The following is a 188,980-nucleotide window of genomic DNA, read 5'->3' as shown; positions in this document are numbered from 1 at the left end:
CGTGTTCTTGAAGATCGAGCTGCGCGTTGCTTCCAGCAGCTGCGGTTCCCATTCATGCTTCCATTCCGCATAGCGGTCGAGCGCCGGATAGAGGCCGAAATTCATCGAACCCATGTTGAGAGAACACATTTCCGGTTCAGCCCGCATGGCAGCGGCAAGCCGGTCGTCCAGCGTCATCAGCGAACTGCCGCCTGTCGAGATATTGATCACCGCGTCGGTCGCCTGCTTGATGCGCGGCAGGAACTGCATGAACACGTCCGGATCGGCGGATGGCCTGCCCGTCTGCGGGTCGCGCGCATGCAGATGCAGGATTGACGCGCCAGCCTGTGCGGCGGCAATGGCTTCCGCAGCGATCTCGTCCGGCGTCACTGGCAAATAGGGGCTCATCGTCGGCGTGTGCACGGAACCGGTGATGGCGCAAGTGATGATGACTTTTCGCTTGGCCATGGATGTTCCCTCAGCCGTTCACCGGCAGGTCGAGTTCGCTGGCAAGGTCCTGCAGCGCATCGCCAAGGATGGCGACTATCTCGCCAATCTGCTTTTGCGTGACGATCATCGGCGGACAGACGAGGAAATGGTCTCCCTCCACTCCGCCTCGTGTGCGGCGCGAATAGATGATGAGACCTTTGTCATAGGCAATATCGATGACCCGCTGGAAGGCATTCTTCTCCTTCGGCAGGGGTTTCATCGTCGCCGTGTCCTCCACGAATTCCGCCGCCAGCAGCAGGCCCTTGCCGCGCACATCGCCGATGAAGGGAAAGCGCTTCGACAATGTGATCAGCTCGTCTTTCAGTAGATCCCCCATCGCAGCGGCATTGCCCATCAGATCCAGCCGCTCGATCTCGTCGAGCACGGCACCGCCGGCCGCACAGGCGAGCGGATTACCGGCATAAGTATAGCCGTGCTGAAAACCACCGGCATCGAGAACCGGCTGCACCATGCGCGACGGCGCGACCATGGCGCCAAGCGGGCTGTAGCCGGAACCGAAGCCCTTCGACAAGGCGATCAGATCGGGCTTGCAGTTCCAATGATCGCCGCCGAGGAATTTACCGGTACGCCCGACGCCGCTCATCACCTCGTCATGGATCAGCAGCACGCCGTAGCGGTCGCAAATCTCGCGGATGCGCGCGTAATAGCTGTCCGGGGCGACGAGTGCGCCGGTCGATGCACCGCCGATCGGCTCCATGATGAAGGCGAGCACGGATTCGGGTCCTTCCGCGAGAAGGGCTTCCTCCAATCTGTCGGCATAGCGCAGGCCGCGCTCTTCCATCGAGAAATTATCGCGGTCGAGATAGGCCGTCGGCGCCGGTATTTTCGGCATCTCCTTCATCATCGCCGTGAAGGGATCGGTCAGCGCGGCATAGCCCGTGGCCGCAAGCGCACCGAGTGTGGCGCCATGATAGGAGGGAAAGCGCGAAATGACTTTCCACCGCTGGTTCTGGCCAATCGTCACCGCGTATTGCCGGGCAAGCTTGAGGCAGGATTCCACTGCTTCGGAACCGCCCGAGACGAAGAACACCTTGTCCATGCCCTCCGGCATGTAGCCGGAAATCCGCCGTGCCAGATCTTCGGCGGGCTCGTTCTCGAAATGCAGGCGGTAGGCGAAGGTCACCTTGTCCATCTGCTTTTTCATCGTGTCGATGACGTGGCGATTGCCGTGACCGATATTGACCACCATTGCGCCGCTCGAACCGTCGATGAAGCGGTTGCTATCCTGGTCCCAGAGATAGATACCCTCGGCGCGATCAACCAGCGGACGGCGCAATCGCGACTGGTAGAACAGATGCGACGAAGCGCGATTGTCTGAGGCCGGCTTGGCGTTATCCATGGATGAGAAGTCCGCTGCTGATTTTTGGTTCGCGCGGCATTGATGCATTACGCCGATGGAGAGTCAAAATGGAATTCGCAGATGACCAAAGCAATCGGCCCCGCCTTGTAAGGCGAGGCCGATCAACGACAAAGTGAAATGGGCCTCAAGCCTTGTTCTTGTTGTAGACGTCGAAAATGACGGCGGCGAGCAGAACGAGACCCTTGATCACCTGCTGCCAATCGATGTTGACACCCATGATTGACATGCCGTTGTTCATCACGCCCATGATGAAGGCGCCGATAACAGCGCCCATGACCTGGCCGACACCGCCCATGGCCGATGCCCCGCCGATGAACACCGCCGCAATCACGTCGAGCTCGAAGCCAAGGCCCGCCTTTGGCGTCGCGGTGTTTAGGCGGGCAGCAAAGATCAGCCCGGCGAGAGCAGCCAGAACACCCATGTTGACGAAGGTCAGGAAGGTCAGACGCTCAGTCTTGATGCCGGATAGTTTCGCTGCCTTCTCATTGCCGCCCATGGCATAGATGCGGCGCCCGACTGTCATGCGCTTGGTCACGAAGACGAAAAGCGCGATCAACAGCGACATGACGACCAGGACGTTCGGCAATCCTTTATACGACGAAAGCAGATAGGTCAGAAACAGGATGATGCCGCCGATGATCAGATTTTTGGATATGAACAGCGCAAAGGGTTCGCCCTCATAGCCATGCTTCTCGCGCTTGGCACGACCGCGGATGCTGAAATAAATCATCAATGCGACAAGCAGGATGCCAACGAGCATCGAGGTGATGTTGAACCCCGGATTGGCAAAAAGGTCGGGGATAAAACCCGAGCTCAAGAGCTGGAACTGCGGTGGAAATGGCCCTACGGACTGGCCGCCCAGCAGCCAGAGGGCGAGGCCGCGGAAGACGAGCATGCCCGCCAGCGTGACGATGAAGGACGGGATTTTGTGGTAGGCAATCCAATACCCCTGCGCGGCTCCAATTGCGCCACCCATGATCAGGCAGAGAATCGCTGCAGGAATATAGTGAATATGCCATTGGACCATCATCACTGCAGCAAGGCCGCCGATAAATCCCGAAACCGAGCCTACCGACAAGTCGATGTGTCCGGCCACGATCACCAGCAGCATGCCGAGTGCCATGATGATGATATAACTGTTCTGCAGAACCAGATTGGTCAGGTTGACCGGCTTGAACAAAACGCCGCTGGTTGTGTACTGGAAGAAGATCATGATGAGGATCAAGGCGAGTACCAGGCCATATTCGCGGTAATTGCCTTTCAGCGCGGACCCCTCAGTCTTGAGGTCTTTTTTCCCTTGGGTTGCTGCGGTTTCAATGGTCATGATGCTTTCCCTTCGGCACGGATAATGGCGCGCATGATTTTTTCCTGGCTGGCTTCGCTGGCCGGCATTTCGCCGACGAGCCTGCCCTGGTTCATCACATAGATCCGGTCGCAGACGCCGAGCAGCTCTGGCATTTCCGACGAGATCATCAGCACGCTTTTGCCTTCGCTTACCAGTTGGTTGATGATCGTATAGATTTCATATTTCGCGCCGACGTCGATGCCGCGTGTCGGCTCGTCGAGGATCAAGAGGTCCGGATTGGCGAACAACCATTTTGACAGAACGACTTTTTGCTGGTTGCCGCCGGAGAGATTGCCGGTCTTCTGATAGATGCTCGAGGAACGGATATTGGTCTTGCGGCGATATTCATTCGCCACCTTCAGTTCAGCCATGTCATCAAGGACACCATTGTGCGAAACGCCATCGAGATTGGCGATCGTGGTATTGTGCTTGATGTGGTCGATCAGGTTGAGGCCGTAGGTCTTGCGGTCTTCGGTGACGTAGGCAATCCCGTTGTCGATGGCCTTGCCGATAGTCGAGACGTCAACCTTCTTGCCATTGATGAAGACCTCGCCACTGATGTTCCGCCCGTATGCCTTGCCGAAAACGCTCATGGCGAATTCGGTGCGGCCAGCGCCCATCAGCCCGGCGATGCCGACGACTTCACCTTTGCGGACGTTGAGGTTGATACTATTGATGACGGTGCGCTCACTGTGGATATGGTGATGGACGACCCAGTCCTTCACCTCGAACACCACCTCGCCAATGTCGGGTTCGCGCTGCGGAAAACGATCTGCCAGCTGACGGCCGACCATCGACGTGACGATCCGGTCTTCGGAGATATCCTGCTTGTCCAGCGTCTCGATCGTCGCGCCATCGCGCAGCACGGTGATGCGGTCGGCAACCTTACCGACTTCGTTGAGTTTGTGCGAAATCAGGATGGACGAAATGCCGTGGGCCTTGAACTCCAGCAGCAGCGCCAGCAATGCATCGCTGTCTTTCTCGTTGAGGCTCGCCGTCGGCTCGTCGAGAATCAGAAGCTCGACATCCTTCGACAGAGCCTTGGCAATTTCCACCAGCTGCTGCTTGCCAACGCCAAGATTGGTAATCAATGTCAGCGGGTCTTCCTTCAAGCCAACCTTGGCGAGGAGTTCGCGCGTTCGGTTTTCCGCAACATGCCAATCGATAATGCCGAATTTTGCCGGTTCGTTGCCAAGGAAGATGTTCTCGGCAATCGACAGAAGCGGAACCAGCGCCAGCTCCTGGTGAATGATGATGATGCCCTGCTTTTCACTGTCGCTGATACCGCGGAAGTGCTGCTCATGGCCATTATAGAAAATTTCGCCCTCATAGCTGCCATGCGGATAGACGCCGCTCAGCACCTTCATCAGGGTTGATTTGCCCGCGCCATTCTCGCCCACCAGAGCGTGAATTTCGCCTTTGCGAACATCGAGATTGACATTGTTGAGCGCCTTCACCCCAGGGAAAATCTTGGTGATGTTGCGCATTTCGAGGATGGTTTCCATCGATATCCTCACCGACGCTCTGCAGCAAAATCGCCTGCTGTGGCGTCGTTTCCTTCTGCAATTTATATTTGGCTCTGCGTTCTTGCGCCACCGAAAACATCATTCGGAGAGCCGACATGGCAACGAACCCTGCGCGGTGAGCGCAGGGTTCGTCATTGGTCAAAGACCTACTTGATCTGGTCTTCCGTATAATAGCCGCCGCCAATCAGGATTTCTTTCCAATTGGTCTTGTCGACTTCGACAGGCTTCAACAGGTAGGACGGAACAACCTTGACACCATTATTGTAGGTCTTGGTGTCGTTAACTTCCGGCTCCTCGCCTTTCAGGACCTTGTCGATGACGTCGGACGTAACCTTCGCCAGTTCGCGCGTGTCCTTGTAGATTGTGGAATACTGCTCACCGGCGATGATCGACTTGACCGATGGTACTTCCGCGTCCTGTCCGGAAACGAACGGGAATGGCTGGTCGGCGGTGCCGTAACCTACGCCGCGCAGCGACGAGAGGATACCGATCGACAGACCATCATAGGGTGAAAGAACGGCATTCACCTTCTTGTCGGTATAATAGGCCGACAGGAGGTTATCCATGCGCGCCTGCGCAACGGCACCATCCCAACGCAGCGTGCCGACCTTGTCCATGCCCATCTGGCCGGACTGGACGACAAGCTTGCCGCTGTCGATCAGAGGCTGCAGGACGGACATGGCGCCATTGTAGAAGAAGAAGGCGTTGTTATCGTCAGGCGAACCACCGAACAGCTCGATGTTGAACGGGCCCTTCGCATCCGGAAGGCCAAGCGCCTTGACGAGCGAGCTTGCCTGCAGAACGCCGACCTGGAAATTGTCGAAGGTCGTGTAGTAGTCGACATTCGGTGTGTCGCGGATCAGGCGGTCATAGGAAATGACCTTGATGCCGGCATCGTGCGCCTGCTGCAGTACGTTCGAAAGCGTGGTGCCGTCGATCGCTGCGATCACGAGGACCTTGACGCCCTTGGTGACCATGTTCTCGATCTGCGCCAGCTGGTTTGGAATATCGTCTTCCGCATATTGCAGATCGGTGGTGTAGCCGCGTTCTTTCAGCGCCTTCACCATGTTGTCACCATCGGCAATCCAGCGTGCCGAGGATTTGGTCGGCATTGAGATACCGACGGAGCCCTTCTCCTGGGCAAAACCTTGCGTACCCATCGCACCCAGTGCGATCAATCCCGCGGCAAATAGATTGAGTATCTTCACTTGTATCCTCCCAGTTTCCAATCATGCCCGATGCTTTGAGCGGCCTCGACCGACTTTTTAAGCACCGGACCAGTCCTCCCAGAGCGGGTCTTTCCAACATCTATCGCAAAAGTATGACTTTTGGAATAGGACTTTCGCCGTGTTGTGAAAAACCCATGGAACCATATAATACTATTATAATATTTTTTGAAAAGAGCCGCTGGACGATACCGAATCGCCAGCCTATAACGCTACCCCACATATCTGATATATCGGGAGGAAGTCTTGAATCTGGTCCAATTGACGAATGCCAATGGAAAGCGGCAGGTCGCCGCACGCGTCGGTGAGGAATTCCGCCATGTCAAGCGCACGCGTTCTGTGCTGGAACTCGCCCATGCGGCGATCGATGCGAAAGCGAGCATAGCGGAGATTGTCGAAAATCGCGGCCTTGGCAAGAAAATCGATGTTGCGGCTGCCTATACGGAAGGCCGCCTGCTTCCCCCCATCGACACACACGATTCTGCGCATATCCACCTCACCGGCACCGGCCTCACCCATCTTGGATCTGCCGCGACGCGCGATGCGATGCATCGCAAGGTCGGCGAGGCCAAGGAAGAGACGCTGACCGATTCGATGAAGATGTTCCGCATGGGGCTCGAAAACGGCAAGCCGAAGAAGGGCCAAACCGGCGTCCAGCCCGAGTGGTTCTACAAGGGCAATGGTTCCGTGCTGACCGCCCCCGGCCAGCCGCTCATCTCCCCGGCCTTTGCCGACGATGCTGGCGAAGAGCCGGAGATTGCGGGTATCTATGTGATTGGCCCCGACGGCTCGCCTTTCCGCATCGGCTTTGCGCTAGCCAACGAGTTTTCCGATCATGTCATGGAGCGGGTGAACTATCTTTACCTTGCCCATTCGAAACTGCGGCCATGCTCGGTCGGCCCCGAGCTGATCCTTGGCGATCTGCCTTCCGACATTCGTGGCGCTTCGCGTATTCTGCGCAAAAACAAGACCATATGGGAAAAGCCTTTCCTTTCGGGTGAAGACAACATGTCCCACACCATCGCCAATCTCGAGCATCATCATTTCAAATATGCGGTGTTCCGCCAGCCTGGCGACATCCACGTGCACATGTTCGGCACGGCGACGCTTTCCTTTGCGGATGGTATCAAGGCTGAGAACGGCGATGTCTTCGAGATCGAAGCGCCCGCCTTCGGTTTGCCGCTGCGTAATCCGCTGAAGGTCGAGAAGCCTGCGAAAGTCAAGGTTACTACGCTCTAGAGCCTTTCATGCTTAAATAGAAACAGTTCTGTTTCCCGGATTGCGAGACAATCCACTAGGAAGGTGGCGAGGCCGATGTTATCCATCGGACGAAGCCGCATGACAAAGTGGTTGTCCGCCAGCCGGAAACCCGAAGGGCCGGGTGAATTCGGGTCAAATCCATCGGGCTTCGGCCTCGTCCGATGGGAGGGCATCGGCCTCGCCAAATCCCTTGCCCTTGCCCACGAATTCCCTCCGGCAGAACGATTCTATTTAAGCAGGAAAGGCTCTAGCTGCGGTTCGCCCGGCAGTCAGCACCCTCTCGGCGCCCTCTTCTATCACCACGCGCATGGCTTGCTTCGCCGCCTCGACGTTACGTGCCTTGATCGCTTCGGCGATCGCTGCATGGCGTGCAACCGAGCGCACGTGGCTTTCGGAATTGGGTATGGGCGAACTGATGGTGAAGGTTGTCACCAGCGCCACTTCGATCAGCGCGCTGATTGAGCGCATGAACGGATTGCCGGAAGCCTCGGCAATCCCGATGTGAAACTGCAGATCGCTATAGACGAAATCCGCCGCCGATTCGCGTGCGTTCCCCATTTTCTCGACCCAATGGAACAGATCATCGAGCTGGGCATCGGTCCGGCGCAGCGCGGCAAGGCCCGCTGCCTCCGGCTCAAGCGCCAGCCGCATCTCGACGATGCTCGACAGGAAATGCGCGCTAGCCCCCGCCTCGAAATGCCAGACCAGGATATCCGGATCGAAGAGGTTCCAGTGGGAACGTTCCAGCACCCGCGTGCCGATCTTGGCTTTCGGCTGGATCAAACCCTTGGCGGCGAGCGTCTTCAAGGCCTCGCGCAGCACGGTTCGTGAAACGCCGAAGCGCTCCAGCAATTCCGCGTCACCCGGCAGGATACTATTCTCCGGGTAGACGCCGTTTATTATCTTTAGCCCGAGATCGCGCATGACGTGGCCATGATGCGTTCGCGCTTGGCCCGCCGTGCGGAAATCGTAGTTGGTGAGCTGGTTGCCTGCCAAATGCTTGCCTGCTAATTGCTTGCGTGGGTGGGGAATTTAACCAGACAAAACCGTCGCCAAAGTCGCAAACGGCACGGCCTCCCAGCGCGCTCCCCCACTTCTTGATCCTATTTATAATATAATAATATCATTAACAATCGGCAATATTGCGCAACCATGTCTTCACCCGGCTGCTTGCCAAGCCACACCTCCGCCTATTAACTCGGCGCATGGCGTTCACAATCAGGCAATTGCAGTATTTCGTCGCCGTCGCGGAACAGGGTTCAATCACCCGCGCGGCGCAAAACCTGTCGATTTCGCAGTCGTCGATCACCGAGGCGGTGAAGGAACTCGAAAGCGATCTCGGTGTCGAACTCTTTGAGCGCCATCCGCGCGGCCTCGATATTACCTATAATGGCCACCAGTTCCTGCGTCACGCAACCAAGATCCTCGCCGATGTCTCCGATGCCCGCCGCTCATTTTCAGAAGAGGTGCCGAAGCAGGCCGGCAAACTGCATTTGGGGGTTACTTCGCTCGTCGCCGGCTATGTCCTGTCCGACCTCCTTGCCCGTTTCCGCCGCGCTTCGCCAGGCGTTGAGGTCAGCGCCATTGAAGACAACGGCTCCTATCTGGAACATCTGCTGGTCGGTGGCGAACTCGACGTGGCGGTCATGGTCATTTCCAATCTGCGCGACCGCATGGCATTGCAAGCGGAGATCATCGAAACCTCACCTTACAGATTGTGGCTGCCACTCGGTCATCCCTTGGTCAGTGCGGATATCATCTCGATCAATGATATCGTCAGGGAGCCGCTGATCATGCTCACCGTCGATGAAATCGAGGAGAACACCGGCAAACTCCTGACCGCTCTCGGCGCGCGTCCGCATGTCGCCTTCCGCACGCGCTCTGTAGAAGCCGTACGCAGTCTTGTTGCCACGGGCGCCGGGATCGCACTGTTGCCCGACCTCGTCTATCGCCCCTGGTCACTTGAAGGCGACCGCATCGAAAGCCGCGATGTTTCCGGCGCCCTCCCCGTGGTGCAGGTCGGCATGGTCTGGCGCAAGGGTTCCAGCCTGCCGCAGGCGGCGCGCGATTTCGTCGGCATCGCCGAGGCTTTGCGCAGTGGACGCGGAAGGTGATATCGGAATTTCCGATACCGCCCTTCTGATAAATGAATTTGCGAATGCGGAGAAATAGAGGCACTTTTCTTCCGGGAACATATGCCGTGAAAATACGGCCCAAACGGGAGAATTGAGATGAAGCAGTTTTTGAAATCCTGCACTGCGCTTACACTTTCCCTCGCCTTCACCACACAGGTCCTTGCCCAGGAAGCTCTGAAGGAAATCGGCAAGGGTGAAGGCGAACTCTCCATCGTCGCGTGGCCGGGCTACATCGAACGTGGCGATACCGACAAGGCTTACGATTGGGTCACAGGCTTCGAGAAGGAAACCGGCTGCAAGGTCAGCGTAAAGACCGCTGCAACGTCTGACGAGATGGTCGCGCTCATGAACGAAGGCGACTTCGATCTCGTCACCGCATCCGGAGACGCGTCGCTGCGTCTCGTTGCTGGCAAGCGCGTCCAGCCGATCAATACCGACCTCATCAAGAGCTGGAAGACTCTCGACGAACGCATGCAGAACGCGCCCTGGCACACCGCCAAGGGCGTTCATTATGGCGTGCCCTATGTCTGGGGTCCGAATGTGCTGATGTACAATACCGAAGCCTTCAAGGACAAGGCGCCGACCAGCTGGAACGTCGTGTTCGAGGAAATGAAACTGCCGGATGGCAAGTCGAACAAGGGCCGTATCCAGGCCTATGACGGTCCGATCCATATCGCCGACGCTGCCAACTACCTGATGTTCCACAAGCCGGAGCTTGGCATCAAGAGCCCGTACGAACTCAACGAAGACCAGTACAAGGCCGCTCTCGGCATCCTGCGCGTGCAGCGGACCCTGGCTGGCCGCTACTGGCACGATGCGATGATCCAGGTCGACGACTTCAAGAACGAAGGCGTTGTCGCCTCCGGCTCATGGCCGTTCCAGGTCAATCTGTTGAAGGCAGAGAAAAAGCCTATCGCCTCCGTCGTTCCCGAAGAAGGAGCGACAGGCTGGGCCGACACAACCATGTTGCACGTCGACAGCAAGCATCCGAACTGCGCCTATATGTGGATGGAACATTCGCTCTCGCCCAAGGTACAGGGTGACGTCTCGGCCTGGTTCGGCGCCAATCCTTCGGTTGGAGCAGCCTGCAAGGGCAACGAACTCTTGACCGACGAAGGCTGCGGCACCAATGGCTACAATGACTTCGACAAGGTCAAGTTCTGGAGAACGCCGGTATCGAAGTGCGAAACCCAGAGCGAATGCGTGCCCTATCATCGCTGGGTGTCGGATTATATTGGCGTGATCGGCGGGCGCTGAATTTTGCAGTTGCGCTCCCTACCCTCCCCCTTGTGGGGAGGGAGGCTGCGAAGCAGCAGGGAGGGGCCTTTTTGAAATGCTCTACCTTGCACCGTTAGCTTACTTTTAATACCCCTCTCCGGACCTGCGGTCCGTCCCTCCCCACAAGGGGGAGGGTTAGAGGTGGATCATCCGGAGCAAGCCATGACCGCTGCCGTGCTGTTCGAAAACGTATCGCGTCATTTCGGTGCCGTGCGCGCCGTGGACGCCGTCGATCTTGCGGTTGCCGAGGGTGAGTTCTTTGCCATGCTCGGCCCGTCGGGCTCGGGCAAGACCACCTGCCTGCGGCTGATGGCGGGGTTCGAACAGCCTACCGGCGGCCATATCGAAATTTTCGGCGAGACGGCGGAAGGCGTGCCGCCCTATCGGCGTAGCGTCAACACGGTATTTCAGGACTATGCGCTGTTTCCGCACTTGAGCATTCTCGACAATGTCGCCTATGGCCTGATGGTCAAGGGCGTCGGCAAGGAAGAACGGCGCAAGGCAGCGGAAGACGCGCTCGCCATGGTCAAACTGCCGGGCTATGGCACGCGCCGTCCGGGCCAGCTTTCCGGTGGTCAGCGCCAGCGTGTGGCATTGGCCCGGGCCCTGGTCAACAAACCGAAAGTTCTGCTTCTGGACGAGCCGCTCGGCGCACTCGATCTGAAGTTGCGCGAGCAGATGCAGGAGGAACTCAAATCCCTGCAGAAGTCCCTCGGCATCACCTTTGTTTTTGTCACCCATGACCAAGGCGAAGCCCTGTCGATGGCTGATCGCATCGCCGTGTTCAATGAGGGCAAGATTCAACAGCTCGGTACGCCGGAAGAAGTCTACAAGCAGCCGAGAACGCGCTTTGTCGCCGATTTTGTCGGTTCGTCAAATATCCTGCCGCCGGAGTTCGTGTCGCAACTCGGTGCAGCACCGCAATTTGCCAGCTTGCGACCCGAGGCAATCTCGCTGGGCCGAAGCGGTAATGGCAAGCTCGTCCTTGATGGCACTGTCCTGTCGCGCAGCTTCCTCGGGGCAGCAAATCGCGTTCTGGTCAGCGTCAACGGCACCAAGATCAACGTCATGAGCCCGGCAGCGACATCCATTCCCGCCGAGGGCAATCCGGTGACGCTCAGTTTCGATCGCGCCGACCTGCATTTGATGGAGACGGCGTCATGAGCGCCATAGTTCAGCAACCAGCCATCCAGACCGATCGCGGCAGTCTGGCCGGCCGCATCTCGGACTTCCTGTGGAAGCATCCGCATGTGTTTCTCACCATTCTGCTCGGGCCCCCGCTGCTCTGGCTCGGCATCATCTACCTCGGTTCGCTTCTCGCGCTGCTGCTGCAAAGCTTCTTCTCGATCGACGATTATTCCGGCCTGATCAATTACCAGTTCACGCTTGCGACTTACAGGCAGTTGCTGAACGATGCCAATTTCGACATCATCGTCCGCACCATATTGATGGCTGCGATCGTGACATTGTTTTCGGCGGTCATCGCCTTCCCGATCGCCTATTATGCAGCCCGCTACGCCAGGGGAAAATGGAAAGCGATCTTCTATCTCGGCGTCATGCTGCCGCTCTGGTCCAGCTATCTCGTCAAGATCTACGCGTGGAAACTCATCCTCGCCAAGGAAGGCATTCTTACCTGGCTCGTGACCAAGCTGAATCTCCTATGGCTGCTCGACGCATGGCTTTCGCTCCCGGTTATCGGCGGCAATTCACTGTCGGTGAGTTACACCGGCACCTTCATCGTCTTCGTCTATGTCTGGATGCCGTTCATGATCCTGCCGATCCAGGCAGCGCTCGAGCGTGTCCCGGTCAATCTCATCGAAGCATCGTCGGATCTTGGCGGCACGCCACAACAGACTTTCCGCCATGTGCTGTTTCCCCTTGCCCTCCCCGGTATCGTCGCCGGATCGATCTTCACCTTCTCGCTGACGCTCGGCGACTACATCATTCCGCAGATCATCGGCTCATCGCGGCTGTTCATCGGCCAGGCGGTGTACGCCCAGCAGGGTACGGCGGGCAATATCCCGCTGGCCGCCGCCTTTACCGTGGTGCCCATCGTCATCATGGGCCTGTATCTATGGATGGCGCGGAGAATGGGAGCCTTCGATGCGCTCTGACAAATCCAATTCCGCACCTCTGGGCCTGAAGATCGCCGCTGCCGGCGGGTTGCTCTTCCTGCATCTGCCACTGCTGCTGATCTTCCTCTACGCCTTCACCACCGAGGAAAAGAGCTATCAGTTCCCGCCACCCGGTCTGACTCTGAAATGGTTCGCGGTGACATGGGACAGGCCGGATGTCTGGCAGGCCTTGTCGCTCTCAGTGCGCGTCGCCTCGATCTCGACGGCTATCGCGCTGGTTCTCGGCACGCTTTGCGCCGCCGCCGTCAGCCAGACGCGCTTTTTCGGACGCGAAACCATATCGCTGCTGGTCATCCTGCCAATCGCCCTCCCCGGTATCATCACCGGTATCGCCTTGCGTTCGGCGTTCAGCCTCGCCGATATCCCCTTCTCGTTCTGGACGATCGTCCTTGGTCACGCGACCTTCTGCATCGTCGTTGTCTACAACAATGCCGTCGCGCGCTTCCGCCGTGTGTCCGGCTCGTTGATGGAAGCCTCGATGGATCTCGGCGCCAACGGCTTCCAGACATTCCGGCACATCATCCTGCCGAATATCGGCACCGCGCTGCTTGCGGGCGGCATGCTCGCTTTCGCGCTGTCCTTCGATGAAGTCATCGTCACCACCTTCACCAGCGGACAGCAATCGACCCTGCCGATCTGGATGCTGCAGGAATTGATCCGTCCACGCCAAAGACCTGTCACCAACGTTGTTGCCATGGTCGTGGTGATCGTGACTTTCCTGCCGATCCTCGGCGCCTACTACCTCACACGTGACGGCGACCAGATCGCCGGCTCAGGCAAATGATCTAAATACGGGAGAACATGTCATGGATACGAAACTGCTGATCGGTTCAAAGTTCGAAGCCGGAACGGAAGCGGAGGAGCACGTGCTCAACCCGAAGACCGGCACAAAGATCATCGACCTCGCCGAGGCTTCCCATGGCCAGATCGATGCCGCTGTCGATGCGGCGGAAAAAGCCTTTTCCACATGGTCGCGTACCACACCTGCCGAGCGCTCGGGTTATCTCTTGAGGATCGCCGATGCCATCGAGAAACATGCGGATGATTTCGCCGCGCTGGAAGCCCTGAACTGCGGCAAGCCAATCAATGCCGTGCGCAATGACGAACTCCCGGCGATCATCGATTGCTGGCGTTTCTTCGCCGGAGCCGTGCGCACCCTCACCTCTCCGGTCGCGGGCGAATATCTGCCGGGCCATACCTCGATGATCCGCCGCGATGCCATCGGCATTATCGGCTCCATCGCCCCATGGAACTACCCGCTGATGATGATGGCGTGGAAGCTCGCACCTGCCATCGCCGGCGGCAACACGGTCGTGTTCAAGCCGTCCGAACAGACGCCGCTGACCGCGCTGAAAATGGCGCGCCTGCTGGCGGGTATCCTTCCCGAGGGTGTGGTCAACGTCATTCTCGGACGCGGCGAGACCGTCGGCAATGCACTGATCAACCACCCGAAGATCGGCATGGTTTCGATCACCGGCGATATCGCCACCGGCAAGAAAGTGCTGCAGGCGGCGGCCAAGACGGTCAAGCGCACGCATCTCGAGCTGGGCGGCAAGGCGCCCGTGCTTGTCTATAATGACGCCGATCTCGAAGCAGTGGTCAACGGCATCCGCACCTTCGGCTACTACAACGCCGGACAGGATTGCACCGCGGCCTGCCGCATCTATGCGCAGGACGGAATCTACGAAAAGCTGGTCGCCGACCTTACCTCCGCCGTCTCGACCATCCGCTACAATGACGCCGACGATACCGTCAACGAAATCGGGCCTTTGATCTCTGGCCGTCAACGCGACCGTGTCGCGAGCTTCGTCGAGCGTGCAACCGAGCAGAAGCATATCGAGATCACCACTGGCGGTGCCGCCGGCAGCAAGGATGGCTTCTTCTTCCAGCCCACCGTGGTCGCAGGGGCAACGCAGGAAGACGAAATCGTCCGCCGCGAAGTGTTCGGTCCGGTTGTCTCGGTGACGCGCTTCAAGGATGATGATCAGGCCGTCGCCTGGGCCAATGACAGCGATTACGGCCTCGCCTCCTCGGTCTGGACGCAGGATATTTCCAAGGCGATGAAAGCCGCGTCGCGCCTGCAATATGGCTGCACCTGGATCAATACGCACTTCATGCTGACCAATGAAATGCCGCATGGCGGCGTCAAGCAATCGGGCTACGGCAAGGATATGTCGGTCTATGCGCTTGAGGATTACACGGCGGTGCGCCACATCATGATCAACCATGGTTGACCGGCTCCGGTCTTGGCCGCGGCAGACCTTTGTGGTTGTATGAGGCTCTAGGAGTGCACAATCATGACGACACGCGGCTTCACCGGCCGGCGGCAACCGCCGGAAATCTCTGATCGTATCCCGCCGGGCCAATCGCTGACTGACGACTTTCCCGTCCTGTCGGCAGGCCCGACGCCGAGGGTCCGCACCGAGGATTGGTCCTTCACGCTCAAGGATGGGCCGAAGCCGCTCGTCAAGTGGAACTGGGCCGAATTCAATGCGCTGCCGCAAACGAAGTTCACCCGGGATATCCATTGCGTCACCGCTTGGTCGAAGCTCGATACGCCGTGGCAGGGTGTGCTGATCGACGATATTTTCGCCGAGGCCGGCATCGAGCCGCCGACGGAGTTTACACTTGCGCATTCCTTCGATGGCTATGCGACCAACGTTCCGGTCAAGGATCTCATTGCTGGCAAGGCGATGATCGCCACGTTCTATAATGGCAAGCCGCTGACGGCCGATCACGGCGGTCCGGCTCGCCTGCTCGTGCCGCATCTCTATTTCTGGAAATCGGCAAAGTGGATCAATGGCCTGCAGTTCACCACGCGTGACGAGCCGGGCTTCTGGGAATTGCGCGGCTATCACATCTATGGCGATCCGTGGCGCGAACAACGCTACACCGGCGACTGAATATGCAAAATCCGGCACTTGCTGCGAAGGCGGAATGGCAGCGCGCAACCATCACCGAAATCGTCAGGCAGACGCCGCGCGTCGTGAGCTTCTTCCTCCAGCCATCCCAGCCCCTCGCCTATCGGCCGGGCCAGCACGTCGATGTGCGCTTGAGCGCGCCTGACGGCTATCAGACGCAGCGCAGCTATTCGATCGCCTCGACGCCGGAACAGGGCGAGATCATCGAACTCGCCATCGAACGGCTGGACGACGGCGAGGTGTCAGCCTTCTTCCATGATGTCGCGACGATAGGCGACGAGATCGAGCTTCGCGGTCCCATCGGCGGGCATTTCATCTGGACCGTCGAGGATGGCGCGCCGATCCTGTTGATCGGTGGCGGCTCAGGCGTGGTACCGCTTGTATCGATGATCCGCCACCGCGCCGCGCAACAATCACTGGCGCCCATTCTGCTGCTCTATTCCGCCCGCACGTCGGAAGAACTGATTTTCCACGACGAATTGCTGGCGTTCAAACAGTCCGGCAATGGCTTCGATCTGGTCTTGACGCTGACGCGCGAGCCGCTATCGCAGGAAAGCGACTACACAAGGCGCATCGACCCGGCAATGATTGCGGACGTGCTTGCCCGCATGCCTTCGCCGCCGAAAGAAGTCTTCGTCTGCGGATCGAATGCCTTCGTCACCGCCGCGGCCGATGCGCTGATTGCGGCGGATGTTCCCGCCGGGATCGTCCGCACCGAGCGCTACGGCGTCTAGCTCTATCTATTTCACGGCACCGGCGGTCAGCCCGGCAATGATCTGCCGTTGGGCGAAGACGGTGAGCAGCAGCACCGGCAGCGTCACCACGAAGGCTGCGGCCGCAAGCGGTCCCCAACTGACCTGTTCGAAGGACAGCATGTTGTAGACCGCCACGGGAAGCGTTCGTGTTTCGCGGCTGGCCAGCACGATACCGAAGACGAAATTATTCCACGAAAAGATAACCGCCAGAATCAGCGCCACGACGACACCTGGCTTGGCGATCGGCAGTGCCACCAGACGGAACACTTGCCACGAGGTCGCGCCGTCGATCATCGCGGCTTCTTCGAGTTCAATCGGTGTCGTCTCGAAATAGCCGATCATGATCCAGATCACGATAGGCACCGTCACCACCAGATGGATGATGATCTGCGGCCACAGCGTACCGAGCAGGCCCAGGGTCTGGAACAGCAGGAACAACGGGATCAAATAGGAAAGGCCCGGCGTCATGCGGGCGATCATGATGACGATTGCCGACTTGTCGGCCCGCAGGCGGGCGATGCCGTAGCCGGCAGGCACACCCACCAGCAGCGCCAGGATTGTCGCGCTTCCGGTCACCAGAAGGCTGTTCCAGAAATAATGCAGGAAGTCATTGGTGGCGAAGATATCGCTATAGTTCGACCAGGCAAACTGTTCCGGAATGAAGATCGGCGGATAGGCGCCATTGTCGATCTCGTATTTCAGCGAGAGCGACAGCATCCACAGAAAGAAGAAGATCGCCGGCGAGACGATGATGAAGACGATGAAGGCGGTGCCAGACCATCTCAACAGTTTGCGAAGCAGCATTTTCTCGTCCCTCAGCTGTTCCACTTTGTCCGCTGGCGCAGATGCAGCAACGCGAGCGACATGGTGATGATGACGATGAAGAAGACGACGGCGATGGCCGAACCGTAGCCAATGTCGTAGTAAGCGAAGGCGACATTGTAGAGATAGATGTTGATCGTCTCCGAGGCCGTACCGGGGCCCCCTTGCGTCATGGCGAAGATGATGTCGAAGCTTTTCAGCGCATCGATGGAGCGAATGATCACGGCAACCATCATGAACGGCAGGATCATAGGAAAGGTGATGTAGCGGAATTTCTGCCAGCCATTGGCACCGTCGATCTCGGCGCTCTCGAATGGATCGCGCGGCATGGCAGCGAGACCGCCAAGGACGATCAGCATGACCAGCGGTGTCCATTGCCAGGTTTCGACCAGCACCAGCGACGGGATCACGGTGCTCTGGTTGAATATCCACTCCTGCGGGCCGATTCCGACCAATGACAACAGATAGTTGAGAACCCCGAGCTGCGGGTGGTACATCATGGTCCAGACAAGCGCGACCGCAACGGGTGTCGCCATCATCGGCATGACGAATATGCCGCGTAAAAGCCCGCGCATTGGTAGTTTGCTATCGAATACGAGGGCAGCGATCGTGCCGAGAAACAGCGGCGCCACGACGGACAAAACTGTGTAGACCACTGTGTGCCACATCGACTGCCAGAACCGGGCATCGCCGGCAAGGCGGGCAAAGTTGGCAAAACCGACGAAGCTCTTTTCCCCGCCAAGATGCCATTCATTGACGCTCATCCACAGGGTGAACACCCAAGGAAAAACAATCACCGCCACGACGATGACCAATGCCGGAACGACGAACGGCCAATAGCTCGGCGTCAGCCGGCCATCACCGGTAATCACCTTGGCATTTCGTTTGTTCTCGGTCACGGTCGAGGCGGTAATTGTCATGTGCTACGCTACGCTTCGCTTTTTTCCAGGATCGGACGGAATTCTTCCGTTGCACGCTTCATTTCCGCTGCCGGATCGGCTCCGCCAATGACATTGGTCAATGCCACTCCCATCACGTCACGGAACTCGGTGACCGGAACGATGACCGGCAGGCAAAGCTGGCTCACTTTGGCCGACTCGGACAGGACGCTTGCCCACTCGGCAGGCATGGTCACGCCCTTTAGGATCTCCGGATCGTTGAGCACCGAATTGCGGAAAGGCACGCCGGAGCCGGACTGCAGCAGGCGCGCACCCATTTCCTTCGAGATCGCCCACTGGCAGTAAAGATAGGCGGCCTCTTTCTTCGATGAACCCTCGGTCACGCCAATACCGTCACCGAATGTCGGCGCGGCCTGCACCACCGGGCCCTTGGGCATGACGCCGTAACCGACCTTGCCGACAACGCGCGATTTCTTCGGATCTTCCAGCGGCGGCGCAAAGCCGATACCGTCGAGCCACATGCCGACCTTGCCCTGCAGGAAGCTCGACTGGCACTCGGCCCAGTTAAACCCTGTCACACCGGGCGGTGCGGATTTTGTCATCAGGCGTTGGTAGAGTTTTGCGGCTTCGATGGATTCAGGCGTGTCCGATTGGAGTTTGCCATCCATCACGGTGCTTTTGCCATAGCCGAGCATGAAGCTTGCCCATACGGGCGTATTGGCGTTTTTCATGCCCCGGGCAACGAAACCGTAAGTGCCGGCGTCCTTGTCGGTCAGCTTTTCTGCAGCAGCGACGAGTTCCTCGAACGTCTTCGGATATTCGACGCCCTTGGCGGCAAAGAGTTCCTTGTTCCAATAGACGATCCAGTAATCCACCGAGAAGGGAAGCCCGCCGAAGCGGCCATTCTTGTCCTTGGCGAAATCCAGCCCGGCCTGGGCAAAGTCGCTCTCCGTCAAGGAGGCCTCGGTGAGGCTCGGATCCTTGAGGAACGGCGTCAGATCGGCAAGCCATCCAGCTTTTTCGAACTGGCGCTTCTGCACATGATAGCTGATGTGGATGACGTCGAAGCTCGGCTTGCCGGATGTCAGCTCGATGACTGCCTTCTGGCGCTGCTGCTGCTCGGGCGTCTGTTCCGCGTTGACCTTGATCCCCGTCAGCTCTTCGAATTCTTTTTGATATTTTTGCAGGATATCGCCGCGCGGACTTTTGATCAGATTGACCTCGAGGGTCGTGCCGGCATATTTCTTCCAGTCGACAGCGGCGAATGCCGGCTTCAAGCCGGTGATGCTTGCGGCACCGAGTGCCGCCGACCCGGCCAGGAACTGGCGGCGCGTCGGTTTGACGAAGTTCATGATCATTGTTTCCTCCTCTGGTAACTTTCCGCGGCAACTCCCATTGCCAACACTCTAAAGCTTCAGTGCCAAATTCCTCGCGTTGTTGATGTGCACTGCTATCGCATCCATTGCCGTCTGCGGATCGCGGGTCTCGATCGCCGTCAGGATCGCGAGATGTTCACGCATGACCGGGACGACACGGCCTGTGATGCGGAAGCGCTCCTGATTGATCAGGCGCATCTTGATCGCATTGATCCGGTAAGCCCTGCCGATGATCCCGTTCCCGAGAGAATCGATAATCGTTTCATGCAGATTCCAGTCGATCGTCTGTGCGCGCAATTCGAGCTCGGGCGTCTCCTTGCCCTGCAGCGCTTCCTCAAGCGTGTCCTCATGCTCCTTGCGCAACTGGGCCAAAAGTTCATCGGATGCCGAAGCACAAAAAAGGGCAACCGCTTCCTTTTCCATGAACAGGCGAAACTGGAAAGCCTCGCGGATCAGGTTGAGATCGATATGCGCAATCTGGATGCCACGCTGCGGAATGGTCTTGACCAGCCCCTCGGCTTCGAGGCGAGGCACCAGTTCGCGGATGGCTCCAAGCGGCATGCCGGTCATCGCTACAAGCTGGCGCTGCGACACGAATTGTCCCGGATTGATATCACGGGCCAGAAGATGTTCCGTGAAGCTCACATAGGCCTTCTCTCGCAGTCTTACCGGCTCGTTATCATCCATGCCCGTCCTCCCGACTCGTATCGCTTCCCCCATTATTACGCGGCGGCAGCCACAAACAAGCGGTCGAAGATGCCGGTCAGTCGTTTATAGTCCAAATCCGAAAGAGCCTGCAGTGGCGCACGTGCCCGGCGCCACCCATCATCGCCGGCGTGGTAGGCGACCATAGCCTTGACCGCGGGCGTGACCGGAAATTTCAGAAGCTCGTTGACCGCCTCGATCATTGCAGGATCATCGCGGCCTTCATTGATCATTGGCAAAAGACGGTCCGCATAGAGATTTGCCATGCCGGAAATCGCGCCCTGCCCGCCAAGGCGAACGCCAGCGGAAAGCGAACGCTCATCACCGATGAGAATTGCCAGATCCTTGTGCTTTGCCAGCAGCTTTTCGGTGAAGGGCCAGTTCCCCGATGAATCCTTCACACCTGCCACGACTTTCGGGAAAGCTTCGCGCAGACGACTGACAAGTTCGACCGAAATTTCGACGGCAGTAACGGAAGGGATATTGTAGAGGATGATGTCTCTCGCCTGCGCACCGATCTCCGTAAAGACCGACGAAAACCAGACGAACAGTCCATCGTCGCTGACATTCTTGAAATAGGACGGAGGAGCGAGCAATACGCCACGGCAACCCGCGTCAAGCGCATGGCGCGACTGCACCGCCGCGTCGACATACGAGTTGGCCATGACGCCGACCACGATCTGCTTCGGCTCGATTCCTGCGTCGAGAAACGCCTGGATAACGACCCCACGTTCTTCGTCGCCGATGGAAGAACCCTCACCTGTCGTTCCGAACAGGGTCACGCTGTTGCAGCCACTGTTCAGGCAGTGCCGGGCATGCTCGACGGCTTTCGGCACATCGACGCGCATCCCGGCATCGAACGGCGTTGTCAGCGCGGCGGAAAGTCCAAAGCGATCCCGAGACACTTGCTTCTCCCATCTTATTTACGACTAAAGACGTACTGACATGTTAGTTGAAAGTCAACAAGAACGCACTGACTTTTTACAATGAAGTTTCAATCCTCGGGATTCTGGGAAAGAAGCGCGTCGACTTCGGATTTCGTCGGGGCGCCGATCCGGCCGCCAAAGCGGGAACATTTGATCGCAGCAGCAGCGCTGGCAAAGCGCATGATCTGGTACATCGGATAGCCGCGTGCGAGACCAAAGGCGAACGCACCGTGGAAAACATCGCCCGCGGCAAGTGTATCCACGACATCGACGGGGAAGGCCGGCATGTGGCGCACCTCGCCCTCCAGGTCATCGTACCAGAATGAGCCCTTGTAGCCGCCGGTCACGGCAATGAATGCCCCATCCCGACCATATAATGCGGCAAGAGCGACAGCTGCCCTTTCCGGATCGCTTTCGCCCGTCACCTTCTCCGCCGCCGGCTCGGAGGCGACGATATGCGAAGCAAGCGGCATCAGCATTTCCAATGTCTCGAGCGAAGCAGTGTCGGCGTCGAGGACACTATGGACATCAGCGTCCCGCGCCGCCTTCAACGCCTGGGCCGCGGCGAGTGGCCAGCGCACATCGGTCATCACTACATCGTATGTGCCGTCAGCGATCGGCGGCATTGTCTCCGGCGCGGACAGAAGCTTCGGATCATAGTAAGGCACGATCATCCGTTCGCCTGCCGCATCGACGAAGATGGTCGAGAAGGCTGATCGGGCGCCTTCGATCCGCCGGACGTGGGAGCAGTCCACGCCTTCGGCAGTCAGTTCCTCGACGACCCGCCGACCGACGTCATCCTGTCCGACCGATGCCCAGAGCGAAACATCGCCGCCAAGCCGGGCGATGCTTGCCGCTGCGCTCGACGCCATTCCGGCGGCAATTTCGATAGCTTCGAGCGGAATGAACTTCCCGGGTCCCGGCGGCAGCCTGTCGAGCCGGAAAATCGTATCCATGGTCAGCGCCCCGACACAGAGGATCCGCGGTGGTGTATTGCTCGCCATGGTCGAACTCTCGCCAGAACTGGAAAACGGGAATCTATGGTGAGGGTCTTATCTTCTCAAGACGCTCCATGGCAATTGCCCGGCGAAAATTGTCAGTGTCGAAGTCCGAGAAGAAGTTTTAAACATGACGCGACTTTTGCACGGAATGCGACGGTTCTTGCACGAAAGTGGTCGATTCTCACACACAAAGTGCCGGAATTGGCGCGTGTTTTGCAATCGGAGATTTAAATTTTGGTGTAATGACGCGAAATCGCGCCATTACAGGTTAGAAGAGCCGTTCACGCGACTTGGTGATTGGCGATGCGTTCGAGCGCTTTTACCAGGCCGGAATGATCGAGACCACTATCGCCGTTTGCGGCACAGCTGTTGAACAGTTCCTGCGTCGAGGCGGTGTTGGGCAGTGAAACACCCAGTGTTTTGGCGCTTTGCAGTGCAAGATTGAGGTCTTTCTGGTGCAGCGAGATGCGGAAGCCCGGCTCGAAGGTCCGCTTGATCATGCGCTCGCCATGCAGCTCCAGAATACGGGAGGAGGCAAAGCCGCCCATCAGCGCTTCCCGTACCCGAGCCGGGTCGGCGCCCGCCTTCGACGCCAACACCAGCGCCTCCGATATGGCCTCTATGGTCAGCGCGACGATAATCTGATTGGCAACCTTGGTTACCTGACCGTCACCGCAATCGCCGACTAAGGTTATGTTTTTGCCCAACAATTTGAAGAGCGGCAAGGCACGGTCGAATGCGCTTTGCTCGCCGCCCGCCATGATGCTGAGCGTCGCATTCTTGGCGCCGACCTCACCGCCCGAGACCGGCGCATCAATGTATTCGCTGCCGGTTTCGCGAATCTTCTTTGCAAATTCCTTGGTATCGATCGGCGAGATCGAGCTCATGTCGATGACGAGTTTGCCGGGCTTCAGCCCGAAGACCACACCATTCTCGCCGAAGAGAACGTCCTTCACTTCCGGCGTGTCCGGCAGCATCAGGATAATGATGTCAGTCCTTTCGGCCAGAGCCTTCGGGCTCTCGACGATCTTCAGGCCATTGTCGATAAGCTCTTGTTTTGGCTCGATAAAGAACTTCGACGTGTAGAGCTCATGCCCGGCATCCTGCAGATGGCGCGCCATGGGTGTTCCCATGATACCCAGCCCGATAAAACCTATGTCCGCCATGCGTCAGCTCCTCATCCTGATGATATCCGCGTGCTTTTGCGTCGTTGAAGCTTCGTTCAACCAGGCAAGTCCGCGTTGCGTTTCTGTTTTTGGTTTGTATTCGCAGCCGATCCAGCCATCATAGCCTGACTGGTCCAAAGCTTTGAAAACGAAGGGATAATTGATCTCTCCGGTACCGGGCTCGTTACGGCCCGGATTGTCGGCAAGCTGGATATGCGCGATCAGTTCCTTGTGACGCTCATAGGTGGCGACGAGTTCGCCACGCGTGCGCTGCTGGTGATAAAGGTCGTACTGAATGAACAGATTTTCGCTGCCAACCTCTTCGATGATCGAAGCCGCCTGCTCGACCGTGTTCAGATAGAACCCCGGAATATCGTACGTGTTGATGGGCTCGATCAACAGTCGAATGTCATATTTTGCGAGCTCTTGTGCGGCAATCCTCAGATTATGGACGAAGGTTGAACGCAGCACATCATCGCCCAATCCCGTCGGAGCAATCCCCGAAAGGCAGTTGACCTGCTTGCAGCCGAGCGCCGTTGCATAGTCGATTGCCATAACGACGCCACGCCGGAACTCGTCGATGCGATCGGGCAGCACGGCGATGCCGCGCTCGCCTTTGCCCCAGTTGCCGGCAGGCAGATTGTGCAGCACCTGAACAAGCCTGTTCTGGTCCAGCTCCTGCTTCAGTTCCCTGGCGTTGTAGTCGTAGGGAAAGAGATATTCGACCGCTTCAAATCCCGCCTCGCTCGCAAGCGCAAAGCGTTCGAGAAATGGTACTTCATTGAAAAGCATGGTTAAATTGGCGGCAAATCTGGGCATGTCATCCTCCTCAATCGAGATATGCAGCGACAGCGGTCGGCGCGTCTTCTGGCCGCTCGGCGAGATCTTCGAACTCGACGACCGCATTGATGTCCATGCCCATCGCGATGTTGGTCACGCGTTCCAGGATGACTTCGATGACCACCGGCACCTGATATTCATCCATCAGCGCCTTGGCGTAATCGAACGCCTCAGTGAACTGGTTGGGGCTGCGAACGCGGATCGCCTTGCAGCCGAGCCCTTCGGCGACAGCGACATGGTCAACGCCATAGCCCTTCTCCGCATCGCCTGACGCGTTGATGTTGTCGAAGGCCAGACTGACTTCGAAATCCATGTCGAAACCGCGCTGCGCCTGGCGGATGAGACCGAGATAGGAGTTGTTCACGACGACATGCAGATACGGCAGTTTATGCTGTGCCCCGACCGCAAGCTCCTCGATCATGAACTGGAAGTCATAGTCGCCTGAGAGAGCAACGATCGGCCGGTGCGGATCGGCAGCACGCACGCCGAGCGCCGCCGGCAAGGTCCAGCCGAGCGGGCCGGCCTGTCCGCAATTGATCCAGTTGCGAGGTTTATAGACATTCAGGAACTGTGCCCCCGCGATTTGACTGAGCCCGATGGTCGTCACGTAGCAGGCGTCGCGGCCGAACGCCTTGTTCATTTCTTCATAAACGCGTTGCGGCTTCAACGGCACCTGATCGAAATGCGTCTTGCGCAGCATCGTCCGCTTGCGTCCCTGGCATTCCTCTGCCCATTTCGACCAGTCGCGCAACTTGCCGGCGGTCTTCCATTCGGTCGCGACGTCGAGGAACAGCTTCAACGCCTTGCCAGCATCGGACACGATGCCAAAATCCGGTGAGAAGACACGGCCAATCTGCGTTGGCTCGATGTCGACATGGACGAATTTTCTTCCCTCCGTGTAGGTCGCAACGTTGCCGGTATGGCGGTTGGCCCAGCGATTGCCGATGCCGAGCACGAAGTCCGAGGCCAGCATGGTCGCATTGCCATAGCGGTGCGATGTCTGCAGGCCGCACATTCCGGCCATCAGCCGGTGATCATCCGGGATCGTCCCCCAGCCCATCAGTGTGGGAATAACCGGAACCCCGGTGATCTCGGCAAACTCGACCAGCAGATCGGAAGCATCGGCATTGATGATACCGCCGCCTGCAACGATCAGCGGGCGCTCCGCCTCGTTGAGTATCGTCAACGCCTTTTCCACCTGCGCCCTCGTGGCGGCGGGCTTGTAAGGCTCCAGAGGCTCATAGGTTTCGGGATCGAACTCGATTTCCGCCAGTTGCACATCGATCGGCAGATCGATCAGCACCGGGCCAGGACGGCCCGAGCGCATGATATGGAAGGCTTTCTGGAAAACATAGGGAACAAGGCCTGGCTCCATTACCGTCACCGCCCATTTGGTCACGGGCTTGGCAATCGACGCTATATCGACGGCCTGAAAGTCTTCCTTGTCGAGCCGGGCGCGCGGCGCCTGCCCCGTGATGCACAGGATCGGTATGGAATCCGCCGACGCAGAATAAAGGCCGGTGATCATATCCGTTCCCGCCGGGCCGGAGGTGCCGATGCAGACGCCGATATTACCGTGTTCGGCGCGGGTATAGCCCTCAGCCATATGCGAGGCACCCTCGACGTGACGCGCCAGGATATGGCGGATCGAGCCACGCGCTCTGAGCGCCGAATAAAACGGATTAATGGCGGCCCCCGGGACACCAAAGGCACAATCGATCCCTTCCTTCTCCAGGATACGAACAGCAGCATCAACGGCACGCATTTTGGTCATGGCAGTTCCTCCAGATTTTATGGAACTGTAACCCAAAATTTGTAATTATCAATATAAAATGGAAAACAATCTCATTCTATGGAAATAATGACTTTCAATAAAACTGGATAAATCCGGTTTGCCGGTCTATGGCTGTGGATCGTGCAACGGGGTGAGTAAAGGAGCCATTGTGGCTGTTATCGAACCGGTTAAAGGCAAAAGAGGCCGTAAGGCTGCAGCGGACGCGGCGCCGTCTTCGGTGCAGGTCCTCGACAGGAGCTTGAAACTACTTGCCATTATTGCCGACCATGATGGCTCGGCGCTCACGGAGCTTGCCGACCAGACCGGCCTCGCGCCTTCGACCATCCATCGTCTGCTGACATCGCTTCAGAACCACGGCATGGTCGCACATGATCCGGAAACAGGCGACTGGACCATAGGGGTTGGGGCTTTCGCGATCGGCAACGCGTTCCTGCGCTTCCGCAAGCTTGGCACGATCAGCCGCCGCTTCCTGAAACGGCTGATGGAGGAATGCGGCGAAACCGCGAATATCGGCATCGAGGATGACGGGGAAGTGGTATTCATTTCACAAGTCGAGAGCCATGCACCGATGCGCGCCTTTTACCGGCCCGGACGGCGCGGCCCCATTCACGCCTCCGGCATCGGCAAGGCTATCCTTTCGACCTGGTCGGACGCCGAAATTGGCCGGACCGTGGGCGGCAAGCAACTTGCCCATTTCACTGATCACACACTGGATACGCTTCCGGCTCTCCTGAAGAATATTCAGGAGATACGTTCGCGCGGCTGGTCGATCGATGATGAGGAACACACCCTCGGCATGCGCTGCATCGCGGCGCCGATCTTCAACGAGCATGGCGAGGCGATCGCCGGAATGTCGATTTCGGGACCGGCGGTGCGACTACCCAAGGAAAAGCTGATCGTGCTCGGCCCGGTTATACGCGACGCGGCCGATGAACTGACGCGGGCCATGGGTGGCAGGCGACCCGAAGAGCTGTAAGGAAACGGCTTGCCGGCAGGACACTCTAATGAGCGCCTGCGCCTGCACTACCCTTAGGTTTCTCGGCAAACAGCAGAGCCACGGCGGCGATTGCAAGCAGGACGCCGATGACGGCAAAAGTATCACTGAAACCCATAATAAGAGCCTGCCGCTTGACCACCCTGCCGAGCGCTACGATGGCTTGCTGTGCAGCTGCTGCGTGATCCGATACACCATGCGAGATGAAATAACCTGTCAGTTGGTCGAGACGCTGGCGAACTTCATCCCGCGTCAGGGTGATCGATTGGCCAATGATGTTCGAGTGGAACTGCTCGCGCTTGGTCAGCACCGTTCCCAACGCCGCAGTTCCAACAGCACCACCGAGATTGCGCAGCATATTGGTCAGCCCCGACGCAGCCGCGGCGTCGGCGGCTGCGATGCCCGCTGTGGTAATAGCTGTGATGGGCGTCAAAACGAGAGCCTGACCAATTGCGCGGACGATGTTCGGTATCCAGAACTGATCGCCTGCCGTGTCGGCTGAGAGTGTGATGTTCATGAAGCAGCTGATCGCGAAGATGCTGATGCCGAGAAAGCCGATATAGCGCGCGTCGAAACGCTTCATCATCATCGGAACAAGCGGGATCAACAGCAGCTGCGGCAGACCGGTCCAGGCGAGCACATTGCCGATCTGCTCGGCATTATAACGCTGCACTTGTCCGAGATATTGCGGCAGGATGTACACTGTCCCGAAAAGAGCGACGCCAACCAGTACGTTGACGGCGACACCGATGCCGAAGTTACGCTGCTTTAACAGCCGCAACTTGACCAAGGGCTTTTCAACGGTCAACTCTATCCAGATAAAAGCGACGAGGAAAACGACAGCCACCGCCGTGAGCTTGAGAATGAAGGGCGAGGAGAACCAGTCGTCCTTGTTGCCTTCTTCAAGCACGGTTTGAAGCGCCGAGAGGCCGACTGCCATTGTGAAGATACCCGCCCAATCGCCTTCCTTCAGCAAATGAAGCTGCATCGGCGTCTTTTCAAGCGTTGCTGCCAGGGCGATGGCCATGATGGCACTCGGGATGGCATTGATGAAAAAGATCGTTTGCCATCCGTAATTCTCGGTCAAGTAACCCCCGATCGTCGGACCGATGGCCGGAGCGAAGGTAACCGAGAGTGCGAAGATGGCGAGGCCGACGGGCTGTTGCGGCTTAGGCAATTTCGTCAAGACTATGGTGAAGGCCATGGGGATAAGTACGCCGCCGGCAAACCCCTGCAAACCGCGCATCAGGATCATCGAACCAAGGTCATGCGTGAAGGCACATGCGATCGAGAACAGCGGAAAAAGAATGGAGTTTACGAGTATGTAACGGCGGAAGGAGAATACGTTGCTGAAATACGCGGTGAGCGGAATGACAACGATTTCGCCGATCAGATAGGACGTGGATATCCAGGCTCCGTTGTCTACACCCGTTCCGATACCGCCCTCGATATCGAGGAGCGACGCGTTGGTGATCTGGATGTTGAGGATCGCCATGAAAGCGCCAATCATACTGGCGAGAACGGCAATCCATTCCTTCGTGCTGGCACGTGGCTGCGGAACCGCCGCGCCGGTGAATGTGATAGCAGGCATGACGCGATCCTCCTGACCTCGTCGATCAATGGCTCTGGCGCTCGACAGCGTCAGTCTTGGTATCGATGCTCGGCTGGACCGACATACCGGGGCGTAGATCGCCGGCAGCGGCACTGTCGGTATCGAGAACGATCTTCACTGGAATGCGCTGGACGACCTTGGTGAAATTGCCGGTTGCGTTGTCCGGCGGCAACAGCGCGAATTCCTGGCCGCTCGCGGGAGCAAGACTATCGACACGACCGTGATAGACACGCCCCGGAAACATATCGACATCGATATCGACCCGCTGGCCGGCACGAACGTCGGTAAGCTGCGTTTCCTTGTAGTTGGCAATAATATAGGCCGACGCTGTCGGTACGACCGACATCAGCTGTGTGCCGGCCTGGACGAACTGGCCGACGCGCAGCGTGCGATTGCCGACGACGCCATCGACCGGAGCGACAATCGTTGCATAAGAGAGATTGAGTTCAGCCTGATGCTGAACGGCCTGATCGTGCGTGAGAGTCGCCCTCGCCTGTGCAAGCTCTGCCTTCAAGAGATCGACCTGCTTCGTCGCAGCTTCCAGCGAAGCGCTGTCGCGAACGACAGTAGCCCGGGCGGCGGCGATTTGGGATGCAGCCTGCTGCGCCGTCTGGATCGCTCCGTAACCGCTTGTGGCAAGGGTTGCATAGCGCTTGTCGTTTTGCTCCGCAAAGGTTTCGTTGGCTTGATCGACATCGACTGTCGCGCGGGCCGCTGCAATTGTGGATTGCTGAATTTCGAGCGAAGCCTGCTTGGCCTGGATCGTTGCCTCCGCGGCTGCGACATCGGCCTTTGCCTGATCGAGCGCGGCCTTGAAATCACGATCGTCGATGCGGGCAAGCGGCTGACCCGCCTTTACGGTTTCGTTGTCGCCGACGATGACATCGGCAATGTAGCCCGAGACCTTGGGAGCAATGGAGCTGTTGTCAGCCTTCACATAGGCATCATCTGTTTCGATCTGGAAGCGGCCGACAGTCCAGTAGCTGTGCCCGTAGTAGACGCCGGCCGCGATCAGAGCGATAGCGGTTGCGCCAAGCAACAACGAACGGCCGCTGCGCTTGCGGGCAGGCTTCTCATCGGCGGCGGGCGACTGCGGTGCTTCGGCAACGCGAACCGGCGTACCCGCGTCTAGAGAAGGAGCCACAACCGGCTGAATTTCGGTTTCAGCAGGATGGGCAAGATTATTGTTCAGTGCGTACAGCTTGGTCATTGTGGTCTCTCCGGATTGCCGGTCGCCGTCACAAGGGCCGCGGCCTCTGATGGGTAAGAAACTATTTAGGAAACTTGATTTTTTCCAAAATATGCTCTATAAAATGGATGTCAACAAGAATTTGGAAAATCATCATGGTCGTAATTCACAAGATTGAGAAGCGATCGCGAGGCCGGCCACAGGTGCGCTGTGACGACGACACGAAAAGCGTCATTATCGAAGCCGCCAATGATCAGTTTCACGAAAGCGGGTATGCAGCCGCCAGCATCAGCGCCATTGCGCAGAACGCAGGCGTTTCAACGAAGACGCTCTATAGGCTCTTTCCAACCAAGGCGGATCTGTTCACGAGCATGGTATCGGACCGTATTCGCCGTTTTTTGCTCGCAGTGGACGGAGGCACATTTGCAACCGTGAACCTGCGAGAAGATCTCGAGCGGATACTGACAGCGTACGGTGTGCTGACCCTCTCGGATGACACGATCACCATCATGCGCCTCGTTATCGGCGAATCCGACCGTTTTCCTGAGATCGCGGCATCGTTCTACCAACGGGCGATCGTCAAAACGAATACGTTGATGGAGAGTTGGCTTCGGAAGCAAATCGACCTTGGACTCATTGCCCTTGAGGATCCACAAGCCGCCTGCGGCATGCTCCGCGGCATGATGACCATGGAGCCACAACGTGCAGCGATGCTGCGTCAAAAACCAGCACCCACAACCGAAGAGATTGTCGAGCGGGCGCGGATGTGTGCCGATCTGTTCCTGAAGGGATGTGCAATCTGACGGTCAGAACAGAGCTTTTGCGAGATCGGACTCAGGCTCCCGGATTTGCCGCCATCACGGGTTTTTTCCTCGCGTTCGACGTAGCGTACCGGCGAGCGATAACCGCGCAAACTATCAGCTGTATCTGGTGGAAAAGCATAACTGGCAGGATAATGCTGCCGATGCTTTGTCCTGCAAATATCACGTTGGCAATGGGAACGCCGCTTGCGAGGCTTTTCTTGGATCCGCAGAATGTGATTGCGATTTCGTCGGGCTTGGAGAAGCCGAGCAAACGGCTGCCAAACATTGTAACTGCGAGCACGACTGCTAGAATTATGATGTCAATAGCGAGCAGAATGCCCAGATCGTGCAAGGAAGTCGTCTGCCACAGTCCTTCGTTTACGGACTGGCTGAACGCCGAATATACGACCATAAGGATAGATCCCCGGTCGACTGGCATGAGAATTTTGTTCTTGCTTCTGATGAAATTACCGATCCACGGCTGCAGGATTTGACCCAGTACGAATGGAGCAAGCAACTGCAGCAGAATAGACTGCAGCGCATCGAGAGAGAAACTGGCATGTCCGCTAGCGGTGAGCAGAACGCCTGCCAGCAAGGGGGTAAGGAACATCCCAAAAATGTTCGATGCTGAGGCGGCACAGATTGCGGCCGGAACGTTACCGCCTGCCATCGATGTAAAAGCGATGGACGACTGGACCGTAGAAGGCAAAACGCAGAGAAAGACTATCCCGGCATATAGGGAGGGTGACAAAATTTCGGGAACCAGAACGCTTGTGGTCAATCCCAATAACGGGAACAGGACGAAGGTGGCGGCCAAAATGACAATGTGCAATTTCCAGTGAAGAAGACCTGCTACGACGACCTCGCGCGATAGCCTTGCTCCATGCAGGAAGAAGAGAAGTCCGATCGCAAACTTGGTTGCCAATGCAAAGTAATCGGCCGCGATGCCGTCGATCGGCACGAATGAAGCGAAAACCACGGTCGATAGAAGAAGCAGGGTGAAGGTATCCGGCAGAAAACGTGACTTCATCTATGATTCCGAAACGGCTTTTTTGCAGAGAGTTGGCGAGCACCCAGAATGCAAGGAAATAGAGTTATAATAATGATATAGGATATCTATGCTGGATTCATGCTGCGGTGTTTTGCCACTTGGAACAGACGCTGAAGACGTAGGGCAATTATAGCCGCCGCTTGAGCAGCACAAGAGACCGGTGACATCACAGACCGAATTGCACCTGCTCGCATACCCGCGCACCAACACGATAGACCAGCCAAATAGCACTTCCTCGCGTCTTTTCTCGATGAATCCTCTTCGCACTATCGTCGACAGGATTGACATTCAAGAATTTCTTGGGATTATGTATACCACAGATGAAAGGACAGATGCCTTCGCCGCTGTCTGCCCGTCGGCCCACTCACCTGGCCGGCAGAGACAGGCAACGACGACTTTCCATTGTTGCCTGATGAGCGCCTGGCCTGACGCTGGGCAGGGCCAAAGCGGGACCGGGCCGAAGTAAGTGACAAAACCAGATCCCTGAAGAACAAAATGGGGGCAGGACAACCCAAAAGGGCGAGCAGGAGGAAAACAAATGAAGATCTGCATTTACGGCGCCGGCGCGATCGGTGGTTACATGGCAGTGATGCTCAAGCGCGGCGGCGCTGACGTCTCCATCGTCGCCAGAGGTGCGCATCTCGACGCGATCCGGCAAAACGGCCTGAAACTCCTGATAGACGGTGCGGAAATCGTCGAGCGCATGCCGGCTACAAGCAAGCCGGGCGAGCTGGGTGTCCAGGACTATGTGATCGTCACGCTGAAAGCACATCAGGCGTGGCAGGTGGCGGAGGACATGACGCCGCTTCTGGGCAAGGACACCGCAGTAGTGACAGCCCAGAACGGGCTTCCCTGGTGGTATTTTCATGGCCTGGGTCCGAGCGTGGCCAATCTCAGGCTGCAGAGCGTCGACCCGGATAACCGCCAGTGGAATGCGATAGGACCTGAGAGGGTCATCGGCGCCACGGTTTATCCCGCCACAGAAATCGTTGGCCCCGGCGTCATCAAGCATATTTACGGCAACCAGTTTGGCCTCGGCGAACCAGATTGCAGCAATAGCGAGCGGGTTAGCCGGTTGGCAGCAGTGATGGAGGCTGGCGGGTTGAAAACCCGCTTCTACGAAGACATTCGCAATGACATCTGGGTGAAGCTTTGGGGTAATCTTTGCTTCAATCCGATTTCGGCCTTGACGGGTGCGACGCTCGACATCGTCGCCACCGATCCGGGTACTCGGACCCTGGCCCGCAATATGATGCTCGAGGCCCAGGCAATCGGCGAAAAGTTCGGCGCAACCTTCCGGGTCGATGTCGAGCGCCGCATCGACGGCGCAGCGGGCGTCGGCGCGCACCGCACATCCATGCTGCAGGATGTCGACAAGGGCCGCGCGATCGAACTCGACGCGCTTTTGACATCCGTGCAGGAAATGGGCCGTCTTTCCGACGTGGAAACGCCCTTTATCGACAGCGTGCTTGCGCTTGCCCAGCAGATGGGACGCGTGAGGGGGCTCTACCCCACCTTCCCCGAAGTGGCGGAGGCCAAGCTTGTCATGGCATCGTGAACCATTCCGCTCGCCGTTTTCAAACAAAATCAGGTTGATGGTATCAGCCGCCTTCTCGTAGCTGGCCGTTCTACCTGAAATTTCAGCCACGATAGCCGCGCTGGTCTTCCGGACCACTGCCTTTGTTGTGTTTAACTTGCTTGGGGGTGAGAGCTTGGCTCAGACACTGTTCATACCGAAAGAGATTGATGGCAGCGAGCCGCGGGTTGGCGGTTCGGCGGAGACGGTCAAGAAGCTGGTCGGACTGGGGTTTGTCGTGATCGTGGAGGCTGGTGCCGGCACGGCATCGCGCATTCCGGATCGCGAATTCGAGGCGGCGGGTGCGACCATCGGCAAGGCTGCCGATGTCAAGGGCGCCGATGTCGTCTTGAAGGTGCGCCGGCCTTCGTCGGCCGAACTCAAATCCTATAAGAAGGGCGCGGTCGTCATCGCCATGCTCGATCCTTACGGCAATGATGCGGCGGTCAAGGAACTGGCGGATGCCGGCGTGACGGCCTTCACCATGGAATTCATGCCGCGCATCACCCGGGCGCAGGTCATGGACGTTCTGTCGAGCCAGGCCAATCTTGCCGGCTATCAGGCGGTGATCGATGCGGCGGAGGAATATGACCGGGCCTTGCCGATGATGATGACGGCGGCGGGCACGGTGCCTGCGGCCAAGGTGTTCATCATGGGCGTCGGCGTTGCCGGGCTGCAGGCCATCGCCACGGCGCGGCGGCTCGGTGCGGTGGTGACGGCGACCGACGTGCGCCCGGCGGTCAAGGAACAGGTCGCCTCGCTCGGCGCCAAGTTCCTCGCCGTCGAGGACGAGGAGTTCAAGGCGGCGGAAACCGCCGGCGGCTATGCCAAGGAAATGTCGAAGGAGTATCAGGCCAAGCAGGCGGCGCTGGTCGCCGAGCACATCGCCAAGCAGGATATCATCATCACCACGGCGCTCATTCCGGGGCGTCCGGCGCCGAGGCTGGTGAGCCGCGAGATGTATGCGCGCATGCGTCCGGGCTCGGTGATCGTCGATCTTGCGGTCGAGCGCGGCGGCAATGTCGAGGGCGCCGCAGCGGGCCAGATCGTCGAGGTCGATGGCGTCAAGATCGTCGGGCACCTCAATGTTGCCGGCCGCATCGCCGCCACGGCCTCGCAGCTTTATGCCAAGAACCTCGTCGCCTTCTTCGAGACGCTGGTCGACAAGGACGCCAGAACCGTCAAGATCAATTTCGACGACGAACTGGTCAAGGCCACCGTTTTGACGCATGGCGGCAAGGTGGTGCATCCGAACTTCGCCAATGCGGCAAGTGCAGCGGCTGTTGCTCCTGCAGCCAAGCCTGCTGCGAAGAAGGCCGCATCCGCCAAAGCGGTTGCAAACGAAGCTCCTGTGAAAGAGGCCAAGCAAGCAGCGCCCAAGAAGGCGGCAACGCCGAAAGCCGCACCCAAAAGGACTGCTCCCAAAACCACTGCGCCCAAAACTGAAGGAGAGGCATGATGGCTGCCGATGCGACACTCGACAAGGCGCTCGATGCCTTGAACCAGGCCACCGAGATGGTGCGCCAGGCGGCGGAGAACATGCCGGATGCCGCCGGCGCGGCGGCCCACGCGGTCACCGGCGGCGCGGTCGATCCCTTCGTCTTCCGCCTGGCGATCTTCGTCCTGGCGATCTTCGTCGGTTATTATGTCGTCTGGTCGGTGACCCCGGCCCTGCATACGCCGCTCATGGCCGTCACCAACGCCATCTCCTCGGTGATCGTCGTTGGCGCGCTGCTGGCCGTCGGCCTGTCGGCCAGCGGGTTTGCCACCGGCTTCGGCTTCATTGCCCTCGTTCTCGTCAGCGTGAATATCTTCGGCGGCTTCCTCGTCACCCACCGCATGCTCGCCATGTACAAGAAAAAAGAAAAGTGAGGCGATGACCATGGGCATGAGCGTGAATTTCGCGACTTTTCTTTATCTTGTCTCCGGCGTCCTGTTCATTCTGGCGCTGCGCGGCCTTTCGCATCCGACGACCAGCCGCCAGGGCAATTATTACGGCATGACCGGCATGGGCATCTCGATCCTGACTACGCTGGCACTGGCCGAACCAAGCATCAAAGGCCTTGGCCTGATCGTCGTCGGTCTGGCCATCGGCGGCAGCGTCGGCGCCTATATCGCCAAGCGCATCGCCATGACCGCCATGCCGCAGCTGGTTGCCGCCTTCCACTCGCTCGTCGGTTTTGCCGCGGTGATGGTGGCGGCCGCTGCGGTCTATTCGCCGGATTCCTTCGGCATCGGCGAGGTCGGCATGATCCATGCGCAGGCGCTGGTCGAAATGTCGATCGGCGTCGCCATCGGCGCCATCACCTTCACCGGCTCGATCATCGCCTTTTTGAAGCTCGATGGCCGCATGTCGGGCAAGCCGATCATGCTGCCGGGGCGGCATCTCCTCAACGTCAGCCTGCTCGTCGCCATCGTCGTTCTGGTCGTTGCGCTGGTCCTGACCGAAAGCCACGGCGTGTTCTGGCTCATCGTCATCCTGTCGCTCATCCTCGGCGGGCTGATCATCGTGCCGATCGGCGGCGCCGACATGCCGGTGGTCGTGTCGATGCTCAACTCCTATTCCGGCTGGGCGGCGGCGGCGCTCGGCTTCACGCTCGGGAACCTGGCGCTGATCATCACCGGGGCGCTGGTCGGCTCCTCCGGTGCGATCCTCTCCTACATCATGTGCAAGGGCATGAACCGCTCGTTCATCTCGGTCATTCTCGGCGGCTTTGGCGGCGAGACGGCAGCCGCCGCAAGCGGCGAAGTCGAGCAGCGTCCGGTCAAGCAGGGCTCGGCCGACGATGCCGCCTTCATCATGAAGAATGCCTCCAAGGTCATCATCGTGCCGGGCTACGGCATGGCGGTGGCGCAGGCCCAGCACGCCTTGCGCGAGATGGCCGACAAGCTCAAGGCCGAAGGCGTCGAGATCAAATACGCCATCCATCCGGTGGCCGGCCGCATGCCCGGCCACATGAACGTGCTTCTCGCCGAAGCCAACGTGCCTTACGACGAAGTGTTCGAGCTCGAGGACATCAACTCGGAATTCGCGCAGGCCGACGTCGCCTTCGTCATCGGTGCCAACGACGTGACCAACCCGGCAGCCAAGACCGACCCGAAATCGCCGATCTTCGGCATGCCGATCCTCGATGTCGACAAGGCAGGCACCGTGCTGTTCATCAAGCGCGGCATGGGTTCGGGCTATGCCGGCGTCGAGAACGAACTGTTCTTCCGTGACAACACCATGATGCTCTTCGCCGATGCCAAGAAAATGGTCGAGAACATCGTCAAGGCGCTCGATCACTAGCAAAGAGGAAACCGGCGAGGAGCGGAAAAAGATTCGTGCTTTCGCAAAATGGAGGATACAGAAAATGGCTCAATGGGTACGATTTGACGATGAGGGCGTGGAGGGCTTCGGCCTTCTGCAAGGTAAGGATATTGTCGTTTATCAAGGCTACATGTTCGACCAACCGACCGCCACGGACATGCGGCTTCCACTTGCCTCAGTTCGCTTGCTGGCGCCGTGCTCACCTTCCAAGATCATCGCGCTGTGGAACAATTTCCGCCAGCTCGCGGCCAAACTCGATGTCGCGGAACCCGATGAGCCTCTCTATCTGTTAAAGGCAATATCCAGCATCGCTTCTCCCGACGCTGTCGTCAGCCGCCCTCCTTCCTACGCTGAACGCGTCGGCTATGAAGGCGAACTCGGTATCGTGATCGGCAAGCGCTGCACCAATGCTTCTGAAGAGGAGGCCGCAGCCGCGATTTTCGGTTATACCTGTGTCAACGATTTGACAGCGAGCGACATCATCGCTCGCGACAAGACCTTCGCGCAATGGGCTCGTGCCAAGAGCTTCGACGGTTTCTGTCCGTTCGGCCCGGTCATCGCCACCGATATCGACCCGACCGAATGCCATGTCAAAACCGAACTCAACGGCGCCCTGCGCCAGAACTATCCACTTAGCGATATGATCTTTCCGCCGGCACGCCTTGTCAGCGCGTTATCGAAGGATATGACGCTTGAGCCTGGGGATCTGATCTGCTGCGGCACGTCGCTGGGCGTCGGCTCGATCAAGGATCCGACCAACACGGTCTCCGTCACCATCGACGGTATCGGCACGTTGTCGACTACATTCGTTCAGTAGATTGCCGGCGCTGCCGGACCCCATCAGCAAAGAATGCCCGGAACCATAAGCTCCGGGCATTCTTCTATCGGACCGAGATTGGGCATTTCAGCGCCCTGTCCAAACCCGGCCAGAAACTATGTGGCCTTATGCCGAAACGGCCATCGCCTCGCGGATAGTCTCACCGACGAGATGCGGGCTCTTCGCGATGATGACGCCAGCGCCTTTAAGCGCATTGATCTTGTTCTCGGCGTCACTTGCAGCACTTTGCGCAAAAGCACCGGCGTGACCCATGCGGCGTTCCGTCGGTGCATAGCGGCCGACAACCAGCCCAACGACCGGAATGTCCGGTTTGATCCCGGCAAGGAACTCCGCCAATTCCTGCTCCTCGGATCCGCCAATCTCGCCGATGGCGATCACACCGCGCGTGTCGTGATCAGCAAGGAAAAGTTCCATGCAATCGCGCATGCTCAGCCCATGAATGGCATCGCCGCCGATGCCGACTGTGGTAGATTGGCCCAATCCCGCCGCACTCACCTGAGCGATAACTTCGCTGGTCAACGATGCCGAACGCGACAGGATGCCGACCTGGCCTTTTCGTTCGCTGCCGGTAGCCATGACGCCGATCTTGCAGACGCCCGGGGACAGAACCCCTTGAGAATTCGGGCCGACAAGAATGGTCGAGCTCTGCTTCAGCGCCGCTCGCACGCGCAGCATGTCTTGTACGGGTACCCGTTCTGTGAGAGCCACGACAAGCGGCATACCCGCCTCGATGGCCTCGATCATCGCTGCGGCAGCGTTTTCCGGCGGTACGAAAATCATGCTGGCATTCGCGCCAGTCTCTTTCATCGCCTCTGCAACCTCGTCAAAGACCGGAAGATTCAAATGATAGGTTCCGCCCTTGCCGGGGGTGATGCCGCCGACGATCCGGGTTCCATATTCCATCATGGCCGCCGAATAATGTGTTCCGGCCCAGCCGGTCATGCCCTGGCAGACGACGCGGGTATTCTGGTCAACGAGAATGGTCATGATCTTCCCCCCTCTGCGGCGGAAACAGCGCGGCTCACCGCCGTCCACATGTCGGGACAGTCGATCACCTTGCAACCGAAATTGGCAAAACGGAACCGGGCATATTCGGCATTGTTACCCGCCAGACGAACGATGACGGGACAGGAGCGGCCCGTCCGCCGCATCGCGATGCCGAGACCGTCGGCAATGGTATCGCAGGGCTGCATTCCACCACCGTGCACATTGACAAGAATCGAGCGCACGGCCGGATTGTTGAGGAGAAGCGTGAACCCGTGCGCGACATCGAGGCTGGTGGCCGTCGTGCGGATATCCATGAAGTTTGCAGCGCTGCCATTGGCCGCGCGCACCATGTCGAGCGTCGCAAGGCCGAGCCCGGCTCCATTAACAGCCAGACCGATATTGCCGTCCATCCGCAGATAGTTGAGCTGACGATTCTGCGCGACAAGCTCGATCTCATCACCGTCATGCTCTTCGCGCAGGGCCACCAACTCGGGATGCCTGAACAGCGCGTTGTCGTCGATGATCATCTTGACATCGACCGCAACGAAATTGCCCTCCTCTGTCACCACCAACGGATTGAGTTCGATGAGTGTTGCGTCGAGTTCGACGAAGGCTAAGCGCAACTGGTCGAGAAGCGAAGCAAAGGAAGAGTGAAGGCCGGCCTCAAGGCCGAGACGCCGGGCCAAGCCTGTCACGACCTCTTTCTCCAACGCATCTCCGGTACCAAGGGAAAGCCGTTCCAGACGGGTTTCGCCCGATTGAAGCCGCTGCTCGATATCCTCGCTCCCTTCGGCGCCGGCGAGGACGGCAATTTCAGCCCTTGCCGCATCAACGAGCAACGATAGATAGAGGCTGCGGACAGGGCGAACAGCCGTTTCGATCAACACTCTGTTGACGCGGCAACCGGCGGGCCCTGTCTGTTCGGTTATGAGAGTGCGTCCAAGCATCGCGGCGGCGGCTGCCTCGACCTCTCCGGGAGATGAGACCAGACGGACGCCGCCCGCAAGGCCGCGCCCTCCCGCCAGAACCTGTGATTTCACGGCGATCCTGTCCACGCCCAAAGCCAGGGCGGCTTCGCGGGCCTCGTTGGCAGTCAGCGCCACCTGGCCCTTGGGGACATTGACGCCTTTGGCGGATAACAGTGCTTTCGACTGGAACTCATGAAGCTTCATAGCCGCCTCCTCCCTGAAAGCGATTAGGCATGATGCGCGGGGCTTAACGCCGCCCGCGAGCCACACTTGTCGTCTAGTCAAATCGGAAAACCACTTCTCGTTCGCATACCTGCTCCCGCGGATGGATCCTACCGAATTGTCTTCGTTGGAATACATAATGCCAACAGAAATCGAACCTGTCAATCGGTAGCCAGATTATGATTTCTGCAACCGACAATACCCGGCACGTTATGCCCGGAAAAGGAAAACGGCGACATGGGGTGATCGTCGCCGTTTTCTGGATGCGGATTACTCGGCCGCGATTTTTTGCGGGATTCCGAGCGCGCCGCTTTTCTGCAATTCGTCGATCGCCCGCTCGTCGAATTTGAGAACGTTGCGCAGGATTTCCTCGGTGTGTTCCCCTAAAAGCGGGGATCGCGTAACGTCTGTCGGACTGTCCGAAAGCTTGATCGGGTTACCGACAGAAAGGTAGTTGCCGCGCTCAGGATGCTCAACCTCGACGATCGTGCCCGTGGCTCTCAGCGACTCATCTTCCGCGATTTCCTTCATGGACAGGATCGGACCGCACGGGATGTCCCTGTCGTTGAGGATTGCCATCGCCTCGAATTTATCCTTCGTCATTGTCCATTCCTCGATGCGCGCAAAAATTGCATTGAGACGTGGCAGGCGAGCTGCGGGTTTTGCATAGTCGGGATGGGTCTTCCAATCCGGCTCGCCAATCACGTCGCAAATCGCCTCCCAGACCGGCGCCTGGGTAATGAAATAGATATAGGCGTTGGGGTCAGTCTCCCAACCCTTGCATTTCAGGATGCGCCCGGGCTGGCCGCCGCCTGAATCATTGCCCGCACGCGGCACGCTTTCGCCGAATTCAATACCCTCGCCATATTGGCTGTATTCGTTCAACGGACCGTGGGCCAGGCGTTGCTGGTCACGAAGTTTGACCCGGCACAGATTGAGCACGCCATCCTGCATTGCTGCCGAGACTTTCTGGCCGCGTCCCGTTTTCGTGCGTTGGAAAAGCGCCGTGACGATACCGAGGCAAAGGTGCAGACCCGTGCCGGAATCGCCGATCTGCGCTCCGGTAACCAGCGGCAGACCATCGCGAAAGCCTGTAGTCGAGGCAGCGCCGCCCGTGCATTGCGCGACGTTTTCATAGACCTTGCAGTCCTGATATGGACCGGGGCCGAAGCCCTTGATCGAGGCAACGATCATCGCAGGATTGAGTTCCTGGACACGCTCCCATGTGAAGCCCATGCGATCGAGTGCACCGGGAGCGAAATTCTCCACCAGCACATCGCAGTTTTTGATCAGCTCTTCCAGAACCGCCTTTCCGCTCTGGTTCTTGGTGTCGAGCGTGATCGAACGTTTGTTGTGATTGAGCATGGTGAAATAAAGGCTGTCAGCATCGGGAACATCGCGAAGCTGACCCCGCGTAATGTCCCCGACCCCAGGACGCTCAACCTTGATGACATCGGCACCAAACCAGGCAAGAAGCTGTGTGCATGTCGGTCCCGACTGAACATGGGTGAAATCCAGGATGCGAACACCCTCCAAAGCTTTTGTCATTATTTTCTTCCCTTCTTCCGGCGCGGAACTTGTTCGTTCTGCGAGAGCAAATTTTGTCTAAATAGAGCCAGTTCTGTTTCTCGGATGGCGAGACAATCCACGCGGAAGGTGGCGAGGTCGATGTTTTTCCATCGTCCGATGCCGCCTGACAAAGTGGTTGGCCGCCAACCGGAAACCCGAAGGGCCGAGTAAATTCGGGCCAAATCCATCGGGCTTCGGCGTCGCCCGATGGAAAGGCATGGGTCTCGCCGAACCCCTTGACCTTGCCCACGAATTTCCATCGGCAGAACGACTCCATTTAGACAAAACTTGCTCTATGTCGATTTGAGCCGGCGGCCTGAGTGACCGCCGGGCTTTATCGTTATTTGTACATCGTCTGGTTCTTGGTCCCGGGCGCATACTCATTCGGATCGACCCAGATGTTGACGACCGCCGACCGGCCGGTCTTGGCTATGGCCTCGCGGGCGCGCCTAAGAGCGGGCTGAATTTCGGACGCTTCGCGAACCTCCTCGCCATGATTGCCGAGCATATGGGCGAATTTGGAGAACTCGACGTCGCCAAGCTTGTTGCCGACATTGCCGCGTTCCTCGCCATATTTCGCAACCTGGCCATAACGGATCTGGTTCATCGACGAGTTGTTGCCGATAACCGCAAGATATGGCGCATTGAAGCGATCACAGGTTTCCATATCGAAGGCCGTCATCGAGAAGGCGCCATCACCATAATAGCAAAGCACCTCCTTTTGCGGGTGAGCCAGCTTCGCTCCAAGCGCGAAGCCGGTCCCGACGCCCAGTGAACCAAGTGCGCCAGGATCCATCCACTGGCCCGGATTGCGCGGGCGCACCGCCTGAGCAGAGATAGTCACCACGTCGCCACCGTCGCCGATGTAGATCGTATCTTCACCGAGGAATTCGTTGAGTTCATAAGCCACGCGGTAGGGATGGATCGGGTTTTGGTCCGACTTGAGAAGCGGCAGCACCTTTTCGTAGGCGATGACTTCTTGCTCCTCGAGCGTCTTCATCCATTGTTGGCGTGCCTGACGCTTGCCCTTATCGATGCGGCCAGACGCCGCCTGCAGGACCGCCGAAAGAATGGCACCGGGGTGGCCGACAAGCCCCAGATTGATATCGCGGTTCTTGCCGACAGTGCGGTAGTCCTGATCGATCTGCACCAGGGTAAGGTCCTTGGAAATGCGCTTGCCGTAGCCCATGCGGAAATCGAAGGGCGTGCCAATCACCACGATTACGTCAGCATTATTGAATGCAAAGCCGCGTGTGCGGTCGAAGTGATGGGGATCGCCAATCGGCAATGTGCCGCGGCTTGCGCCATTGAAGTAGCCGGGAATATCCAGCCCGCGAAGCAGCTCGATCGCGGCCTCGGTACTACCCGATGTGAATACCTGTTGGCCGAACAAAATAGCCGGACGTTCGGCGTTCACCAGAACATCGGCCAGTTTTTCAATGTCGGCCGGATCGCCGATCGAATATGTCGAAGCTCTGTATTTTCCCGGCTCAGGTATGACAGCCTTTTCAATGGGTATTTCACGATCCAGAACGTCACGCGGAATTTCCAGATAGGAAGGTCCCGATGCGCCGGAGAAACACTCGCGCGCGGCCATGGAGATCATGTCGGCAATGCGCTCCGTGGACGAGACGCAAGCGGCAAACTTGGTGATCGGTGCCATCATGTCGACGTGCGGGAGATCCTGCAGCGAGCCCATCTTGTGCTGGGTCAGGGCGCCCTGCCCGCCAATATGAAGCACCGGGCTTTCCGAGCGGAATGCTGTGGCGATACCGGTTACCGCATTGGTGCAGCCCGGACCCGCAGTGGTAACCACGCAGCCCATCTTGCCCGTCTGACGGGCATACCCATCGGCAGCATGCGCCGCGACCTGCTCGTGACGCACATCGATGATTCGAATGCCTTCATCGATGCAGCCGTCATAGATGTCGATGATGTGGCCGCCGCAAAGCGTAAAGATGGTGTCGACGCCCTCATTCTTCAGCGCCCTCGCCACCAGATGGCCACCGGACACCACGCTCCCGTCGCGTACCTTCCGCTTCAATGTATCTTCAGCCGTTGATGTGGCCTTCTCAACCTTTGTGACGATTGTCATGGACGTCTTTCCTCCTATTGAACCTTGCCATCTTTATAGTTGGCGTCTGTTTGCCGCGCTGATCCTGGAAGCTTCAAGTTAAGGCCACCGTACCAGCAGTGAGTGGGTCAGGGGTCTTGTTCAGGGAGCCAACCGGCCCAGCTACACCGAGATTTTGCATGCGATAAACGCTCGTTGAGATCGAGAGCCCCGCCTTCCTCCCCTGTTTCCAGATTATCGCTTCAAGGACGAAACCCGTGGAGACAGTCGAAAGAGCCGAGCCGGATTTTACTAAAGTCCGCAACGCTTCCTCGCCGGGTGTGGGTCGGCTGAAGTGCTCGTTGAAATAATTTCTGGCATAATAAATACCATAAGTCAAACATCCTTCATGAAGAGATGTTCTCTTCTTTGTGCGTGAATCAAAAAGCTGGAAAGGGATCGAAACCAAACGCTCCCGAAGGCGTTATAGATGTGTGCAGTGCACAACCTATGCAGAAATGGGACGCTGGTATGCATCCGGCGCGGTTGTGAACTGGGATATGGTATGCCAGATAAGTGCCATCTTAAACAGCAATAGGAGTGTCAATTATGCCGGCACGCACAGAAATAGCCAATGCATCGACCCGTACCGCCCCTCGCGGTATCATTGAGACGATTCTTGCCTTCCTGGACCGCGTTGCACACATCAATGCACGCAACAAAAATAACGAACCTTTCGGCCTCTGATCGCTAAAAAGTTTCTTTTTCTTCCCTTAAGCGGCTGCCGGATCACGTTCGGCGGCCGCTTAACGTTTTGAAGACATTCAGCTTTTACGAAAGTTGCATGCCAACACCAGCTTGGCTCTTGTCTTTTGGTATAACAGATACCAGTATGTTCCAATCAGCGCAGGGCATTTTAGCTACATAAAAGGCGTAGAAAGGGATGAACATGACTCAAGCGGTAAAAGAGGATTTCCGCTCGCAACAGGTCAGCGACGGATTTAGATGGGGACAATTGGCAATTGGCGTGATCTGCATGGTCACGATCGCCAATCTTCAATATGGCTGGACATTCTTTGTTCCCGAAATTACCAAACAATTCGGTTGGGGGCGTGCAGAAATCCAATGGGCATTCACGCTCTTCGTCCTGTTCGAAACATGGCTCGTTCCGGTAGAGGGCTGGTTTGTCGACAAATACGGTCCGAAGATCGTTATTATGTTCGGCGGCGTGCTGTGCGCTATTGGATGGGTCATTAACTCGCAAGCCGATACGCTGTTTTTATTCTGCGTCGGCCAAGCCGTTGCCGGTATTGGTGCGGGTGCTGTCTATGGCACCTGTGTCGGCAACGCGTTGAAATGGTTCCCGGACCGGCGCGGACTTGCCGCAGGCATCACGGCAGCCGGTTTTGGCGCAGGTTCTGCCCTGACGGTCTGGCCGATCCAGGCAACAATCGCCCATTTTGGCTTCGCGCACACCTTCCTTACCTTCGGGCTGGGGCAAGGTATTATTATCGTAGTCCTTGCTTTCTTCCTGTTTGCCCCGAAGCCGGGTCAAATTCCTGAAGTCACTAACAAAGGCCCGATCATCCAGAGCCGCCGGCAGTATTTGCCTTCCGAAGTGCTGAAGCACCCGATCTTCTGGCTCATGTATCTTATGTTCGTGGCAGTGGGTGCCGGTGGCCTCGTTGTAACGGCCAACCTTGCGCCCATGGCCAAGGACTACGGTGTCGCGGATATTCCGGTATGGCTTGGCATACCAGCCCTCACCTTGGCTGCCACGCTCGACCGGCTTCTCAACGGCGTGACACGACCGCTCTGCGGCTGGATTTCGGATAAAATCGGACGTGAAAACACCATGTTTATCGCCTTCGGGATCGAGGCGATTGGCATATATATGCTTTATCTCTTCGCACATGAACCGATGATGTTCGTGATCTTGAGCAGTCTGGTGTTTTTCGCCTGGGGTGAGATCTACTCGCTCTTCCCTTCAACCTGCACCGATACATTCGGCTCCAAATTCGCTGCTACCAATGCCGGCCTGCTTTATACGGCCAAAGGTACGGCCGCGCTTCTCGTGCCATTTGGTACGGCGCTGGCGGCGGACGGCGATTGGGGTGCAGTATTTATCATCGGCGTCATCCTGAATGCGGGCGCCTCCCTCTTGGCTCTGTTCGTACTCAAACCATGGCGCGCAGGTATTATTCGCAAGACGGAAAACAGCGCCCTGCAGCCTGCCCAGTAATATCTCGATAGAAGTCGCCTGGGCTGGATGGATCCAGCCCAGGCATCCAACTCAGACAGTCAATCCGCATTGAATGCAAATAGCGCATGCCAGAGCGAGCAGGACTTGACAGTAATTTCTCTGGCATACAATACACCAACATAGGCGCCTAAACAGTTTAACCAGTTCGCGCCGCTGGAGATTCAGGCCACACCAATGCCGCCGTCACGGGGAGTGCACGCGGCCATCACGGAGAAAATCATGCTCGACAAAACCGTTGTCCGTAACGTACTGGAAGCGGCGCGGGCCGAGGGCCGCCAGGCCCTCACCGCACCCGAAGGCAAGCTTATTTGCGATGCTTATGGCATAGCAGTTCCGCACGAAGGCGTCGCTGGCAGTGCTGAGGAAGCCGCCAAGCTTGCGTCATCCATGGGCTTTCCGGTGGTAATGAAAATCGTCTCTCCGGATATCCTGCACAAGACGGAAGCAGGCGGCGTTATCGTCGGCGTCAAATCTGCCGAGGAAGCCAAAGCCAGTTTCGACAAGATCATCGCCAACGCTCAAGCCTATAAAGCCGATGCGGAAATCGTAGGCGTGCAGGTCCAGCAAATGCTGACCGGCGGCCTGGAAGTGATCATCGGCGCGGTAACGGACGACAGCTTCGGCAAGCTCGTTGCCTTTGGGCTTGGCGGCGTCCTCGTTGAAGTCCTGAAGGACATTACCTTCCGCCTCGCCCCGGTGACGCACGACGAAGCCCTGTCCATGCTCGACAGCATTCAGGCAGCAGAAATGCTGAAAGGCGTGCGCGGCGGTGAACCAGTCAATCGTGTTGCGCTTGCCGACATGATTGTGCAGGTCTCCAAGCTTGTAGACGACTATCCGGAAATTTCCGAACTTGATCTCAATCCGGTTTTCGCCACCAAGGACGGCGCGATTGCCGCCGACGTGCGCATCGTCATCGACTACAATCAGGCCAAGCCGCGCCATCGCCCGAGCCAGGAAGAAATCCTCAAATCCATGAACCGTATCATGCGTCCGAAGGCGGTCGCAGTGATCGGTGCATCCGCAGAGGATGGCAAGATCGGCAATTCGGTGATGAAGAACCTCATCAACGGTGGCTACAAAGGACAAATCTATCCGATCCATCCGAAAGCTGAAGAGATCCTCGGCTACAAGACATACAAGAGTGTCAAGGATGTCCCGGGCGATATCGATACAGCGGTCTTTGCCATTCCTGCCAAATTGGTCGCCGGCGCGCTTGCGGAATGCGGCGAGAAGAAAATCCCCGGCGCGGTCCTCATTCCCTCGGGTTTTGCCGAAGCCGGGGAACCGGAACTCCAGGACGAAATCGTCAAGATCGGCCGCAAATACAATATCCGCCTGATGGGCCCGAACATTTACGGCTTCTACTACACGCCGGAAAATCTCTGCGCGACATTCTGCACGGCCTATGATGTCAAGGGTTCGGCAGCATTGTCGTCACAGTCCGGCGGCATCGGCATGGCGATCATCGGCTTTTCACGTTCGGCCAAGATGGGCGTGTCGGCAATCGTCGGTCTCGGCAACAAGTCGGATATCGACGAAGACGACCTGCTCACCTTCTTCGAGCAGGACGACAATACGCGGATCATCGCCCAGCATCTTGAGGACCTGAAAGACGGGCGTGCCTTTGCCGAAGCGGCAAAACGCGTCTCGAAGAAAAAACCGATCGTGGTTCTCAAGGCCGGACGCACATCCGCCGGTGCCAAAGCAGCCTCGTCGCATACGGGCGCGCTTGCCGGTAACGACAAGATCTACGAGGACGTATTCAAACAGGTCGGCGTCATCCGTGCCCGCTCGCTGCGGCAGCTCCTCGAGTTCGCACGCGGCATTCCGGTCATGCCGACGCCGAAGGGAGAAAACGTCGTCATCATCACCGGCGCCGGCGGCTCGGGCGTGCTTCTCTCCGACGCCTGCGTCGATAACGGCCTCAGTCTCATGGGGATGCCTGACGATCTCGATGCGGCCTTCCGCAAGTTCATTCCGCCCTTCGGTGCTGCGGGCAATCCCGTCGACATCACCGGCGGCGAACCACCCCTCACCTACAAGAACACGGTCAAACTCGGCCTCGAGGATGACCGCATCCACGCACTGATCCTCGGTTACTGGCACACGATCGTCACTCCGCCGATGGTCTTTGCCAGGCTGATGGTCGAGGTGAAGGAAGAGATGGCGGCCAAGGGCATCGAAAAGCCGATGGTTGCATCGCTTGCCGGCGACGTCGAAGTCGAAGAGGCCGCCGAGTATCTCTACCAGCATGGCATTCCCGCCTATGCCTATTCGACCGAGCTTCCAGTCGAGGTGCTGGGAGCGAAGTATAAATGGGCTCGAGGCGCAGGTCTTCTCTAGGTCCTCCCCGCTAGGCCCCGGCGTAAGCCGGGGTCTGGTGTCCTCACAAAATCCATAAATTTCAAGGGGAGGTTTCTCCAATGCATATTCATGAGTATCAGGCCAAGGACGTACTCAAGTCCTTTGGCGTGCCTGTCCCGGAAGGCTACCTGGCTGTGGACATCGAAGAGGCCGGTGAAATGGCCGCAAGACTTCCTGGTCCGGTCTTTGTCGTCAAATCGCAAATTCATGCCGGTGGCCGCGGCAAAGGTTCGTTCAAGGAACTGGGCGAAGGTGCAAAAGGCGGCGTCCGCCTTGCACGTTCGATTGCAGAAGTACGCGAATATGCCGCTGAAATGCTCGGCAATACGTTGGTAACAATCCAGACCGGTCCCGCAGGCAAGCAGGTCAACCGCCTCTATGTCGAGGACGGATCGCAGATCGAGAAGGAATTCTACCTCTCGCTTCTCGTCGACCGCGCAACCAGCCGCGTTTCGTTCGTTGTCTCCACCGAAGGCGGCATGGACATAGAAACCATAGCGCACGACACACCGGAAAAGATCCTGACGTTCTCAGTTGATCCGGCAACAGGCATCTTGCCCCATCATGGCCGCGCCGTTGCCAAGGCGCTGGGGCTTGACGGCGATCTCGCCAAACAGGCTCACGCACTCGTCGCAAAGCTCTACACCGCCTTCACTGCCAAAGACATGGAGATGCTCGAGATCAATCCGCTAATCGTCTCGAAGGACGGCCAGCTGAAATGCCTCGACGCCAAGGTCAGCTTCGATTCCAACGCGCTCGCCCGTCATCTCGACATTTTCGAAATGCGGGATGAGACCGAAGAGGATGCCAAGGAGATAGAAGCGTCGAAATATGACCTCTCCTATATCACGCTGGACGGCAGCATCGGCTGCATGGTCAACGGCGCCGGCCTTGCCATGGCGACAATGGACATCATCAAGTTCTACGGCGCAGAACCGGCCAACTTTCTCGATGTCGGCGGTGGCGCCACGGCCGAGAAGGTCGCAGCAGCATTCAAGATCATCACCGCTGATCCGAATGTAAAAGGCATTCTCATCAACATCTTCGGCGGCATCATGCGCTGCGACGTGATCGCGGAAGGCGTGATCACCGCTGTCAAGGAAGTGGGGCTGACGGTCCCGCTCGTCGTTCGCCTCGAAGGCACCAATGTGAATGAGGGCAAGAAGATCATCGCGGCATCGGGGTTGAACGTCATCCCGGCCGATGATCTCGACGATGCCGCCCAGAAGATCGTCAATGCAGTCGGAGGCTTGAACTAATGTCGATACTGATCAACAAGAACACCCGTCTCCTCTGCCAGGGCTTCACCGGCAAGACCGGCACCTTCCACAGCGAACAGGCGATCAAATATGGCACCCGCATGGTTGGCGGTACCTCCCCCGGCAAGGGTGGAACGTCACATCTCGGCCTGCCCGTCTTCGACACGGTGGCGGAAGCACGTGAAGCGACCGGGGCTGACGCCTCGGTTATCTACGTACCGCCTTTCGGCGCGGCAGACGCTATCTGCGAGGCCATCCAGGCGGAAATCCCGCTCATCGTCTGCATCACCGAGGGTATTCCTGTCCTCGACATGCAACGTGTCAAACGTGCATTGAGCGGGTCGAAATCGCGACTGATAGGCCCCAACTGTCCGGGCATCATGACTGTTGATGAATGCAAGATCGGGATCATGCCAGGATCCATCTTCCGGAAAGGCACCGTCGGCATCGTATCGCGCTCGGGCACGCTGACCTATGAGGCAGTGTTCCAGACCTCGCAACAAGGTCTTGGCCAGACAACTGCGGTCGGAATTGGTGGTGATCCTATCAAGGGCACCGAGTTCATCGATGTGCTGGAAATGTTCCTTGCCGACCCGGCGACGCAATCAATCGTAATGATCGGCGAAATCGGCGGTTCGGCCGAAGAAGAAGCCGCGCAGTTCCTTGCGGATGAGGCAAGACGCGGACGCTCCAAGCCAACGGTCGGGTTCATTGCGGGGCGGACAGCACCTCCCGGCCGGCGCATGGGCCATGCCGGTGCCATCATATCCGGCGGCAAAGGCGGCGCGGAAGATAAAATCAGCGCCATGGAAGCGGCTGGCATCCGGATCGCCTCCACGCCGGCCCGTCTCGGCACAACGCTGGTCGAACTGCTGAATGACCGTTCGGAATCTCCACGCCTGTCAGCAACCGGCTGATGGCAGTCCCGGCACCGGATCAAACCGTCATGTCGCTTGAAAAGCGCTGCCGCGAAAGGCTTGCCGCCTTTCGCGCGCGGCTGACCGACGAACCACGCTACAATCCGGTCGCCCAGCTCTCCTTCGAACTGTCGCGTGATCTCGAAGCAGGCACGCTCAGTAGACAGGATTTGACCGGCCTCATCCATTTTCTCGGCAAGGCCAGCTTTCAGGCTCGCGCCCGTGCCCTCGCCGGTTATGTTGGCCCGCTCGATATGGATGAGAATCGCAAGCGTCTGAAGACCGCCATCGAATCCCTGCTCGGCGATACCGGCACATTCGAGGAGGATCTTGCCGCTCTTCGCCGCTGCCAGCTCGGGCTGGTGTTTACAGCACATCCAACCTTTCTTCTGTCTCGCCGTCAGCGCAACATGCTCGCCCGGCTCGCCAATGGCGAAATCATTGAAGACGATGAAACCGGTTTCGGTCCTGATCGCCCGATCACGCTGAATGACGAGCATGAAGCGGTGCTTGTGGCGCTTGACAGAGCCAGCGACGCGATCGCCGAGTTTTCGAGAACGTCGATTGAAATCCTGCGGAAACGTCATGGAGGCAGATGGCGGGAGGCGCAGATCGGTTTCGTCGGCGTCGGCACCTGGGTCGGTTACGATCTGGATGGGCGCACGGATATTGCCTGGATCGACATGTTCCGCTTCAGGCTTGCTGAAAAATCGCGGCAGATTCGTCGTTATGAAGCTTCAATCAACCAGATACTCACAAGGCCCGGCTGCGGATCGGCAACCGAAAGCAGGCTCAGGCAAATGGCCCTGAAGCTGTACCGGCTCCAAGCATGGAACGATCTTGTGCTTGAGGCCTTTTCCCAATCGCCGCTTGATCCCTCGGCGCTGGAGACCGCTTCTGAGATACTGACGGCCAGCTATCCCGACCGGATCGTCAGCACCGCTCCCTTGCTCTCCATGCTGGACGAGGCGATCGCGGATGCCTCTGACGAAATTGCCATAGACTTGCTTACTCTGCGCAGCGAGATGGCGGCGCTCAACTTTGGCGTGGGTGAGGTTCACCTTCGTATCAATGCGACGCAGCTTCACAACGCCATCATGCAGTATTTAGACCTTGATTCCGAAGAACAGATCGGCAGCCGATCCATTCTCGAAAGGCTTGGCGAACTCATCCGCAATGCCGACAAGTACCAGGTCAACTTCGCCTCCCTCGACATCGAGCAAAAAACTGCCCTGCGTCAGTTCCTGCTTGCCGCCCAGATTCTAAAACATGTCGATGGCGATTCCTCCATTCGCCTGTTGATTGCCGAGTGCGAAACCCCGGCAACTGTGCTTGCCGCAATGTGCTTCGCCCGGTTGTTCGGCGTCGATCACAGGCTCGATATATCGCCGCTGTTCGAGACGCCCACAGCGCTGGAGAGTGCGGCCCGCTTCTTCGACGTACTTTTCACCATTCCCGAATATCGTGACATCGTGCGTGTCCGCGGTCGTATAGCAATACAAACCGGCTTTTCCGATTCCGGTCGTTTCATGGGTCAGATTCCGGCGGCTCTCGCCATCGAACGCGTCCAGGGGCAACTGGCGCGCGCGTGCATTCGTCATGAACTCACGGACGTCGAAGTCCTCATTTTCAACACGCATGGCGAATCCGCCGGCCGCGGTGCCCACCAGCGCTCATTTATGGACCGGGCGTTCTATGTGCTTAGCCCATGGATCCGCCACCAATACCGGGACGCTGGCATTGCTTTGAAACATGAGGTGAGTTTTCAAGGCGGCGACGGATATCTCTATTTCGAGACGCCTGAGTTGGCTCTTGCCACGTTGACGAGGCTTGTCGAATGCGAGGTGCCGACGCGCGGCGCGCCCGACGCTGATATGCTCTACGCCAAGACGAGCTTTTCCTTCGACTTCTATCGGCATATCGCGAATTTTCATGATCGTCTTCTGAATGACCGGGCCTATCACAGAACGCTCGGCTCATTTCCACAAGGCCTTCTCAACGAGACCGGTTCGCGCAAATCGCGCCGGCAATTCGATGTCGCTGGCGCCGAAGTCCATCAGGTCAGGAAAATCCGCGCGATCCCCCATAATGCCATCCTGCAGCAACTGGGCTACCCACTGACTGTGGTCTCCGGTTTTGGAAGCGCCGTGCGCGATGACGAGGATCGCTTTGTGGAGGTTTATAAGGGATCGGATCGCCTGCGCCGGCTCACATCTCACGTTTTTGCCACGAAACAGAAGTCGAGCATCAAGGCGCTTGCCGCTTTCGCAACCATTTACGACCCTGCGTTCTGGTCATCGCGGCCCTATGCTGGCGCGGAGCCGCATCTCGCCGCACCTTGTCTATCGATAACCCAGCTCCTTGAAGGCGATGAAAGGGCGACGGCTATAAGCGCGCTGGCGGTCAAGCTAAGGATCGATGCCATCTGGCTTCATCGTATCTTTGACGCGGTCGAATTGCCCGCAGGCAAGCCGCAGGAGCCGGGATATGAGCGCAGCGATATGCTGCATGCCATACGCCTGGCACTGTTACAGCACATCTTCCTGATGGCCGCACGCGTTCCGCGATTTTCAACGCGCAACGATATTTCCCGCGACGACATCATGGAACTGATCTTCAGCCTGCGCATACCGGAAGCCGTCGAACTGCTCCACGGCGCATATCCAGGAAACCCCGTCGACATGAAGAACTATCATCTCAGCGAGCCCTTCACCTATCCCGGAGAACGTCCCTCGAACTATGCCGATCTCAGCGCACGGTTGATCGACCCGATTGCCGATACTTACACCGCCATTCTCGAAGCCGGCGCAGCGCTGGCCCTTGATTTCGGCGCGCACGGCTAATGCAATGGTTGCAAAGACTCGCAAAATGACTTCAAAGGATTACATATGGTATTATACATTCCAAATATACATGGAGACCTGACGTGAGCCCGAGAACCCACATGCGTTGGCCGCTGGCCGATGACGTCACCCCGGACCTCGTCCTTGAGCCTTTTGCGGCCGAGCCGAACTTCAAAACGCGGATCTATGCGACGTTGAAACAGGCCATCGCGAACATGGACATCTATGCTACGTCCGAAGACACCTGGCTCGACGAACGGCAGTTAGCCGACCGGCTCGGCGTTAGCCGGACGCCGATCCGCGAAGCGATCGCGATGCTGGAACAACAGGGGTTTGTGAAGTCCATTCCCCGTCGTGGCATCATGGTCTTGCGCAAGACAAAGCGCGAAGTGATCGAAATGATCCAGGTCTGGGCTGCTCTGGAAGCCATGGCCGCCCGCCTCGTCTCGCTCAATGCCAGCGGCAAGGATATTGCGCGGTTGAGGACGCTCTTCGAAAAGTTCCATGAAGGTCATAAGCCGGCCGACTATCTGGGCGAATATTCCGAAGCCAACCTGCAGTTTCACCAGACCTTGATCCAGATGACGGATTCGAAGATTCTCCGGGAAACCACCGAGAACATTCTCCTCCACGTTCGAGGCATCCGGAAGATCACCATCGGGCGCGACGATCGTGCATCCCAGTCGATCAAGGACCATCTGGCAATCATTGCGGCTTTGGAGAAGCGCGATACGGAGACAGCTGAAAAGCTTTGCCGCGATCATACGCTCGGCCTCGCCGCTTATGTAGAGAAGCACAGCGAAGGCATTCTCGATTGAGAATCTGACTGCTCGCAGGGCCTGATGCAATAAGCAAGCGAGCGGCGTGAACCTCTCACTCATCCATTCCTTAACGGAGATGTCGCGATGACCGGCCTTCCCGAGAGCATGACTGTAATCGCCATCAGCGAACCCGGTGGACCTGAAGTTCTCAAGGCGGAACAGCGCCCCGTCCCCGCCCCTGCGGGAAACGAAATACTCATTCGTGTCGCTGCCGCCGGCGTCAATCGCCCCGATATCTTGCAGCGCGCCGGTAGCTACCCGCCTCCCAAAGGATCCTCCGACCTGCCCGGTCTCGAAGTTGCCGGAGAGGTGGCGGCCGTGGGAACGGACGTGTCGCGGTGGAAGGCGGGAGACAAGGTTTGCGCCCTGACACCGGGTGGGGGTTACGCCGAATACGTGCTTGTCGACGGGTCAAGCGCGCTACCGATCCCGGAAGGGCTCTCCTTCGTTGAAGCGGCCGCCGTACCGGAAACCTTCTTTACCGTCTGGCATAACGTCTTCGAGCTTGGCGCTCTGAAGCCTGGCGAAAGCTTGCTGATCCATGGCGGCGCATCGGGCATCGGCACGACTGCGATCATGCTCGCCAAGGCATTCGGTGCGAAGGTGATCGTTACCGCCGGAACGGACGACAAATGCGCCGCCTGTCGCGATCTCGGTGCGGACAGCGCAATCAATTACCGCACGGCGGATTGGGTGACAGAGGTCAGGGAAGTTACGGATCGGCAAGGCGCCAACGTCATCCTCGACATGGTCGGCGGTCCCTATATCGAGAAAAATTACCAGGCTGCGGCGATCGGCGGTCGGATTGTCAATATAGCATTCCTGCAAGGCTCTCGCGCTGATGTCGATTTTATGCGCCTGATGATGAAGCGCCTGACACACACCGGTTCAACGCTGCGCGCGCAATCTCTCGAAGCAAAAGCGCGGATCGCCGCCGAGGTTGAAGCCAATGTCTGGCCGCTTCTAGCAGCGGGCAAATGCCGGCCACTTATCCACGCACGTTTTCCGTTTACCGAGGCAAGTCAGGCCCACGCATTGATGGAATCCAACGCCAACATCGGCAAGATCGTCCTGACAATCGAAGAGAATCGTTAATCCTCAAAAGCTGGACAGCTTTTGCACAAGATGGAGCGATTCCTACGCGAGAATGGTCGATTCTTATGCAAGAAATGCCGAAAATGACGCGGTTTTTTCAATCGCAGGTTTAAATTTTGGTGTAGTGACGCGAAATTACGTTTCGTGGCAGCGGCCAGTCAGGCAGTCTGCAATTCGGACACAGGGCGTGTGGGAGTATTTGCAGGAGCCGGTTGGTGGAGTCCGCTCTTCATCGGCTTGCCAGCGACGTAGACTTCGGCCACAGACCGGTCGTCTCCCATTGTCTGGAGGATGAACAGTTCCTCGGCCAGCGTTGTAGCAGTGCGCATGCGCAACTCCATTGCCGGTTTGGCACTGCTGTCGAGGACGGTAATATCGGCATCTGCCCCTGCATGCAGCGAGCCAATACGATCCTCAAGACCTAGTGCGCGGGCATTGCCAAGGGTCATCATGTAGTAGGAAGCGAAAGGCGAGAGGCGCTGTCCCTGAACGTGCAAAACCTTGTAAGCCTCGCTCATCGTCTCCAGCATGGAGAAGCTGGTCCCACCGCCGACATCGGTTGCGACCGAAGTGCGGGCACCGAGATTGCGGAAGCGGTCATAATCGAAGAGACCGCTGCCAAGGAAGAGATTGGAAGTCGGGCAGAAGACCGCGACCGACCGAGTCTCAGCGAGGGCCGAGATTTCCCTGTCCGACAGGAAGATGCAGTGGCCGAGCAATGTCTTTGCCCCGAGCAGATCATAGTTCGCATAAATGTCGGTATAATTCTTCGCCGAAGGATAAAGCGACGTTGCGTAGGAAATTTCGTCTTTGTTTTCAGAGAGATGCGTCTGCACGTAGCATTCCGGATGTTCGTGCACCAAAGCGCGGCTCATGTCCATCTGCTCCGGTGTTGAGGTGATGGCGAAACGCGGACTGATCGCGTAGTGAGCACGGCCGCGGCCATGCCACTTGGCGATCAAAGCCTTGGTGTCATCATAGCCGGATTGCGGCGTATCGCACAAAGCATCGGGTGCATTGCGATCCATCATGACCTTGCCGCCGATCATCAGCATGTTGCGCTTTTCGGCGGCGGCAAAATAGGCATCGACACTCTCGCGGTGAACCGAGCAGTAGGCAACCGCCGATGTCGTGCCATTGCGCAGCAGTTCGTCCATGAACCTGCCGGCGATGAAATCGGCATGCGGGCGGGAAGAGAATTTCTGCTCTTCGACAAAAATGTAGGTGTTCAGCCATTCGAGAAGCTGAGCGCCATAGGAGGCGATCGCTTGCGTCTGCGGAAAGTGCAAATGGGTATCGATGAATCCTGGAAGGATCAAATGCGGGCGATGATCCACAATCTCGGCGTGCTGACCGGCGATCGCAGTGAGCGCCCCATATTCGCCCACTTCAATTACCTTGCCGTTCTCGATGAGGACCGCGCCATCCTCGAAATAGCTATAGGCGGATTGATCGTCGATACTCTTTGGTTCATCGACAAAAGTCAGCACGCGGCCACGCAAAAGCAATTTTCTCATTGGATTGTTCCTCCCTGAACTGTAGTCTCGTACCAGCTGGCGAGCAGCCGCCGCTCCTCGTCGGTGATACCGCTCACATTGGCAGGCGGCATTGCATGCGAGCGCCCTGCCTGTAGATAGATCTCGCGGGCATGAGCCGCAATCTGGCTATCGGTTTCGAGCATGACGCCCTTCGGCGGCGCTATGATACCCTCCCAGCCCGGTTCTTTTGCGTGGCACATCGAGCACCGTCCAAGCACGGTGTCGCGAACCGCCGGAAAGGCTTGTGCACTGACAAATGGCTGCTGGACTGCCGAGACTTTGTCTTCCGTGCCCTCACCTGAAAGTATCTTGGGTACTGTCGACAGCCACATGATGATGATGAAGAGGACGGCGGTCACCAGCCAGGTCCAGGTCGGCTCGCCCTTGCGTGCATGACGGGTGTTGAACCAATGGCGGATCGTCACGCCCATCAGGAACACCAGCGAGGCGATGATCCAGTTGTACTTGGTGCCGAACGCCAGAGGGTAATGGTTCGACAACATCAGGAACAGCACGGGCAACGTCAGATAGTTGTTGTGGGTCGAGCGCTGCTTGGCTTGCTTGCCGAGCGCGGGATCTGGTGTCTTTCCGGCAACCAGGTCCGCAACCACCTTCTTCTGGTTGGGGATGATGATCATGAATACGTTGGCGGACATGATGGTCGCGGTGAATGCACCAAGATGCAGGAACGCGGCGCGCCCGGTGAAAAGCTGCGTATAGCCCCATGCCATGCCGACAAGCACGAAATAAAGCAGGACCATCAACCGCGTATCGTTCTTGCCAAGTGGCGACTTGCAAATGAGGTCGTAGACGATCCACCCGCCGAAGATTGACGCCAGCGAGATCGCGATGGCGACAGGACGGGAAACATCCAGCACATGCGGATCGATCAAATAGAGGTCTGCGCCCGCATAATAGACGATACAGAGCAAGGCAAAGCCCGACAGCCAGGTTGCGTAGGATTCCCACTTGAACCAGGTCAGATGTTCGGGCATCTGCTCGGGCGCAACCAGATATTTCTGGAGATGGTAGAAGCCGCCGCCGTGAACCTGCCACTCCTCGCCATGGGCTCCAGCTGGAAGACCGGGACGTTGACGTAGACCGAGGTCGAGCGCGACGAAATAGAAGGACGAGCCGATCCAGGCAATGCCGGTGATCACATGCAACCAGCGAACAGCGAAGTTCATCCAATCCCAGGCAATAGCGAATTCGTACATGCAGCTCTCCCATTTATTATGGGGAGTATGTGCCAAAGCCTATGCTTATGTGAAACACCCTAATAGACCCATCTCTTTCAAAAAAATCTTTAAAATGCTAGACCACCAGACAGTGTAAGGCTTCGGGCGAAAACCATGTCGTACCTTGATAACCTTCGTGTTTTCGTTCGCGTCGTCGAACTCGGAAACCTCTCTGCTGCCGGTCGCGATCAACGCGCTTCTCCGGCCGTCGCCAGCAATCGTATCAAGGAACTGGAGCGCCATCTCGGTGTGCGCCTCTTCAATCGCACGACACGCAAACTTACGCCCACCGAGCACGGCCGGGTTTTCTACGAGGGCGCGGTCAAGATTATCGAGGCCATCAACGAGGCCGAAGCCGCGATTGCCGATCTATCGAAGAAACCGAAAGGCGCGATCCGCATTACCGCTCCGCTCGGCATCGGTCGGCGCCTGATTGCATCCGGCATTCCCGAGTTTCACGATAAATATCCGGACATCGAAGTGCGGCTGAGATTATCGGACCACAACGTCGATATCATGAGTGAAGGCGTTGATGTTGCCTTCAAGCTTGGCATTCTCGAAGATTCCAATCTGCGCATGCGCGGCATCATGAATTGTGAAAGGATAATCTGCGCATCGCCAGATTATCTGGAAAGGCGCGGTACACCGGTAACACCCGATGATCTGATAGCCGAACATCACGATTGCCTGCTTCTGCGCTATCCCGGTTCCAAGGAATATTTCTGGACGCTGCAGACGCCGGAAGGAACCCGCAAGCTCGAAGTCAGCGGTCCTTATGATTCCGATGATGGCGATGTGCTGACACAATGGGCGCTTGAGGGTCGCGGCATCATCAACAAGCCCCTCTTCGAGGTCAAAAGCTATCTGAATGAGGGGGCGCTGCAGGCAATCCTCACGGATACGCCGCCCGCCAGTATTCAACTTGCTGCGATCTATCCGCACAAGCGGTTTCAGGATCCGAAGGTGCGGCTGATGATCGATTTCATGACGGAACGCTGCCAACGCCTAGTCAGCGAAATGTTGAAATAGGTTCAGGCCACAACGCGCTTGCGTTCCTTGACTACAATCGCTTTCGGAACTCGATAATTGAGCGCCGACGTCATGATTTCTGCGGCTGCCAGCGCTGCGATAACGGTTGGTCGCTTGTCCTTCACGGCAGTTCCACCCACCGGACAGACGAGTCTATCGAAAATCTCCGGACGGCCAACCTCACGCGTCAGCCAGTTGCGAAACGTCGCCCGTTTTGTCTTCGAACCGATCATGCCGACATAGGACGCATCTGTCCTGGCGAGAGCTTCGGCGGTAATCAGGAAGTCAAGCGCGTGGTCATGGGTCAGGATGACGAAGGCACTTCCAGCGGGCGCATCGCGGACAACTGCTTCTGGCATGGCCGTAAGGCAGGTCTCAATGCCAGGCACCTGCGTGGCGGAAAGTTCATTTTCGCGCGTATCGACCAATATGATCCGCAACGGCACCAGCGACAGCGCCATGGCCAGTGCATCGCCGACATGGCCGGCACCGAAGACGTAGACATGCGGACGCTGGGCAATCTCAAGATCGACCTTCTCGATCAACGTCATGGCTACACCTCGATCAACTCGTTTGAAACCGAGCGCGACACGACCACCGCAGCATTGGCCGATCTCCGGGCCGAGCGGTACGGTCATTTCCTCAGTGTGGGCTCCGTTGTTGAGTGCCCTGCGCGCGTGATCGATCGCCATGAATTCGAGCTGTCCTCCACCGATCGTGCCGAAGATACGATCCGCGGCCACAAGCATCCAGGCTCCGGCTTCACGCGGCGTGGACCCGTCAGCAGTCTTCACTTCGACGAGAACGACCTGGTTCCGCCGATTGAGAAAATCCCTGATGTCCTCGCGGTTCGGCATGGGCACTCACCCCCTCGTCGCTTCTCTCAACCGCTCAATCGCCATCAGCACACGCTCCGGCGTGGCGGGGGCATCTAGGCGGGGCGAGATGCGATAATCGGCAACGCTTGCAACGGCCATGGAGAGAGCCTCGAGCAGCGAGATCGCCAGCATGAAGGGTGGTTCGCCCACTGCCTTGGAGCGGCGGATCGTCTCCTCCCGATTGACCGACCAGCTGGCAAGGTTGACGTTGAACTGGCGCGGCCGATCCGATGCGAGCGGGATCTTGTAGGTCGACGGTGCATGTGTGCGCAGCCGGCCTTGGGCATCCCACCAGAGTTCTTCAGTCGTCAGCCAGCCCATACCCTGCACGAAGGCACCTTCCACTTGACCAAGATCGAGTGCCGGGTTCAGGGACTTGCCGACATCGTGCAGGATATCTGTGCGATCGACCTGATATTCGCCGGTCAGCGCATCAATGCTCACTTCGGACACGGAAGCACCATAGGCGAAGTAATAGAAAGGACGACCCCTGCCCTCCGCCCGGCTCCAATGGATCTTGGGTGTTTTGTAGAATCCTGCCGCCGAAAGCTGTACGCGGGCGCCATAGGCGGATCTGATTAGTTCCGGAAACGGAATGAGCCGATCACCAACCCGAACGATGTTCGGTTCGAAAACAACCTGCTCTTGTCCGACGCCATATTGTTCGACGGCAAACTGGACCAGACGTGCCTTGATCTGCTGGGCAGCGTTAGCTGCGGCCATGCCATTGAGATCAGAGCCGGAAGACGCAGCGGTAGCAGAGGTATTCGGTACCTTTGCGGTTGTCGTCGCCGTCACCTTGATACGGTCGAGATCAACCTGGAATTCATCGGCAACGACCTGCGCCACTTTGGTATAGAGACCCTGCCCCATCTCGGTGCCGCCATGGTTGAGATGGATCGAACCGTCCGTGTAGACGTGAACGAGTGCACCGGCCTGGTTGTACTCTGTCTTGGTGAAGGAAATACCGAACTTCACCGGCGTCAGCGCTATACCACGCTTGATGATCCGGCTATGGCGATTGAAGTTGATAATCGCCTCACGCCGCGCCGCGTATTCAGACGACTCTTCAAGCTCCGCAATGATTTGCGGGATGATATTGTCTTCGACTGTCTGATGATACGGCGTAAGATTGCGGCCTTCGCCGCCATAGAAATTCGCCTTGCGGATTTCCAGCGGATCCTTGCCAAGCGCATAGGCGATTTCCTCAATCATGCGTTCGCCACCGACCATACCTTGTGGCCCGCCGAAACCGCGAAAGGCGGTGTTGGAAACGGTATTGGTCTTCAACGGCCGCGATCTCAGCCTCACATTCGGATAGAAATAACAGTTGTCGGCGTGGAACAATGCACGGTCCGTCACCGGGCCGGAGAGGTCGGCAGAAAAACCGCAACGTGCCGAAAATGTGGCGTCGACCGCTTCAATGCGGCCTCCATCGTCAAAGCCGAGGTCATAGGCCACATGAAAGTCGTGGCGCTTTCCCGTTGCAACCATATCGTCGTCGCGGTCGGGCCGGATCTTCACCGCCCGGCGATATTTCTTGGCAGCAATCGCTGCGACCGCCGCAAAGAGATTGGCCTGCGTTTCCTTGCCGCCGAAGCCGCCACCCATCCGCCGCACATTGACCGTTACGGCATTGGATGGAACGCCGAGAACATGGCCAACCATGTGCTGCGTTTCGCTCGGGTGCTGGGTCGACGAATACACTGTCACCTCATCGTCCTCGCCGGGGATGGCAAAGGCGATATGACCTTCCAGATAGAAGTGATCCTGACCGCCTATGCGCATCTCGCCGCTCAGTCGGTTCTTTGCGCCGGCAAGACCGCTAGCAATGTCGCCGCGCTCAAGCTTCAGTGGATCGATGACAAGGGGATAGTTAGCTTTTTCTGCCTCCAGAACGTCAATGACGTGGTCAAGATCACGATACTCGATCTTGACCTTCGATGCTGCCTGACGCGCAATCTGCCGGGTTTCGGCAACCACCGCGAAAATCGGTTGGCCGTGGAATTCAACCTTGCCGACGGCAAAGACTGGATCGTCATGTTTCCCGGCTGGACTGACGTCGTTATGGCCGGGAATATCGTCAACCGTCAGGATGCCGATAACACCGGCACAAGCTTTGACGGCTTCAAAGTCGACGGACACGATTTCTGCGTGTGCGCGTTGCGACAGGCCGAGATATGCATGCAGCGTATCGGACGGCTCCGGCATGTCATCAATATACTCGGCCGTGCCCGAGACATGCTTGTGACCGGATTCATGCGGCTGTTTTTCGTGAACGCCGCCGCGAATGCGGGTAATCGGCTGAATTGAGTTCATTGCGCACTCCTCACCCAAATACCGCTTCGTAGCGGTTCAACCGGACATGCTTCTCGCCGCCTGTTTCGAGATAGAAGCGGCGCAGCAGGTTCTTCGCCACCAGCAGGCGGTAGTCTGCGGAGGCTCGCCAATCGGTCAGCGGCGTGAAATCATCGGGAAATGCGGCTATCGCCTTTTCAATGGCCCCTTCATCCCAGACGGCGCCGGTCAAAGCCTGTTCGACGGTCCCGGCGCGCTTGGGCGTGCCTGCCATGCCGCCAAACGCGATGACGGCACTTTCCACCCCGCCCCGTATGTCCAAAGCGATCCGGAATGCGCCGCAGACTGACGAAATGTCTTCGTCCAGGCGCTTGGAAATCTTGTAGACGCCGTAAAGATCGTCAGTGCCGAGATATGGGATTTGGATTGCTTCGACGAATTCCCCGGGCGACCGGTCCTGCTTTCCATATTCAATAAAATAATTCTCGATCGGGACCGATCGCCTGGTTTTGCCCTTGCGCAACAGAACGATCGCGCCAAGACCAATCAGGGCTGGAGGCGTGTCACCAATCGGCGAGCCATTAGCGACATTGCCGCCGATCGTTCCCATATTGCGAACCTGCTCCCCGCCGATGCGGTTCCACAGTTCGGTCATTTGGGGAAAATGGCGGATGATAACCGGATAGGCGTCCGTGTAACTGACACCCGCACCAAGCGTCAGACCCTCCTCGCCTTCCCTGATCTGGCGCAGTTCATCCAGATGCGAAAGGAAAACGACCGGCCCAATCTCGCGCATGAACTTCGTCACCCAGAGCCCGACATCGGTCGAACCTGCAACGATGGTCGCGCCTGGATTGTTTTCCAGCACGTCCGCGAAATCATCGACATTGGCAGGTAGTATGAGCTGCTGCTTGCCCTCACCGACGACAACACGCTTGCCGTCCTTCAGTGCAAGCAGTTGCTCCGTCACGCGCATCCGTTCAGCAACCAGCGGATCCTTCTTCAGATCACCCACCGCCGAAACGCGCTCGGCTGCACGGATGATGGCAGCGTAACCGGTGCAGCGGCAAAGATTGCCCTGGAGCGCTTTCTCGATCTCCTGGATGTTCGCTTGCGGATTCTGCATCCACAACCCGTAGAGCGACATGACAAACCCCGGCGTGCAGAACCCGCACTGCGAAGCATGCGTGTCGACCATGGCCTGCTGAACCGGATGCAACGTTCCGTCTATCCCGGCGAGCGCTTCGACCGTGACGACATGACAGCCATCGAGCGAACCGACAAAGCGGATGCAGGCATTCACCGATTCATATTTGAGCTGGCCGTTGAACAACCGGCCAACGAGAACCGTGCAGGCACCGCAATCGCCCTCTGCGCAACCTTCCTTGGTGCCGCGCAGTTTGCGGTCGAGCCGGAGAAAATCTAGAAGTGTCTCTGTCGGGGAAACATCCTTCCGCTCGATGAGCTTGTCGTTGAGTAGAAACCGGACGCTGTTGCGGACCTGGATATCCATGTGAAATCAGCTCCCGCGATAGGTTGAATAGCCAAAGGGGGCAACGAGTAGCGGCACGTGGTAGTGCACATTCTCGTCATCGATACCGAAGCGGATCGGGACCACGTCAAGAAACGGCGTCTGACCATTTGCCGACTGACTGCCGAAATACTCACCTACATGAAAGCGAAGTTCGTAAGCGCCCGAGCGCATATCCGCTCCCGTCATCAGTGGATTGTTGCAGCGTCCGTCTTCGTTGGTGCGTGTGCTGTGCAACGGCATAAGGCGCTCGCCATCGACACGAAAGAGATCGACGCGCAACTTAGCAGCAGGCTTGCCGCTGGCCGTGTCGAGCACATGGGTCGTCAGGCGACCGGCTGCTTCGTTGTGAAGGCTCATGAGTGTTCCTCCCTCCCGTGGAGTACTTTCAATTTCCATCGCTCAATTTGCCCGTCGACGCAGTTCCCGGGTAGGCAGCCGTTGATTGCAGGACTTTCAAATTTTTATGGGGGAATGCATCGCGCATTATTTGATTATTCAGGGATGGAACAGACGTTTGAGGAGGGGCCACATTGGCGAGATATCCCCGCGACATGCATGGCTACGGCGCGAACCCGCCGCAGGCCAATTGGCCAGATAACGCGCGCATCGCTGTGCAATTTGTCGTCAATTACGAAGAAGGCGGCGAGAACTGTGTGTTGCATGGCGATGCGGCATCCGAAGCATTCCTTTCGGAGATTGTCGGCGCGCAGGCCTGGCCTGGTCAGCGACACTGGAATATGGAGTCGATCTACGAATATGGCGCCCGGGCCGGGTTCTGGCGGCTGCATCGCCTTCTCACAATAAAGAACGTGCCGGTCACGGTCTATGGCGTTGCGACGGCCCTGCAGCGCTCGCCTGCGCAAGTCCGCGCTATGCTGGACGCAGGCTGGGAGATCGCATCCCACGGCCTGAAGTGGGTCGACTACAAGGATTACAGCCCGGAAGCCGAGCGTGAACACATGCTCGAAGCGATCCGCATTCATACTGCCGTCACCGGCGAACGTCCGCGCGGCTGGTACACCGGCCGTTGTTCGATGAATACGGTCGATATCGTCAGCGAGGAAGGCGGCTTCGACTACGTTTCCGATTCCTACGCCGATGACCTGCCCTATTGGCACGAGCATGCAGGTAGACATCAGCTTGTCATCCCTTACACGCTCGATGCCAACGACATGCGGTTCGCCACCCCGCAAGGGTTCAACTCAGGTGATCAGTTCTTCTCCTATCTGAAGGACAGTTTCGACACTCTTTATGCCGAAGGCGAAGCCGGTTCGCCTAAGATGATGAGCATTGGCTTGCACTGCCGCCTTGCCGGCCGGCCGGGGCGCGTTGCGGCCCTCGCCCGTTTCATCGACTATGTGCAAGGCCACGAAAAGGTCTGGCTAGCCCGCCGCATCGATATTGCGCAGCACTGGGCAATCAACCACCCTTACGGGCAGCAAGGCGCTCGACCTTCAGCTCTTGATGAAGAGGCATTTGTCGATCGCTTCGGCGGTGTATTCGAACATTCCGACTGGATAGCGAGGCGCGTCTATGCCTCCGAACTTTCGCCAGCGCATGACACCGCTATTGGGCTTCATTCCGCACTTACAATCGCTTTTCGCAGCGCTTCCCAAGATGAACGCCTCGGCGTGTTGAATGCGCACCCCGATCTTGCCGGCAAACTGGCGCAAGCCAAGCGGCTGACGGAAAGCTCGGCGCTGGAACAAGCTTCCGCCGGTCTCGATGCGTTGACCGACAACGAGCGGGAACAGTTCACCGCGCTCAACGCGCGGTATGTCGAGACTTTTGGCTTTCCGTTCATCATCGCTGTCAAAGAACACAGCAAGGATGAAATCCTTTCCGCCTTCAAGACCCGGATCGCCAACAATCGCCAGACCGAATTCAACACTGCATGCCGAGAGGTGGAGAGGATCGCCCTTCTCCGGCTTCAGGACATGTTGCCAAACTGAGGAATGAAAATGTCAAACACAAATGAAGATGTCCCCGCATTCGCGCGCAACTCGATCAACCTCGCATCGGCTGGACTCGGTGCAAAGCCGATCTTTGCGACAGACGAGTTCTTTGCTCCACTGGAGCGTATGCTGAGTGACGAGCCAGCGATTTTCTATCCTGAGAAATTCGACGACAACGGCAAGTGGATGGATGGATGGGAAACGCGCCGACGCCGCAGCACAGGACACGATCATGCAATTGTGCGGTTGGCAGCGCCAGGAACAATCTCCGGTTTCGATGTCGATACGGCGCATTTCACCGGAAACTATCCTCCCGCCTGCCGGATTGAGGCATGTAATTCCGCAGGTGAGCCCGACGGTACGACAGAGTGGACCGAAGTGCTCGGCCTCAATCGATTGGGGCCAAGCGCGCATCACTTTTTTACCTGCTCGTCCAAGGCCGTATGGAGCCATGTCCGCCTGCACATCCATCCGGATGGCGGCGTTGCGCGCTTGCGCGTCTATGGCCAACCGTCGCTGGATACCAGTTCTATCGGTGGTGAAGTTGTAGATCTTGCCTCATCCCTTTTGGGCGGCCGCGTCGTCGCGATGTCGAACGCCCATTATGGTTTTCAACGCCTTCTCGCGCCGGGTCGAGGCATCAATATGGGCGACGGTTGGGAAACCCGCCGGCGGCGGGAGCCGGGTAATGACTGGATCATCATAAAGCTTGCGGCGCGCGGCATTATCGAAAGCGCAATTGTCGATACGGCCCACTTCAAGGGCAACTATCCGGATGCCTGTTCCATCCAGGTCGCCGATCTAGGCGATGCTGGTGAGAGTCTTGATGAGCTGGTTGTGGCGTCGTCCATGTTCTGGGAAGAAATCCTGCCTGTGCAAAAACTTTCGGCGGACAACGTTCATGAATATGGCGGCAACCAGATCAAACAGAATGGCTCCGTGACGCACGCACGCTTCAACATCTATCCGGACGGCGGTGTCAGCCGGCTTCGCCTGTTCGGCAAGCTCGCTCGGGGATAATCCATGCGCGAAATCATCATTCAACCTCTGACCCGGGAGGCGTTTTCGCCTTTCGGGGATGTCATCGAGATGGAAGGCGCACACAGCTTTCCCATCAATCATGGCATGTGCATGCGTTATCATGATCTGGCCAAGGTTGAGACGGCGGGGGAGAATGCCCGTACCTTGATCAGCCTGTTGCGCGGCAAACCTTACGAACTGCCACTCAAACTTGAAATGGTCGAACGCCATCCCTTCGGGAGCCAGGCATTCGTGCCGCTTTCGCAGAATCCGTTTTTGGTAGTCGTAGCCCACGAAACACGCGATGGCCCCGGCGAGCCCATTGCGTTCCAAACAGCTCCGGGGCAAGGCGTCAACATTCACCGTAATGTGTGGCACGGCATTTTGACACCGCTCAATCGTGTATCCGATTTTGTCGTCATCGATCGTGGCGGCGATGGCATCAACCTGCAAGAACACTTCTACAGCGAACCATTTCTTGTCCGCTGATTCGATGAACTCAGTTCAGGGGGATTGAGTTCTCGCCCTTCCCAGATTGATAACGCTCCGATAGTTCCCCGTATTTTTCGCTGATCGCTGCTGTGCGGCGTTGCAACCGCTGCCGATCCCGCTCGGGCAAGCCAGCAATCAGTTTGTGGATGGAGTAGCTCTTCCAGAAGGCGTTCTGCTCGTTGTAGCCGCCCGGCTCGAGAGTGAAAACCTCCTTGAGGATTTTGAGGTCGTGCGGGATTGCGAATGCATCGCGCGAATCTTCGTGGCTGAAGAAGTAGTAGAAATTGTCAAAACCCGCCCAGGTGATGGCCGAAAGGCACATGGAACAAGGTTCGTGGGTGGACAGGAAAATCAGCTCGCGCGGATCGGGACGCGTGTCCTCCGCCATCTCGTAGAACCGCTTCAACGTATGAACCTCGCCGTGCCATAGCGGATTTTCAGTCTCATTGTTGGTCTCGGCCAGCACGAGCGAGAAATCTGATTTGCGTAGCAACGCTGCACCGAAAATCTTGTTTCCGGCGGCTACGCCTATCTCGGTCTTCGGGATAATCCGATGCTCGATCGTATCCAGCAGCACTTCAATCAGATTAGTCTTCATACTTTGCTGCTTCATCGGTGGCCTTCTACAGATTCGATGTCTGAAAATAGCAATGGTGCGGATGCGGCGCAATCGACGCATCCGCACCGGATTATGACGTCAGGCGGGAAATAGCGCGAACCTTATTATGAAGAGGGCAGCCACAAGCCATGTCGCCGGGTGCACAACACCTGCCTTGCCCGTGAAAGTCTTCAGCACAACATAACTGATGAAACCGAAGGCAAGGCCGTTAGCTATCGAGTATGTGAACGGGATCATCAATGCGGTCAGAGCGGCCGGGGTCGACTCTGTGACATCACTCCATTCGATATCAACAAGTTCATGCATCATCAAACCCGCGACGTAAAGCAAGGCCGGCGCCGTCGCATAGCCCGGGACAGCTGCAGCCAACGGAGAAATGAACAGTGCCGCCAGAAACAGGACGGCAATGGTCAATGCGGTCAATCCTGTGCGCCCGCCGGCCTGAACGCCAGATGCGCTTTCGACATAGGCAGTCGTGCTGCTGGTTCCGAGCAATGAGCCAGCCACGATAGCCGTGCTGTCGGCGAACAATGCGCGGCCAAGATTATTCGGCTTTCCCTCTTCGATCAGCCCAGCGCGCTTGCTGACGCCGATCAAGGTTCCCGTCGCGTCAAAGACTTCGACGAGCACGAATACGAGGATGACCTGAAGAAGCCCAGTGTGCAAAGCACCCATGATATCAAGCTGGAAGAAGGTTGGTGCCAGACTTGGCGGCGCTGAAAATACGCCCTGGAACTCGCTCGCACCAAGGATCATCGACAGGACAGTTACAACCAGAATGCCGATCAGGATGGCCCCGCGTACCTTGAGCGCATCGAGGGCGGCAATGACGAAGAAGCCCAGCATCGCAAGCAAGGCCCCCGTACTCCCAAGATGGCCCAAACCGACGAATGTCGCGGGATTGGCCACTACGATGCCCGAATTTTTCAACGCAATGAATGCAAGGAAGAGGCCGATACCCGCCGCGATCGCACTGCGCAGCGATTTGGGAATGCCTGCTACGAGCCGGCGGCGTACTCCGGTTACCGTCAGCAGCAGAAAGATACAGCCCGAAATGAACACGGCTCCAAGCGCTTGCTGCCAGGAAAAGCCCATGGCAGCAACGACGGTGAAAGCGAAGAAAGCGTTGAGGCCCATACCTGGCGCCATACCGATGGGCCAATTGGCAACCAGCGCCATAACGCCCGAACCGAGCGCCGCGGCGATACAGGTCGCGACAAACACAGCATTGCGATCCATGCCCGTGGAGGACAAAATTTCTGGATTGACGAAAATGATATACGACATCGTCAGGAACGTCGTCAGTCCCGCTAACACTTCCGTACGAACCGATGTGTTGTGGTCGCTAAGCTTGAAAAGCTTTTCGAGCATAATTCCTCCCTTGGCAAACGCCTAAGTCTCCGGTTGCCTTGCAAGCGCTGGACGCGTCAATGCAGGCTGCCTCTTTTGAGTTTTCGGTAATTCTCCGATCAAGAGATGACAGGCGCACACTCCTCCGCATGCCTGCCGCTCCTCAGTGTCGCCACCGTAATTGCAATTGTGCGTCTTTCGCTTCGGCGATACTAGGCGTCTATTCCGCATTCATATGCGAAACACCTTCAATATTTTCTTGAGTTAGAAGAAAAGAATTTGCCGGTTCACCGCGTTGCTACGATGAAGATACGGGGAAATGGCAAGAGCACTATTCCGTCATCCATCGGCTCGTAGGATTGAGCCAAACGTTGCTTATACTTGTCAAGGAAGCCCGCGCGTTCTTCCTCGTTCAGCAAAGAAAGATATGGACGCAAGCCTGAACCCTTGAACCATTCGATGATGCCATCCAGCCCTTGCAGCGGATGATTATAGGTCGTGCGCCAAATGTCGACACGGTGGCAATGGGGCCGTAGCAATCGATAGTAAAATGACGCAGTGCCTATCTCGCTACGGGTGGCGTTGGCTTGCGTTACCCTTGCAGCCCAGCGTTCGTCAGCCGCAACTTCCCGCATAGCCACATGTGTCGCCTCCTCCAGATTGTCCGGCATCTGTATCGCCAGAGAACCACCGGCACCCAGGAAACCCATCAGCCGCGGGAAAAGCCGGTCGTGGTCAGGGAGCCACTGCATGACGGCATTGGCGTAGAGAAGGTCGGCATTCTTGTGCGGCGTCCATGTGTCGACATGAGCTGTTGCGAATTCGCACCCCGGCAGCCGCTCCTTTGCCTTTGCGGTCATATCCGCAGAAGAATCGATCCCCAGGACTTCAGCATACGGATATCGCTTTACAATCAGTTCGGTGGAATTGCCCGGGCCACATCCGAGGTCTACCGCAAATTTCACATCCTGATTGGGAACGGCAGAAAGCAGGTCATTTGCCGGGCGGGTACGCTCGTCCTCGAATTTGAGATACTGCCCCGGCGACCAATCCGACTTTCTCATATGCGACTCATGCTCCTGTCACTCGTCAAGCATTAACATGCCTATTGCGATGACAGGGCTTAATATTGCACCGCTCTTTATGAGTACAGCTATTCTATTGAATTCTTCGGATAATATCCGACGCGATCGTCTTGACGATATTTTCAGGCGTAAGGATGCTGGCTTTGCTTTCCTGAACCTCCTTTTCGGGAGGTTGAGCAGTAAAATCCATGGTATTGGTTTCGTCCGGGAAAAACGCGGGACCAACGGTCCTTACATTTCGTTGCGATGTCTCGTTTTCATCGGCATCTCCCTGAGCGGGTTCTTCGGACAAGGCATCAACATCTGGCTCCCCGGTCTCTTTCACCGCAGATATGGCGGTCTCAGACTGGAAAACGGGCGTTTCCGGCACTGCAGCCGTTATGTCGGCTTGAGCATGGCACGTGCAGCCTGGCACGGCTTTAACTCCCGCTGTGCGGTAGTTGAATGCATTTGGTAACTCGCTATAGGGCTTCTTGTTGGCGACGGATATCATTGCATCCGATTCCTGTTCCGGCACTGCATGATAGTATAATTTCGCGTTCCCGGCCGGACACATCGCACTGCAAGCATTCTGATCGCGCGCAAAATATTTGGGCTTGGTCGAGAACGAAATCGGGAAATAGTATCCATCGCATGTACGCACGCAAATGGTTCGATAACCCTTTTTGACGATTCCGTTAACGCTCGGCTCGGTCCCTTCATATGTCGCTGCAAGCATTTCCGGAGCTGCGGTTGAACTTCTGCGCATATTGTCACGTTCATCCGGCAACCCTCTGACAATCACTTTGGAAGAAGGCTTATCCTCCTCAGTCCGCGTACCGAACAGGACTTCCAGCAGAGTCTTGCGACGGATATTGGATGAATCATTGTTTCCGCTTAACGATGCCGTTCTGTCATTGCAGCCTTTGGCCTCCAACGAGGCCAGAATCTGCTGGCGCGAAGGCTGCGACGCACCGGATCTGTCACTCGCGTTTTGAAGCTTTGCGAGTCTGGCGGACATTGCGTCAATGGTTCGGGCATAATTTTTGCAAAGCGCAGGGTCACCACGCGAAAACAGGAAGCCGCCGCAGCCTTCCTTGCTTGCCTTCGCTCGCATCTGTTGCAACTGCAGAGCCTGTTGCTGGGCGCCACGGTTATATTTGAGTGAACTGTTTCCGCTATTTGACACAGTCACCAATTGTCGTTTCAGCGCCGTGCAAACAGCGGAGTCGGCGTAAGCCTTGCCGAGAGTGACGGGACCGACCGCCAGTACTAGTCCAGCTACAACCGATAGTTGAAATATGGAAATCACCCGCATTGCCCCGCATCCTCCAAGATGCTGCTCCACAAGGAAGAGGGTTTGATCGCGCCAATCGCAGGAGAAAAGGCCAATACCCTGGCAAGTTCACCAGATCGCACTATTCCGGAATTAGCGACACCTCCATTATCAGACTAGTACATTGTTGCATTCGGCGTAATCCTAATTAATTATTTATCATATTAATATTAATAACGATTGCGTGATGCGGGAACCGTGGAATTTTCAGTAAAAGTGATAATTTTATGTGTTTTCCTGATTTCCGTATCAAATTATACTCGTGTGCATCCACGCAATCCGTACGATGCATGTATCAGAAAAACTAACGGTGTTTCGTTGGCAGTATTTCTCTTTTACACGAACAATGTTACAGAAATTTATCAATTATTTCGTTCATTGCAGAAGTAATTCCCGATATTTTGAAGGAGACCCACTCGACAACACTTTTAAAATCGCATTTATTGCGATCAGAAATCGTGTGCGTAGGCGATTAAAAACCCGGAGCTGAGGCAGGTGCACAAGAAGCTGGTATCAGTAATTTTAATTAGTATCGGACTGTTAGCCTGGCCGGCATATGCATTAGCGGATGTCGGTTATACAACCGGAAGCGTCAATCTTCGCACCGGCCCCGGAACAGGTTACACTCGCGTCGCGACCTTGGCGGCAGGTACTCGCGTCAATATTCTGGCATGTCAGCCGAACTGGTGTCGCGTCGGAAATCAAGGCGTTCGAGGATGGCTTTCCGCCAATTATCTCCAGCCGGCGGGAATTGTACGACCGAGAGTCGGAGTTGTGGTTCGCCCGACGATCATCGTCCGACCGCCCTATGGTTATGGACATCGTCCTTATCACAGGCCGCACCGTCCGCGATCCAATTGCAAAATAGCACCCGGGTTTTCTTGCAGGTAATCGCGTAATATTTTTTGACCCGGTGTCGGGAAAAGCCATACTGGATCGTCTTCACGTAAGAAGGAACGATCCAAATGCTTTACGCCATACTTTGCTATAATCCCGAAGACGTCGTCAGTTCCTGGACCAAGGAGGAGGATGACGCTGTGATGGCGCGCCTTGCTGTCGTCCAGGAAGAGCTCACCAAGCAAGGACGTCTTGGGCCTGTCGCAAGACTTCTTCCGACCACTGCCGCAACCACCCTTCGCAAGGGCCGCGAAGACCCCCTCGTCATAGACGGGCCTTTTGCTGAAACCAAAGAACAACTCCTCGGATTTTACGTTGTCGATTGTGCTTCACTGGACGAGGCACTGGAAACGGCGCGTGACCTAGCCCGTGCGAACCCGGGAACCGGTTCCTATGAGATAAGGCCGATCGGGATATTCAGGCCAGGGTCGAGTTTCTCATGAGCGACGCAGGCTGGATCGATGCCGCGCTTACCGCCGCCCGTCCGCAGGCGGTCGGGGCGCTGCTTCGTTATTTCCGCAATCTCGATACGGCGGAGGAGGCGTTTCAGGAAGCCTGTCTTCGCGCGCTGAAGAGCTGGGCGAAGAATGGACCACCACGCGACCCCACGGCATGGCTCATTTTTGTCGGCCGTAACAGCGCTATCGATGTGGTGCGGCGTCAGGCAAAACAGCAGCCTCTACCGCCAGAGGAACTCTTGTCCGACCTTGAAGACGCAGAAACCGCTGTCGCGGAGAAGATTGACGGTTCCGATTACCGGGACGACATTTTGCGCCTGTTGTTCATTTGCTGTCATCCCGATCTTCCCGCTACGCAGCAAATCCCGCTGGCGCTCCGGATCGTGTCCGGCCTGTCGGTCCGGCAGATTGCCCGCGCCTTTCTCGTCAGCGAGAGCGCAATGGAACAGCGGATCACACGCGCCAAGAGTCGCATCGGGGCCGGTGAAATACCGTTCGAAACGCCCGGACCGATCGAACGGGCTGAACGGCTCGCCGCAGTCGCAGCTATGGTCTATCTGATCTTCAACGAAGGTTACTCGGCAGGCAGCAACGAAGCCGAAGCCCGTTCCCCATTGTGTGGTGAAGCAATCCGCCTGTCGCGGTTGCTCCTGCGAATCTTTCCGACCGAACCGGAGATCATGGGATTGACCGCGCTCCTCCTGCTGCAGAGTGCCCGTGCTGACGCCCGCTTCGATACCGAGGGCTCGGTGATATTGTTGGAGAATCAGGATCGTAGCCTCTGGAATCGCAGTATGATCAATGAAGGATTGGCACTGATCGACAAGGCCATGCGTCACCGGCAGCCTGGTCCCTATCAGATCCAGGCCGCAATCGCTGCGCTGCATGCACGGGCCATGCGCGCGGAAGATACGGATTGGACGGAGATCGACCTGCTTTATGCAGCGCTCGAACGGTTGACGCCCTCGCCTGTGATCACGCTCAATCGTGCCGTCGCCGTCGCGAAAGTGCGCGGTCCGGCCGAAGCGCTCGCACTGATCGAGCCGCTGGAGGAAAGGCTTTCAGGCTATTTCCACTTCTTCGGCGTCAAAGGCGGCCTGTTGATGAAGATCGGCCGCACCAACGAGGCCCGGGAAGCGTTCAACCGCGCGATCTCTCTCGCCAATACGGCAGCTGAAGCCGCCCATATCCGCATGCATCTCGATCGGCTTGCGCAAGACTGATTTTACCGACAGAACTAATTTTTTGACGCTCCTGTCGGATCGGCAGTCGTTCATCCGTCCTTGGTTCAGAGACGATCCCCGCACTTCGGTGGGGGCAGTTTTATGAACCATCGAGGAAGGAGAACACCATGACTGTCACGGACGAAAAAGCCGCAATTGCAGCTGTGATCGAGGACTGGTCGAAAGCGATCAGCAACAAAAAAGCCGCGCGCGCCCTGTCTTATCTCACCAACGATGTGGTCCAATTCACGCTCGCTCCACCCCTGCAATATCAGGGTAAGGGTGCTGAAGACCTGCAAGCTTGGTTCGATACATGGGAAGGGCCAATCGGTGCCGAAGCGCGGGATGTGGAGATCATAGCCGGCGGCGATGTAGCTTTCGTAAGAAGCCTTGTCCGCATGACCGGAAAGAAGGCCGATGGCGAGGAGCCGGACCTCTGGTTCCGCCAGACTCTCGGCCTGATCAAGCAAAATGACACGTGGAAGATCGCGCATGAGCATGCCTCCGTGCCTTTCTACATGGATGGCAGCTTCAAGGCTGCACTCGATCTGAAGCCGTAATCCCGGCGACGTCCTTGTTACGCTGTCCGCGCGGTGACGGAACTCCGTTCTTCTAAGCGCGCGAACTCACTTGTCCGGTCAACAATCCTTCAAAAGTAATTTTGCCGGTGGCTTTGTCACGTCCCTGTCATGAAACGCGGGATAAGAACGGCGTCAGATTCCCCCAAGACATATTGTCATAAGGACCAAGACTCTGAAATCACCAACTCTGACTGGTGCGCGCGGCGTCATTGCCGCCATTTCTTGTTGCAGCATTTCCGAAGGAACGCGACATGACGAATGAACTGATTCTCACGGGCGCCCGCGTCGTTCTTGACGATGCAATCATTCATGGTTCGGTGCAGATCGTTAACGGGACAATAGCCAGTGTCGACATGGGCCGTTCAGCGGTTTCGAGCTCCATCGACATGGGCGGCGATTATATTCTGGCTGGTCTGGTCGATGCGCACACCGATCATCTTGAAAAACATGTCTATCCGCGCGCTCACGTCAAATGGGACATGCTACGGGCCGTCATGGCACATGATTCGCAAATCATCGGCGGCGGTGTGACCACGGTTTTCGACTCGCTTTGCGTCGGCGCGACCATCAAGAATCCTGAACGCCGCGAGATACTGGGACCAATGATCGACGCTCTCGAATATGCGGGCGCGAAGGGCATGTTGCGGGCAGAGCATCTTGTGCATCTGCGGTGCGAGATCACCGACAATATGACGCCTGCGCTTATCGCCGAAAACATCGACCGGGATATTGTGCGCGTTGTTTCGATCATGGAACACATTCCAGGCAAGCGTCAAAGTCATGATGTATCGAACTATCTCGACCGGCGAATGAAAGAAACGGGCAAGGATCGCACGGCTGTCGAAGAAGAAACACGCGAACTGCTCGAAAGTCTGGAAGCAAGTTCAAGTGAAGTACGCCGTCTCGTAGTCGAATTTGCCAAGACACGCGGCTTGCCCATGTTCAGTCATGACGATCTGACTGTCGAGCATATCCGCATGGCGCATGCGGAAGGCGTCCGTGTTGCCGAATTTCCGGTCAGCATTGAAGCTGCGCGCGAAGCCCGAGCGCAATCCATGCTGATCGTGGCCGGTGCGCCGAATGTACTGCGCGGCGGTTCGCAATCGGGCAATGTCGCGGTCACCGAACTGCTGGGCGAGGGACTGGTAGACATCCTGACTTCGGATTATGTACCGCGTTCCATGCTCGATTGCGCTTTCATGCTGGCAAACAGGCCGGAATTCGACGTTGACTTGCCCGCGGCGGTCCGCATGATGACCAGCGTTCCCGCGCGAGTCTGCGGGCTCGATGACCGTGGGGAAATTCTGCCGGGCTTGCGCGCCGACCTCATTCGGGTTCATCTGGTGGACAATATCCCCGTCATCCGTTCGGTGTGGCGGCAAGGGCGGCTCGTCAACTAAAATGGAAAATTCATGACCGAAATGCTCGTCACCAACGCCCGGCTGGTTCTGGCGGATAATACCCTCGACGGGACCGTAGGCATTCAAGACGGACGGATCAACGATATCGGTGAAGGGTCCAGCTCTGTTGCCGATGCCATTGATTTTGAAGGCGATTTCCTCTTGCCGGGCTTTGTCGAACTCCACACCGACAACCTTGAAAAGCATTTGCAGCCGCGGCCCGGGGTCATGTGGCCGTCAAGTGCAGCATCGGTGATTGCACATGATGTACAGATTGCCGGTGCCGGTATTACCACCGTATTCGATGCTGTCTCTGTCGGAGAATATTCTTCCGCCAGTGCCCGCCGCCAGATGATCACAAGTACCGTGGAAACCGTTGCTAATGCGCGTGTACGTGAAGTACTTCGCAGCGAGCATCTGTTGCATCTGCGCTGTGAGCTGGCAGATTCGGCCGTGCTCGACATTTACGAACCGATTGCGGACAACCCTTACGTCAAGCTTGTCTCGTTGATGGATCACACACCAGGTCAGCGGCAATGGGCGGATCTCGCCAAATGGCGGCAGTTCAACCGCGACAAGAAATGGACGGATCTCGAATTCTATCAGATGGTTGAAGACAGAATTGCTGCGCAATCTCAATATGTTAGCCGCTATCGCACTGCAGTGATCGAGCTTGCCCGCCAGCACGGTACCGTGCTTGCCAGCCATGACGACACGACACCCGAGCACATCGACGAGGCGGTAAGCGACGGGATCGCCATATCCGAGTTCCCGACAAGTATAGATGCCGCAGCCCATGCCAACAGGCGCGGCATGAAAGTCGTCATGGGCGCACCCAATGTGGTACGCGGCGGGTCGCATTCAGGCAACGTCTCGGCGATTGATCTCGTGCGTCAGGATTTTCTTGACGGGCTTTCTTCCGACTATGTTCCCTCAAGCCTTATGCAATCGGTGTTTTTGCTGAATCAGAGCGAGGGAATCGATCTGGCGAAGGCAGTTTCGCTCGTTTCGGACAATCCGGCGCGTATGGTCGGCCTGGATGATCGTGGCGTTATTGAGATAGGCAAGCGCGCCGATTTCAGCAGAGTCCGGTTAATAGATGGCGTCCCGGTCATATTAAGCGTCTGGCGGGAAGGAAAGCGCGTCTCCTGACGCGCCAGTATTATCAAGTACTGTATTTCTCGACGAAGGCCTCGGCACTCAAAGCCCGCATATCGGGAAGAGTTTCGCCAAGCTTTTCATGGCTCCAGTCCCACCAAGCGAGAGAGATCAACTTCTCCGCAAGTATTTCCGGATGGCGGCGCTTGATGAACTTTGCCGGAACGCCGGCAACGATGGTATATGGCGCAACGTCCTTGGTCACCACGGCCGAAGAGCCGACGACCGCGCCATCTCCGATAGTAATACCCGGCATAATAACGGCGCCGTGCCCGATCCAGACATCATTACCAATATTGACCTGATGATCGCGGCGCCACTGAAAAAAATCGACGTCATCGCCAAGATCAAAACCGCATTGGCGCGAGCGATAACTATAATGATGCTGGCTGGCGCGCCACGTTGCGTGATTTCCCGGGTTGATGCGGGTAAAGGCGGCGATCGAGCAGAACTTGCCGATCTTTGCGTAAATGATCGACCCATCATGCACGATATAGCTGTAGTCACCGAATTCCGTTTCAGCGATGGCCGTGCGCGCGCCAACCTCGGTATATTGCCCCAGTGTGCTATCCCGCACGGTGGCGGTGGGGTGAATTATCGGGGCAATCCCCAGCATCTTTTCGCTCATTTTAGCGCCTCGTGTTGTCGCATAAATCGTTCGGTGGCTTTCTAAGCGTCGCATGCAACAACATTATGAATATATTGAACAATTCCTCGTCATCAGGACATATCGATCGGCGTCTTGTGCGCGGCGATATCGTGCGGAAGGGTCGTTTGCCGCTCGATCATGCGATGCACGCGCGGCTCCGTGAGGCCCCGGTGAAGGGCGCGGATTCGATCACCAATCGCGGCATCCGCCTGGGTTCTACGCAGATTGTGGCGCACATATTCGACCCAGGTCGGCGTATGATAGCTTTCTGTCCATATTTCCGGGTTTTCCAGGTCGCGCATCAGTGCCCAATGCCCTGCCCCATCACGAATGCGGACGCGCCGCCGCGCAGCCATAACCTCAAGGAATTCAGGCACATCGGCCTCCGCGATGACATAGTCTATCATGATAACGATAGGGCCGCTGCGCGGTTTAAGGTCCAATTTCAGCAGCGGTTCACTAAAGCGGTTCAGCGGATCGAGATTGAGCGTTTTAAACTCTGGCAAAGCATAGCGGAGGCCAATTGCCGCGCCGAACAACATAACTATACTTGAAGCGAGCAGTGCCCTGTCTGCGCCATACTCGCCCGCTGCAACACCCCATAACCAGCTGCCGCCAGCGATGCCGCCAAAGGTAGTTGTCTGATAAAGCGACAAGGCGCGACCGACGACCCAGCGCGGCGTCGAAAGCTGCACCGTCACGTTGAACAGCGAAAGCGCAAGCACCCAGCATGCACCAGCGAGCAGCAGTGCGGCGTTGGTCGGCCAAACATTGCTGCTGAGTGCAGTCATGCCTGCACTCGCGGCGAAGCCAATAAACGCAATGCGAACAATGGCTTCGCTCGACAAATATTCGCGCAGGCGCGCGCTGATCAACGCACCACAAATCGCCCCGATGCCGAAGGAGCCGAGCATGACGCCGTAAACCAAGGGTCCGCCGTGAACCAGATCGCGCGCCACCAGTGGTAAAAGGGCGAGGATGGCGCTGGCGGAAAGGCCGAAAACAAAGCTGCGGAAAATTACTTTTCCAATGTTCGGCGACATGGCGACGTAACGCAAACCGGCGGAAATCGCCCGCCCCAAAGTCTCGCGCGGCAAAGGATTCGGGTCATATTTTGGCTGCCAGCGGAACAGTGCATAGATCAGCGGAAGATAACTTATAGTATTGACCGCAAATGCAGCCGCGGCACCTGCAATAGCGACAATCACGCCGCCGATGGCCGGGCCGACGCTGCGGGTAATATTGAAGCCCATGCTGTTCAATGCGACCGCACTCGGCAAATCATCGCGCGGGACCATATCGCCGACGGAGGCCTGCCATGAAGGGTTGTTGAGCGCCGTTCCGCAACCGATGAGGAAAGTGAAGCACAGCAGCAGCCATGGCGTGATCAGGTTGAAGTGCGAAAACAGGGTCAGCAGGATCGATACGCCCAGCATGAAACATTGCGCGACAAGCATCACCCGGCGGCGGTTGAAATTGTCGGCAAGAGCTCCGGATACCAACGAAAACAACATGATAGGCAGCGCGATCGAAGCCTGCACCAGTGCCACCATATCGACGGAATCGGAGATGGTTGTCATCATCCAGGCCGCGCCGACGGACTGGATCAGGGAGCCGAAATTAGAGGAAAGACTGGCAAACCAGGTCCGGAAAATGTCATGTCTGAATGGTGCGAGTGGCGATGCCCGGTCTGTCACCTCGTCAACTTTCTTCTTTGGAAGACACTGGCGTTACTATCCCGTTATAAGCGAGACTGCACCGATTGCCAGTCGTCGAATTCCACCCACTCGCCAAATTGCGGGTTTCTCACAACTTGATACAATCAGAATAAACGCGCCGGTTGAGAATCTTGCCCCAGATTCGAGGTTTCTTGCATGAGAATCCGGCATTCGTATGTGAGAATCGCACAAAGGCGTCCGATATCTGCCCCTAAAACAGCTTCCGGGCACCGTGAGAATGGTAGATTTCGGCAATCCGGCGGCAGATTAATTGAACGAGCGTTTCTTTAATTTTTGGGCCCTTTCGCAACGATTCGGCCGTGCGAGCCAATTTGCCGTACTGGCGGGTACGGCGCTGGAATTTACCTGCCTCGCCGGAACAGAATCTCGCCCTTGCCCGACACGGCAACGTCGCCGCCAAACTTGCCGGGCCTCGTTCCAAGCAGCGGCTTGTCCATGATTTTTTCCTGGATGAGAAACCGGTCGAACACGGTGGAAAAAGCGACGTCCGTCTCACCACAATCGACGAAAGTCGGCGAGAGATTTTCCGGGCGGCGGTCAAGGAACAAGGAGCCGCGTTTCATCAGGTAACCAGGCATCGCACCAATGCGCCCGGTGACGACAATAGATCCGGCGATCATGCGGTAGCCGGCATAGTCACCGCAGCCCTTGAGGATAGCGACGATGCCGCGGCGCAATCGCTCGCCAGCATAATTTCCGGCCTTGCCGCGAACGATCAGCATACCGCCTTCCATGCCAGTGATTTCGCCAGCAAGCGGCCCGCCAAGATAGTCTCCCGCATTGCCCTTGATCTCGAGCCGGCCATCAATCATGCCGGAACCAGCATGATCGCCGGCACTGCCGTCGATAGCCAAGGACCCGCCGGACATTTTCCTGCCGGCCTCAATACCGACGTTGCCGATCACGCGAATGGCGCCACCACTCAACCCGGCACCGATCTTGTCGAAGCGCGCGCTACCACCCTCGAAAACAATGCTGTTTGTATCTTTGCCGGTTATCTTGAAAACATCGCCCACCGTAGCGGGATAGCGGCTTGTGCCAACGCGCAGTTTTGCGATCTGAACATCTGTCAGCCCGGTTAGCACAGGAGGCGTCAGAGCCGATAGGTCCAGACGTTCTTCCGGTTCGGCAAGGAGCGAGAAGGTCAGCGCTTTCATGGCAGCAGATCCTTCAGGTGGTAATGGAACTTGCCGAGCTTACCGCCGTAATTGCCGGCACTGATCCTAAGCGCGCCTCGCTTGGGGCCAAGTTCGACGACCGCTTTCAGCCCGGCCCGCATGGCGGCCGCCACAGCGTCGTTGGTTTCGCCATCAATGACAATCTCCAGCACCGCACTAACCTCCGGTGTCAGCGCACTGTTGACGACGCCGCGCAGCGTCGGCGCGAAAGCATCATTGGTCGAGGCCACCATGCCCTTATATTTGCCGCCGACTTTGGAGCCAGACCGGACCACGCCGCCCGGGAACGGCATGATCGCGCCCGGGACCTTTTCGATGGCGGCTACGGCGCGTTCCGCGGCGCGCAGTGCCTTGGCATTGTCGGCGGCGAGAAACAAAAGGTTGCCGCCGCCGACGGCGAGCTTGGTCAATCCTGTCGTCGCCTCGCACAGGAACTCGCCATCCATGACCGGCACGCGCCAATAATGCTTGCCGCCGAATTTCTTCGATATCTGCCAGCCATCGCCGAAATAGCGCAGCGCATTGCCGAGATCGAGCGGTGCCGTTCCTTCGAGATCGGCAAAACAGGCACTGCCGGGCGAGGTCAGCACACATTGGCCAAGGCGGTTCTTCAGCTGCTTCTGCAATTCATCCGTGCCCATGGCGAAGATCATGACGCGGCAGCCTGGCCGCCCGTCCGGCGTCTTTGATGCCGGCAGGTCCCTATCGATGGCCGCCTCGCAGCCGCAACCAATGACGGACGTCGCATAGCCAGTCATGGTGATAGCGGCCTGCCGCGCCCATTTCAGCGTCGGTGCAGTGATGATGATCGCGGTCGCGCGCATGCCGAAGGCTTCGGCGAACGTATCGTCGATGATGACGCCGTTGCGGGTCAGCTGTTGCATGAGACCTCCGCAAACGGTTCGTCCCGCTGGATGGCGGAATCGGGGAAAGTGAACCAGTCGAGCGACAGGCCGTAGCGCTCTTCATGATAGGTTTGCATGTGCTTGACCATTGCCTTGTCCGGCGGCGGGCTGAGCCGCAGCGTCTTGCCCCAGCGATAGTGGGTGACCTTGCCGTTCTTGACCACAAGGTCACCACTCTTGAAAACCAGAGCTGCCTCGCGGAACATCTTGGCGATGTCCTTGCCCTTGCGATAGACCGCGACATCGGCGATGGCCCCTGCCCCGAGGTGACCGCGATCCTTGAGGCCGAGGAGCTTGGCCGGTGCCGCACGCGTCATGATCGCAATCTCTTCGAAATTGTATTCGCGGCGGATGGAGGCGAGCGTCGTCAGGCCGAGCGCGGTGGCGTTGAGTTCTGTCGATTTCGCATCGCGTGCGCTGCTGCTCATCAACAGTTCGAACAATTCCGGATAGGCGGTGAAGGGCGCGCCATTCGGGTGGTCGGTGGTGAAGAACACCCGCCACGGATCGGTGATGAGCAGGAAAAGCTCAAGCCCGACGGCCCATTGCAACGAGCCGTAATAATCCTGCTTGTAACGATAGGGTACGATGCCGCCGCCGCCGTTGCCGTCGCCGTCCAAAATGACGGTCTTTTTAGGATTGGCATTGCCGATGGCCGAAAACTGCCGCATCACATCCGACGAGATCGTCACGGTTTGTCCGAACATCACCTGGCCGATATCGATGGTGACATCGGGGTTGGCGTTGACGGCTTCCGCCAGCCGCGCCGCCTCGGATGAGAATTTGCGCTTGCCTTCGGTGCCATAGCCATAGAATTGCAGATGAGCGAGATGCAACGGCACCCCTTCGCTCGCGGCGATTGTCGCGGCAGCCGTATCGGCGCTGCCGGCAATCCCGAGATTGTTGGCATGCACATGCAAGGGATGCGGCACGCCGAGGCGGGTTACCGAGGCCTGCAGCGACTTGACGATCTTGCGGGAGCTGACGCCATATTCCGGCACGGTATCATCCAGCGAAAAGGAACGGACATTCTCCTTGAAGGCGGCCGCCGCTCCGGCATTGATGACTTTCACGCCAAGAGCACGGGTTGAGCCGACCACCCATGCAACATAATCGTCGAGCATTGCCGAGGACTTGCCATTGCGAAGCAGTGACAGCGTGAAATCGTCATTGCCGAGGATAGCAAGCGTCGCTTTGTCGATGATTGGAATGTCGGCGAGTTCCAGGTGCGTATGCAGTGCCGTGTACGGCGCCATGGCAGGCTCTACCACGGTAGTGAAGCCCATTTGGGCGTAGAGCGTGCCGGTCTGGAAGGTCGACCAGCCGGCATTGGAAAGCGGCGTATTGGCTGGTCGCGGCTGATGCGCCCGGTGGTGTTCGGGCAGGAGCAGCCGCGCCGTGTTCACATTGCCGCCGCCGATATGCGAATGGATATCGATGGCGCCTGCCATGACGATGCAGCCCGAGACGTCGTGTGTTTCATCCGCCGTTTCGCCCTTGGGCACATCGGTGAGCAAGCCGTCCCTGATCCAGACGTCGCGCTTTGCTGTTGCGCCGTGGACGGGATCGACGACCTCTCCACCGGTAAGACGGATCAGCATGGCAAAGCCTTTCGACCCGGAAGTGCCTCCGCTAGTTGGCCTATGACGCTCGAGACACTCGGCAATTGCGAAGGCTGGGTGGCCTGCACCGCCCTGAATGTGCCGATGCGGCTCGAATAGCAAACGCCATCATGATCGATGCCGGCCCTTCCGACGGAAATGGTGACTTTCGCCCCCGAGGTTGGGGCATTGGTCTTGCTGAGAGATATCAGCGGGATCCTTCCCCCCTGGGGGGGATTTTCGCCGCCCCTCGTCGACATCCAGACATGAAGGTCCGCTTCCTTGTCGCGGATCATGCGCTGGATATCCCATCGCCCGGGGTCATAGCTTGGGAGGCTATTGGTGAAACCTGTTCGAGGCGGAAATCCTGTCATCCACAGGGAGGTGAGAGCCGTACCCCATGCGTCGTCATCGGCAGGCAGAAATACGCTGCTGGCGCGGCCTGTCTTGTTCAGATCGGCGACCAGGCCCTGGAGCATGATGAGGCCAGCCGCTTCGCCCGACGTGCCCGAGAAGACGAACACCGGGAATTGCGCCGTGGTCAGGGCTTTCTTGAAGCGGTCTATGTTCGTCAGGGAGGCCGCGATGCGGCGGCCCTGCAGCTCGGCGCGAAGGACGCCAAGCGCAGCACCCAGCGACAGGCCCTCGCCCAGAAGTGGCACGGCCCTCAATTTGCGGGCAAGCTTGCCGGCTTCACTCGTTTCGGTTCCATTGATGTGGAACCAGCTGCGCTTCTGCTTGTCACCGAGATCCGGCTGTGAATCCGCCCAGGCCTGCAGGAGTTCGTGATGCGCGGATGGGATTTCGCCGACGATAACGATCAGGCTGGAACGACGGCGCGCTTCTCCCGGCGTCGTGAACATACCGCCACTGTCGGTGAAAAGCGCGACTTCGGTGGCAAGCACCTTGCCCCTGGCGTGATCGTAAGCCCCACCTAACCGTTCTGCCAGCGCAATGGCACTGCGCGTACCATGCACATCCGCATCGAGGGTGAAAACTGGACAGCGGCTGGATGCCAGAAGCTTTGCAGCATTCCGAACAGCATCCGTCAAAGGTACCGGCTGGCTGCCAACCCATGCAACCGACATATTCCGCAACTTTCTGGTGCCAGCTTAAACTTAGCGACCTTTTTTTCGAATGTGAACCCTGTCGGTGTGCAAAAAAATTTTAGATCAATCGTCGTACTTAACGTAGGCGAAGCGCTGGTCGGTTTGCGGCGTTCCTTCCAGCGATCCCGCCTCCTTGCCCGGCTGCCACTGCACAACGCTCTCGATCTTTTTGGCGAGCTCGAAATCCTTGTCGGTGATGCCCTTGGCGGCATGGTTCTGCAGCAGGACTTCCACCCAGGCATAGGAGGCCTTCAAGTCCGGGTGATGCCAGGCGGCTTCGGCGAGATGGCCGACCGTATTGATTACCATCAGGGTCGATTTCCAGCCATGGGTCTTGTACTTGCGGCGAATCCAGCCGTTCTCATAGCGCCAGTGCGGCAATTCCGCCTGGAGTTTTTCTGTGATTTCGCTTTCGGAATATACCTTTTCCTTGGGCTTCTTTTCATCGGTCATCGGCGATACTCCACTTCTTCGTTCATGGTGCTTGCACCTCGGTCGAAAGACGATATCATAGTGCAGGGCCCGATTTTTGAGATTGTGTAAAGAATAGCAAATGTCGGAATCCGTCACCATCAAAGTCCCGGCGCGCCTTCATCTCGGCTTTCTCGATATACCGCGTTCTGGCACCGACCGCTTCGGCAGCATCGGCCTGCCTGTGCAGGATATAGCGACAGTCCTGACGATTTGCCGTTCGAACGAGACACAGGTTAACGGCGACGAACAGGCGCGCATCGAACAGCATGTCGCGACACTCTGCCATCATCTCGGTATCAAGGCGCAGCACCGGATCCATGTGCAGCGGACGATCCCGCGGCATATCGGCCTCGGTTCCGGCACGCAGATCGCTCTGGCTGTCGCGGCTGCGATTCGCACGCTGCATGGCCTGCCGCTCGACACCGTCAACGACGCTGTGCTGCTCGGGCGCGGCTCCCGCTCGGGCATCGGCATTGCCGCATTCGAAGAGGGCGGCCTGATCGTCGATGCGGGAAAGGGAGCTGGCAGCGCGGCACCCACAGTCATCTCGCGCATCCCGTTCCCTGAAGCCTGGCGCATTATCCTCGTCTTCGATGCCTCGACACAAGGGATCCATGGCGAGGCAGAGATCGAAGCTTTCCGGACATTACCGCCGTTCCCCGTTGAAACGTCGGCTTCGATCTGCCGCCATGTCCTGATGGGTATCATGCCGGCGTTGATCGAGCAGGATCTGGCATCGTTCGGCCGGGCGGTCGAAGCCATCCAGACCGAGATCGGTAATTATTTTGCACCGGCGCAGGGCGGCGTCTTCACCAGCAAACACGTCGAAGCCACCATCCGGCGGCTGGCGCAGGCTGGCGCTGTCGGTATCGGCCAGAGTTCATGGGGACCGACGGGTTTCGCCTTTGCCGCCTCGCAGTTGGACGCGACGCGCATCGTCGATGAGATCGGCGGGCGGTCGCCAGGCACCACCATCCAGATCGTTGCGGGCAGAAACGCGGGCGCGGATATCACGCACACCACGTTAAACTTCGCAACAGCTTAGGGTACCACTATTAACAGGGAGCGGAAACAGTGAGCCGCAAGACGATCCTTCACATGCTGACACCACTCCGGCAGATGAGCCCGTTCGACGTCAATATGGCGCTCGATGCAGGCTACGACGCCGTGGTTCCCTATACGGATGTCAGCCTTTCCGATGTCGGCAATCTCGTTCAGGACGCGATCTTCTCGCGCCCGCCGGACGCGGGTGTCGCAACTGGTATCTTCCTCGCAGGCAAGGACGCGCCGACGGCGCTCGACATGCTCGACGCTGCAAAGAAAGCCATGGTGCCACCCTTCGAAATCTCGGTATTCGCCGATCCGGCGGGATCTTTTACAACCGCCGCTGCAATGGTCGCCAAGGTTGAGAAGGCGCTGATCAAGCACCATGACCGTGAACTGAACGGAACCTCAGTTGCGGTCTTCGGCGCGACGGGTGTCGTCGGCTATTGCACGGCGGTAATCGCGGCCGAACAGGGTGCGCGGGTGACGATTGTCGGTCACGATGGCCTGGAACGCGTGCAGGAGATCGCGGCATCGATCAAGCAGCGGTTTGGTGTGACAGTCGAGCCCGCCGACGGTTCGACGGAAGCCAGAAAGGCCGCAATCGTCGAGGATGCGGAAGTCGTTCTGGCGGCGGCAAAGGCTGGCGTTCAGGTGATTTCGAAAGCGCAGCTCGGCTCTGCAGGCGGGCTTCTCGTCGCCGCCGATGTGAATGCTGTCCCTCCGGCTGGTATCGAGGGCCTGAAAGTCAATGCCAATGGCGAACCACTCGATGCGACACAGGCTGTCGGCATTGGTCCGCTCTCCATCGGCAACGTCAAATACAAGACGCAAGCCGGTTTGTTCGAACAGATGATCAAGGCGAAAAAGCCGGTTATCTTTGATTTTCGGGACGCATTCACCCTTGCTCGCGACCTTGCCAAATAATCCCGCGATCCTGATCGCCGCGATTTCCGGACGCTCGCTTGCAGCGGCGGCGCGGCGTGCCGGTTTCCGGCCGTTGGTCGCCGACCTTTTCAACGATGCCGATACGCTGGTATTGGCGGATCGCGCCGTGAAGCTTTCCGGCAGCCTGCAGCGTGGGATCGATGCGGAACAAGTCGTGGAGACGCTGACTCGCCTCGCCGGCGACGACCAGCCGGTGGCCGTGATCTACGGCTCGGGTTTCGAACGCAGGCCGGAGATGATCGAAGCGATTTCGCGCAGGTTTGCTGTCGCCGGGAACACTGCGGAAACTATCCGCCTCGTAAAGGATCCGGCCCGGCTGGCGCGGCTATGTTCCGAGTTGTCGATACCACATCCGGATATTCGATTCGATGCTCCCGAACATCCGCAAGAATGGCTGACAAAACTTGCCGGCGCTGCAGGCGGTTCGCATGTGAAGCCAGCGAACGGCGATACGTCCGGACATGAGCATTATTTTCAGCGCTTCGTTCTGGGCAAAAACCTATCCGCGCTATTTCTCGCCGACAGGCAACAGGCGCACATTGTGGGGTTCAGCCGGCAATGGTCGTCGCCTGCGAAACACACGCCGTTTCGCTATGGCGGTGCCGTGCGCTTGCGTCGTTACGATCGGGAGAAGACCTTCCAGATCGAAGAATGGCTGACGGATTTAACCAAGAGAACGGGACTTGCTGGCCTCAATAGCGCCGATTTCATCGATGGCGATGCCGGTCTGCATCTCATCGAGATCAATCCGCGGCCCGGCGCGACGCTCGACATTTTCGACAATGACGAGATCCCGCTTCTACGCGAACATCTGCGCGCGGTTATGGGGTCGAGCATTTCGAAGCCGGCCTATGACGGCTCGGCGGCATCCGCGATCGCCTACACGGCGAAAGTCATCAACACCTTTCCGAAATTTGATTGGCCAGCCATGACGGCCGATCATCAGATGTGTGGCACCACGCTCGCAGCAGGCGATCCTGTCTGTACGGTTTTTGCCACGGCTCCTTCGGCTGCCGCAGCGATGCGGGCCGTAAAGAACCGCGTCAAGGAACTCTCGATTAATTGGAGGGGAGATTTTCCATGAGGGACGGTCATGCCTATCTCAACAGAAACGCGCAACGCATAACCGACAGGATGATCGAGGATGCGGACCGGCTTGGTATCAGCCACAGCCGCGGTGATCTTGGCGAACATCTGATCGACGCTGGCGCGGATAGTCCGGGTGGCATCGAGGCGGGGCTGCTGATCGTCGAAATCTGCCTCGGCGGGCTTGGAACCGTGTCGGCGGGGCTGGGTGCGGGCAAATGGCCCTACTCGGTGGATATCCGTTCGTCGCAGCCGGTTCTCGCCTGCCTCGCCAGCCAGTATGCCGGGTGGAACCTCTCGCACGAAAAGTACTTCGCCATGGGTTCCGGTCCGGTGCGGGCGCTGGCACGGGTTGAGCCGCTATTCGAGGAAATCGCCTACCGCGAACCAAAGGCAGAATCGTCGGTGATCGTACTTGAGACCTCAACCCCGCCGCCCGGCGCAATCGTTGAGAAAGTGTCGAAGGCTACGGGTCTCGCTCCCGATAGGCTGACTTTCATCTACGCGCCGACGCAAAGCCTGACAGGCGCAGTGCAGATCGTCGGGCGTGTGCTCGAGGTCGCCCTGCACAAGGCGCACGACCTGAAATTCCCGCTCGCCGATATTGTCGATGGTGCGGGCCGAGCGCCGATCCCTGCGCCACATCCGGACTTTTTGAAGGCTATGGGCCGGACCAATGACGCAATCATCTATGGTGGTACGGTCCAGCTTTTCGTCAAGGGAAGTGCGGAGGCGGCGCGCGATCTGGCGGAGCAGCTACCAAGCCACACCTCCCGCGATCACGGCCAGCCTTTCGCCGATATCTTCAAGAAGTTCAAAGGCGATTTCTATGCCATCGATCCGCATCTGTTCAGCCCCGCCGAGGTGATCGTTACAGCGATCGAAACCGGTGATACGTTCCGCAGCGGCGGAATTCACAACGCAATGCTGGAACAATCCCTGGGCTGAGACGCAAACATGGCAGATACGATACTGATCCTTTCCGACCGGCCCGACCGCCAGGTGAAACAGCTGCGGGCTTCGCTGCGATCGCTCGGCTTCAACGTTCTGGCGCTGCCGCTGGTGGATATCGGCTTCGACAGCCGCTACCCCTCCGGCATCGCGGTACCACGCATGAATGGCGCCCTGCCCGCAGCAGTGATCGTGCGTTCGATTTCGTCCGGCACATTCGAGGCGATCACCCGCCGTCTCGGTATCCTGCATGCCTTCGCGCATCTCGGCATTCCCGTGTGGAACTCGGCCAAGGCTATCGAGCGTTGCGTCGACAAATCGACCACGACATTCTTTCTGGCGCAGGCAGGACTGCCGACACCGGAAACCTTTGCGGTGGAAAGCATTGCCAATGCGAGGTTCGTCGCCGAACGCGAACTGACGCACGGTCCACTGGTGCTGAAGCCGCTGTTCGGCTCACAGGGAAAGGGTATTCGTCTGATCCGCAACGTCGAGGATTTGCCGGAACCGGAAGAAGTCGATGACGTCTATTATCTGCAGCGTTTCGTGGCTCGTCCGGGCCCGCCCTACTGCGACTATCGCGTCTTTACCTGCGACGGCGAGGTGCTGGGCATGATGGCGCGACGGGCTGAAGGCTGGATCACCAATATTGCCAAAGGTGCGAAGGCCGAATCCGTCGCAGGGCCGTTGCGCGCCAAGCTGGAAAGCCTTGCGCTTGCCGCTTCCGCTGCAATCGGCACGGATTTTGCCGGTATCGATATCATTCCGGCCGCCGACGGCAAACTGCTCATCCTCGAGGTTAACAGCATGCCTGCCTGGACCGGACTGCAATCCGTCGTTCCTGTGCGGATTGCCGATTGCATCGCCAATGCTCTGGCGACTTGCATCGAGGACGAACTCGACGAGAGACCGGCGGCGTGACCCCGACGCGCGAACAGATAAGACGCGCCTATATCGACGCCTGTTATCAGGAGATCGACGCACTGAAGCCCGGCAATGTGCATCGTTTTGCCGACGGTCATCGCATGAGTGCCGAGCAGTTTTTCGAAAGCGCCCAAGCTTCATCGCAAGCAGTGACAGACCCTGCCCTTTCAACCGGACTGCGCATTCTTGCGGCGGTCAGGGAGACGCGCCGCAAGGTCGAAACCAACACCAATCTCGGTATCCTGCTTTTGTGCGTTCCTTTGGCCAGAGCTGCCGAAAATGGGGAGCTCAATTTGCAGGCGCAACTTGAGTCGGTGCTTGACAAACTGGACGTCGATGATGCGCGCAATGTCTTTTTGGCGATCATGCTGGCGCAGCCGGGTGGGCTTGGCTCAGCGCCCAAACATGACGTATCGACTGTCCCGCAAGTGTCACTGCTGGAAGCAATGGGCGAAGCTGCGGATCGCGACATGATCGCCCGGCAATATGTCACCGGATTCGCCGATATTTTTGACGGTGGGCTCAAGGCTTACAAAGCAGCCGTCGATCGCGACGAGCGCGAGATGTGGCCCGTCGTCTTTACCTATCTGCATTTCCTGTCGGCATTTCCCGACAGTCATATTGTCCGCAAGCATGGCGATGCAATTGCCAGGAAAACACAAAAGGAAGCTCAGCAAATTCTCCCGCGCGTGGAAGCTCTCAACAACGGAAAAGAGCGCGAGAAGCTGCTTCTTGCTTTCGATGCGCAATTGAAGGGCGACAACATCAATCCGGGGACCTCGGCGGACCTGACAGTCGCAACGCTTTTTGCATTCTATCTCAACTTGGTCTTGCATAATGACGAGGTAAATGCTTGAATTTCACCAGCGGATTTCGTCCGCTGCTATCTGGCCAACCGACCCCGCTCGAAGGGTGCTGTGAACAAGGATAGCTGTCCATCGGGAGTCGTGTCTCGAGGTGCGGCGTCTTTGGACAAACCATTGGGAAAAACGGTTTAGGAGGAATTGGCCGTGGCAAAAATCAACAAGGTTATGGTTGGCGAATCGCTCATTGGCGATGGCAATGAAGTTGCGCATATCGATCTTTTGATCGGACCGCGTGGAAGTGCTGTTGAAACGGCATTCTGCCATGCATTGACGAACAACAAGGACGGGTTCACCTCCCTTCTTGCGCTTATCGCGCCGAATATGGCGTGCAAGCCGAACACGATATTGTTCAACAAGGTCACGATCAAAGGCGCCAAACAGGCTGTCCAGATGTTCGGACCTGCCCAGCATGCAGTGGCTAAAGCGGTTCAGGACAGTGTTGCCGACGGCACCATTCCAGCGGACGAGGCTGACGATCTGTTTATGTGCGTCGGTGTCTTCATTCACTGGGAAGCCGAAGACGACGCGAAGATCCAGGACTTCAATTATCGCGCAACCATGGAAGCAATTCAACGCGCAGTGACGGGCAAGCCGACTGCCGCCGAAGCAACCGCGCAGCGCGATTCGGTTAAGCATCCATTCAGCGCCTAGACACGAGACAACCCCGCACAGAGTAAACCCTCTGTGGAACCGGAGGGTCTGTTGCGCCGGTTGGCAAAAAGTCTGGGCTTCTAGACATGAAGAAGGGGGACACCCCCTTCTTCCACTATCTCAGTATGTGATGTTCTCAGTCTTCATCAGAGACGAGATGGCTTTGGGAGTGAGCGCGCCACTATGAAGCGCCGTTGCCACAAGCGCAGCCGAGATGCCGATAGCTTGCAATTGTTCGAGATCGTGCACATCGCGGATCCCGCCGGCGGCTATCACCGCACGATGTCCGGCGCGGCGCTTGATTTCTGTCAGGCGTTCGAAATCGGGACCAGAATTGGCCCCGACGCGGCCAAGCGTCATGACGATTACCCGGGATGGCCAGATTTCTGTATTCTGAAGGATTGTTCGAGGTCCGAGAAATTCGTCGCCGCGAAAATCCAGTGAAAGAATAAGCTTTGGGCTGGCATGAAGACTGTCGAGAACCGAGGTATCGGTTTGGGATTCGGAACCAAGGACCGGCCAGATGCCGTCTGTCGCAAGAGCGATTTCCAGTTGGTCACGATCGCTGAAACCTGCGTCCAGCCAGATATCCGCCTTCGACAATAATGGCTTCAATTGGTCCAAGGAACTTTCCCGGCGCCGCTCTATTGCGTCGAGATCGGCGACATAGAAAGCCGGAAAAGGATAGAGTGCGCGCAGGCCAGCCGCAACATCGAGAATATCGGCGGTGGGACTGAGCGGGGTTTCGATGGGCTTGTAGGAATCGCGGTCGCCCATGCGCGCACGCACCACGAGGCCATCTTTTATGTCGAGTACGGGAATGATATGCACGAGTAAACCTTACGGAATGATGCGCCCATGAAATCCCGATTTGCCAACGAAGGAAAGACCCTTGTTACCGGCTGGGATATTGGCGGCGCTCATCTCAAGATGGCACGATGCCGGAATGGCGAGATCATCTCGGCCAGAATTCTCAAGACGCCGCTTTGGCTTGGCGTCGATCAAACGCGCGAGGCATTGCGGGAGCTCGGTCCGTTGCGGGAGACAGGCAACGTCAACGTTTTCACCATGACGGGTGAGTTGTCCGATACATTTACCTCACGCGATGCGGGAATTGCCGGCCTGCTGGACTTCATCGAAGAGGAATTCGGCGTTGAGAACACACTGATCTTTGCGGGTCGGGCGGGGTTCTGCGATGTCCGTGCGGCGCGCAGCCTCGGCAGCGACATCGCCTCTGCCAACTGGCACGCCACCGCTTCGTTGAGTGCGAAACTGGCAGGCACCGGTCTGTTCGTCGATATGGGTTCGACCACGACGGACATCCTGGCGTTCAAGCACGGCGCGCTGGTCAATGACGGCTATTCCGATGCCGAGCGGCTCTTGACCGGCGAGCTGGTCTATACGGGTTTTGCCCGTTCCGCCTTGATCGGCATCGCCGCACTGGTTCCGGTACGCGGGCATATGACGCCGCTCATGAACGAATATTTCGCCAACACCGCTGATCTCGGCCGCATTCTCGGCACGCTGAACGAGGCGGACGACAAATATCCTTCGGCGGACCGGCTGCCAAAGACCGTCGCGGGTTCCATTCAACGCATAGCGCGCATGGTCGGGCGCGACAGCGGCGATCTTGAAGAGAGCGAATGGATCGATATTGCGCGCTGGTTCAGCGAGCATCAACTGCGCATGATCCACGATGGGGCTTTTCGCGTTGCGCGCAAGCTGGATCACGCTGCGCCTGTGGTCGGCGCGGGTATCGGGCGGCCGCAAATCAGGCAGCTCGCCAAACGCATGGACCGGCCCTATGTCGATTTCGGGTCGTTGATCCCTGCCGCAGAAGATACCCGCGATGATGCGAGCAAGGCTGCACCGGCAGCGGCCGTTGCGTTGCTGGGGTCCCTGCATCTGCAGGAGAGTTAAACTTCAGATATCGCCGCCGTGATGAATTGCGCTTTTCCCTTTGGAATCAGCTGCATCCTGGTGATCCTTGACCTTCTGCATCAGCCATGACCATGCCTGATGTTCATCAGGCCCGCCGGTCTTTTCGATTGCGATCGTTAGATAAGCGATCTCCGCCTGGATTTTGTCTGGCGGCAACATGGAAAGGCGGCTGACGAGGATAGCCAGTTCGAGCACGGCAGCCTTGGCGCGATTGAGCCCGGTAAACGGTGCGTGCGTCGCCTCGGAAACCACTTTGCAGAAATGGCGCGGGCGCAGGGCATCGTCATCGACGGAGACGACCTTCAGCACCGAATGACTGAGCGCGGACTCGAGGCGCGGTACCGGGCAGTTCTTGACGGCAACAGTCGGCCAGTCCTTGCGGCCGGTCAGACAGCCGGCGAAGACCAGCATGTCATCGGTATAGTTGGCGATGGCAAACGGAATGGCGGCGAGATTTTCCAGCGTCTTCGACGGATGAAACGGTGCGATGACCCAACCATCATCCTGCTGGATGATACCGAGAGGCGCGATGTGGGCAACGCCCTTGGTATCGACCGTGGTGACGATGGTTTCCCTGATATAGGTCACGGCGCCTTATCCTTTTTCGCTCGCAACGTGTGCCCTGCTTCGGCCAGCCGCAGGCGGTCCTGTTGTTTCTCAGGAACAGCCGCGCCCCAGGTGAGCGGCTCGTCCTGCGCGTAACGCTTGCCGAGTTTCCAGGCGATCTCCGCCTTGGTCAGTTCGGCGCCGAGATAGAAAGCATGCGCACCATCACTCTCAACGTCGAGGCTCGGGAAAAGTTCAAAAGCATCATGCGCTATTCTGTGGCCCTTGCCATTGAAGATATGCACACCGTCCGGCGCGGTCATGATGCGGAAATTGGCGTCACGCACGTCGGCGGCAAGCGCGGCGATATCCTCGGTGCTGTTGGGATAGGGCTTGCGGTCGTGCACCTGCAAGAGGCCGGCATCATAGCCGCGCGGCAGGGCATGATCCTGCTTCGCCGCGAACATGGTGCGGCGGGCGCTGTCGTGCTCCTCGACCGTGCGGATCGTGTGCGGGCTGACATTGACGACGAGCACATTTCCGATCGACAGCTCCGAGCAGATGCCGGCAAGCAGGGCGGTGACGCCGGAGGAATCCGCGTCGGTCAGTTCGGTGAGATTGCCTGTGCCCATCATCATAGGGATATCCGGCCAGCGGCGGCGCGCTTCCAGAAATCGCCCGAGCGAACCGGCAAAGCCGAAATGGATCGGGTCGAGTACCGGATCGGCGATGAAGGGGATCTTCGCTGCCTGCGCCGCATGGATGGCGCGGCCGAGTGAATCGAGATCGCCCGGGATGGAAGGTATGAGAATGGGCGTGACGCCATATTTGATCGCAAGGCCGATCGTCTCTTCCGTGAGGCTGAGAAGATAGTCCGCACCCGCCGCTGCGCCGGTCTCAAGCTCTTCGAGATTGGCCGAATCCACGCTGACGGAGAGGCCTTGCGCCTTGAGGTTGCGAACGGCATCGGCGAGATGCGGAAACGGTGTCTCCGGCAGGCAGCCGAGATCGATGACATCGGCACCGGCTGCGGCGAGCTCCGCTGCGCGCTGCATCAGTGCATCGAGGGACAGCGCCGATGCATCGACGATTTCGGCGAAGATGCGCATGTCATGCTTTGAAAGATCGATGGGCTTGCCGACACGCCCGAGAAAGACAGGAAGATCGGCGACCTCATCAGGACCGCGGACGAATGGAATGCCGAAACGCTGGCTCAAACTGTCGAGATCACCGCGATAGCGCCCCGGCAAGATGACGCGGTTGGCGGTGATCGGCGGCTTCAGGCGGCGCGCGATGATCTCCTCGGTCATCAGCGCCGCAACCTTCACGCCGATATCGACAATTTCGTAGGTAAACGCTGTCTTACCGAGATCGGCGAGAATTCGCTCCAGCCGTGCGCGGGCGAGATGCCCGGTCAGGAACAACAATTTCTCAGCCATCGCCGGAGAGCACCTTTTGGCGGGCGGTGATTGTTTCTACGAGTTCGGCCAGCGACTCGACGACCTTGGTTCTTTCATAGGTCTTGAGCCGTGCGGTGTTTTCCAGATCGATCGGGCGCGGATAGACCTTGACCATGCCGCTTGGCGCCATGGTTTCAAGCTCCGGCGCCGTATCGCAGGCGAAGACAATGGATGGCACAAGGCACTTTCCCGCCTGCGCATAGACGTTGGTGGGGAGCGTATCCGAGATGCCGGCGACGCATTTCGCCACCGTGTTGGATGTTGCTGGGGCAATGACTGCCGTGTGGTAAACACCGTGGTAGAACCCGCCGATAGGAACGGAACTCGCGGTCTTGTCTTGCAGCACCCGCATGGTTTCCGGAAATTCGAGTTTCAGTCCGTACATGCGCAGCACTTCATTCGCGGCCTTCGAGACGAAGACGTCACAATGTCCGAGCGTGCGTATCAGTTCGAAGCTTTCCACAAAGAAATGGCCCGAACCGGTCAATGCCCAGGCCCAGCGCGGTGTATGCAGTTTCGTCATTGCGCACCCATAGCTTGGATATATCTGTGCCGCATGATCATGCGGCCGGGGATGGATGCCAAGGGAAAATCGAGCGCATCTAGCATCTTGGGACCGGCGACATGCAGGCTTGTGCCCTCGCCCAGCATGTCCGGCAGCATGCTGTCGACGATGCCAGCGGCGGCAAGTTCCGGCACACTCGCGTAATGCGTGTATTCGTCGGTCTGCTTGACCAGCAGCAAAGTATCGGCGGGCAATTTTCTGGCCAACCAGGCACTTAAACTATCCGACGTAATCTGCCAGGAACAAGGTATGTCCGCGGCGCCAATAGTCATCGACGACGGCAGCCAGACCGGCGTGGAACCGGCGTCCAACATCGCGTTTATTTCATCGATGGAACGCGCCACCCGCAATTGCCGGTGGCGCTCGGCGATAGCAATGCCGAACTGGTCCATGGCAAGGATAGCCATCGCATGCGCCGCGTCATCGGAATATCCGAGACGCTTTTGCGAAATCCGCACCTGATCGGCGAAGGGACCGCCGCCGGGCACGATAACGAGCGGAAAGGTTGCGCTCGCCAGAACGTCGATCCAGCACAGCATTTCCGCATGGCCCGCCGTGCTGCCTCCGAGCTTGACGACGAGCGGCTTCATGAGGATTTCCGGCCTCCGTGGGCGTGAATCGGCCGGGGCTTGGCCGACGAGTTCTTCACATCGTTTTTCCGCTCGATCTCGACACCGACGCCGCCGGGTCCAAGCTCCAGCTTTTCGGCCCGCACCAGGACGCGGGTTACCCGCGGATTTTCGAGAACGAAAGCCGCCACCTGTTCTGCCAGCGTTTCGGCAAGCTCGATATGGCCGCGCGCGACAATGGCACGAATGCCATCCATGATGAGATCGTAGGAGACGACGTGGCGCATGTCTTCCGGATTGCGTGTCACCCGCAGGACATCGGCTGACACATCGAAACGCACTTTCTGCGCCTTGCCATGCTCGAAACTATAGGCGCCGATATGGACGGGCAGAACGAAATCACGGACGAAGATCTTGTCGGTTCCAAGCCCGGCTTCGGCGGGATCGGGGAAATAACCGCGCGCCGCGAGCAACTTGTAGTCGACGCCCGGAGGTGCGCTCGCCTCCAGAGCCTCCGGTATCAGGCCGCGAATCTTTGCCGTTGCCTGCGCATCGATCGGCGCGGTGCGGTCGAGACCTGAACACAGTGCGCCGCGGAAACCGAGAAAGTCCGGTGCATACGCCAACAAGCGTGGAATATCCGGCGCTTCAAGCGATCCGGCAACGCCCACCTTCAATCCGTGCGACTGACCATCCTTGATGAATTTGCCGATCTGGTCCGGCGTCATGTGGTCGAGTAACCGCCCGGCGGACTTGTCAGCCGTGTCGATCATCACCCCGTGAAAGCCGGCAGAAGACAGCCCCTCGAACAGGTTTTTTCCATATGTGTCACGGTAGTCGGCAAAGAGCACGGCAATCAATTTATTGTGTGAAGCGAGAGCCCTCAATGCTTCCAGGCAGCCGGCTAAATGCCCTGAGGGGAAGAACCCGATCTTGATATAGTCCACGCCGGTTGCGGCAAATTCCTCAACCTTTTTGCGAACGACTTCAGGTTGCATGGGAAGATCGCCGCAAGCGGCGCTGACGGGCCGCTTTCCTGCAATAAAATCGATAACTTCCATAAGCTTGGACGGTTCAACTGCGCCCAGCGCGCCATTGGCCGGATCCTTCAAATCGATGATATCCGCACCATTCTGGAAGACGATTTCCGCTTCCCGAAAGTCCTGAACACTCGCCAGCATCTGTGTCATCAGCATACCCCCTGAAACAGACTGGAAATCTTTCCGGGCGTCAAAGAAAAGCTGACACCGAGGGTTGAGATTATGGCGGGGTTGTTTAAAAACACTATGGGCACCTCTGTTCTTAAGCGACCGCCATCATGTGAATGGCGGGTAGACTGAATGGTATGATCATGAAGAGTACGGTGCCAAACACTCTCTTAGTTTTATTCGGCTTTTTTTTGCTCTTCGTCAACGTGTCCGGGGTATCGGCGCAGCAGGCTGCGACGAATAAGCCTGCAAAACCTGCGGTTGAAACACGGATCGGCTATCTTCGTGCCTATGAACCACAACTGGCGCTTTCAGTGCTCGATATCCCGCCCCGTGACGAGGGTGTTGCCGGCGCCAATGTCGCCATCAACGACAACAACACGACAGGCAAGTTTTTGGGCCAGAGTTTTGCGCTCGATGTGACCGAGACAAAATTCGACGCCGATGTGGTCCCCGTCTTCAAGGAAATGCTCGCCCGCGGCGATCGTTTCATTCTGACGGATATTTCCGCCAAGCAATTGCTGTCGATAGCCGATCTTGCCAAGGATAGCGGCGTCCTCCTGTTCAATGTCGGCGCGACGGATGACAGCCTGCGTGAGGAGGAATGCCGCTCGAACGTCTTCCACACGGCACCGACGCGAAGCATGCTTGCCGACGGACTGGCGCAGTACCTCGTCTGGAAACAATGGCGCAAATGGGTTCTGCTCTATGGTTCGCACGACCGCGACAAGCTTTATGCAGACGCGATCCGCCGTGCCGCATCGCGCTTCGGTGCGACGATCGTGGAAGAGCGGCTTTACGAGGACAAAGGCACCGCACGCAGGACCGATACCGGCGTCATCCAGGTGCAAAAGCAGATGCCGGTTTTCACGCAGAACCTGCCCGAACACGACGTCGTCATTGTCGCCGATGAAAGCGAAGTTTTTGGCAGCTACGTACCTTACCGGACGTGGACGCCGCGACCTGTGGCAGGAACCGCCGGGCTTGTTCCCTCAAGCTGGCACCCCGCCAGCGAACAGTGGGGTGGATCACAGATTCAGAACCGTTTCGACAAGGCGACCGGACGGCGGATGCTGTCGAAGGATATGCAGGCCTGGACTGCAGTGCGCATATTGGGAGAGGCGGTCACGCGGTCAAAGGGGAACGATCCCAAACAGGTCGAAACCTTCATCAAGGCAGACGACTTTTCCATAGCAGCCTTCAAGGGTCAAAAGCTCAGTTTCCGGAACTGGAACTGGCAGCTGCGCCAGCCGATCCTGATCGGCGATGGCCACGGTGTTGTTTCCACTTCGCCGCAGGAAGGTTTCCTGCATCAGTTTTCAGAGCTCGACACGCTGGGCGTGGACAGGCCGGAGACCAAGTGCAAGCTCAATTAAAGAATCGTAATGGGAGGAATGAAATGCGACGACATATGTGGCTGCTCGCTGTGACCGTGGCGCTGCCGTTTCTTGCACAGCCCGCCTGGGCCAATATGGTTTACGTTTCGAATGAGAAAGACAACACGGTAACCGTGGTTGATTCCAAAACCATGGAGGTGGTCAAGACGATCAATGTCGGGCAGAGGCCGCGCGGCATCACCATTTCCCATGATGGCAAGCTGCTCTACGTCTGCGCCAGCGATGACGACACCGTGGAGATTATCGATACCAGCACGAATGAAATCGTCGGCTCGCTCCCGTCTGGTCCCGATCCCGAACTTTTCGTCCTCTCGCCCGACGGCCAGACACTCTATATCGCCAACGAGGACGACAATCTCGTCACCGTGATCGATGTCAATTCAAAAAGCGTGGTTGCAGAAATTCCGGTGGGGGTCGAGCCGGAAGGCATGGGCGTGAGCTCGGATGGCAAGACCATCGTGAATACGTCGGAAACGACAAGCATGGCGCATTTCATCGATACGTCGACGCACGAAATCACCGACAATGTGCTTGTGGATTCACGTCCGCGTTTTGCGCAGTTCAAGCCCGATGGCTCGGAAGTCTGGGTCTCCGCGGAAATCGGCGGCACAGTATCGGTCATCGATAACAAGTCACGCGCCGTAACCCACAAAATCACCTTCGAAATTCAAGGGCTGCGCTCCGAACAAATCCAGCCCGTTGGCATACTCATCACCGCTGACGGCAAGAAAGCCTATGTGGCACTCGGTCCCGCGAACCGCGTCGCCGTGGTCAACACGGAAACCTACGAGGTGGAAAAATACATACTGGTGGGGCAGCGGGTCTGGCAGTTGGCGTTTACGCCGGATGGCAAGCAGATCATCAGCACGAACGGGTTGTCGAACGACATCACGTTCATCGACACTGAAACCGATGAGCCGATCAAATCGGTCACAGTGGGACAATTGCCCTGGGGCGTGGCGATATCGCCGAATTGAAGCAAATCTGACGACTACCAAAGGGAGGGAATATATGACGAACTATAAAACGCTGGCACTTGCCGCCTTTATCAGCATCGCGCTGGCTCAGTCGTTTGCCTTTGCTCAAGCCGATGACGATGACGACACCAAGGCTGCGCCTGAGCCCAAAGCGGCAATGCAGGCAAAACCACCCGCGGTCACACGCGCCAGCAAGAATGTCCCGGAACTCATCCTCGGTTCGAAAGACGATGAATTCACCGTGAACCAGAAGGATTTTGAACTGGTCACCGGACAGGGCTATCGCTGGAAGATCACTTCTGCGGCGGGGCTCGAGTATAAATTCGTTACCGATCTTTTCCGCAATGTCTGGATGAACCAGATCGTCATCAACGATCTCGAAGTGCATATGGATGGCGGACCCGCATGGCTAGAGTTCGACAGTCCGGGGACGATCAATGTACAGTTCACGGCGGTGCGGCCCGGCAAATATACATGGTCTGTGCCAGATCTTGCCGACAAGGGAATGAAGGGTACGATTACCATCAAATAGCCGTCAGATCGCTGCAGGGTTATATAATCGCATGGAGTACCAAGGGTGGAGCTTGATGGGTACAAATGCCGGACTGAAAAACATTCACGATAAATCATTGCCGGAGACCAGTGTTCCGGCGCTTGAACTCGCCTCGGTAAGCTACGCTTATGGCAAGCGGCAAGCGCTGGATGACATCACATTCTCCATAGCGCCTGGACGGTTTGCCGTGCTCCTTGGCCTCAACGGGGCGGGCAAGACGACGCTGTTCTCATTGATCAGCCACTTATTCGCGACGAGGCAAGGCCGCATCCATGTCTTCGGCCATGACATTGATCGCAGGCCAGGCGATGCGTTGCGACGGCTCGGGATCGTTTTCCAGGCACGCACGCTCGATCTCGACCTGTCGGTGCATCAGAACCTCTCCTACCATGCCTCGTTGCATGGTATCCGCTCGCGGGAGGCCAATCAGCGCATTCACGATCTGATGCAATCCATCGACATGAGCGACCGGTTGCATGAAAAGGCCCGGAGCCTTTCAGGCGGGCAGATCAGGCGCGTCGAGATTGTCCGTGCTCTGCTGCACGAGCCTTCGCTGTTGCTCCTGGATGAGGCGACCGTTGGTCTCGATATCAAGTCGCGTGCCACGATCCTCGCCGACATCCGCAAGCTGGTGCAGGAAAACGGCATCAGCGTGCTGTGGGCGACACATCTGATCGACGAAGTCAGTCATGCGGATCAGGTGATCGTCCTCAATCAGGGCAAGCTCGTTGCCAATGGGGCAGTGAATGACGTGGTCAAGAACGCCGGCGCCGAGACAATCAACGAAGCCTTCTCGCGGCTTACCGGAATTGTCGCACTGCAAACGGGGAGCCGGCTATGACCGATATCACCAGCCACGGTCCGATCGGACGCAGCCGCTTCGGCCTGATGCATTATCTGGTTTGCCTCAAGGGTATTCTCATCCGCGAAGGCCTGCGCTATCTCAACCAGCGCGAACGTTTCATCTCTTCGCTGGTCCGGCCGCTGCTGTGGCTTTTCATCTTTGCCGCGGGCTTCCGGCAGGTTCTCGGCGTTTCGATCATCCCGCCCTATCAGACCTATGTGCTTTACGAGGTCTATATCACGCCCGGCCTGTGCGGGATGATCCTCCTGTTCAGCGGCATGCAATCCTCGCTTTCCATGGTCTATGACCGGGAAATGGGCAATATGCGCACGCTGCTGGTCAGTCCGTTTCCGCGCTGGTTCCTGCTGGTTTCGAAGCTGCTCGCCGGTGTCGCGGTGTCAATCATCCAGGTCTACGCATTCCTGTTCATCGCCTGGTTCTGGGGCGTCAAGGCACCGCCATCAGGCTATTTGCTGACGCTGCCGGCGCTGTTCCTGTCGGGCATGATGCTGGGTGCGCTGGGCATGCTGCTGTCTTCACTGATCAAGCAGCTCGAGAATTTCGCCGGCATCATGAACTTCGTGATTTTCCCGATGTATTTCGCATCTTCCGCACTTTACCCCCTGTGGCGCGTGCAGGAGGCAAGCCCCCTCCTCTACAAGATCTGCCTGCTCAACCCGTTTACCTATGCGGTTGAACTGGTGCGCTTCGCCTTCTACGGGCAGATCGAATGGACCTCGCTGGCGGTCGTCTGCGGCTTCACGTTTGTTTTCATCGCCGGAGCCATCATCGCCTACGACCCCTCCCGCGGTCTCGTCATCAAGAAACAAGAGGGAGGCAATAATTGAAGCGCTCACAGGTAATCTTCGCTGCGTCGGCGGGCGTTTTCCTGCTGTTTTCGTCGCATCTTGCTTTTGCCGCGGCGAACAATGATCCGAGCTGGCCCTGCGTCCAGCGCAAGGTGCCGGAACTTTCGATCGGCCAGGTGTGGAACGGCCCTGACATTCCGGAAGTGGCGAAAAACTGGGATACCGATCCCAAAATCGACGATCTCGTCGGCGAACTCGCGGCGCGGCGCAACCCGCTCGACGTGGCTCAAAAGCAGATTGTCGAGTTTGCGGTGGGACTGCCGAAGGAACAGGTGAACGACAAGATGTTCATGTTGTTTCAGGGGGTGTTCGACACGTTGAACCGCGAGCGCGAACAGGTGATTTCCGGGATTTCGCGCTATGCTGACAAGCAGCGGAGTATGGCAGAGGATCTGCGCAAGGAAGCCTCGACGGTCGACGCGATGCGCGCCAAACCCGATGCCGACCCGGAAGAACTCGACAGGCTCGATGAGCGGCTGAAATGGGAAACCCGTATTTTCGAGGAGCGGGTGCAATCGCTGAGCTATGTCTGCGAAGTACCAACCATCATCGAACAGCGCCTTTACGGCCTGTCGAAGACGATCCAGCAATCGATCGTCAAACCTTGATATGTAACCCGCCGCATGAGGGCGCTGTGCGTGGTTCGACAAGCTCACCATGAGGGATGTTAATGGTTGCAGGGAGCCAAGATCTGTACCGTTGGTGATTATATTGCAATCCACCATCTCCCTTATGGTGAGCTTGTCGAACCACGCACAGCATCTATGCTGAAGTTGGGTCGAGTTCGACCGATCTGCCGATGCGGCGGTAGGTGAAGGCGTCTGGTGTTGTGTCGGACGCCTTTGTGCTGATGGCTTCGTTGATGAGCGCACCCATGCGGGCATGCAGTGGGGATTTGATGCAGGCGGGATCCGTAGCAGCGGCATCGCCAGCGATCGCCATGGCCTGACAGCGGCAGCCGCCCCAGTCGATTTCCTGACGCTCGCAGCTGCGGCATGGCTCCTGCATCCAGTCGGTACCGCGAAACGCATTGAACGCTGATGATTCATGCCAGATGCGGCTCAAGCTCCAATCGCCGAAACGCTCGAAATGCAGGGATTTGATCGTGCCGGCAGCATGGCATGGAAGCACAGTCCCATCGGGCGCGACCATGAAGGCATCACGCGCCCAGCCGCCCATGCAGGGCTTCGGATAGATGGCGAAATAATCGGGCGTAACAAAATCGATCGTCATGATACCGCGCAAGCGTTCCTGCGCTTCCTCGACAATCTGCACCTGCCGTTCAACGGCTTCCCGTTCAGGCATGAGCGCCTTGCGGTTGAGCAGAGCCCAGCCCGCATATTGAACATTGGCGATTTCGAGCCGCTCGGCGCCAAGGGAGAGCGCAAGATCGATGAAATCCGGCACTTCTTCCATGTTGTGGCGATGGATCGGCGCATTGATCGTCAACGGCAGACCTGCGGCGCGGACGCGACGCGCTGTTTCGAGCTTCTTTTCATGCGCGCCGCGAGAATTGCCGATCTTCTCCGTTGTTGCGGCAAACGCGCCCTGGAAACTCAACTGGATATGATCAAGCCCGGCATCGGTCCAGGCTTCAATTCGGCCATCGGCAATGCCAACGCCCGCCGTGATGAGATTGGTATAGACACCGCGCCGCGCCAGACACGCAATAAGTTCCGCAAGATCGGCGCGAAGCGTCGGTTCGCCGCCGGAAAGATGCACCTGTAGAACGCCGAGGTCGGCAGCCTGTTCGAACAGCGAAAGCCAGCCTGCCGTATCCATTTCCCGGTTGGCTTTCAAAAGCTCGACCGGATTTGAACAATAGGCGCACTGAAGCGGGCAGCGATGCGTCAGTTCCGCCAGCATGCCAATCGGGGGTAGGACAGGTTCGTTCATAACGTCACCAGAAACTTGTCGGACCATTCCTGCAGAAAGCCGGTTACATCCGGCGTGATCTCCGCCTCGTCCGCCGCATATTGATCGGCAAGAATGGCGATCATTTGGCCCACGCTGTGGCGGCCGTCGCACAGCCTCAGGATGTCGAGGCTGACTTCATTCGGCCAGAACACCCGTTCCGGCGACAGCAGCGCCCAAGCCTCACGTACCCTATCATATTGCAGCCGCGCGTGAGACTTTAATATGGGCCGCGATTGCATGGAAACAACTGCACGGACACGAGCTGTCTGGGTCATGTCGCCTCCGGATCGAAAGCGCCGGGCGGGATATTGCCCTTTTCTCCGTAAGCATGAGCCAACGCATCGAGCATGGCCCAGAGGACGTCGCACTTGAAAATCAAGGCGTCGATGACGGCCTGTTGCTTTTCCGGCGTATCGGCATGTTTCATCACATAGGCAAGGGCGAAATCTGAATCGCGCGATGCCTGTGTCGGCCGCTTGTCGAAGTACGCGAGGATATCCGGCGTCACATAATCGTATTTCGCCAGCATGGCCGGGACGCGTTCGCCGATGATGACAGGCGAGAAAAGTTCGGTCAGCGATGACGCCACGGCTTCGAGAAGCGTGCGGTTGGTGCAGAAGGAAAGGTAGGCGCCAACGGCAAATCGCGTCGCCGGCAGCGCCAGCTTTTCGCCTTTGACATCGCCTGCATCGAGGCCAAGGCCCGTGGCAAGCTTCAGCCAGCGCGCGATGCCGCCGCTCCAGCCGTCATCGCCGTCGTGGTCTTCGACCCGTTTGCGCCATTCGGCACGAAATTCGGGATCCTCGGATCGGGCAATGATCATCGCGTCCTTGCGCGGGATAACCGACTGGTAGCAGTAGCGGTTGAGCGCCCAAGCCTGCATCTGACCCTTGGTCAAGGCCCCGCTCACCATCTGATGATGGTAAGGGTGACGATTGTGATAACGCTCGGCGCCGACCTCGCGCAGAACCTTTTCCAGATCAGCCGGTGACAATCCGTCTCGCGCCGCATCGCCAAATTCGCTCAAAGCCTGACCTCCATCCCGTCAAATGCTATTTTCCAGCCCGCTGCGACAACTGCCGCATGTTCAGGCGATGCTGCATCGAGAATGGGGTTGGTGTTGTTGATATGAACATAAATCCGCTTCTTGATGCCGAGATCAGCAAGCGCTTCCAGCGATCCGCCCTCGCCTGAGATGTACATATGACCCATGCGAGCGCCGGTCTTTATGCCGACACCTGCGGTGATCATCTCGTCATCGGTAAAGACGGTTCCATCGAAAAGGAGGCAATCGGCATTAGCCAAGCGCTTTTTGAGCGTGTCGTCGATCCCGGCACAGCCTGGAACATAGAAGGCCGCCCCGCCACTTTCTGAAGAAATGTGTAAACCAATCGTATCGCCTTGCTTCGTGCCGAAACCCTCCCCGGCCTTTGACTGGTCTTCGAGAAACAGCGCCACCTTGCCCGGTACGGCGAATGTTTCGACAACGATACCGACCGGCTTTCCGTTCACGTCCACAATATCGATGCGCTCACCCACCGCAAGCTCGCGTCTTTGGACGACCTCCCGGTCAAGCACGTTGAAAATCGAATTGGATTCGAGCACGTCGAGAACCCGCCTTGTCGCATAGACCACAAAGGGCTCACGCTCGCGCAGGCTAAGCAGCCCGGCGATGTGATCGACATCGGCATTGGTCAGGATGACCGCACGGATCGGCGTTGAGCGCAGCGGGCCATCGACCCGAGGTTGAAGGTCCGGCGTCGCCGCGATCTGCTGGCGGATATCGGGGGAGGCATTGAACAATATCCAGTCATTTCCATTCGCGCTGGCGGCGAGGCTGGATTGGGTTCTCGCGCGAAAGTTTGCTTCGCCGTCCCATGCTCCACGGCTCAATCGATAATTGCAATTCCACTGGGGAAACCCGCCCCCTGCCGCGGAGCCGATAATTTTTAATCGCATTGCGGGCAAACTTCCCTGCAGCCGGAATCACTTCCCAGCCTCATGAGCAATCCTGAAAGTCGCCCCACGCGATCAGATCGCGCAGGGCAATGGGTCAGATCTTACTTTTTTGCCTTGAGTTCTGCTGGCAGGTAACGCGAAAGTTCCATACCGGCAGCGACCTGACACATGGTCGGTTTTGTCCATGATTTCTTCATGCTCTGCTCCTTCTGCTCAAAGATCAAAGATTGATCTTTCTCCCTTATCATACGCCGTTATGGCGCAAGATTGAATTAAAAGGGCTCATTTTTCTGTGTGGGCTGCTTCGCCGCGACCCAGCCCTCGGTGCCGAGAGGATACCAAAGTACCGATTTATATCCCCATTCGACAGCTCTCTTGGCCGCATTCCAAGACATCCAGCAGTTCTCCATACAGTAAAAAAGCACCTTTCGTTTCGTGTCGTCGCCCAGTTGAGATTTCAGCCCTTTGCGAAAATAGGCTTCCGTCTCCTTGTTGATGATTCCGTAGCCCACATTTGCGAGCCAGATGCTTCCCGGGATATCCTCCCGGACCTTTTCCTTCCAGATGGTCCCCGCCGGCAGATTTGCCGGCTTAGGATCATGGGGAAGGACATCGACGAAGACCGTCGACTTGTCTTTCCAGAGGGCGATGGCTTCGTCGGTAGTGACCACCTTTGCCCCCTTCAACGTGGCCGGAACCGGAGCCTGATAGTTCTCGGTCCTGTAGCCCGTTGGCTCCGGGACCGTTTCAGCCGCGGAAGCCGTCGTCACCAGTACGGTGATTAAAACGGCCAACGCACCGGAACAGTTCCGCAGCGATATTCTCACCTCGCACTCCTGTCCGCCACGCTACTGCGTGATCGGCTTGTTATTCTCGTCAATCAACGGCACCTGGAAATCGAGCAGGATCTTGTTGATCTCAGCCTGATTCTCCCGGATTACCTTGTTCAATGTGCGCTTCCACTCCTGATCAGAGGGCCGCACACCCATGGTGATCCGGTATGTCATATGTCCGGTTTTTTCCTTGACCAGCGGCACGACAGTCAGATTCGGATCGATCTGCTTGGCATAATAACCGGCCATCGGCCCCCAAAGGATCGCAACGTCGACTACACCGCTCTTGAGTTCCTTGATCATGACCTCCGCCATGGACGGCGCCAATCGCGTATCGACCATCAATGGATAGGGATGGACATTGCGCATGTAGCCGGCTTTGGCCAGGTTGGCTGACGGCGGTGTCCCGGCAACGACGCCGATTTTCTTGTTCGCCAGCTTGCTGTCCTCGATTGTATCCACACCATCAAGGCCGCTGTCCTTCTTGTAGATCATCACGTAGGTAGAGCGGTAATAGGCATTGGTGTTCTGAACAAGTTCGTCGCCTTGCGCATATCCCATGATGATATCACAGCGGTTATCCCGTAGCGTGTTGCGCACGAAGCCTGTCGCCATCGGATACCATGTATAGGCCACCGATTTGCGTCCGGTCTTTGCGGCCACAAGATCAGCCAGCTTGTTTTCGAACCCCTTGCCGCTCTCCTCGGAGAACGGCATGTTGGATGGATCCGAGCAAACCCGCAGGACGTCAGGATCGACCAGTTCACCCGAGGCTCCGAGACCAGCGCCTTGCGCAAGAACCCCGGCTGGCATGGCGGCTGTTGCCGCCATCACGCCACCGGCAATCCATTTCATCAGTGGTCGCGCATATCGCATCATTTATCCACCCATACAGGAGGTTTCCGCCTCTTTCGCCGCAGGCGGCTTGTCCTCATGCTTCGCGGGGCGTCCACGTGGCAGATCGCCCACGGCGCGCGCGCGCAGATAGACGTAGAGGTCATCCATATAGCAATAGACGTTCTTGTTGTTGCCAAAGGCCGGCATCACCTTGTCATTGCCATTTTTGAGGTTTTTGCGCCCCTCGGCAACTGTGGACAGAAAGTCGGCATAGGACATTGTCTTCAGCGAATTTGCCAAAGCCGGTGCAAAGGACGAACCAGCACCATCAGCACCATGACAGACAAAACAATCTGAATTGAACCGGCGGAAGCCGCTATAGGTGTACCAGTCGACCGTACCATCCGGTTGTATTTTGAAGGTGGGGGTTCCGTCCTTGTCGGCATATTTGCCATTTTCGTCGGAAGCAACCGCGGCGGCGGCCTTATCATCGGCGTAGGCGCTGCCCAGGCTTGCTACAAGCGCAAGACCGGCAGTAACGGCAAGCAATGTCATTCGAATAGGCATATACGGTAACCTCACATTCCAACTCGTCCGCTCGCACCTCATGGTGCTGGTTAGACGGTCGTGATTGATCATCTGATTTTGGCGGCACAAGGGGCCCGGCCGGTTTAACCGGGCGCCCTCTATTCAAAGCTTGCATCTGCAAACTTGTGTCCGCTTCGTCCCTTATTTTTCAGGGACAGTGAAGACGGTCAGCTGACCGCCCAAGGCCGTGTAGTCGGAAAGAGCGGCGTAACCGCCAACCGCACCAAGACCTTCATTCGGCTTCGTCAAGCCAGCGGCAAGACCGATACCGGCCCATCCGCCAACACCCGACAGAACGGCAACATATTGTTTGCCCTTATGTTCGTATGTAGTGACGTTACCGATGATACCGGACGGTGTCTTGAACTTGTAAAGTTCCTTGCCGTTCTTATCGACTGCCTTCAGATAGCCCTCAAGCGTTCCATAGAAGACGACATCGCCATCAGTTGCCAAAGCGCCTGACCAGACCGAGAACTGTTCGGGTTTGGACCAGACAATTTCACCCTTCGCTGCATCCCATGCGATGAAGTTACCCATGCCGCCATGGCTGTTCGGAGCTGGATACATGGACAGTGTCGCACCGACATAAGGCTGACCGGCTGTGTAACTGACCTTGTATGGCTCGTAATCCATGCAGACATGGTTTGTCGGAACATAGAAAAGCTTGGTCTTTGGCGAATAGGTTGCGGGCTGCTGATCTTTAGTACCAAGAGCCGCCGGGCAGATGCCCGTGGTGTTCACGTCTTCGCCTTGTACCTGGGTCGAATATTTGTCTACGACCTTCGGACGGCCGTAGGTCTTGCTGTCCTTTTTCATGTCGACTTCGGTCGCCCAGTTGACTGCCGGGTCGTATTTCTTTGCGACCAAGAGCTCACCGGTTGCACGATCCATCGTATAGGCAAAGCCGTTACGATCGAAGTGGACGAGAACGTCGCGATCCTTGCCATCGATCTTGATGCCATCCGCGAGGATCATTTCATTGATACCGTCATAATCCCACTCGTCGTGCGGGGTCATCTGGTAGAGCCATTTAGCCATGCCTGTGTCGGCATCGCGGGCCATGATGGTCATGGACCATTTGTTGTCACCTGGACGCTGACTTGGATTCCAGGTGGACGGATTGCCGGTGCCGTAATAGATCAGGTTCAGCTTGGGATCGTACGAGTACCAACCCCAGGTTGTTCCACCACCGGTTTTCCACTGATCACCTTCCCAGGTGTTGGTACCGGAATCCGCTCCAACCGGCTTGCCGAGTTGGGTGGTCTTTTCCGGATCGATCAATGTTTCCTTGTCGGAACCCATCGACCAGGCACGCCAGGCCTGCTTGCCGTCCTTGATGTTGTAAGCGGTCAACGCACCGCGAACACCAAATTCACCGCCGGAAATACCGACGATGACCTTGTCCTTCACGACCATCGGCGCGGAAGTTCCAGACTCACCCTTACTGCCGTCTGACGCCTCAGCGTTTTTCACGGACCACGCGGGCTTGCCTGTCTTGGCATCGAGGGCAACGAGTGTGGTGTCGGCCTGATAGAGGAATATCTTGCCGTCGCCGTAGGCTACGCCGCGATTAACGGTATCGCAGCACATGATGGGAATGACGTTCGAGTCCTGCTTGGGTTCATATTTCCAGAGGATTTTGCCATCATTGTTCAGGTCAAGCGCATAGACGGTGTTCGGATATGGCGCATGAACATACATCACATCGCCAACGATGAGCGGGCCTCCTTCATGGCCGCGCAGCACACCGGTCGAAAACGTCCAGGCGACCTGAAGGTTTTTGACGTTGTCCTTGGTGATCTTGTTGAGTTTTGAGTATCGTGTGTTAGCGTAATCGCCGGTCTGGATCGCCCAGTTCTTCGAATCAGAAATCAGGCCTTGAAGATCGTCATTGGCCAGAGCACCCCCCGCCAATGAGAACGTCATGGCCGTCGTAGCCAATGCAATTCCAATTAAATTCTTGTGTACACGCATTATGAGTCCTCCCTAAGTTCACATTTATGAACTATCGGACGAAGCCGTTTTTCAGTGCGGGTTCGCTCCATTAGCTCACGCAAATGGGGAAGTATTTCCGGCAGCGTGTCACGACAAAGCCAGGCGCGCAGAGGGCACCGTTACTGCCCACCTCGCTTGGCCTACGAAGACTGTCACCACTCCCTTGACGGTAACGTCCTTGAAGCCGGAAACAAGTTGACGATAGGAGAAAGAATTGCATTAGGCAAGCGGGATTATCAAATTATATTTGTTGCACTGCAGTGTACTTATGCTGCATCGCAGTAAGTGGCCGATTTAATTACCATATTCTGCCAGAAGACCCCGTCACATAATTTGATACTTGCAAAAACAATTCTGATTGCAGTTTGTTATCGCTATTTGCTATCTATTTGGAAAATGTATATTTACCGTCAACAAATGCGAGGATGCCATGGTGACGTCGAAAATCACGCAATTTGCCCTGTTAGCAAGTGCAGCAATTGTCCTTTCTTTGCCGGCAAAAGCGGCTTCGGATTACCCCACTTCGACCCTGGCCGAGTACGTTTACGGCTGCATGAAAGCCAATGGTGAGAACCGTGATATGCTCCAGCGCTGCTCCTGTTCGATCGACGTGATCGCCTCGGTCGTGACCTATCCTCACTACGAAGCAGCAGAGACCTACAAACAGATGGGACTGGTGCCCGGAGAGAATGGCGCTTTGTTCCGCGACAGTGCGCCGGCAAAGGCTTCAATCACCGAATTGAAGCGCGCGCAGGCCGAAGCCGACGTCCGCTGTTTCTAGAACGGGATCAAAGACTCGATGATGCCAGCGGCCATTCATCCTGGAATTTCTTGCCTTCCGTGTCGGCCGCCTCGACCTTGACATCCTCGCCAGGTTTTGCATCGAACTCGAAGCGGAAATTCGGATCTTCCGAGATCGAGATTCCGCCCTCCATCGACATGATCAACCGGTCGCCCTGCGATACGGTCAGGCCCTGGATGAAATGCGCGGGAATGTAATAGCGCGTGACCTGATCCATCTGCAGCCCGGAATTGTTGGGATGACGGATCATCAGCTGCATTTCGGTCGCGCGGGTCATCGGCTCGTTGCCGGGGGTCTTGGATGTGAAGACGCGGAGCTTCATCTTGCCGAGCGAGGCCAGAGCTTCATCCTGGTTCTTCATGGCGGGGGCGGAGCAGCCACCGGACGCCTTGACGAAAGCCTGTGTCATATGAAGTTTACCATCCTCGGTTTCCGCGATAGCGCGGACATAGGAATAGGCATTGACCCGGATGCGTGTCGCCAGGTGGGTCACGCCCGCATCCTTGCCGAACCGGAATACGGCGGCGACGGGTGACGGATTTTCATCGACGATGAGGGTTACAGCCTTGATCCGGCCAGTTGCCGCATCGGTTTTGAAATGCAAATCAATGGGTACGATTGCCGCGTCTTCGGCGCGTTTCGGCGCTTCGATGGTGACGATATCGCCGGCGGGTTCGATCGGCTTTTGACCGAATACGTCGCCCTTGAGGCTGTCCCAGGTTTTACTATCGGTTGCGCTGGTACTTTGTGCGCTGGCGGCAAATGGCATTGCCGCTCCAACGAGCGCCAGAAGGACAAGCGCAAACATCCGGCTGCGCGGTTGTATCGCCTTCATCATCATATTCTGCCTCCACCAAGAAAAATTGGCGGTGCCCGGCCATTTCTGAGTATATCACCTCGGCTGACGTACTTGCAAACGAGTTCATTCCCATTCGAGTTCGGCAAAGGCGGCCGTGGCGTTGCGCAAATTATATTCGTCGAAGAGACGCCAGTTGTTCCGCTCGCTCTCTGCCGCTGTCTTGACCGCCTCCGCCATGGGCACGCCATCGGCGATCGCCTTGCGAATATCGCGGGCGAGCGCATCGAAATAGCGCTGCTCCTGATCGAGCGCCTGCGGCCATGGGGATGGCACCGGACCGTGCCCCGGAACGGCGAATTTCGCCCTGATGGCCTTCAGGTCTTCCAGTTGCGCGATCCAGCCCAGCAACGATCCATCCATCGTCGGCAGGTGGTCAATGAAACACAGATCGCCGGTGAAGAAGGTACCGGACTGCTCGTCGAAAATCGTAAGGTCATTGTCCGTATGGGCCGGCTTCCAGGCCTTCAATGTCAGTTTCCGGTTACCGAGATCGAGCTGCTCCTCGCCGGTTATCAGCTTCGTCGGCGGGACGATCCTGATGTCCGCCATCAGCGCGCTACCCATGGCGTCGCGGTAGCTCTGCAGATAATAGTCGCCGCGGCTGGCGAGCGCACGCGGCAGATTGTGATGGCCTGTGACGATGGCGCTGGTGCCCTCGAACGCGGCGTTTCCGAAGATATGATCGGGGTGCATGTGCGTGTTGATCAGGTACCGGATCGGCTTATCGGTGTTGGCGCGAATGGCGGCGAGCAGTTCCCTGCCCTCGGCGACACTGCCGCCGCTGTCGATCACGGCGACCGCGTCTTCGCCGATAATGAAACTGACATTGCAGATTTCGCCCTCGTTCTTCTCGGTCATCATTTCGGGCCTGCCCGCAAAGGCGAAGATCCCTTGGGTAATCTCCTGGACAGGCAAAGCCTCGACTGTGCTCGACTGCGCCCGCGTCAGACGGATATGCGTCATGCCACAACAGGCGAAAAAGACGCCTGTTCGAAGCACGCTGCGCCGTGTTGGCTGGCTCATGGCGCGTTCCTCAGCCCAGCGAATTTCTCATTGAACGAACGTAACAGATCAGACTTGACCTGTTCGTTGCGATAATTGCGCGGCAGGCGGATATCAAACGTGCCAATCACATGGGCGGGACGATCCGAAAGCACGATGACGCGGTCGGAGAGCATGATCGCTTCCTGCAGATTATGCGTCACCATCAGCGCGGTCGTCGGGCGCTCGGACCAGACGGACAAAAGCATGTAGCGCAGCTGTTGCGCTGTGGGCTCATCCAGTGAAACGAAAGGTTCGTCCAGCAGGAGGATATCCGGCTCGATCGCCAGCGCCCGGGCAATCGCCGCCCGGCGCGCAAGCCCAAGCGACAACTCTGCCGGGTAGAAGTTCCGCATTTTCGACAGGCCGAGCGTGCTGAACAGCGTGTCAAGATTGGTATCGCGCAAATGTTTCGGCATGGCGAGGCGTACATTCTGCTCGATCGTTCGCCACGGCAGAAGCATCGGCTCCTGAAACACTGCGCCGATGCGCGCGTCTGCCAATCCAGGCAATTGGATCGACCCGCGATAGTCGCTATCGAGACCAAGCAAAATCCGAAGCGTCGTCGTCTTGCCGCAACCGGAAGGGCCAAGGATGCAGGCGAATTCGTTCTGCCCCACCTCGAAGCGCAGATTGCGCAGGACCTCGATCGCGCCGCCATTGGATGAGCGGAACGACTTTTCTTCTATATCGGCTTTAAGCCGCGCGCCGACGCCAGCGAGTTGATGTGTGTTCAAGCGGTTGCACCACGACAAGTTCGATGAAAAGCATCACAGCGACAAAGGCCAGGGTATAGGCAAGGATCGCCGCGACATCGAAGAGTTGAAAAAACAGATTGATCTGAAAACCGACGCCATTCGAACGGCCGAGCAACTCGACCACAAGCACGATTTTCCAGATCAGCGAAACGCCGGAGCGCGATGCGGCGGCTATATAGGGCTGCAGCTGCGGCAACAGTATATGCCGCAAACGCTCAAGCGCGCTGAAGCGATAGACCTGCGCCATTTCCGCGTAGCGCGGATCGAGCGCCCTTGTTCCTTCGCGCATGGTGACGACCACGTTCGGGATCTTGTTGAGCGCGACAGCGCCAATCGCTGCGGCCTCATTGAGCCCGAACCAGATATAGGCAAGGACGATGATGACCAGAGCCGGTATGTTGAGGAAGAGAATGACCCAGGGATTGAAGAACTGGTTGGCGCGCTGATGGCTGCCAAGCAGGATGCCAATCACCGAGCCTATAAGCATCGCCAGAAAGAAGGAGGCGGCGACGCGCCATAAGGTAATACCCAGATGATAGGGCAGATCGCCGCTCGCGGTTTCGCTGATGAATGTTTGCAGGACCAGCAAAGGCGCCGGGAAAGAACGGCTCGGCCAGAGTGTCGCTCCGACATGCCACGCGATGACCAATGCTGCAAACGACAGCAACACCATCAGCGGCGAATTCCACTGCCGCTTCCTGACTTCGCCGGAAACGATGATCTTGCCGTCCTGCTCAGGTTCAGTCGAGGCTACCGCCACCTACTCCTCCCTCCAGAACGTACCGGGTGCCAATGTCTTTCCGGGGCCGACCAGCCGCTCACCGCCAAGCTCGGCGAGGATCGCATAGAGCTTCGTGGCATCGGCCTGCTCATCCTCGATGGGTCGCGCGGGAATGCCCTCGCGATAGCGATCGCGCAGCACGTCGAGCGCATGGCCCTCGGCTTTCACCACCGGCGCCAGACGTTGCCATTCCTCATCCGAGCTGCCGAGCAGAGTCTTCGCATCCCTGCTGGCCTTGACGAAACCCGCTATTGCGTCCGGATGGGCGTCGGCCCATTTATCGTGGAAGATATATCCGATGGCAGAAACATTTCCGGTGGCGCCGAGCGACTTTGCGGCATCGCTGGTGCTGACCAGACGGTGAAACCCATTGGCTTCGAGCCTTGCGCAAAAATTCCAGAAGTTCAGCACAGCGTCGAGTTCGCCCTGCTGCGCTTTTTCGGCAAGCAAGGGCGGCGTGCCATAGACGATCTCGCTTTGTGCAGGCAGATCGAGCGAGAATTGGTGTTTGGCATAGCCCTGTATGAGCAACCAGCTCTTGTCCAGCGGCCCGCCTGCCACGCCGATCTTCTTGCCCTTGAGATCCGCCAGACTTTTGATCGGCGAGCCATCGGGAACCATCAAAGCGCCGACTGAACTGGAATAGGGCACGAAGGTCAGGTCTTCGCCCGATGCGCGCTGCCGCGACACCCAGAGCCAGTCCGTCACGATGATATCAACGTCTCCGGCCATCATCGCGACATTGGTTGCATCTTCGCTGGCGAAGAAGCGGACATCGACATTCACACCATATTTTTCGTCGAGCTTATGCTGCTTGATCGTATCCAGTTCCCAATTGACAGTCCCGAATTTGAGCACGCCAACACGAATGGTCTCCGCAGCCAGCCCCACCTGCGTGCCGAGACCAAGAGCGAGCAGCAGCAATATCGATAAGCGGAATAACCTTAGATGTAATGCTGTCACGATGTCCTCCCAGACAGACCGCTTTTACCTGTCTAGAGCGTCAGGTCCTTTGGCGGATAGTCGCATTTCCACCGAACGATCTTGAGCTTTGGATGTTCCCCGGACCATTTTGCAATTTCTGTTGGTGCGAGGGACATGCAATTGTTCAGGCCGCCCCTGTTTTCAAAATGCAGGCGCTCCTCCCGACAACTGGTCGGGTTGGATAAGAGACAGATGGTCAAAACGAGATCGATAACATCCATACCGGCGCCTCCAATCCTCTGACACGTTTCACCTGCGATAGCGCCGTAACAAGAGGCAAGCCGACAGGATCAAAGGTCGTTCACTGGATTTCTCAAGGTGCCCGATGAGAAACTTTCCTCGCAAATTACGGTTGTGATCTGCTGGCGTCAATCGCACCTGCCAGAGAAAACACAAACGTGAAGCTGCGGCGTTATTTCCCAGCCAAGCAATTGACTTATCAGGCGCTGAAGGTACGCTCTGGAAGTGTTCTAAAAACTGGTGGCGCCAATGCATGGAAAATTGGCGCCGGTCTTCGTCCAGGGCACCCTTGGCGAAAATGAGGAGATGCCATGCGTTATTCTACCGTTCTGATTGGACTATCAGTTGCGATTCTGTCTGTTGCTGGAGCCCGAGCCCAAGACGCCGGTGACGCCACTGCAGGAGCAACAGTTTTCAAGAAATGTGCGGTCTGTCACGTGGCCGATACCGACAAGAACAAAGTCGGACCGTCGTTGAACAAGTTGATGGGCAGGACCGCAGGAACCCATCCGGGTTTCAGCTATTCACCCGCAATGAAGGCGGCAGGCGCAGCCGGACTCGTGTGGGACTCAGCCAGCTTGCGCGACTATCTGCACGATCCGAAAGCCAAGGTGAAAGGCACGAAAATGGCCTTTCCCGGGTTGAAGGACGATAAGGAAATTACTGATCTTGAAGCCTATCTGAATCAATACAAATAGCTGGGATCGCCGCCGGTTGATCTGGCCGGCGGCACCTTCACTTCATCAGGCAATCTCACGCCATTTGATCGAACAGCCGACCGACGCCATCTGCTCGCGCGGCCCCTGCCCCGTATTCGCGACTTCCTTCATCGCTTCGTAAAGGTCGCGGCGTATATCTGGTGCGGCTGTTTCCTTCCGCGACGCGTCCAGGCGTCCGCGATACTGTAATTCACCAGCGCCATTGAACCCGAAGAAATCAGGCGTGCAGACCGCGGCATACGTGCGCGCAACGCTCTGGTCAGCATCGTGGAGATAGGGAAACGAAAAATCGTTGTCTCGAGCGAAAACCTTCATGTTTTCATAGGAATCGGCAGGATAGGCAACCGCATCATTGGCGTTGATGGCGACGAAACCGACGCCAAGTTCGTTCAGGTCCCGGGCATCGCGGACAATCCGCTGGATAACGGCTTTCACATAAGGACAATGGTTGCAGATGAAGGCGACGACGAGCCCCTTGTCGCCTGCCTGCGCCAGAACGGAATGTCTTTGGCCATCGGTTCCGATCAGGCTCGCATCAACGGCTTTCCAGCCAAAATCGCAAAGGGGTGGTATCGCCGCCATTATTTTCTCCTTAACGTCGCCGCCTTGCCCTCCCCCTTGTGGGCAGGGTCGGACCGGAGGTCCGGGGAGGGGCATTTCTGTAAGCTTTCAAAAAGGACCCCTCCCCGTCGCTTTCGCTCCTGCCCTCCCCACAAGGGGGAGGGTAAGGCACGTTCACGCTGCCGCGCGATGCCTCGCATGATCGGCAGCATGACGTATTGCGGCGATATTGTCAGCATAGGCAGCCTTGCCGTTTCCCTTGAAGACGGCGGAACCCGCAACGAGCACATCAGCTCCGGCTCCAGCAACCAGTGGTGCGGTATCCGGCGTCACGCCGCCATCTATTTCAATATGGATTGGACGGTTGCCGATCATCGCTTTCACACGCCGGACCTTTTCGATGACCGACGGGATGAACGCCTGCCCGCCAAAACCAGGATTGACCGTCATCAAGAGCACCAGATCGAGCCGGTCCAGCACGTATTCGATGACACTTTCCGGGGTTGACGGATTGAGCGAGACACCCGCCTTCTTGCCAAGGTTGCGGATAGCCTGCAGTGAACGATCGAGATGCGGCCCGGCCTCCGCATGCACAGTAATGAAATCGCATCCCGCATCGGCGAAGGCACCGAGATAAGCATCCGTTGGCGCTATCATCAGATGACAATCGAATATCGCCGCCGTTCTATTGCGGATGGATTTTATGATTTGCGGCCCGAAGGTGATGTTCGGGACGAAATGTCCGTCCATCACATCGAGATGCACCCAGTCGGCTCCGGCAGCCATGACGTCTTCGACTTCCTGGCCCAGGCGGGAGAAATCCGCGGAAAGCACGGACGGTGCAATGAGTATGTTCCGGTTCATGGTGTTGGTTCCTCCCTTGGTGATGCGGAAAACACACGGCTGACCCTGATATCGTCGGCAGTGATCGTGGACAGCGCCACTGCATCGGTTGGCCCGTTGGATGCCTCGAACAATCGGTTGGCGTGACGCAACCTCGCTCTGTCGAGCGCATTGCGAATGGAACGGGCATTGGCGAAATGCGGCTGCTGGCGGCGCAACTCGATATAGTCGGACATGATGGCGCGGCCTTCCGCATCGAACGTATAGTTTTGTTTGGACAGCATGGTTTCGGCGATACTGAGCAACTCGTCCGAGCTATAATCCGGAAAATCGATGTGATGAGCGATGCGCGAGCGGAAGCCGGGGTTGCTCTCGAAGAACTTGTCCATGCGATCGGCATAACCCGCCAGGATCACCACGAGATCGTCGCGTTGGTTTTCCATCACCTGCAACAGGATCTCGATCGCTTCCTGGCCGTAGTCGCGCTCGTTCTCCTGCCGGTGCAGATAGTAGGCCTCGTCGATGAACAGTACGCCGCCCATGGCCTTCTTCAGGATCTCCTTGGTCTTGGGTGCTGTGTGACCGATATATTGCCCGACCAGATCATCGCGGGTGACCGAGACGAGATGGCCCTTGCGGATATAACCGAGGCGATGCAAGAGGTCCGCCATGCGCAACGCCACGGTGGTCTTGCCGGTGCCGGGATTGCCGCTGAAACTCATGTGCAGCGTCGGCGTTTCATGTGCAAGACCCATGCGACGGCGCGCACGCTCGACCAGCAAGAGCGCCGCCGTCTCCTTGATCCGCTGCTTGACCGGCTTTAGGCCGATCAAGTCGCGGTCGAGTTCGTCGAGCACTTCCTTGACGCCGGATTCGACATATTCGGCGCGCAGGTCGATGGCAGCAGGGATTTCCAGCTGCGTGATGCTCGCGTCAGCCATAGCGCTGCCCCGCTGGCTTGTCGGTCGCATAGGCCCTTGTCGTGTACCGAACGACACGGCCTTCGCCTTCCTGGCGGGCAAGGTGGAACCCTGGCTCTTCCGGCGGGCGATTGACTAGGAACGACAGCTTGACCGACTCCCAGCCAGGCGAGTTATCGAAGGCCACCAACCGGATATAATAATCGCCATAGACCTTGCGGCATTCCTTCAGTTCCATTATCAGCGCCGCGGCGTCCGGGTTGTCGAACATCGGGTGTCCCCACATGTCCCAATATGTGTTGCGCGGGTGCGGGTCATCGGTGAATTCGAGGCTGACCGCCCAGCCATTGTCGATGCAGTACTGTACTTGCTTGGCGATCTGCTCATCGGTAAGGTCGGGCAGGAACGAGAATGCTCCCTGGGTAATACGCATGTCGCTTCTCCTATTCAGCTGCTGTGGCCGTCGGAACGAAATCCGGCGAGTCGGTTGAGGTGTAGTTGAAGGAAACGTCCTTCCAGACTTCGAGCGCCTGCTGCAGAGGCTGACAGCTGCGTGCAGCCATGCGCAGGATCTCCGGTCCTTCGTTGACGATGTCGCGGCCCTCGTTGCGTGCCAGCACCATGCATTCGAGTGCAACGCGGTTGGCCGTGGCACCGGCTGCGATGCCGAGCGGGTGACCGATCGTGCCGCCGCCGAATTGCAGCACCACGTCCTCGCCCAGAAGGTCGAGAAGCTGGTGCATCTGACCGGCATGGATACCACCCGAGGCCACCGGCATCATCTTGTTGAGCGAGGCCCAATGCTGATCGAAGAACACGCCGTTCTCCAAACGCATCGGGTTGAAGTCCTCGCGGCAGATGTCGTAGTAGCCGCGCGTGGTTGCCGGATCGCCCTCGAGCTTGCCGACCACCGTACCCGCATGGATATGATCCACGCCGGCAAGCCGCATCCACTTGGCGATGACGCGGAACGACACGCCATGCGACTTCTGCCGCGTGTAGGTCGAGTGGCCGGCACGATGCAGATGCAGGATCATGTCGTTGCGCCGCGCCCACTTGGCCATGGACTGGATCGCCGTGTAGCCGATGACAAGATCGATCATCACGATGTTCGAGCCCAATTCCTTGGCGAAATCGGCGCGCTCATACATGTCCTCCATCGTCGCCGCAGTGACGTTGAGGTAGCTGCCCTTGATCTCACCGGTAGCAGCCTGCGCCTTGTTGACGGCCTCCATGCAGTAGAGGAAACGCTCGCGCCAGTGCATGAAGGGTTGCGAGTTGATGTTCTCGTCGTCCTTGGTGAAGTCGAGACCGCCCTTCAGAGCCTCGTAGACGACGCGGCCGTAGTTGCGGCCGGACAGGCCAAGCTTCGGCTTCACCGTTGCGCCAAGCAGCGGCCGGCCGAACTTGTCGAGGCGTTCGCGCTCGACGACGATACCTGTGGGCGGACCCTGGAAGGTCTTCACATAGGCCACCGGCAGGCGCATGTCCTCAAGCCGCAAAGCCTTCAATGGCTTGAAGCCGAAGACGTTGCCGATGATCGACGCCGTCAGGTTCGAGATGGAGCCCGGTTCGAACAGGTCGAGATCGTAGGCAATGTAGGCAAAGTACTGGCCTTCGCCATTGGGAACCGGATCGACGCGGTAAGCCTTGGCGCGATACTTCTCTGTCGCTGTCAGGCGATCGGTCCAGACGACCGTCCAGGTTGCGGTAGACGATTCACCGGCAACGGCAGCGGCAGCTTCGATCGGATCGACGCCATCCTGCGGCGTGATGCGAAACAGCGCGATGATGTCGGTGTCCTTCGGTTCGTAGTCGGGCTCCCAATAGCCCATCTTCTTGTATTCCATGACACCGGACCTGTAGCGGTCCTTTCCGGTGACCGTTTCTGACTTGTTCGACATGATAAGGTCCTTTCCTTTTAGTGCAGTCTTCAGGCAGCCTTGGCTGCAGCGATTTGCGGGTCGAGTTTTCCGGCGGCATAACGTTTGGCCATGTCATCAAGGCCGATCACCTTGATCTTCGATGCGTTGCCTGCCGTGCCAAACCGCTCGAAGCGGTCTCGGCAAAGGTCACGCATGGCATCCATCGCCGGTTTGAGGAATTTGCGCGGATCGAACTCCGCCGGGTTTTCCGTAGCGATCCGGCGGAACTGACCGCTCATGGCCATGCGGCAGTCCGTATCGATATTGACCTTGCGCACGCCGTGGCGAATACCGCGTTCGATCTCCTCGACCGGCACGCCATAGGTTTGCGGCATCTCGCCACCGAAGCGGTTGATGATGTCCTGCAAAGGTTGCGGAACAGACGACGAGCCATGCATAACGAGATGGGTATTCGGCAGCTTGCGGTGGATTTCCTCGATGACGCCCATCGCCAGGATGTCGCCGTCCGGAGCGCGCGTGAATTTGTAGGCGCCGTGCGATGTACCGCAGGCGATGGCCAGCGCATCGACCTTGGTGCGCAGGACAAAATCCACAGCCTGATCCGGATCGGTCAAGAGCTGGTCGTGGCTGAGCACTCCGCTCGCACCATGACCGTCTTCGGCCTCGGCCTCGCCGCTTTCGAGCGAACCCAGCACACCGAGTTCACCTTCCACCGACACACCCACCCAATGGGCGATCGCGGTGACTCGTCTGGTGATCTCGACATTGTACTCATAGGCGGCAGGCGTTGCCGCATCGGCCTCGAGCGAACCGTCCATCATTACCGAGGTGAAGCCGTGGCGGATCGCAGTCAGGCAGGTGGCTTCGTCATTGCCGTGGTCCTGGTGCATGCAGACGGGAATGGATGGATAGATATCCACCAGCGCATCGATCATCCGCGCCAGCATCAAATCCTTGGCGTAGGAACGTGCACCACGTGACGCTTGCAGGATGACCGGCGCATCGCAGGCTGCAGCCGCTTCCATCACGGCAAGCCCCTGCTCCATATTGTTAATGTTGAAGGCGGGAACGCCGTAGCCATACTCGGCAGCATGATCGAGCAATTGTCGCAAGGTAATCCGGGCCATGATCAATACTCCTTTCAGTTCAGTTGATGAGCTTGCGCGCCGTGGCGACGATGTTTTCAGGCGTGATATCGAAGTGGCGGTAGAGATCCGGAGCCGGCGCGCTGGCGCCAAAGCCCTGCATGCCGATGAAGGCACCCTTCTCGCCAATCCAGCGATCCCAACCGAGGCGTGCTGCCGCCTCGATACCGATACGCGGTGCCGCAGCCAAAACAGACCGGCGATAGGCCGGGGTTTGCGCCTCGAACAATTCCCATGACGGCATCGATACGACTGCGGCCGGGATCTTGTACTGTCCGCGCAGCATGTCGGCGGCAGTACAGGCGATTTCGACCTCGGAGCCAGTCGCCAGCAGCGTAATCGCGCGTGGTTCCGCCGTTTCGCGTAACACATAGGCGCCGCGGCTCGACCGGTTCTCCTCAGCATGGGCGTGGCGCAGCATCGCAAGATTCTGGCGCGACAGGACGATGACGCTTGGCCGGTCGCTATACTTCAGCGCTAGCTCCCAGCATTCAGCTGTCTCGATGATATCGGCGGGCCGGAAAACGTTAATGCCGGGCGTGGCGCGCAGCATCGCCAGATGTTCGATGGGCTGATGCGTCGGACCATCCTCACCAAGACCGATCGAGTCATGTGTCATGACGTAGATGACCTGCTGGCCCATCAGTGCCGACAGCCGCATCGCGCCACGCGCATAATCAGCAAACGCCAGGAATGTGCCGCCATAGGGAATGAAGCCGCCATGCAGCGCGAGACCGTTCATCGCCGCAGCCATGCCATGCTCGCGGATACCGTAATGAATGTAGCGGCCGGAGAAATTTTGCGGCGTGACATCCCGCATGCCGGGCGTAACCGTGAGGTTGGAATGGGTCAGGTCAGCCGAGCCGCCAATCGTCAGATCGGTGGCCTTGTTGATGACACCAAGCACCATTTCCGAAGCCTTGCGGGTCGCAACCTTGGTTGCCTTCTCGACATGCTCGCGGCGGAAAGCATTCAGCTCATCGAACAGGGTCGCCGGCAACTGCTTCTGAACGGCCTGCCTGAGGTCGTCTCCATGCGGTGATGCTGCCATTCGTACACACCATTCGCGCCGCTCATCGGCACCGCGGCGGGCCACATCGCGCCAGGTCTCGATGATGTCCTCGGGGACGTCGAATGCCTGGTGCGGCCAGCCAATGGTCTGGCGGACGGCGGCAATCTCCGTGTCCCCCAGAGGCGCACCGTGGGTCTTCTCGGTTCCTTGCAGGTTCGGCGCGCCCTTGCCGATGATCGTGCGGCACGAAATCAGCGATGGCCGGTCAGAAGACCTGGCGCGTGCAATGGCTTCCGCGATCTCTTCATAGTCGTGGCCGTCAATCTCCTGCACATCGAAACCGGCAGCCTCGAACCGCATCAACTGATCCATGGACGTCGAAAGCGATGTCGGCCCATCGATCGAGATGGAATTGTTGTCCCAGAAGACGATCAGCTTCGACAGTCTCAAATGACCGGCAAGGTCAATCGCTTCGTGGCTGATGCCCTCCTGCAGGCAGCCATCTCCAGCGATCACATAGGTGTGGTGATCGACGATATCCTCGCCAAACCGCTGCACCAGCAACCGTTCGGCCAGCGCCATACCGACTGCAGTCGCGATGCCCTGCCCGAGTGGACCGGTCGTCATCTCGATGCCCTGCGCATGACCATATTCGGGGTGACCCGCCGTCTTCGCGCCAAGCTGGCGGAAACGCTGCAGTTCCTCGATCGGCATGTCGGGATAGCCGATCAGATAATGCAGGGCGTATTGCAGCATCGAACCGTGCCCAGCCGACAAAACGAACCTGTCGCGGTCCGGCCATTGCGGATGCAACGGGTCAAGCTTGATGAAGCGGTTAAAGAGAACCGTCGCAACGTCGGCCATACCCATGGGCATGCCGGGGTGACCGGAATTGGCCTTCTGCACGCTGTCCATAACCAGCGCCCGGATGGCGTTTGCCATATCGCGTTCCGAGACGGTTTCTACGTCCGGGGTTTCTTGAAGCAAAGCTTGCGTGTTCATCGCTATCTCCTTCACGAGGCACGGTTTTTGCGTTCGATCAACTGCATGATCAGCGGCGTCAGGATGAGTTGCATGGCGAGATCCAACTTGTTGCCGGGCACGACAATTGAGTTTGCCCGCGACATGAAGGAGTTGTGGATCATCGACAGCAGGTAGGGGAAGTCGATCCCGCGCGGCCGGGCGAAACGAATGACCAGCATCGATTCGTCAGGTGTCGGTATCCACCGGGCTATGAACGGGTTTGATGTATCGACAATCGGAACCCGTTGGAAATTGATATCGGTCAGCGTGAATTGCGGTGTGATGTAGCGCACATAGTCTGGCATCCGGCGCAGGATGACGTCCATCACCGCCTCGGTGGAGTAACCGCGGGTCGAGCGGTCACGATGGATCTTCTGGATCCATTCGAGGTTGATCACGGGAACGACGCCGATCTTCAAATCCGCGTGCCGGGCAAGGTTGACACCCTCGGTCACGGCACAGCCATGCAGCCCTTCATAGAACAACAAGGTGCTTGGCGGGAAATCGCGCCATTCCGTGAACGTGCCCGCCGGCGTGTTGTATTGCGCGGCTTCCTCGTCGTCGTGGATATAGGTACGGGTCTGGCCCGTACCCCGGCGGCCATATTCCTCAAAGACCTCGTCGAGCTTGTGCAACTCGTTGGCATCGACATGGAAATGCGTGAAGTTGGGGTTACCCTTCGCTTCTTCCTCCGCGACCTTCGCCCTCATGGCATTGCGGTCGTACTTGTGGAACGCGTCGCCTTCGATAAACGCGGCCTCGATATGCTCGCGGCGGAAAATCTGCTCGAAGATGCGCTTGACCGAGGTCGTTCCCGCGCCTGACGATCCGGTGATGGATATGATTGGATGCTTTGCCGACATGTCGCCTCTCCTCCCTAAACCCTGAACAGGCCGCGATTGCTGAAGAGCGGAGCACGCTCACCAATGTTACTGGGCTCGGTATGATACCGGGTGATACGTGCCACTTCTCTCGCCGAACCGAAGATGAACGGCACGCGCTGGTGCATGGTCTTCGGTGTCAGATCGAGAATGCGGCCTGCCGTGTCGGTCGCTGCCCCGCCCGCCTGTTCTATGAGGAAGGCAATGGGATTGGCCTCGTAGACCAGCCGGATACGGCCATCGCCATAGCCCTTGCGCTTGTCGCCGGGATAGAGAAACACACCGCTGCGCATGAGAATGCGATAGGTTTCCGCCACCAGTGACGCGATCCAGCGCATGTTGAAATCACGCTCGCGGGGTCCTTCGCTGCCCTTCAGGCAGTCATCGACATAGAGTTGCACCGCCTCGTCCCAATGCCGGTAATTGGCGGCATTGATGGCAAATTCCTGTGTCTTCTCAGCAATGACAATGCTGGCATAAGCCTGGATGAATGTGCCGAGCCTCGCCGAGAACACAAAGACATGCGTGCCGCTGCCAAGAGTCAGGACCAGCGCGAGTTGTGGTCCGTAGATGAAAAAACCGGCAGCGAGCTGGCGATCGCCTTTTTGGAAAAACGACGCGCCAGGCTCGCTGTCCGGTTGGCCAGCCACCGGGAGGATGGAGAAGATTGTCCCTATGGAGACATTGGTGTCGATGTTGGAAGAACCGTCGAGCGGATCGATCGCCAGCGCCAGCGGCGCGCTTGGGTCAAGCAAGGCTGGATGCGCCAGTTCCTCGGAGCCGTAGAGCGCGACTGGCGCCTGACGCATAGCCTCAAGGAACATGTCATCGGCGAAGATGTCGAGGTCCTTCTGGGAATCGCCATCGGCGTTCTTGCTGCCTTGGCTGCTGGCGAAGGCCTTGCCGAGTGCGCCCTGATTGATCGTGTTGCGGATCTTGACCGCAGTCAGGGACAGCTGGCGCACGACTAACGACACGGAAGCACGAAGCGTATCGCCGCTCTCCGCATAGGATCCAAGGAAGGCATCTAAAGTTGCCGTGGTCATGGTAGTCCTCCCGTACCTGAGGGACCTTTTGAACTCTCCACCCTGATGGACACCTGATGCGATTTTCTGTGCTTCCGGTGCTCATGGACTCAAAAGTCCACTCCGCTCCGGTACTCGAAAATCACACCATCTGCCTCATCAGGCTGAATTTTCAAAGGATCCCTTAAACGTCTCTCCGCGTCAGGTTTCGGGAACATGGAACCACGCGGGGCACACTTAGTAAAATTTATTATATTTACCTACTCGATAAATTATATTAACTGTGGCTATGCGCAATCTCAATTTGAAGCAACTGCGGGCGATCCAGGCGATCATGGCGCACGGCACAATCGCCGCCGCGGCCAATGCGCTGGGCCTGACGCCCCCTGCGGTAACGATCCAGCTCAAACTCCTTGAAGAGGATGCCAATATCATCCTGTTCGACCGCACGAATGAAGGCCTGCGCCCAACCGTTGCCGGTCTGGCTTTTCTCGATGCGGCGCAAATGATCGAAGAGCGGTTGCGCTTGCTCGAAGACGAGATCGATGCAATCAAGGGGTTGCGCATCGGCAGCCTGACCTTGGGCGTCGTGTCCACCGCCAAATATTTTGCGCCGCAACTGATGGCGATCTTCCGCAAGGAACACCCGGATATCGCCATAAAGCTGGCAATCGGCAACAGGGCCGAGACCATAGCCGGGCTGAAGAGCCACGCGGTCGATCTCGCCCTGATGGGCCGTCCGCCAAAAGATGTGCCGTTGCGTTCAGCAGTCTTCGGCGATCATCCGCTGGTGATGATCGCCGCTCCCGATCATCCGCTTGCCAAGTGCCGCGACATCACGAAAGAGCGTATCGCGCAGGAGCATTTCCTTATCCGCGAGCCGGGATCAGGTACGCGCATATCGCTCGAGATTTTTCTGAGCGAGTTGCCAGGCCGGCTCGACGATCTCGGGACGGAAATGTCGTCGAACGAGACGATCAAGCAGGCGGTGATGGCCGGACTCGGCATCGCGTTCATCTCGGCCCACACCATCGCGCTGGAACTGGAAGTCGGCAGACTGGTGATGCTCGACGTGATCGGCATGCCTATCCGCCGCCAATGGTTTTCCGTCGTGCGCACAGACCGGACAATGTCACCGGCCATGCGGGCGTTTCAGGACTTCCTCAGCCGCAAGGGTGCGCAATGCTTGCCGTCGATCGACCGGCTTTATCCCGCCAGCGAGCTTTGAACGGCTCTACTGCCGTTGGGCCCGGTACAAAACCGGCCAGTACTGACGCCGATGTAAGAGAAAACCTTATCAGCGCTTTGAAATGCCCTCCTGTAGTCCTATATTGCAGGCGAAACCGCGCCTAGTCTGGTGCCGGTAACAGGGGCAATTTCCATGGACTCAATGGCGGGAATTTTTCGCGCAGTGGCGGCCCTTGGCTTTGTTTTTATGCTGGGCTCAGGTGTGGCGCAGGCACAATCCGCCAGTTCCGCGACCAATTCGGGATGCGTGCTGACGCAGGTCGGCGGGACCGGGAGGCAGGTACTGAAATGCCGTGGCGGCCTCACTATTACCGCTGAGCGCGGGGCACGATACACATTGTTGGACCGCAGCCGCGACGGGATCGTCGATGCCGTGCGGGCCAGGAGCAAGGCGATATTGCTTGACGCACCGAAATCCCCCGCGGGATTCGAGGTCGATACGCCGCAGGCGATTGCAGCGGTCAGGGGTACGAAATGGGCTGTCGATGTCAGTGCCGGTAAAACCGCGGTGTTCGTTGTCAGGGGCGCGGTCAGCGTTCGCAGGCAGGCCACGAGCGCGGAAGTGGTGCTCGGACCCGGTGAAGGCGTCGATGTGGACGAAAGCACCAGCGCGCTCGTTGTAAAGCGCTGGCCTGCCCCGCGTGTCAACGCATTGATGACGCGCCTTGGTCAGTAAAAAGCGATGAGCAGCCGCGTACGGCAGACGCTGATCGCGCTGATCCTGACCTGCGTCTGGGGGGCCGGGCTCGGCCTGATGCACATCAGGGGGAACACCTGGTTTCTGGAACGCGTCGAAGCAACTCTCACTGATCTTCGCACCATTATTCGCGGGAAAATGCCGGCACCGGACACCGTGGCAATCATTGCCATCGACGACCCGACAGTGACGCTGGTTGGCAGCTACCCGGTTCCCCGCTCGACGCTCGCTGCGATCATCGACGAAATCGCCAAGCTTAAGCCGAAAGTCATCGCTATGGATCTGCTTCTTGTGGATCGCGGTCAGGAAGATGGCGACCGGAAGCTTGCAGAATCGCTTGGGAAAGCCACGACACTTCTGGCGGGGGCGGCAGTGTTCGCGAGCGGCAAGCAGTTGATCGAGCCCTCGAACGGCGACGCACTCGATCGCGTTCCGGATGCCGTCAGCTTTTTACTCCCGCAGCAAGAGTTTGCCGATGTCTCGTCGGTGGGCATCGTGAACGTGGCAACTGACCAGTCCGGAACGCCGCGATTTATCCCGATGTTGTTCAAGAAGGGCGAGGAGGTCCAGCCGTCTTTTCCATTACGTGCAGTTGCACTTGCCGCCGGAGTCGAACCTGTATTCGAGCCCGGCGGCATCGCGCTGGGCGAGCACCACATCCGCACGGATATTGGCCAATCATTTCCCCTGACCTTCTATGGTCCGAGGGGCACGATAAAAACGATCAGCGCCGCTGCCGTGCTGAATGGTCAGCTTGCGGCCAAGGATGTTGCCGGCAAGATTATCGTTCTCGGAACGACGGTAACCGGCGGCGGCGACGTTTTCCCGACACCCTTTGATCAGGTGCTTCCGGGCGTGGAGGTCATCTCCACGGCAATAGCCCAACTGGTGGCGGGCGACGCCACGGTCCGCGATCGTAATATTCGCCTTGTCGACGCGGGTTTCGCTGTTGGATTGCCGCTCGTCCTCGTAGGGCTGCTCGCGTGGCGGCGCAGTGCCATTGGACTGGGCGCGATGGTCGCAGTGGTTTGCGCATGGCTCATTTTCAACGCGGTAGCCTTTGCAAACGGCATCTGGCTCAGCGCGGCCATACCCATTGCCGCAGTTGTGCCGCCGGTTCTCATATTTGGTGCGACGCAGCTTTTGCTTGGCAGACGACGGGCGCAGCATTTTGCGACGCAAAGCGAGATGCTGCAAAGTGTCCAGGCTCCGGGCCTTGGAAAGTGGCTGGCGCAAAACCCCAACTTTCTAGCCGAGCCGGTTCGCCAGGACGCGGCTGTGGTTTTCATCGACCTGTCAGGCTTCACCGGCCTCAGCGAAGTGCTTGGACCCAATGCGACGCGCGAACTGCTGAACGGTTTCTACAATCTGGTCGACGAGGAAGTTGCGGCCTGCAATGGAACCATCACGAGTTTCATGGGCGACGGGGCGATGATCCTCTTTGGTCTGCCGGAACCGACACCGGAGGATGCAGCCAATGCGACGCGCTGCTGCATAAGACTTTGTAATGGAATGAGACTCTGGCTCGCCTCGCTGCCGTCATCGATCGCGTCGCGGATCGGCTTCAAACTGGGCGCGCATTTCGGAACGGTGGTTGCTTCGCGACTGGGTGGCGGAAGCCGCCAACAGATCACCGCGACCGGCGATACGGTCAACGTGGCCAGCCGGTTGATGGAAGTTGCGAAGAGCAATGAGGCGGAGCTCGCGCTTAGCACCGAAATCCTGCATGTCGCAGGACCGGACAGCGACCCGTACAAAACCGGCGTCCTCAGCGGACCACTGGAAGCGGAAATTCGCGGACGCTCTGGCTCGGTAACAATCTGGCTGTGGCGCAGCCAAGACAAAAATTAAAAGACATTGTAGGATTCCCGCTTGATCCAACGTCCTATGGTCGTTCCAATCAAGAGGAGGTCTACATGTCCTATGTCGATGGTTTCATAGTTGCCGTCCCGAAGCAGAAACTCGAAGCTTATAAAGAACTGGCTCGGAAAGCCGGAGAGATCTGGAAGGAACACGGGGCGCTGGCTTATGTCGAGTGCATTGCCGATGACGTGCCCTATGGCGAACTCACTTCCTTTCCGCGCGCAGTGCAGGCAAAAGACGACGAGACCGTTGCCTTTTCCTGGATCGTCTACGAATCCCGCGAAAAGCGTGACGCTATCAACGCGAAGGTCATGGAAGATCCGCGTCTTAAGGGGAGCATGGACAATATGCCTTTCGACGGCAAGCGCATGATCTATGGCGGATTTGCACCTTTTATGGAGCTATAATGCGCATCCAATATGGGTGCTTTTCCCAACCGAATCCGCGCGCTGTCGATAACGGCGCGCGATCAAAAACAATCACTGTTCCTGACAGTCGGCATACCGATACTTTCGATGAGTCGACTACCTGTATTTCTCGTTTGTGAAATGCTACGGTGAAACTTCTACGGATTGCGAGTTCATGTCCACAGCCGATTCGGCAGGGAGGGGACAATAGAATGGCTGTAGTCTTTATTCTTGCTTTTGTTGCAGTTGCGTCAGTCCTGTTTCATCTGTTGAGTCCCTGGTGGTGGACGCCGATCGCGTCCAATTGGCAATACATCGATAATACAATCATCATTACTTTCTGGATCACCGGTTTCGTGTTTGTCGCGGTGGTTTTGTTCGTCGCTTATTGCGTCTTCCGTTTCCGGCACAAGCCAGGAAACCGTGCGCACTATGAGCCGGAAAACAGGAAGCTGGAATTCTGGCTCGCCACGGTGACCACCATCGGCGTTGTCGCCATGCTTGCGCCCGGATTGTTCGTGTGGGACCGCTTTGTCAATGTGCCGAGTGACGCCACCGAGGTCGAAGTCGTCGGTCAGCAATGGCTCTGGAGCTTTCGTTTGCCTGGGGCCAATGGCAAGCTCGGAACATCCGAGACCCGTGATGTCAGCGCCGACAATCCCTTGGGTGTGAACAAGAACGACAGCGCCGGCCTGGACGACATCATCATCCAGGGCGGCGAGTTGCACCTTCCGGTTGGAAAACCTGTTAAGATGGTCCTGCGCTCAATCGATGTCCTGCATGATTTCTACGTGCCGGAGTTCAGGGCGAAAATGGACATGGTGCCGGGCATGGTCACCTATTTCTGGATTACCCCCACGAGAACCGGCACCTTCGAAGTCCTCTGCGCCGAACTTTGCGGCGTCGGGCATCCACAAATGCGCGGAACGGTGGTGGTCGATACTGAGGCCGATTACCAGACCTGGCTGCAGCAGCAACAGACATTCACGCAGATGATGGCGTCCGGAGAACCACAGACAACGAATTGAGAGTGATACCGCTCTTTGGGGAGAGGAGCGATGAAGCCAGGGAGGGCATAGAATGGTCAACATACCATCCAGCATCAACGACCCCATACCGGCAGCGGAAGTCGAAGATGTGGAGCTTTATCACCCGCATAGCTGGTGGACGACTTACGTCTTCAGCCAGGACGCCAAAGTCATCGCCATCCAGTATTCACTGACGGCCATTTCTATCGGCCTCGTTGCACTGGTCCTCTCTTGGCTGATGCGGTTACAACTTGGTTTTCCCGGCGTTTTCACCTTCATTGATGCCGAGCGCTATTACCAGTTCATCACCATGCATGGCATGATCATGGTGATCTATCTCCTCACGGCGCTCTTCCTGGGTGGTTTCGGCAATTACCTCATTCCGCTGATGCTCGGTGCACGGGATATGGTGTTTCCTTACGCCAACATGCTGAGCTACTGGATCTACCTGCTGGCGGTGCTGGTCCTTGTCGCCGGCTTCTTCGCGCCGGGCGGACCAACCGGCGCCGGATGGACGCTCTATCCGCCGCAAGCCGTGCTTTCCGGCACGCCGGGCGGGCAGGATTGGGGTATCATCCTGATGCTGACGTCGCTGATTCTGTTCATCATCGGCTTCACCATGGGTGGTTTGAACTATGTCGTCACGGTGCTGCAGGGGCGCGCACGCGGCATGACGCTGATGCGCATGCCCTTGACGATCTGGGGCATTTTCACCGCGACGGTCATGGCGCTGCTCGCCTTCCCTGCCCTGTTCGTCGCCTCTGTCATGATGTTGTTCGACCGGGTACTCGGAACAAGCTTCTTCATGCCCGCCATCGTGGAGATGGGAACGCAGCTTCAGCACGGCGGTGGTAGCCCCATCCTCTTCCAGCACCTGTTCTGGTTCTTCGGCCATCCGGAAGTCTACATCGTCGCCCTGCCCGCCTTCGGTATCGTATCGGACCTCATCAGCGTTCACGCACGCAAGAATATCTTCGGCTATCGCATGATGGTCTGGGCCATCGTCGTCATCGGTGCACTGAGTTTTGTTGTCTGGGCGCACCACATGTATGTCAGCGGTATGAATCCAAACTTCGGGTTCTTCTTTGCGACGACGACGCTGATCATTGCTGTCCCAACCGCCATCAAGGTCTATAATTGGGTGCTGACCCTATGGCGTGGCGACATTCACCTGACCATCCCCATGCTGTTCGCCCTCGGTTTCATCGTTACATTCGTCAATGGCGGACTGACTGGATTGTTCCTCGGCAATGTCGTCGTCGATGTCCCGCTTTCCGATACGATGTTCGTCGTTGCACATTTCCACATGGTGATGGGAGTCGCGCCGATCATGGTCATTTTTGGCGCGATCTACCACTGGTATCCGAAGATCACCGGGCGAATGCTGGATGAAACCATGGGGCGGATCCACTTCTGGGTGACGTTCCTCGGCGCCTACCTGATCTTCTTCCCGATGCACTATCTGGGTCTGCTGGGAGCCCCTCGCCGGTATTACGAACTGGGTGAATCAGTGGTCAACCCTCCATCGGCGCACGACCTGAACATCTTCATCACGCTGATGGCTCTGACCGTGGGAGCTGCACAAATGCTTTTCCTGTTCAATGCAGCCTGGAGCCTCCGCAGAGGCAAGGATGCGGGCGGGAATCCATGGCGGGCAACGACGCTCGAATGGCAGACCCCAACGACACCGCCGCCGCATGGCAATTGGGGCAAAGAGCTTCCGGTCGTCTATCGCTGGGCCTATGATTACAGCGTTCCCGGCGCTCCTGAGGACTTCATTCCACAAAATGTGCCAGACCCTGAACACCGGTCGAGGGAGCACTCATCATGAGTGCTATCCTGATCTTTCTGGCGGGGCTGGCGTCGATCATCATCTGGTGGATGGCGCAACAGCGTCTGATGTCGAAACCATGGCTCGAGGCCGGACGAGCCAGTGACATTTCCCAAATCACCCGCTCGCCGATACCAACCGCAAAGATCGGCCTCGGCGTGTTTCTTGCCGTTGTCGGCGCATTGTTCACGCTTTTCATCAGCGCCTATTTCATGCGCATGGGCTTGCAGGACTGGTGGGCCATTCCCCTGCCCGGCGTCCTGTGGGTCAATACGGCTGCCCTTGTCGTAAGCAGCATTGCACTTGAGATGGCAAAATCCTCAGCACAGCAAAACGACGCCAACGCCATGAAAATCACCCTTCTGGCAAGTTTTGTGACAGCGATCGGCTTTCTGATCGGACAGTTGTTTGCATGGCGGGAGCTCGTGTCCGCCGGCTATGTACTTGCCGATAACCCTGCCAACAGCTTCTTCTATCTGATCACGGGAATGCATGGCCTGCACATTCTCGGCGGTCTCCTGGTGCTAAGCCGAACCACGCTGAAAGTGTGGCTGGATGAACCGCCGAAAGAGGCGCGGCTCAGCATCGAACTGTGCGCCATGTACTGGCATTTCATGCTGATCGTCTGGCTGGTCATTTTTGCGCTGTTCGCAGGCTGGGCAAATAATTTCGTCGATATCTGCCGGCAACTGCTGACCTAAGGATTTGAAGATGAATCAAGTCATGGAAACCGAAACCAGAGTACAGCTGCCCCGGCCCGACGGCTTGCGCGGCTTCGCGTCCGACTGGGCCTCCGACCAGCGAACATTCAAGAATGTTTCCTGGGGCAAGGCCATGATGTGGATCTTTCTTCTCAGCGATACATTCGTCTTTGGATGCTTCCTGCTGGCCTATATGAGCGCCCGCATGTCGACAACCGTCCCCTGGCCCAATCCGAGCGAAGTCTTCGCGTTGAATATCGGTGGTAAGGAAATTCCGCTGATCCTGATTGCCATCATGACATTCGTGCTCATCAGCAGCAGTGGAACCATGGCGATGGCCGTCAATTTCGGTTACCGGCGCGACCGCCGCAAGACGGCCATCCTGATGCTGTTGACTGCGTTATTCGGTGTGACATTTGTCGGAATGCAGGCCTTCGAATGGACCAAACTGATCACTGAAGGCGTTCGCCCTTGGGGCAATCCATGGGGCGCGGCGCAATTCGGTTCGACCTTCTTCATGATCACCGGCTTTCACGGTACCCACGTCACGATCGGCGTCATCTTCCTGATCATCATAGCCCGCAAGGTTTGGCGGGGCGATTTCGATACGGAGAAACGCGGCTTTTTCACCAGTCGAAAAGGTCATTACGAGATCGTCGAGATCATGGGCCTCTATTGGCACTTCGTCGATCTGGTCTGGGTATTCATCTTCGCTTTCTTCTATTTGTGGTGAGGCCACGAAAGGCTCTATCATGACACAACCGGTAGCGCATACGGAACACCAGGAGCACCCCATCAAGCTTTACCTCGTCGTTTGGGGTTTGTTGTTCGTCTTGAGTCTATGCTCGTATATGGTCGACTATCTCGGTTTTCATGGCTATCTGCGGTGGTCCCTGATCCTGATCTTCATGATTCTGAAGGCCGGGCTCATCGTCGCAATCTTCATGCATATGGCATGGGAGAGGCTTGCCCTCATCTATGCCATACTGGTTCCACCGGTCCTGGTCCTTGTTTTCGTGGCCATGATGGTGTCGGAGGCGCACTACGTGCTTTTCAGTCGATTGACATTCTTCGGCGCAGCCCCTTAGGCGCAAAAAAACGCGGCGCCTTTCGGCACCGCGTTTTTCAATCGCACTCCGTTTATTTACGAGTTCGAGATCGTGACTTCGCCAGCTTCTGGATTTCTGCGCTGGGCAGAGGTGCCACAACCTTGCGGTAAAGATGCCACGTCGCATGTCCCAGCACCGGTATGAAGATCGCCAGACCGACGAACAAGGTCAGGAATCCGACTACGAGAAGTGCAGCTACGATCAAACCCCACAATATCATGGGTATAGGATTGGTCAGCACCGCCTTGATCGATGTTATGACCGCCGCCAACGCACCGACGTCCCGGTCGAGCAGCAGCGGAAATGTGATGACGCTGATGCATAGAACGACGATAGCGAAGACCAATCCGATCGTGTTGCCGAGGACGATCATCCGCCAGCCTTCAGGCGTGTTGAATACCTGATTCAGGAACGAACTGATCGACTCGGGTGCCGCCGGACCGAAAAGGTTCACGTAAAGCGCCTGGGCCGTAAGCAGCCACACAATGAAAATTGTAAAGAGCAGAACGCCGACTGCAAAGATGGAAGGCATAGCTGGAGAACGCCTGACCTCAAGTGCGTGTTGCCATGACGTATCAAGACCAAGTTCCCGCCTGCGGCTGATCTCGTAGAGACCGATGGCTGCAAAGGGACCGATCAAGGCGAAACCCGACATCAGCGGAAACAGTATCGGCAGCGCATTGGCTCCCGACGACCAGCGCGCCAGTACCAGCCCGGCAACGGGATAAATCAGGCAGAGGAAAACATAGTGAGAGGGCTTGTCCCAAAAGTCGTCGAGCCCTTGACGAAGAGCAGCAAAAACATCTGCCACACTGATTTTACGCACCTCAGGATAGACGCTGGTTTCACTTGCGCCAGCGATCACATGAAATTGTGCCATGAGCAATTCTCCCAATCTCGTTTCGAGCGGGAAAGGCACCAGTGGCACCATGCTAGAGGCGGTACCAATGGACCTAAACCTGCACAAGACAAAACATACGCGAACTGGGAAAATTAAGCCAGAGACAACGACAGCTGGCAGGGATTGAAAATCATTCCTCAGCCGTCATTCTGGCGATCCACGATCGTACAGTACCCGCAGAGTCCAGCTTGAATTCGGCAATGCTCTCGAAAGGCGGATCGCCCACCCTCACCGAGCGTCCGCCTGTTTCATTGGCAAAGCGGAACATGGTTTCGTCGGTCAGGTCATCGCCCATAACGAGAAGCTTCCGTCCGGCATAGGGTGCGGTTTCCATGAAATGCGCAACCGCCATGCCTTTGCTGGTACCGGAAGGTCCTATTTCGATGACCATCTTGCCATCCTGGCGCTTCCATCCGTAGCCAAGATCCTTGACCAGGCCATCGACTGCACGCGTGGCGGCAATGGCGGCTTCCGGCACCTGCCGGTAGTGTACGGCGAGCCCCAAGCCCTTGTCTTCGATCACCATACCCGGCCACCGGCTCGCAAATTTCTGCAACACCATGCGCGGGCGGTCAAGTGCCCCTGCCTCCATTCCCTGACGGAGAATTTCTGCATTTTCCCTGCGGATTTCCGCGCCGTGAAGTCCCGCGACGGTGAAACGGTAGGGCTCAAACATCGCATCGACGGCGGCAATGGAACGACCGGTCACGAGCGCCATGGCACCATCGACTTTTTGCGACAGCTTGATGAGTTGACGCGGCAACCCAGGAGGAATGACTATGCTTTCAGGCGTTGCCGCAAGATCAATCAGCGTGCCATCAATGTCTATGAAAAGTGCCCAACCATCCAGTCTGTCTGGCAGTGGTTCGTTTGCTTCCTCAACTGCCGTGCTAGGCTGCATATCTCTTTCCCTGGATTGAACGCTCATCATTGGAGAACTCAGCCGACGCGAAATCGTTCAATGAAAGTTGACCTTTTGTAGCCTTTTTCCGGAACCATCACGTCCTTGAGGAGTTGGTTAGAGTCCTGACTGCATGCAAGGGACATCTTATGGGACGGCTAGTCGTAATCTCAAATCGCACGGCGAATTTGGGAAAGAACACTCAAATTGGCGGACTCGCTGTCGGTATCGTGGACGCGCTTAAGACCCAGGGCGGCCTTTGGGCCGGCTGGGACGGCAGCGTTGTGGACGATGCGGAAGCTGCCACAACCAAGATTCAAACGCACGGCAATGTAACAAGCCTGACCACGGCGCTGACAAGCGAGGAGCATGAGAAATACTACCTCGGTTTCGCCAACAAAGTGCTCTGGCCGGCCTTTCACTACCGCCTTGACCTGATGGATTACCGCATGGAGTTCGCGGATTGCTACTCCGCGACCAATGGGAAATTCGCCGAAATGATCAGCCCGCATCTGCGCGACGATGACGTGATCTGGGTGCACGACTATCATCTCATCCCGATGGCTGCAGAACTGCGCAAGCGTGGTTGCAAGAACAGGATCGGGTTTTTCCTGCATATTCCGTTCCCCTCGGCCGACATCTTCTCTGCCGTGCCCCGCCACGAATGGCTGCGCTACTGTCTCCTGCAATTTGATCTCATCGGGTTCCAGACGATCAACGATGTCCATAATTTCCATCGCTATCTGAAAGAGCATTCCGATGCGGCGATCATTTCGCCAGAACTGGTGCGCGTCAATCATCGCACGATAAATATCGGGCACTTCCCCATCGGCATCGATGTGAAACAGTTTTCGAAAGTGTCTGCCAGAACCGACGATACAATCGAACTGGAACGCATGCGCCGTACGGTCCTGAAACGCTTCCAGGTCATTTCGGCGGATCGCCTCGACTATTCGAAAGGCCTGCCGCACCGCATGAAGGCCTTCAGAAAATTTCTGGAAACCTGCCCCGAATATCAGGGGCATGCGGATTATCTGCAAATTGCTTCCCCATCCCGGGAAGACGTCACCGCCTACTCGGATATCAAGGCCGAGCTTGAGCAGCTCGCAGGTGCGGTCAACGGGAAGTTCGCTGATTTCAACTGGGCGCCTATCCAATATATCAACCGCAACATTCCACGAGAAAAACTGGCCCCGCTCTTTCGGGCAAGTCTGATCGGTCTGATAACGCCGCTGCGGGATGGAATGAACCTCGTGGCCAAAGAATATATTGCAGCTCAGGATGACAAGGATCCGGGCGTGCTCATCCTTTCCAAGTTCGCGGGAGCGGCCGAAGAGTTGAGCGAGGCACTTATCGTCAATCCCTATGATATCAGTGAGGTTGCACGCGCTTTGAAGACGGCTGTAACGATGCCGCTGGAGGAACGGCAACTGCGCCATCGCAAGCTTCTAAAACGTGTCGTCGATCGCGACGCGCAATGGTGGCAGCGGGAATATCTCCACGCCCTGCAACATGGCGATCAGCACGCCAATGAACGGGTTGCATGAAGAATATGGCCCTACCAAATTCCGCTTATCGCATTCAATTGAGGAACGGACTGTCCTTCAACGATATAGCAGCAATCGTGCCTTATCTGAATGATCTCGGCATCGACACGCTCGCCATTTCTCCGATCTTCAGCACGATCGATGTCGGTCGCGGCAAGAAATCCTATAATCCAACGAAGCTCGACAGGGATGCCGGGGGAGAAGCCGGCTTCGTCGCCCTCGATTCTGCGCTTCGTAAGTTCGGTATGGGGCTCATCGTCGATATCAACCCAAATCAAATGCCGGCTACCCACCATAATCCCTGGTGGTTTGATGTCCTCGAATGGGGATCGGAGAGCGGTTATGCCGATCATTTCGATGTGGACTGGAAAAAGCGTCTGACGCTTCCTGTTCTTCAGCGCCCGCTGATCGAGGAAGTCCAGGCCGAGACGCTGCAGCTCAAATTCGATCCGAATAAGTTTGCCTTCGGCATTTCTTACGGGGAGGTCTTTTATCCGCTGTTTCCAAAATCCTATGAAACTATCCTTCGCGGGGTCGAAAACTCTCTCTCGAATGATTTCCTGGATGCAGTAAACGACTCCGACGCGCATAGATCCGACGAATTCCACATCCGGTTGCGGGAACTGTACGACACCAGTGAACTTGTCCACCGTCTCGAACTTGCATCGCGACTGAAAGAGATTTCACAGAACATCGCCATGCTCGAAGATGTGCTGTCGATGCAGAAATGGCGTCTTGTAACACGTCAGAAGGCTCGCCGCCGGATGAACTACCGCCACTCGTTCGAATCCATGCACTCTGTCGGCGTTCAAGTCGAAAAGACACAACCATTCAAGGACTTTCACGAGGTCCCCCTTGATCTGCTTGAGATCAGTCAAGTCATCGGTTTCCGTGTCAACCAGATCGATGGTCTGGCCGATCCTGAAACATATTCGCAGGAATTGCGCCGGCACGCGGGCGAAAAAGCCTATCTGGTCGCCGACAAAATTCTTCTGGACGGTGAACCTTATCCCGCTTCATGGCATGTCGATGGAACCGCAGGCTACGAGTTCATTTCGGTAACCGCGAACCTTATGGTCGATCACGCAAAGCTGGCTGCACTCGAACAGCTCTACAGCAGCAATATTGGTGCGCAAAGTACGCTCCACTATCGCGGTGCAAAGTCAGCTGTCCTGCACAGCAGATTCGCTGCGGAACTACAGGCTCTGGTCGACCTCCTCATTTTGATAGAACCGAATGCGGCAGATGAGCTTGAGCTGAGGCGCGCGGTAAGCGATCTCGTCATCGAACTACCGGTTTTCCGAACCTATTCGAATGAGGCGGGAATCCTCGAAGCCTATCGATCCATTCTTCAATCCACCATTTCCGATATCCTGGCACGTCCCGACGCTGCTGATCCCGCACCGCTGAAGTTCGTACAGCGCGTATTGGAAGCCGCGAATGATCCTGAGGGAAAGATTGGCCAATTCATTGTGAGATTCCAGCAGTTGACTGCCGCCGTGATGGCTCAGGCAATCGAACAATCCTACCAGTATGGCCGCGGACCCATTGCTCTTGACGAAGTGATATTGCGTTCAAGTGATGCCGGGGATCCGGTGCAGGCATTCCATGAGAAGATGCTGGGCAAAGCCGCCACCGCACCAAGAGGCATGCTGGCGACAACGTTTTCGTACACCACCAAATTCGGCGAGGATGCCAGGATGCGGCTTCTCGCTCTATCCGAAGCCCCGGAAACCTGGTGCAAGGCGGTGGCGCGCTGGCGCGGGCTCCATGCCGGCCACGTCGCGACGATCGAGGAGACGCTGGCGCCAGACCCTCAGACTGAATGGCTGATCTATCAAACTCTCGCTGCGATCTGGCCATTGACCCTGCAGCTCGATGACGAAAATAGCCTGCAGGCGGTCCATAACGATCTTTGCGCATTCATCCAGAAAGCGATAAGCGAAATTCAAAGAGATTCCTTCTGGACAGAAATAAACAAGCCCTATGAGTTGGCCGTGATGGACTATATCGGCCAGCTCTTTGCCGACCGTTCTTTCCTCCTGGACTTCAGGGAGACGATGCAGCCCTTCTGGGTCGCCGGAGCGATCAACAGTTTTTCGCAGACGGTCCTCAAGGCGACTGCTCCCGGCGTTCCTGTCATCTACAATGGGGCGGAATCCTGGGATTTCGCCGTATCGAATATTCCGGCATCGAATGACATAGATTTCGATGCCCTTACTGCTCGGCTTTCGTATGCGGACCAGTGCCCCTTGAATATTCTGCTGGAAGATTGGCATACGGGTGCCATCAAACAGCGCCTTGTTGCAGCGCATCTTCGGGCGCGAAAGCGCAAGCCTGAACTGTTTATTGCAGGCGAATACATTCCTCTGAAGGTAACCGGCAAGAAGCGGAAAAACATCGTCGCTTTTCTGCGCAAGCATGAATCCGACTACTGTCTGGTAGCCGTGCCCCGCCAACCGTACGAAGCGGTCAAACGGTTTCACGAACCCTTCATGCCTATACCGGCGTGGGGCGATACGGCGCTGCATATTCCAGCGGAAATCAATGGCAAGGAATTTCAGGATATCATGACAGGCAATCGATTGACCTTGGCTGACAAGTGCCTCGTGGCCGATGCCATGCGTGGATTTTCGACGATTTCACTGATGTCGGATTAGCGGTCACGTCGCGTCGAGAGATTGGTTCCGCTTTCTGCGTGAGACGTTCATTGCCTTCCTCTCTTTGGCCATATCGCTGACGGCCGTACGCAGTGCGGGATGCTTTGACATAAAGACATTGAAGTCCCGGCGTTCGAGAACCAGGAACTGGCAAAAATCGACAGCGATGACATCAGCGGTCCTGCGTCCGCCGCTCAAGAGCGCCATTTCGCCAAAGAAGGAACCGGCCTCGAGGCGAACCGGCTCGTCCTCCAGTTGAACCTCTACCGCTCCCGATGAAATGAAATACATTCCGTCGCCACGATCTCCAACGCGAATGACGCGTTCGCCCGGCGATGCCACCTTTGGCCGGAATAACAGGAGGAGTTCTTCCTGAGAATTTTCGTCAACCTGGGCAAACATCGGGAAAGTTTCGATCAGCTGCTGCATTTCGAGCTGATGCTGCCTGTTTCTGTCGTCGCTGATCGCCCGGATGCGCTCCAATTCGCGGCAAAGTGCATCATGCTTACCCTTCCCGTGATTTTCAAAGAGGGAGGGCCACTTTCGATGAATGGCTTTTTGCAGCCAGTCTCCGGCGAGTAGAACGAGCGGATTGACTGTAATTGAAAGAATGGCGCCGGCGAGTATGAGATCTTGTCCCTCGCGCGGCAAAAGGCCTAGCGAAACACCCAGACCAGCCAAAATGAAAGAGAATTCGCCGATCTGCGCCAAGCCGGCAGCTACGGACAATCCCATCGCGATCGGAAAGCGCAGCAGAACGACGATCAGGAAGGCGATCAGCGATTTTCCGAAGATGATCAGCGCAAGCACGCCGGCGACGGCAAGCGGTTCGCGGATGATAACATAGGGATCGAAAAGCATGCCTACGGAGACAAAAAACAGCACGGCGAACGCATTCTGCAAAGGCAGCGAGTCGGCCGCTGCGCGATGGCTGAGATGCGACTCGCTCATCACAACGCCGGCAAAGAAGGCACCGAGTGCAAAGGATACGCCGAAAATCTCCGCCGAGCCGAAGGCGATGCCGAGGGCAACGGCGAGAACGGAAAGCGTGAACAGTTCAGGTGAGCCGGTTCGGGCGACCAGTGTGAGAATCCAGGGAACAACTTTCGGCCCGAAGTATATCGCCATCACCGTGAAGGCCCCCACCTTGAGCAGGGTCAGGGCAATGGTCAATGTGATGGCGAGGACGCCCGCGCCGGCCGCGTCATCGACATGGCCACCCAAAACCCCTGAAAATGCCGGCAAAAGCACCAAGGCGAGCACCATCGCCAGATCCTCGACGATGAGCCAGCCGACGGTCACGCGGCCATTCACCGAGTCGACCTGATTGTGCTCTTCAAGCGCCTTGAGAAGGACCACGGTACTTGCAACAGAAAGGCAGAGGCCGAGGACGAGGCCCGCCCCTAACCCCCATCCCCACAAGGAACTGAGGCCGATGCCGAGCAAAGTGGCGAGCAGGATACGCCCCAGCGCGCCGGGGACCGCTACACCGCGAACCGCCAGCAAATCCGAGGCGGAAAAATGCAGGCCCACGCCGAACATCAGAAGGATAACGCCCATTTCGGCCAGTTGCGACGCGAGAGCGCTATCGGCAACAATACCCGGCGTATACGGCCCCATCATGATGCCGGCGACGAGATATCCGACCAGCGGAGGCAGACGCAGACGATCGGCCAGATAGCCGAAGACGGCGGCAAACACGAAGCCGATCGCAACCGTCGCTAAGAGCGAAACCTCTTGATGCACGTTTCTCTTTCCATGATTTTTGCAGGCTCTCGAAGCAGGATTTCACAAAAGGTCGATCTGCAGGAAATTGCAATAGATCGTTCGATTATCTTTCGAAAACACGCAGTTGCAACTGGTCACACGTAAATTTCAATCCTGCGTAGCGAAACACGTCCCGGATTCGATGATTCATGTGCAAGAATCGCATGTTCTTGTGCGAAAATGCCATCATTTCGCGCAAAGACTTCGCGGAAATGAGAACCTGTAGTGCAAAATCAATCCCGCTAGCCTCTTTGGCTTCCGGGAGCCGAAACCGCCATATATAATACCAGTTGGATTTCCAAAAAAATAATGCGAGGGTAAGAACCCAGCTATTGGACGACCGCGGGCAAGGAGAAATCATGGAGCGCGAGCAGCTGTTTGTGGAGATCCAGTCCCGGATAGACACGTTCGAAACAGGGACTCCGCTGCACAAGAAATTGAAGATGGCGCTGCAGGATCTCATCGTCAGCAACAGCATGAGACGGGGTTCTACGCTCCCCGGCGAACGGATCATCGCGGAGGCTCTTTCCCTCTCCCGTGTGACCGTCAGAAAGGCGATCGAGCTTCTCATCGAGGACGGTCATCTGCGGCGACGGCATGGTGCGAAAACCGAAGTGAGCGTGCCGGTCGAAAAGTCGCTTTCGACCTTGGCGAGCTTTTCCGAGGATATGGTTGCGCGGGGACTTGAGCCCGGATGTATCTGGATTTCCAAGGAAATCGGCCGTCCATCCCCCGCAGAGGCAATGGCGCTCGCCCTGCCCCCAAATGCCGAGATCATCCGCCTCAGGCGCATCCGGACTGCCGACGGCGAGCCTGCGGCGTATGAGACAGCGGCGATCCCGGCAAAGTTTTTGCCGTCACCCGATTTGGTCGGCAATTCCCTTTATGAGGCACTGGCCAAGCGCAGCGCCCTGCCCCAGCGTGCCATTCAGCGGCTGCGCTCGCGGCCTGCTTCGGCTCAGGACAGTGCCCTTCTGAAATGTGCGGTCGGTTCGCCGCTTCTGATCATCGAACGGCGCTGTTTCCTCGCCGACGACCAGCCCGTTGAATTCACCGAAACGAGATACCGCGGCGATCTTTACGATTTCGTCACGGAACTGAGCCGCTAATACCAGTTTTTGACTGGTTGCAATCTGGTATGATCTGGATATCGTTCTCGTCGTAACCGAGGATTTTCAGTTGGATATCGAGCAACTCAAGCGCAGTCTTATCGTCTCCTGCCAGCCGGTTCCGGGCGGACCGATGGATCGTGCCGAAATGGTCACGGCGTTTGCCCTGGCGGCGGTCGCTGGAGGTGCAAGCGCGTTGCGGATCGAGTCCGTGGATTGTGTCCGGGCGGTCCGCCAAGCGACAAACGTGCCGATCATCGGCATCGTCAAGAAAGATCTCGAAACGTCGCCCGTCCGGATCACGCCCCATGTGACTGACGCGGTGGCGCTGGCCAAGGCCGGTGCCCAGATTGTCGCCTTCGACGCTACGCGCCGCCAGCGCCCTGACACAGTCTCCGACATCATCGCAGCCATTCACGCGAACGGTGCTTTGGCGATGGCGGATTGCTCAATGGTCGAGGATGGCCGTGCGGCGCTGGCTGCGGGTGCCGACTGCGTCGGGTCGACGCTGTCCGGTTATACTGGCGGACCTGTTCCCGACGAACCCGACTTCGATCTGATTGCTGGCTTGCGCGAGCTGACGCCCTACGTGATCGCGGAGGGCCGCATCAGAACTCCCGAGCAGGCAGCGGAAGCACTTCGCCGTGGCGCATTCAGCGTTGTCGTCGGCTCCGCCATCACCCGCACCGAACATGTCACCTCATGGTTCAAGCAGGCAATCGATGCCAAGGCTGCAAGGCAAGCCGGGAAGGCCGTCCTTGCGATCGATATTGGCGGCACCAAGACAATGGCCTGCCTGGTTAAAGACGGAAAAGTCATTGAAGAATTGCTATTCCCGACGGATCAAAGTTTGGGTCCCGATGGCTGGATCGATGCCATTGCCGCCGGCGTCGCCAATTGGCGCGGTTCCTATGATCAGATCGCCGCCGCCGTGACGGGGATTGTCGTCGATGGAAACTGGGAGGCGCTTAACCCGGCGACGCTCAATCTGCCGGACAGCTATCCGCTGATCGACAAGTTGCGCGACACATTCGGCGTTGCAGCAATCGCGGTCAACGATGCGCAATGCGCCGCCTGGGGCGAATACCGGTTTGGCGCTGGCGCGCAACAGGACATGGTGTTCCTCACCATATCTACGGGCATTGGTGGCGGCATCGTCGTCAATGGCCGGTTGCTGCAAGGCACTGCCGGTCATTTCGGATTGTTCCAGGGCTACTTCGAATGCTCGCACCGGCCACTCGAAGACAGCATTTCCGGCCACTGGATGAGCGCGGAAGCCTGCAAGGCGGGCTATGATGTGGAGGCTCCGGAAATCTTTGCCGCGGCACGATCGGGCGCACCTTGGGCATCGCACATCATCGCAATTTCAGCCCGCCGGCTCGCTATGCTCTGCCAGAATATCCAATTGGCGCTCGATCCGAAGCGCATCGTCATCGGCGGGGGTATCGGGCTTGCCGAAGGATACATCGACCAAGTTCGCAGCGCGTTCACTTTTCCCAAAATATCGCTTCGTCCAACCCTTGGGAGCGCCGGTCTTGGCCGTCACGCCGGGGTTATTGGCGCGGCGGATCTCTCTATTGCACAGTCCAGCTCAATCATTGGAGGCTAGAAAATGATTAGATTGACCAAAATCACTTTATCGGCTCTTGCACTGCTTACCGCATCCTTTGGCGCGGCCAACGCTACTGTCACCGTGCTTGGCTGGCCGGGCGGTTCGGAGGAGACCGCCCTGCGCGCCGCCGCCGAGGCCTACAACGCCCAGAGCGGCGTTGCCGATGCGGACAAGGTCGAGCTGCTCTTCTACAGCCGCGACGGCTTCTACGACAAATTGCAGGCCGACATGGCCGCCGGATCGAGTGCCTTCGATATCAACCTGCTCGCAACCTATTCGATCGGCCGATATGCGCCCTATATGGAGCCGGTCGACCTTGGTCCCGATGCGGTCAAGGTATTCGGCGAGTCCGTGCTGAAGACCATGCAGCTCGACGGCAAGCAATATGGTGTCCCGACCGATCTGTCGCTGCACTTTATGTACTACCGCAAGGATTTGATTGACGCCCTGCTTGCCGATCCGGCGGCAAAGGCGAAATATAGCGAAATCAGCCAGAAATATCTCGGCAAGACTTTGGAGCCGAAAGCGCCTGACAGCTGGACCTGGGATGACTGGGCGGCCACCGCGTTCTATTTCACCAAGGCGGTCAATGCCGACAGTCCGGTTCGCTACGGCACGGTGCTGCAGATGAAGAACCTCCTCTTCAACATCATGGTGTGGCAGTCCGTGGCGCGTGCCAATGGCGGCGACTGGGTGGATGCTTCGGGCAATATTACGGTCGACTCTCCGGCCTACCGAACCGCACTCGAGCTTTACAAGAAACTCTACGACGCGGGCGCTTCGCCGAAGGATTCGCTATCCTACGAATATCCCGAAACCAATGCCGCGTTCGGATCCGGTCAGGTGGCGACGGCCTTGCAATGGAATGCCGCAGCGAGCGAACTCACCGATCCTGCCAAATCCCCGGCGATTGCGGAGAATGTGGGTATCGTCGCGCCTCCCGCAGGAACGGCGGGACGGGCCGATCACATCCACGGCCTCGGGCTTGGCATCAACAAGAACGCCAAGAACAAGCCCGGCGCGGCAAAATTCCTGCAATGGCTCGCAACCGAGGATCCAGCCCTGCTCTACGCCCGCAGCGGAGGCTCGCCTGCGCTTCTCCCGGATATCGCGGCAAAAATCGCCAAGGAGCGGCCGGATCTCGTGACGCTCGGGCAATATGCCGGTGCCTATGGCTATGTCATGACCGGCGCCACGTCGGCCAATGCCTTCCCGGTTTATGAACTGCAGGCGAAGGAATTCACCGGCTACTGGTCGGGGCAGGAAACTCTGGACGAAGCGCTTGCCAATACAAAGGCTGGCATGGAGAAACTGCTGAAGCAATAGAAGCGCCAGCAGATGCCGGTTAGCTCTCCCCTAGGGGGAGATAAGCGGAGCCACCTATTCTGAGTCATTGCAAAGGAAAAACATGGTCAATTTCGACCACAAAGGATGGAGAGGTTTCGCGGGCCCGCTGGTCGGCTTTCTCCTGCTTTTCCTCGGATTTCCGATCCTGATCGACCTCGTCTACAGCCTCTCCCGCGTCAGTTTCACAAATTTGCGCAGCCCGGAAATCGTCGGATTCGAAAACTACAGTGCGGTTCTAGGTGATCCGCAGTTCTGGCGTGCCAGCTGGTTTTCGCTCCGTTTCGGCGTCATAACGGCAGTTCTGGAATGTTTTCTCGGTCTTGCACTCGCTGTGTTCCTGTCGCCACTCATCGAGAAACGTTCCTGGCTCATGGCGCCGCTTATGCTGCCGCTAATGGTCGCGCCGGCCATGATCGGGCTCATGTATCGCCTCGTGCTGCATGAGTTCGTCGGGCCGGTTCCGTATTATCTGTATTTATGGTTCGGCGACAGTCCGTCATTCCTCAATGCCGGGAATGCCTTCTGGACCCTTGTGGTCGTCGAGACATTGCAGTGGACGCCGTTCGCCCTGCTGCTGTTCTATACGGCGTATCGGGCGATCCCTACCGACGTGCGCGAAGCCTCCGCGATTGATGGCGCCTCGGCTCGCCAGATCCTGATGGCGATTGAACTGCCGCTGATGCGGCCGACGCTCATCTTCACGTTTTTCATCCGGTTCATCGACGGATTTCGCGTGTTCGACAATGTCTACACATTGACCGGCAGCGGTCCCGGCGGTTCGACCACATCGCTGCCGATTTACATATACGAAGCCTTCTTCAAGCAGGGCGCCATCGGCAAGGCAATCGCCGCCTCCGTTATCCTGTTCCTTGCGTCCTTCGTAGGCTTGTACATGCTGACCTGGCTATCCCGCCGCAGGAAAGGCGCCGCTTCATGATCAATCTCCTGCGGTGGACCGTCTACGCTGTCGCTGCTCTTGCCCTGAATTTTCCGGTCATCGTCACGCTGCTAACGTCCTTCAAGAGCGGAAAGGAGATTTCGGTCAATCCGGGATTTTGGATATCAAGCCCTACCCTCGCAAATTATGCGCAGGTCTTGCAAGTCACTGACCGGCTGAACATTTTCGCCTATCTGTTCAACAGCCTGGCGGCATCCCTGATCGGCACGGTGCTCGCGATGATCATCACGTTTCCGGCAGCCTTTGCCATCGCGCGCGGTGAATATGGCCGCAAGATCCTGATGCCGCTGATCGTCAATCTGCGAGCGGTGCCGCTCATCATCTTCGCGATCCCGCTTTACATGATGTTCCAGTTCGTTGGCTTGCTCGATACGCAGCTTGGCCTCGGGCTGATCTTGACGATCGTCAATCTGCCGCTCTCATTGATCGTCTTCGTCAATGCCATAGCCGAGGTGCCTTTCGAGATCGACGAGGCGGCAAAACTCGACGGCCTGAGCAAGTGGGGGATCATGAAGCAGATGATGCTGCCGGTCTGCCGCCCGGCGCTCGCCACTGTTTTCATCTTTGGTTTCATCACCGCCTGGAACGAATTCCTGTTCGGGTTGATGCTGACCTCCAACAGGGCAGTGCCGATGACGGTCGGTGCTTCGTTCTTCTTCGCGGCGAGCGGGGGCGGTATTCAATGGGGAGCGGCATCGGCGGTGATGATCGTCGGCGCGCTGCCACCCATGCTGATCGGCATTGTCATGTATCGCCAGATCAGCGGTTCGATGACGGCGGGGGCTGTAAAGGGCTAAGTGTTTCTGGTTATTTGCGATAATGCTGTGCGTGGTTCGACGGGGCTCACCATGAGGGAGCATTGCGGGTTGCAATGATAATCGCCCACCCAAGAGCGCAGGGCCAATTCCGCACATTTTGGTCCCCTGCAATCAATTCACCTCCCTCATGGTGAGCCCCGTCGAACCGCGCATGCCAGTTGTGCAAACTTATTCCGCGAAATCTCCCTTGCCGTCGGCGCTCGCCCAGTACAGACTCCGCCAAAAATGCGGGGGATCATGCGCACCCAAATCGTCATCATTGGTTCGGGACCATCCGGCTTGCTGCTCGGCCAGCTTCTGAGCGAAGCCGGGATCGACAACATCATCCTCGACCGCGTCGGCAAGGACTATATTCTCGGGCGCGTCAGGGCGGGGGTTCTCGAAGAAGGCACGGTCGAGCTGGTCGACAAGGCGAAATCCGGAGCGAGGATGCATGCGGAAGGCCTGCGGCATGACGGCTTTTCTCTCGTCTTCGACGGACGCGATCATCGTATCGACCTGTTTGGCCTGACCGGCGGCAAGCGTGTCATGGTCTATGGCCAGACAGAGCTTACCCGCGACCTGATGGAACATCGCGAAAAGAGCGGCGGTGTGACCATCTATGATGCAAGCAATGTCCAGCCGCATGATTTCGACGGCAGTGCGCCCTGCGTCACTTATGAGAAGGACGGCGTTACGAACCGTATCGACTGCGATTTCATCGCGGGATGCGACGGTTTTCATGGCGTCAGCCGCAAATCCGTGCCGGAGAGATCACTGCGCATCTTTGAGAAGATTTATCCTTTCGGCTGGCTCGGCATCCTTGCCGATGTGCCGCCGGTCAATCACGAGCTGATCTATGCCAACCATCCGCGCGGCTTCGCGCTGTGCTCCATGCGCTCCGCAATCCGCAGCCGCTATTACGTGCAATGTTCTCTCGACGAGAAGATCGAAGACTGGAGCGATGACCGTTTCTGGGACGAATTGCGGCGCCGCCTGCCGTCGCACCATGCGGACGCGGTCGTGACTGGATCCTCGTTCGAAAAGTCGATTGCGCCGTTGCGCTCCTTCGTCGCGGAACCGATGCGGTTCGGGCGTCTCTTCCTCGTCGGCGATGCGGCGCATATCGTGCCGCCGACTGGGGCCAAGGGTCTCAACCTCGCAGCCAGCGATGTCCATTACCTTTTCTCCGGTCTTGCCGAATATTACCGCGATGGCACTGAAGCCGGCATCGACGCCTATTCTATGCGGGCCCTTTCACGCGTCTGGAAAGCCGTACGCTTTTCCTGGTGGATGACGACCATGATGCATCGTTTTCCGGATACGGGGGAATTCGACCAGAAGATCCAGGAGACCGAACTCGACTATCTCACTCATTCCCGCGCCGCCTCGACGGTGCTGGCGGAAAACTATGTCGGTCTGCCTTACTGAACACGATTTTAGAGCCTTTCATGCCTAAATAGAATCGTTCTGCCGGAGGGAATTCATGGACAAGGTCGAGGGATTTGGCGAGGCCGATGCCTTTCCATCGGACGATGCCGAAGTCCGATGGATTTGGCCCGAATTCACCCGGCCCTTCGGGTTTCCGACTGGCGGACAACCACTTTGTCAGGCGGCATCGGACGATGGAAAAACATCGACCTCGCCACCTTCCGCGTGGATTGTCTCGCCATCCGGGAAACAGAACTGTTTCTATTTAGGCATGAAAGGCTCTAGTCCGATAGGTTTATGGCTGGGCCGGACCCCGGCGCGGTAGTATGGCAACTCTTTCATCTTGGGATTCGCGCCTATGATCTCCCATCGCCTCCCGGCTTCGTCATATCTGGTACCGATAGGAGCGCTGGCGCTTGCCGTGGGGGTTCAACTGATCGGAGTTCCGGGCGGCCAAGGCCATGCCTGGGTTACGATCCTGGTTTCATTTATCACCCTTTGCGTGCTGCTCACCACCGTGTTCGTCGTCCTTGAACATGCGGAAGCCTTGGCGTTCCGTCTCGGCCAGCCATACGGAACGCTGCTGCTCACCTTCGCCGTCACGACGGTGGAGGTTTCGATTATCGTCTCGATGATGCTGCATGGTGAAAACAATCCGACGCTGGCGCGCGAGTCGGTCTTCTCCACGGTGATGATCGCTTGCGCCGGCGTCGTTGGACTATGTCTTACGCTTGGAGCATGGCAGCATCGACAGCAGGATTTAAAACGACAGGGGACAAGCGCCATCCTCTCGGTTCTGACCGCCTTGACCGTTCTGACGCTCGTTCTGCCCAATTTCACGCTTGCGACAGATCCGGGCAGCTTTTCTCCGGTACAACTCATCTTCGTCAGCCTCTGTTCGGTGCTGCTCTATGCGAGTTTCGTGTTCGCGCAGACTATGGGTCATCGCGACGATTTCCTCGACGAAAGCGCAGCCTATGCCACCAATCATCCGGGAGATGCAGTGGAAGGAGCCGGTTATACGAACGCAATTCTCCTGGTGATCGGGCTGGTTGGCATTGTGCTGCTCGCAGAACAGGTTGCTGTCGGGATCGAGAATGGCCTTGCCGCTCTTCAAGTCAAGCAGAGCGACGCGATCGTCGGCGCTTTCATCGCGACGCTTGTTCTCCTGCCGGAAAGCGTCGCCGCCGTTCGCGCCGCACTGAACAATGAATTGCAACGCAGCCTCAATATCGCGCTCGGTTCGGCGCTGGCAACCATCGGGCTGACGATCCCCGCAGTCGGCATGGCAAGCCTCATCACCGGGCGGGAACTCATGCTCGGCCTTTCGTCCGGCGATACGGTGCTTCTGGCGCTGATCCTTTCGATCAGCATCCACAGTTTCGGAACAGGACGCACCACGGTGCTGACCGGGATGGTGCATCTGGTCGTCTTCATCGCCTTCATATTGCTGTTGGCAGTTCCTTAGACAGCGGGAGCATTTACCGTATCGTAGCCGTATATTCGCCGCAGCTGCATTTCCAGCACGGATACGAGTGTCTATCGTTACGAAGGTGAAACGGATCCCGGAGCGATTTCGATGAAAAGTAAATTCGGCAAAGTCATATTGGCGGGCAGTGTCCTCGGTCTCTGCCTGACAACGAGCGTCATGGCGGCAACGATCAAGGAGCTGCAGGGCGCCTGGACCATGAACGGAACCAAATGTGAGGACACATTCAAGAAGGTCGGCAAGACGGTCGAGTTCAAGGACCGGACGGCGTCCACATCTACAGGATTGCTGATCAGCGGCAGCCAGGTAACGGGACCGAATGCTGTGTGCACGACGCTGAGCGTGAAAAAACAGAAGGACCGGCTATCGGCGCGGTTGTCGTGTACGGATTCAATGATCGAGAGCGACGTTAGCCAGACGTTCAAGATCGTCGACGCCAACACGTTCCAGCGGTTCGACCCCTTTGGCGATGATATGTACGTCACCTACAAGAAGTGCGACATGTGAACGTTACGGTGCTCGCCGCCCTATCGCGCGGCGAGGCTGGCTTCAATATCAGAAATGCATGACGACGCCGAAGATCGGCCCTTGTTCGACGATGTCCAGAACGAAACCGTCATTGCTGTAGTCAACGCCGAGCGCCCGGTAACCGGCGACCGCTGATACGTTTTCGTTGAAACTGTAGCCGATTCCGCCAGCGACGTCCCAGTCGACATTGGCGCCGCCACCGCCGACGAGCCCCCAGCCGGTAAAATAGACTTTGTCGGTGATTGAATATTTGGCGCGTATTCCGCCGAGGCCGTCGACCCAGGTCGCGCTGTCTTCGCGGCTCACACCATCGAGAATGCCGCCGCTGAACGAAATTTCCGTGCTCGCATGCCAGACCCTTAACCCGGCGACGAGATCGAGATTGCCCCGATCATTTTGCAGCACGGAATAACCGGCCCCGAGGAGCCCCGCAAAGGTCTCCGACGTGACATCGACGTTGTCGGCAACGATGCCTCTGGGCGTACCGGAACCGCTCGAAATCTTCGTATACATGATGTCGGAAAAGATGCTGTAACGATCATAGCGCGCCTCGCCGATGGCCATGGCGGCAAAATCGAGATCATTCAGGATATCGCCGAAATCCATGTCGAGATGCACCGTCGGCAGGCCGAAAAGCCCGCTGTCGCCGGACATGCCCGCCGCCCAGAAATACGGAGCGATCGCGAAGGTCCAGCCGTCCTTCTCGGTCTGCTTGAGCTCCGGTGCCATCGGCGACGTGATATCTGCCGCCCGGACGGGACTTGCGGCGAGAAAACCCGCCGTTAATACGGTTGCAAGCGCAATAGAATATTTCATCGCTGTTCCCCCTATTTTGAACATCGCGATCATTCCTCAACCGGCTCCCACGTTTTGTCCGGATTGAACGATCGAATCTCCTTGACTGCCTTATCAGTAGCCGGACCGAGATCCTTTTCATAGATGTTACCCTGATGGCTGACGACGAAAGTCTTGATCCCGGTTTCTCCATATTTTGCCGGCCACGCAATCAGAGCGTGTCCGGCAATCATGTTGCCGTTGATGACATAATCATATTTGCCGCCGGCGATATTGCTGCCCTGCGATTTAAGAATGCGGAAACGGTAGCCGTAATAGCCCTGATCAGAGGCCGCAGCGCCCTCGATCCTGGCGGCATTTCCGAAACTGCCTGCCGGGCTTTGCTCACCTCCGTCCGACTTCCAGTAGAGACCGTCCTGTTTTCCTTCATCGCTGATGATCTTCTGGGCGAATTCGAGAACACCATCATCATCGTGATCCTCTTGCGCGTAGGCAGTCTGCGCGGCGATGTAGCTACGGCACGTCTGGATGGCCTCGTTTTCGTTCTCGCCGATCCGCCGCGCCAGAATCTCCTCTAGCCCCTTTTTCGTATCGAACTGCCAGCCGGCGTCCTGCTTGACCAAGGGAAACGGAAATGGCCAGGCAAGATTTCCGAGAATGACTTCCTTGCTGCCATCTTTCCGGTCTTTCAGTTCGGCGCGCTCCCCGGAGGCCTTCTGAAGATCAGTCAAACGAGCATCGAAGTCATCTGATTTCTTCGCCGCTTCGGCGTTCAGGCCAAGGACCTTGGCCAGTGCGTCAACATCCTTGGCGCCGAGATCCTTCTTCAGAGCCTCCAGCGCCTCCCCCGGTTCCTTGAATGTTTCGGACTCTGCGCCAACGAAACGTTGAAGCGAAGGCTCCGCGGCAAGCAAAGGAAACGATGCCGCGATAGAAAGGAATGCGGAGGCGAGAAGTGTTTTCAGAGTTGAGCGATACATATTCGTAATCCTTTCACAAGGAATTGGTGATGGCTATTGACTGGTCAGCGACGGCCGCCCCGGCCCCCGCCGCCTCTGCCTCCTCCGCCTCTGCCTCCTCCGCCGCGTTGCACCCTGGGGCCGCCACCGCCCCTGGCGCGCGCGCCACCACCCTGGACCCTGGCACCACCGCCACCCTGGGCTCTGGGACGTCCTCCGCCGCCGCCCAGGCTGGCATTGCCGCGCTGTGACGAAGCGCGAGCATCCCGACCAGAGCCATAATTGCCGAGGGTGCTTGGCTGCCTCGCACGGTTATCGACTCGGCCACCTGCCGGCTGTTGCCGGGGGCGATCCGGGCGGTTGGCGTTGGGTCTGTCCCGATTCGGGCGGTTGGCGGCCCCTGCGCCTTGTCCGATGTTGCGGTTGCCCGCGCCTGCACCTTGCCCGATATCGCGATTGGCCGGACGATTTGCACCTTGACCAGGGCGATTCCCGGCGAAATTGCCACCGTCCCTTTGCCTCAGTTGATTCTGCACATCGCGGCGAACGTCACTGCTCTGGATTCTCGATCCGATGGCAGCCCCCGCGAGCCCGGCACCTGCGGCTCCCGCGAGGCCCGCGCCTCCGAGCCCGCCAAGGCTGCCGAGCTGGCCGTTGTCCCTCAGATCGAGCCGGTTTCCCCTGTTCTCGCGAATATTGTTCGTGATGGAATCCCGGTCGAAATTGAATTTGCTGCTGTCGAAATTGAGGTTGTTGATATTGTTCTTGTCAAAATTGAAATCGTTGCGATTGATATTGTCGATGTTGATGTCGACATCCTCCCCTCCCCATGAGTGCCAATTATCCCAGTCGATTGCAGCGCCGAAAACTGCACCGGTGATAAATCCACTCCAATAGGGCGCGTAGGGGTAATAGTACGAAGGATAGGGATCGCCGTACACGATCGGGGCCGACGCAACATAGGTCGGGCTGGTCAGGATGACGGGGTCATAAGTCGGGACATACGTCACCTCCTTTTTGGCAGGGCGAATGACAACGTTGTTGTCGTCGTTTGTCTCTACGACAACCTTGTCATCCGACTTGATGGAACCATTGTCCACTGCCTTGTCGCGGAGTTCCTGTATCGCCACAAGCACGTCTTTTTGCTGATTGACGACCGCCTCGCCCAGCTGTTCCGTCCAGTCGAGATCGTCGTTCATCATCTTGAGGACTGTCGGATAGTTGAGAAGCGATATGACGCTTCCGTCCCATGATGGATCGGGTTTCGCTTCAGGCTTTGCTTTCGCCTGATCCAGAAACCGCGCCGCCTGGACGATCTGAAGAGGGTTGAGCGCGGCCGAAAGCACAAGGGCCACAAGGTCGTCGGGATAGAGCGCGATGCGCGCGGTCAGTGTTTGCAGTTCTGCCGCAGTCAGCAACGCCGGCGCGGGCGCCGCCGGTGCGGCCGGCGCCGTTGCAGCCGGCGCGGGCTGCGTCTGCGTCCAAGCCAGCATGCCCGGCCCGCACATCAGCAGCGCTGCCGAAGCCACGACGGCAATCGTTTTTTGGTGCAATGACATAGCTGCTCTCCTCAAATTCCACGTTCTGACGACGTGCTGCTACCGGGTAATTTCTTGCAGTCGGTCGGTTCGCTAAGGCATCAGACCTTTTCGAGCGACAGCACCGTTCCGGCCTGATCGATGAGGCAGCTCGAACGCTGGCCCTTCGCTTCAAGAATGATCTGGTACTTGCCGCCATCGACGGCGCTTGAGCTCACCGGAAGCGCCGACGCGTGGTCCGCACCAAATTTGGTCGCTGCCGCACTCGAACATGCGAGCTGCAGGTCGGCTGGTGCCGTCTGCGCCGTGTTTCTTGCCATGTTTTCGGGTGTGGGGCTGTTGTCCGACACACATCCTGCTAGCGCCAATATACCACTCGCAACGATGATGAAGTTGATATTTTTCAAATGTCCTCGACCTGATCTGCAAAGCATCGTTTTCCCCTGACTTTGCTACTCAAACACCCTTGTAGAGTGACGCGCCCTGCATGAGCACGATCACTTTCGCTCCGACTTCGATCTGTGAAGCGAGATCGGTAATGTCCTCATTGTTCATCCTGATGCAGCCCGACGACACATTGAGGCCGATCGACCAGGGCTCGGGCGTGCCGTGTATGCGGTAGATCGTGTCCTGATCGCCTTCGTAGAGATAGAGCGCGCGCGCGCCGAGCGGATTGTCGGGGCCGCCGGGCATCCCGCCTGCAAACTTTACGGCATTCGGATCACGCGCCACCATTTCCGCTGGCGGTGTCCAGGTCGGCCATTCGGCTATCCGCCCCACGCGTACGATGCCGGCCCAACCGAAGCCGTCGCGGCCAACGCCAATGCCATACCGGACGGCCTGACCGCCGCCTTTGACGAGATAAAGGAAATGCTGGTTGCCGTCGATGATGATGGTTCCGGGCCTTTCAGCCGTACGGAATGGAACAACCTGCCTGCGGAATGCTTCCGGCACCTGCCCGTTCGCCGCATAGTATTTGCGGGCTTTCTTGCTGTCGTAGGCGATCCAGGTCCGGGTTTTCGTATCGTAGATTTGTGTCTTCGGAACCTGAGCCAATCCGGCAGCAATGCCGCCAATGAGCAATCCTGCTACAGCCAGAAAAGTGGCTGATTTCATGCCAAGAAACGATGCGGAACTTCTTTTCATTTCGCCGTCCCCTTCAACCATTTTGCTACCCGGTCGGCATGCTTTCCAACCCACGCCTTGGCGTAGTCGGCTGGTGGCTGGCGGTCGACTTCGACGGCATAGCTCATCTCGGTGATTTCGTCGGGAGTGAAATCGATGCTCTCGAGAAACTTGGTAACTTCCGGCCTCTTTGTGGCCAAAGCCTTCGAATAGGCGATGTGAAAGTGCGCCGCATCCCAAGCGACGGGTGCGCTCGATTTGGCCAGCCAATCCGGATCGTCCGCCGGCAGGATGACATGCCACTTGGACGCGTCGTAAGCGGGCTCCTCCAGCTTGACGATATCATGCAGCTTGAAGACGACATGCGGGCTGTAGCAGGCAAAGATGATCGGCTTGTCCGCTGCCTCGGCAGCATCGACCGCTGCCATGCCCATTTCCTCCGGCATTTCGAGCAAGCGCATGGTCTTGGCATAACCATAACTGTTGGCCCGAATGCGCTCGATCGCCGTGGAAGACCACGTCTCGGCGCCGATCCACATCTCTCCCTGCCCGTCGCCGTCCGTGTCGAAGGCCGCGGTCTTTTTCGGATCGAGAAGATCGGCAATCGCATGGATCCCGGTTTTGTCCACTGTCTGCTTCGTAGTGCAAATGCCCTGCCACGCAGGAACGCCGAAATCCGCGAGCTGGACCTTCTCCCCATATTTTTTAACCAGCGAAGCGAGGTTCGGCAGCCAGACCTCCGGATGAACGTCGACCTCCCCGGAAGCAAGACCGGCAAAGGCGGTCATCGTCCCCATCTCCTCGACATCGACGCTGAGGTGCATGTTCTCTTCGAGGCTGGTCTTGATGATGTTTGCCGTCACCTGGCCCGACGGCCAGTTCGGCATGGCGACAACCAGATCGGCCGCGATTGAAGCTGCGGGGAACGCTATCCAGACTGACAGGGCCAATCCCGCAAATTGACCGAGCCTCATTGATCGTTGCCTCATTTGCCACGCTCCCACATGATGTGGTCGGCATTAGCAGGCATCGACTGCGTTATCGTAAGTACGTAACTGTTAATTTTTGCCGGAATCCGGTTTACGGTGTAGGACTGAAGCGTTCCATTCCGGCAGATAGCCGGAGGAGGACCGGGGGCGGCATGACACGGATTCTGATCGCGGACGATCACGAGATTGTCCGGCAAGGTGTAAAGGCAATCCTGTCGAGACGGGAGCGCTGGGAGGTCGTCGGCGAGGCAGCCGATGGGCGCGACGCTGTCGAGCAGGCGCGGCTGACCGAACCCGAAATCGCCATTCTCGACTACGCCTTGCCCTTCATCAATGGTGTAGAGGCGGCCCGGCAAATCCGGCTGCATAGTCCGAAGACCGAGGTCCTTATATTTACCCAGCACGATAATGAAGCTCTGCTGCGCAACATTCTCGAAGCGGGCGTCCGTGGCTATCTGCTGAAATCCGACGCCACGCAATATCTCATTCAGGCGGTAGAAGCATTGGAGCACCGCCAGCCGTTCTTCACAAAGACGGTGTCTGACATGCTCGTGTCATCCTACCTCGCTAAATCCGACGCTGCGCCGAGTATTCTCACCTCGCGCGAAACGGCAGTCGTCAAACTGATCGCAGAGGGTCACAGCAACAAGGAGACGGCAGCAGTGCTTGGCCTCAGCGAGAAGACCATCGAAAGCCACCGTGCCGCTGCAATGCGCAAACTCGACGCAAAATCCACCGCAGCCCTTGTTCGATATGCCATAAGAAACCGGTTGATCGAGGCTTGACGATGGTTTCGCGCGAAATAGTCAAGCATTACCATTATTCACCCGCCGCAATTTCCTCGAGCGAAAGCATCAATATGGATCACACCTCCGGAGCAACTCAGCCTTCGCGGCCACCCTGTCGTCGCGTGGCCGCATTGCCAGTGCTTGGGCTCGTGCTCACGCTCGCATTGGCCGGTTGCGCCGGGCATGCCAAAGGCGTAATGGCGCCAGTGGCCGTGACGGGTGCAACCGGTGGTTCAACGGTCGACATGCTCGTCGTGACCAGCCGCGTACCCTCGAACGATCCGGCGACGTTGTTTACCGGGGAGCGCAGCCCGACGCCCTATTTGACGGATATCACCGTATCTATCCCTTCCGATACCAAGCGCAAACCGGGAACAGTGCAGTGGCCAAAAAAGGTACCGCCGAATCCGGCAACGGATTTTGCCGTGACGCGGGTCAAGGAGCTGCATTCCGTCGATGAGGGACGCGCCTGGTTCCGTCAGCACATCGTTGACGGGCATGCGATGGTTTTCGTCCATGGTTTCAACAACCGCTACGAAGACTCGGTTTTCCGTTTTGCCCAGATCGTCCATGATTCCAAGGCGCCGGTAACACCGATCCTGTTCACCTGGCCCTCAAGAGCACGCGTTTTCGATTACAACTACGACAAGGAGAGCACCAACTTCTCCCGTACCGCGCTGGAACAAGCGCTGCAGACACTTTCCAAAGACAAGGACGTCAAGGAAATCACGGTCATGGCCCATTCGATGGGAACATGGCTCGCCATGGAATCGCTGCGGCAGATGGCGATACGCGACGGCAGGGTACAGCCCAAGATAAAGAATGTGATCCTCGCCTCGCCCGACATCGATGTCGATGTCTTCGCACGCCAATGGAACGAGCTGGGCAAGGATAAGCCGAAAATCACCATCTTCGTATCGCAGGACGACAGGGCCCTGAAAGTGTCACGGCTTATCTCCGGCGATGTCGATCGCCTTGGCGCGATCAATCCGGCGGCGGAGCCTTACAAGACCAAGCTGGAAGCGGCAGGAATAACCGTTGTGGACCTGACCCAGATCAAAACCGGTGACGGGCTGCGCCACGGCAAATTCGCCGAAAGCCCGGAAATCGTCCAGCTCATCGGACAACGTCTCGTGACAGGGCAGACGCTCACCGATTCCGATGTTTCGTTTGCGGATGGTGTGACAGCGGTCGTGGCCGGCAGCGTTGGTACAGTGGGCAAGGTTGCAGCGACGACCGTGACCGCGCCGCTCACAGTGCTCGAGGGCAACAAGATCGAATATAGACGCCCTAAATCCGACAGGGTGAACGAGACCCTGAACAGCAAGTCACCTACGCCTGATTTGAGCTACTAATTGTTCCATGGCGCTTGAACAGGACAACACCCCGCCTTTCCTGATTTTCCAAGGCGGGCCGTTTTATAATCTGCAGTTGAAAGCGAATTTGGTCCGTGGCGGTGATCTCAATCCCCTGACCCGCGCGCTTATCTTCGTAACTGTTGCGTGGGGCGTGCCGCTTCTGTTGAGCCTGATAGCAGGTACCGCTTTCGGGATATTGGAGGCACGTCCCTATCTGCTCGATCCTGGCGCCTTTGCGCGGTTCTTTCTGGCAATCGGGCTCCTCGTCTTTGCCGAATCCCAGATCGAGAATCAGCTTCGCGATGGCGTGCACCAGTTTCTCACCGGTCAACTTCTCGACGCAAATTCACTTGCGCCCGCGAGGGCAGCGGTCCGGAAAGCGCTCAAGCGCCGGGATTCGCGGTTGGCTGAACTGGTCTGTCTGGCGCTGGCGGTCCTCGCATCGGCATTCGTGATATCAAACATGCAGGATCAGACATCGTCGTCTTGGGCGGTAACGATCGATGCCGGGGGACGATCCCTCAGCCTTGCGGCCTGGTGGTCTATCGTCGTCAGCAACACTCTTTTCTGGTTCCTGCTCATGCGCGCCACGTGGCGGCACATCGTATGGGCGCTGCTGCTCCATGATTTCTCAAGGTTGCAAACAAGACTGGTGGCAACCCATCCGGACGGCCATGCAGGGCTAGCTTTTGTCGGCCGTTATCCAAACGCCTATGTGCTTTTCACGGTCGCCGCAGGCTGCGTAATCGCGGCGGCTGTGACGCATCAGGTTTTGCACGGCACAGTCACGGTCGCGGCGCTTGGTGCTGTCATGGGCCTATGGCTCGCCGTCATATTCGTCTATTTCGGCATACCGTTGATCGGCTTTGCCCGTGTGCTTTCAAAACTTAAGCGGCAGACATTGCTCGCGGCAGCCGCACGGGCAACCGAATATCAGCGACAATCCGAACGCAACACGCTCGGCAAGAACGTTATCGACGATGACGAGAAGGTTGCGAAGGACACTGAAATCCCGGATCCGGGCAAACTCTACGAGGCGGCAAAGAAGCTCTCGCCGATGCTGGTGACGAGATCGACGCTTGTTCCGGTTTCCGCCGCGGCGCTCTTGCCATTCGTGGCTATCGGCCTGACACAGCTCCCGGTCAAGGAGCTGGTCCCCGTCCTGAAGCGCCTGCTGCTGCTTTGAAACCAGCTGGTATCCGCCCTGGGGGCCCGAGCGTGTCCGTAACTGTCCGACTTCGCGGTGGGTGCAAGGGAAAGCGAATTCGTCAATCTCCGGCCCCGCCCGGGCGGGGCAATGGGAAGGGTGGCACCCTGTTTGCCCTTCATAATGCTGTTCCAAAACAGCGTCGGCAGCAACGATGTTACAGTAACATCGTTGCAAGAAATCTGGCCTCAACGCATCGTTGTCGTAGTGGAGGCGTTTCTCACGCCAATTCCTGCTAAGACACTGACACAGGCTTACCGCATGAAACGCATTCTGCCAGCTCTTTTGATCCTGCTCTGCGCCTCCGAGATCGCCTCGGCCCAGTCGCTGCAATCGCGCATGCTTCAGCGGCAAACGGCTCGCGCCATACGCAATGCAGGGTTCTGGTGCGACAAGATCACAGACGCCAGGATCGACAAGGCACGATCCGCCGGCGGCCCGACGATCGTGCGGGTGACCTGCGACGACAAAACGACATTCGCCCAATACCGCCTGACGATGAACGCCGACAACAGCAAGATCGCGAAGATCGAACCCTGGAAATGAGCTTCTCCAGCCTTCGCCCTACTTGACCTCTTCGATGTCGGGCAGTTTCCATGACTGGTCGAAATAAGTTTGAAGCGGGCCATAGAAGCGGAAGTAAGCAAACTAGGCTTTGCCGGGCAGCGTCGGAATCCAGTTCTTCTCCTTGCCTTCAGGCGCCTTCGGGCCAAAGTAAAGGTCGTACGACCCATCGGGGTTCTTGGTGATATCGGTTCGCGACGATTTGTCAGCGACCTGCTGCTCATTGTCGATCAGCACGCGGGTGAGCGAGTCGTAGAGCGTTACCGACCAGAAGAGCTTTGCCGGGACATCCGGCGGCACGTTCAATTTGTAGGATTTGCCGCCGTCGAACCAATTGCCATTGGCATCCTGGTGCGCACCGAGATAGGCCTGACCGACACCTGGTATCCTGGTCACCATACCATGGGAGGTTGTCACCGCCTCGTAGAAATACTTGGCACGTTGGTCGAGCTGCGTATAGCCGGTAGCCTCCTGCAACGGATCGAACAGGATGACATAGTCCCAGCGCGAATCCGGCCTGTAACGGGCGCCTTCCTCGCGTGTCGCAAAGGAGTTTGCCTGAGCCATGAGTTCGCCGGTCACCGCGCCTTCGGTCAGGATTTTCTTCTGGCGTTCATCCGGGTTGAACGGCTTGCCCTTTTCGATGCCAAGCGGGCGCAGCATCGCCATGATCATCCGGTCGCGTTCCATGACCGGCTCGCGCTGCACGATGTCGTTCAGACGTTCCCAATAGGCAAGGCCACGTGGCGGCACCTGGCTCCAGCTACGGCCTTCGGGCCGGATCAGCTTGACAGGTTTCGGTTTCTCGCGCTCCGCAAGAGGATAGATCTTGACGCTTTCGACGAGAGCCTTTGCCTTTTTCGGATCGGGATCGAGCACCCGGAAGGCGAAGAACACATTGTTCGTCGGCGATTGAATGATTGTATATCCTTTGACCTTCGGAGCTTTCTGTCCGGGCGCAAGCAAAAGATATTTCGCTCCCTTGCCCTTGTCGGGTCCGGTCTCGCCCATGTCGGTGAGCGGCCGTTGCCAGAAGTCCCCGACACCCCCGGCGGTTGCCCCGGCAGGATAATCGATCACGAGCGGCCCTGTCGCCGAAAGGTCTGGAAACCCGCCAATGTAAGGCGTCGTGGCATTGGCCGTCAGGATGCCCAGCTTGTCCTTGACGCTTTCATAGAGAACCAGATCGGTGTTGCCTGCGCCAAGGTCCTTGCGCGTCGAAGCCTGCCATTCCGCGAACCCGACAATCGGCAGAGCCCAGATGTAGGCTTGGGTGGCACGCTAATAGTCGAGCTCGTCATAAAGTTTTTCGATAGTGGCCTGATTGGCGGGAAGTCCGAAACTGGTCGGGACGTCACCCATCGGGAGATTGATGTCTTCCGCAATGACGGGTGACGAAACAACGGCCAGCAATAAGGCAGCAAACGGGATTGCAAAGAAAAGTCGATGGATCATTCTGCACACCCTGAATGAGCAATGTGATACGTCGGCTCCAGAGTTGTCTCTGATGGCAGCGGAACAAGTACGTAACTGTTAATTGGATGCGTCAGCCACCGGGGCAGGCAAGGTGAAGCCTGCCTTCGTCAACCCGGCACCAAGCTGATCCACTATCTCCGGTGAATAGCGGCGGGCCGCCATATCGGACCGGAATGATGCCGGGAAATGCTTGCGCTGGGCGTTCAGACGTTTTGCAGCTTCGTTTACGTCTCCGGCATTTTCCGTCTGGCCCGCTGCCGCGAGTTCGAGAATGTTGGCGATATAGTTGTCTGACCTGCCCATCTGCTGCACGCGAAGCAGAGCTTCCGCAAATTCTCCGCGCCGGTAGGCATCGAGCGCAAGCGTGAGCCCGGCATCGCTGGGCGGGAGGCCGTCGATCATACCAGCCTTGATCGCCATCCCAGCACCTTCTGCCCATCTGCCTTCGGCAAACAGCATTGCTCCCAGCCTGGCCGGGATGAGGCTATTACCGGGATTGAGTCCGATTGCGCGGTACCCGGACGCGAAAGCTGCTTCTGTCTGGCCATTGCGGAATTGTGCCAGCATTTGCGCGTAGCCGGCGCGGTCGGACATAGGGGCGAGCGAAACGGCTTTGTTTGCCAGCGTCAGCGCCCGCGTAGTCAATTCGGTCGGCGCTTCGGGTGCGTCCAACTCGAGATCGACGATTGCGAGTTCGGCGTTGATGTCCGGATCGTTCGGCGTGGCCAGCAGCGTGGTGTCGAGGCAGGTCCGCGCATCTTGTAATTGGTTCGCGTCGAGCTCTTCGAGAGCCATTGCGGAGCGCAGGATGCAGCCATTACCGAACGTTGGCGACACCAGTTCCCGCGTCAACTCGAGGCCGTTGATCACGCCGCGCGTACCGGCAAACCGGTTTGCCAGGTCCGTGACAAGTTCGTGGCGAACGTCGATACCCGGCCTGTTGTCCGCGTCGACACGCTCGACTCCCGAACGCAAGGCTTCTCCCGTGGCAGGATTGATAACCTGCCACCACACCGAACGGTCGTCGTCGGCAGGATGATATTTGAGGATTACCTGATAGGGAGCATCTGTTCGGCGTTCAGAACCGAACAGGGAGCCGGCCGCCAATCGAATGACATTTCCGCTCGTATCCGCCGGCATGTCTCCTGCAGCAAGCTTGAGGGTCTGATATTGTGACAGGGCCGTCATCAGATAATCGCGGATCAGTCTGGCTTCGGTGTCCGTCTGGTCACCGGCCAATTTCATCTCGATGGCAACGTTTGGCTTCTCCGAAAAAACGGGACCCCTGCTGGAAAGAAACCACAAGAAACCGCAAGCGGCTGCAGCAAGTCCTGCAAGGACGAGCCTGCGATCGGAGATGGTATTCCACCACCCGGAATTGATGTTCCTGAATTCGGGAGCGTCCAGGAGGTCGGCTTCGTCAAGAGTTTCAGTTTGCGGCGGAGCCTTGGTGAAAACCGGAATATAGCGCCCGCGCGGTAGCTCGATGCGAACGCTACCTTCTTCGGCGTGGGTTTCGTAATACTGGGCTAGAGAAGCCCGAAGCCGTGTCGCCTCTATACGGACAATTGGATCGGTCGTGGGATCGAAGCTGCAGGGGCGGCCAAACACATCGACAGCGATCGTATAGGCCTTCACCGCAGCAGCGCGACCCTCGAACATTTCGTTGGCTACGAATCGCAGGAAATTCCTGTTGCGATCCGTCGAGTGAAACTGGGGATCGGACAAGAGCCTGTCCAATTCCTGCTTCGCCTCCCGTTCGGTGACCCTTTCGGTTTCTGGTGCGTCGACATTGACGTCAACTTCCATGGCACACCCCCCGTGCTTTCCGCCCGGGACAGAATTGAACGGAACAGGCGAAGAAGCCATAGGGTGAATACCCTAGGTTGTACCGGAATTGTACTGAGACACTCGGTCTCAACCAGAATTGATTAGAGAAAAGAGGATATCCGACCGGGTATCCGGTCACGGCATTTTGTTGCGCGCCGCAATGCAGATGTCGATGACTTCATTCTCGATATCGGAACACAAGGTTTCGTACTCGATCAGCAGCTTGTCGTCCGTGGAGCCATTTCGCCGCAAACGGTCGAGCGTGGAACTGGCTTCGTCAAAGGCGTCGCACAGGCTCACCAAGGTAGAATTCCGGGTACTGAGCATCTGCAGCTGGCCGCGCATCGCCGGTAGCTTGAGCATCAATTTCCAGAGTCCCCGTTGGGATGAAGCCGTCGACATTGCCTATGCTGAACCTCCGCTTCGGTCAGGCCATGAACTAATCCATTCGAGCTATCCGGCAAAATGCCGAATACGCGGTTTCCATCCAGAGATAGTGCATAATAGATACTCGCGGCGGGAGTACGTTACGGTAAAAGCCCCCAAGGACATGTCCTAAGGGACGGAAAATATTCTGATCATGGCCATCGTGGAGGTATCGCTCCGCCCTTTCTACCCTTGCTTTTGTTACCGTTACGCACTCCCTCAACCTGCCGGGTAGAGGCAATCCGAATGGGTAGGTATTCGATGGGCGTCAACTTCCAGTTCGCCCTCGGCAAGTAAGCCGGAAGGCTGCTGTAACTGTTACGTACTTACAAACCGGCACTCCAGTGGCGAACGTGTTCGCGACGAACAAGGCCCAACGACCCCCATGGAACATGCGAATTCAAAATCCCCGTCTGATGTGATTTCGGTGGACCTGTCCGCACGGCGTACCGGCATGTCATTCCAGCGGACCCGCATGAGCGCCGACCGCACCTTGATGTCGGTGATCCGCACCTCCCTCTCGCTGATCGGCTTCGGTTTCACGATTTTCCAGTTCTTCCAGAAGTTGCGCGAAGCGGGCACGCTTCCCCATGCCGCCGCGCCACGCAATTTCGGGATCGCGCTCGTGCTTCTCGGCATATGTATGCTGGTGATCGGCATCATCTATCACACGCAATTCATGCTCGAACTACGCCGTACCCGGGAAGAGATGGTCAGGGATGGTCTGATCCACGGTGAGAGTCGCTATCCGGTTTCGTACACACTTGTGACGGCAGTGATCCTGCTTCTCATCGGTCTCTTCGCTGTCGCCAGCATGGTCTTCAATATCGGCCCGTTTCAGGACGGAACGGGCAGCTGATTCCACGAGTAAACCCTTCACAGAGGAGTTATGAAATTGGCCAAAGATAAAAAGAGCGAGAAACCGAAAAAGGGCGGCGGCAAACCGAATATCCTGGTGATCTGGGGCGATGACATCGGCATCTCCAATCTGAGCTGCTACAGCCGGGGTCTGATGGGCTACCAGACACCCAATATCGACCGCCTCGCCAAGGAAGGCATGATGTTCACCGACAGCTATGGTGAGCAGTCATGCACGGCCGGAAGATCATCGTTCATAACGGGCCAGAGCGCTTATCGGACAGGTCTCTCCAAGGTCGGCATTCCGGGCGCAGCGAGCGGACTTCAACCCGAGATCGTTACGATCGCAGACCTGTTGAAAAATCAAGGTTATGCGACAGGTCAATTTGGCAAGAATCACCTTGGCGACCTCAACAAATTCCTGCCGACTGTCCACGGTTTCGATGAATTCTTTGGCAATCTCTACCACCTCAATGCCGAGGAAGAGCCTGAAATGTATGATTATTTTCCGGAAAAGGACTTTCCGGGCCTTCGCGAAAGCATCGGGCCGCGCGGCGTGATCCATTCCTGGGCACAAGATAAGGACGATCCAACGGAGGAAAAGCGCTGGGGCAGAGTAGGCAAGCAGAAAATCAAGGACACCGGGCCGCTGACCACCAAGCGGATGGAAACCTGCGATGAGGAATTCGTCGACGCAGCCAAAGATTTCATCAAGCGGCAGAACAGCGCCGGCAAGCCATTCTTCGTCTGGCTCAACACCACACACATGCATCTGTTCACGCATACGAAGAAATCGAGCCTCGGGCAGGCCGGGCGCTGGCAGTCTCCCTATCACGATACAATGATCGATCATGACAAGAACGTCGGCGATATGCTCGACTATCTCGACGAACTTGGCATCACCGAAGATACATTCGTCATGTATTCGACCGACAACGGACCGCACATGAACTCGTGGCCGGATGCAGGCATGACCCCATTCCGCAGCGAGAAAAACTCTAATTGGGAAGGCGCTTTCCGTGTTCCAATGCTTGTGCGCTGGCCAGGAAAGATCAAGGCAGGATCGGTATCGAACGAAATCATCCAGCACCACGATTGGTTGCCGACCTTCCTTGCGATGGCGGGCGATCCCGACGTCATGGACAAACTCAAAAAGGGCTACACCGCCAACGGCAAGCCATTCAAGAACCACATCGACGGCTACAATCTTCTGCCCTATCTCACCGGGCAGGAGAAGGGCAGCCCGCGGAAGCTCTTCGTCTATTTCAGTGACGACGGCGACGTGCTCGGCATCCGCTACGACAATTGGAAGGTGGTATTCATGGAACAACGTTGTCAGGGCACCATGCGGATCTGGGCAGAACCATTTACACCGCTGCGGCTGCCAAAGCTGTTCAACCTGCGCACTGACCCCTATGAGCGAGCGGACGTGACCTCCAACAGCTATTACGAGTGGTTCCTGTACCACGACTATATTCTGTTCGGCGCCTACATGATCGCGGACAAATTCGCGGCGACATTCAAGGACTTTCCGCCCAGTCAGAAGGCTGCGAGCTTCACGATCAACGATGCGCTCGCGAAAATGGCTGAAGCAACCAGCGGCAAATTCAACTAGAGATCGTCGAGGGCGGCTTCGCAAGACAGCCGCCCTCTGTCCGTCAATTGGCAAGGGAAAGAGGCATGACGCTGGCGCAGATCATCGGGTTCGCGATCAATGCGAGCATGTTCCTCATTGTCTTCGCACTTGGATTGAGTGCGACGTTCAATGATGTGACGTACCTGTTCCGGAGACCGGGGCTGCTTGTCCGCGCCATTCTTTCGATGAATATCATCATGCTGGTGATCGCGGTCCTGCTGTCGCTGCTGTTCAATCTCCACCCGGCCATCAAGATCGCGCTTGTTGCGCTCGCCGTTTCGCCGGTGCCGCCGGTGCTGCCGGGCAAGCAGGAAAAGGCCGGGGGATCGGCCTCCTATACGATCGGCCTGCTGGTGGCCACCGCGCTGGTTTCGATCATTCTCGTTCCGATTGCAATCCGCCTATTAGGCAGTTCGTTCAATATCAACATGCACGAACCGGCGAGCACAATCGCATCCGTCGTGCTGCTGTCGGTGATCGGCCCGCTGGTCGCGGGTGTCGTCATCCGTCATTTTGCGCCTGACCTTGCCAAGCGCATCGAACGTCCGATCTCGCGGTTTGCAACCCTGCTGCTGATCGTCGCCGTCGTGCCGGTCTTGTTCATTGCCTGGCATGCCATCTCGGCCTTGGTCGGAAACGGAATTGTCATCATACTGGTGCTGTTCACCCTTATTGGCGTCGGCATCGGTCACTTTCTTGGCGGTCCCGATCCCGATGACCGCACGGTGCTCGCGCTGGCCACGGGAACGCGGCATCCTGGCGTTGCACTGGCAATCGCCAGCTTGAATTTTCCTGAAGAAAGGGCTGTGATGGCGGTCGTGCTTTACCATCTTGTCATCGGAGCTATTGTCTCGATACCCTATGTCAGATGGCGCACGAGCATTCATGCGCTCCATCCGGAGGTGAAATGATGCTAAACCAGCAGGAACGAACGCAAAGCACATCTGCTCCCTTCGATAATATGGTCTGGGTTCCTGGCGGCGAATTTCGCATGGGTTCTGACGATTACTACCCCGAGGAAGCCCCTGCACACAGGGTGCGGGTCAATGGTTTCTGGATGGACAAGTTTACGGTGACCAATCGCGACTTTGCCCGTTTCGTCGAGGCGACCGGTTATGTCACGCTTGCGGAAAAGCCTGCCAATCCCGATGACTACCCGGGCGCCTTGCCGGAAATGCTCGCGCCGTCCTCGACGATGTTCAAGAAACCTTCCGCACCAGTCGATATGAGCAATCATTTCAACTGGTGGGTGTATGTGCGAGGCGCTAACTGGCGTAATCCGCGGGGGCCCGCCAGTACGATCAAGAAACTTGCCGATCACCCGGTCGTTCACGTCGCCTACGAAGATGTCGAAGTCTATTGCCGCTGGATCGGCAAGGAATTGCCAACCGAAGCCGAATGGGAATTCGCCGCTTGCGGTGGCCTGGATGGAGCCGAATATGTCTGGGGCGATGAGTTCACCCCCGGCGGAAAATATATGGCCAATACCTGGCAGGGCGATTTCCCCTACCGGAACACGCTCGACGACGGCTTCGAGTATACGTCTCCGGTCGGGTCCTTTCCGGCCAACGGCTATGGTCTTTACGATATGGCCGGCAATGTCTGGGAATGGACGACGGACTGGTACCAGGAACACGGCAAGATAACGAGCCCCTGCTGCACGGCGGACAACCCGCGTGGCGGCACGCTCGAGGAAAGCTTTGATCCGAGCCAACCGGAAATCAAGATTGCGCGCAGGGTTACCAAGGGCGGGTCGCATCTTTGCGCGCCGAACTATTGCCGGCGCTACAGACCGGCGGCGCGCATGTCGCAGCCCGTCGACACGTCTATCTCGCATCTCGGCTTCCGCTGCATCGTCCGGCCGGATCGCGAAGGATAGAACGCGCGATGCTCAGGGACCTGTTGATTCAGCTCACGGAACCAATCGTCTCGATCATCGATATCTTCGCCTTGATCATCATCGCAATTGGCACGATCGATGCGTTTATCAACGGCACAAGGGTGATGTTTTCGCACCCGGAAGGGCATCACGCCGTAAGGCATGTGTGGATGCGCTATTCGCGCTGGCTGGTGGCGGGACTAACCTTCCAGCTTGCGGCCGACATTCTTGAAACCTCGGTCACTCCGGCTTGGGATGATATCGGCCGCATTGCGGCGATCGCGGTGGTCCGCACCTTTCTCAACTTCTTTCTCGAACGCGACCAACGTGACATGGGCGAACTCCAGCGCAATCCCGACTAGAGCGTTGATGACATCACAGGGCTGGGGGGCAGGCTTTCATGCACAGAGCGACAGGAACTTATTGAGCGACTACATCGGCTGCCGCGATCATTCGTTTACCCGCGCACTTTCACTGAAATTGTGGTGCCCTTTTTGCCCGTTGAAATATGGATCGTGCCGTCGAGCGGACGAAGCCGCGCCTCCATGCCGGAAAGGCCGACGCCGACGTTCCTGCGTCTTCGCCTTTCGATGCCGACGCCGTCATCCTTGACGGTAAGCGACAGCATTGAATCGGGTTCGCTTCCTTGGCGAACCAGCCTGATCGTCGCCTTGCCGGCATGCGAGTGGCGATAGATATTGGTCAACGCTTCCTGAACGATGCGAAAAATAGTCAGCTCCACATCCTGTGGAGGTCGCTTTGCCGCCAGCACGGGATCGACCCTCAATTCGATTTCCAGTCCGCTTCGCTCCTCAAAACCGACAACGAGAAGCTCCAGGGCATTCGGAAGGCCGGATTCATCAAGCATGGGAGGATGCAGCAGGTAGGATAGTGTCCGCAATTCCTCATTGCTTTGCGAAATGAGTTTTGACGTGCGCGCCAATGCCCGCGAGGTTTCGTCGTCGCTATCGGGCAGGCGGGATTTTACGTTCGCCAGTTCCATTGCCGCGCCGATCAGATGTTGGCCGGTAGAGTCGTGGAGGTCCCTGGCAATAGAACGGCGTTCCTCATCCTGCGAAACCAGAAGGCGCTCACTGACTTCGCGCAGGGACTCGTTTGAATACATCAACGCAATAGAGCGGCGGCGTGCCAGCCAGGCCGTCGCGAGAAACGCCGCAAGGGCGATGGCCAGAACGGTACCATAGACTCGCACCGACTGCCGCCAGCCTGCAAGCAGGACATTCTCGTCAATGCCGTAGGTTACATAGAATGGGAATCCTTCGACCTTCCGGTAGGCCACCAGGCGGTCGATGCCTCCCGAAGACGAAACGTGATGAATCTCACCCGATACCGGATTCTCGGCCGTCGCCTGCCGGAACCAATCAGGTACGATTGCGCCACCCTCCCAGAACGGGACGTTCACCACGACTTCCCCGTTCTCGCGCAGAAATTGGGCAGCGTCCGAGGGAGACGCTGCCCCATCGAACAATCTGGTGAAATAGTCGATGGGCATCGTGATCAGGATCAAACCGTCGAACTTTCCATCAGCCCTATGCAGCGCCTTGCTCATCGATAAAGACGGTTTCTCGTACGCCCGACCGATCAAGGGCTCGCCTATGAACGTGATGTCCGAAGGATGGTCCCGATGATATCGGAAATAGTCCCGGTCCGACACGTCAAGCAAATTGTTCCGGAAGCCTTCGCTGGTAGAAACGAGTTTTCCGTCGTGGTCCACGAGGGCAATGAATCCCGAATGCTTCAGATATTGTTTCTGGGTGGCAAGAAATTTGACCACACGGTCCGAAGACGCGATTTCCGGCCACGATATGGGTTCGATCTCGGAGGAAATACCCTGAAGCACCATGTCGTTCGCCTCGAGTATCTTGCTGACATAGGCTTCGAGCAGGGCGGTCTTCTGGCGCAACTGAATTTTCGATTGCGAGACCATCCGGTCCCGGCTTTCGAAAACACCGACGATGAACACCATTATGATGACGCCGACGCTCATGAGCAGCAAGAGACCGTATGGCACAAGCGGGAGCGCGGGGGCGTTCATCGGTACGCTGGGCGGCAAGGCTTTCCCGTCCGGGAGCATAAGGCCAAGACGCCGCAAAAATGCCGGAACGGCTGCGATGCTCCAGCGATCATTGGACCTACGCAGGATTTTCACCGGCTGCTCCCGACATAGCGCTTCAACATGCGCGGTATGATTTTGATTTCCTGCCCGATCATCGTCCCCGAGTGGCGTTTCCCCCATGATACGCCGTTATCCCCGTACAGCATATCATAAAACAGCTCTTTACTCGCGGATGCGGTAAAATTGATCCGCCAGGAAATCTTCCCCTGCAGACCGAGAATTCAGTCGATGGGGACGCCGAGGATATCGTTCAGATGGCGGAGACAGCGCGCGGCCTGCTTCTGGTTGAGCAGATCAGCAAATTCAAAGCCTAGGCCGTTTTCAATTGTGTCCAAGATGTGCAAGCGCGGTTCGCAACGGAGCATCCGAGACCTGGATAATGCCGAGATAGGGGTGAGCCATGTCGATAATCAGGAATACCGCCCCCGCTACCGACAGTCCGCACATAAGCAACATGCAAATGCTGCGTTTGCTCATCAGTTCACTCAGGTGTCCAGGACCTTTGCTTCGGCGGGCCGCTTGCGCGCGGCGCGCCACTCTTCAAAGCGCTGCAGGACCACGAAGAACGACGGCACAAAGAGCACGGCAAGGCAGGTCGAGGCGATCATGCCACTGAAAACGGTGATGCCGATCGACTTGCGGGCGCTGGCGCCTGCCCCGGTTGCAAATACAAGCGGCGCCACGCCGAGGATGAAGGCGAACGAGGTCATCAGGATCGGCCGGAAGCGAGCCCGTGCCGCACCGGTGGCTGCCTCGATGATCGATTTGCCGGAGGCACGCAATTCGCGCGCCATTTCTACAATGAGAATTGCATTCTTGGCCGAAAGTGCGAGGAGCAGGATAAGGCCGATCTGAACGTAGAGATTGACGGCGACATGCAGGCCCAGCAGAATCGAAACAGGACCGATCAATGACAACGGTGCGGCAAGCAGAACTGCCACCGGGGCAATCCAGCTTTCATATTGTCCCGCTAACACCAGATAAACCAGCAGCAGAGCAAGCGCAAAAACCAGGTACATCTGGTTGCCGACAAGCTTTTCCTGAAACGAGAGAGCAGTCCAGTCGAAACCCAAACCGTTCGGCAGAGTGGCGGCTGCGATCTCTTCCATAAGTTTGATCGCCTCGCCCGACGAAAAGCCCGTCGCCGGTACGCCGATGATCGAAGCGGACGGATAGAGATTGTAGAGGCTGATGAGCGAAGGTCCAACGCTCGGTGTGATGGTCAACACTGTTCCCAGCGAGATCATGTCGCCATTCTGATTGCGCACGGTCAGACTATTGATGCTTTCCGGCGTCAGGCGAAACTGTGCATCTCCCTGAACATAGATCTGGAACACCCGGCCGAATTTGTTGAACTGATCCACATAGCTCGAGCCGAGATAGCTGGCGAGCGCGTCGAAAACCTGATCGGTCGTCAGCAACAGGCTCTCGACCTTCTCGCGGTTGATCGCGACATCGTATTGCGGCGCATTTGCCCGGAAAGGTGCGCTGATACTCTGGATGCCCGATTGGGATTCAGCGGCCTTCACGATAGCATTGGTTGAGCTCTGCAATTTGGCGAGATCGAAACTGCCATCGCGCAGTTCTGTCTGCATGGTGAACCCGCCGGCATTACCGATACCCTGGATCGGCGGTGGCGGCAGAACGAGTACCCGCCCCTCGCCGACGCCTTTCAGTTTCATGTTGAGCGTCGTGTAGAGCGAAGCCAAATCTTCACCCGAACCACGCTTGCTCCAGTCGTTGAGCATAATGTAGGCAAGACCGGCATTGGCCAGCGAGGAATTGTTGTCGAGGGCGGAGATGCCGGCAATCGTAATGACCTGGCTGACGCCCGGCGTTTCCTTCGCGACCCGCTCCACTTCCTCCAATGATTTTTCAGTGCGGCCAAGGGCAGCGCCGTCAGGCAATTGTACAGCTGCCAGAAGATAACCCTGATCCTCGATCGGTAGGAAGCCGGTTGGCGCGCGGGACATGCCATAACCGGCAGCGGCGATGATAAGCAGCGCGATCACCGCCATGAGGCCGCTGCGCGCGACCATCGAACCGATCACACCAACATAGCCATTCTCGAGACGCTGGTAGACCGCATTGAAACCGCGATAAAAGAAATTGCGTTGTTCCGGCGGCACCGGTACTCGCAACCACATGGCGCACTGTGTTGGCTTTAGCGTTGCGGCGTTGATAGCGCTTATGAATGCGGTGGCGGCAATCACCAGCGCGAACTGCGCAAATATCTGGCCGGTGATGCCGGGCAGAAAGGCAGCGGGCAGGAACACGGCCATGAGAACAAGCGTGATGCCGACGATTGGTCCGAAAAGCGCATCCATGGCGCTGATAGCGGCGTCGTGGCCCGACATTCCGCGTTCCATATTGTGTGCGGCACTTTCGACCACCACGATAGCGTCATCAACGACGATGCCAATTGCCAGCACGATAGCGAACAGCGTCGAGAGGTTGACCGAGAAACCCATCGCAGCCATTGCGGCAAAAGCGCCGATGATCGTCACCGGTACCGTCGTCGCAGGTACCAGCATGGCCCGCCAGTCCTGCAGGAAGACAAGGATCACGATCAGCACCAGAAGTGCCGCTTCGAACAATGTCTTGTAGACTTCGCCGATTGCCTGGCTGACGAACGTGGTCGTGTCGAACGGAATGGAGTAGGCGACCCCTTGCGGAAATTCGGCCGCAAGTGCCTTCGTTCTGGTGCTGACACGCTGAGCCACATCGAGTGCATTGGCGCCCGGCGACAGGAAAATGGCAAGGCCCGCCGAATCCGCGCCATCGAGCTTGAATACCTGACTGTAGGTCTGGGCGCCGAGTTCAACCCGCCCGATATCGCGCACCCTTGTCATGCCGCCATTGGCGTCTGTCTTGACGATGACGGCAGCAAACTCGTCGGGATCGTCGAGGCGGCTTTCGACATTGATCGTGTACTGGAAGGATTGGTTCTCAGGCGCTGGCGGCATACCCACCTGACCTGCAGTGACTTGCGCGCTCTGCTGTTGCAGCGACTGGATAACATCCTGCGCGGTCAGCCCGCGCGCCCGCATCTTGTCCGGATCGAGCCAGATGCGCATCGAATACTGGCCTGCGCCAAACACCGTGACATTGCCAACGCCGGGTATGCGGGCAATCTCATCCTTGAGCGCTATGGTGGCGTAATTGCTGAGGTAGAGGCTGTCATGGCTCTTGTCCGGCGATGTCAGTGTGACGATCTCCAGGATCGACGTCGACCTTTTCTGAACATTGACGCCTTGAACCTGCACCGATTGCGGCAGCGAGGCCAGAGCGGCAGAAACTCTGTTCTGCACCAGCACCTGTGCCGCATCGAGGTCGGTGCCGATCGCGAATGTGACTGTGAGCGAGTAGCTGCCGTCTGATGCCGCATAGGATTGCATATAGAGCATGTTCTCGACGCCGTTCACCTGCTGCTCGATCGGCAGTGACACCGTATCGATCAGCGTCCGCGCACTGGCGCCGGGATAGCGGGTCGTAACCTGGACGGTTGGCGGCACAACATTCGGATATTGCGCAACCGGCAGCGAGTACAGCGATACGAAGCCAATGACGACCATGAGGATGGCGATGACATTGGCCAGGACCGGCCGTTCTATGAAGAACTTTGAGATCATTGCGCGGCGCCATTCGCAGCAACGGCGCTCAGTTCCGTCAATTGCGGCTCGATCTTCTGGCCGGGTATGGCCGAAAGCAGACCGGAAACGACAACGCGATCTTCCGGCGCGACGCCCGTGGTAACCACCCGCAATTCGCCTACCAGCTGACCGATCTCAACCTTGCGCTGTTCGACTATATCGTCCTTGCCTGCAACGAGGACGTAGCGCCCGCTCTGGTCGCTGCCAATGGCGCGATCCGGAACAAGCAACATTCCCGGCTCTTCGAACAAGGGAACGCGCACGCGCACGAAATAGCCGGGCAGCAATTGCCGTTCGGCGTTCGGGAGCACCGCACGGACGGCCAGCATGCCGGTGGAGGAAGTGATGGTTGGCGCCACATAGTCGAGCGTCCCCACATGCGGGTAGCCGGTCTCGCTCTGCAGACCGACCTCGGCACGCACCTTTTTCAAATCCTGCGCGGTCATCCCGCGTTTCTTCATGTCTGCGCGGATACGCAGCACGTCCTTCTCGCTGACGTTGAAATTGACATAGATGGGATTGAACTGGACAATGGTTGCAAGCGTCGTGGTGGAGGCGATGACAAGTTCGCCTATCGACACCAGCCGCGCGGTGACGACACCATCGAACGGCGCTTTCACCTGCGTGTAGCTCAAATTGAGCTGAGCCTGTTTGATATTGGACGCGGCCTGTTGCTGAATGGCCAGGTCGGCTTCGCGTTGGGCCTCCGCCTTCTGCAGATCCTGCTGCGTAGCGAAGGTCTTGGATACGAGCGCTGCCTGCCGTTCATATTCCGCCTGCGACAGCTTTACAGACGCGTCGGCCGATGCCTTTGCAGCGGTCGCCTGGTCTAGCGCCAGTTGGTAAGACTCGGGTTCGATGACGAAAAGCACAGTGCCGGCTTTCACCGCATCGCCATCCTTGTACTCGATTTCCTCGATGAAGCCCTGAACACGTGCAACCAACGCAGTCTGGTTGACTGCTGCGGTGTTACCCGTCGCCTCGAGATAGGGCGTGACGTTCTGCTTCACCGGGAGCGCTACATCGACCTTGGGCGGCGGTGGCGGAACGTAAGTGTTCTGTTGATTACAGCCAGCTAATCCCAGCGCAAACAACACGGTGCAAGCTAAACCGATCCCGCGGCCTGCGCAGAAAGAACGTTCGTGTCGCGCGTGCAATCCTCTTATTCTGGCCATCTTGTCCCCCAATTGGCCTTTGCAGAAAACGCATGACGGATGCTACTTTATTCGGCATCTGAGAGATAGCTCTCCATCACAAATTGTAGGGGGGATGAGATGCGGATAATCTTGAGCGTCATTGGAATTGGTCTGTTCTGCAGCGCTGCCATGGCGCAAACTGCCGCCGAACGTGCGGCATGCATGGCGGACTTTCAGAAATACTGCTCCGGCGTTGTGCCAGGTGGCGGGCGGGTTATCGAGTGTCTGGCCAAGCAATTGGACAAGCTCACGCCCGAATGCAAAAAAGTCGTCCAGTCGCACGCTCCGAAATAGACTGGCCGTCCCATTCATCAAATCATGATGTCGCCCAGTTCCTGTTTGGCGACGGTGCGCAGGCGCTCAGCTTCGCCCTCGCCGATCCAGCGATATGGAAAACGTAAGCGTGTGCTTACCGGACCCCAATTGCCGATCGCGGCCAGCAGCTTGTCGAGAGCGGCATTTGAATATCCAGCCTTCTGCCTGAACGGAACGATGTGCTCGTCCATGAATTTGCAGATGCGCTGTTCAATCTCGAGGGCCGCATTGATATCTTCATGCATCAATTGCGTCCAGCGCTGGGCACCGCGCGGACTAAGACATGCGACGTTTGAAAACGACCCCGCGGCGACACCTTCCTTGACACCGGTGGCAAGATGATGCCCGGGAAGGAAGAGCGCGACTCGATGCAGATGCGCGCGGGCCGCGGCGTACCAGTTTGCATCGCCATCGGCGAGTTTCGCTCCGGTCACAACGGGTGTTGCGGCCAGTATCGCGCCGAGTTCCTTTGGCGAAAGAACGCGTTTTGCATGCGGTGGATTGTAGAGGATAAGCGGAATTCCGCTGGCAATCTCGGATGCCCTGTTGAGGTAGTCGATCGCCTCCCTGTCAGTTAGCGGCCACCAGTCCGGCAAGATGACCTGAATGCCAGCGGGATCAAGCGAAGCTGCGCGACGCAGACGGTTGAGCATAATCGTGGAGTCGGGCTGGCAGGCGCCGATGACGAAGGGCATGCCAGCTTTTTGGCAGCGTTCGGTTAGCATCAATTGAATCCGGTCGAACTCCTCTTCGGTCTGGTTGTGGAATTCGCCTGCGGTGCCATTGGAGTAGATACCATCGACCTTCGCATCGATCAGAATATCGATTTCATCTCCGAGCTTGTCGAATTCAATGCTGTCGTCCGCCTCGATCGGCAGGAGGAGACTGGCCCAATTGCCGCTGATCGCGTGTTTTCCTGATTTCACATGGAGCTCCTGAGGTCAGTTCAAATCATCGCGGATACAGGCCTTGAACTGGCCCGGAGCGACTTCACGCAGTTGCGGCACTGTTTGGGCGCAGGCCTCCAGCGCCAGCGGACAACGCGTGCGAAACACACAGCCACTCGGCGGATTGGCCGGACTTGGAATATCGCCCTTCAGTATCTGCCGGTCGCGGCTTGCATCCGGATCTGGCGACGGGATCGCCGAAAGCAGCGCCCGCGTATAGGGATGTTGCGGCCGCGCGTAGAGATCGGCACTCGACGCAATTTCCATGATGCGGCCGAGATAGAGCACGATCACCCGGTCGCAGATATATTCAACGACTGCAAGATCATGCGAGATGAACAGCATGGTGAGACCGAGCCGCTGCTGCAGATCGCGCAGGAGATTGATCACCTGCGCTTGGATCGACACATCGAGCGCAGAAACCGGCTCGTCGGCGACAATGAATTCCGGCGCGAGCGTCAGCGCGCGTGCAATTCCGATACGCTGGCGCTGTCCGCCCGAAAACTCGTGCGCATAGCGGTTGATCGCTTCGGCTGGAAGATCGACCTGTTCCAGTGCGGTTCTAGCCCGATCGAGGCGTTCCTGGCGTGTACCGATGCGCTGGATTTTCAGACCTTCGGTCAGGATCTCGCCAATGGTCATGCGTGGCGACAGACTGGCAAACGGATCCTGGAAGATATACTGCATGCGGGGCCGTGTCCGTCGCATTTGCGAAGCTGAGAGCGTGGTTAGTTCGGTGCCGTCGAACCTCACGCTGCCCGAAGAAGGCTCGACCAACCGCAATACCGAACGGCCAATCGTGGTCTTGCCGCTGCCGGACTCGCCCACTAGCCCGACCACCTCGCCCTTGGCGATATTGAAGGAGATGCCTTCGAGGATATTGAGTTTCGTGCCACGGGAAACGTAGTGTTTTGCCAGATCGTGGACGATGAGGAATGGAGCAGCGGTCATCGGCTCACCTCCTTCCATCTAAGGCATCGGCTACGGTGCATGGCATTGACCTCGGCAAGGGGCGGCACCGCCACCCTGCACGCATCGATGGCATAGCTGCAGCGCGGAGAAAATGCGCAGCCATCCGGCATGTCGGCAAGGCTCGGCACAACACCGGGGATAGCGGCCAGTTTCTCTCCCGCCTGCTTCATGCGGGTCGCGTCGCCCAGGCGCGGCATAGAAGCAAGGAGACCAAGCGTGTAAGGATGGCGCGGATTACGGAAAACCTCGCCGACTGGCCCCTCCTCCACGATCCGCCCAGCATACATGACCGCGACACGGTGGGCGATCTCGGCCACCACGCCAAGATTATGCGTGACGAACAGCATGCCCATGCCACGCTCGCGCTGCAGCTTGAGCAGAAGGTCGAGGATCTGCGCCTGAATGGTCACATCGAGTGCGGTCGTCGGTTCGTCGGCGATCAGCAGTGTCGGATCGCAGGCAAGCGCCATGGCGATCGTCGCACGCTGGCGCATACCGCCGGAAAGCTCGTGCGGATATTGCCCTGCCCGACGTCTCGCATCGGGAATGCCGACTTGATCCAGAAGTCCGACCGCCGAATTCATGGCGGTTTTCCGGTCAACATTGCGATGGATGCGGATAGGTTCAGCGATCTGGTCGCCAACGGTAAACACGGGATTGAGACTCGACATTGGCTCCTGGAACACCATGCCGATATCGTCGCCGCGGATTTTCCGCATATCTTCCTCACCCAGCGTAACGAGGTCGCGAACCGCGCCATCCTTGCTCTTGAAGCGGATACTTCCGGCCGCGATCGCCCCGACATTGCGGGTCAACAGGCGCATGACCGACAGGCTGGTTACGGATTTGCCGGAGCCAGATTCGCCGACAAGCGCCACCGTTTCGCCGGCTGCAACGGTGAGGTCGATGCCGTTGACAGCCGTGATCTCGCCGCCGCGGGTGCGGAAGATTGTCCGCAGCCCGCGAATATCGAGAATGGGTTCGATGATGCGCTTGTCCATGTCTGGCATCAGCCGAGCAAGCCCGTGACACGCAGGATCGCGTCGATCTTTGTAGTTTCTGCATCGTTGAGCGCCTGCCGGGGGCGTGGCATGACGTTCGTGTCGATGATACCAAGGCTGCGCATGGCGGTCTTGAACCCGCCCACGCCGGACGCGCCGCCGCTGACGCGGCTTTGCGCAACCCAGACGATCTCGAACAGGCGGCATAGCCGTCCCTGCTCCTTGCGCGCCGCGGTCCAATCGCCGCGCTGGGCGGCATCCCAAAGGCGGACATAGCCGTGCGGATCGACATTGGCGAGACCCGGGACAACACCGTGCGCGCCCATCGACAACGCATTGTCGACGACGATCTCGGAGCCGGTCATCAGGAAAATGTCCTTGTGTTCGGCGAGATCCAGCAAGGCGTAACGGAAATTGCCGTCATCGCCACTCGAATCTTTGAGACCGATGATGGTGCCTTCCTTTGCCAGCGTGGTCACTGTCGAACGCGCGAGTTTGGTGTGAACGCAGACCGGGATGTCGTAGGCGACAAGAGGAATATCGACGGCATCCTTGATGTATCGGAAATGGTCGATGATCTCGGGCTGGCTGGTCACGGTATAATACGGTGCGGTCACGACTACCGCGGCAGCACCGGCCGCCTTGGCGATCCTGGCATGACCAATGACGTTATCGGTCGTGGCATCGAGTACGCCGGCAATGACCGGTACGCGGCCGTTGACGACTTTCACCGAGTGTTCGAGGATTTCCTGCCGCGTCTTCTCGTTGTGAAACACCACTTCACTCGTGGAGCCCAGAACGAACACGCCGTGGCACCCTGCCCCAATCAGATGTTCGAGCACGCGCGTGTAAGAAGGATAGTCAACCGTAAAATCCGGATTGAGCGGTGTTACGACAGGAGGAACAACACCATGGAATTTTGTCATTTTCGCTTTTCTTTCTTGTTAATTTAGCTCGGCGCGAGGATCGAAGGCATCTCTCAGACCATCGCCAATGAAGTTGATTGCAAGAACGGCAAGGACCAGCGCTCCGCCGGGAAACAGCCATTGCCAGGGAAATTGTTCGAGAACCGCAGTTGAGCGGGCGGCATTGAGCATGTTGCCCCAGCTGGCGGCGGGCGGGGCGATGCCCAGACCGAGGAAGGAAAGGCCCGCTTCTAGAAGGATCGCATTGGCGATTTGCAGCGTGGCATAGACAACAAGGATATCAATGGAGTTCGGCAGGCCGTGACGGAACAGGAGGTGCCCGAGCCCTGCCCCCATGCCGCGCGATGCCAGGACGAAATCGCGTTCGCGCAATTCGAGCAGGCGCGAGCGGATCATGCGTGACAACAGTGGCCACGAGAGCAGCGAGATGACAAGGACCGTCGGCCAGATACCAGTACCGGCGATTGATGCCAGCACCAGCAGGAAAATCACTGGTGGCAAAGTCATGACCAGATCGACAAAGCGCATGATGACAGCATCGGCCCAGCGCCCGGCAAGCGCCGAGATGGCGCCGACCAGAAATCCGATGATCGCCGAGATGATGGTCGAGGCCACGGCTACCAGCAGGGAAATGCGCCCGCCTTCAAGCACGCGGACAAAAACATCGCGGCCGACGCCATCCGTTCCGAACCAATGGGTGGCGGTCGGTCTACTGTTCATGGCCAAAAGATCGATGTCGTTCGGCTTGAGCGTCCACCACAGCGGATAGGACAGGATCATGACCAGCATCGGCACGATGATGCAGACGCCGAACAGCGCCGCCTTGTTGTGGCCGAAGCGGTGAAATGCGCGCGCCATCGGACCTGGACTGTAGGGAACTGCCCGCACACTCATCTCAACCCACCTTGATACGTGGATCGATGACCGCATAGGTGATGTCGGTCAAAAGATTGACGACGATCACGCAGGCGCCGATGATCAGCGTCGCACCCATGATGACCGGGTAATCACGCGTCTCGACGGCATTGACGAGCAACAGCCCCATGCCCGGCCAGTTGAACACGCTCTCGATGAAGATTGCGCCGCCAATTGCCAGACCGATGGTCGAGCCGATGACCGTCACCACGGGCAGCAAGGCATTGCGCAAGGCATGCTTGGCGATGACCCAGAATTCCTTGACGCCTTTTGCACGGGCCGTCCGCACGTAATCCTGGTTGAGCACTTCCAGTAGAGAAGAGCGCATATAGCGCATGATCAAGGCGGCTTGGGCGATAGAGAGAAGCGCCGCCGGCAAGATCAAATGATGGAGCAGATCAGCAATGGAAAATTCTGCGCCGGGCGTCAGCATGCCACCAGACGGAGCCCATCTCAGACGAACGGCAAATATATAGAGGCCGATCAGGGCGCTCAGAAAGGCCGGGCTCGAAATGCCAACAAGGGCAAACACCGAAAATGACAGGTCAACAGGAGAGTTCCGCCGTACCGCGCTGACAACACCAGTGACGATGCCGACGACGATGGCGATGACCAATGCTGATCCCATCAGCAGGACCGTCGGACCTATACGCGACAACACCAAACCCAACACCGGTTGGTCCTGACGCTTGATCGAAAAGCCGAGATTACCCGTGATCGCCTGTTGCAGCCACGCCAGATATTGCACCGGCAAAGGCTTGTCGAGCCCAAGTTGACTGCGCAATTCGGTAAGCTGCGGCGGTGACATCGGAATGTTCGGATCTATATAGGCATCGATCGGATCGCCAGGGGTGAGACGCAACAGCACGAAGATCAGCACGCTCAAGGCAAGGAGCATGCCCACTCCTATCAGCAGACGTCGAAGACTGTATTGAAGCATTTTCGTTCCGTTTTGCCGGGGTGGCCAACGCCACCCCTCAAACTACGATCAAACGGGTGCTATCACTCGCCGAGAGACCACTTTTCCGGATGAGCCTGATAGGGTCCGCCGCCCGGTGCAGGTGTCCAGACGAAATCCTTGACCTTCGACGATACCACGCCATAGCGATTGGCCACCCAGAGGGTTGCCCAGGGCAGATCGGAATTCATGACCTTGCAGACATCCTGATAGCGGGCATCGCGCTTGGAGGCGTCGGTCTCGGCAAGGGCGGTGTCGAGCGCCTTGTTGAGTTCCGGCATTCGCGCACGCACCACATTCGGACCCGCTGGCGGAATCTGCTTTTCATTGAGACCAACATTGATACTGCCCGCATCCGGCCCGTTCTGAAGACCGGCATAGACCAGCTGGAATTGTGAGACGTCCGGCTTCGGATTCAGGACAATGCTATTATAAGTCGGCGTATCCACAGCACGCGGCACGACATTTATTCCGACCTGCGCGAGCATGGCCTGCACGGCGGCGAGCACGTTGGTCGCGAGCGGCGTGGTGTAATAGGTCAGAAGGGTGATCGGCTTGTCGCCGTTGATCTGCGCCCATCCGGCTTCCTCCAGCAATTGCTTGGCCTTTTCCGGATCGTAAGCATAGGTGTCGATGCCTTGCGGGATCAGCCGGTCGGCGACATAGGCGCAGTTGGCCGGCTTGGCAGCCGCGCCATAGAGGCTCTTGATGACGGCATCACGATTGATCGCATACATCACAGCCTTGCGGACGCGGACATCTTTCCAGATCGGCGATTCGTGATTGAAGCCGAGATAGTTGACCACGAAGGAGTTGCCTTCGATCACCTTGAAAGCTTCGTCGTCCTTGAACGTCGAGACGTCATTGGAGTCGACGTAGGTGAACTGGATTTCACCGGCACGAAGGGCGGCAATGGCCGCGGCCGGATTGGCGAAGTACCGGTTGATCACCCGTTCGAGCGCAGGCTTTCCGCCGCGATAGTCGGTATTGGCGGCAAGTTCGACATATTGATCGGCGACGTATTTGGCGAACTTGAAAGGTCCGGTACCGATTGGCGAGGTAGACCACCAGGCATTCTTGGCGAGCTGATCTGCCGGTATGGACGACAACGCATGTTCGGGCAGCATCATTACCTTGGTCATCGTGTCGAGGGTGCTAGCGCTCGGGGCGCTGAGCTTGACGACCAAGGTGTGCTCGTCCGGTGCTTCAACGGAGGCAACTGCCTTCAACCGGGCAGCAAGAACCGATCCCGATTTCGTGTCCATGGCCAGGCCCATCGTGAATTTCGCATCCTTGGATGTGAACGGCTTGCCGTCGTGCCATTTGGCGTCCGAGAGCTTGAACGTATAGGTCATCTGGTCCGCGCTGACTTCATAGGAATCCGCAAGGACGCCCACTACCTTCTGCAGTTTCTCGTCATAGGTGACGAGCGGCTCGAAATAAACGCTGAGCCAAGTGAATCCGGCCGTTGCAGCCAGCGGGTTGAAGTTACCCTGGAACCCTCCCGGCCCCACATCAAACCCACCCGACAAGGTTGCCGCCTGTGCAGTGACCGTTGTCAACGACACGCCTCCCATCACCGCGGCAGACAGTGCCAGCGCCGAAGCAATCATTTTCAGTTTCATGGAATCCTCCCATTGGATGTATTCGTCTTGTTGTGTTCAATCACTCGAGCGATCCCCTCGTAGTGACTGTCGAGACGGTTGCGTGCGTCTTCGAGATTTCTGGCTTCCACAGCGTCGACGATCGCCTCATGATCACGCCACGTCGCCATCGGATCGGTGTTTTCGAGATTGACGAAATCGGACGCCTTATAGAAAGCCAGCCAGAACACCTCGATGAGCCGCACCAGCGTTTCGTTTTCCTGGCAGCGGAACAGCAACCGATGGAACAGCCGGTCTTCATCGACAAATGCTTCGTTACGCTCGGCATGGACTCGCATCCGCGCCACGACCTGCCGCAACTCGTGGATATCTTCGTCGGTAATTCTCTCCAGGGTCTTGCCTATCAAGCCGACCTCCAGCGTCCTGCGAATCTCCAGCACTTCCTCGATCTGGCGCAGAGCGCCACCTAGCCCATAGGCGAGATTGTCAAGTAGCGGCTCAAAGGAAAAAGCTTTGACGAAAACTCCCACCCCGCGCCTCGATTCCAGAACGCCAACCGACTCCAGAGCCTTGATCCCTTCGCGCAGCGAGTTCCTGCTGACACCAAGCTGACTGGCCAGTTCGCCTTCCGGCGGCATCGGCGCCCCCGCCTCCATGCCATTTTCGTTGATATAGGCCCGCAAACTTTCCTGAACGGACACATGCAGCAAAGGCGCACGATGCAGGGGCTTGAGGGATTTGAACGCCATAATCCATTTCTTCCTATCAGAAAATCTACGACGGTCAGCTAGATACCCACTTGTAGGATATCTGTCAACAGGACAGATGAAAAGACGGATATGGAGACTTAGCGGGTGTGTTTTTGCAAACAACACCTAGAAGTGAATTCCCGTAAAATAGTAATCTGTTGACAGTCTTCAATTTGGTCCGTACGTTTCGATCAAGCCAATCTTAACGGAAGACCGACCTCTCGGTTTCTGTGAACACTCGGGAGGTGGAATGGCATTCCTGGAATTAGACGGCCTGACCAAGAGCTATGGTACGCTTACGGTTGTCAAAGGCGTCAATCTATCAGTCGACAAAGGCAAACTCGTTTGCCTTCTTGGGCCTTCTGGCTGCGGCAAGACAACAACGCTAAGGTTGGTCGCAGGCTTCGTTCCGGCCAATGCGGGTGAAATACGTGTCGGCGGAAAAACGATATCATCCGCTCATTCGACGGTGCCGCCTGAAGGGCGCAACATGTCGATGATCTTCCAGAGTTATGCGCTCTGGCCACACATGACAGTCTTCGAGAACGTGGCTTACGGTTTGAAGTTGCGGCGTCTTCCGCAATCGGAAGTCACCAAGAGCGTCCGGACGATCCTCGCAGCAACACAGCTTCTTCCACTGGAGAGCCGCTATCCGGGTGAGCTCTCCGGCGGTCAACAGCAACGTGTGTCGCTAGCGCGGGCATTGGTCATCAAACCTGAAATCCTGCTCCTCGACGAGCCGCTTTCGAACCTCGACGCCAATCTGCGTGAGGAGATGCGCTTCGAGATTCGCAGGCTGCACGACGAATTCCGCTATACCACAGTCTATGTGACGCATGATCAGGCGGAAGCCATGACAACGGCCGACATTATCGTCGTCATGAATGACGGCCGTATCGAGCAGGCGGGTTCGCCGGAAGATATTTACGAACGTCCGGAGACTGAATTTGTCGCCCGCTTCATTGGCGGCACCAATATTCTCAGCGGCACCCGCGGCGACGCGGATAGCGTCATTGGCGAAGGCGGGCTCGTGCTTCGTTGCGGCAGCGGCAGTACCGCGAGCTCCGGAAAGACAGCGGTTTCGGTCCGCCACCACGACATCGAGCTGTCATCGGCCAAGCCAAAGAGCGCCGCCACCAATGTGACCATCGGCACGGTCACGCGGCAAATCTATCTCGGTTCGCACCGGGACTATCTCGTTTCAATCGCTGGTGGAGAAACGGTGCGCACAGTCGCGCCAGTCAACGTCGCGATCCCGGTTGGCCAAGAAGTATGGCTGCATTTTCCGCCAGAGAAATGCCGGGCGCTCGCACAATAAGGGAGGAACTATGCATGTGGAAGAAAGCTCTATCTGCCGCGCTCTTGGCTACGGGACTGGCGGCCTCATCCGCCGCCTGGGCTGAAGCACCGGCACCCTATCAGATTACGCCCGAGCTCGAAGCTGCTGCAAAGGCTGAAGGCAAGGTGGTGTTCTATACCGCAACCGACGTCGCGGTTGCAGAAAAGCTCGCCGAGCTCTTCAAATCCAAGTACCCGGGTATCGCGGTACAGGTAGAGCGTGCGGGGTCCGAGCGTGTCTTCCAGCGAATTGGCCAGGAATACTCGACCGGCATCTATAATGCCGACGTCATCGAGACTTCCGACGCGGTGCATTTCGAATATTTCAAGCGCCAGGGCTGGCTGGCACCCATGGTGCCGCAGGAGGTTGCCGACAAGTGGCCGGCTGACGAGCGTGATCCCGACGGCAATTTCGCTGCCTATCGCGCGCATCTATCCGTCATCGCCTACCGTACGGACCTGATGAAGGATGCAGATGCTCCAAAGACATGGGAAGATCTGCTTGATCCGCGTTTCAAGGACAAGATGGTCAAAGCGCACCCGGGCTATAGCGGCACTGTGATGACTTCGACTTTTGTGCTGAGCCAGCTTCTTGGCTGGGACTATTTTGAAAAGCTAGGCAAGCAGAACATCATGCAGGTGCAATCTTCGACCGAGCCTCCGAAGAAGCTGGCTCAGGGCGAGCGGGCTCTTGAGGTCGATGGCAATGAATACAACGTCTTCCGTCTCATCGACGAGGGTAAGCCCATCAAGATCGTTTATCCGGATGAGGGCACACCGCTTGCAGTCGGTAATGCAGCGGTCCTCAAGCAGGCGCCTAATCCGAACGCCGCGAAGCTATTCTACGCATTTCTCTTTTCGCTCGATGCGCAGCAGCTCAACAGCGATTTCGGCGGCTTGAGGTCGTTCCACCCTGGCGTCAAGGAAAAGGCGGATCGCACACCGTTGTCGAAGATCAAGATCCTGCATTCGGATCCTGAAAAACTCGAGCCCGAAATCCAGACTATCAAAGCCAACTACGAAAAGTATTTTGGGACATAATTGATCATGACCAGTGACGTTCAGGTTCAAGCTTTGCCGGTTCAGGGTCGGCGCCGTGGCATCGACCTCTCATGGCCGACCTTCGCTCTGTTGACGCTTGTCCTGAGCGTTCTGGTTCTCCTGCCATTATTCTGGCTCGTCTATTATAGCTTTCGCAGCGATACCGGCGCGGGCGCCACCTTCGCCAATTACATTGCCCTCGTCGCCGATCCGACGCTTCTTCGCGCCTACGGTCTTGCCATCGGCATGGCTCTGGCCGTCGGTATTCTTGCGTGCCTTATCGCAACGCCGATGGCATGGCTCGTTGCCAGAACCGATCTGCCGGGACGGCGTATCATCAGAATATTGGTGACCGCGTCCTTCGTGACGCCACCGTTCCTCGGGGCTATCGCCTATGAGATTCTCGCTGCGCCGAACAGCGGCATCGTCAACATCATCTACCGAAGTGTCTTCGGTCTCGAAGCGTCCGAGTATCTGGTGAATATCTACACATTCAGCGGTCTCGTTTTCGCTATCGCCTGTTTCACCTTTCCTTACGTATTCACGCTTGTGGCGAACGCGCTCGACAAGGTTCCATCCGATCTCGAGGACGCATCTTCGATCCTCGGCGGCAAATCCATGACCACCTTGCGGAAAGTGACGATTCCGCTGGTGTTGCCGGCCATGCTGGCCGGAACACTAATTGCCATTCTCCAGGCTTTGACGATGTTCGGCTCACCAGCCATCCTTGCCCTGCCCGCCGGCTTCCATGTCATAACCACGAAGATCTGGAGCCTTTTCCAGTTTCCACCGCGTCTCGGTCTTGCAGCCGCGGCGGCATTACCGCTATTGATCATCACCGTCATTCTTCTGCGAGCTCAAAAGTCGATCCTCGGCCGCAAAGGCTACACTGTCCTCGGGGGCAAGAGCGGCACACCGCGCATTACCGAACTCGGACGCTGGAAGTGGATCGCGGTCGTCTTCGTCTTCTGCATCCTCAGCCTGACGATCCTGCTGCCCTATCTTGCGATCCTGAAAACCGCTTTCACGGAAACCGTCGGCGATCCGATCAACTTCAACACTTTGACACTGAGCCACTGGCGGTTCGTGCTGTTCGAATTTTCAGCGACACAGCTCGCTCTTCGAAATACTTTTCTTCTGGGTTTCCTCACGGCGACTGCTGTCACCGCGATCGCGCTGGTTGTTTCGTATCTGGTTATCCGCCGCTCGGTCCCAGGCTCGGGTTTCCTCGGCGTCCTTGCCACGGCTCCGGTTGCGATCCCCGGCATCGTTCTCGGCGTCGGGCTGTTCCTCAGCTATGCCAATCCAACATTCCAGCTCTACGGAACGATCTGGATTCTGCTCATCGCTTTCATGACAATCGAGCTTCCGGCAGGCTACCAGCAAATGTCCTCGGCCTTTTCTGGCGTTCATCCCGAATTGGAGGAAGCCGGGCGCATCATGGGCGCTTCTCGGTTGAAGACCCTTTGGGACATCACGGCGCCGCTGCTGCGGACGAGTGTCGTTGCTGCCTGGTGCTTCGTCTTCGTCGGCACAATCCGCGAACTCTCGGCAACGATCCTGCTAACCACGGCGAATACAAAGCTCGTCTCGGTTATCATTTATGATCTCAACGAGAGCGGCGATCTCGGGGCGATCTGCGTTCTCGGTATCATTTTGCTTGCCGCGTCTTTTGCCGTGGTCTTTATCGCCAACCGGGTTCCAGTTCTTGGTGGTTCGCAAATGAATACGCGGGGCTAAGCGATTTGCCAGCTCCGTTAAACCCCGTAGATCCTGCCAGTTGGCAGGGTCGCCAATTGCTGGAATTGCTGCTAAACGAGGGCTGAAGGAGTAAGATCCGCAAGGTTTGAGCTCCGCTTTTACTGGAACCGTCATAATGGCTTATGCATGTCAGACATAACGAACGCCCCGCATAATCTGTCCGCGATCGATTTTCTCCGGACCCGCTCTCTCGCGAACGTGGTCCAGGCGGAGATTGAGAGGATGATCATCGATGGCGAGCTCAAGCCGAATGAACGGGTGAACGAAAACGGTCTTTCGCAGCGGCTGGGTGTGAGCCGCGGACCAATCCGCGAAGCCTGCAGTGCATTGGCGGCCATGGGGCTCATCGAGATCATCCCGAATCGCGGCTTCTTTATCCGGGCTCTCACCAACGACGAAGCCCAGGACCTTTCCGAAGCCCGTGCCGGCGTCTTCGGATGCATGGCCATGATGCTGGCCGAACGGGTGACCGACGCTCAGATCGCCATCCTGAGAGCCTTGTTGCAGCGCATGGATGAGATCGTTGCGCTGGGCGACGTGCACATCTACTATCCGGTCAATCTGGAATTCCATAAGCAGATCACTCATATGGCCGGGAACAACCGCCTCGAACTCATTTATCAGAGTTTTGTGCGCGAGTTGCACATCCAGCGCTATCGTGCACTTTCAAGCCGCGACGT

At 57.6% G+C, this 188,980-nt stretch carries 176 protein-coding genes and 1 pseudogene (2 of these 177 running past the window's edge); 84 read left to right on the top strand and 93 right to left on the bottom strand.

Annotated elements, in window-relative coordinates:
* The 5 genes from ACSQ3H_RS25045 to chvE all read right to left on the bottom strand — a co-directional run.
* Positions 1-447, bottom strand: the beginning of a protein-coding gene (locus ACSQ3H_RS25045) for a 3-keto-5-aminohexanoate cleavage protein (RefSeq protein ID WP_436119824.1). 486 nt of this gene lie to the left of the window's left edge; 447 of the gene's 933 nt are visible here — the first part of the coding sequence; the start codon lies at positions 445-447; its stop codon lies beyond the left edge, outside the window.
* A 10-nt stretch (positions 448-457) separates the two neighbouring features.
* Positions 458-1,828, bottom strand: a complete 1,371-nt coding sequence (locus ACSQ3H_RS25040; RefSeq protein WP_436119823.1) for an aminotransferase family protein — start codon at positions 1,826-1,828, stop codon at positions 458-460.
* A gap of 145 nt (positions 1,829-1,973) precedes the next feature.
* The gene (mmsB, locus tag ACSQ3H_RS25035) at positions 1,974-3,173 is read right to left on the bottom strand and encodes a multiple monosaccharide ABC transporter permease (protein WP_436119822.1); all 1,200 of its coding nucleotides are present in this window, start codon (positions 3,171-3,173) and stop codon (positions 1,974-1,976) included.
* Complete coding sequence (gene mmsA, locus ACSQ3H_RS25030) at positions 3,170-4,699, bottom strand: multiple monosaccharide ABC transporter ATP-binding protein (protein ID WP_436119821.1); 1,530 nt, start codon at positions 4,697-4,699, stop codon at positions 3,170-3,172. Before mmsA ends, mmsB begins: the two co-directional genes overlap by 4 nt.
* A gap of 167 nt (positions 4,700-4,866) precedes the next feature.
* A complete protein-coding gene (gene chvE / locus ACSQ3H_RS25025; protein WP_436120001.1) occupies positions 4,867-5,880 on the bottom strand; it encodes a multiple monosaccharide ABC transporter substrate-binding protein in 1,014 nt (337 codons plus the stop codon).
* 312 nt (positions 5,881-6,192) lie between these two features.
* Here chvE and araD1 point away from each other — a divergent pair, with 312 nt between their 5' ends.
* Positions 6,193-7,185, top strand: a complete 993-nt coding sequence (gene araD1 / locus ACSQ3H_RS25020; RefSeq protein ID WP_436119820.1) for an AraD1 family protein — start codon at positions 6,193-6,195, stop codon at positions 7,183-7,185.
* A 252-nt stretch (positions 7,186-7,437) separates the two neighbouring features.
* Here the strand turns inward: araD1 and ACSQ3H_RS25015 are convergent, their stop codons facing one another.
* Positions 7,438-8,202, bottom strand: a complete 765-nt coding sequence (locus tag ACSQ3H_RS25015; protein WP_436119819.1) for a FadR/GntR family transcriptional regulator — start codon at positions 8,200-8,202, stop codon at positions 7,438-7,440.
* Positions 8,203-8,411: 209 nt separating this feature from the next.
* Here ACSQ3H_RS25015 and ACSQ3H_RS25010 point away from each other — a divergent pair, with 209 nt between their 5' ends.
* From ACSQ3H_RS25010 to ACSQ3H_RS24975, 8 genes are all read left to right on the top strand, one after another.
* Positions 8,412-9,320 carry a LysR family transcriptional regulator gene (locus ACSQ3H_RS25010; protein WP_436119818.1) on the top strand — a complete coding sequence of 303 codons (909 nt, stop codon included), beginning with the start codon at positions 8,412-8,414 and terminating at the stop codon, positions 9,318-9,320.
* Between the two features lie 117 nt (positions 9,321-9,437).
* Complete coding sequence (locus tag ACSQ3H_RS25005) at positions 9,438-10,598, top strand: ABC transporter substrate-binding protein (protein ID WP_436119817.1); 1,161 nt, start codon at positions 9,438-9,440, stop codon at positions 10,596-10,598.
* Positions 10,599-10,781: 183 nt separating this feature from the next.
* The gene (locus ACSQ3H_RS25000) at positions 10,782-11,783 is read left to right on the top strand and encodes an ABC transporter ATP-binding protein (protein ID WP_436119816.1); all 1,002 of its coding nucleotides are present in this window, start codon (positions 10,782-10,784) and stop codon (positions 11,781-11,783) included.
* On the top strand, positions 11,780-12,733 hold the full coding sequence (locus tag ACSQ3H_RS24995) for an ABC transporter permease (protein ID WP_436119815.1): 954 nt from the start codon (positions 11,780-11,782) through the stop codon (positions 12,731-12,733). The genes ACSQ3H_RS25000 and ACSQ3H_RS24995 overlap by 4 nt, the downstream gene beginning before the upstream one ends.
* A complete protein-coding gene (locus ACSQ3H_RS24990) occupies positions 12,723-13,538 on the top strand; it encodes an ABC transporter permease (protein WP_436119814.1) in 816 nt (271 codons plus the stop codon). Before ACSQ3H_RS24995 ends, ACSQ3H_RS24990 begins: the two co-directional genes overlap by 11 nt.
* A gap of 22 nt (positions 13,539-13,560) precedes the next feature.
* Positions 13,561-14,988: a gamma-aminobutyraldehyde dehydrogenase gene (locus tag ACSQ3H_RS24985; RefSeq protein ID WP_436119813.1), complete on the top strand. Its 1,428-nt coding sequence runs from the start codon at positions 13,561-13,563 to the stop codon at positions 14,986-14,988.
* A 63-nt stretch (positions 14,989-15,051) separates the two neighbouring features.
* Positions 15,052-15,657 (top strand): sulfite oxidase-like oxidoreductase, encoded by a 606-nt coding sequence (locus ACSQ3H_RS24980; protein ID WP_436119812.1) that lies wholly within the window; start codon positions 15,052-15,054, stop codon positions 15,655-15,657.
* 2 nt (positions 15,658-15,659) lie between these two features.
* The gene (locus ACSQ3H_RS24975; protein WP_436119811.1) at positions 15,660-16,409 is read left to right on the top strand and encodes a ferredoxin reductase; all 750 of its coding nucleotides are present in this window, start codon (positions 15,660-15,662) and stop codon (positions 16,407-16,409) included.
* A gap of 6 nt (positions 16,410-16,415) precedes the next feature.
* Here the strand turns inward: ACSQ3H_RS24975 and ACSQ3H_RS24970 are convergent, their stop codons facing one another.
* From ACSQ3H_RS24970 to gcl, 9 genes are all read right to left on the bottom strand, one after another.
* Complete coding sequence (locus tag ACSQ3H_RS24970; protein ID WP_436119810.1) at positions 16,416-17,234, bottom strand: carbohydrate ABC transporter permease; 819 nt, start codon at positions 17,232-17,234, stop codon at positions 16,416-16,418.
* Between the two features lie 11 nt (positions 17,235-17,245).
* On the bottom strand, positions 17,246-18,172 hold the full coding sequence (locus tag ACSQ3H_RS24965) for a carbohydrate ABC transporter permease (protein ID WP_436119809.1): 927 nt from the start codon (positions 18,170-18,172) through the stop codon (positions 17,246-17,248).
* Between the two features lie 8 nt (positions 18,173-18,180).
* The gene (locus ACSQ3H_RS24960) at positions 18,181-19,503 is read right to left on the bottom strand and encodes an ABC transporter substrate-binding protein (RefSeq protein ID WP_436120000.1); all 1,323 of its coding nucleotides are present in this window, start codon (positions 19,501-19,503) and stop codon (positions 18,181-18,183) included.
* Positions 19,504-19,557: 54 nt separating this feature from the next.
* On the bottom strand, positions 19,558-20,214 hold the full coding sequence (locus ACSQ3H_RS24955; RefSeq protein WP_436119808.1) for a GntR family transcriptional regulator: 657 nt from the start codon (positions 20,212-20,214) through the stop codon (positions 19,558-19,560).
* 35 nt (positions 20,215-20,249) lie between these two features.
* Positions 20,250-21,137, bottom strand: coding sequence for a dihydrodipicolinate synthase family protein (locus tag ACSQ3H_RS24950; protein WP_436119807.1), 888 nt, complete (start codon positions 21,135-21,137; stop codon positions 20,250-20,252).
* 89 nt (positions 21,138-21,226) lie between these two features.
* Positions 21,227-22,162, bottom strand: coding sequence for a sugar kinase (locus tag ACSQ3H_RS24945; RefSeq protein ID WP_436119806.1), 936 nt, complete (start codon positions 22,160-22,162; stop codon positions 21,227-21,229).
* Positions 22,163-22,440: 278 nt separating this feature from the next.
* Positions 22,441-23,325, bottom strand: a complete 885-nt coding sequence (locus ACSQ3H_RS24940; protein ID WP_436119805.1) for a 2-hydroxy-3-oxopropionate reductase — start codon at positions 23,323-23,325, stop codon at positions 22,441-22,443.
* 3 nt (positions 23,326-23,328) lie between these two features.
* Positions 23,329-24,144 carry a 2-oxo-tetronate isomerase gene (gene otnI, locus ACSQ3H_RS24935; RefSeq protein WP_436119804.1) on the bottom strand — a complete coding sequence of 272 codons (816 nt, stop codon included), beginning with the start codon at positions 24,142-24,144 and terminating at the stop codon, positions 23,329-23,331.
* Between the two features lie 10 nt (positions 24,145-24,154).
* Positions 24,155-25,939 (bottom strand): glyoxylate carboligase, encoded by a 1,785-nt coding sequence (gcl, locus tag ACSQ3H_RS24930; protein ID WP_436119803.1) that lies wholly within the window; start codon positions 25,937-25,939, stop codon positions 24,155-24,157.
* 178 nt (positions 25,940-26,117) lie between these two features.
* Here gcl and ACSQ3H_RS24925 point away from each other — a divergent pair, with 178 nt between their 5' ends.
* Positions 26,118-26,936, top strand: coding sequence for an IclR family transcriptional regulator (locus ACSQ3H_RS24925; RefSeq protein ID WP_436119999.1), 819 nt, complete (start codon positions 26,118-26,120; stop codon positions 26,934-26,936).
* 25 nt (positions 26,937-26,961) lie between these two features.
* On the opposite strand, the gene ACSQ3H_RS24920 is transcribed toward ACSQ3H_RS24925, so the two are convergent.
* Positions 26,962-28,545, bottom strand: coding sequence for a DHA2 family efflux MFS transporter permease subunit (locus tag ACSQ3H_RS24920; protein ID WP_436119802.1), 1,584 nt, complete (start codon positions 28,543-28,545; stop codon positions 26,962-26,964).
* Between the two features lie 25 nt (positions 28,546-28,570).
* Positions 28,571-29,776 carry an HlyD family secretion protein gene (locus ACSQ3H_RS24915; protein ID WP_436119801.1) on the bottom strand — a complete coding sequence of 402 codons (1,206 nt, stop codon included), beginning with the start codon at positions 29,774-29,776 and terminating at the stop codon, positions 28,571-28,573.
* A gap of 134 nt (positions 29,777-29,910) precedes the next feature.
* Between ACSQ3H_RS24915 and ACSQ3H_RS24910 the strand changes: the two genes are divergently transcribed.
* On the top strand, positions 29,911-30,558 hold the full coding sequence (locus tag ACSQ3H_RS24910; RefSeq protein WP_436119800.1) for a TetR/AcrR family transcriptional regulator: 648 nt from the start codon (positions 29,911-29,913) through the stop codon (positions 30,556-30,558).
* Positions 30,559-30,589: 31 nt separating this feature from the next.
* Here ACSQ3H_RS24910 and ACSQ3H_RS24905 read toward each other — a convergent pair whose 3' ends face one another.
* A complete protein-coding gene (locus ACSQ3H_RS24905) occupies positions 30,590-31,588 on the bottom strand; it encodes a bile acid:sodium symporter family protein (protein WP_436119799.1) in 999 nt (332 codons plus the stop codon).
* Between the two features lie 559 nt (positions 31,589-32,147).
* Between ACSQ3H_RS24905 and ACSQ3H_RS24900 the strand changes: the two genes are divergently transcribed.
* The 5 genes from ACSQ3H_RS24900 (at position 32,148) to ACSQ3H_RS24880 (ending at position 37,312) form a co-directional block, all read left to right on the top strand.
* Positions 32,148-33,167: a 2-dehydropantoate 2-reductase gene (locus tag ACSQ3H_RS24900; protein ID WP_436119798.1), complete on the top strand. Its 1,020-nt coding sequence runs from the start codon at positions 32,148-32,150 to the stop codon at positions 33,165-33,167.
* Positions 33,168-33,321: 154 nt separating this feature from the next.
* On the top strand, positions 33,322-34,644 hold the full coding sequence (locus ACSQ3H_RS24895; protein ID WP_436119797.1) for a Re/Si-specific NAD(P)(+) transhydrogenase subunit alpha: 1,323 nt from the start codon (positions 33,322-33,324) through the stop codon (positions 34,642-34,644).
* Complete coding sequence (locus ACSQ3H_RS24890; RefSeq protein WP_436119998.1) at positions 34,644-35,057, top strand: NAD(P) transhydrogenase subunit alpha; 414 nt, start codon at positions 34,644-34,646, stop codon at positions 35,055-35,057. Before ACSQ3H_RS24895 ends, ACSQ3H_RS24890 begins: the two co-directional genes overlap by 1 nt.
* A 16-nt stretch (positions 35,058-35,073) precedes the next feature.
* Positions 35,074-36,474, top strand: a complete 1,401-nt coding sequence (locus ACSQ3H_RS24885) for an NAD(P)(+) transhydrogenase (Re/Si-specific) subunit beta (RefSeq protein WP_436116470.1) — start codon at positions 35,074-35,076, stop codon at positions 36,472-36,474.
* Positions 36,475-36,538: 64 nt separating this feature from the next.
* Positions 36,539-37,312 (top strand): fumarylacetoacetate hydrolase family protein, encoded by a 774-nt coding sequence (locus tag ACSQ3H_RS24880; RefSeq protein ID WP_436119796.1) that lies wholly within the window; start codon positions 36,539-36,541, stop codon positions 37,310-37,312.
* A gap of 126 nt (positions 37,313-37,438) precedes the next feature.
* Here ACSQ3H_RS24880 and sucD (ACSQ3H_RS24875) read toward each other — a convergent pair whose 3' ends face one another.
* From sucD (ACSQ3H_RS24875) to ACSQ3H_RS24860, 4 genes are all read right to left on the bottom strand, one after another.
* Positions 37,439-38,320: a succinate--CoA ligase subunit alpha gene (gene sucD, locus ACSQ3H_RS24875; protein WP_436119795.1), complete on the bottom strand. Its 882-nt coding sequence runs from the start codon at positions 38,318-38,320 to the stop codon at positions 37,439-37,441.
* Positions 38,317-39,492: an ADP-forming succinate--CoA ligase subunit beta gene (gene sucC / locus ACSQ3H_RS24870; RefSeq protein ID WP_436119794.1), complete on the bottom strand. Its 1,176-nt coding sequence runs from the start codon at positions 39,490-39,492 to the stop codon at positions 38,317-38,319. Before sucC (ACSQ3H_RS24870) ends, sucD (ACSQ3H_RS24875) begins: the two co-directional genes overlap by 4 nt.
* Before the next feature lie 288 nt (positions 39,493-39,780).
* A complete protein-coding gene (gene frc / locus ACSQ3H_RS24865; RefSeq protein ID WP_436119793.1) occupies positions 39,781-41,058 on the bottom strand; it encodes a formyl-CoA transferase in 1,278 nt (425 codons plus the stop codon).
* Positions 41,059-41,419: 361 nt separating this feature from the next.
* A complete protein-coding gene (locus ACSQ3H_RS24860; protein ID WP_436119792.1) occupies positions 41,420-43,174 on the bottom strand; it encodes a thiamine pyrophosphate-binding protein in 1,755 nt (584 codons plus the stop codon).
* Between the two features lie 567 nt (positions 43,175-43,741).
* Between ACSQ3H_RS24860 and ACSQ3H_RS24855 the strand changes: the two genes are divergently transcribed.
* The 8 genes from ACSQ3H_RS24855 to ACSQ3H_RS24820 all read left to right on the top strand — a co-directional run bounded on the left by ACSQ3H_RS24855 (position 43,742) and on the right by ACSQ3H_RS24820 (position 54,697).
* Positions 43,742-43,879 (top strand): hypothetical protein, encoded by a 138-nt coding sequence (locus ACSQ3H_RS24855; RefSeq protein ID WP_436119791.1) that lies wholly within the window; start codon positions 43,742-43,744, stop codon positions 43,877-43,879.
* A 202-nt stretch (positions 43,880-44,081) separates the two neighbouring features.
* The gene (gene oxlT / locus ACSQ3H_RS24850; RefSeq protein WP_436119790.1) at positions 44,082-45,374 is read left to right on the top strand and encodes an oxalate/formate MFS antiporter; all 1,293 of its coding nucleotides are present in this window, start codon (positions 44,082-44,084) and stop codon (positions 45,372-45,374) included.
* A 240-nt stretch (positions 45,375-45,614) separates the two neighbouring features.
* Entirely contained in the window at positions 45,615-47,741 is a 2,127-nt protein-coding gene (locus tag ACSQ3H_RS24845) for an acetate--CoA ligase family protein (protein WP_436119789.1), read from the top strand.
* 80 nt (positions 47,742-47,821) lie between these two features.
* Complete coding sequence (gene sucC, locus ACSQ3H_RS24840) at positions 47,822-49,021, top strand: ADP-forming succinate--CoA ligase subunit beta (protein ID WP_436119788.1); 1,200 nt, start codon at positions 47,822-47,824, stop codon at positions 49,019-49,021.
* Positions 49,021-49,938: a succinate--CoA ligase subunit alpha gene (gene sucD, locus ACSQ3H_RS24835; RefSeq protein WP_436119787.1), complete on the top strand. Its 918-nt coding sequence runs from the start codon at positions 49,021-49,023 to the stop codon at positions 49,936-49,938. The genes sucC (ACSQ3H_RS24840) and sucD (ACSQ3H_RS24835) overlap by 1 nt, the downstream gene beginning before the upstream one ends.
* Positions 49,938-52,781, top strand: a complete 2,844-nt coding sequence (locus ACSQ3H_RS24830; protein ID WP_436119786.1) for a phosphoenolpyruvate carboxylase — start codon at positions 49,938-49,940, stop codon at positions 52,779-52,781. The genes sucD (ACSQ3H_RS24835) and ACSQ3H_RS24830 overlap by 1 nt, the downstream gene beginning before the upstream one ends.
* 101 nt (positions 52,782-52,882) lie before the next feature.
* Complete coding sequence (locus ACSQ3H_RS24825; protein ID WP_436119997.1) at positions 52,883-53,599, top strand: GntR family transcriptional regulator; 717 nt, start codon at positions 52,883-52,885, stop codon at positions 53,597-53,599.
* Between the two features lie 87 nt (positions 53,600-53,686).
* Positions 53,687-54,697 carry an NAD(P)H-quinone oxidoreductase gene (locus ACSQ3H_RS24820; RefSeq protein ID WP_436119785.1) on the top strand — a complete coding sequence of 337 codons (1,011 nt, stop codon included), beginning with the start codon at positions 53,687-53,689 and terminating at the stop codon, positions 54,695-54,697.
* Positions 54,698-54,855: 158 nt separating this feature from the next.
* Here the strand turns inward: ACSQ3H_RS24820 and guaD are convergent, their stop codons facing one another.
* Both guaD and ACSQ3H_RS24810 read right to left on the bottom strand, forming a co-directional pair.
* Positions 54,856-56,214 carry a guanine deaminase gene (gene guaD, locus ACSQ3H_RS24815; protein ID WP_436119784.1) on the bottom strand — a complete coding sequence of 453 codons (1,359 nt, stop codon included), beginning with the start codon at positions 56,212-56,214 and terminating at the stop codon, positions 54,856-54,858.
* Positions 56,211-57,452, bottom strand: a complete 1,242-nt coding sequence (locus ACSQ3H_RS24810) for a urate hydroxylase PuuD (protein WP_436119783.1) — start codon at positions 57,450-57,452, stop codon at positions 56,211-56,213. The genes guaD and ACSQ3H_RS24810 overlap by 4 nt, the downstream gene beginning before the upstream one ends.
* Positions 57,453-57,587: 135 nt before the next feature.
* On the opposite strand from ACSQ3H_RS24810, the gene ACSQ3H_RS24805 reads away from it, so the two are divergent.
* Complete coding sequence (locus tag ACSQ3H_RS24805; protein WP_436119782.1) at positions 57,588-58,502, top strand: LysR family transcriptional regulator; 915 nt, start codon at positions 57,588-57,590, stop codon at positions 58,500-58,502.
* Between the two features lie 2 nt (positions 58,503-58,504).
* Here the strand turns inward: ACSQ3H_RS24805 and xdhC are convergent, their stop codons facing one another.
* Genes xdhC through uraH form a run of 4 tightly spaced genes read right to left on the bottom strand, consistent with a single transcriptional unit; the run spans position 58,505 to position 63,569 of the window.
* Positions 58,505-59,359 (bottom strand): xanthine dehydrogenase accessory protein XdhC, encoded by an 855-nt coding sequence (xdhC, locus tag ACSQ3H_RS24800; RefSeq protein WP_436119781.1) that lies wholly within the window; start codon positions 59,357-59,359, stop codon positions 58,505-58,507.
* 6 nt (positions 59,360-59,365) lie between these two features.
* Positions 59,366-61,699 carry a xanthine dehydrogenase molybdopterin binding subunit gene (gene xdhB / locus ACSQ3H_RS24795; protein WP_436119780.1) on the bottom strand — a complete coding sequence of 778 codons (2,334 nt, stop codon included), beginning with the start codon at positions 61,697-61,699 and terminating at the stop codon, positions 59,366-59,368.
* 10 nt (positions 61,700-61,709) lie between these two features.
* Positions 61,710-63,191 carry a xanthine dehydrogenase small subunit gene (gene xdhA, locus ACSQ3H_RS24790; RefSeq protein WP_436119779.1) on the bottom strand — a complete coding sequence of 494 codons (1,482 nt, stop codon included), beginning with the start codon at positions 63,189-63,191 and terminating at the stop codon, positions 61,710-61,712.
* 6 nt (positions 63,192-63,197) lie between these two features.
* Positions 63,198-63,569 carry a hydroxyisourate hydrolase gene (gene uraH, locus ACSQ3H_RS24785; protein ID WP_436119778.1) on the bottom strand — a complete coding sequence of 124 codons (372 nt, stop codon included), beginning with the start codon at positions 63,567-63,569 and terminating at the stop codon, positions 63,198-63,200.
* A gap of 194 nt (positions 63,570-63,763) precedes the next feature.
* Here uraH and puuE point away from each other — a divergent pair, with 194 nt between their 5' ends.
* From puuE to ACSQ3H_RS24770, 3 genes are read left to right on the top strand one after another with little or no spacing between them, the layout of a single operon-like run.
* Positions 63,764-65,164, top strand: coding sequence for an allantoinase PuuE (gene puuE, locus ACSQ3H_RS24780; protein ID WP_436119996.1), 1,401 nt, complete (start codon positions 63,764-63,766; stop codon positions 65,162-65,164).
* 9 nt (positions 65,165-65,173) lie between these two features.
* A complete protein-coding gene (gene alc, locus ACSQ3H_RS24775; protein ID WP_436119777.1) occupies positions 65,174-66,187 on the top strand; it encodes an allantoicase in 1,014 nt (337 codons plus the stop codon).
* A gap of 3 nt (positions 66,188-66,190) precedes the next feature.
* Positions 66,191-66,676, top strand: a complete 486-nt coding sequence (locus ACSQ3H_RS24770) for an ureidoglycolate lyase (protein WP_436119776.1) — start codon at positions 66,191-66,193, stop codon at positions 66,674-66,676.
* A 10-nt stretch (positions 66,677-66,686) separates the two neighbouring features.
* Here the strand turns inward: ACSQ3H_RS24770 and ACSQ3H_RS24765 are convergent, their stop codons facing one another.
* The 4 genes from ACSQ3H_RS24765 to ACSQ3H_RS24750 all read right to left on the bottom strand — a co-directional run bounded on the left by ACSQ3H_RS24765 (position 66,687) and on the right by ACSQ3H_RS24750 (position 71,030).
* Positions 66,687-67,292: a deaminase gene (locus tag ACSQ3H_RS24765; RefSeq protein ID WP_436119995.1), complete on the bottom strand. Its 606-nt coding sequence runs from the start codon at positions 67,290-67,292 to the stop codon at positions 66,687-66,689.
* A gap of 84 nt (positions 67,293-67,376) precedes the next feature.
* On the bottom strand, positions 67,377-68,669 hold the full coding sequence (locus tag ACSQ3H_RS24760) for an NCS2 family permease (protein ID WP_436119775.1): 1,293 nt from the start codon (positions 68,667-68,669) through the stop codon (positions 67,377-67,379).
* A 266-nt stretch (positions 68,670-68,935) separates the two neighbouring features.
* A complete protein-coding gene (gene tam / locus ACSQ3H_RS24755) occupies positions 68,936-69,712 on the bottom strand; it encodes a trans-aconitate 2-methyltransferase (protein ID WP_436119774.1) in 777 nt (258 codons plus the stop codon).
* A gap of 94 nt (positions 69,713-69,806) precedes the next feature.
* Entirely contained in the window at positions 69,807-71,030 is a 1,224-nt protein-coding gene (locus ACSQ3H_RS24750; protein WP_436119773.1) for a DUF2865 domain-containing protein, read from the bottom strand.
* Between the two features lie 513 nt (positions 71,031-71,543).
* Here ACSQ3H_RS24750 and ACSQ3H_RS24745 point away from each other — a divergent pair.
* From ACSQ3H_RS24745 to ACSQ3H_RS24720, 6 genes are all read left to right on the top strand, one after another.
* Entirely contained in the window at positions 71,544-71,939 is a 396-nt protein-coding gene (locus ACSQ3H_RS24745; RefSeq protein ID WP_436119772.1) for an SH3 domain-containing protein, read from the top strand.
* Positions 71,940-72,013: 74 nt separating this feature from the next.
* Positions 72,014-72,388, top strand: coding sequence for a YciI family protein (locus ACSQ3H_RS24740; RefSeq protein ID WP_436119771.1), 375 nt, complete (start codon positions 72,014-72,016; stop codon positions 72,386-72,388).
* On the top strand, positions 72,385-73,626 hold the full coding sequence (locus tag ACSQ3H_RS24735; RefSeq protein ID WP_436119770.1) for an RNA polymerase sigma factor: 1,242 nt from the start codon (positions 72,385-72,387) through the stop codon (positions 73,624-73,626). The genes ACSQ3H_RS24740 and ACSQ3H_RS24735 overlap by 4 nt, the downstream gene beginning before the upstream one ends.
* Positions 73,627-73,754: 128 nt before the next feature.
* Positions 73,755-74,186 carry a YybH family protein gene (locus ACSQ3H_RS24730; protein ID WP_436119769.1) on the top strand — a complete coding sequence of 144 codons (432 nt, stop codon included), beginning with the start codon at positions 73,755-73,757 and terminating at the stop codon, positions 74,184-74,186.
* Between the two features lie 272 nt (positions 74,187-74,458).
* A complete protein-coding gene (locus tag ACSQ3H_RS24725; protein WP_436119768.1) occupies positions 74,459-75,607 on the top strand; it encodes an alpha-D-ribose 1-methylphosphonate 5-triphosphate diphosphatase in 1,149 nt (382 codons plus the stop codon).
* A 12-nt stretch (positions 75,608-75,619) separates the two neighbouring features.
* Positions 75,620-76,759, top strand: coding sequence for an alpha-D-ribose 1-methylphosphonate 5-triphosphate diphosphatase (locus tag ACSQ3H_RS24720; RefSeq protein ID WP_436119767.1), 1,140 nt, complete (start codon positions 75,620-75,622; stop codon positions 76,757-76,759).
* A gap of 13 nt (positions 76,760-76,772) precedes the next feature.
* Here the strand turns inward: ACSQ3H_RS24720 and ACSQ3H_RS24715 are convergent, their stop codons facing one another.
* The 7 genes from ACSQ3H_RS24715 to ACSQ3H_RS24685 all read right to left on the bottom strand — a co-directional run bounded on the left by ACSQ3H_RS24715 (position 76,773) and on the right by ACSQ3H_RS24685 (position 84,399).
* Positions 76,773-77,393, bottom strand: a complete 621-nt coding sequence (locus tag ACSQ3H_RS24715) for a DapH/DapD/GlmU-related protein (RefSeq protein ID WP_436119766.1) — start codon at positions 77,391-77,393, stop codon at positions 76,773-76,775.
* 92 nt (positions 77,394-77,485) lie between these two features.
* Positions 77,486-79,111: an MFS transporter gene (locus tag ACSQ3H_RS24710; RefSeq protein WP_436119765.1), complete on the bottom strand. Its 1,626-nt coding sequence runs from the start codon at positions 79,109-79,111 to the stop codon at positions 77,486-77,488.
* Between the two features lie 383 nt (positions 79,112-79,494).
* Complete coding sequence (locus ACSQ3H_RS24705; protein WP_436119764.1) at positions 79,495-80,310, bottom strand: formylmethanofuran dehydrogenase subunit C; 816 nt, start codon at positions 80,308-80,310, stop codon at positions 79,495-79,497.
* Positions 80,307-81,215, bottom strand: coding sequence for a formylmethanofuran--tetrahydromethanopterin N-formyltransferase (gene fhcD, locus ACSQ3H_RS24700; RefSeq protein WP_436119763.1), 909 nt, complete (start codon positions 81,213-81,215; stop codon positions 80,307-80,309). The genes ACSQ3H_RS24705 and fhcD overlap by 4 nt, the downstream gene beginning before the upstream one ends.
* Positions 81,203-82,837: a formylmethanofuran dehydrogenase subunit A gene (locus tag ACSQ3H_RS24695; protein WP_436119762.1), complete on the bottom strand. Its 1,635-nt coding sequence runs from the start codon at positions 82,835-82,837 to the stop codon at positions 81,203-81,205. The genes fhcD and ACSQ3H_RS24695 overlap by 13 nt, the downstream gene beginning before the upstream one ends.
* Positions 82,831-83,925, bottom strand: a complete 1,095-nt coding sequence (locus tag ACSQ3H_RS24690) for a tungsten formylmethanofuran dehydrogenase (RefSeq protein ID WP_436119761.1) — start codon at positions 83,923-83,925, stop codon at positions 82,831-82,833. Before ACSQ3H_RS24690 ends, ACSQ3H_RS24695 begins: the two co-directional genes overlap by 7 nt.
* An 84-nt stretch (positions 83,926-84,009) precedes the next feature.
* A complete protein-coding gene (locus ACSQ3H_RS24685; RefSeq protein ID WP_436119760.1) occupies positions 84,010-84,399 on the bottom strand; it encodes a 4a-hydroxytetrahydrobiopterin dehydratase in 390 nt (129 codons plus the stop codon).
* A 100-nt stretch (positions 84,400-84,499) separates the two neighbouring features.
* On the opposite strand from ACSQ3H_RS24685, the gene ACSQ3H_RS24680 reads away from it, so the two are divergent.
* From ACSQ3H_RS24680 to fae, 7 genes are all read left to right on the top strand, one after another.
* Entirely contained in the window at positions 84,500-85,465 is a 966-nt protein-coding gene (locus tag ACSQ3H_RS24680) for a beta-ribofuranosylaminobenzene 5'-phosphate synthase family protein (protein WP_436119759.1), read from the top strand.
* A 29-nt stretch (positions 85,466-85,494) separates the two neighbouring features.
* Positions 85,495-86,391: an NAD(P)-dependent methylenetetrahydromethanopterin dehydrogenase gene (locus tag ACSQ3H_RS24675; RefSeq protein ID WP_436119758.1), complete on the top strand. Its 897-nt coding sequence runs from the start codon at positions 85,495-85,497 to the stop codon at positions 86,389-86,391.
* Positions 86,369-87,496: an ATP-grasp domain-containing protein gene (locus ACSQ3H_RS24670; RefSeq protein WP_436119757.1), complete on the top strand. Its 1,128-nt coding sequence runs from the start codon at positions 86,369-86,371 to the stop codon at positions 87,494-87,496. The genes ACSQ3H_RS24675 and ACSQ3H_RS24670 overlap by 23 nt, the downstream gene beginning before the upstream one ends.
* On the top strand, positions 87,493-88,446 hold the full coding sequence (mch, locus tag ACSQ3H_RS24665; RefSeq protein WP_436119756.1) for a methenyltetrahydromethanopterin cyclohydrolase: 954 nt from the start codon (positions 87,493-87,495) through the stop codon (positions 88,444-88,446). Before ACSQ3H_RS24670 ends, mch begins: the two co-directional genes overlap by 4 nt.
* Before the next feature lie 9 nt (positions 88,447-88,455).
* Positions 88,456-89,370, top strand: a complete 915-nt coding sequence (locus tag ACSQ3H_RS24660; RefSeq protein ID WP_436119755.1) for an ATP-grasp domain-containing protein — start codon at positions 88,456-88,458, stop codon at positions 89,368-89,370.
* On the top strand, positions 89,367-90,230 hold the full coding sequence (locus ACSQ3H_RS24655) for a triphosphoribosyl-dephospho-CoA synthase (protein WP_436119754.1): 864 nt from the start codon (positions 89,367-89,369) through the stop codon (positions 90,228-90,230). The genes ACSQ3H_RS24660 and ACSQ3H_RS24655 overlap by 4 nt, the downstream gene beginning before the upstream one ends.
* 153 nt (positions 90,231-90,383) lie before the next feature.
* Positions 90,384-90,890: a formaldehyde-activating enzyme gene (gene fae, locus ACSQ3H_RS24650; protein WP_436119753.1), complete on the top strand. Its 507-nt coding sequence runs from the start codon at positions 90,384-90,386 to the stop codon at positions 90,888-90,890.
* Positions 90,891-91,010: 120 nt separating this feature from the next.
* Here the strand turns inward: fae and ACSQ3H_RS24645 are convergent, their stop codons facing one another.
* Positions 91,011-91,721: a HisA/HisF-related TIM barrel protein gene (locus ACSQ3H_RS24645; RefSeq protein WP_436119752.1), complete on the bottom strand. Its 711-nt coding sequence runs from the start codon at positions 91,719-91,721 to the stop codon at positions 91,011-91,013.
* Between the two features lie 27 nt (positions 91,722-91,748).
* On the opposite strand from ACSQ3H_RS24645, the gene ACSQ3H_RS24640 reads away from it, so the two are divergent.
* Complete coding sequence (locus tag ACSQ3H_RS24640) at positions 91,749-92,810, top strand: hydantoinase/oxoprolinase family protein (protein ID WP_436119751.1); 1,062 nt, start codon at positions 91,749-91,751, stop codon at positions 92,808-92,810.
* Between the two features lie 3 nt (positions 92,811-92,813).
* Here ACSQ3H_RS24640 and ACSQ3H_RS24635 read toward each other — a convergent pair whose 3' ends face one another.
* From ACSQ3H_RS24635 to ACSQ3H_RS24615, 5 genes are read right to left on the bottom strand one after another with little or no spacing between them, the layout of a single operon-like run.
* A complete protein-coding gene (locus ACSQ3H_RS24635) occupies positions 92,814-93,419 on the bottom strand; it encodes a DUF447 domain-containing protein (protein WP_436119750.1) in 606 nt (201 codons plus the stop codon).
* On the bottom strand, positions 93,416-94,816 hold the full coding sequence (locus ACSQ3H_RS24630) for a DUF6513 domain-containing protein (protein WP_436119749.1): 1,401 nt from the start codon (positions 94,814-94,816) through the stop codon (positions 93,416-93,418). Before ACSQ3H_RS24630 ends, ACSQ3H_RS24635 begins: the two co-directional genes overlap by 4 nt.
* Positions 94,809-95,360, bottom strand: a complete 552-nt coding sequence (locus tag ACSQ3H_RS24625; protein WP_436119748.1) for a flavoprotein — start codon at positions 95,358-95,360, stop codon at positions 94,809-94,811. Before ACSQ3H_RS24625 ends, ACSQ3H_RS24630 begins: the two co-directional genes overlap by 8 nt.
* Positions 95,357-95,992: an amino acid kinase family protein gene (locus tag ACSQ3H_RS24620; RefSeq protein WP_436119747.1), complete on the bottom strand. Its 636-nt coding sequence runs from the start codon at positions 95,990-95,992 to the stop codon at positions 95,357-95,359. The genes ACSQ3H_RS24625 and ACSQ3H_RS24620 overlap by 4 nt, the downstream gene beginning before the upstream one ends.
* The gene (locus ACSQ3H_RS24615; RefSeq protein ID WP_436119746.1) at positions 95,989-97,161 is read right to left on the bottom strand and encodes a (5-formylfuran-3-yl)methyl phosphate synthase; all 1,173 of its coding nucleotides are present in this window, start codon (positions 97,159-97,161) and stop codon (positions 95,989-95,991) included. Before ACSQ3H_RS24615 ends, ACSQ3H_RS24620 begins: the two co-directional genes overlap by 4 nt.
* 161 nt (positions 97,162-97,322) lie before the next feature.
* Between ACSQ3H_RS24615 and ACSQ3H_RS24610 the strand changes: the two genes are divergently transcribed.
* The 6 genes from ACSQ3H_RS24610 to ACSQ3H_RS24585 are packed head-to-tail and all read left to right on the top strand — an operon-like array spanning position 97,323 to position 102,427.
* The gene (locus ACSQ3H_RS24610) at positions 97,323-98,555 is read left to right on the top strand and encodes an ABC transporter substrate-binding protein (protein ID WP_436119745.1); all 1,233 of its coding nucleotides are present in this window, start codon (positions 97,323-97,325) and stop codon (positions 98,553-98,555) included.
* Between the two features lie 23 nt (positions 98,556-98,578).
* Positions 98,579-99,553, top strand: coding sequence for a YVTN family beta-propeller repeat protein (locus tag ACSQ3H_RS24605; protein ID WP_436119744.1), 975 nt, complete (start codon positions 98,579-98,581; stop codon positions 99,551-99,553).
* Positions 99,554-99,587: 34 nt separating this feature from the next.
* Positions 99,588-100,085: a hypothetical protein gene (locus ACSQ3H_RS24600; protein ID WP_436119743.1), complete on the top strand. Its 498-nt coding sequence runs from the start codon at positions 99,588-99,590 to the stop codon at positions 100,083-100,085.
* A 55-nt stretch (positions 100,086-100,140) separates the two neighbouring features.
* Positions 100,141-100,947: an ABC transporter ATP-binding protein gene (locus tag ACSQ3H_RS24595; protein WP_436119742.1), complete on the top strand. Its 807-nt coding sequence runs from the start codon at positions 100,141-100,143 to the stop codon at positions 100,945-100,947.
* A complete protein-coding gene (locus tag ACSQ3H_RS24590) occupies positions 100,944-101,798 on the top strand; it encodes an ABC transporter permease (RefSeq protein ID WP_436119741.1) in 855 nt (284 codons plus the stop codon). Before ACSQ3H_RS24595 ends, ACSQ3H_RS24590 begins: the two co-directional genes overlap by 4 nt.
* Positions 101,795-102,427 (top strand): hypothetical protein, encoded by a 633-nt coding sequence (locus ACSQ3H_RS24585; RefSeq protein ID WP_436119740.1) that lies wholly within the window; start codon positions 101,795-101,797, stop codon positions 102,425-102,427. The genes ACSQ3H_RS24590 and ACSQ3H_RS24585 overlap by 4 nt, the downstream gene beginning before the upstream one ends.
* A 154-nt stretch (positions 102,428-102,581) precedes the next feature.
* Here the strand turns inward: ACSQ3H_RS24585 and pqqE are convergent, their stop codons facing one another.
* From pqqE to xoxF5, 9 genes are all read right to left on the bottom strand, one after another.
* Positions 102,582-103,715, bottom strand: a complete 1,134-nt coding sequence (gene pqqE, locus ACSQ3H_RS24580; RefSeq protein WP_436119739.1) for a pyrroloquinoline quinone biosynthesis protein PqqE — start codon at positions 103,713-103,715, stop codon at positions 102,582-102,584.
* Positions 103,712-104,011 (bottom strand): pyrroloquinoline quinone biosynthesis peptide chaperone PqqD, encoded by a 300-nt coding sequence (pqqD, locus tag ACSQ3H_RS24575; protein ID WP_436119738.1) that lies wholly within the window; start codon positions 104,009-104,011, stop codon positions 103,712-103,714. The genes pqqE and pqqD overlap by 4 nt, the downstream gene beginning before the upstream one ends.
* On the bottom strand, positions 104,008-104,763 hold the full coding sequence (gene pqqC / locus ACSQ3H_RS24570; protein WP_436119737.1) for a pyrroloquinoline-quinone synthase PqqC: 756 nt from the start codon (positions 104,761-104,763) through the stop codon (positions 104,008-104,010). The genes pqqD and pqqC overlap by 4 nt, the downstream gene beginning before the upstream one ends.
* The gene (gene pqqB, locus ACSQ3H_RS24565; protein WP_436119736.1) at positions 104,760-105,695 is read right to left on the bottom strand and encodes a pyrroloquinoline quinone biosynthesis protein PqqB; all 936 of its coding nucleotides are present in this window, start codon (positions 105,693-105,695) and stop codon (positions 104,760-104,762) included. Before pqqB ends, pqqC begins: the two co-directional genes overlap by 4 nt.
* Positions 105,696-105,796: 101 nt before the next feature.
* A complete protein-coding gene (locus ACSQ3H_RS24560) occupies positions 105,797-105,892 on the bottom strand; it encodes a pyrroloquinoline quinone precursor peptide PqqA (protein WP_436119735.1) in 96 nt (31 codons plus the stop codon).
* Between the two features lie 75 nt (positions 105,893-105,967).
* A complete protein-coding gene (locus ACSQ3H_RS24555; RefSeq protein WP_436119734.1) occupies positions 105,968-106,522 on the bottom strand; it encodes a PQQ-dependent catabolism-associated CXXCW motif protein in 555 nt (184 codons plus the stop codon).
* A 21-nt stretch (positions 106,523-106,543) separates the two neighbouring features.
* Positions 106,544-107,407 (bottom strand): substrate-binding domain-containing protein, encoded by an 864-nt coding sequence (locus tag ACSQ3H_RS24550; RefSeq protein WP_436119733.1) that lies wholly within the window; start codon positions 107,405-107,407, stop codon positions 106,544-106,546.
* Positions 107,408-107,932 carry a c-type cytochrome, methanol metabolism-related gene (locus ACSQ3H_RS24545; protein WP_436119732.1) on the bottom strand — a complete coding sequence of 175 codons (525 nt, stop codon included), beginning with the start codon at positions 107,930-107,932 and terminating at the stop codon, positions 107,408-107,410.
* Between the two features lie 162 nt (positions 107,933-108,094).
* On the bottom strand, positions 108,095-109,879 hold the full coding sequence (gene xoxF5, locus ACSQ3H_RS24540; protein ID WP_436119994.1) for a lanthanide-dependent methanol dehydrogenase XoxF5: 1,785 nt from the start codon (positions 109,877-109,879) through the stop codon (positions 108,095-108,097).
* Positions 109,880-110,378: 499 nt separating this feature from the next.
* On the opposite strand from xoxF5, the gene ACSQ3H_RS24535 reads away from it, so the two are divergent.
* On the top strand, positions 110,379-110,729 hold the full coding sequence (locus ACSQ3H_RS24535) for a hypothetical protein (RefSeq protein ID WP_436119993.1): 351 nt from the start codon (positions 110,379-110,381) through the stop codon (positions 110,727-110,729).
* 7 nt (positions 110,730-110,736) lie between these two features.
* Here the strand turns inward: ACSQ3H_RS24535 and ACSQ3H_RS24530 are convergent, their stop codons facing one another.
* The 5 genes from ACSQ3H_RS24530 to ACSQ3H_RS24510 all read right to left on the bottom strand — a co-directional run bounded on the left by ACSQ3H_RS24530 (position 110,737) and on the right by ACSQ3H_RS24510 (position 115,152).
* Complete coding sequence (locus ACSQ3H_RS24530; protein WP_436119731.1) at positions 110,737-111,591, bottom strand: quinoprotein dehydrogenase-associated SoxYZ-like carrier; 855 nt, start codon at positions 111,589-111,591, stop codon at positions 110,737-110,739.
* A gap of 81 nt (positions 111,592-111,672) precedes the next feature.
* Complete coding sequence (locus ACSQ3H_RS24525) at positions 111,673-112,632, bottom strand: quinoprotein relay system zinc metallohydrolase 2 (protein ID WP_436119730.1); 960 nt, start codon at positions 112,630-112,632, stop codon at positions 111,673-111,675.
* Positions 112,629-113,387, bottom strand: coding sequence for an ABC transporter ATP-binding protein (locus tag ACSQ3H_RS24520; protein WP_436119729.1), 759 nt, complete (start codon positions 113,385-113,387; stop codon positions 112,629-112,631). The genes ACSQ3H_RS24525 and ACSQ3H_RS24520 overlap by 4 nt, the downstream gene beginning before the upstream one ends.
* The gene (locus ACSQ3H_RS24515; protein WP_436119992.1) at positions 113,347-114,084 is read right to left on the bottom strand and encodes an ABC transporter permease; all 738 of its coding nucleotides are present in this window, start codon (positions 114,082-114,084) and stop codon (positions 113,347-113,349) included. Before ACSQ3H_RS24515 ends, ACSQ3H_RS24520 begins: the two co-directional genes overlap by 41 nt.
* An 84-nt stretch (positions 114,085-114,168) precedes the next feature.
* The gene (locus ACSQ3H_RS24510; RefSeq protein WP_436119728.1) at positions 114,169-115,152 is read right to left on the bottom strand and encodes an ABC transporter substrate-binding protein; all 984 of its coding nucleotides are present in this window, start codon (positions 115,150-115,152) and stop codon (positions 114,169-114,171) included.
* A 572-nt stretch (positions 115,153-115,724) separates the two neighbouring features.
* Between ACSQ3H_RS24510 and ACSQ3H_RS24505 the strand changes: the two genes are divergently transcribed.
* Positions 115,725-116,111, top strand: coding sequence for a c-type cytochrome (locus ACSQ3H_RS24505; RefSeq protein WP_436119727.1), 387 nt, complete (start codon positions 115,725-115,727; stop codon positions 116,109-116,111).
* 45 nt (positions 116,112-116,156) lie between these two features.
* Here ACSQ3H_RS24505 and ACSQ3H_RS24500 read toward each other — a convergent pair whose 3' ends face one another.
* From ACSQ3H_RS24500 to ACSQ3H_RS24460, 9 genes are all read right to left on the bottom strand, one after another.
* Positions 116,157-116,714, bottom strand: coding sequence for a thioredoxin family protein (locus ACSQ3H_RS24500; protein WP_436119726.1), 558 nt, complete (start codon positions 116,712-116,714; stop codon positions 116,157-116,159).
* Between the two features lie 153 nt (positions 116,715-116,867).
* Positions 116,868-117,557, bottom strand: a complete 690-nt coding sequence (gene rpe, locus ACSQ3H_RS24495) for a ribulose-phosphate 3-epimerase (protein ID WP_436119725.1) — start codon at positions 117,555-117,557, stop codon at positions 116,868-116,870.
* The gene (gene cbbX, locus ACSQ3H_RS24490) at positions 117,554-118,477 is read right to left on the bottom strand and encodes a CbbX protein (protein ID WP_436119724.1); all 924 of its coding nucleotides are present in this window, start codon (positions 118,475-118,477) and stop codon (positions 117,554-117,556) included. Before cbbX ends, rpe begins: the two co-directional genes overlap by 4 nt.
* Entirely contained in the window at positions 118,470-118,889 is a 420-nt protein-coding gene (locus tag ACSQ3H_RS24485; RefSeq protein WP_436119723.1) for a ribulose bisphosphate carboxylase small subunit, read from the bottom strand. Before ACSQ3H_RS24485 ends, cbbX begins: the two co-directional genes overlap by 8 nt.
* Before the next feature lie 10 nt (positions 118,890-118,899).
* A complete protein-coding gene (locus ACSQ3H_RS24480) occupies positions 118,900-120,360 on the bottom strand; it encodes a form I ribulose bisphosphate carboxylase large subunit (protein ID WP_436119722.1) in 1,461 nt (486 codons plus the stop codon).
* Between the two features lie 29 nt (positions 120,361-120,389).
* Positions 120,390-121,469: a class II fructose-bisphosphate aldolase gene (gene fba / locus ACSQ3H_RS24475; protein ID WP_436119721.1), complete on the bottom strand. Its 1,080-nt coding sequence runs from the start codon at positions 121,467-121,469 to the stop codon at positions 120,390-120,392.
* Positions 121,470-121,488: 19 nt separating this feature from the next.
* A complete protein-coding gene (gene tkt / locus ACSQ3H_RS24470; protein WP_436119720.1) occupies positions 121,489-123,501 on the bottom strand; it encodes a transketolase in 2,013 nt (670 codons plus the stop codon).
* Between the two features lie 11 nt (positions 123,502-123,512).
* On the bottom strand, positions 123,513-124,385 hold the full coding sequence (locus tag ACSQ3H_RS24465) for a phosphoribulokinase (RefSeq protein WP_436119719.1): 873 nt from the start codon (positions 124,383-124,385) through the stop codon (positions 123,513-123,515).
* A 14-nt stretch (positions 124,386-124,399) separates the two neighbouring features.
* Positions 124,400-125,449 carry a class 1 fructose-bisphosphatase gene (locus ACSQ3H_RS24460; protein WP_436119718.1) on the bottom strand — a complete coding sequence of 350 codons (1,050 nt, stop codon included), beginning with the start codon at positions 125,447-125,449 and terminating at the stop codon, positions 124,400-124,402.
* Positions 125,450-125,717: 268 nt separating this feature from the next.
* Here ACSQ3H_RS24460 and ACSQ3H_RS24455 point away from each other — a divergent pair, with 268 nt between their 5' ends.
* The 9 genes from ACSQ3H_RS24455 to ACSQ3H_RS24415 all read left to right on the top strand — a co-directional run bounded on the left by ACSQ3H_RS24455 (position 125,718) and on the right by ACSQ3H_RS24415 (position 134,291).
* A complete protein-coding gene (locus ACSQ3H_RS24455; protein WP_436119717.1) occupies positions 125,718-126,656 on the top strand; it encodes a LysR substrate-binding domain-containing protein in 939 nt (312 codons plus the stop codon).
* Between the two features lie 153 nt (positions 126,657-126,809).
* A complete protein-coding gene (locus ACSQ3H_RS24450; protein ID WP_436119716.1) occupies positions 126,810-127,352 on the top strand; it encodes a FecR domain-containing protein in 543 nt (180 codons plus the stop codon).
* 6 nt (positions 127,353-127,358) lie between these two features.
* The gene (locus tag ACSQ3H_RS24445) at positions 127,359-129,224 is read left to right on the top strand and encodes a CHASE2 domain-containing protein (protein WP_436119715.1); all 1,866 of its coding nucleotides are present in this window, start codon (positions 127,359-127,361) and stop codon (positions 129,222-129,224) included.
* A gap of 65 nt (positions 129,225-129,289) precedes the next feature.
* The gene (locus ACSQ3H_RS24440) at positions 129,290-129,643 is read left to right on the top strand and encodes a DUF1428 domain-containing protein (RefSeq protein WP_436119714.1); all 354 of its coding nucleotides are present in this window, start codon (positions 129,290-129,292) and stop codon (positions 129,641-129,643) included.
* A 212-nt stretch (positions 129,644-129,855) separates the two neighbouring features.
* Positions 129,856-130,671: a cytochrome c oxidase subunit II gene (locus ACSQ3H_RS24435; protein WP_436119713.1), complete on the top strand. Its 816-nt coding sequence runs from the start codon at positions 129,856-129,858 to the stop codon at positions 130,669-130,671.
* A gap of 52 nt (positions 130,672-130,723) precedes the next feature.
* Complete coding sequence (gene ctaD, locus ACSQ3H_RS24430; RefSeq protein ID WP_436119712.1) at positions 130,724-132,502, top strand: cytochrome c oxidase subunit I; 1,779 nt, start codon at positions 130,724-130,726, stop codon at positions 132,500-132,502.
* Positions 132,499-133,203, top strand: a complete 705-nt coding sequence (locus ACSQ3H_RS24425) for a cytochrome c oxidase subunit 3 (RefSeq protein WP_436119711.1) — start codon at positions 132,499-132,501, stop codon at positions 133,201-133,203. Before ctaD ends, ACSQ3H_RS24425 begins: the two co-directional genes overlap by 4 nt.
* A 10-nt stretch (positions 133,204-133,213) precedes the next feature.
* Positions 133,214-133,936, top strand: coding sequence for a heme-copper oxidase subunit III family protein (locus ACSQ3H_RS24420; protein WP_436119710.1), 723 nt, complete (start codon positions 133,214-133,216; stop codon positions 133,934-133,936).
* Between the two features lie 19 nt (positions 133,937-133,955).
* On the top strand, positions 133,956-134,291 hold the full coding sequence (locus ACSQ3H_RS24415) for a cytochrome C oxidase subunit IV family protein (protein ID WP_436119709.1): 336 nt from the start codon (positions 133,956-133,958) through the stop codon (positions 134,289-134,291).
* Between the two features lie 52 nt (positions 134,292-134,343).
* Here ACSQ3H_RS24415 and ACSQ3H_RS24410 read toward each other — a convergent pair whose 3' ends face one another.
* Positions 134,344-135,192, bottom strand: a complete 849-nt coding sequence (locus ACSQ3H_RS24410; RefSeq protein ID WP_436119708.1) for a DUF2189 domain-containing protein — start codon at positions 135,190-135,192, stop codon at positions 134,344-134,346.
* Between the two features lie 151 nt (positions 135,193-135,343).
* Complete coding sequence (gene otsB, locus ACSQ3H_RS24405) at positions 135,344-136,114, bottom strand: trehalose-phosphatase (RefSeq protein WP_436119707.1); 771 nt, start codon at positions 136,112-136,114, stop codon at positions 135,344-135,346.
* 188 nt (positions 136,115-136,302) lie between these two features.
* Between otsB and ACSQ3H_RS24400 the strand changes: the two genes are divergently transcribed.
* Positions 136,303-137,661 carry an alpha,alpha-trehalose-phosphate synthase (UDP-forming) gene (locus ACSQ3H_RS24400; protein ID WP_436119706.1) on the top strand — a complete coding sequence of 453 codons (1,359 nt, stop codon included), beginning with the start codon at positions 136,303-136,305 and terminating at the stop codon, positions 137,659-137,661.
* Positions 137,658-140,321, top strand: a complete 2,664-nt coding sequence (treY, locus tag ACSQ3H_RS24395) for a malto-oligosyltrehalose synthase (protein WP_436119705.1) — start codon at positions 137,658-137,660, stop codon at positions 140,319-140,321. The genes ACSQ3H_RS24400 and treY overlap by 4 nt, the downstream gene beginning before the upstream one ends.
* 3 nt (positions 140,322-140,324) lie before the next feature.
* On the opposite strand, the gene ACSQ3H_RS24390 is transcribed toward treY, so the two are convergent.
* Complete coding sequence (locus ACSQ3H_RS24390) at positions 140,325-142,067, bottom strand: cation:proton antiporter domain-containing protein (protein ID WP_436119704.1); 1,743 nt, start codon at positions 142,065-142,067, stop codon at positions 140,325-140,327.
* A gap of 380 nt (positions 142,068-142,447) precedes the next feature.
* Here ACSQ3H_RS24390 and ACSQ3H_RS24385 point away from each other — a divergent pair, with 380 nt between their 5' ends.
* The 9 genes from ACSQ3H_RS24385 (at position 142,448) to ACSQ3H_RS24345 (ending at position 151,338) form a co-directional block, all read left to right on the top strand.
* The gene (locus ACSQ3H_RS24385) at positions 142,448-143,197 is read left to right on the top strand and encodes a GntR family transcriptional regulator (RefSeq protein WP_436119703.1); all 750 of its coding nucleotides are present in this window, start codon (positions 142,448-142,450) and stop codon (positions 143,195-143,197) included.
* A 70-nt stretch (positions 143,198-143,267) separates the two neighbouring features.
* Positions 143,268-144,806 (top strand): putative N-acetylmannosamine-6-phosphate 2-epimerase, encoded by a 1,539-nt coding sequence (locus ACSQ3H_RS24380; RefSeq protein WP_436119702.1) that lies wholly within the window; start codon positions 143,268-143,270, stop codon positions 144,804-144,806.
* A 3-nt stretch (positions 144,807-144,809) separates the two neighbouring features.
* On the top strand, positions 144,810-146,135 hold the full coding sequence (locus tag ACSQ3H_RS24375) for an ABC transporter substrate-binding protein (protein ID WP_436119701.1): 1,326 nt from the start codon (positions 144,810-144,812) through the stop codon (positions 146,133-146,135).
* An 82-nt stretch (positions 146,136-146,217) separates the two neighbouring features.
* Positions 146,218-147,093: a carbohydrate ABC transporter permease gene (locus ACSQ3H_RS24370; protein WP_436119700.1), complete on the top strand. Its 876-nt coding sequence runs from the start codon at positions 146,218-146,220 to the stop codon at positions 147,091-147,093.
* Complete coding sequence (locus ACSQ3H_RS24365; RefSeq protein WP_436119699.1) at positions 147,090-147,911, top strand: carbohydrate ABC transporter permease; 822 nt, start codon at positions 147,090-147,092, stop codon at positions 147,909-147,911. The genes ACSQ3H_RS24370 and ACSQ3H_RS24365 overlap by 4 nt, the downstream gene beginning before the upstream one ends.
* Positions 147,912-148,169: 258 nt before the next feature.
* Positions 148,170-149,342: a 4-hydroxybenzoate 3-monooxygenase gene (gene pobA, locus ACSQ3H_RS24360; RefSeq protein ID WP_436119698.1), complete on the top strand. Its 1,173-nt coding sequence runs from the start codon at positions 148,170-148,172 to the stop codon at positions 149,340-149,342.
* 55 nt (positions 149,343-149,397) lie between these two features.
* Entirely contained in the window at positions 149,398-149,667 is a 270-nt protein-coding gene (locus ACSQ3H_RS24355; RefSeq protein WP_436119697.1) for a hypothetical protein, read from the top strand.
* A 33-nt stretch (positions 149,668-149,700) separates the two neighbouring features.
* Complete coding sequence (locus tag ACSQ3H_RS24350) at positions 149,701-150,810, top strand: calcium:proton antiporter (protein WP_436119696.1); 1,110 nt, start codon at positions 149,701-149,703, stop codon at positions 150,808-150,810.
* 111 nt (positions 150,811-150,921) lie between these two features.
* On the top strand, positions 150,922-151,338 hold the full coding sequence (locus ACSQ3H_RS24345; protein ID WP_436119695.1) for a hypothetical protein: 417 nt from the start codon (positions 150,922-150,924) through the stop codon (positions 151,336-151,338).
* A gap of 48 nt (positions 151,339-151,386) precedes the next feature.
* Here the strand turns inward: ACSQ3H_RS24345 and ACSQ3H_RS24340 are convergent, their stop codons facing one another.
* The 6 genes from ACSQ3H_RS24340 to ACSQ3H_RS24315 all read right to left on the bottom strand — a co-directional run bounded on the left by ACSQ3H_RS24340 (position 151,387) and on the right by ACSQ3H_RS24315 (position 156,765).
* Positions 151,387-152,175: a DUF481 domain-containing protein gene (locus ACSQ3H_RS24340; protein WP_436119694.1), complete on the bottom strand. Its 789-nt coding sequence runs from the start codon at positions 152,173-152,175 to the stop codon at positions 151,387-151,389.
* 29 nt (positions 152,176-152,204) lie between these two features.
* Complete coding sequence (locus tag ACSQ3H_RS24335) at positions 152,205-153,134, bottom strand: DUF2950 domain-containing protein (protein WP_436119693.1); 930 nt, start codon at positions 153,132-153,134, stop codon at positions 152,205-152,207.
* 44 nt (positions 153,135-153,178) lie between these two features.
* Positions 153,179-154,672 carry a DUF3300 domain-containing protein gene (locus tag ACSQ3H_RS24330; protein ID WP_436119692.1) on the bottom strand — a complete coding sequence of 498 codons (1,494 nt, stop codon included), beginning with the start codon at positions 154,670-154,672 and terminating at the stop codon, positions 153,179-153,181.
* Between the two features lie 80 nt (positions 154,673-154,752).
* Positions 154,753-155,058 (bottom strand): hypothetical protein, encoded by a 306-nt coding sequence (locus tag ACSQ3H_RS24325; RefSeq protein ID WP_436119691.1) that lies wholly within the window; start codon positions 155,056-155,058, stop codon positions 154,753-154,755.
* A 49-nt stretch (positions 155,059-155,107) separates the two neighbouring features.
* Positions 155,108-155,797, bottom strand: a complete 690-nt coding sequence (locus ACSQ3H_RS24320; protein ID WP_436119690.1) for a L,D-transpeptidase — start codon at positions 155,795-155,797, stop codon at positions 155,108-155,110.
* Positions 155,794-156,765 carry an ABC transporter substrate-binding protein gene (locus ACSQ3H_RS24315; RefSeq protein ID WP_436119689.1) on the bottom strand — a complete coding sequence of 324 codons (972 nt, stop codon included), beginning with the start codon at positions 156,763-156,765 and terminating at the stop codon, positions 155,794-155,796. Before ACSQ3H_RS24315 ends, ACSQ3H_RS24320 begins: the two co-directional genes overlap by 4 nt.
* 152 nt (positions 156,766-156,917) lie before the next feature.
* Here ACSQ3H_RS24315 and ACSQ3H_RS24310 point away from each other — a divergent pair, with 152 nt between their 5' ends.
* From ACSQ3H_RS24310 to ACSQ3H_RS24295, 4 genes are all read left to right on the top strand, one after another.
* The gene (locus ACSQ3H_RS24310) at positions 156,918-157,550 is read left to right on the top strand and encodes a response regulator (protein WP_436119688.1); all 633 of its coding nucleotides are present in this window, start codon (positions 156,918-156,920) and stop codon (positions 157,548-157,550) included.
* 2 nt (positions 157,551-157,552) lie between these two features.
* A complete protein-coding gene (locus ACSQ3H_RS24305; protein ID WP_436119687.1) occupies positions 157,553-158,908 on the top strand; it encodes an alpha/beta hydrolase in 1,356 nt (451 codons plus the stop codon).
* A gap of 7 nt (positions 158,909-158,915) precedes the next feature.
* Complete coding sequence (locus ACSQ3H_RS24300) at positions 158,916-160,097, top strand: hypothetical protein (RefSeq protein ID WP_436119686.1); 1,182 nt, start codon at positions 158,916-158,918, stop codon at positions 160,095-160,097.
* Positions 160,098-160,379: 282 nt separating this feature from the next.
* Complete coding sequence (locus ACSQ3H_RS24295; RefSeq protein WP_436119685.1) at positions 160,380-160,664, top strand: hypothetical protein; 285 nt, start codon at positions 160,380-160,382, stop codon at positions 160,662-160,664.
* Between the two features lie 102 nt (positions 160,665-160,766).
* On the opposite strand, the gene ACSQ3H_RS24290 is transcribed toward ACSQ3H_RS24295, so the two are convergent.
* From ACSQ3H_RS24290 to ACSQ3H_RS24275, 4 genes are all read right to left on the bottom strand, one after another.
* A complete protein-coding gene (locus ACSQ3H_RS24290; protein WP_436119991.1) occupies positions 160,767-161,828 on the bottom strand; it encodes a DUF1254 domain-containing protein in 1,062 nt (353 codons plus the stop codon).
* Between the two features lie 135 nt (positions 161,829-161,963).
* Positions 161,964-162,137, bottom strand: a complete 174-nt coding sequence (locus ACSQ3H_RS24285; RefSeq protein WP_436119684.1) for a hypothetical protein — start codon at positions 162,135-162,137, stop codon at positions 161,964-161,966.
* 78 nt (positions 162,138-162,215) lie between these two features.
* Positions 162,216-163,967 carry a hypothetical protein gene (locus tag ACSQ3H_RS24280; protein ID WP_436119683.1) on the bottom strand — a complete coding sequence of 584 codons (1,752 nt, stop codon included), beginning with the start codon at positions 163,965-163,967 and terminating at the stop codon, positions 162,216-162,218.
* 156 nt (positions 163,968-164,123) lie between these two features.
* Positions 164,124-164,351 (bottom strand): hypothetical protein, encoded by a 228-nt coding sequence (locus tag ACSQ3H_RS24275; RefSeq protein WP_436119682.1) that lies wholly within the window; start codon positions 164,349-164,351, stop codon positions 164,124-164,126.
* A gap of 490 nt (positions 164,352-164,841) precedes the next feature.
* On the opposite strand from ACSQ3H_RS24275, the gene ACSQ3H_RS24270 reads away from it, so the two are divergent.
* The 5 genes from ACSQ3H_RS24270 (at position 164,842) to ACSQ3H_RS24250 (ending at position 169,149) form a co-directional block, all read left to right on the top strand.
* Positions 164,842-165,273: a YidH family protein gene (locus tag ACSQ3H_RS24270; protein WP_436119681.1), complete on the top strand. Its 432-nt coding sequence runs from the start codon at positions 164,842-164,844 to the stop codon at positions 165,271-165,273.
* 36 nt (positions 165,274-165,309) lie between these two features.
* Complete coding sequence (locus ACSQ3H_RS24265; protein WP_436119680.1) at positions 165,310-166,887, top strand: arylsulfatase; 1,578 nt, start codon at positions 165,310-165,312, stop codon at positions 166,885-166,887.
* Positions 166,888-166,952: 65 nt separating this feature from the next.
* Positions 166,953-167,819, top strand: a complete 867-nt coding sequence (locus tag ACSQ3H_RS24260) for a bile acid:sodium symporter family protein (protein ID WP_436119679.1) — start codon at positions 166,953-166,955, stop codon at positions 167,817-167,819.
* Positions 167,816-168,787 (top strand): formylglycine-generating enzyme family protein, encoded by a 972-nt coding sequence (locus ACSQ3H_RS24255; RefSeq protein ID WP_436119678.1) that lies wholly within the window; start codon positions 167,816-167,818, stop codon positions 168,785-168,787. The genes ACSQ3H_RS24260 and ACSQ3H_RS24255 overlap by 4 nt, the downstream gene beginning before the upstream one ends.
* A gap of 8 nt (positions 168,788-168,795) precedes the next feature.
* Positions 168,796-169,149: a DUF1622 domain-containing protein gene (locus ACSQ3H_RS24250; protein WP_436119677.1), complete on the top strand. Its 354-nt coding sequence runs from the start codon at positions 168,796-168,798 to the stop codon at positions 169,147-169,149.
* Between the two features lie 95 nt (positions 169,150-169,244).
* Here ACSQ3H_RS24250 and ACSQ3H_RS24245 read toward each other — a convergent pair whose 3' ends face one another.
* The 4 genes and pseudogenes from ACSQ3H_RS24245 to ACSQ3H_RS24230 all read right to left on the bottom strand — a co-directional run bounded on the left by ACSQ3H_RS24245 (position 169,245) and on the right by ACSQ3H_RS24230 (position 175,752).
* Entirely contained in the window at positions 169,245-170,957 is a 1,713-nt protein-coding gene (locus ACSQ3H_RS24245) for a cache domain-containing sensor histidine kinase (protein WP_436119676.1), read from the bottom strand.
* 288 nt (positions 170,958-171,245) lie between these two features.
* Positions 171,246-171,386 (bottom strand): annotated as a pseudogene (locus tag ACSQ3H_RS24240) (DUF4239 domain-containing protein); the annotation flags it as partial.
* 23 nt (positions 171,387-171,409) lie between these two features.
* Positions 171,410-174,556 carry an efflux RND transporter permease subunit gene (locus ACSQ3H_RS24235; protein ID WP_436119675.1) on the bottom strand — a complete coding sequence of 1,049 codons (3,147 nt, stop codon included), beginning with the start codon at positions 174,554-174,556 and terminating at the stop codon, positions 171,410-171,412.
* Entirely contained in the window at positions 174,553-175,752 is a 1,200-nt protein-coding gene (locus tag ACSQ3H_RS24230) for an efflux RND transporter periplasmic adaptor subunit (protein ID WP_436119674.1), read from the bottom strand. Before ACSQ3H_RS24230 ends, ACSQ3H_RS24235 begins: the two co-directional genes overlap by 4 nt.
* Positions 175,753-175,851: 99 nt before the next feature.
* On the opposite strand from ACSQ3H_RS24230, the gene ACSQ3H_RS24225 reads away from it, so the two are divergent.
* Positions 175,852-176,067, top strand: a complete 216-nt coding sequence (locus tag ACSQ3H_RS24225) for a cysteine rich repeat-containing protein (protein WP_436119673.1) — start codon at positions 175,852-175,854, stop codon at positions 176,065-176,067.
* Positions 176,068-176,084: 17 nt separating this feature from the next.
* Here the strand turns inward: ACSQ3H_RS24225 and ACSQ3H_RS24220 are convergent, their stop codons facing one another.
* From ACSQ3H_RS24220 to ACSQ3H_RS24185, 8 genes are all read right to left on the bottom strand, one after another.
* On the bottom strand, positions 176,085-177,014 hold the full coding sequence (locus ACSQ3H_RS24220; protein WP_436119672.1) for a dihydrodipicolinate synthase family protein: 930 nt from the start codon (positions 177,012-177,014) through the stop codon (positions 176,085-176,087).
* Between the two features lie 15 nt (positions 177,015-177,029).
* Positions 177,030-177,986 (bottom strand): ABC transporter ATP-binding protein, encoded by a 957-nt coding sequence (locus tag ACSQ3H_RS24215; protein ID WP_436119671.1) that lies wholly within the window; start codon positions 177,984-177,986, stop codon positions 177,030-177,032.
* Entirely contained in the window at positions 177,983-179,008 is a 1,026-nt protein-coding gene (locus tag ACSQ3H_RS24210) for an ABC transporter ATP-binding protein (protein ID WP_436119670.1), read from the bottom strand. The genes ACSQ3H_RS24215 and ACSQ3H_RS24210 overlap by 4 nt, the downstream gene beginning before the upstream one ends.
* Positions 179,009-179,016: 8 nt before the next feature.
* Positions 179,017-179,934 carry a dihydrodipicolinate synthase family protein gene (locus ACSQ3H_RS24205; RefSeq protein ID WP_436119669.1) on the bottom strand — a complete coding sequence of 306 codons (918 nt, stop codon included), beginning with the start codon at positions 179,932-179,934 and terminating at the stop codon, positions 179,017-179,019.
* 18 nt (positions 179,935-179,952) lie between these two features.
* Positions 179,953-180,864, bottom strand: a complete 912-nt coding sequence (locus tag ACSQ3H_RS24200; RefSeq protein ID WP_436119668.1) for an ABC transporter permease — start codon at positions 180,862-180,864, stop codon at positions 179,953-179,955.
* Positions 180,830-181,789: an ABC transporter permease gene (locus tag ACSQ3H_RS24195; RefSeq protein ID WP_436119667.1), complete on the bottom strand. Its 960-nt coding sequence runs from the start codon at positions 181,787-181,789 to the stop codon at positions 180,830-180,832. Before ACSQ3H_RS24195 ends, ACSQ3H_RS24200 begins: the two co-directional genes overlap by 35 nt.
* 62 nt (positions 181,790-181,851) lie before the next feature.
* Positions 181,852-183,432: an ABC transporter substrate-binding protein gene (locus ACSQ3H_RS24190; protein WP_436119666.1), complete on the bottom strand. Its 1,581-nt coding sequence runs from the start codon at positions 183,430-183,432 to the stop codon at positions 181,852-181,854.
* Positions 183,429-184,160 (bottom strand): FadR/GntR family transcriptional regulator, encoded by a 732-nt coding sequence (locus ACSQ3H_RS24185; protein WP_436119665.1) that lies wholly within the window; start codon positions 184,158-184,160, stop codon positions 183,429-183,431. The genes ACSQ3H_RS24190 and ACSQ3H_RS24185 overlap by 4 nt, the downstream gene beginning before the upstream one ends.
* Positions 184,161-184,410: 250 nt before the next feature.
* Here ACSQ3H_RS24185 and ACSQ3H_RS24180 point away from each other — a divergent pair, with 250 nt between their 5' ends.
* The 4 genes from ACSQ3H_RS24180 to ACSQ3H_RS24165 form a co-directional block, all read left to right on the top strand.
* Positions 184,411-185,478 (top strand): ABC transporter ATP-binding protein, encoded by a 1,068-nt coding sequence (locus ACSQ3H_RS24180; RefSeq protein ID WP_436119664.1) that lies wholly within the window; start codon positions 184,411-184,413, stop codon positions 185,476-185,478.
* Between the two features lie 14 nt (positions 185,479-185,492).
* Positions 185,493-186,539: an extracellular solute-binding protein gene (locus ACSQ3H_RS24175; protein ID WP_436119663.1), complete on the top strand. Its 1,047-nt coding sequence runs from the start codon at positions 185,493-185,495 to the stop codon at positions 186,537-186,539.
* Between the two features lie 6 nt (positions 186,540-186,545).
* A complete protein-coding gene (locus tag ACSQ3H_RS24170) occupies positions 186,546-188,279 on the top strand; it encodes an ABC transporter permease (protein WP_436119662.1) in 1,734 nt (577 codons plus the stop codon).
* A gap of 147 nt (positions 188,280-188,426) precedes the next feature.
* On the top strand, positions 188,427-188,980 hold the 5' portion of the coding sequence (locus tag ACSQ3H_RS24165; protein ID WP_436119661.1) for an FCD domain-containing protein. The gene runs 208 nt beyond the window's last position; 554 of the gene's 762 nt are visible here — the first part of the coding sequence; its start codon is at positions 188,427-188,429; its stop codon lies off the right edge, out of view.

The sequence above is a fragment of the Phyllobacterium sp. LjRoot231 genome, assembly GCF_964253365.1.
GTDB lineage: Bacteria > Pseudomonadota > Alphaproteobacteria > Rhizobiales > Rhizobiaceae > Phyllobacterium.
The sequence above is the reverse complement of the archived record's forward strand: the minus strand, read 5'-3'. Positions and strand labels throughout refer to the sequence as shown.

What these genes read in the sequence shown, in the direction of transcription:
- ACSQ3H_RS25040 (WP_436119823.1), bottom strand. Translation starts at nt 1,828, where the DNA reads ATGGATAACGCCAAGCCGGCCTCAGACAATCGCGCTTCGTCGCATCTG.
- mmsB (WP_436119822.1), bottom strand. Translation starts at nt 3,173, where the DNA reads ATGACCATTGAAACCGCAGCAACCCAAGGGAAAAAAGACCTCAAGACT.
- mmsA (WP_436119821.1), bottom strand. Translation starts at nt 4,699, where the DNA reads ATGGAAACCATCCTCGAAATGCGCAACATCACCAAGATTTTCCCTGGG.
- chvE (WP_436120001.1), bottom strand. Translation starts at nt 5,880, where the DNA reads ATGGGTACGCAAGGTTTTGCCCAGGAGAAGGGCTCCGTCGGTATCTCA.
- ACSQ3H_RS25010 (WP_436119818.1), top strand. Translation starts at nt 8,412, where the DNA reads ATGGCGTTCACAATCAGGCAATTGCAGTATTTCGTCGCCGTCGCGGAA.
- ACSQ3H_RS25005 (WP_436119817.1), top strand. Translation starts at nt 9,438, where the DNA reads ATGAAGCAGTTTTTGAAATCCTGCACTGCGCTTACACTTTCCCTCGCC.
- ACSQ3H_RS25000 (WP_436119816.1), top strand. Translation starts at nt 10,782, where the DNA reads ATGACCGCTGCCGTGCTGTTCGAAAACGTATCGCGTCATTTCGGTGCC.
- ACSQ3H_RS24995 (WP_436119815.1), top strand. Translation starts at nt 11,780, where the DNA reads ATGAGCGCCATAGTTCAGCAACCAGCCATCCAGACCGATCGCGGCAGT.
- ACSQ3H_RS24990 (WP_436119814.1), top strand. Translation starts at nt 12,723, where the DNA reads ATGCGCTCTGACAAATCCAATTCCGCACCTCTGGGCCTGAAGATCGCC.
- ACSQ3H_RS24985 (WP_436119813.1), top strand. Translation starts at nt 13,561, where the DNA reads ATGGATACGAAACTGCTGATCGGTTCAAAGTTCGAAGCCGGAACGGAA.
- ACSQ3H_RS24980 (WP_436119812.1), top strand. Translation starts at nt 15,052, where the DNA reads ATGACGACACGCGGCTTCACCGGCCGGCGGCAACCGCCGGAAATCTCT.
- ACSQ3H_RS24975 (WP_436119811.1), top strand. Translation starts at nt 15,660, where the DNA reads ATGCAAAATCCGGCACTTGCTGCGAAGGCGGAATGGCAGCGCGCAACC.
- ACSQ3H_RS24970 (WP_436119810.1), bottom strand. Translation starts at nt 17,234, where the DNA reads ATGCTGCTTCGCAAACTGTTGAGATGGTCTGGCACCGCCTTCATCGTC.
- ACSQ3H_RS24965 (WP_436119809.1), bottom strand. Translation starts at nt 18,172, where the DNA reads ATGACAATTACCGCCTCGACCGTGACCGAGAACAAACGAAATGCCAAG.
- ACSQ3H_RS24960 (WP_436120000.1), bottom strand. Translation starts at nt 19,503, where the DNA reads ATGAACTTCGTCAAACCGACGCGCCGCCAGTTCCTGGCCGGGTCGGCG.
- ACSQ3H_RS24955 (WP_436119808.1), bottom strand. Translation starts at nt 20,214, where the DNA reads ATGGATGATAACGAGCCGGTAAGACTGCGAGAGAAGGCCTATGTGAGC.
- ACSQ3H_RS24945 (WP_436119806.1), bottom strand. Translation starts at nt 22,162, where the DNA reads ATGGCGAGCAATACACCACCGCGGATCCTCTGTGTCGGGGCGCTGACC.
- ACSQ3H_RS24940 (WP_436119805.1), bottom strand. Translation starts at nt 23,325, where the DNA reads ATGGCGGACATAGGTTTTATCGGGCTGGGTATCATGGGAACACCCATG.
- otnI (WP_436119804.1), bottom strand. Translation starts at nt 24,144, where the DNA reads ATGCCCAGATTTGCCGCCAATTTAACCATGCTTTTCAATGAAGTACCA.
- gcl (WP_436119803.1), bottom strand. Translation starts at nt 25,939, where the DNA reads ATGACCAAAATGCGTGCCGTTGATGCTGCTGTTCGTATCCTGGAGAAG.
- ACSQ3H_RS24920 (WP_436119802.1), bottom strand. Translation starts at nt 28,545, where the DNA reads ATGCCTGCTATCACATTCACCGGCGCGGCGGTTCCGCAGCCACGTGCC.
- ACSQ3H_RS24915 (WP_436119801.1), bottom strand. Translation starts at nt 29,776, where the DNA reads ATGACCAAGCTGTACGCACTGAACAATAATCTTGCCCATCCTGCTGAA.
- ACSQ3H_RS24910 (WP_436119800.1), top strand. Translation starts at nt 29,911, where the DNA reads ATGGTCGTAATTCACAAGATTGAGAAGCGATCGCGAGGCCGGCCACAG.
- ACSQ3H_RS24905 (WP_436119799.1), bottom strand. Translation starts at nt 31,588, where the DNA reads ATGAAGTCACGTTTTCTGCCGGATACCTTCACCCTGCTTCTTCTATCG.
- ACSQ3H_RS24900 (WP_436119798.1), top strand. Translation starts at nt 32,148, where the DNA reads ATGAAGATCTGCATTTACGGCGCCGGCGCGATCGGTGGTTACATGGCA.
- ACSQ3H_RS24890 (WP_436119998.1), top strand. Translation starts at nt 34,644, where the DNA reads ATGGCTGCCGATGCGACACTCGACAAGGCGCTCGATGCCTTGAACCAG.
- ACSQ3H_RS24885 (WP_436116470.1), top strand. Translation starts at nt 35,074, where the DNA reads ATGAGCGTGAATTTCGCGACTTTTCTTTATCTTGTCTCCGGCGTCCTG.
- ACSQ3H_RS24880 (WP_436119796.1), top strand. Translation starts at nt 36,539, where the DNA reads ATGGCTCAATGGGTACGATTTGACGATGAGGGCGTGGAGGGCTTCGGC.
- sucD (WP_436119795.1), bottom strand. Translation starts at nt 38,320, where the DNA reads ATGACCATTCTCGTTGACCAGAATACCCGCGTCGTCTGCCAGGGCATG.
- sucC (WP_436119794.1), bottom strand. Translation starts at nt 39,492, where the DNA reads ATGAAGCTTCATGAGTTCCAGTCGAAAGCACTGTTATCCGCCAAAGGC.
- frc (WP_436119793.1), bottom strand. Translation starts at nt 41,058, where the DNA reads ATGACAAAAGCTTTGGAGGGTGTTCGCATCCTGGATTTCACCCATGTT.
- ACSQ3H_RS24860 (WP_436119792.1), bottom strand. Translation starts at nt 43,174, where the DNA reads ATGACAATCGTCACAAAGGTTGAGAAGGCCACATCAACGGCTGAAGAT.
- ACSQ3H_RS24855 (WP_436119791.1), top strand. Translation starts at nt 43,742, where the DNA reads ATGCCGGCACGCACAGAAATAGCCAATGCATCGACCCGTACCGCCCCT.
- oxlT (WP_436119790.1), top strand. Translation starts at nt 44,082, where the DNA reads ATGACTCAAGCGGTAAAAGAGGATTTCCGCTCGCAACAGGTCAGCGAC.
- ACSQ3H_RS24845 (WP_436119789.1), top strand. Translation starts at nt 45,615, where the DNA reads ATGCTCGACAAAACCGTTGTCCGTAACGTACTGGAAGCGGCGCGGGCC.
- sucC (WP_436119788.1), top strand. Translation starts at nt 47,822, where the DNA reads ATGCATATTCATGAGTATCAGGCCAAGGACGTACTCAAGTCCTTTGGC.
- sucD (WP_436119787.1), top strand. Translation starts at nt 49,021, where the DNA reads ATGTCGATACTGATCAACAAGAACACCCGTCTCCTCTGCCAGGGCTTC.
- ACSQ3H_RS24830 (WP_436119786.1), top strand. Translation starts at nt 49,938, where the DNA reads ATGGCAGTCCCGGCACCGGATCAAACCGTCATGTCGCTTGAAAAGCGC.
- ACSQ3H_RS24825 (WP_436119997.1), top strand. Translation starts at nt 52,883, where the DNA reads ATGCGTTGGCCGCTGGCCGATGACGTCACCCCGGACCTCGTCCTTGAG.
- ACSQ3H_RS24820 (WP_436119785.1), top strand. Translation starts at nt 53,687, where the DNA reads ATGACCGGCCTTCCCGAGAGCATGACTGTAATCGCCATCAGCGAACCC.
- guaD (WP_436119784.1), bottom strand. Translation starts at nt 56,214, where the DNA reads ATGAGAAAATTGCTTTTGCGTGGCCGCGTGCTGACTTTTGTCGATGAA.
- ACSQ3H_RS24810 (WP_436119783.1), bottom strand. Translation starts at nt 57,452, where the DNA reads ATGTACGAATTCGCTATTGCCTGGGATTGGATGAACTTCGCTGTTCGC.
- ACSQ3H_RS24805 (WP_436119782.1), top strand. Translation starts at nt 57,588, where the DNA reads ATGTCGTACCTTGATAACCTTCGTGTTTTCGTTCGCGTCGTCGAACTC.
- xdhC (WP_436119781.1), bottom strand. Translation starts at nt 59,359, where the DNA reads ATGCCGAACCGCGAGGACATCAGGGATTTTCTCAATCGGCGGAACCAG.
- xdhB (WP_436119780.1), bottom strand. Translation starts at nt 61,699, where the DNA reads ATGAACTCAATTCAGCCGATTACCCGCATTCGCGGCGGCGTTCACGAA.
- xdhA (WP_436119779.1), bottom strand. Translation starts at nt 63,191, where the DNA reads ATGGATATCCAGGTCCGCAACAGCGTCCGGTTTCTACTCAACGACAAG.
- uraH (WP_436119778.1), bottom strand. Translation starts at nt 63,569, where the DNA reads ATGAGCCTTCACAACGAAGCAGCCGGTCGCCTGACGACCCATGTGCTC.
- puuE (WP_436119996.1), top strand. Translation starts at nt 63,764, where the DNA reads ATGCATGGCTACGGCGCGAACCCGCCGCAGGCCAATTGGCCAGATAAC.
- alc (WP_436119777.1), top strand. Translation starts at nt 65,174, where the DNA reads ATGTCAAACACAAATGAAGATGTCCCCGCATTCGCGCGCAACTCGATC.
- ACSQ3H_RS24770 (WP_436119776.1), top strand. Translation starts at nt 66,191, where the DNA reads ATGCGCGAAATCATCATTCAACCTCTGACCCGGGAGGCGTTTTCGCCT.
- ACSQ3H_RS24765 (WP_436119995.1), bottom strand. Translation starts at nt 67,292, where the DNA reads ATGAAGCAGCAAAGTATGAAGACTAATCTGATTGAAGTGCTGCTGGAT.
- ACSQ3H_RS24760 (WP_436119775.1), bottom strand. Translation starts at nt 68,669, where the DNA reads ATGCTCGAAAAGCTTTTCAAGCTTAGCGACCACAACACATCGGTTCGT.
- tam (WP_436119774.1), bottom strand. Translation starts at nt 69,712, where the DNA reads ATGAGAAAGTCGGATTGGTCGCCGGGGCAGTATCTCAAATTCGAGGAC.
- ACSQ3H_RS24750 (WP_436119773.1), bottom strand. Translation starts at nt 71,030, where the DNA reads ATGCGGGTGATTTCCATATTTCAACTATCGGTTGTAGCTGGACTAGTA.
- ACSQ3H_RS24740 (WP_436119771.1), top strand. Translation starts at nt 72,014, where the DNA reads ATGCTTTACGCCATACTTTGCTATAATCCCGAAGACGTCGTCAGTTCC.
- ACSQ3H_RS24735 (WP_436119770.1), top strand. Translation starts at nt 72,385, where the DNA reads ATGAGCGACGCAGGCTGGATCGATGCCGCGCTTACCGCCGCCCGTCCG.
- ACSQ3H_RS24730 (WP_436119769.1), top strand. Translation starts at nt 73,755, where the DNA reads ATGACTGTCACGGACGAAAAAGCCGCAATTGCAGCTGTGATCGAGGAC.
- ACSQ3H_RS24725 (WP_436119768.1), top strand. Translation starts at nt 74,459, where the DNA reads ATGACGAATGAACTGATTCTCACGGGCGCCCGCGTCGTTCTTGACGAT.
- ACSQ3H_RS24720 (WP_436119767.1), top strand. Translation starts at nt 75,620, where the DNA reads ATGACCGAAATGCTCGTCACCAACGCCCGGCTGGTTCTGGCGGATAAT.
- ACSQ3H_RS24715 (WP_436119766.1), bottom strand. Translation starts at nt 77,393, where the DNA reads ATGAGCGAAAAGATGCTGGGGATTGCCCCGATAATTCACCCCACCGCC.
- ACSQ3H_RS24705 (WP_436119764.1), bottom strand. Translation starts at nt 80,310, where the DNA reads ATGAAAGCGCTGACCTTCTCGCTCCTTGCCGAACCGGAAGAACGTCTG.
- fhcD (WP_436119763.1), bottom strand. Translation starts at nt 81,215, where the DNA reads ATGCAACAGCTGACCCGCAACGGCGTCATCATCGACGATACGTTCGCC.
- ACSQ3H_RS24695 (WP_436119762.1), bottom strand. Translation starts at nt 82,837, where the DNA reads ATGCTGATCCGTCTTACCGGTGGAGAGGTCGTCGATCCCGTCCACGGC.
- ACSQ3H_RS24690 (WP_436119761.1), bottom strand. Translation starts at nt 83,925, where the DNA reads ATGTCGGTTGCATGGGTTGGCAGCCAGCCGGTACCTTTGACGGATGCT.
- ACSQ3H_RS24685 (WP_436119760.1), bottom strand. Translation starts at nt 84,399, where the DNA reads ATGACCGATGAAAAGAAGCCCAAGGAAAAGGTATATTCCGAAAGCGAA.
- ACSQ3H_RS24680 (WP_436119759.1), top strand. Translation starts at nt 84,500, where the DNA reads ATGTCGGAATCCGTCACCATCAAAGTCCCGGCGCGCCTTCATCTCGGC.
- mch (WP_436119756.1), top strand. Translation starts at nt 87,493, where the DNA reads ATGAGGGACGGTCATGCCTATCTCAACAGAAACGCGCAACGCATAACC.
- ACSQ3H_RS24660 (WP_436119755.1), top strand. Translation starts at nt 88,456, where the DNA reads ATGGCAGATACGATACTGATCCTTTCCGACCGGCCCGACCGCCAGGTG.
- ACSQ3H_RS24640 (WP_436119751.1), top strand. Translation starts at nt 91,749, where the DNA reads ATGAAATCCCGATTTGCCAACGAAGGAAAGACCCTTGTTACCGGCTGG.
- ACSQ3H_RS24630 (WP_436119749.1), bottom strand. Translation starts at nt 94,816, where the DNA reads ATGGCTGAGAAATTGTTGTTCCTGACCGGGCATCTCGCCCGCGCACGG.
- ACSQ3H_RS24625 (WP_436119748.1), bottom strand. Translation starts at nt 95,360, where the DNA reads ATGACGAAACTGCATACACCGCGCTGGGCCTGGGCATTGACCGGTTCG.
- ACSQ3H_RS24620 (WP_436119747.1), bottom strand. Translation starts at nt 95,992, where the DNA reads ATGAAGCCGCTCGTCGTCAAGCTCGGAGGCAGCACGGCGGGCCATGCG.
- ACSQ3H_RS24615 (WP_436119746.1), bottom strand. Translation starts at nt 97,161, where the DNA reads ATGACACAGATGCTGGCGAGTGTTCAGGACTTTCGGGAAGCGGAAATC.
- ACSQ3H_RS24610 (WP_436119745.1), top strand. Translation starts at nt 97,323, where the DNA reads ATGAAGAGTACGGTGCCAAACACTCTCTTAGTTTTATTCGGCTTTTTT.
- ACSQ3H_RS24605 (WP_436119744.1), top strand. Translation starts at nt 98,579, where the DNA reads ATGCGACGACATATGTGGCTGCTCGCTGTGACCGTGGCGCTGCCGTTT.
- ACSQ3H_RS24600 (WP_436119743.1), top strand. Translation starts at nt 99,588, where the DNA reads ATGACGAACTATAAAACGCTGGCACTTGCCGCCTTTATCAGCATCGCG.
- ACSQ3H_RS24595 (WP_436119742.1), top strand. Translation starts at nt 100,141, where the DNA reads ATGGGTACAAATGCCGGACTGAAAAACATTCACGATAAATCATTGCCG.
- ACSQ3H_RS24590 (WP_436119741.1), top strand. Translation starts at nt 100,944, where the DNA reads ATGACCGATATCACCAGCCACGGTCCGATCGGACGCAGCCGCTTCGGC.
- pqqE (WP_436119739.1), bottom strand. Translation starts at nt 103,715, where the DNA reads ATGAACGAACCTGTCCTACCCCCGATTGGCATGCTGGCGGAACTGACG.
- pqqD (WP_436119738.1), bottom strand. Translation starts at nt 104,011, where the DNA reads ATGACCCAGACAGCTCGTGTCCGTGCAGTTGTTTCCATGCAATCGCGG.
- pqqB (WP_436119736.1), bottom strand. Translation starts at nt 105,695, where the DNA reads ATGCGATTAAAAATTATCGGCTCCGCGGCAGGGGGCGGGTTTCCCCAG.
- ACSQ3H_RS24560 (WP_436119735.1), bottom strand. Translation starts at nt 105,892, where the DNA reads ATGAAGAAATCATGGACAAAACCGACCATGTGTCAGGTCGCTGCCGGT.
- ACSQ3H_RS24550 (WP_436119733.1), bottom strand. Translation starts at nt 107,407, where the DNA reads ATGATGCGATATGCGCGACCACTGATGAAATGGATTGCCGGTGGCGTG.
- ACSQ3H_RS24545 (WP_436119732.1), bottom strand. Translation starts at nt 107,932, where the DNA reads ATGCCTATTCGAATGACATTGCTTGCCGTTACTGCCGGTCTTGCGCTT.
- xoxF5 (WP_436119994.1), bottom strand. Translation starts at nt 109,879, where the DNA reads ATGACGTTCTCATTGGCGGGGGGTGCTCTGGCCAATGACGATCTTCAA.
- ACSQ3H_RS24535 (WP_436119993.1), top strand. Translation starts at nt 110,379, where the DNA reads ATGGTGACGTCGAAAATCACGCAATTTGCCCTGTTAGCAAGTGCAGCA.
- ACSQ3H_RS24530 (WP_436119731.1), bottom strand. Translation starts at nt 111,591, where the DNA reads ATGATGATGAAGGCGATACAACCGCGCAGCCGGATGTTTGCGCTTGTC.
- ACSQ3H_RS24525 (WP_436119730.1), bottom strand. Translation starts at nt 112,632, where the DNA reads ATGAGCCAGCCAACACGGCGCAGCGTGCTTCGAACAGGCGTCTTTTTC.
- ACSQ3H_RS24505 (WP_436119727.1), top strand. Translation starts at nt 115,725, where the DNA reads ATGCGTTATTCTACCGTTCTGATTGGACTATCAGTTGCGATTCTGTCT.
- ACSQ3H_RS24500 (WP_436119726.1), bottom strand. Translation starts at nt 116,714, where the DNA reads ATGGCGGCGATACCACCCCTTTGCGATTTTGGCTGGAAAGCCGTTGAT.
- rpe (WP_436119725.1), bottom strand. Translation starts at nt 117,557, where the DNA reads ATGAACCGGAACATACTCATTGCACCGTCCGTGCTTTCCGCGGATTTC.
- cbbX (WP_436119724.1), bottom strand. Translation starts at nt 118,477, where the DNA reads ATGGCTGACGCGAGCATCACGCAGCTGGAAATCCCTGCTGCCATCGAC.
- ACSQ3H_RS24485 (WP_436119723.1), bottom strand. Translation starts at nt 118,889, where the DNA reads ATGCGTATTACCCAGGGAGCATTCTCGTTCCTGCCCGACCTTACCGAT.
- ACSQ3H_RS24480 (WP_436119722.1), bottom strand. Translation starts at nt 120,360, where the DNA reads ATGTCGAACAAGTCAGAAACGGTCACCGGAAAGGACCGCTACAGGTCC.
- fba (WP_436119721.1), bottom strand. Translation starts at nt 121,469, where the DNA reads ATGGCCCGGATTACCTTGCGACAATTGCTCGATCATGCTGCCGAGTAT.
- tkt (WP_436119720.1), bottom strand. Translation starts at nt 123,501, where the DNA reads ATGAACACGCAAGCTTTGCTTCAAGAAACCCCGGACGTAGAAACCGTC.
- ACSQ3H_RS24465 (WP_436119719.1), bottom strand. Translation starts at nt 124,385, where the DNA reads ATGTCGGCAAAGCATCCAATCATATCCATCACCGGATCGTCAGGCGCG.
- ACSQ3H_RS24460 (WP_436119718.1), bottom strand. Translation starts at nt 125,449, where the DNA reads ATGACCACGGCAACTTTAGATGCCTTCCTTGGATCCTATGCGGAGAGC.
- ACSQ3H_RS24455 (WP_436119717.1), top strand. Translation starts at nt 125,718, where the DNA reads ATGCGCAATCTCAATTTGAAGCAACTGCGGGCGATCCAGGCGATCATG.
- ACSQ3H_RS24450 (WP_436119716.1), top strand. Translation starts at nt 126,810, where the DNA reads ATGGACTCAATGGCGGGAATTTTTCGCGCAGTGGCGGCCCTTGGCTTT.
- ACSQ3H_RS24445 (WP_436119715.1), top strand. Translation starts at nt 127,359, where the DNA reads ATGAGCAGCCGCGTACGGCAGACGCTGATCGCGCTGATCCTGACCTGC.
- ACSQ3H_RS24440 (WP_436119714.1), top strand. Translation starts at nt 129,290, where the DNA reads ATGTCCTATGTCGATGGTTTCATAGTTGCCGTCCCGAAGCAGAAACTC.
- ACSQ3H_RS24435 (WP_436119713.1), top strand. Translation starts at nt 129,856, where the DNA reads ATGGCTGTAGTCTTTATTCTTGCTTTTGTTGCAGTTGCGTCAGTCCTG.
- ctaD (WP_436119712.1), top strand. Translation starts at nt 130,724, where the DNA reads ATGGTCAACATACCATCCAGCATCAACGACCCCATACCGGCAGCGGAA.
- ACSQ3H_RS24425 (WP_436119711.1), top strand. Translation starts at nt 132,499, where the DNA reads ATGAGTGCTATCCTGATCTTTCTGGCGGGGCTGGCGTCGATCATCATC.
- ACSQ3H_RS24420 (WP_436119710.1), top strand. Translation starts at nt 133,214, where the DNA reads ATGAATCAAGTCATGGAAACCGAAACCAGAGTACAGCTGCCCCGGCCC.
- ACSQ3H_RS24415 (WP_436119709.1), top strand. Translation starts at nt 133,956, where the DNA reads ATGACACAACCGGTAGCGCATACGGAACACCAGGAGCACCCCATCAAG.
- ACSQ3H_RS24410 (WP_436119708.1), bottom strand. Translation starts at nt 135,192, where the DNA reads ATGGCACAATTTCATGTGATCGCTGGCGCAAGTGAAACCAGCGTCTAT.
- otsB (WP_436119707.1), bottom strand. Translation starts at nt 136,114, where the DNA reads ATGCAGCCTAGCACGGCAGTTGAGGAAGCAAACGAACCACTGCCAGAC.
- treY (WP_436119705.1), top strand. Translation starts at nt 137,658, where the DNA reads ATGAAGAATATGGCCCTACCAAATTCCGCTTATCGCATTCAATTGAGG.
- ACSQ3H_RS24385 (WP_436119703.1), top strand. Translation starts at nt 142,448, where the DNA reads ATGGAGCGCGAGCAGCTGTTTGTGGAGATCCAGTCCCGGATAGACACG.
- ACSQ3H_RS24375 (WP_436119701.1), top strand. Translation starts at nt 144,810, where the DNA reads ATGATTAGATTGACCAAAATCACTTTATCGGCTCTTGCACTGCTTACC.
- ACSQ3H_RS24370 (WP_436119700.1), top strand. Translation starts at nt 146,218, where the DNA reads ATGGTCAATTTCGACCACAAAGGATGGAGAGGTTTCGCGGGCCCGCTG.
- ACSQ3H_RS24365 (WP_436119699.1), top strand. Translation starts at nt 147,090, where the DNA reads ATGATCAATCTCCTGCGGTGGACCGTCTACGCTGTCGCTGCTCTTGCC.
- pobA (WP_436119698.1), top strand. Translation starts at nt 148,170, where the DNA reads ATGCGCACCCAAATCGTCATCATTGGTTCGGGACCATCCGGCTTGCTG.
- ACSQ3H_RS24355 (WP_436119697.1), top strand. Translation starts at nt 149,398, where the DNA reads ATGGACAAGGTCGAGGGATTTGGCGAGGCCGATGCCTTTCCATCGGAC.
- ACSQ3H_RS24350 (WP_436119696.1), top strand. Translation starts at nt 149,701, where the DNA reads ATGATCTCCCATCGCCTCCCGGCTTCGTCATATCTGGTACCGATAGGA.
- ACSQ3H_RS24345 (WP_436119695.1), top strand. Translation starts at nt 150,922, where the DNA reads ATGAAAAGTAAATTCGGCAAAGTCATATTGGCGGGCAGTGTCCTCGGT.
- ACSQ3H_RS24340 (WP_436119694.1), bottom strand. Translation starts at nt 152,175, where the DNA reads ATGAAATATTCTATTGCGCTTGCAACCGTATTAACGGCGGGTTTTCTC.
- ACSQ3H_RS24335 (WP_436119693.1), bottom strand. Translation starts at nt 153,134, where the DNA reads ATGTATCGCTCAACTCTGAAAACACTTCTCGCCTCCGCATTCCTTTCT.
- ACSQ3H_RS24330 (WP_436119692.1), bottom strand. Translation starts at nt 154,672, where the DNA reads ATGTCATTGCACCAAAAAACGATTGCCGTCGTGGCTTCGGCAGCGCTG.
- ACSQ3H_RS24320 (WP_436119690.1), bottom strand. Translation starts at nt 155,797, where the DNA reads ATGAAAAGAAGTTCCGCATCGTTTCTTGGCATGAAATCAGCCACTTTT.
- ACSQ3H_RS24315 (WP_436119689.1), bottom strand. Translation starts at nt 156,765, where the DNA reads ATGAGGCAACGATCAATGAGGCTCGGTCAATTTGCGGGATTGGCCCTG.
- ACSQ3H_RS24310 (WP_436119688.1), top strand. Translation starts at nt 156,918, where the DNA reads ATGACACGGATTCTGATCGCGGACGATCACGAGATTGTCCGGCAAGGT.
- ACSQ3H_RS24305 (WP_436119687.1), top strand. Translation starts at nt 157,553, where the DNA reads ATGGTTTCGCGCGAAATAGTCAAGCATTACCATTATTCACCCGCCGCA.
- ACSQ3H_RS24300 (WP_436119686.1), top strand. Translation starts at nt 158,916, where the DNA reads ATGGCGCTTGAACAGGACAACACCCCGCCTTTCCTGATTTTCCAAGGC.
- ACSQ3H_RS24295 (WP_436119685.1), top strand. Translation starts at nt 160,380, where the DNA reads ATGAAACGCATTCTGCCAGCTCTTTTGATCCTGCTCTGCGCCTCCGAG.
- ACSQ3H_RS24285 (WP_436119684.1), bottom strand. Translation starts at nt 162,137, where the DNA reads ATGATCCATCGACTTTTCTTTGCAATCCCGTTTGCTGCCTTATTGCTG.
- ACSQ3H_RS24280 (WP_436119683.1), bottom strand. Translation starts at nt 163,967, where the DNA reads ATGGAAGTTGACGTCAATGTCGACGCACCAGAAACCGAAAGGGTCACC.
- ACSQ3H_RS24275 (WP_436119682.1), bottom strand. Translation starts at nt 164,351, where the DNA reads ATGCTCAAGCTACCGGCGATGCGCGGCCAGCTGCAGATGCTCAGTACC.
- ACSQ3H_RS24260 (WP_436119679.1), top strand. Translation starts at nt 166,953, where the DNA reads ATGACGCTGGCGCAGATCATCGGGTTCGCGATCAATGCGAGCATGTTC.
- ACSQ3H_RS24255 (WP_436119678.1), top strand. Translation starts at nt 167,816, where the DNA reads ATGATGCTAAACCAGCAGGAACGAACGCAAAGCACATCTGCTCCCTTC.
- ACSQ3H_RS24250 (WP_436119677.1), top strand. Translation starts at nt 168,796, where the DNA reads ATGCTCAGGGACCTGTTGATTCAGCTCACGGAACCAATCGTCTCGATC.
- ACSQ3H_RS24235 (WP_436119675.1), bottom strand. Translation starts at nt 174,556, where the DNA reads ATGATCTCAAAGTTCTTCATAGAACGGCCGGTCCTGGCCAATGTCATC.
- ACSQ3H_RS24230 (WP_436119674.1), bottom strand. Translation starts at nt 175,752, where the DNA reads ATGGCCAGAATAAGAGGATTGCACGCGCGACACGAACGTTCTTTCTGC.
- ACSQ3H_RS24225 (WP_436119673.1), top strand. Translation starts at nt 175,852, where the DNA reads ATGCGGATAATCTTGAGCGTCATTGGAATTGGTCTGTTCTGCAGCGCT.
- ACSQ3H_RS24215 (WP_436119671.1), bottom strand. Translation starts at nt 177,986, where the DNA reads ATGACCGCTGCTCCATTCCTCATCGTCCACGATCTGGCAAAACACTAC.
- ACSQ3H_RS24210 (WP_436119670.1), bottom strand. Translation starts at nt 179,008, where the DNA reads ATGGACAAGCGCATCATCGAACCCATTCTCGATATTCGCGGGCTGCGG.
- ACSQ3H_RS24205 (WP_436119669.1), bottom strand. Translation starts at nt 179,934, where the DNA reads ATGACAAAATTCCATGGTGTTGTTCCTCCTGTCGTAACACCGCTCAAT.
- ACSQ3H_RS24200 (WP_436119668.1), bottom strand. Translation starts at nt 180,864, where the DNA reads ATGCGGTCATCGATCCACGTATCAAGGTGGGTTGAGATGAGTGTGCGG.
- ACSQ3H_RS24195 (WP_436119667.1), bottom strand. Translation starts at nt 181,789, where the DNA reads ATGCTTCAATACAGTCTTCGACGTCTGCTGATAGGAGTGGGCATGCTC.
- ACSQ3H_RS24190 (WP_436119666.1), bottom strand. Translation starts at nt 183,432, where the DNA reads ATGAAACTGAAAATGATTGCTTCGGCGCTGGCACTGTCTGCCGCGGTG.
- ACSQ3H_RS24185 (WP_436119665.1), bottom strand. Translation starts at nt 184,160, where the DNA reads ATGGCGTTCAAATCCCTCAAGCCCCTGCATCGTGCGCCTTTGCTGCAT.
- ACSQ3H_RS24180 (WP_436119664.1), top strand. Translation starts at nt 184,411, where the DNA reads ATGGCATTCCTGGAATTAGACGGCCTGACCAAGAGCTATGGTACGCTT.
- ACSQ3H_RS24175 (WP_436119663.1), top strand. Translation starts at nt 185,493, where the DNA reads ATGTGGAAGAAAGCTCTATCTGCCGCGCTCTTGGCTACGGGACTGGCG.
- ACSQ3H_RS24170 (WP_436119662.1), top strand. Translation starts at nt 186,546, where the DNA reads ATGACCAGTGACGTTCAGGTTCAAGCTTTGCCGGTTCAGGGTCGGCGC.